This window comes from Polaribacter ponticola, from assembly GCF_026191475.2.
Taxonomy (GTDB): Bacteria; Bacteroidota; Bacteroidia; order Flavobacteriales; family Flavobacteriaceae; genus Polaribacter; species Polaribacter ponticola.
Genome location: NZ_JAOSLC020000002.1, coordinates 346,027 through 515,000 on the forward strand (window position 1 = coordinate 346,027; position 168,974 = coordinate 515,000).

156 protein-coding genes, 3 tRNA genes, 2 rRNA genes and 12 pseudogenes (2 of these 173 only partly in view) are annotated in these 168,974 nt (G+C 29.3%); 111 read left to right on the top strand and 62 right to left on the bottom strand.

Features of this window, described 5'->3' with window-relative positions; translation table 11 throughout:
* Both N5A56_RS01915 and N5A56_RS01920 read right to left on the bottom strand, forming a co-directional pair.
* Nucleotides 1–388, bottom strand: partial view of a YfhO family protein gene (locus N5A56_RS01915; protein ID WP_265726074.1) — the beginning only. 2,051 nt of this gene lie to the left of the window's left edge; the window shows 388 of its 2,439 coding nt (coding positions 1–388); the start codon lies at nucleotides 386–388; its stop codon lies beyond the left edge, outside the window.
* Nucleotides 389–441: 53 nt separating this feature from the next.
* Complete coding sequence (locus tag N5A56_RS01920; RefSeq protein ID WP_265724025.1) at nucleotides 442–699, bottom strand: DUF4834 family protein; 258 nt, start codon at nucleotides 697–699, stop codon at nucleotides 442–444.
* A gap of 173 nt (nucleotides 700–872) precedes the next feature.
* Here N5A56_RS01920 and N5A56_RS01925 point away from each other — a divergent pair, with 173 nt between their 5' ends.
* The 7 genes and pseudogenes from N5A56_RS01925 (at nucleotide 873) to N5A56_RS01955 (ending at nucleotide 6,434) form a co-directional block, all read left to right on the top strand.
* Nucleotides 873–1,118, top strand: a complete 246-nt coding sequence (locus tag N5A56_RS01925) for a hypothetical protein (protein ID WP_274270144.1) — start codon at nucleotides 873–875, stop codon at nucleotides 1,116–1,118.
* Nucleotides 1,119–1,177: 59 nt separating this feature from the next.
* A pseudogene (locus N5A56_RS01930) lies at nucleotides 1,178–1,648 on the top strand (transporter); the annotation flags it as partial.
* Nucleotides 1,649–1,897: 249 nt separating this feature from the next.
* Nucleotides 1,898–3,018, top strand: a pseudogene (locus N5A56_RS01935) (GTP cyclohydrolase).
* Nucleotides 3,019–3,058: 40 nt separating this feature from the next.
* A complete protein-coding gene (locus tag N5A56_RS01940; RefSeq protein ID WP_265724024.1) occupies nucleotides 3,059–3,766 on the top strand; it encodes a 16S rRNA (uracil(1498)-N(3))-methyltransferase in 708 nt (235 codons plus the stop codon).
* 43 nt (nucleotides 3,767–3,809) lie between these two features.
* The gene (locus N5A56_RS01945; protein ID WP_265724023.1) at nucleotides 3,810–4,451 is read left to right on the top strand and encodes a DUF4159 domain-containing protein; all 642 of its coding nucleotides are present in this window, start codon (nucleotides 3,810–3,812) and stop codon (nucleotides 4,449–4,451) included.
* Nucleotides 4,435–5,376, top strand: a complete 942-nt coding sequence (locus tag N5A56_RS01950) for a bile acid:sodium symporter family protein (RefSeq protein WP_265724022.1) — start codon at nucleotides 4,435–4,437, stop codon at nucleotides 5,374–5,376. The genes N5A56_RS01945 and N5A56_RS01950 overlap by 17 nt, the downstream gene beginning before the upstream one ends.
* Nucleotides 5,373–6,434 (top strand): 1-acyl-sn-glycerol-3-phosphate acyltransferase, encoded by a 1,062-nt coding sequence (locus N5A56_RS01955; protein ID WP_265724021.1) that lies wholly within the window; start codon nucleotides 5,373–5,375, stop codon nucleotides 6,432–6,434. The genes N5A56_RS01950 and N5A56_RS01955 overlap by 4 nt, the downstream gene beginning before the upstream one ends.
* On the opposite strand, the gene N5A56_RS01960 is transcribed toward N5A56_RS01955, so the two are convergent.
* The 5 genes from N5A56_RS01960 to N5A56_RS01980 form a co-directional block, all read right to left on the bottom strand.
* Nucleotides 6,406–9,327: a serine hydrolase domain-containing protein gene (locus N5A56_RS01960; protein ID WP_274270145.1), complete on the bottom strand. Its 2,922-nt coding sequence runs from the start codon at nucleotides 9,325–9,327 to the stop codon at nucleotides 6,406–6,408. The two genes, N5A56_RS01955 and N5A56_RS01960, sit on opposite strands and share 29 nt — an antisense overlap.
* Before the next feature lie 183 nt (nucleotides 9,328–9,510).
* Nucleotides 9,511–9,996, bottom strand: a complete 486-nt coding sequence (locus tag N5A56_RS01965) for an ABC transporter ATPase (protein WP_265724020.1) — start codon at nucleotides 9,994–9,996, stop codon at nucleotides 9,511–9,513.
* A 22-nt stretch (nucleotides 9,997–10,018) separates the two neighbouring features.
* Nucleotides 10,019–10,918 carry a peptidase associated/transthyretin-like domain-containing protein gene (locus N5A56_RS01970; RefSeq protein ID WP_265724019.1) on the bottom strand — a complete coding sequence of 300 codons (900 nt, stop codon included), beginning with the start codon at nucleotides 10,916–10,918 and terminating at the stop codon, nucleotides 10,019–10,021.
* Between the two features lie 77 nt (nucleotides 10,919–10,995).
* The gene (locus N5A56_RS01975) at nucleotides 10,996–11,823 is read right to left on the bottom strand and encodes a 3'-5' exonuclease (RefSeq protein ID WP_265724018.1); all 828 of its coding nucleotides are present in this window, start codon (nucleotides 11,821–11,823) and stop codon (nucleotides 10,996–10,998) included.
* Between the two features lie 69 nt (nucleotides 11,824–11,892).
* Entirely contained in the window at nucleotides 11,893–12,747 is an 855-nt protein-coding gene (locus tag N5A56_RS01980) for a PPK2 family polyphosphate kinase (protein ID WP_265724017.1), read from the bottom strand.
* A gap of 127 nt (nucleotides 12,748–12,874) precedes the next feature.
* On the opposite strand from N5A56_RS01980, the gene N5A56_RS01985 reads away from it, so the two are divergent.
* Nucleotides 12,875–13,378, top strand: coding sequence for a flavodoxin family protein (locus N5A56_RS01985; protein WP_265724016.1), 504 nt, complete (start codon nucleotides 12,875–12,877; stop codon nucleotides 13,376–13,378).
* Here N5A56_RS01985 and N5A56_RS01990 read toward each other — a convergent pair whose 3' ends face one another.
* A complete protein-coding gene (locus N5A56_RS01990; RefSeq protein WP_265724015.1) occupies nucleotides 13,379–14,104 on the bottom strand; it encodes a LytR/AlgR family response regulator transcription factor in 726 nt (241 codons plus the stop codon). It lies immediately after the preceding gene.
* 93 nt (nucleotides 14,105–14,197) lie between these two features.
* Entirely contained in the window at nucleotides 14,198–15,142 is a 945-nt protein-coding gene (locus tag N5A56_RS01995) for a sensor histidine kinase (RefSeq protein WP_265724014.1), read from the bottom strand.
* A gap of 370 nt (nucleotides 15,143–15,512) precedes the next feature.
* On the opposite strand from N5A56_RS01995, the gene N5A56_RS02000 reads away from it, so the two are divergent.
* The 16 genes from N5A56_RS02000 (at nucleotide 15,513) to N5A56_RS02075 (ending at nucleotide 25,378) form a co-directional block, all read left to right on the top strand.
* Entirely contained in the window at nucleotides 15,513–16,949 is a 1,437-nt protein-coding gene (locus tag N5A56_RS02000; RefSeq protein ID WP_274270222.1) for a serine hydrolase domain-containing protein, read from the top strand.
* A 35-nt stretch (nucleotides 16,950–16,984) separates the two neighbouring features.
* The gene (locus N5A56_RS02005) at nucleotides 16,985–17,191 is read left to right on the top strand and encodes a hypothetical protein (protein WP_274270146.1); all 207 of its coding nucleotides are present in this window, start codon (nucleotides 16,985–16,987) and stop codon (nucleotides 17,189–17,191) included.
* 210 nt (nucleotides 17,192–17,401) lie between these two features.
* A complete protein-coding gene (locus N5A56_RS02010; RefSeq protein WP_265724012.1) occupies nucleotides 17,402–17,827 on the top strand; it encodes a VOC family protein in 426 nt (141 codons plus the stop codon).
* Nucleotides 17,828–17,976: 149 nt separating this feature from the next.
* Complete coding sequence (locus N5A56_RS02015; RefSeq protein ID WP_265724011.1) at nucleotides 17,977–18,858, top strand: AraC family transcriptional regulator; 882 nt, start codon at nucleotides 17,977–17,979, stop codon at nucleotides 18,856–18,858.
* Nucleotides 18,859–18,960: 102 nt separating this feature from the next.
* Nucleotides 18,961–19,140 carry a hypothetical protein gene (locus N5A56_RS02020; protein WP_274270147.1) on the top strand — a complete coding sequence of 60 codons (180 nt, stop codon included), beginning with the start codon at nucleotides 18,961–18,963 and terminating at the stop codon, nucleotides 19,138–19,140.
* 32 nt (nucleotides 19,141–19,172) lie between these two features.
* Nucleotides 19,173–19,379 carry an ester cyclase gene (locus tag N5A56_RS02025; RefSeq protein WP_274270223.1) on the top strand — a complete coding sequence of 69 codons (207 nt, stop codon included), beginning with the start codon at nucleotides 19,173–19,175 and terminating at the stop codon, nucleotides 19,377–19,379.
* An 11-nt stretch (nucleotides 19,380–19,390) separates the two neighbouring features.
* Complete coding sequence (locus tag N5A56_RS02030; RefSeq protein ID WP_265724009.1) at nucleotides 19,391–19,810, top strand: MoaF-related domain-containing protein; 420 nt, start codon at nucleotides 19,391–19,393, stop codon at nucleotides 19,808–19,810.
* A gap of 21 nt (nucleotides 19,811–19,831) precedes the next feature.
* Nucleotides 19,832–20,443 carry an O-methyltransferase gene (locus tag N5A56_RS02035; RefSeq protein WP_265724008.1) on the top strand — a complete coding sequence of 204 codons (612 nt, stop codon included), beginning with the start codon at nucleotides 19,832–19,834 and terminating at the stop codon, nucleotides 20,441–20,443.
* Between the two features lie 9 nt (nucleotides 20,444–20,452).
* Entirely contained in the window at nucleotides 20,453–20,647 is a 195-nt protein-coding gene (locus tag N5A56_RS02040) for a hypothetical protein (RefSeq protein ID WP_265724007.1), read from the top strand.
* 47 nt (nucleotides 20,648–20,694) lie between these two features.
* Complete coding sequence (locus tag N5A56_RS02045; RefSeq protein ID WP_068449605.1) at nucleotides 20,695–20,946, top strand: type II toxin-antitoxin system ParD family antitoxin; 252 nt, start codon at nucleotides 20,695–20,697, stop codon at nucleotides 20,944–20,946.
* Nucleotides 20,939–21,238, top strand: a complete 300-nt coding sequence (locus N5A56_RS02050) for a type II toxin-antitoxin system RelE/ParE family toxin (protein ID WP_265724006.1) — start codon at nucleotides 20,939–20,941, stop codon at nucleotides 21,236–21,238. Before N5A56_RS02045 ends, N5A56_RS02050 begins: the two co-directional genes overlap by 8 nt.
* 163 nt (nucleotides 21,239–21,401) lie before the next feature.
* The gene (locus N5A56_RS02055; protein WP_265724005.1) at nucleotides 21,402–22,124 is read left to right on the top strand and encodes an LEM-3-like GIY-YIG domain-containing protein; all 723 of its coding nucleotides are present in this window, start codon (nucleotides 21,402–21,404) and stop codon (nucleotides 22,122–22,124) included.
* A gap of 207 nt (nucleotides 22,125–22,331) precedes the next feature.
* Nucleotides 22,332–22,781, top strand: a complete 450-nt coding sequence (locus tag N5A56_RS02060) for a GNAT family N-acetyltransferase (protein WP_265724004.1) — start codon at nucleotides 22,332–22,334, stop codon at nucleotides 22,779–22,781.
* Nucleotides 22,782–22,812: 31 nt separating this feature from the next.
* Nucleotides 22,813–23,847, top strand: coding sequence for an adenylate/guanylate cyclase domain-containing protein (locus tag N5A56_RS02065; protein ID WP_265724003.1), 1,035 nt, complete (start codon nucleotides 22,813–22,815; stop codon nucleotides 23,845–23,847).
* Nucleotides 23,848–24,134: 287 nt separating this feature from the next.
* Nucleotides 24,135–24,296 (top strand): hypothetical protein, encoded by a 162-nt coding sequence (locus N5A56_RS02070; RefSeq protein ID WP_265724002.1) that lies wholly within the window; start codon nucleotides 24,135–24,137, stop codon nucleotides 24,294–24,296.
* A gap of 23 nt (nucleotides 24,297–24,319) precedes the next feature.
* The gene (locus tag N5A56_RS02075) at nucleotides 24,320–25,378 is read left to right on the top strand and encodes a flavin monoamine oxidase family protein (protein ID WP_265724001.1); all 1,059 of its coding nucleotides are present in this window, start codon (nucleotides 24,320–24,322) and stop codon (nucleotides 25,376–25,378) included.
* A 54-nt stretch (nucleotides 25,379–25,432) separates the two neighbouring features.
* On the opposite strand, the gene N5A56_RS02080 is transcribed toward N5A56_RS02075, so the two are convergent.
* The 8 genes and pseudogenes from N5A56_RS02080 to N5A56_RS02115 form a co-directional block, all read right to left on the bottom strand.
* The gene (locus N5A56_RS02080) at nucleotides 25,433–25,690 is read right to left on the bottom strand and encodes a DUF6952 family protein (protein WP_265724000.1); all 258 of its coding nucleotides are present in this window, start codon (nucleotides 25,688–25,690) and stop codon (nucleotides 25,433–25,435) included.
* Between the two features lie 95 nt (nucleotides 25,691–25,785).
* Nucleotides 25,786–26,094: a thioredoxin family protein gene (locus tag N5A56_RS02085; protein WP_265723999.1), complete on the bottom strand. Its 309-nt coding sequence runs from the start codon at nucleotides 26,092–26,094 to the stop codon at nucleotides 25,786–25,788.
* Between the two features lie 68 nt (nucleotides 26,095–26,162).
* The gene (locus tag N5A56_RS02090) at nucleotides 26,163–26,804 is read right to left on the bottom strand and encodes a peroxiredoxin (RefSeq protein ID WP_265723998.1); all 642 of its coding nucleotides are present in this window, start codon (nucleotides 26,802–26,804) and stop codon (nucleotides 26,163–26,165) included.
* A 148-nt stretch (nucleotides 26,805–26,952) separates the two neighbouring features.
* On the bottom strand, nucleotides 26,953–27,294 hold the full coding sequence (locus N5A56_RS02095; protein ID WP_265723997.1) for a VOC family protein: 342 nt from the start codon (nucleotides 27,292–27,294) through the stop codon (nucleotides 26,953–26,955).
* Nucleotides 27,295–27,300: 6 nt separating this feature from the next.
* Nucleotides 27,301–28,462: pseudogene (locus tag N5A56_RS02100) on the bottom strand (sigma-54-dependent transcriptional regulator).
* A 15-nt stretch (nucleotides 28,463–28,477) separates the two neighbouring features.
* Entirely contained in the window at nucleotides 28,478–29,308 is an 831-nt protein-coding gene (locus N5A56_RS02105) for a mechanosensitive ion channel family protein (RefSeq protein ID WP_265723995.1), read from the bottom strand.
* Nucleotides 29,309–29,313: 5 nt separating this feature from the next.
* Complete coding sequence (locus N5A56_RS02110) at nucleotides 29,314–30,639, bottom strand: ABC transporter permease (RefSeq protein WP_265723994.1); 1,326 nt, start codon at nucleotides 30,637–30,639, stop codon at nucleotides 29,314–29,316.
* A 3-nt stretch (nucleotides 30,640–30,642) separates the two neighbouring features.
* Nucleotides 30,643–31,571 (bottom strand): annotated as a pseudogene (locus tag N5A56_RS02115) (ABC transporter ATP-binding protein).
* A gap of 176 nt (nucleotides 31,572–31,747) precedes the next feature.
* Between N5A56_RS02115 and N5A56_RS02120 the strand changes: the two are divergent.
* The 6 genes from N5A56_RS02120 to N5A56_RS02145 all read left to right on the top strand — a co-directional run bounded on the left by N5A56_RS02120 (nucleotide 31,748) and on the right by N5A56_RS02145 (nucleotide 39,314).
* Complete coding sequence (locus tag N5A56_RS02120) at nucleotides 31,748–32,203, top strand: MarR family winged helix-turn-helix transcriptional regulator (RefSeq protein WP_274270148.1); 456 nt, start codon at nucleotides 31,748–31,750, stop codon at nucleotides 32,201–32,203.
* 17 nt (nucleotides 32,204–32,220) lie between these two features.
* Complete coding sequence (locus N5A56_RS02125; RefSeq protein ID WP_265723992.1) at nucleotides 32,221–34,626, top strand: 3-hydroxyacyl-CoA dehydrogenase/enoyl-CoA hydratase family protein; 2,406 nt, start codon at nucleotides 32,221–32,223, stop codon at nucleotides 34,624–34,626.
* Nucleotides 34,627–34,630: 4 nt separating this feature from the next.
* On the top strand, nucleotides 34,631–35,821 hold the full coding sequence (locus N5A56_RS02130) for an acetyl-CoA C-acyltransferase (protein WP_265723991.1): 1,191 nt from the start codon (nucleotides 34,631–34,633) through the stop codon (nucleotides 35,819–35,821).
* Between the two features lie 23 nt (nucleotides 35,822–35,844).
* On the top strand, nucleotides 35,845–37,653 hold the full coding sequence (locus N5A56_RS02135; protein WP_265723990.1) for an acyl-CoA dehydrogenase family protein: 1,809 nt from the start codon (nucleotides 35,845–35,847) through the stop codon (nucleotides 37,651–37,653).
* 484 nt (nucleotides 37,654–38,137) lie between these two features.
* Nucleotides 38,138–38,758: a M28 family peptidase gene (locus tag N5A56_RS02140; RefSeq protein ID WP_265726073.1), complete on the top strand. Its 621-nt coding sequence runs from the start codon at nucleotides 38,138–38,140 to the stop codon at nucleotides 38,756–38,758.
* Between the two features lie 109 nt (nucleotides 38,759–38,867).
* The gene (locus tag N5A56_RS02145; protein ID WP_265723988.1) at nucleotides 38,868–39,314 is read left to right on the top strand and encodes a KTSC domain-containing protein; all 447 of its coding nucleotides are present in this window, start codon (nucleotides 38,868–38,870) and stop codon (nucleotides 39,312–39,314) included.
* A 117-nt stretch (nucleotides 39,315–39,431) separates the two neighbouring features.
* Here N5A56_RS02145 and trxB read toward each other — a convergent pair whose 3' ends face one another.
* Entirely contained in the window at nucleotides 39,432–40,379 is a 948-nt protein-coding gene (gene trxB / locus N5A56_RS02150; protein ID WP_274270149.1) for a thioredoxin-disulfide reductase, read from the bottom strand.
* 195 nt (nucleotides 40,380–40,574) lie between these two features.
* Between trxB and N5A56_RS02155 the strand changes: the two genes are divergently transcribed.
* The 39 genes and pseudogenes from N5A56_RS02155 to N5A56_RS02340 all read left to right on the top strand — a co-directional run bounded on the left by N5A56_RS02155 (nucleotide 40,575) and on the right by N5A56_RS02340 (nucleotide 83,387).
* Nucleotides 40,575–40,649 (top strand) — tRNA-Pro (locus N5A56_RS02155).
* 231 nt (nucleotides 40,650–40,880) lie between these two features.
* On the top strand, nucleotides 40,881–42,137 hold the full coding sequence (locus tag N5A56_RS02160) for a site-specific integrase (RefSeq protein ID WP_265723987.1): 1,257 nt from the start codon (nucleotides 40,881–40,883) through the stop codon (nucleotides 42,135–42,137).
* A 29-nt stretch (nucleotides 42,138–42,166) separates the two neighbouring features.
* A complete protein-coding gene (locus N5A56_RS02165; RefSeq protein WP_265723986.1) occupies nucleotides 42,167–44,011 on the top strand; it encodes a P-loop NTPase fold protein in 1,845 nt (614 codons plus the stop codon).
* Between the two features lie 88 nt (nucleotides 44,012–44,099).
* Entirely contained in the window at nucleotides 44,100–44,411 is a 312-nt protein-coding gene (locus N5A56_RS17305; RefSeq protein ID WP_337994738.1) for a DUF6660 family protein, read from the top strand.
* Between the two features lie 121 nt (nucleotides 44,412–44,532).
* Nucleotides 44,533–48,865 (top strand): annotated as a pseudogene (locus N5A56_RS02170) (CusA/CzcA family heavy metal efflux RND transporter).
* Between the two features lie 51 nt (nucleotides 48,866–48,916).
* Nucleotides 48,917–50,061, top strand: a pseudogene (locus tag N5A56_RS02175) (efflux RND transporter periplasmic adaptor subunit).
* A 3-nt stretch (nucleotides 50,062–50,064) separates the two neighbouring features.
* Nucleotides 50,065–50,478 (top strand): Fur family transcriptional regulator, encoded by a 414-nt coding sequence (locus tag N5A56_RS02180; protein ID WP_265723985.1) that lies wholly within the window; start codon nucleotides 50,065–50,067, stop codon nucleotides 50,476–50,478.
* A gap of 66 nt (nucleotides 50,479–50,544) precedes the next feature.
* Nucleotides 50,545–51,129: a methyltransferase family protein gene (locus N5A56_RS02185; RefSeq protein ID WP_265723984.1), complete on the top strand. Its 585-nt coding sequence runs from the start codon at nucleotides 50,545–50,547 to the stop codon at nucleotides 51,127–51,129.
* Nucleotides 51,130–51,298: 169 nt separating this feature from the next.
* Nucleotides 51,299–53,110 (top strand): heavy metal translocating P-type ATPase, encoded by a 1,812-nt coding sequence (locus N5A56_RS02190; RefSeq protein ID WP_265723983.1) that lies wholly within the window; start codon nucleotides 51,299–51,301, stop codon nucleotides 53,108–53,110.
* A 64-nt stretch (nucleotides 53,111–53,174) separates the two neighbouring features.
* On the top strand, nucleotides 53,175–53,591 hold the full coding sequence (locus tag N5A56_RS02195) for an HYC_CC_PP family protein (RefSeq protein WP_265723982.1): 417 nt from the start codon (nucleotides 53,175–53,177) through the stop codon (nucleotides 53,589–53,591).
* A gap of 109 nt (nucleotides 53,592–53,700) precedes the next feature.
* Nucleotides 53,701–57,408, top strand: coding sequence for an efflux RND transporter permease subunit (locus tag N5A56_RS02200; protein WP_274270151.1), 3,708 nt, complete (start codon nucleotides 53,701–53,703; stop codon nucleotides 57,406–57,408).
* Entirely contained in the window at nucleotides 57,405–58,640 is a 1,236-nt protein-coding gene (locus tag N5A56_RS02205) for a TolC family protein (RefSeq protein WP_265723978.1), read from the top strand. Before N5A56_RS02200 ends, N5A56_RS02205 begins: the two co-directional genes overlap by 4 nt.
* Before the next feature lie 2 nt (nucleotides 58,641–58,642).
* Nucleotides 58,643–59,263 carry a DUF3347 domain-containing protein gene (locus N5A56_RS02210; protein ID WP_265723977.1) on the top strand — a complete coding sequence of 207 codons (621 nt, stop codon included), beginning with the start codon at nucleotides 58,643–58,645 and terminating at the stop codon, nucleotides 59,261–59,263.
* The gene (locus tag N5A56_RS02215) at nucleotides 59,264–59,719 is read left to right on the top strand and encodes a heme-binding domain-containing protein (protein ID WP_265723976.1); all 456 of its coding nucleotides are present in this window, start codon (nucleotides 59,264–59,266) and stop codon (nucleotides 59,717–59,719) included.
* Between the two features lie 74 nt (nucleotides 59,720–59,793).
* A complete protein-coding gene (locus N5A56_RS02220) occupies nucleotides 59,794–60,096 on the top strand; it encodes a hypothetical protein (protein WP_274270152.1) in 303 nt (100 codons plus the stop codon).
* 38 nt (nucleotides 60,097–60,134) lie between these two features.
* Nucleotides 60,135–60,350, top strand: coding sequence for a helix-turn-helix domain-containing protein (locus N5A56_RS02225; RefSeq protein WP_274270224.1), 216 nt, complete (start codon nucleotides 60,135–60,137; stop codon nucleotides 60,348–60,350).
* Nucleotides 60,351–60,419: 69 nt separating this feature from the next.
* A complete protein-coding gene (locus N5A56_RS02230) occupies nucleotides 60,420–62,780 on the top strand; it encodes a multicopper oxidase domain-containing protein (RefSeq protein WP_265723974.1) in 2,361 nt (786 codons plus the stop codon).
* A 44-nt stretch (nucleotides 62,781–62,824) separates the two neighbouring features.
* Nucleotides 62,825–63,373: a DUF3347 domain-containing protein gene (locus N5A56_RS02235; RefSeq protein WP_265723973.1), complete on the top strand. Its 549-nt coding sequence runs from the start codon at nucleotides 62,825–62,827 to the stop codon at nucleotides 63,371–63,373.
* Nucleotides 63,374–63,826 carry a heme-binding domain-containing protein gene (locus N5A56_RS02240; protein ID WP_265723972.1) on the top strand — a complete coding sequence of 151 codons (453 nt, stop codon included), beginning with the start codon at nucleotides 63,374–63,376 and terminating at the stop codon, nucleotides 63,824–63,826.
* Between the two features lie 257 nt (nucleotides 63,827–64,083).
* Nucleotides 64,084–64,641 carry a potassium channel family protein gene (locus N5A56_RS02245; protein ID WP_265723971.1) on the top strand — a complete coding sequence of 186 codons (558 nt, stop codon included), beginning with the start codon at nucleotides 64,084–64,086 and terminating at the stop codon, nucleotides 64,639–64,641.
* A 20-nt stretch (nucleotides 64,642–64,661) separates the two neighbouring features.
* Entirely contained in the window at nucleotides 64,662–65,153 is a 492-nt protein-coding gene (locus tag N5A56_RS02250) for a YybH family protein (protein ID WP_265723970.1), read from the top strand.
* Nucleotides 65,154–65,159: 6 nt separating this feature from the next.
* Nucleotides 65,160–65,993, top strand: a complete 834-nt coding sequence (locus N5A56_RS02255) for a universal stress protein (RefSeq protein ID WP_265723969.1) — start codon at nucleotides 65,160–65,162, stop codon at nucleotides 65,991–65,993.
* Nucleotides 65,994–65,995: 2 nt separating this feature from the next.
* Complete coding sequence (locus N5A56_RS02260) at nucleotides 65,996–67,345, top strand: APC family permease (protein ID WP_274270153.1); 1,350 nt, start codon at nucleotides 65,996–65,998, stop codon at nucleotides 67,343–67,345.
* A 13-nt stretch (nucleotides 67,346–67,358) separates the two neighbouring features.
* Complete coding sequence (locus N5A56_RS02265) at nucleotides 67,359–69,845, top strand: heavy metal translocating P-type ATPase (protein WP_265723968.1); 2,487 nt, start codon at nucleotides 67,359–67,361, stop codon at nucleotides 69,843–69,845.
* Nucleotides 69,839–70,546: a PepSY domain-containing protein gene (locus N5A56_RS02270; protein ID WP_265723967.1), complete on the top strand. Its 708-nt coding sequence runs from the start codon at nucleotides 69,839–69,841 to the stop codon at nucleotides 70,544–70,546. Before N5A56_RS02265 ends, N5A56_RS02270 begins: the two co-directional genes overlap by 7 nt.
* 8 nt (nucleotides 70,547–70,554) lie before the next feature.
* Nucleotides 70,555–72,327: an efflux RND transporter periplasmic adaptor subunit gene (locus N5A56_RS02275; protein ID WP_265723966.1), complete on the top strand. Its 1,773-nt coding sequence runs from the start codon at nucleotides 70,555–70,557 to the stop codon at nucleotides 72,325–72,327.
* Nucleotides 72,328–72,468: 141 nt separating this feature from the next.
* The gene (locus N5A56_RS02280) at nucleotides 72,469–72,759 is read left to right on the top strand and encodes a heavy-metal-associated domain-containing protein (RefSeq protein ID WP_337994739.1); all 291 of its coding nucleotides are present in this window, start codon (nucleotides 72,469–72,471) and stop codon (nucleotides 72,757–72,759) included.
* Between the two features lie 61 nt (nucleotides 72,760–72,820).
* Complete coding sequence (locus N5A56_RS02285; protein WP_265723965.1) at nucleotides 72,821–72,976, top strand: hypothetical protein; 156 nt, start codon at nucleotides 72,821–72,823, stop codon at nucleotides 72,974–72,976.
* Between the two features lie 62 nt (nucleotides 72,977–73,038).
* The gene (locus N5A56_RS02290; protein WP_265726072.1) at nucleotides 73,039–73,665 is read left to right on the top strand and encodes an RteC domain-containing protein; all 627 of its coding nucleotides are present in this window, start codon (nucleotides 73,039–73,041) and stop codon (nucleotides 73,663–73,665) included.
* 307 nt (nucleotides 73,666–73,972) lie between these two features.
* A complete protein-coding gene (locus N5A56_RS02295; RefSeq protein WP_077811306.1) occupies nucleotides 73,973–74,251 on the top strand; it encodes a helix-turn-helix domain-containing protein in 279 nt (92 codons plus the stop codon).
* A 78-nt stretch (nucleotides 74,252–74,329) separates the two neighbouring features.
* A complete protein-coding gene (locus N5A56_RS02300) occupies nucleotides 74,330–75,016 on the top strand; it encodes a hypothetical protein (RefSeq protein ID WP_265723964.1) in 687 nt (228 codons plus the stop codon).
* Complete coding sequence (locus N5A56_RS02305) at nucleotides 75,013–75,675, top strand: P-loop NTPase family protein (RefSeq protein ID WP_265723963.1); 663 nt, start codon at nucleotides 75,013–75,015, stop codon at nucleotides 75,673–75,675. The genes N5A56_RS02300 and N5A56_RS02305 overlap by 4 nt, the downstream gene beginning before the upstream one ends.
* A 123-nt stretch (nucleotides 75,676–75,798) precedes the next feature.
* Entirely contained in the window at nucleotides 75,799–76,017 is a 219-nt protein-coding gene (locus N5A56_RS02310; protein WP_274270154.1) for a helix-turn-helix domain-containing protein, read from the top strand.
* A complete protein-coding gene (locus tag N5A56_RS02315) occupies nucleotides 76,010–78,451 on the top strand; it encodes a sensor histidine kinase (protein WP_274270155.1) in 2,442 nt (813 codons plus the stop codon). The genes N5A56_RS02310 and N5A56_RS02315 overlap by 8 nt, the downstream gene beginning before the upstream one ends.
* Before the next feature lie 3 nt (nucleotides 78,452–78,454).
* On the top strand, nucleotides 78,455–79,117 hold the full coding sequence (locus N5A56_RS02320; protein ID WP_274270156.1) for a hypothetical protein: 663 nt from the start codon (nucleotides 78,455–78,457) through the stop codon (nucleotides 79,115–79,117).
* Complete coding sequence (locus tag N5A56_RS02325; RefSeq protein WP_274270157.1) at nucleotides 79,114–79,737, top strand: HNH endonuclease; 624 nt, start codon at nucleotides 79,114–79,116, stop codon at nucleotides 79,735–79,737. The genes N5A56_RS02320 and N5A56_RS02325 overlap by 4 nt, the downstream gene beginning before the upstream one ends.
* 4 nt (nucleotides 79,738–79,741) lie before the next feature.
* Nucleotides 79,742–81,316 carry an Eco57I restriction-modification methylase domain-containing protein gene (locus N5A56_RS02330; RefSeq protein WP_274270158.1) on the top strand — a complete coding sequence of 525 codons (1,575 nt, stop codon included), beginning with the start codon at nucleotides 79,742–79,744 and terminating at the stop codon, nucleotides 81,314–81,316.
* 1,283 nt (nucleotides 81,317–82,599) lie between these two features.
* A complete protein-coding gene (locus N5A56_RS02335) occupies nucleotides 82,600–83,004 on the top strand; it encodes a DUF6943 family protein (RefSeq protein ID WP_265726778.1) in 405 nt (134 codons plus the stop codon).
* An 11-nt stretch (nucleotides 83,005–83,015) separates the two neighbouring features.
* Entirely contained in the window at nucleotides 83,016–83,387 is a 372-nt protein-coding gene (locus N5A56_RS02340; protein ID WP_265726777.1) for a DUF2493 domain-containing protein, read from the top strand.
* A 33-nt stretch (nucleotides 83,388–83,420) separates the two neighbouring features.
* Here the strand turns inward: N5A56_RS02340 and N5A56_RS02345 are convergent, their stop codons facing one another.
* Genes N5A56_RS02345 through N5A56_RS02360 form a run of 4 tightly spaced genes read right to left on the bottom strand, consistent with a single transcriptional unit; the run spans nucleotide 83,421 to nucleotide 84,989 of the window.
* The gene (locus tag N5A56_RS02345; RefSeq protein ID WP_265726776.1) at nucleotides 83,421–83,609 is read right to left on the bottom strand and encodes a hypothetical protein; all 189 of its coding nucleotides are present in this window, start codon (nucleotides 83,607–83,609) and stop codon (nucleotides 83,421–83,423) included.
* Nucleotides 83,610–83,612: 3 nt separating this feature from the next.
* Complete coding sequence (locus tag N5A56_RS02350) at nucleotides 83,613–83,831, bottom strand: hypothetical protein (RefSeq protein ID WP_265726775.1); 219 nt, start codon at nucleotides 83,829–83,831, stop codon at nucleotides 83,613–83,615.
* Nucleotides 83,809–84,231, bottom strand: a complete 423-nt coding sequence (locus N5A56_RS02355) for a DUF5675 family protein (protein WP_265726774.1) — start codon at nucleotides 84,229–84,231, stop codon at nucleotides 83,809–83,811. The genes N5A56_RS02350 and N5A56_RS02355 overlap by 23 nt, the downstream gene beginning before the upstream one ends.
* Before the next feature lie 2 nt (nucleotides 84,232–84,233).
* Nucleotides 84,234–84,989, bottom strand: a complete 756-nt coding sequence (locus tag N5A56_RS02360; RefSeq protein WP_265726773.1) for a hypothetical protein — start codon at nucleotides 84,987–84,989, stop codon at nucleotides 84,234–84,236.
* A gap of 159 nt (nucleotides 84,990–85,148) precedes the next feature.
* Here N5A56_RS02360 and N5A56_RS02365 point away from each other — a divergent pair, with 159 nt between their 5' ends.
* From N5A56_RS02365 to N5A56_RS02515, 33 genes and pseudogenes are all read left to right on the top strand, one after another.
* Entirely contained in the window at nucleotides 85,149–85,346 is a 198-nt protein-coding gene (locus tag N5A56_RS02365; protein WP_265726788.1) for a hypothetical protein, read from the top strand.
* Nucleotides 85,347–85,830: 484 nt separating this feature from the next.
* Entirely contained in the window at nucleotides 85,831–86,103 is a 273-nt protein-coding gene (locus N5A56_RS02370) for a TIGR03643 family protein (protein ID WP_265726772.1), read from the top strand.
* Between the two features lie 72 nt (nucleotides 86,104–86,175).
* The gene (locus tag N5A56_RS02375; RefSeq protein WP_265726771.1) at nucleotides 86,176–86,403 is read left to right on the top strand and encodes a hypothetical protein; all 228 of its coding nucleotides are present in this window, start codon (nucleotides 86,176–86,178) and stop codon (nucleotides 86,401–86,403) included.
* Between the two features lie 76 nt (nucleotides 86,404–86,479).
* On the top strand, nucleotides 86,480–86,695 hold the full coding sequence (locus N5A56_RS02380) for a hypothetical protein (protein ID WP_265726770.1): 216 nt from the start codon (nucleotides 86,480–86,482) through the stop codon (nucleotides 86,693–86,695).
* Nucleotides 86,696–87,379 carry an SDR family NAD(P)-dependent oxidoreductase gene (locus N5A56_RS02385; RefSeq protein WP_265726769.1) on the top strand — a complete coding sequence of 228 codons (684 nt, stop codon included), beginning with the start codon at nucleotides 86,696–86,698 and terminating at the stop codon, nucleotides 87,377–87,379. It begins immediately after the preceding gene.
* A gap of 15 nt (nucleotides 87,380–87,394) precedes the next feature.
* Nucleotides 87,395–87,868 carry a glutathione peroxidase gene (locus N5A56_RS02390; protein WP_265726768.1) on the top strand — a complete coding sequence of 158 codons (474 nt, stop codon included), beginning with the start codon at nucleotides 87,395–87,397 and terminating at the stop codon, nucleotides 87,866–87,868.
* A 1-nt stretch (nucleotide 87,869) separates the two neighbouring features.
* Nucleotides 87,870–88,052, top strand: coding sequence for a Lacal_2735 family protein (locus tag N5A56_RS02395; protein WP_265726767.1), 183 nt, complete (start codon nucleotides 87,870–87,872; stop codon nucleotides 88,050–88,052).
* Entirely contained in the window at nucleotides 88,039–88,500 is a 462-nt protein-coding gene (locus N5A56_RS02400; RefSeq protein WP_265726766.1) for a TspO/MBR family protein, read from the top strand. Before N5A56_RS02395 ends, N5A56_RS02400 begins: the two co-directional genes overlap by 14 nt.
* 1 nt (nucleotide 88,501) lies before the next feature.
* A pseudogene (locus tag N5A56_RS02405) lies at nucleotides 88,502–88,965 on the top strand (SRPBCC family protein).
* Nucleotides 88,965–89,395 (top strand): annotated as a pseudogene (locus N5A56_RS17655) (deoxyribodipyrimidine photo-lyase); the annotation flags it as partial. The pseudogenes N5A56_RS02405 and N5A56_RS17655, both read left to right, overlap by 1 nt.
* A 363-nt stretch (nucleotides 89,396–89,758) precedes the next feature.
* The gene (locus N5A56_RS17660) at nucleotides 89,759–90,274 is read left to right on the top strand and encodes an FAD-binding domain-containing protein (RefSeq protein ID WP_420793186.1); all 516 of its coding nucleotides are present in this window, start codon (nucleotides 89,759–89,761) and stop codon (nucleotides 90,272–90,274) included.
* A 134-nt stretch (nucleotides 90,275–90,408) separates the two neighbouring features.
* Nucleotides 90,409–90,482: transfer RNA gene (locus N5A56_RS02415), tRNA-Thr, on the top strand.
* Nucleotides 90,483–90,669: 187 nt separating this feature from the next.
* On the top strand, nucleotides 90,670–92,505 hold the full coding sequence (locus N5A56_RS02420) for a WS/DGAT/MGAT family O-acyltransferase (RefSeq protein WP_265726763.1): 1,836 nt from the start codon (nucleotides 90,670–90,672) through the stop codon (nucleotides 92,503–92,505).
* Nucleotides 92,505–93,440 (top strand): alpha/beta hydrolase, encoded by a 936-nt coding sequence (locus N5A56_RS02425; protein WP_265726762.1) that lies wholly within the window; start codon nucleotides 92,505–92,507, stop codon nucleotides 93,438–93,440. The genes N5A56_RS02420 and N5A56_RS02425 overlap by 1 nt, the downstream gene beginning before the upstream one ends.
* Nucleotides 93,441–93,449: 9 nt before the next feature.
* Nucleotides 93,450–94,610 (top strand): alpha/beta fold hydrolase, encoded by a 1,161-nt coding sequence (locus N5A56_RS02430; protein ID WP_265726761.1) that lies wholly within the window; start codon nucleotides 93,450–93,452, stop codon nucleotides 94,608–94,610.
* A gap of 2 nt (nucleotides 94,611–94,612) precedes the next feature.
* On the top strand, nucleotides 94,613–97,858 hold the full coding sequence (locus N5A56_RS02435; protein ID WP_265726760.1) for an HAD-IB family hydrolase: 3,246 nt from the start codon (nucleotides 94,613–94,615) through the stop codon (nucleotides 97,856–97,858).
* 10 nt (nucleotides 97,859–97,868) lie between these two features.
* Nucleotides 97,869–98,870, top strand: a complete 1,002-nt coding sequence (locus N5A56_RS02440; RefSeq protein WP_265726759.1) for an NAD(P)H-dependent glycerol-3-phosphate dehydrogenase — start codon at nucleotides 97,869–97,871, stop codon at nucleotides 98,868–98,870.
* Between the two features lie 10 nt (nucleotides 98,871–98,880).
* Nucleotides 98,881–99,393 carry a hypothetical protein gene (locus tag N5A56_RS02445; protein WP_265726758.1) on the top strand — a complete coding sequence of 171 codons (513 nt, stop codon included), beginning with the start codon at nucleotides 98,881–98,883 and terminating at the stop codon, nucleotides 99,391–99,393.
* A gap of 7 nt (nucleotides 99,394–99,400) precedes the next feature.
* The gene (locus tag N5A56_RS02450; protein ID WP_265726757.1) at nucleotides 99,401–100,204 is read left to right on the top strand and encodes an AfsR/SARP family transcriptional regulator; all 804 of its coding nucleotides are present in this window, start codon (nucleotides 99,401–99,403) and stop codon (nucleotides 100,202–100,204) included.
* An 86-nt stretch (nucleotides 100,205–100,290) separates the two neighbouring features.
* The gene (locus N5A56_RS02455; RefSeq protein WP_265726756.1) at nucleotides 100,291–100,554 is read left to right on the top strand and encodes a hypothetical protein; all 264 of its coding nucleotides are present in this window, start codon (nucleotides 100,291–100,293) and stop codon (nucleotides 100,552–100,554) included.
* Between the two features lie 70 nt (nucleotides 100,555–100,624).
* Nucleotides 100,625–101,491, top strand: a complete 867-nt coding sequence (locus N5A56_RS02460) for a hypothetical protein (RefSeq protein ID WP_265726755.1) — start codon at nucleotides 100,625–100,627, stop codon at nucleotides 101,489–101,491.
* Entirely contained in the window at nucleotides 101,428–101,802 is a 375-nt protein-coding gene (locus N5A56_RS02465) for a hypothetical protein (protein WP_274270159.1), read from the top strand. The genes N5A56_RS02460 and N5A56_RS02465 overlap by 64 nt, the downstream gene beginning before the upstream one ends.
* A 122-nt stretch (nucleotides 101,803–101,924) precedes the next feature.
* Nucleotides 101,925–102,179 carry a hypothetical protein gene (locus N5A56_RS02470; RefSeq protein WP_274270160.1) on the top strand — a complete coding sequence of 85 codons (255 nt, stop codon included), beginning with the start codon at nucleotides 101,925–101,927 and terminating at the stop codon, nucleotides 102,177–102,179.
* Nucleotides 102,180–102,229: 50 nt separating this feature from the next.
* A complete protein-coding gene (locus N5A56_RS02475) occupies nucleotides 102,230–102,457 on the top strand; it encodes a hypothetical protein (protein WP_274270225.1) in 228 nt (75 codons plus the stop codon).
* A gap of 28 nt (nucleotides 102,458–102,485) precedes the next feature.
* Complete coding sequence (locus N5A56_RS02480) at nucleotides 102,486–102,587, top strand: hypothetical protein (protein WP_274270226.1); 102 nt, start codon at nucleotides 102,486–102,488, stop codon at nucleotides 102,585–102,587.
* Between the two features lie 2 nt (nucleotides 102,588–102,589).
* Complete coding sequence (locus tag N5A56_RS02485; protein ID WP_265726752.1) at nucleotides 102,590–103,900, top strand: ABC1 kinase family protein; 1,311 nt, start codon at nucleotides 102,590–102,592, stop codon at nucleotides 103,898–103,900.
* Nucleotides 103,901–103,949: 49 nt separating this feature from the next.
* The gene (gene udk / locus N5A56_RS02490; protein WP_265726751.1) at nucleotides 103,950–104,555 is read left to right on the top strand and encodes a uridine kinase; all 606 of its coding nucleotides are present in this window, start codon (nucleotides 103,950–103,952) and stop codon (nucleotides 104,553–104,555) included.
* Nucleotides 104,556–104,876 carry an FtsB family cell division protein gene (locus N5A56_RS02495; RefSeq protein ID WP_265726750.1) on the top strand — a complete coding sequence of 107 codons (321 nt, stop codon included), beginning with the start codon at nucleotides 104,556–104,558 and terminating at the stop codon, nucleotides 104,874–104,876.
* Nucleotides 104,876–105,331, top strand: coding sequence for a hypothetical protein (locus tag N5A56_RS17310; RefSeq protein WP_337994741.1), 456 nt, complete (start codon nucleotides 104,876–104,878; stop codon nucleotides 105,329–105,331). Before N5A56_RS02495 ends, N5A56_RS17310 begins: the two co-directional genes overlap by 1 nt.
* Nucleotides 105,332–105,351: 20 nt before the next feature.
* Complete coding sequence (locus tag N5A56_RS17315) at nucleotides 105,352–106,230, top strand: methylmalonyl-CoA mutase family protein (protein WP_337994755.1); 879 nt, start codon at nucleotides 105,352–105,354, stop codon at nucleotides 106,228–106,230.
* Nucleotides 106,223–108,286, top strand: a complete 2,064-nt coding sequence (scpA, locus tag N5A56_RS02505) for a methylmalonyl-CoA mutase (protein ID WP_274270161.1) — start codon at nucleotides 106,223–106,225, stop codon at nucleotides 108,284–108,286. The genes N5A56_RS17315 and scpA overlap by 8 nt, the downstream gene beginning before the upstream one ends.
* Nucleotides 108,287–108,512: 226 nt before the next feature.
* Nucleotides 108,513–111,645: pseudogene (locus tag N5A56_RS02510) on the top strand (cytochrome c biogenesis protein).
* Nucleotides 111,646–111,707: 62 nt separating this feature from the next.
* Nucleotides 111,708–112,223, top strand: coding sequence for a DUF2892 domain-containing protein (locus tag N5A56_RS02515; protein ID WP_265726747.1), 516 nt, complete (start codon nucleotides 111,708–111,710; stop codon nucleotides 112,221–112,223).
* 82 nt (nucleotides 112,224–112,305) lie between these two features.
* Here the strand turns inward: N5A56_RS02515 and N5A56_RS02520 are convergent, their stop codons facing one another.
* The 7 genes from N5A56_RS02520 to porU form a co-directional block, all read right to left on the bottom strand.
* Nucleotides 112,306–113,802 (bottom strand): LysM peptidoglycan-binding domain-containing protein, encoded by a 1,497-nt coding sequence (locus N5A56_RS02520; protein ID WP_420793181.1) that lies wholly within the window; start codon nucleotides 113,800–113,802, stop codon nucleotides 112,306–112,308.
* A 110-nt stretch (nucleotides 113,803–113,912) separates the two neighbouring features.
* A complete protein-coding gene (gene guaA / locus N5A56_RS02525) occupies nucleotides 113,913–115,448 on the bottom strand; it encodes a glutamine-hydrolyzing GMP synthase (RefSeq protein WP_265726745.1) in 1,536 nt (511 codons plus the stop codon).
* 119 nt (nucleotides 115,449–115,567) lie between these two features.
* Complete coding sequence (locus N5A56_RS02530; RefSeq protein ID WP_265726744.1) at nucleotides 115,568–116,632, bottom strand: 3-oxoacyl-ACP synthase III family protein; 1,065 nt, start codon at nucleotides 116,630–116,632, stop codon at nucleotides 115,568–115,570.
* 119 nt (nucleotides 116,633–116,751) lie between these two features.
* Nucleotides 116,752–116,937 (bottom strand): globin family protein, encoded by a 186-nt coding sequence (locus tag N5A56_RS02535; protein WP_274270163.1) that lies wholly within the window; start codon nucleotides 116,935–116,937, stop codon nucleotides 116,752–116,754.
* Nucleotides 116,938–117,149: 212 nt separating this feature from the next.
* Entirely contained in the window at nucleotides 117,150–117,632 is a 483-nt protein-coding gene (gene cdd / locus N5A56_RS02540) for a cytidine deaminase (protein WP_265726742.1), read from the bottom strand.
* Between the two features lie 74 nt (nucleotides 117,633–117,706).
* The gene (porV, locus tag N5A56_RS02545) at nucleotides 117,707–118,834 is read right to left on the bottom strand and encodes a type IX secretion system outer membrane channel protein PorV (protein WP_265726741.1); all 1,128 of its coding nucleotides are present in this window, start codon (nucleotides 118,832–118,834) and stop codon (nucleotides 117,707–117,709) included.
* A gap of 38 nt (nucleotides 118,835–118,872) precedes the next feature.
* Nucleotides 118,873–122,193, bottom strand: a complete 3,321-nt coding sequence (gene porU / locus N5A56_RS02550; RefSeq protein WP_265726740.1) for a type IX secretion system sortase PorU — start codon at nucleotides 122,191–122,193, stop codon at nucleotides 118,873–118,875.
* 275 nt (nucleotides 122,194–122,468) lie between these two features.
* On the opposite strand from porU, the gene gldJ reads away from it, so the two are divergent.
* A complete protein-coding gene (gene gldJ / locus N5A56_RS02555) occupies nucleotides 122,469–124,145 on the top strand; it encodes a gliding motility lipoprotein GldJ (protein ID WP_265726739.1) in 1,677 nt (558 codons plus the stop codon).
* A 72-nt stretch (nucleotides 124,146–124,217) separates the two neighbouring features.
* A pseudogene (locus N5A56_RS02560) lies at nucleotides 124,218–125,476 on the top strand (UDP-N-acetylmuramoyl-tripeptide--D-alanyl-D-alanine ligase).
* Here N5A56_RS02560 and N5A56_RS02565 read toward each other — a convergent pair.
* A complete protein-coding gene (locus N5A56_RS02565) occupies nucleotides 125,469–126,320 on the bottom strand; it encodes an N-acetylglucosamine kinase (RefSeq protein ID WP_265726737.1) in 852 nt (283 codons plus the stop codon). The pseudogene N5A56_RS02560 and the gene N5A56_RS02565 sit on opposite strands and share 8 nt — an antisense overlap.
* A gap of 198 nt (nucleotides 126,321–126,518) precedes the next feature.
* Here N5A56_RS02565 and N5A56_RS02570 point away from each other — a divergent pair, with 198 nt between their 5' ends.
* A complete protein-coding gene (locus tag N5A56_RS02570; protein ID WP_337994756.1) occupies nucleotides 126,519–127,172 on the top strand; it encodes a tyrosine-protein phosphatase in 654 nt (217 codons plus the stop codon).
* Nucleotides 127,173–127,228: 56 nt separating this feature from the next.
* Here the strand turns inward: N5A56_RS02570 and N5A56_RS02575 are convergent, their stop codons facing one another.
* The 29 genes and pseudogenes from N5A56_RS02575 to N5A56_RS17665 form a co-directional block, all read right to left on the bottom strand.
* Nucleotides 127,229–129,622: a GumC family protein gene (locus N5A56_RS02575; RefSeq protein ID WP_265726736.1), complete on the bottom strand. Its 2,394-nt coding sequence runs from the start codon at nucleotides 129,620–129,622 to the stop codon at nucleotides 127,229–127,231.
* 2 nt (nucleotides 129,623–129,624) lie between these two features.
* Nucleotides 129,625–130,395: a polysaccharide biosynthesis/export family protein gene (locus N5A56_RS02580; protein ID WP_274270164.1), complete on the bottom strand. Its 771-nt coding sequence runs from the start codon at nucleotides 130,393–130,395 to the stop codon at nucleotides 129,625–129,627.
* Between the two features lie 603 nt (nucleotides 130,396–130,998).
* Nucleotides 130,999–131,817, bottom strand: coding sequence for a nucleotidyltransferase family protein (locus N5A56_RS02585; RefSeq protein ID WP_265726733.1), 819 nt, complete (start codon nucleotides 131,815–131,817; stop codon nucleotides 130,999–131,001).
* Between the two features lie 33 nt (nucleotides 131,818–131,850).
* A complete protein-coding gene (locus tag N5A56_RS02590) occupies nucleotides 131,851–133,767 on the bottom strand; it encodes a polysaccharide biosynthesis protein (protein ID WP_265726732.1) in 1,917 nt (638 codons plus the stop codon).
* Between the two features lie 24 nt (nucleotides 133,768–133,791).
* Nucleotides 133,792–134,919, bottom strand: a complete 1,128-nt coding sequence (locus tag N5A56_RS02595) for a DegT/DnrJ/EryC1/StrS family aminotransferase (protein ID WP_265726731.1) — start codon at nucleotides 134,917–134,919, stop codon at nucleotides 133,792–133,794.
* Nucleotides 134,920–135,927, bottom strand: coding sequence for a sugar transferase (locus N5A56_RS02600; protein ID WP_265726730.1), 1,008 nt, complete (start codon nucleotides 135,925–135,927; stop codon nucleotides 134,920–134,922). It abuts the gene before it with no gap.
* Between the two features lies 1 nt (nucleotide 135,928).
* Complete coding sequence (locus tag N5A56_RS02605) at nucleotides 135,929–136,765, bottom strand: LicD family protein (RefSeq protein ID WP_265726729.1); 837 nt, start codon at nucleotides 136,763–136,765, stop codon at nucleotides 135,929–135,931.
* Entirely contained in the window at nucleotides 136,731–137,582 is an 852-nt protein-coding gene (locus N5A56_RS02610) for a polysaccharide deacetylase family protein (RefSeq protein ID WP_265726728.1), read from the bottom strand. Before N5A56_RS02610 ends, N5A56_RS02605 begins: the two co-directional genes overlap by 35 nt.
* Entirely contained in the window at nucleotides 137,583–138,020 is a 438-nt protein-coding gene (locus N5A56_RS02615; protein WP_265726727.1) for an FAD synthase family protein, read from the bottom strand.
* A gap of 15 nt (nucleotides 138,021–138,035) precedes the next feature.
* Nucleotides 138,036–138,863 carry a glycosyltransferase gene (locus N5A56_RS02620; protein ID WP_265726726.1) on the bottom strand — a complete coding sequence of 276 codons (828 nt, stop codon included), beginning with the start codon at nucleotides 138,861–138,863 and terminating at the stop codon, nucleotides 138,036–138,038.
* A 33-nt stretch (nucleotides 138,864–138,896) separates the two neighbouring features.
* On the bottom strand, nucleotides 138,897–139,712 hold the full coding sequence (locus N5A56_RS02625; protein WP_274270165.1) for a hypothetical protein: 816 nt from the start codon (nucleotides 139,710–139,712) through the stop codon (nucleotides 138,897–138,899).
* Nucleotides 139,705–140,835, bottom strand: coding sequence for a hypothetical protein (locus N5A56_RS02630; protein WP_265726724.1), 1,131 nt, complete (start codon nucleotides 140,833–140,835; stop codon nucleotides 139,705–139,707). Before N5A56_RS02630 ends, N5A56_RS02625 begins: the two co-directional genes overlap by 8 nt.
* 4 nt (nucleotides 140,836–140,839) lie before the next feature.
* Nucleotides 140,840–141,538 carry a hypothetical protein gene (locus N5A56_RS02635; protein WP_265726723.1) on the bottom strand — a complete coding sequence of 233 codons (699 nt, stop codon included), beginning with the start codon at nucleotides 141,536–141,538 and terminating at the stop codon, nucleotides 140,840–140,842.
* A 26-nt stretch (nucleotides 141,539–141,564) separates the two neighbouring features.
* The gene (locus tag N5A56_RS02640; RefSeq protein WP_265726722.1) at nucleotides 141,565–142,326 is read right to left on the bottom strand and encodes a hypothetical protein; all 762 of its coding nucleotides are present in this window, start codon (nucleotides 142,324–142,326) and stop codon (nucleotides 141,565–141,567) included.
* A gap of 144 nt (nucleotides 142,327–142,470) precedes the next feature.
* On the bottom strand, nucleotides 142,471–143,598 hold the full coding sequence (gmd, locus tag N5A56_RS02645) for a GDP-mannose 4,6-dehydratase (RefSeq protein WP_265726721.1): 1,128 nt from the start codon (nucleotides 143,596–143,598) through the stop codon (nucleotides 142,471–142,473).
* Nucleotides 143,599–143,619: 21 nt separating this feature from the next.
* On the bottom strand, nucleotides 143,620–144,570 hold the full coding sequence (locus tag N5A56_RS02650) for a GDP-L-fucose synthase family protein (protein WP_265726720.1): 951 nt from the start codon (nucleotides 144,568–144,570) through the stop codon (nucleotides 143,620–143,622).
* Nucleotides 144,571–144,575: 5 nt separating this feature from the next.
* Nucleotides 144,576–145,898, bottom strand: coding sequence for a UDP-glucose dehydrogenase family protein (locus N5A56_RS02655; protein ID WP_265726719.1), 1,323 nt, complete (start codon nucleotides 145,896–145,898; stop codon nucleotides 144,576–144,578).
* Nucleotides 145,899–146,330: an adenylyltransferase/cytidyltransferase family protein gene (locus tag N5A56_RS02660; RefSeq protein ID WP_265726718.1), complete on the bottom strand. Its 432-nt coding sequence runs from the start codon at nucleotides 146,328–146,330 to the stop codon at nucleotides 145,899–145,901. It lies immediately after the preceding gene.
* A 3-nt stretch (nucleotides 146,331–146,333) separates the two neighbouring features.
* Entirely contained in the window at nucleotides 146,334–146,771 is a 438-nt protein-coding gene (locus tag N5A56_RS02665) for an adenylyltransferase/cytidyltransferase family protein (RefSeq protein ID WP_274270228.1), read from the bottom strand.
* Between the two features lie 14 nt (nucleotides 146,772–146,785).
* Nucleotides 146,786–147,718 (bottom strand): Gfo/Idh/MocA family oxidoreductase, encoded by a 933-nt coding sequence (locus N5A56_RS02670; RefSeq protein WP_265726717.1) that lies wholly within the window; start codon nucleotides 147,716–147,718, stop codon nucleotides 146,786–146,788.
* The gene (locus N5A56_RS02675; protein ID WP_265726716.1) at nucleotides 147,718–148,995 is read right to left on the bottom strand and encodes a nucleotide sugar dehydrogenase; all 1,278 of its coding nucleotides are present in this window, start codon (nucleotides 148,993–148,995) and stop codon (nucleotides 147,718–147,720) included. Before N5A56_RS02675 ends, N5A56_RS02670 begins: the two co-directional genes overlap by 1 nt.
* Nucleotides 148,996–149,091: 96 nt before the next feature.
* Nucleotides 149,092–149,169, bottom strand: a tRNA-Val gene (locus N5A56_RS02680).
* A gap of 58 nt (nucleotides 149,170–149,227) precedes the next feature.
* A pseudogene (locus N5A56_RS02685) lies at nucleotides 149,228–150,435 on the bottom strand (bifunctional folylpolyglutamate synthase/dihydrofolate synthase).
* An 11-nt stretch (nucleotides 150,436–150,446) separates the two neighbouring features.
* Nucleotides 150,447–151,283 carry an energy transducer TonB family protein gene (locus tag N5A56_RS02690; RefSeq protein WP_265726715.1) on the bottom strand — a complete coding sequence of 279 codons (837 nt, stop codon included), beginning with the start codon at nucleotides 151,281–151,283 and terminating at the stop codon, nucleotides 150,447–150,449.
* Nucleotides 151,284–151,676, bottom strand: coding sequence for an ExbD/TolR family protein (locus tag N5A56_RS02695; RefSeq protein WP_265726714.1), 393 nt, complete (start codon nucleotides 151,674–151,676; stop codon nucleotides 151,284–151,286).
* Between the two features lie 78 nt (nucleotides 151,677–151,754).
* Nucleotides 151,755–152,444, bottom strand: coding sequence for a MotA/TolQ/ExbB proton channel family protein (locus N5A56_RS02700; RefSeq protein ID WP_265726713.1), 690 nt, complete (start codon nucleotides 152,442–152,444; stop codon nucleotides 151,755–151,757).
* Nucleotides 152,445–152,584: 140 nt separating this feature from the next.
* The gene (gene nhaD, locus N5A56_RS02705; RefSeq protein ID WP_265726712.1) at nucleotides 152,585–153,988 is read right to left on the bottom strand and encodes a sodium:proton antiporter NhaD; all 1,404 of its coding nucleotides are present in this window, start codon (nucleotides 153,986–153,988) and stop codon (nucleotides 152,585–152,587) included.
* A gap of 11 nt (nucleotides 153,989–153,999) precedes the next feature.
* Complete coding sequence (locus N5A56_RS02710) at nucleotides 154,000–155,232, bottom strand: Glu/Leu/Phe/Val dehydrogenase dimerization domain-containing protein (RefSeq protein WP_265726711.1); 1,233 nt, start codon at nucleotides 155,230–155,232, stop codon at nucleotides 154,000–154,002.
* 162 nt (nucleotides 155,233–155,394) lie between these two features.
* Nucleotides 155,395–156,461, bottom strand: a pseudogene (locus tag N5A56_RS17665) (anhydro-N-acetylmuramic acid kinase).
* 89 nt (nucleotides 156,462–156,550) lie between these two features.
* Between N5A56_RS17665 and N5A56_RS02720 the strand changes: the two are divergent.
* Complete coding sequence (locus N5A56_RS02720) at nucleotides 156,551–157,693, top strand: acyl-CoA dehydrogenase (RefSeq protein WP_265726710.1); 1,143 nt, start codon at nucleotides 156,551–156,553, stop codon at nucleotides 157,691–157,693.
* Between the two features lie 222 nt (nucleotides 157,694–157,915).
* On the opposite strand, the gene N5A56_RS02725 is transcribed toward N5A56_RS02720, so the two are convergent.
* On the bottom strand, nucleotides 157,916–158,698 hold the full coding sequence (locus N5A56_RS02725) for a tRNA pseudouridine synthase A (protein WP_265726709.1): 783 nt from the start codon (nucleotides 158,696–158,698) through the stop codon (nucleotides 157,916–157,918).
* Nucleotides 158,699–158,970: 272 nt separating this feature from the next.
* Between N5A56_RS02725 and N5A56_RS02730 the strand changes: the two genes are divergently transcribed.
* The 5 genes from N5A56_RS02730 to N5A56_RS02750 all read left to right on the top strand — a co-directional run bounded on the left by N5A56_RS02730 (nucleotide 158,971) and on the right by N5A56_RS02750 (nucleotide 167,769).
* Complete coding sequence (locus N5A56_RS02730) at nucleotides 158,971–159,966, top strand: outer membrane beta-barrel protein (RefSeq protein WP_265726708.1); 996 nt, start codon at nucleotides 158,971–158,973, stop codon at nucleotides 159,964–159,966.
* A gap of 25 nt (nucleotides 159,967–159,991) precedes the next feature.
* The gene (locus N5A56_RS02735) at nucleotides 159,992–160,342 is read left to right on the top strand and encodes a P-II family nitrogen regulator (protein ID WP_265726707.1); all 351 of its coding nucleotides are present in this window, start codon (nucleotides 159,992–159,994) and stop codon (nucleotides 160,340–160,342) included.
* 5 nt (nucleotides 160,343–160,347) lie between these two features.
* Nucleotides 160,348–161,574: an ammonium transporter gene (locus tag N5A56_RS02740; RefSeq protein ID WP_265726706.1), complete on the top strand. Its 1,227-nt coding sequence runs from the start codon at nucleotides 160,348–160,350 to the stop codon at nucleotides 161,572–161,574.
* A gap of 215 nt (nucleotides 161,575–161,789) precedes the next feature.
* Entirely contained in the window at nucleotides 161,790–166,301 is a 4,512-nt protein-coding gene (gene gltB, locus N5A56_RS02745) for a glutamate synthase large subunit (protein WP_265726705.1), read from the top strand.
* A 4-nt stretch (nucleotides 166,302–166,305) separates the two neighbouring features.
* Nucleotides 166,306–167,769 (top strand): glutamate synthase subunit beta, encoded by a 1,464-nt coding sequence (locus tag N5A56_RS02750; protein ID WP_265726704.1) that lies wholly within the window; start codon nucleotides 166,306–166,308, stop codon nucleotides 167,767–167,769.
* A gap of 485 nt (nucleotides 167,770–168,254) precedes the next feature.
* Here the strand turns inward: N5A56_RS02750 and rrf are convergent.
* Nucleotides 168,255–168,364 (bottom strand): 5S ribosomal RNA (gene rrf / locus N5A56_RS02755).
* A gap of 177 nt (nucleotides 168,365–168,541) precedes the next feature.
* Nucleotides 168,542–168,974: ribosomal RNA gene (locus N5A56_RS02760) — 23S ribosomal RNA — on the bottom strand (it continues 2,445 nt past the right edge of the window).

The window sequence follows — 168,974 nt, forward strand, 5'->3', positions numbered from 1 at the left end:
AGAGTGCGCCTAATACGGCTAATCTCCATTTAACTTTTAAAGCCATCATTAAAACAAAAAAACTTAAAAAATATAAAAAAGTATAATCTGCTGGCCTTGGTAAAAAACGTAAAGTTCGGTCTAATACACGTACTAAATCATTAGGGTAATATGCGCTTATTTGGTACGCTGGCATTCCGCTAAAAGATGCACCTGTCCAATAAGGCTCTGTATTTTTATCAGCTCTAAAATCGTTAATTTCTTTTACCATTCCTCGAAACTGAGTAATATCCGATTGAGAAATTTTTTGCCCTTTTAAAACTGGATAAAAATAAGTTAATGAAGCAATAACAAAGATTACAATTGCTATAAGATAGGGCAGTATTTTTTTTAGTTTCAAAAGTTTAATTTAAAAATGAGTTTAGAAATAAATAGTTTATTAATTAAAATAGATTTTTAAATTTAATCAATTTCTTCAAAATCTACATACTCTCCAACAGAATTTTTACTTTGTTGGTTATTTTGTGGTGCTTTATCTATAATTGTTTCTCCTTTTTTTATGGTACTTTTTTGTTGCTGATTACCAAATTGTTGCTCAGCTTTTCTTTGCATTGTTTCTGCTGCTTTTTTTACTAAAAAAGGCGCAAATAAACGTGCTAAAAATTTAAATGCATAAAAAAAGAATAGTATGTAAAGAATCGTTTTTAATAAACCAATCATAAATTATATTTAAAAAATAAATCAAAAATAACAATTTGACAACAATTCTAACGTTAACAAACTACAAAAGTTTTACAAAGCTAAAAAAGGATACATTACTTTTAAAAACAGCATATTTGTGCTATGTTTGTTTCACATAAACTAACTTGTAATTAAACTTATTTTTTAAGAAAATGAAAAACCGTAATCTGAAAATTTTCTTATTATTATTTCTATTTGGTTTCTCTGCTCTCTATTCTCAATATACGGAAGTAATAAATTCTAACAAACCAGGTTTTTCTGAAAGCCCATATAGTGTTGGCACAGGAGTTTATCAACTTGAAAATAATTTATTCTTTAGAAACACATCTATTGAGCCAACATTTTCTACACCTCAATCTTTAGGTTTCGACATGCTCTTTAGAACAAGTTTTTTTTAGAAAATTTAGAAATTAATGCACAAGTAACTTATCAAAGAGATAAAGTAGCTTTTAAAAATATCTTTACCTCTCATTATTTTTCATCTGGGTTTAGCAAGTTTACAGTTGGTGCAAAATACTTAGTATTTCAGCAAAAATATGAAGACAAAACTAAAGAAGTTAGAAGTTGGAAAAGAAGAAATGCATTTGATCTGAAAAGATTGATACCATCAATAGCAGTTTATGCTGGTGTAAATACAGATTTCGTAAACGACATATACAAAACGGGGAGTATTTCTCCTAAAGCAGGAATTTTATTACAAAATAACTTAAGTGTAGATTTTAATATAATAACTAATTTCTATTATGATAAAATTGGTACAGACTTCGCTGAGTTTTCATATATAGTTACAGGTACTTATAACTTTAATAACAGATGGTCTACTTTTTTTGAAAATCAGACTATATTTCTAAAAAAACAAAATAACATAAACTTAGGAACTGGCTTAGCTTTTTTACTGAATAAAAACTTACAAATTAATACTTCTGCTCGGTTTTTATTAGAAGGTAAAACTAATGGATTTTATGGAGGCATAGGAGTTTCTTACAGAGTTGATAAGCACTCTGATTCGTTTAAAGAAATAGATGAAAATGGCAATGATGCTATGAATACTCCAATATCTCGTTACAATAAAAAACAAAACGGTTTTTTTAAAAGAGTTTTTAGTATTTTTACGAAAAAGAAAAAAAGAGAACTAATAATAACAGAAGGAGAAGAAATAATTAACCCCCTAGAAATTATGATTATTTTAAAAGAAGCTAAAACCAGAAGAGAAATAAAACGATTTGTTTTATTTCCTTTTTCATTATATAGAAAAAATAAATATTGGGTTCCTCCTATTATAAAGGATGAAATTGCCAATTTTAACCCCAAAAAAATCCTGTTTTTAAAAATGCTGATGCACGCTTTTTTTTAGCTTTTAGAGACAAAAAAATTGTAGGGCGTGTTATTGCAATTATCAACTGGTCTGAAGTAAATGATCAAAAGATAAAAAAAATGCGTTTTGGTTGGTTTGATGTTATAGATGATGTTGAAGTTTCTAGAGCTTTGCTAGATAAAGTTAATGAAATCGGGCGCGAAAACAACTTAGAATACATTGAAGGTCCTGTAGGTTTTAATAATTTAGATAAAACTGGTGTATTAGTAGATGGTTTCGATCATTTAGGCACTATGATTACTTGGTACAACCACCCATATTATAAAGATCATTTAGAACAATTGGGGTTTATTAAAGAAAAAGAATATTTAGAAAATAAATTTAAATTTAGCAATGTAGATGCAGTTTACTACAACAGAATAAGTAATGTTATAAAGAGGCGTTATAAATTAAAAAGTTTAGACTTTAAAAAAACAAAAGAAATTTTACCTTATGTTGAAGAGATGTTTGAAGTTTTTAGCGCTTCTTATTCTAAACTATCTACTTTTGTACCCATTTCAGAATCGCAAATAAGTTATTTTAAGAAAAAATATATTTCTTTTATTAATCCAGAATATATAAAATTTGTGATGGATGAAAACAATAAACTTATTGCTTTTGCTATTGTAATGCCTTCATTTTCTACTGCACTACAAAAAGCAAAAGGAAGATTATTTCCTTTAGGAATACTACGTTTATTAAAAGCTAGAAAACACGCAAAAGATGTTACTTTTTATCTAATTGGTGTGCACCCAGAATACCAAAACAAAGGAGTAACAGCAATTATTTTTGACCAATACACTAAAACTTTTTCTAAAAAGGGAATTATTAACTGTATTAGAACTCCTGAGTTAGAAGAAAATGAATCTATTAAAAAGATTTGGGAAGATTTTAATCCAGTTACACACAAAAGAAGAAGAACCTATAAAAAGAATATTCAATAACATCTTTTTAGGTCTTTTTTAAAACTTATTTAAGTTTAATATGCAATTATTCTATAACTCAGATATTACTTCCGATACCTCTCAAATTATTTTTGACAAAATTGAAAGTAGACACATAGTTCGTGTTTTAAGAAAAAAAGAAGAATCAATTTTACATATTACAAACGGAAAGGGTTTTTTATTTGATGCTAAAATTATAATTGCAAGTGATAAAAAATGTATTGCTCAAATTATAAATATCCAGGAAAAACCTAAACCTTGGAATTATTATTTACATCTTGCAATTGCGCCTACAAAAAACAATGATAGGTTTGAATGGTTTCTAGAAAAAGCTACAGAAATTGGAATAGATGAAATTACACCTATTTTTTGCAGCAATTCCGAGAGGAGAAATGTGAAACTAGAACGGTTTGAAAAAATTATTCAATCTGCAATGAAACAATCATTAAAATTTACTCTTCCTAAATTAAATTCGCCAATAAAATTCAATGATTTTATCAATCAATCTTTTGATGGAAAAGTTTGTATTGCACATTGTGAAGAACAAGAAAAAAACTTTCTAAAAGACATTATAAACCCATCAGAAAAAACAACAATCCTTATTGGTCCTGAAGGCGATTTTTCTTCTCAAGAAATAATGAAAGCATTAGAAAAGAAAATTACGCCAATTTCTTTAGGAGAAAGTAGGTTAAGAACAGAAACTGCTGCTTTAGTTGCTGTACAAAATGTTTCGTTTATCAATCAGTAAAATCATTTTTAGTATCTTGCTTTAAATTCTCTTTAAATAATTTATGAAGCAATTTTTAGCGTTATTATTTTTATCTTATTTTATTCCCTCGAATGCTCAAGAAGTTGCAATTTTAAAATATAATGGTGGTGGAGATTGGTATGCTAATCCTACGGCAATACCTAATCTTATTAAATTTTCTAATCAGAATATAAAAACAAATATTTCTACTATTCCACAAGCTATATCTGTTAGTAGTGAAGATATTTTTAATTTCCCGCTGTTGTTTATGACAGGACATGGAAATATTTATTTCTCTAACGAAGAAGCTTCAAACCTAAAAAGCTATTTAATTTCTGGAGGTTTTTTACACATTTCAGATAATTATGGTTTAGATAAATTTATAAGAAGAGAACTAAAAAAAGTTTTTCCAAAATTAGAGTTTATAGAAGTACCAAATAATCATCCTATCTATAATCAAACATTTAAATTTCCAAACGGAATTCCTAAAATTCATGAGCATGATAAAAAACCAGCACAAGGATTTGGTTTGTTTTACGAAGGACGATTAGTAGTTTACTATGACTATGAAACTGATTTAAGTGATGGTTGGGAAGATGAAATTATACATAACAATCCTAAAAGTGTTCGTGAAAAAGCATTAAAAATGGGAGCTAATATTATTGAGTATGCTTTTACAAACTAGTTCGAATATTAATATAGATGATATTAAAATAAACTTTGACTCTAGTGGTTTATGGGTTTTAAACATAGCTATTGCTATTATTATGTTCGGCGTAGCTCTTGGAATAACTATAGATGATTTTAAACGACTTTTTAGAAACCCAAAAATTGTTTTTGTTGGTGTTTTATCTCAATTTATTTTATTACCTGCTGCTACATTTGCTGCAATACTAATAATTGAACCTCATCCTAGTTTTGCTCTTGGAATGATGATGATTGCAGCTTGTCCTGGAGGAAATGTATCTAATTTTTTTAGTAAAATGGCCGGAGGAAATGCCGCACTTTCTGTTAGTTTAACAGCTTTTGCTACTTTAATTTGTATTTTTATGACTCCTTTTAATTTACAATTTTGGGGAAGTATGTATGAGCCTACAAATGAAATTTTAAAAACGGTTGAACTAAATTGGGTTGATTTATTAAAACTAGTTTCTTTAATTTTAGGAATTCCATTAATTTCTGGCATGCTTATAAAACACTACCATTCTGAAATGGCAGAAAAAATTGAAAAAGTGTTAAAGCCATTATCAATGTTAGTTTTTGTTGCACTAATATTTATTGCCTTTTCTCAAAATTTAGACATTTTTGTAAATCATATTCACCATGTTTTACTTTTGGTAATTTTTCATAATATTTTTGCTTTCTTTCTCGGTTTTTTCACAGCAAAAAGTTTTGGTTTAAACAAGCAAGATTGTAAAACAATCTCTATGGAAACAGGTATTCAAAATGGAGGTTTAGGCTTACTTTTAATCTTTGGTTTTTTTGATGGCCTAGGCGGTATGGCTTTATTAGCCGCTTTTTGGGGAATATGGGATGTCTTTTCTGGAATAGCATTAGCAACTTATTGGGGAAGAAAAAAACAAATCAAACTAATTAAATTTTCTAAATGAGAGTATCACAAATTTGGTTTTTAAGTGTTCGTTTTTTTATTAAAATTGGTTTATTTTTTTATACTAAAAAAACAAGAGTTAATGGTTTAGAAAACATACCTAAAAAAGGAGCCGTATTATTTGCTATAAATCATCCAAATGGTTTATTAGATCCTCTAGTTGTAACTACTCATAACCCAAGAATTAACTTCTTTCTAGTAAGAGCGGCAGCATTTAAAAAATCATTCATAAAAAAAATATTAGAGTCTTTAAATTTAATGCCCATCTATAGAATTAGAGACGGAATTCAACAACTCTCTAATAATGAAGAGATTTTTAATAAATGCTATAAAATTTTAGAACGTAAAGATACTTTAGTAATTTTTCCAGAAGGCACTCATAATAGAAAGAGAACTGCAAGACCATTAAGTAAGGGGTTTACCAGAATAATTTCTGGTGCTTTAGAAAAATTTCCTGACTTAGATATTGCCGTAATTCCTGTAGGCATTACCTATCAAAATGCATCTGTATTCCCAAGTAAAGTCTGTATAAATTACGGAAAACCAATAGATTCAAAAAATATTTTTGATAATAACCCGAAAGCAAAATCAATTAATATTCTAAAAAAAGAAGTCTCCGATCAATTAAAAACATTAAGTGTTCATATAGAAGATGATGAAAATTACAACGCTACTCTTTCTAAATTAAATAAAGCTCAAGTAGATTTTACTGAGGTTGATTTAGTTAACAAAATGATACAAGAAAACTCTTTCCCTAAAGAAAAGGAAAAAGCTAAAAACTTCCTTAAACCTTTGTACTACCTAGCAATGATAAATACTTTTTTCGCATATTTATTTTGGAAGAAAATTTATAAAAAAATTGATGAAATAGAATTTGTAGATACATTTAGGTTTGCACTAAACTTATTTATTTATCCATTTTTTTACCTATTACAAACAGTTATCGTTTCCTTTTTATTTGGAAGAGGAATAGGACTTATTTATTTAGTTTCATCTCTATTAATTGTGCTTTTATACACCAAACTTTCACCTACTCCAACAGAATCGCATCTTGAATAGTTTGCTGAATTTTCGTTCGCATATTTGATCTAATTAAGCCTCTATTCTTCATATTAGGATACACTCTATTTGATAGAAAAACATAAACTATTTCACTCTTTGGATCTGCCCAGGTATAGGTACCTGTAAATCCTGAATGCCCAAAACTTTCATCAGAAACACAACCACAAGTAGCCTTAACTCTTGGGTTTAATTGTGGTTTATCAAAACCCAACCCTCTTCTTACTTTTTCATCAGAATAATAACGGTGATTAAATTTGTTAATCGTTTCTTCTTTTAAATAACGTCTACCTCCATAAAACCCTTTCTGCAAATACATTTGCATAATTTTAGCAACATCATTTGCATTGGCAAATAAACCTGCATGACCAGCAACTCCACCCAACATTGCTGCGCCCATATCATGTACATTTCCATGTATTAATTGATTTCTAAAATAATTATCTTTTTCTGTTGGCACAATAGAAGATTTATGAAACTTATTTAAAGGCAAATATGTCATTCTATCTGCTCCTAGAGATTTGTAAAATTTTTGATCTACTAATTTATCTAAAGGTTTTTCATACTTGTTTTCTAAAGCTTCTTTAAACAAATAATAACCTAAATCGCTATATTTATAACCTTCTCGCTCTCTTTGGTCTGCTTCTTTTATATATTTATAAATACTATCCTTATAAGTTTTTCTAATATAGAGGTTCTCTGCAACTTTAATATTAAATTTATTAGATTGTTTCTTTCTATAAAAAATTGGTAAATTTTTATGTGTAACACTATCTTGAGTACCAACATAAAAAGGAATCCAAGCTTTTAACTTTCCATAATGAGAAAGAATTTCTTTAACAGATACAGAAGCTTTATTAGAATTAGAAAAACTTGGCAAAATATCTTTTAAACTTGCCGATAAAGGAATCTTCTCTTCTTCTTCTGCTTTCATTATTAATGGTAATGAAGCTAATATTTTTGTTAGTGATGCTAAATCATAAATATCAGAATTCTTTACAGTTCTTAAATTTTTGGCTGTATGATAGCCATAACTTTTATTGAATACAACTTTCCCTTTTCTAGCTACTAAAACTTGAAAACCAGGAGCCATTTTCTCCTTTAAAATAGTATCTGCATATTGATCTATTTCTGCTAATTTTTTTGAAGATAACAAAACGTCTTCTGGAATAGTATACTCAAATCTACTTAAACTATAGGTCTTTAAACCAGAACCTTCTTTAAAATCATCTCCAATAGAAACTGGTAATTTACCATTAGCTTCAAAAACACCAAAAATTAATTGAGCAGATAATTCTTGTGCAATTTTACTATTTTGATAAGAAACTATTAAGCCTTCAATATTTTTAAAAGTTTTTAATTGCAATAAACTATAAGGGCTAGCAAAAACATCTAAAATTACATTTTTTTCTCTAGCTATTTCTTGCAACCACACCAATTCTTTTTGAGAAAACTTATAACTCTTCCAAGGGTGTAAATTAGATTTATGGAAACCAATAATTACTTGATTGTATGGTTTTAATTTTTTAATTAAACCATCTAAATTATTATCTCTAACAACATCAACTTTAGTATAGTTCTTTAACATATTAACAAAATAATTTCCTGTATCATCACCCAATTTTACATAAGCAATTTTCTTGTTTTCTAAATTAACTAAAGGAATATTTTGCTTCGTATCTTTTAAAACAGTTATAGCGTTTTTTAATAAAGTTCTATGCAGCAATTCATCTTCAATAGAATTTAAATCTTCATGTAAATTTTCTAATTCTATAGGTTTATATTGATGTAAACCCATCCAATATTTTGCTTTTAAAATTTTACGAACAGAAAAATCTAATTCCTCTTCAGAAAATGTTTTTAATTCCAATGCTTTTTTAAATAAATTAACACTTGCGGGTACATCTTGCGGTATTAATAACATATCATTACCGGCTTGAATTGCTGCTAAATCTATTTCAGCAGAAGTAGCATAATTCGTTGCTCCCTTCATATTTAAACCATCCGTAATTATTAAACCTTTAAAACCAAGTTCATTTTTTAATAAATCGGTAACTACTTTTTTAGATAAAGACGTTGGTAGAACCGAATTTGACTCTAGACTAGGTATATTTAAATGAGCAGTCATAACACTCCCAATTCCTGCATCAAAAACTTTTTTATAAGGGTATAATTCAATCGAATCTAACCTTGCTTTATCAAAATTTAAGAGCGGCAATGTATAATGAGAGTCTGCAGCTGTATCTCCATGACCAGGAAAATGTTTTGCATTTGCCATTACGCCATACTTTTGCATACCTTGTGTAAATGCAATTGCTTTTTGAGTTACATTTTCTTTACTTTCTCCAAAAGAACGATTTCCAATTATAGGGTTTTTAGGATTAATATTAATATCTACAACAGGAGCAAAATTTACATGAATACCTAATCGTTTACAATGTTTTCCTAAATGCTCTCCAAATTGTTTTACTAAAGAATCGTTTCTAATAGCACCTAAAGTCATGTTCCAAGGAAAACGATACGTATTTTTTAAACGCATATCTAAACCCCATTCACCATCAAAACCAATCATTAAAGGTAACTTAGAAAGCGCTTGATATTTATTATTTAAAACAGCTTGTTTTTGCGGTGTTCCTTGCATAAAAATTAAATTACCTACATGATACTTTTCTATCATTTCAGTAATAAACTTTTCGTGTTTTTCGTCTAAATTAGAATATGCTTGCACCATAAATAACTGACCTATTTTTTCATCAATAGTCATACTACCCATAATACTATCTACCCAAATTTCTTGCGCTTCGTAATCTTTTGTTCTTAGCGGATCTATCGTTTGCGATTGCATTTTAACAACAAAAGCGAACAAAAATAATAGCAATATTTTTTTCTTCATATTCTTTTCAATGTATTTTTTTGGGCGTTTAAACAGGCTTTCTACTATATCTTTTAGTCGCTGTTCTCGACACAAATTTGTTCATACTTCTCAAATTTACTCGAACTGACAACTAAAAGGATGTCGTTTCAATCCTTAACGCAACATACTTGTAAAATTAGTTCATCAATCTAAAATTGATCGTTATACCAAAAATCGTTTGTGCCAACTTTCTTTTGCAGGAACTTCCCAATTATTTTCAAAATCTTCTTTAGTATTTACCATATTATTAAATACAATGGTTTCTGCATGTATCTTTTTCTCTTTGGCAAATTTCTGAAAATCTGGCAATTTTACTAAATTAATAGTATCGTTATCTTTAAAAGTAACGTTCATTTTATTCATTAAATCTAGGCTTAATTCTTTTTCTAGTTCTTGTACAAAACGCACAGAACTATCTATAGAACAACCAGAAACACTGTTAAAACTCTCGTCTACAGCTAACACTAAAAACTGATTGTATTTAATAGTAAAAGAGCCTTTTAAATTATCGCCATGTCGTGTCCAAGAATTTATAAACTCTTCTGCTTTTTTAGAAATAAACTCAATGTCTGTATTGTTAAATTCTTTGTCTGATTGATAAATCCAAACTCGAGAATTTTTTGGTAAATTTTTATATTCTGTAAACATATTCTTTTTAATGTTTCGTTATTTAATTTGTAAGTTTTAAAGATATAGCAGGTTCTATTTGATTCCCTTTATACATTTTTGTAGGAAAATAAAATTTCCTCCATTTTCCTTTTGAAAAATGGAATGTTGTATCTTTTGTATAAACAGAACCAAAACTTGGTGCCACAGCTTTTGCAATATGCTTCTTTTTACTACCCTGAATTGTATACTTATATTCATAAAAATTATAAGGAATATGAATTCTTTCTAACCCTACAAAAAAACCATCCTTTGGAAATTCAATATCAAATTTAGAAACATCAATTATTACTTTTCCATTAATTTTTTTTGATGTGGCAATAATCTCTTGACTTATAATATCTTCTGAAGGAAAACCTGTTGAATTATTAATCTTAAATAACCTTACTCTAAATTTAGACTTTTCTCTCGCAAATATTGATCCAAAGTAAACTGTAATTTCTTTTAAATAACTAATATTTTCATATTCCTTTTTATAAGGAAAATACTTTGTAACAATCCATGGGGAACTTTGACGACCTCCAAAAGTTCCTTTTATATCTTTTCTTTTATATTTATCAATAATTAATTCTCTATCAATTTTTCTAGAGAGTACAATTTCATCTAACTGAAACCTTTTAGGTTTTAAATACAAAACTTTGTTATAAATATCTTTTGCTAAAAAAATTGTATCCTTATAATTTAAGCAAGATACATGCACTTTTTCTTGCAATAATTTTTCATCAATTTCTAAATTAAAAGTACCATTTTCTAAAGAAGAAATACCTAAACTTGTCTTTAAAAAACTAATGTTTGCATACACAACTGGCTCTTTTGTCTCAAAATCTAATAACGTACCGTTAAAATTTATTTTCTGACCAAATAATTGCGAACTAATTAATAAGAAGAAAAGCAGCTTTTTCATATAACAATTCGATGTTTTTTAAAATTTCTCGATATAAAATTCTTAAAAAAGAATTCCACTCGAAATGACAATGTGTTTTATCTTAAATTAAACTTTTGCTGTAAAGCTTGTAATTTTTCTGCATCAGACATTTTTACTTTTGGCGCTGTCATTCTTTCTTTAATACCTTTTAGCACCTTTTTTGTGTATAAAGGAAAATCCGCATTCTGAATCCAATTATTATAGCCTGGGTTTTCTTTAAAAACCTCTTCTACAGTTCTGCCTTTGTATTTACCGAAAGAGAAAATTTCTTGATCTTTATCATTCATTAAAATAAAACCAGCAAAATCTGCTCTTTTTCCGTGTGTAGAGTATTCACTTAATGCATCTACATTATTACCAATATCTTCATACTTGTCTAATTGTGCTAACAAAATTTCATAGGTTGCATTGGTATCTGCTTCTGCACCATGTGCGCCTTCTAATTCTTTACCACAATAAAACTGATATCCTGCACTTAATGTTCTTTGTTCTTTTTTATGAAAAATAACTTGCACATCTATGGCTTTCCTATCATTCATATCAAAATCTATACCAGCACGCATTAATTCTTCTGCCAATAAAGGAATATCGAAACGGTTAGAATTAAAACCAGCTAAATCGCAACCTGCAATCATTTCGCTTACTTTAGAAGCTAACTCTTTAAAAGTTGGTTCTGCAGCTACTTTTTCGTTTGTAATACTATGTATTTCAGACGAATCTTTAGGTATCTCCATTTCCGGATTTACCAGCCAAGTTTTACTTTCTTTATTTCCGTTAGGAAAAACTTTTAAAATAGATAATTCTACAATTCTGTCTGCAGCAATATTTATTCCTGTTGTTTCTAAATCGAAAAATACAATTGGTTTTGTTAAGTTTAAGTTCATTTTTTATAAGTTAAAAAGTTTAAAATTTAAATCCTGATAATCAGAATTTTACTAAATTAAAAACTGATGCTATTCGTTATCTAATTGTGCTTTAAAATCGTCTAATTGCGCTACTAATTTTGGCGACAATGTAGGTTCTTTAAAATTATATTTTTTTAATTCTTCTAATAAAATTTCTGCTAAAATTAATCTTGCAGTAGGTTTATCATCTGCAGGTACAACAAACCAAGGTGCCTTTTCCTTAGAAGTTCTATTTAATAAGTCTTCGTAACAAAACATGTATTTATCCCACAGTTTTCGCTCTTTTAAATCTCCATCAGAAAACTTCCAATTTTTTTCAGGAATATTTAACCTTCTTAATAATCTATTTTTTTGTTCATCTTTAGATAAATTTAAAAAGAATTTTAAAACAATGGTTCCGTTTTTAACCAAATGATTTTCGAAATCATTAATTCTTTCCATTCTATCATGATAAAATGCATCGTCTAAATCTTCTAAACTTTTTACTGAAGGTATGTTTTCGCCAAAAACATAACCAGGATGCACTCTTGTTACCAAAACGTTCTCATAATGTGTTCTATTAAAAACACCCACTTTTCCTTTTGCTGGTAAAGCAATATAATGCCTCCACATAAAATCGTGTTTTAACTCTAATTCTGTTGGCACTTTAAAACTATGTACTTCTACACCTGTTGCATTAAAATCTTTAAAAACTTCTCTTATTAAGCTGTCTTTACCAGAAGTATCCATTCCTTGTAAGCATATAAGTGCTGCATATTTACCTTCTGCATACATGGCATTTTGCAACTCACTTAACTTTCTTCTTACTTTTTTAAGTCCTTTTTTAGCATCTTCTACAACTTCTTTTGTAGAAAAATCTACTAAACTTATAGTGCTTTTAACTTTATATTTTTCTAAATTCATTTGCAACACAATTAATGTTTAAAGATAAAAAAAATAGTGGGTTTCTCATTGATTTTCTCTTGGCATTTATCAATTAAAATGATAATTTTTTCTTAAAATTTTCATCTTAATTTTTGATCTTTAAAGCATGAAAAAAGCAGTTATCATTCAAGGAAGCTCAAAGAGCCGAGGAAATACACATAAAGTAATTAGTTGTTTAAATAAAGACAATGTATTTGATGTTATCGATTTAAAAACAAAGAACATTGGTGCTTTTGAATATGATTTTTCTAATGCAGATGATGATTTCTTACCATTAATGGAAGAAATAATAACTAAATATGATACTATCATTTTTGCAACACCAGTTTATTGGTATGCAATGAGTGGTACTTTAAAACACTTTTTTGATAGAATGTCTGATCTTTTACACTATAAGAAAGATTTAGGCAGACAATTACGTGGTAAAAAAATGGCAATGATAAGTAACTCTGGAGAAAACGACTTAAAAACCGGATTTACAATGCCATTTATAGAAAGCGCAAAGTATTTAGGCATGCAATATTTGGGCGATACACATATTTGGTTTTCTGGTGATGAAATAGCTGAAGAGGCTAAAGTTAATATTACAAAATTTAGAACCTTATTTTAATTAATTACTTTTACTAATTCCATTTATAAAAGTAAAGAAATTCTCTCTATAATTGCTACTTATAGGTATTTCTACACCATCTATAAGTACGCAATGTTTTTTTATGGTTTCTATGTGTTTTAACGCTACAATATAAGAACGATGAATTCTAATAAACAATTTGTTAGGTAGTAATTCTATTACTTCAGATAATTTATAACGCGCCAAAATAGAACGCTTAAAAGTATAAAACGTTACATAATTACCATCACTTTCTACATACTTAATATCTAATATAGAAACTTGATGAAATTCTGAGCCACTTTTTATAAAAACAGTCTGCTCTGTTATTTCTTGCCCCGTTTCTATACTTTTATTAATTACGTCTTTATTTTTACTTAGTATCTCTTTTGCTTTTATAACTGCTGTAAGTAGCCTATCAAATGCAATAGGTTTTAAAAGATAATCTACAGCTTTTAATTCATAACTTTCCAAAGCATATTCAGAATATGCAGTTGTAAAAATAATTAATGGTGGTTTTGCTAAAAACTTAGGAAAACTAATACCAGAAAGTTTTGGCATATTAATATCTAAAAAAAGAAGATCTACAGTATTATTTTGTAGATATTCTATGGCTTCTAAAGGATCTCTAAAAGTTGCATTTAATTCCATAAAAGGAATTTTATTTAGATGAAATTTAAGAACATCTATAGCATCTGGCTCATCGTCTATTATTATATAATTCATAAAATTATTAATCTAATTGCAAGGTAAGTAAAGATATAAAATTTCCTTTTTCTACTCTTGTTTCCAACAAATGCGTATCAGGATATAAAATAATCAACCTTTTTTTAAGTTATCTAAACCAAAACCAGAAGAATTCTCTTTTAATCCAATTGCCGTTTTTTGTAGAGTATTGGTTACTTTATATATTAAACCATTTTTAGTAACTTCTATAAAAATATCTATTATCGATTTCGTTTTTATATCCACACCATGTTTAATAGCGTTTTCTACAAAAGGTATTAACAACATTGGACTAATTTTTACATTTTCTACATTTCCTTTAATTGTAAAATTAATAAAAACATCATCCTCATCTGCAATACGTAATTGATACACTTGAATAAATTTTTTAAGGTGATGAATTTCTTTTTCTAACGCTACAGTATTTTCATTTGTTTCATAAACCATATAGCGCATTAATTCTGCTAACTTAGAAATTCCATCGGCTAAATCTGGCACATCATTTTTTAATGCTTTTGCATAAAAACTATTTAGCACGTTAAACAAGAAATGAGGATTTATTTGAGACTTTAAAAAAGCCATTTCTGTAGTTAACTTCTCTTCGTATAAAAGTCTTTTCAATTTTTCGTTTTGAATCCAATACTTAATTAGAGCATAAGACAAACCTAATAAGAGTATAAAAAAACTACTGATAGTATTATAATTTAAATAACTTAAATAAGATTCATCCTCTGTTGAGAAAAAACCAACTAACCAGTAATAATCTATTAAACTCTCAAATAAATTAATAAAAACAAAAAAACAGGTTAACGTAATAATTAAAGTTACAATTTTTTTTAATCTTAAATATTTAGGTACAATAACAAGGGCTGTAGAATAAAATAAAACCTGACTCATTAACATACCAAACAAAACAGCAAGCCAAAACGGACCATCTCCTTTTCTAAAATCTGAGATGGTATTAATATAATTTAATATTAAGAAATAAGCAATTACCCAAACCAAAACATGAATAATCGCTTCTAAATATTTTTTCATTCTAACTATTTTACACTCAAAAATAGGGTTTTAATTACTTTTAAAACAAACAAGGGGATTAAATGTACTTATTAAGTGACGAAACTAAATATTCTTGTGAAGTTTAACCTATTTCACATCTAACTAGTTATTAATCACATAAAAAAGCTAAACAATCACATTCTTTTTTTGATACAAATATTCTGTTTTACTATTGCTTAATATTCATTATAAACGAAACAAAAATGAAAAAAATAATAGCAATTACAATGGGTTTATTCTTAGGATGCAGCTCATTTAGTCAAAAAAACCTGAAGGTAAATTAAAAGATAACATCAACGAAGTATTTGAAAGTTACGCACATTATAATCGATTTTTAGGAAATGTATTAATTAGTAAAAATGATAAAATTATTTATAAAAAAAGTTTTGGTTTTGCAGATGCATCAACTTTAAGAAAGAATACTAAGAATACTATTTTTAGCGTTGCTTCTGTAACAAAACCATTAACCGCTGTTGGGATTATGAAACTAATAGAGGATGACAAACTCTCTTTAAACACACCAATTAGTACTTTTTTTCCCAATTTTATTCCAGATTATTCTCCTAAAATAACCATTCGTCATTTATTAAATCATAGTTCTGGTATGCAAGCCAATATAGGCAGAATAGATAATGAAGGAAACGGATTAATGCCAGGAGAAAATTTAGTTACATTAAACAATCTTTTTGAAAAATTTAAAGACTCTAAACTTAAACACGAACCTGGCAAAGGTTTTGAATACAATAATTTTGGATATACACTTTTAGCTTATATTATAGAAGATATTTCTAAAATGTCTTACGCAGCATATATGGAACAAGCTGTTTTTAAGCCTGCAAGCATGAAAAACACAAGTGTTAACAATTATAAAGTAGTAAGAAAAAAAGCTTTTCCTCATATAGGTTTAGGCATGCATTCTTTTACTAAAATTAGAAGTAAAATTCATTCTTCTTGGTTAAAAGGAGCAGGTAATATTAATTCTACTTCTCTAGATTTACAACGTTTTATGAGAGCTTTAGAAAACGGAATTTTACTTAAACCATCGTCTGTAGAAAAACTATTTAACTACACGCAATCGAGAGGTGTAAATGATTCTGAATATGGTTTAGGTTGGAGAATTCAAAATAAAGACGGGGAAAAATGGATTAACCATACAGGCTTATTACCAGGTGTAACTTCAATTATAGGCATGTTACCAGAAAAAAATATAAAGATTGTTATTTTAACAAACGCAACAACAACAGATTTAATTACAGAAAGTAACTTTCAAGGAAAAAATCAGTTTATAGACGGAGAAATAATTGACAAACTTATTACAATCATACAAGGCAATAAAGTTGAATTGCTTCCTAAATCAATTAAAACAAAAAAAATAGTAGATTATAGTAATAAATTTAAATTAGACAATAAGCATTCGTTAGTTTTAAAAAAACAAGGAGATTTGTATACATTAGAAGCAACAGGTAAAGAACCATGGTCTGTTTTTACTTACAAGTTTTCTAAAGATGCTAATGAAAATAATAAAACTAGTGAAACAGCATTGTTTTTTGCCAATGCTATGAGTTCTCAAAATTTTGATGGACTTACAACGTATGGAGATAAAAAAATGAAAGAATTTTTAGGCTCTAAAGAAGGTATAAATCAATTAAAAGGAATGTGGGCTTATTTCTTAAAAATGCTGGAAATTTTAAATCTTTCAACATTTATAAAATTAATGAAATATCAGGTAATAAAACGGCACATATTAGGTTTCATTTTGAAAAAGAAGACGTTGGTTTTGTTTTAGGTATTAATACTGAAAATAAAATTCAAGGTATGTTTATGGATGATAAAATACGAACAAGTACAATTAAAAAAGTTAAATTAACACAGACAAACAAAAATTCTTTTTTTATTAATGGTCATAGAAATAACGGAATGCAAGATTTAAAAATAAAAGTATCTGATAAAGAATTAATTTTAACAGATGATAAAACGGATTACAAAGCTTCAATTATAAATTTTTATATAAAAAACAAAACCTTATAAGAGCAAACTAAATAACTTATAATTAAACCCTCTATTTGTTTATAAGGTTATTAAATTGTTCTAAAGCTTAAAAAAACAATACTTAGTGATAATCTCTAGATTGTTGATGTTGTTAAAAACTACACAAATTACATGTAAAAGAGAAATTATAATTATCTTCATCGTTACAATAACTTCAATAATCTAAGGTTTTAACCAAAATTTAAAAAGATGAAAATAGCACCATTTTTAACCTTTGTTGGCAATCAATGCGGTAAAGCGGAAGAAGCAATACGTTTATACACTTCAATTTTTCCTAATTCAGAAATTAAAAGCATCACAAAATACCAAGAAGGTGAAGCTGGTGACACACCAGATCTTATAAAATATGGTGTTTTTACTCTAAATAATATAGAATACAAAGTTTCCGAAAGTAATTACCAACATGCTTGGTCTTTTACACCAGCAGTATCTTTGTTTGTAGATTGTACCACAGAAAATGAAATAGATATTTTATTTAAAGAACTTTCGTCTAACGGTGGCAAAATAATGATACCTCTTGATAATTACGAATCTGAAAATTACGGATTTGGAAAAAAATTTGGTTGGTGCGAAGATCGATTTGGTATTTCTTGGCAGTTAAACCTTTTAGAATAATTTTAAAGTATAAAGTAAATTATCCTGTTTGATAAAAGAAGTTAAATAAATTATCTTTACGCAATAACAGTAACATAAAAAGTAAGCCATCCTGCTTTATTTAAGTGATATGCACAATAAAAGTTACTATATAATACGTTGTAGGTAATATGAAAAAAAACATTCCAAATATTAATTTTAAGCCTGCAGATGATGAAAATTTTGGTTTTGAAATTGTACCTATAGAGAAAATTGCGAATAGAAAACAAACGGACGATCATAATTCGCAAAAACCACATCAACTTAAGTTTTACAATCTACTTTTTTTTACCAAAGGTGAAGGTCGCCATTTTATAGATTTTAAATGGTATTCAGTAAAAGAGAATACGTTAGTTTATCTTTCTAAGGAACAAATAAATGCTTTTGATTTTTCGACCAACCTACAAGGCTACTGTATGGTATTTACAGAAGTATTTTTTGTGAGCTGTTTTTCTAATTTTACAGACAATTTTGTATTTCGTCTTTTCAATCCAGAATTATTTTCCCCTATTTTGCAAATTCCTAAAGAATCTGATTTTTTAAATTATTTTAACCTATTACAAAAAGAGTTCAATAAGAAACAAGCATTTAATCAAAAAGATATTACTAAAGCCTTACTCACTATTCTTATATCGAAAGCGGAAAACATTAAACAAAACCAAAGTAAAAAACACTTTGATTCTTCTAAATTGAGTTTATTTCAAAATTTCAATTCATTACTAGAAAACCATTACACACAAAGCAGAAACGCCAGTTTTTATGCTGATAAATTAGCCATAACCTACAAACATTTAAATACTATTTGTAAAGAATTAATGAACAAAACGGCTAAAAATGTTATTGATGATTTCATAGTGCTACAAGCAAAAAGAAAATTAATTAATACCTCAATAAAAAGCACTAAACTAGCGTACGATTTAGGTTTTGAAGATCCAACCAACTTCACTAAATATTTCAAAAAGCAAACAGGATTAACCCCAAAATCATTCGTTAAGTCACTTAAAAACGAGTAAAGGTTCAACTTTAACCATTTTTACACCATTTTTCATCTTTTTTATAATAGTCTTAATTCACATCTTTGTACTATAAATTTTAAACAATTAAAAAATAGAAAGATGACAAACTTAAAATCAATCGTATTACCGTTTTATCAAGGAGCATTAACTGTAAACACAGAAACTAATCCTGCTGATGTACTTAACTCAATTTTAGGAGACAACTTTATTTCAGAAGGAACAGTAGACAACAAAAATAAAGAACAACTTATTGGACAATTAGGCTTTTTTGGCACATAATTCCAGATTTAAAATGGGAACCTATAGCTATTATTGAAACTGAAAATCAAGTAATAGTAAGAAGTAAAGTATCTGGAACACCAAACTCACCTGAAGGAAAGTTCTTTGGATTACCAACAGATGGCACAAAATCATTTGAAACAATGTCTATCGATATTCATACTATCGAAAATGAGAAAATCGTAAAAGTAAACCACATTGAAGATTGGGCAACTGCATTAAAACAACTACAACAATAATTTAAAATATCATGAAAAAATCAATATACATAGTAACCCTTTTACTAACAAGCTTAACAACATTTGCTCAGACAAATACTAACCTGGACAAAGAAGAGCATCTTTTAAATGGCACAAGTTTTACCTTTCAATACCAAAATGCAGGAGCAGTTGACATTTCATTTGCAAATGATTCATTAACCTACAAGTGGTTAAATGGTAGAAACGCAGACAAGCCGGCTCAAACGTATTCGTACAAATCAACAAAAATAGATGCAGGCATTTATTTAGTTAATTGGCATGAACCAGATACTGAAAATTTTGTGACACAAGTTTATAATTTTAATAGTAACACAGTTAAAGTATCTGTTATTTCTAAATATGGTGGTGAAAAACCTTTTTTAGGCTTTCAATCTGGTGTAATAGAACATGTTGTGAGGAAGATAGAATAATCTCGATTAAAAAAACAGAATATGCATACGCAACAAATAACGAATACAATTGCTGATCTTTATACAGATGCAAAATATGATAAACTTAAAATGATTAAAGGTGTTGCTAAATCTGCATTCAGACCATTGCAACCTAAGGATTTTGAAGAAGCTTATCTACCTATTTCAAACAAACAAGGCATAGAATTAGTACAACTGATTAAACAAAACAATTTTAAAAACATAGTTGAATTTGGAACTTCCTTTGGCATTTCTACGCTGTTTTTAGCACAAGGAATTTTGGAAACGAATGGACATGTAATTACTACAGAATTATTGGAGTCTAAAGCCCAAATTGCAAAAGAAAATTTCAAAAAAGCAGGTGTAGAAAACTTAATTGATGTAAGAATTGGTGATGCGCTTGAAACATTAAAAAATCATTCTGAACCCATAGATTTATTTCTATTAGATGGGTGGATGAATTTATATCAACCTTTATTTGAGATGCTTGAACCAAACTTTCACAAGAACTCCATAATATATGTAGACAATGCAAATATGGTAGACAGTAAAAAAATTTTAGCTTCAATTTCTAAAGAAAAGTATCAAATTGAATTAACGTTTAACAGTAAAGTAGCCATCATAAAACTTTAAAAATAGAAAATGAGCACTGTAGCAAATTGCCCAACATGTGGCGGGATATCAAAGACAAAAGAAACCAATGATGAAACAATTTATGAAGCCATTCAAAATAACGAACTATTGAAAAAAGTAGGTCAAATGAAAAAAGCAATGCAAAAATTCAAAGAAAAAGCAGAAGCATTGGAAATAGAATTAAACAAATTAAAAGACAAATAGTAGCAACCATACCAATTTTTGGTATATTTTATATAAATAGTATCAAAATGAACAAAAACACATCAATATCACTCGGAAATTATTTTGACCAATTCGTGCAAAGTAGTATTAGTGAAGGAAGATTTAAAAACGTCAGCGAAGTTATTCGTGCAGGATTAAGACTTTTAGAAGAAGAGGAAAGTAAAGTAATTGCATTGAAAAAAGCAATTCAAGAAGGAATAGATAGCGGAATAGCACACGATTTTGACCCAAAAAAACATCTTGAATCTCTAAAAGCGAAAAAGCACTCTAATGGCTGAATATAAACTGACGAACAAAGCTGTTGCAGATTTATCAAAAATTTGGGAATATGCATTTGAGGTTTGGTCGGAAAAACAAGCCGATAAATATTACGATGGACTAATCTCAAGTTATGAGGAAATTGCTGAAAGTTCAAATTTAGGAAAGAATTATGAAGGTATTTCAAAGCAACTTTTAGGAATAAAATCAAATCGACATATAATATTCTACAGAACTTTAAACAAAAAATATGTTAAGATTACGAGAATACTACACGAAAGAATGGATTTGAAAAAAAGAATAGCTGAATAAAAACTGCGTAGAACAACGCGTATAATTCTTTGCTAGTTCTAGCCTATTTACGAAAGTCCTCGCGGACTTTCTATCTGTGATTCATTTGCTAACTTTAGTGCTTAAACACGCAACGAAATCATACACAAAACCGTTACCTTTAATTACCAAAAAAACCGGCTGAATGTTTGACCAACTAACGATTGAGAAGTTAGATTACTATGTTTACGCATTGATAAACCCGTATGACAAAAAACCTTTTTACATTGGAAAAGGAATTGGAAATAGAGTTTTTAATCACCAAAATTGCGCGATTAAAGACAAAGATTCTAATTTAAAACTTGATACAATCAGAGAAATTATAGATAGCGGATTTGAAGTTGAGCATATAATTATCAGACACGGACTAACAGAAAAAGAAGCGTTTGAAATTGAAGCCTCAATAATTGATTTTGGGAATAAATTCGGATTTGAATTTTCTAATTTAGTTTTAGGACATCACTCAAGCGGAAAAGGACTTATGACATCTGACGAAATTGTTAGAATTCATAACGCAAAACCTTTGACTGAACTAACTGACCCAGTAATTATAATAAACATTAACAAAAAATATATGAGAGGAAACTCAAGTAACGAAATTTACGAATCAACAAAACAGGCTTGGGTTGTAGGAGAACAAAAAAGGAAAACGACAAAATATGCACTTTCTGAATATTGTGGAATTGTAATCGAAGTATTTGAAATTCAAGAATGGTACGAAATTGAAACGCCAAATAATAAGCGGAAAAATCGTTGGGGATTTAACGGAGAAATTGCAAAACCAGAAATTAGAGAAAAGTATATTAATAAATCTTTGGCTCACACAAAGAAAAAAGGAGCAGCAAATCCTATAAAATACAGACTATAAAACGAGAAATAACTAAAGGCAACAAAGAAATGAGTTAAAAAATAAATAAATTCTTGGTTAAATTTATGCAATACTATTCTAGCCTTAAAATTCTAAAATTTAGTTTTTTAAGGTTTTTTATTTTGTATTTAATCCTATTTAGTAAATTTACTGCGTTAAACAACGCAACTTTTCTTATACAAATCGTTAATTAAAGAAAAAACTGAATTGGAAATTAGAGAAACACATAGAGATGATTATACCATTTCTACGAACAAAGATAAATTAGATGTTATAAGCATTCACAAATTTCTTGCAAATGAAACTGATTGGGCTAAAGGAATTCCAATAAATACTGTGAAAACATCTATTGAAAATTCTTTGAATTTTGGGCTTTATTATAAAAACAAACAAATTGGATTTGCTCGAGTAATTTCTGACTTTTCAACCATTGCATATTTAGGAGATGTTTATCTTTTAAAAGAATATAGAGGAAAAGGATTAAGTAAGTGGTTAATTAATGAAATAATGGAACACCCAAATCTACAAGGATTAAGAAGGTGGATTTTATTGACAGATACTGCTGAATGGCTTTATAAGAAATTTGGTTTTAGTAAATTAAATAACCCTGATTTTTATATGGAAAAGCATAATCGAAATATTTATATCGATAATTAAAAAACTTAAAAATAAATTATCAATACTAAAAATGAAGTTCAGAAACAAACGAAGATTACAAATCTTAAAACAATATATTGTTGGCTGGACAATTGCATTTATATTCTTAAGTATTATTCGAGGAGAAGGCACAAAAGAGATTGGTTCTGTAAATATGGAATTATGGAAAGCTGTTTTAGTTTCTTTTATAATGGGGCCTTTCTTTGGCAGTATCTCGGGCTTTGTACAGATACTAACGGAAGAAAACGGTTATAAACAGGTAGCATTTCAAAAACTGTTGATGTTTCGAATTCTATTTGCAGTGCTCTTCGTTTCCTTAATTGTACTATTAGCATATTTTATTTTTAGTGAAGATATAAGTTTTGTTCATTTTGCATTTGAACCTGGTAGTTTTGCAATCTATTTATATATCGTTTCTGTAGATATATTTATGTTTAATCTAAGGCAAGTAAACCTCTTTTTTGGAAGTAGTAATTTTTGGAAACTTTTTCGTGGTAAATTCTATACACCTAGAGAAGAAAAGCGAATTTTTATGTTTTTAGACCTTCAATCTTCAACAACTCATGCAGAAAACTTAGGTCATGTAGAATACAGTAAAATGATTCAAGACTGTTTTATAGATTTAGGTGCTGCTTTAGAAAGCGAAGCGGAAATTTATCAATATGTTGGCGATGGAGTAATATTAACATGGAAACTACAAGACGGAATTAGAGAGCAAAATTGCCTTAATGCTTATTATAATTTTAAACATCAATTAACAAAACGTAAAGAGTATTACAAACAAAATTATAATTGTATCCCAAATTTTAAAGCTGGTATGAATTCTGGCGTTGTTACTGTAGCAGAAGTTGGTAAATACAAAAAAGAAATTGCCTATCATGGAGATACTATAAACACAGCTGCTAGAATTCAAGATCAATGCAATAAACTTAGTCAAGATTTTTTAATATCAGAGAGTTTAAAAAATGTTTTATATACTTCAAGTTTTATTTTTTCTGAACATGGCAGTATAGAACTTAAAGGAAAAGAAAAACAAACAAATCTTTTTGGAGTTCATCAAACATAAAGCAGATAATAAAATGTATGGTACTTACCAAATTAAAAATCCAAACACAACTGTATTTTGTATATGCGCATAATTAAATAAAAAAAACGTGCTTTGAACAAAATACCGAAAAAGGTGAAACATTCTTATTTGAAGTAACAGCAGAAATGTATGATTTTATGGAAGATCAGTTTTGAATATCCGACAGTAATTAATACAAATCCTAATTTAAGTAAAATAAACAGTTATTAAATTAAATATAAAACCTATTTAAACAGAGCAAAAGACTAATAAAATACTCAATTAAAATGCCTAAAAAAGGAAAAGCAAAAAACACTGTAAATAAAGCTAAACATACTCGGTTAATGAATCAGAAAATTAACAAAGTAAAGTTAGAAAAACAATTAACTAAAGAACGTTTAAAAGCTATTATAAAAAAAGCAAACGAAGAAAAAGAGAATGAAAAGTAAAATATAAATTTTATCACTTTTAAATGAAGAAAAATATACTAATTATTGGAGCAGGAATTTCTGGCTTATATTTAGGTTATCAGTTAAAAAATAAAGGCTTTTCAATTAAAATATTAGAAGCTAACAATAGAATTGGCGGAAGAATTTACACCAAAGAAAATCATAAAACAAAAGTTGAACTAGGTGCAACTTGGCTCTGGAGATATAATGAAGAATTATTAAAAGCTTGCAAAGAACTTAAGATCTCACTTTTTGAGCAGAACATGAATGGAGATGCATTGTACGAAGCTACAAATACAGATTTACCTCAACGTTTTAAAGTACCAAAAAACCAAGAAATTAGCTACAGAATTGTTGGCGGAACAACAACTATTTTAGATAAAATGTTAGAAAATTTATCTTCTGATGAGCTACAACTTAATCAAAAAGTTGTTAAAATTGATGATTCTAAAGAAGCAATAAAAGTAATAACAGAACAATCAGAGTTTACAGCAGATATTGTTATTTCCACAATTCCGCCTCAGCTATTGATAAATTCAGTTAAATTTTCGTCTAAATTAGACACAAATCTTATTCAGGTTGCTAATAATACACACACTTGGATGAAAGATTCTATAAAATTTGCTCTTGTTTACAAAACGCCTTTTTGGAAAGACAAAAACTTATCTGGTGTTGCTTTTAGCAATATAGGTCCAATTGCAGAAATGTACGAGCATTCTAATTTTGAGAATAATCATTTTGCTTTAATGGGGTTTTTAAATGGTCGTTTAATAAACGAATCTAAAAAACAAAGAGAAGCAAAAATAAAAGAACAACTTTTTAAGTTTTTTGGAGAAGAAGGAAAAAACTATCTCTCTTATGAAGAAAAAATATGGAATGAAGATGAGCTTCTTAATTTTAAAAACGAGAAATTAATACCTCCACATTATAATAATGGACACGAAATTTATCAACAAGAATACTTAAAAGATAAGTTTATAATTGCAGGTTCAGAAACATCAAAAAAATATGGAGGCTATATGGAAGGTGCAATTTATAGAGGAAACCAAATTGTAGCACAATTAACACATAAATTTCTGTAAACAAAAAAATCCCAAGTTCTCGCTTGGGATTTTATAATCTCATTTAAGATTAAATTATTGATCAATAGAACCTAAAACACGTTTCATAAAAGTATTTAAAGCCTCTTTCTTAGGCGCACCGTCCTTTATCATTTTATCAACCTCTAAAGCACCATACATATTAGAAATTAACTCTCCAATAACATCTAACTCTTCATCTTTTAAAGATGAAACTTCTGTTAACGCTTCTAAGGTTTCAATCGTTTCTAAAACGTAATCTTGGTCGTTTTCTTCAATAAAAGAAGTTAAATGTTTTATTACTGGTAGTTTCATTTTTTTCTATTTAAAAATTAAAAGATTAAAGTATTTAAACAAAATTTTAGTCTTGTTATTTTAATCATTAAATCTCTCAATCCTTTAATTCAATTTTATATAACTTCGTTTACTAAATCTTTTAAAACATCAAATTTGTTGGTTTGTGTTTGATTCACAATTTTACCATCAACAAAAGTAGCAAAAGTGGGTAAATTGCTTACATCTGCAAACTTTCTACTTTCTGGAAACTTTTCTGCATCAGCAATCACAAAAACAACATCTTCATTTTCAGAAGCCATTTTTTTAAACTTTGGTTTCATAATTCTACAGTTTCCACACCAAGTTGCCGAATATTGAACCACAACTTTTTGATTTCCTGAAACTATTTCTCCTAGATTATCTTGACTTAATTCTTGTAACATAATAATTATGAATTTTAAATTATGAATTACGAATTGAGAACTCGTAATTCATAATTAATAATTAATTTTTAGTGAGAAGCTAAATAAGCTGCAGTTCCTTTTGCATTAGGTTGCATAGCATCTTTACCTTCTTCCCAGTTTGCAGGACAAACCTCACCTTTTTCTTGTACATGTGTTAAAGCATCTACTAAACGTAAGTACTCACCAACATTTCTACCTAAAGGCATATTATTAATACTTTCGTGTTGTACAACACCATCTTCATCTATAATATAAGTAGCTCTATACGTTACATTATCTCCTTCTACTTGTACAGTTTGTGTAGCTTCATCAAAAACTTCATTCGTAATATCTAAAATACCTAAAATTGAAGATAAGTTTCTATTACTATCTGCTAATAAAGGGTAAGTTACACCTTCTATACCACCATTATCTTTAGATTGGCTTAACCATGCAAAATGTACTTCTGGCGTATCACAAGACGCACCAATTACAACAGTATTTCTTTTTTCGAATTCTCCTAATGCTGCTTGAAAAGCGTGTAACTCTGTAGGACAAACAAATGTAAAGTCTTTAGGATACCAGAATAATACTACTTTTTTCTTATTGTTTACAGCTTCTTCTAATACGTTTACTTTAAATGTATCGCCCATTTCGTTCATTGCGTCTACATTTAAATCTGGAAATTTTTTACCAACTAATGTTGCCATTTTATATAAATTTTATAATTATTAATATTCAATTTTTAATACTACAAATATAGAAACGGATTACTCTAAAAAAGAAAAAAGTTGATGGGAAGTTTTTATATTTCTATCAACTTTATTTATAGTTTTATTGTTTAAGAATAAATATTTCTTATTTATTAGACCAAACTGCTAATTCGTTACCTGTTGGATCTAAAAATTGAAAACGTTTGCCTCCTGGGAATTCAAAAATTTCTTTTGATATTTTCCCTCCAAACGATATGATTTTTTCTTGAATAGCTTTTAAATTATCTGAATACAAAACAACTAATGCTCCATTAATTATTGGTAAAGAAGTAAGCTCAAAACCACCCTCTAAACCGCTTTCTGAAAAAGCTATATAAGTTGCCCCATAATCTGTAAATTTCCAAGAAAATGCATTTTCATAAAACAATTTTGTCTCATTAATATTATGAGTATAAAATTCTATATAATTAATGCTATTATTCTTCATTTTATCTTATTTACTTGCAAACAGCTTAATATCGTTTGCAGATACTTCTTTTTCTCCAAGTATAATTAAACGCTCTACAACATTTCTTAATTCTCTAATATTACCTGTCCAATCATATTCTTGCAATAGTTTAATTGCTTCAATAGAAAATGTTTTTTTAGGAGTTCCTTGTTGTTCAGAAATTTTTGAAGTAAAATAATCTACCAATAAAGGCACATCTTCTCTTCTTTCATTTAAAGAAGGAACTTTAATTAATATAACAGCTAATCTGTGATATAAATCTTCTCTAAAACGACCATCTGCAATTTCCTTTTTTAAGTTTTTGTTAGTTGCAGCAACAATTCTAACATTTACTTTTATATCTTTATCAGAACCTACACGTTGAATTTTATTTTCTTGTAAAGCACGTAATACTTTTGCTTGTGCAGACAAACTCATATCACCAATTTCATCTAAAAAAATGGTTCCTCCATTTGCTGCTTCAAACTTACCTGCTCTGTCTTTATTTGCTCCTGTAAAAGAACCTTTTACATGACCAAACAACTCACTTTCTATTAATTCTGATGGTATTGCCGCACAATTAACTTCTATCATTGGTGCTTTAGAACGGTCTGATTTTTCATGCAACCAATGTGCAACTAACTCTTTACCTGTTCCATTTGGCCCCGTAATTAGAACTCTTGCATCTGTAGCTGCAACTTTTTCTATAATATTTTTAATGTGAGTGATTGCATCGCTATCACCAATCATTTCATAGTTTTTACTAACCTTTTTCTTTAATCTTTTATTTTCTACAATTAATACTTTCTTATCTAAAGCATTTCTAACTGTATTTAAAAGACGATTTAAATCTGGTGGTTTAGAAATATAATCAAAAGCACCTAGTCGCATTGTATTAACAGCTGTATCTAAATCTCCATGGCCAGAAATCATAATAATTGGTATTTCTGGTTTTATTTTTTTGCTTTTTCTAACACCTCAACACCATCCATCTTTGGCATTTTAATATCACATAAAACTAAATCGTAATCATTGTTTTTAATCATTTCAATTCCTAACAATCCATCTTCTGCTTCTTCAACATTATAAGCATCATTCTCTTCAGAGATAATTTTTTTAAAACTCTTCTAATTGCTGCTTCATCTTCTATGACTAATATTCTACTCATCTTTTTTCTTTTTATCTATCTTTTATCACCAAAAATATGAACATCTCTTTGCGGAAAAGGTATTGACACATTATGCTCTCTAAATTTAGCATCTATTTCAAATCTTAAATCGCTTTTAATTGTTAAATGCTCATAACTATTATTAATTACAAATAACAATCTAAATTGAAGAGCACTATTCCCAAAATCTGTAAACAAAACTCTTGGTAAATTTGTTTTTAAAATTTTTGGATGCGATTTTGCTACCTCTATTAAAATACTTTTAACCAAATTTACATCAGATCCATAGGCAACACCAACATTTATACCTTCTGTAGTTTGTACACCATTTTGAGTCCAGTTAAACAAACTTTGTGTTAAAAATTTATGATTGGGTATAATTAAAACTTTATCATCTATAGTTACCGCTCTCGTTGTTCTTAACTTTATTTCAAGAACCTTGCCAACTTTATCATCAACCTCAACAATGTCGTTAACAGTAAGTGTTTTATCTAGTAAAATAAAAATACCCGATATTATATCTTGAAAAAGAGTTTGCAATCCTAAACCAATACCAACCAACAACGCTGCAGAACCGGCAAGTAAAACACTAACTTCTACTCCAGAAGACTCTAACCCAATTATAATTACTATAATGTAGACAAAGTATTTTAAAAAAGAAAATATTGCAGTAAATTTACCTTGATCTTCATTATTCAATCTCTTATTTACTATTTTTCTTACCAGTTTTAATAAGAAATTTGTAATAATTAAAATAACAAATAAAAAAATAACAGTTTGTACATCTAAATGAATTTTATCATTCAATTCAAATGAATAATTTAAAAAATCTCTGAAAGTATTCATCTTTTTTACCCTTTATACTTTAACCATTTATATAGATCTTTATACGTTGGTTTCTTACCATACATTAAAATACCAACACGATAAATCTTTGCTGCAAACCAAACCATAAATATAAAAGTAAGTAATAATAATGTCATAGAAATAGCCAATTCATACCAAGAAACTCCAAAAGGAACTCTCATTAACATTACGATAGGACTAGTAAAAGGAATGTGTGAAAACAACACAGCCATAGAACCATGAGGCTCATTTATAACTGTAGCAAAACCAACATAAACACCTAAAATTAAAGGTAACATAATTGGTAACATAAATTGTTGAGTATCCGTCTCATTATCTACAGCAGCACCAACGGCAGCAAATAAAGAACTATACAACATATACCCGCCTAAAAAGTAAAAGATAAATAGTAAGAACATTTTTAAAATTGGTAGCCTTAAAATTTCTTGAATAAGTAATTGCATTTTATCGCCACCAGCAGCTTGTTTTGCAACTTCCAATTGTTCTGCTGGTAATTTTGATGTTTGCATTTCTACCATATCTACACCAAAAACAGAGGATGCAACTGTAGAAATAATTAATAATAAAATTCCCCAAATAAAGAATTGTAGTAAACCTGCAGAAGCATTACCAATAATTTTACCTAACATTAACTGAAAGGGTTTTACAGAAGAAATAATTACTTCTATAATTCTACTTGTTTTTTCTTCAATTACACTTCTCATAACCGAAGTTCCATAAATCATAACAAACATCATTAACATATAACCAGCAATGGCTCCTAACCCAATTTTTAGGCCATTTATTAATTTAGATGATTCTTCACCAGAAAAATTAAACATTTTAATATCAGACTGAATCCGAGATGCGTTTATTTTATCGATATCAATACCAAAATTATTTAACTTTTCGTTTCTTAGTTTTCGTTCAATTTTAGATTCTAAAGAACTCATAACAGACATTCCTGGAGAATCTTTAGAATAAAACTCAATAGAATTTGCAAGAATTTCTAAACTATCTTGTTTAGGTATAATTAAAGCACCATAATAATTACCTTCTTCTACCTTCTTTTTTGTTAACTCAATACCTAAAGCTGTATAATCTTTATAATGTATAGTCTCTGTATCTTTAAAATCGTCTTTTGTAAATAATTTAGATTCGTCTACATAAACGATTTCTTTTACTTTTTCGTCGTTCTTTTTCATTAAAAAGAAAACCAAAGCTCCCATACCAACCATTAATAACGGACTTAAAAAAGTCATCATAATAAACGATTTATTACGCACTTTAGCAATAAACTCTCTATGTATAATTAGTTTTAACTTGCTCATATTCTAATTGTTTTTATTTACTGCTTGAATAAATATATCGTTTGCACTTGGTATTAACTCTACAAAATGTTGTACTTCTCCTCTACTTGTTAAAAAAGATAATAACTCATTTGCAGAATTAGAAGTTCCTAATTTCACATTTAATGTTAACTCATTTCCTAACAAATTAAAATCTGCTGGAAAAACTTCAAAACTTTCTTTTAACCTTGCTTCAACTTCTTTAGGATTATCAGTATTTAATCCTACCTGAAAAGTATTTGTTCTAAACTCACGTTTAATATCAGACAACTTTCCATCTAAAATTTTATTTGATTTATTGATTAAAGCAATCTCGTCACACATTTCTTCTACAGACTCCATTCTATGCGTAGAAAAAATAATGGTTGCACCTTTATCTCTTAATTTTAAAATCTCTTGAGCAATTAATTGTGCATTAATAGGATCGAATCCAGAAAAAGGTTCATCAAAAATTAACAATTTAGGTTCATGCATTACCGTAACAATAAATTGTACTTTTTGCGCCATTCCTTTAGAAAGTTCTTCTATTTTTTTCCCCACCAAGCAGAAATATCAAACTTATCAAACCAATATTTTAATTTCTTTTTAGCTTCAGACTTACTTAACCCTTTTAATTGCGCTAAATACAAAGCTTGTTCACCAACTTTCATCGACTTATACAAACCTCTTTCTTCTGGTAAATATCCTATATCTGCTGTATGCTTTGGAGACAAAGGCTCACCGTCTAATAATATAGAACCAGCATCTGGCATTGTAATTTGATTTATTATTCTAATTAAAGAAGTTTTACCTGCTCCATTTGGCCCTAGCAAGCCATAAACACTTCCTTTAGGGATATGAATGGTAACATCATTTAATGCTCTAAAATCTCCATAGTTTTTTACAACATTATTAATTTCTAATAAATTACTCATTGATGGTATCGTTTTTTTTATAAAAGTATACTACTTACAAATTTAGTTATTTTATAGCTATATGTAGTTAAAAGTTGTAATTGGTTATAATTTAAGAAATGTTAAATTTACTATGCGTGCATAACTTTTTTACAATTTACTATGCATGCATAATAAATTTTTATATCTTTGAGGCAATGGATAAAGATAAATCGATAGATCATCAATTAAGAGCTACATGGCAAGCCGTTGCAAAAATGTACAATGAGCAAGCTGCAAAGCATGATAGCACTATGGCAACAGCTTTTGTTTTATTAAATATTGATGTAGATAATGGCACTCCTTCGACTTCTTTAGGACCATTAATGGGAATGGAACCAACTAGTCTTTCTAGAATTTTAAAAACTATGGAAGATAAAGGGGCTATTTCTAGAGAAAAAAACCCAGATGATGGAAGAAGTGTAATTATTAAACTAACTAATTATGGTATAGAAATGCGTAAAATTTCTAAAGGCCATGTTTTTCAGTTTAACAATAAAATAATAGACTCAGTTACAGATCAAGATTTAGAATCTTTTTTTAAAGTAACCTCAACTATAAATAAATTAATTGCTGACAAAAAGATTTACGAAAATAATCAAGAAGCAGTATAAAATAAATCAATATCAAAATGACTAGAAGAATAAAAAAAGTAGCGATTGTAGGTTCCGGAATAATGGGGTCTGGTATTGCTTGTCACTTTGCAAACATTGGCGTAGAAGTTCTTTTATTGGACATCGTACCAAGAGAATTAAACGACAAAGAAAAAGCAAAAGGATTAACATTAGAAGACAAAGTTGTTCGTAACCGCTTAGTAAACGATGCATTAACGGCTTCATTAAAATCGAAACCTTCTCCTATTTATAGTAAGAAGTTTGCTGAAAGAATTACTACTGGTAATCTAGAAGATGATATTGCTAAAGTTGCTGATGTAGATTGGATTATGGAAGTTGTTGTAGAGCGATTAGACATTAAGAAAATCGTTTTTGAAAAGCTAGAGAAATACAGAACTCCAGGAACTTTAATTACTTCTAATACTTCTGGTATTCCTATCAAATTTATGAATGAAGGAAGAAGTGAAGACTTCCAAAAGCATTTTGCAGTAACTCACTTTTTTAATCCACCAAGATATTTAAAACTTTTTGAAGTTGTTCCAGGACCAAACTGTGATCCTGCTGTAACTGATTTCTTAATGGAATATGGTGATAAGTTTTTAGGTAAAACTTCAGTTTTAGCGAAAGATACACCTGCTTTTATTGGAAACAGAATTGGTATCTTCGGAATTATGAGTTTATTCCACGTTGTAAAAGACATGGGCTTAACTATTGAAGAAGTAGATAAATTAACAGGACCAGTTATTGGTCGTCCAAAATCGGCAACTTTCAGAACAATTGATGTTGTAGGTTTAGATACATTGGTGCATACGGCAAATGGAGTAAAAGACAATTGCCCTAATGACGAAATGAGAGATCAGTTTGTAATTCCTGATTTTGTAAACCACATGATGGAAAACAAAATGTTAGGAAGTAAAACCAAACAAGGTTTTTACAAAATGACAAAAGATGCTAATGGTAAAAGAAACATCTTATCATTAGATTTAAATACATTAGAATATAGAGAAAAGAAATCTGCAAAATTCGCAACGTTAGAATTAACGAAAACGATTGATAATGTTACTGACAGATTTAAAGTATTAGTTGCTGGTAAAGATAAAGCTGGTGAGTTTTACAGAAAGTCTTTCGGAGCAATGTTTGCTTATGTTCAAAATAGAATTCCAGAAATTTCTGACGAATTATATAGAATTGATGACGGTTTAAGAGCTGGATTTGGTTGGGAACATGGACCTTTTCAAATTTGGGACGCAGTTGGTATAGCCAAAGGTGTTGAGATTATGAAAGCTGAAGGACATGCAGTTGCTTCTTGGGTTACTGAAATGTTAGAAAAAGGAGAAACTTCTTTTTATTCAGTAAAAGACGGAGCAACATATTATTATGATATTCCTGCAAAAGCACAAGTTAAAAAACCAGGTCAAGATTCATTTATCATCTTAGACAACATCAGAAAATCAAACGAAGTTTGGAAAAACTCTGGTGCAGTAATTGAAGATTTAGGAGACGGAATTTTAAATTTAGAATTCCAATCTAAAATGAACACTATTGGTGGCGATGTTTTAGCAGCAGTTAATAAAGCTATTGATTTAGCTGAAACAAATTATCAAGGTTTAATTGTAGGTAATCAAGCAGCAAACTTCTCAGTTGGAGCCAATATCGGAATGATATTTATGATGGCTGCAGAACAAGAATACACGGAGTTAAATCAGGCAATAAAATACTTCCAAGATACAATGATGCGTATGCGTTATTCAGCAATTCCAACAATTTCTGCTCCTCACGGAATGGCTTTAGGTGGTGGTTGTGAAATTTCATTACACGCAGATAAAGTAGTTGCAGCAGCAGAAACTTATATGGGATTAGTAGAATTTGGAGTAGGTGTTATTCCAGGTGGTGGTGGTTCTAAAGAAATGGCATTACGTGCTTCTGACACTTTCCGTAAAGGAGATGTTCAGTTAAACGTATTACAAGAAAATTTCTTAACAATTGGTACTGCAAAAGTAGCAACTTCTGCTTATGAAGCATTCGATTTAGGTTTACTTCAAAAAGGAAAAGATGTTGTTGTTGTAAATAAAGATAGACAAATTGCAGTTGCTAAGAAACATGCAATCTTAATGGCAGAAGCAGGTTATACACAACCAGCTACTCGAAATGATGTATTGGTTCTTGGTAAGCAAGCTTTAGGTGCTTTTATGGTAGCTACAGATTCTATGCAAGCAAGTAGATTTATTTCAGAACACGATCAAAAAATAGCAAACAAATTAGCCTACGTAATGGCTGGTGGAGATTTATCAGAACCAACAAAGGTTTCTGAACAGTATTTATTAGACTTAGAACGCGAAGCTTTCTTGAGTTTATGTACAGAGCGCAAAACATTAGAGCGTATTCAACACATGTTAAAAACTGGTAAACCATTAAGAAACTAAGAAGATGAAAACAGCATATATAGTACAAGGATATAGAACCGCCGTAGCAAAGTCTAAAAGAGGTGCGTTCAGATTTAAAAGAGCTGATGAATTAGCTGCTGATACTATTCAGCATTTAATGAAAAATTTACCAGAATTCGATAAAAAACGTATTGACGACGTAATCGTTGGTAATGCAATGCCAGAAGGTTCGCAAGGATTAAATATGGCACGTTTAATCTCTTTAATGGGATTAGAAATTGAAGATGTTCCTGGTGTAACCGTAAATCGTTTTTGTTCTTCAGGATTAGAAACTATTGGTATGGCAGTTGCAAAAATTCAGTCAGGAATGGCAGAATGTATTATTGCAGGTGGAGCAGAAAGTATGAGTTCTGTACCAATGACAGGTTTTAAACCAGAATTAAACTACGATACAGTTGCTGCAGGTCACGCAGATTATTACTGGGGAATGGGAAATACTGCGGAAGCAGTTGCAGATAAATTTAATGTCTCTCGTAAAGATCAAGATGAATTTGCTTTAAACTCTCATTTAAAAGCTTTAAAAGCTCAAGCTGAAGATCGTTTTCAAGATCAAATTGTTCCAATTGAAGTTGAAGAAACTTTTGTGAATGCAGAAGGAAAAAAAGTAACAAGAAAGTATACTGTAAACAAAGATGAAGGACCAAGAAAAGGGTCTAACATTGCAGGTTTAGAGCGTTTACGTCCAGTATTTGCTACTGGCGGAAGTGTTACTGCTGGTAACTCATCTCAAACAAGTGATGGAGCTGCATTTGTAATGGTCATGAGTGAAGATATGGTGAAAGAATTAAACATTAAGCCTATTGCAAGAATGGTAAGTTATGCTGCTGCTGGTGTTCCTCCAAGAATTATGGGAATTGGACCTGTTGCTGCTATTCCAAAGGCATTAAAACAAGCCGGATTAAAACAAGAAGATATTAGCTTAATTGAATTGAATGAAGCATTTGCTTCTCAATCTTTAGCTGTAATTCGCGAATTAGGTTTAGACGCAGATATCATTAACGTAAATGGTGGTGCAATTGCATTAGGACATCCATTAGGTTGTACTGGTGCAAAATTATCGGTGCAGTTATTTGATGAAATGCGCAAGCGTAACATGCAAGGTAAATACGGAATGGTAACAATGTGTGTTGGTACTGGACAAGGTGCTGCAGGAATTTTTGAATTTTTAAATTAAAACCCCCAAATAAATAATAGATAATGGAATCAACAAAAAAAGATATCTTAAGAGGAGGACAATTCCTTGTAAAAGAAACAAATTGTGAAGATGTATTTACTCCTGAAGATTTTTCTGAAGAGCAAGTAATGATGAAAGAAGCCGTTAAAGAATTTAACGAGCGTGAAATTATAGCTCACAAAGCTCGCTTTGAAGCAAAAGATTTTGATCTTACAGAAGAAGTAATGAAAAAAGCTGGAGAATTAGGTTTCTTAGGTGTTGCTGTTCCTGAAGAGTTTGGAGGGTTAGGAATGGGATTTGTTTCAACAATGATAACTTGTGAGTATATCTCTAGTGGGAACGGATCTTTAAGCACAGCTTTTGGAGCACATACAGGTATTGGAACTATGCCAATTACTTTATACGGTACAGAAGAACAAAAGAAAAAATATGTTCCCAAATTAGCATCCGGAGAATGGATGGGATCATACTGTTTAACAGAACCAGGAGCTGGTTCTGATGCCAACTCTGGTAAAACAACAGCTACTTTATCTGAAGACGGTAAATCTTATAAATTAAACGGACAAAAAATGTGGATTACAAATGCAGGTTTCTGTAACGTAATGATCGTTTTTGCTCGTATTGAAGATGATAAAAATATAACAGGTTTTATTGTTGAATATGACCCTGCTAATCCAAACGGAATTACATTAGGTGAAGAAGAACATAAATTAGGTATTAGAGCAAGTTCTACACGTCAAGTATTTTATAATGATACTGTAGTGCCTGCAGAAAACATGTTATCTGTTCGTGGTGGTGGATTTAAAATTGCCGTAAATGCTTTAAATGTTGGACGTATCAAATTAGCTGCAGCTTGTTTAGATTCTCAAAGAAGAGTTTTAGAAACGGCATTACAATATGCAACTGAACGTAAGCAGTTTAAAACTCCTATTGCAGAGTTTGGAGCTATTAAAGCAAAATTAGCAGAAATGGCAACAAACTGTTATGCTGGAGAGTCTGCAAGTTATAGAGCTGCTAAAAACATAGAAGATAGAATTGCAATGCGTTTAGCTGATGGTAACACACATCAAGAAGCTGAATTAAAAGGTGTTGAAGAATATGCTATTGAATGTTCTATCTTAAAAGTTACTGTATCTGAAGATGTACAAAATTGTGCAGATGAAGGAATTCAGATTTTTGGAGGAATGGGATTCTCTGAAGAAACACCAATGGAAGCTGCTTGGAGAGATGCAAGAATTGCTCGTATTTACGAAGGAACTAATGAAATTAACAGAATGTTGTCTGTTGGTATGTTAGTTAAAAAAGCAATGAAAGGTCATGTAGATTTATTAGGACCAGCAACTGCAGTTGGAAATGAATTATTAGGTATTCCTTCTTTTGACACTCCAGATTACTCAGAATTATTTGCAGAAGAAAAAGAAATGATTGGTAAACTAAAAAAGGTCTTTTTAATGGTTGCAGGTTCTGCAATTCAGAAATTTGGACCAGATTTAGATCAACATCAACAATTGTTAATGGCTGCTGCAAATATCTTAAATGAAGTTTATATGGCAGAATCTACAATATTACGTACTGAGAAAAACGCAAAACGTTTTGGTGAAGATGCTCAGGCTGGTCAAATTGCAATGGCAAGATTATACTTATATAATGCAGTAGATATTATTACTAAAAACGGAAAAGAAGGTATCGTTTCTTTTGCTGAAGGTGATGAACAACGTATGCTATTAATGGGGTTAAAGCGTTTTACAAAATACGCAAATCATCCAAATGTAGTTGCATTGCGTAATTCTATCGCAGAAAAATTAACAGTAGAAAATAAATACTGCTTTTAGTTTTATTAAAAAATTATTATTTGAGACTATTAAAGTTTTAAATTTTAGTTGTTTGTTTAAAAAGGCCATTTCAAATATGGCCTTTTTTTTATATATTTGCATTTCAATTCCCTAATTTTCTAGACAAAAACATCAACTATGAAGACTAAATTACTTTCTGTTGTTTCTTTCTTGATTATAGCTGGAAGCTGCAGTAAACCAAAAAAATTGAATTTAATAACCAAGAGTTATTAAATAACATTAAAATACTATCTAACGATTCTCTACAGGGAAGAGCTTTTTCTACTCCTGGAAATCACAAAGCACAAAAATTTATTATTGATAAATTTAGTCAAGTTGAACTTCAAACTTTTCAGAAAAATCAATACTTACAAGAATTTTCCTACACATTTAAAGGAAAAAAAGACATGAAGTTTTTCCTGTAAGAAAGCCTAATGAAAATTTCTCTAATGTAAAGGATACAACAGCTATTGGAGGTAATATTATTGGCCAACTAAAAGGGCAAACAAATAAAACTTTTGTTATTACAGCTCATTTTGATCATTTAGGTATTAAAAATGAAAGAATCTACAACGGAGCAGATGACAATGCATCTGGTGTAGCAGCTTTATTTACTATTGCAGAATATTTTAAGTCTAAACCGACCAAACATAATTTGGTTTTTGCGGCTTTAGATGCAAAAGAAATTGGGTCTTTAGGAGCTGAATATTTTTTAAAAAATTACACTAACAAAGAAAGTATTTCACTTAATATTAATTTAGATATGATCGCTCATAGTGATTATGATCCTGAATTATTTGCTTGTGGATTATTTCTTTATCCTGATTTAAGAGATCCATTAGAAGATTCTAAATCAGAAAAAATTCAATTATTATTTGGGCATGATGACCCAGATAACAAAGAACAATCTGATTGGACTTTTTCTTCTGATCACAAAGTTTTCCACAGAGAAAAAATTCCTTTTATTTATTACGGTGTTCCAGATCATAAAGATTACCATAGATCTACTGACACTTACGCTACTATAAATACTGAATTCTATATTGAAGCTGTTAAAACAATAATACGTTCAATTGAAAATCTTGATGAATATTTAAGTGAATAATTATTTAACTTTTAAATTCATTTTTAAAAAAGGCTGTTTAAAAACCAAAAAATAAAACAGTTAATCCCTTTTTTATCAATACTTTTGCACGCAATTTGAAAACATTGAAATGAAGCGAATTAAACAATACAAGAAATTATTTAATATAGAAGGTGCAATTGATCTTAAAGAATTAAAATCTTCTTATAGAAAATTAGTTAAAGAATGGCATCCAGATAAATTTTTGGAAGAAGCTAAAAAAGAAGAAGCAGAAATTGTAAGTACTCAAATTATTGATGGTTACCATTTTCTAGTAAGTATTGCTCCAGAAACTAAAGAAGCTAATTTAAACGCTTACAAAACTACAATATCAGAATTTCAGGTTGCAGATTGGCACCATAAAAGTATGTTATTAGAAGTTACTTTTACAGACGGTAACAAATACGAATACTTTGGTGTTAGTAAAATACTTTTCGGAAAATTTGTAAATGCAAAATCAATGAATAACTTTGGTAAAAGAAATATCTTTAATTCATTTACTTATAGAAAATCAATGAAAGCTTCTGTTGTAGTTTAATAAATTATTGTTCTTAAATGATAAAAAACACATTATTTTAAACTAATAATGATGCAAAATAAAAAAAGAGATTACATATTTGTAATCTCTTTTTTTATTGGTCTTTTTTACAAAATCTTACTCTAAAGCTCCTAGATAACGTTCTGCATCTAAAGCGGCCATACAACCTGTTCCTGCGGCAGTAACCGCTTGCCTATATTCTTTATCTTGAATATCTCCAGCTGCAAAAACTCCTGGTAAATTTGTTTTTGTTGATTTTCCTTGGGTAATTAAATAACCAACATCATCCATATCTAAAACACCTTTAAATAAATCTGAGTTAGGTTTATGACCAATTGCAATAAAAACACCCGTTACAGGTATATTTGTTGTTTCTTTTGTTTGATTATTAATTGCCCTAACACCTTCTACAACATTAGATCCAATAACCTCATCTATTTCTGTATTGTATAATACTTCAATATTAGCCGTTTTATTAACTCTATGCTGCATTGCTTTTGAAGCTCTCATAAAATCTTTACGAACTAAAATTGTAACTTTATTACAAATATTAGATAAATAAGTTGCTTCTTCAGCAGCAGTATCTCCTGCTCCAACAACAACAACATCTTGTCCTTTGTAGAAAAATCCATCGCAAGTTGCACATGCAGAAACACCTCCACCAATTAAACGCTGCTCACTCTCAATACCTAAATATTTTGCAGTTGCTCCTGTACAAATAATAATAGTTTCTGCTTCTATATGTTTCGTTTCATCAACTATAACCTTATGAATACCACCAACTTTATCACTTAAATCTACTTTTGTTACCAAACCAAAACGAACTTCGGTTCCAAAACGTTCTGCTTGTTTTTGCAAATCATTCATCATTGCTGTACCATCTGTCCCATTTGCATACCCTGGAAAATTATCAACTTCTGTAGTAGTTGTTAATTGACCACCCATTTGCATACCTGTATACATTATTGGTTTCATATCTGCTCTAGCTGCATAAATAGCTGCCGTATAACCTGCAGGACCTGAACCAATAATTAAGCATTTTAATTTTTCTATTGTATCTGACATATTATTTTCTGTATCAATTTAAGATGTGTAAAAATATAGTTTTTTGATACTTTTTAAAACGAATGTTTATAAGTTTTAATAATGAGAACATAAGTAGATATAATTAATCGGAAGTAATTTTTAAAATTTATTTTAATTCGTTGGTATATTACAAAAAGAGTGTATATTTGCTGTCCTTAAATGAGCAATCATTTTCGGGGTGTAGCGTAGCCCGGTCATCGCGCCTCGTTTGGGACGAGGAGGTCGCAGGTTCGAATCCTGCCACCCCGACTAAAATGAATACCAATAGAAACTAAAACCTTGTAAATCGTATGATTTACAAGGTTTTGTGGTTTTTGGGTTAACATAAGAATTGAATTAATATAGTTTAGTTTGGTTCACAATTCGGTTCACAGTTTCAAAACACAAAAAGTGTGAACCAATTGAAACCTTAATAAACTGTTTTTGAAATAGTTGATTTGACTTTCGTCTAGAAGAATGTTTAATTAAAAGACGACAACTATGCAATCACAAATTAATTTTACCTTATCTTTTTGGGTAAACGCAACACGTATTAAAAACAACCAAGTATCTGTATATGGCAGAATAACTGTAAATGGTAAAAGAGCTAATATTAGCTTACAACGAAAAGTTATTCTATCTGAATGGGATTCTCGAAGAGGAAGAGCAAAAGGTAATAAACAGGAATCACGTTTACTCAATAGATATTTAGACCAGGTTAAAAATAGAGTTTATACAGCCTATGATGAACTTATAAAAGAAAAAGCATTTATCTGCTCTCAATCTATTAAAGCTCGTTTTTTAGGTGAAGACAATGAAGAATATTCTTTACTTACTTTAATCGATTATCACAACACTCAAATGAGTGAATCTTTAACTTTTGGCACTTTAAAAAACTACTTCACAACTCAAAAGTATATCAAACTATTTTTAACTAAGAAAAGAAAAATTCAAGACATATATTTATCTCAATTAACATATCGTTTTGTTGTTGACTTTGAAAAATTCTTGCGTTCATATGTTCCTTCAGACCATCAAAAACAGATGGAAAACAACACGGTAATGAAACATATTCAAAGACTCCGTAAAATGGTAACTTTAGCTTATAAAATGGAATGGATAGACAAAGACCCCTTTATAAAGTTTAAGCCCACTTATATTAAAAATGAACGCGAATTTTTAAGAGAAGATGAGTTACAAAAAATCATTGAAAGAGAATTTGATATAGAAAGATTAATCCTGGTCAAAGACTTATTTATTTTTAGTTGCTATACAGGATTATCTTACATCGATGTTATGCAGCTGAACGAAGATAATATAGGTTTAGGAATTGATGGTGGTAAATGGATTATCACAAATAGACAGAAGACGCACAATAAAGTTAAAATACCTCTATTACCAATAGCTGAAATTTTGATTAAGAAATATAAAGGTCACATTAAAACAAAAAAAACTAAAACATTATTCCCTAACATTTCAAATCAAAAATTAAATTCATACTTAAAAGAAATTGCAGATTTAAGTGGCATAAAAAAGAATCTTACTTTCCATATCGCTAGACATACTTTTGCTACTACCATAACTTTAAGTAATGGTGTGCCCATAGAAACTGTTTCAAAATTATTAGGTCATACAAAAATTGCTACAACTCAGATTTATGCTAAAGTTATTGAAAGAAAAGTTAGTGATGATATAGCTTCATTAATACTAAAACTAAGTAATAAAAATGAATCAAAACAAAAAGAACTTTACTCTTAGAAATATTTCAGTAAATTGTATCAAAAAATATGAAAACAGCTCACATAGAAAAAATCATTGAAAAATACCTAAAAAAAGAGAAAACCCAAAGTGCTATATTGGTTAACGGAGTTTGGGGAAGTGGTAAAACTTTTTATTTAAAATCTCAACTAAAAGAGATTATCGAAAAAAATAGTCTCAAAATTATGTATATATCACTAAATGGTATAAGTTCAATTGAAAATTTAGAGCATAAACTATTCCTTCATTTTATTCCCAAGTTGGGTAAAAACCAAAATGATTTAGTTAAAAGTATTACTAATATTTCTACGAATATTGCAAATGCAACAACTAAACTTTTGTTTAGAACAGAAGCTACAGATTTATTGAAAGGATCTACTGTAAAATCTTTTAATTTTAAAAAATACTGTATTTGTTTAGATGATTTAGAAAGGTGTAAAATCCCTATAGATGAGTTAATTGGTTATTTGTCTGAATTTACTGAACATAAGCACACTAAATGTATAATTCTCGCTGATGAAGAAAAAATAAAGAAACAAAAATCTAATAAACAGTTAGCTCATAAATACGATGAAATCAAAGAGAAAGTAATTAGTAGGGTCCTTAATTATGACCCAGAATTATTGGATATCTTCCCTAAACTAATTGAAAAATACAAATCAAAAAGGATTTTTTATAAGTTTTTAAATAAAAGTCAAACCTTTATAGTCTCGATATTTAAAGAACAAAAATCAAAAAACCTTAGAAATATAATTTTCTATTTAGATATTCTGGAAGCAATATATCCAAGCATAAAGAATGCTGACCATAAATATATCGAAGAAGTTTTATTTTCAACAGCTATATTCAGTTTAGAATTCAAAAACGGAAATTTAACATCAAAAGACAGCAATGATTTTAAGGAGTTTGGTAATATAAATAAAGATTGGTATTCAAGAATAGTATCTAATTTTTTAAATAATAAAAGTGATAAACCAAGGAAAAAATCAAATCCCGAATTATTTTATGATAGATATTTAACAAACAGAATTGACCAATACTTCTTTTACCCTAGTATCTATAAATTTGTCCTGTCTGGTTATCTCGATAATAAAAAACTAAAAAAAGAATTAGAATGCAGAGTGCCAGAAAAGGTTTCTGAAGAAATTACAAGTTTTAGAAAATTATTAAATTATAAGTTTAGAGAACTTGATGACAACGAATTTGAAAATTTATCAAAATATGTTCTTGAAAAAGCAGAAGAAGGCTTTTATTGGATGTACGATTACAAGCAAATTGCAAACTTCTATTATCATTTTTTAGAAAAAGGTTTAATAAGTATATCAAAAAAAGATTTAGAAAAAACGTTATTGGATGGCTTAAAAATTTCTGCTAAAAGAACCGAATTTCATTTAGCAACCTTTGAAACTCTAAAACATTTTAACACTCCAGATCCTGACACAAAAAAAATACTTGATAAAATCTTTGAATTTCATTATAAAATACAATCAGAAAATAACACTAAAACTTCAATGAAACTTTCTAAATTAATATCTAATAATGATATTGTTGATTTAGCTGTATTATTTAGTGAACAAAAATTTAATAAAGAATTCCTTCCGCTTGTTAATGTAACTAGCTTTATAAAAGCGGTTAAAAGTTCCAAAAACAAAATGATTTTTACTATTTGTGAGATATTTAAAGATAGATATGATTATAGTAATGTCATTGATTTTATGGCAGGTGATTTAGAATTTTTAAATAATATTACCAAAAAAATAGAAAACTACAAGTCAAACTTAAATCCTGATGAAAGAGTGAGAATTTTTAATTTAAATGAGTTTATTGATGCTCTAAAAGAGATAATTGAAAAACTATCATTGGAAGTTAAATAATTTTTTTGAGACATATAATTCTTATTAAAATCAAAAGGTCATTTTATTTGCACAACCATTGCACTAATTAATTTATATCTTTGCTGAAATGAAATATTTAGCCTTCATATTATCAATTTATATTTTAGCCCTTAATTTAGCACCTTGCGAAGATTATACTGTGCTTGATAATGAGGTTCAAACAGAAGTTTCACAGGTGACCGACAGTAATCATCAACATCAAGGTTCAGACTTATGTTCTCCTTTTTGTATTTGTCAGTGTTGCCATATTAGTGCGTTAGATTTCAAATTTGTAGATGTAAGTATTAATACATCCTACATCTCCACACAAGATTTTTTCTACCAAAATGGTACAGAAAAAGACTTTACTACTTCGATTTTACAGCCTCCAAGGGCATAATTCAGTTTTTTTTAAGGATAGCTATATCCTATTTTGAGCCTAAAAGGTTCTTTTCATTTCGTCTAATTCTAACATTGTTTTGAGTTAAGTCGAGAAGTCTAACTGAATTAACACATTTTCTATGATTAATAAAATCATTGATTTTTCAATCAATAACAAATTTATTATTGGTTTGCTTACGCTTACCATTATTGGAGCAGGTATTTGGAGTATGACCCAAGTACCAATAGATGCAGTTCCAGATATTACAAATAACCAAGTACAAGTTATTACACAAGCACCAAATTTAGGTACAGAGGATATTGAGCAAATTATAACTTATCCAATAGAGATAGCAATGAGTAATCTACCCAATGTTCAGGAAATTCGTTCAATTTCTCGTTTTGGTTTATCTGTGGTTACTATAGTTTTTGATGATGATATGGGAACATATTTACCTCGTCAATTAGTTGCTGAAAAATTGAACGATATTAAAGAACAAATTCCTTCTGGTTTTGGAGAACCTTCAATGGGACCAATTTCATCAGGTTTAGGAGAAATATATCAATATACATTAAAAGTAAAACCTGAATATAAAGATAAATATTCGATTACTGATTTACGTACGATGCAAGATTGGATTGTACAACGTCAAATGGCAATGGTTGAAGGTGTTGTAGAGGTAAATGCAATTGGTGGTAAAATTAAGCAGTATGAGGTTGCTGTTGACCCAAACGAATTGCGGGCAATTGGTTTAACGATTACCGATGTTTTTGAAGCACTTGAAAATAATAACCAAAATACTGGTGGTGCATATATTGAAAAAAATCATCAAGCTAATTTTATTCGTGGTGAAGGTTTGGTGCGTAGTTTGGATGATATTAAAAAAATAACAGTAAAAAACACCAATAATATTCCCATAACAATTGGTGATATTGCCAAAGTGCAATTCGGTTCAGCTATTCGTTATGGAGCATTAACACAAGATGGTGAAGGTGAAGTTGTGGGCGGTTTAGTAATGATGCTTAAAGGAGCAAATTCAAATGATGTTATTGAGAATGTAAAAGAAAGAATGGCTCAAATAGAAAAGTCATTACCAAAAGGCATTATTATAGAATCATTATTAGATCGTAGCAAATTAATAGCAGAAACAACATCTACAGTTGCAACTAATCTAATTGAAGGTGCATTGATCGTTATTTTTGTACTTATTTTCTTATTAGGTAACTGGCGAGGTGGTTTAATAGTAGCTTCCACTATTCCATTATCATTATTATTTGCTTTTATATTGATGAATGCATTTGACGTTTGGGCTAATCTAATGAGTTTAGGTGCAATTGATTTCGGTATTATTGTAGATGGCGCTGTAATTATTGTTGAAAGTACTGTTTTTCTCATTGCATCAAAAGTATTAAAGAAAAGGAAATTAACATCTAAAGAACGTGATGGTGTTGCAGCAGATGCTTCAAAAAAAATGATGAATGCAGCCTTTTTTGGTCAGCTAATTATTCTAATCGTATTTCTGCCAATATTAGCATTAGAGGGCATTGAAGGGAAAATGTTTAAACCTATGGCTTTGACTTTCATTTTTGCAATGATTGGTGCAATGGTGCTGTGTTTGACTTATGTACCAATGATGTCAGCATTAATTTTAAGAACTCCAAAATCAGAAAAAAAATCTTATGGAGATAAATTTGTGCATTGGGTAGAACGTAAATACCAACCTTTATTAGAAAAAGCAATAAAAAAAGGAAAACTAATAATTGGTGTTTCTGTTATTTTATTTGGTATTACAGTTTTTATGTTTACAAAAATGGGGGGCGAGTTTATTCCACAGCTTGATGAAGGCGATATTGCTTTTCACGCTATTTTAAAACCTGGTAGTTCATTAACTGAAACTATTGAAACAACAACAAGGATTGAACAAATTGTTAAAGCAAAGTTTCCTGAAGTTGAGAAAATTGTAAGTCGAATTGGTGTTGCAGAAATACCTACAGATCCTATGCCTATGGATATTGCAGATGTTTTTGTGATTTTAAAACCAAAAAGTGAATGGACTTCAGTTAATTCTAAAGACGAACTCATTGAGCAAATGAAAGAAGCTGTTGAAATAATTCCTGGTGTTAATTTTGAATTTACCCAACCAATTGAAATGCGTTTTAATGAATTATTAGAAGGTGTTAGAGAAGATATAGCTATAAAGATTTATGGTGAAGATATAAATATATTATCTCAAAAAGCAGAAGAAATATCTAAAATTATTGCAGGTACAGAAGGTATTGGAGATATGAAAGCCGAAGCTACAACTGGCTTACCACAAATTACAATAACGTATAATAGAAATAAATTAGCTCAATATGGCCTTCAAATAAATAAAATGAACCAGTTAGTTAAGTCTGCTTTTGCTGGTGGTAAAGCAGGGATAATTTTTGAAGGAGAAAAACGATTTGATTTAGTTGTAAGATTAAATTCTCAAAACCGAAAGAATATTTCAGATGTTCAAAATTTATATATCAATTTGCCGTCTGGAAATCAAATTCCACTTCGTGAAATTGCAGACATAAGCTACAAAGCTGGTCCAATGCAAATAAGTAGAGATAATACGAATAGAAGAACTTATGTTGGTATCAACGTTAGAGGAAGAGATGTAAAATCCTTGGTAATGGAAATAAAATCAAAGTTAGGTGCGCAATTAGAATTACCAACAGGATATTTTATTCGATATGGTGGTGCTTTTGAAAATTTAGAACGTGCCAGTAATCGTTTACTTACAGTTGTACCAATTGCGTTATTACTAATTTTTGTACTCATCTATTTTGCTCTAAAATCGTTACCACAAACCTTAATGATTTATATAGCAATTCCAATGGCGACCATTGGTGGTGTAATAGCATTATGGTTAAGAGATATGCCTTTTAGTATTTCTGCAGGTGTGGGCTTTATCGTTTTATTTGGTGTTGCAGTTTTAAACGGATTAGTAATGATTAGCGGTTTAAATGAACTAAAAGAAGAAGGTGCAACTAATTTAAAAGATAGAATTATAGAAGGTACAAAACGAAGAATTAGACCTATTATGTTAACTGCTTTTACAGATGTTTTAGGCTTTTTACCTATGGCAATTTCAGCTTCAGCTGGTGCAGAAGTACAACGTCCTTTAGCAACAGTTGTTATTGGAGGTTTACTAACTTCTACATTATTAACATTGTTCGTTTTACCAATATTATATCATTGGGTAGAAAATAAATCATTCAACTTGAGAGCAAATAAAAAAATAATTACAGTTACAGCTATGGTCGCTTTTGTGTTTTTCTTACCAATAACAGGTAACGCACAAGAAGTTTATGTTACGTTGCCCGTTATTTCAATGAATGAAGCAGTCAATTTATCAAAAGAAAATTATCCATTATTAAAACAAAAGCAATTAGAAATCAACAAACAAAAGCAGTTAAAAAGTACAGTTTATGATTTTGGTACAACTCAAATTTTCACAGGTGGAGAAGAGATTAATAATGGTAATGGTATTTACACTACTTTAGGAATTGGTCAAAGTAACATTAATGTTTTTGGTATTTCTGCAAAAAAGCGATTGCAAGAGCAACACATTCAATTAGCTCAAAAAGCGTTTCAACTTTCAGAATTAGATTTAGAGTTAGAAGTAAAAAAGGCGTGGGCAAATGTTTTTCAGAGTAAAAGGAAATACAATTTATACAAAGAATTAGATTCCATTTATACCAACTTTGAAAAAGCTGTAGCTTTAAATTACAAAGTAGAAGCAATTTCAAGGTTAGAATATTCAGCAGCCAAAAATCAAGCCTTACAAATTCAAAATAAATTTATCCAGTCAAAAAGTGAATATGATATTGCATTGCAACAATTAAATCTATGGCTGGTTTCTGATACATTCTATACAGTTACTAATGATTTTGAAATCACTAATAAAATTAATGTTGCATCTTTTAATCCAGAGAAACATCCATTATTTGAAATAGCAAAATTAAAGGTAACAGAAGCAGAAGCAAAATATAAGACTGCTAAAGCAGATAATTTACCAAAGTTAAATCTTCAGGGTGGTTTTCAAAACTTAAATGGTAATTCAGGTTTTTACACCTATCAAGCAGGTATTTCAATTCCTTTTTATCCGGAACAAGTAGAGCAAAAGTTAAAACTGCAAAAATAGAAACTGAAATTGCAGAAACTAATATTCTATTCAAAAAACAAGAAGTACAATCAAAGTTTATACAATCTAAAGAGAATTATCAAAAATGGAAAACGTCTTGGTTTTTTATAAAAATAAAGTTTTACCACTTGTAAAAGAACAAAAAGTAGGCGCTTTATTTGCTTACAAAGAAGGTGAAATAGACTATACAGCTTTTACACAATTAATAAAAGAGGCTATTCAATCTGAATTAGAAGCTCAAGAGGCATTAATAAATTATTTAGAAAGTACATTTCAACTACAATATTTTAATCAATAAGAAAATGAAAAAAAATCATATAATATTCTAACAATTGTTTTACTTGGCATTATGTTAACAGCTTGTGTTAATAGTGATAAGAAAATAGCAAATAGCACAAATTCAAATAATAAAGAATTAGAGAGTAATCATAAAGAGTCCAAAGAAGTTATACTTACACAAAAACAGTTTGAAGCTTTACAGATGAAAATAGACACCATTGCATTACGTAATATGAGTGGTTATGTTGAAGCAAATGGCACATTAGAAGTGCCACCTCAAATGGAAGCAACAATTACCCCTGTAATTGGTGCGAACGTAGTATCCATAAATGTAATTGAAGGCGATAAAGTTAAAAAAGGGCAAGTAGTCGCATATTTATCTCATCCAAATATTATAAAAATGCAAACTGATTATTTGAATGCTTTTAGCAACAGTAATTTTTTAAAGAAAAACTACGAACGTCAAAAAAATTATATGATGCAGGCGTTGGTTCTGGTGCAAATTTTCAAAAGGCTGAAGCAGAATATGATGCTTCTAAAGCGATGGTAAACGGATTGGAAGCTCAATTGAAATTATTAAACGTAAATACGTCATCAGTTCGTAATGGAACAATTACTCAAAACATATCATTAAGAAGCCCAATAGAAGGTTTTGTGCAAAAAGTTGAAGTTAAAACTGGGCAGTATGTAGAGCCACAAACAGAGCTTTTTGAAATCGTAAATACACATCACGTTCACGCAGATTTAATGGTATTTGAAAAAGATGTTTACAAGGTTAAAAAAGGGCAAAAAGTGATATTCAATTTACAGTCTAATTCAGATGAAGAACTATCAGCAGAAATTTATTCGGTAAGTAAAACGTTTGAAGATAATCCGAAAGCACTTCACGTTCACGCGGAAATTGAAAACAAAAAAGGAAATTTAATTCCAGGAATGTATATAAAAGGGAAAATTCAAGTTGATAATACTATAACAAAAGCATTACCAGAAAGTGCTATTATAAAAGATGGAGATAGATTTTTTGTTTTTTCTGTAAAAAAAGAAAATAACGATTGGAGTTTTACCCCTATTGAAGTGCTTTTAGGTGTAAAGGATGATAGTTGGATTGAAGTTAAATTTATTAATGAGATAGAAAAAAACTCTAAAATCGCTTATAATAATGCCTATTATTTAATTGCTGAAATGAATAAAGGGGAGACAGAACACGAACATTAAATTATGAAAACAATAGAACAACTTTTAGAATCTAAAAAAATTAGAGTTACAGCGATGCGTTTACTTATTTATAAATTTCTTGCAAAAAAAGAAGTGGCTGTAACATTAAGCGATATAGAAAATGCTTTTGAAAAAGCAGATAGAACCACATTGTACAGGACAGTAAAAACATTTGAAGAAAAAGCAATAGTGCATCAAATAGATGATGGCACAGGAATTACAAAATATGCATTATGTGAAAAAGGATGTAACTGTGAAATTGAAACAGATTTGCATTTACATTTTCACTGTAATAACTGTAATGAAACAATTTGCTTAACAGACCATAAAATACCACAAATAAAAGTACCTGATGGTTTTGTCTCCGAGAATGTAAATCTAGTTGTAAAAGGAATTTGCGATAAATGTAGCGTATAATAAATGCACTTCCATTGCATTGGTTTTTATAGCAATTTTGTATCAATAAAATTAATCTAAAAATCAATGATTTTATTCATTTTCTTTATAGTTTATTTTCTCTTTGTATTTGTCATAAGATCAGTCTTATTAAAAATAAAGACAGGTGTAAATCCATTAACATTTAATAAAACAGATGATGCACACGGTTATAATGGTAAAGTATTCACTGTAATTTCTTTTTTAGAACTCGTTATTGTTGGTATTTACGCCTTTAAAATTGAATGGTCTAAATTTTTACTTCCCTTATGGTATTTAGAAAATGAAATATTATTCAAAATTGGATGGGGATTTTTAATTATTTCTTTAATCCTAGTTTGGTTTGCTCAATCTCAAATGGCTAATTCTTGGAGAATTGGAATTGATAAAAAGAATAAAACAAAACTTGTAACTAAAGGATTATTTTCAATATCAAGAAATCCAATTTTTCTTGGAATTATGTTAGCAAATATTGGATTGTTTTTAATTATTCCAAATGCATTTACATTATTAATAATCTCACTATCTACAATAAGCATCAATACACAAATAAGATTAGAGGAAGATTTTTTAAAACTAGAGTTTGGTAATGATTATTTAAAATATTCAAAAAAAGTGAGAAGATGGATTTGATCATTTTGCTTTTAGAAAAATTACACTAAAAAATGAAAAAAAGAAAGTTAATTTAAGTGATTTAAAACCTGGTTCAGAAAAGCAACACAATCACAAAGATCATCATAATCACGAACACTCAAATAGTAGTTCATTAAAAACCTACATACCTGCAATAGCAAGTTTTATAATGCTAATTATTGGTATTGCATTAGATTATTTTCATGTTGATTTTTTTAAAGATTGGATTCGTATTGTTTGGTATGGTGTTGCTTATATTCCAGTTGGTTTTCCTGTAGTAAAAGAAGGTTGGAAAAGTATTACAAAAGGCGATGTTTTTACAGAGTTTTTTCTAATGTCTATTGCAACCATAGGTGCATTTGTAATTGGAGAATATCCTGAAGGAGTTGCAGTAATGTTATTCTATGCAGTTGGAGAATTGTTTCAAAGTGCAGCAGTTAATAGAGCAAAAAGTAATATTAAAGCGCTACTTGATGTTCGTCCAAACGAAGCTTTAGTATATCGAAATAATGATTATAAATCGGTAAATCCTGAAACTGTAGAAATTGGAGAAAAAGTGAAAGTTCGTGTTGGTGAGAAAATTCCTTTAGATGGAATTTTATTATCCAAAAAAGGTTCTTTTAATACTGCTGCATTAACTGGTGAAAGCAAACCTGATACGATTATAAAAGGAGAAAAGGTATTTGCAGGGAGCATTAATATGGATGGTGTTATCGAAATTGAAACTACTAAAGAATTTAAAGATAGTTCTATTGCCCGAATTCTGGATATGGTTCAAAATGCAACAGCTCGTAAGTCAAAAACCGAATTGTTTATTAGAAAATTTGCGAGAGTATATACACCAATTGTTGTGTTTTTAGCAATAGCTGTTACATTTCTACCTTATTTTTTTGTAGATGATTATGTGTTTAGGGATTGGCTATATCGTGCATTAATATTTTTAGTAATATCCTGTCCTTGTGCTTTGGTAATTTCTATTCCTTTAGGATATTTTGGTGGTTTAGGTGCAGCTTCAAAAAATGGTATTTTATTTAAAGGTGCTTCTTTTTTAGACGCAATGACCAAGATAAATATTTTGGTAATGGATAAAACTGGAACCGTAACAAAAGGAGTTTTTATAATTAAAGAAATTAAAGCCATTAACTGGGAGGAAAAGGAATTTATGAAATACCTAATGGCTATGGAGGAACAATCTACACATCCTATAGCAAAAGCTATTTTAGAGTATAAAGCAGATGGTAAAGATTTTCAAGCTTCAGAAGTATCCGAAATTGCAGGTAAAGGTTTAAAAGGAAAGGTAAATGGTAAACCTGTTTTAGTTGGTAATAAAGCCTTAATGACAGCAAATAATATCGAAGTTTCAAAAGAAATTGACACTATTGTAGAATCTATAGTATTGGTTTCAATCGATAGCCAATTTGCTGGTTATGTAGTGATAGCGGACGAATTAAAAGAAGATGTAAAAAAAACAATTACAGCGTTACATAAAGTAGGCATTAAAAAAATAATGATGCTTTCTGGAGACAAAGATTCTATTACTCAAAAAGTGGCATCAGTATTAAATATTCAAGAAGCCAAAGGCGGTTTATTACCCGAAGATAAATTAAATGAAGTAGAAAAGTTAAAACAAAATTCAGAAAATAAGATTGCTTTTATTGGTGATGGTATTAATGATGCTCCAGTTTTAGCTGCAAGTGATGTTGGTATTGCAATGGGTGGTTTAGGAAGTGATGTTGCAATTGAAACAGCAGATGTAATCATTCAAACAGATCAACCTTCAAAGATGGTAAAAGCTATTCAAATTGGTCGTTCTACAAGAAAAATCGTTTGGCAGAATATCATTTTAGCATTTGGTGTAAAAGTAATTGTGCTAATTTTAGGAGCGGGTGGTTTAGCTACAATGTGGGAAGCTGTTTTTGCAGATGTTGGTGTTGCTTTATTGGCAATATTGAATGCGGTTAGATTACAAAGAATTTATTAAAAACAATATTTTTTAACATTTATTTTAATCTTTTTTATTTCATTATTGTACCTTTGTATTCAGAATGAAAGAGTTTTCTCATAAAATATTCGCTATTTTAATGTCGTTTGTAGTATTATTTTCTACAACTTCATTTGCTATCACAGAACATTATTGTGGTGATACTCTTATGGATACTGCTATTTTTTCAAAAGCAAGCTCCTGTGGTATGGAGACAGAAAACACTTCATCTTCATCTGATTGCTCTTCTTTAGATATCGATTGTTGTACTGATCAACAAATTTTAAAAAATGCTCAAGATGAATTGCAAACTTCAGCTGATAAAATATCTTTTGAGCAAAAGGTTTTTATTGCCTCATTCATTTATACTTATATAAACCTATTCGAAGGTTTAGATAAAAATGTATCTTCTTTTGAAGAATACGCCCCTCCAATCGTCACAAATCAAATCTACAAGATTGACGAGAGTTATTTAATCTAATTTTTAAACAATAGACCGTATTGTCCTATAATTAAACAGTTATAAGGATAATTTGTTGTATTCGGTGTTTTTTTAACGCCTTTGTCTAATTGTTTAATTATCAAGATAAATGATAAATAATAGTATCAAATTTTTAATAGAAAATAAACTTGTAGCAGTTCTTTTACTAGTCCTTTTTATTGGCTGGGGAACTGTAAATGCACCATTTAATTGGGACACAGGATTTTTACCAAGTAGTCCTGTTGCTGTTGATGCAATCCCTGATATTGGTGAAAATCAACAAATTGTATTCACAAAGTGGGATGGTCGTTCCCCACAAGATATAGAAGACCAAATTACCTACCCATTAGCTACTTCATTATTGGGTATTCCAGGTGTTAAAACCATACGTAGTTCTTCTATGTTTGGCTTTTCAAGCATATATATCATTTTTGAAGAAGATGTAGAGTTTTACTGGAGTCGTAGTAGAATCCTAGAAAAATTAAATTCATTACCTAGTGGATTATTGCCTAACGATGTAAATCCAGCATTGGGTCCAGATGCAACAGGATTAGGTCAAATATTTTGGTACACTTTAGAAGGTCGAGATGAAAAAGGTAATGTAACTGGTGGCTGGGATTTGCACGAACTAAGAAGTATTCAAGATTACTATGTTAAATATGCCTTGTCTTCAGCAAGTGGTGTTTCTGAGGTAGCTTCAATTGGTGGTTATGTTCAAGAATATCAAGTGGACGTGAATCCAGAATTAATGCGCCAATATAATATTGAATTACACCACATTGTAAAAGCTGTAAAACAAAGTAATAAAGATATAGGTGCTCAAACCATTGAGATCAATCAAACAGAATATCTAGTACGTGGTTTAGGGTATGTAAAATCAATTGCAGATATTGAAGATGCTGTTGTAACTTCCGAAAACTATACATCAATAAGAATTAAAGACATTGGAAAAGTATCATTAGGTCCTGCTACACGTAGAGGATTATTAGATAAAGAAGGTGCTGAAGTTGTAGGTGCAGTAGTAGTTGCTAGATATGGTGCAAATCCTATGGAAGTTATCAATAACGTTAAAGAAAAAATTAGCGAGTTAAGTTCAGGGTTACCTACAAAAGTTTTAGCAGATGGTAGAACTTCACAAGTCACAATTGTTCCTTTTTACGATAGAACAGAATTAATTCAAGAAACTTTAGGCACTTTAAATGAGGCTTTAACATTAGAGATTTTAATAACAATCTTAGTTATTATGATTATGGTTTTTAATCTACGAGCTTCAATTTTAATATCAGGTCTGCTTCCTGTTGCTGTTTTATTGGTGTTTATTGCAATGAAAATTTTCAATGTTGATGCAAATATTGTAGCACTTTCTGGTATTGCTATTGCCATTGGAACAATGGTTGATGTTGGCGTCATACTTTCAGAGAACATTATTCGTCACCTAGATGAAGATGATGGAAAACTACCAATAAACACAGTGGTTTATAATGCAACCGCAGAAGTTTCTGGTGCAATTATTACAGCAGTAATGACAACGATTATCAGTTTCATTCCTGTATTTACAATGATTGGAGCTGAAGGAAAACTTTTCCGACCATTAGCATTTACAAAAACATTTGCTTTAACAGCTTCTATAATTGTTGCCTTATTTTTAATCCCGCCTTTTGCAGCGTTTTTATTCAGAAAGAAAATTGTTAAAAAGAGTTTCGGATATATTATTAACACGGTTTTAATTTTATCGGGTATAATAGGTGTTATTTACAGTTATTGGCTAGGAATCATCTTAATAGGTTTTGGAATTACTGGAGTCTTAAAACTTCAAGAAAAAATAAATGAAAAGAAAGCAAACCTTGTTAATATTATTATTTCTGTTTCAGCAATTGTAATGCTGTTAGCAGAATATTGGAGACCATTAGGAGTTGATAAAAGTATCTTTTGGAATCTTATTTTTGTAAGTATTATTTGTTTTGGTTTATTAGGTGTTTTCTCATTATTCATAAAGTTTTATACACGAATTTTAAAATGGTGTTTAGATCATAAATTACTTTTCTTATCAATTCCTACAGCTATTGTAATTGCAGGTGTTTTCATTATGAAAAATACGGGTAAAGAATTTATGCCATCATTAAATGAAGGTTCATTTCTTTTAATGCCAACTTCAATGCCTCATTCTGGTGTTGAAGAGAACAAAAGAGTATTGCAACAATTAGATATGGCTGTTGCAACTCTTCCAGAAATAAAAACGGTTGTTGGTAAATCAGGTAGAACAGAATCTGCTTTAGACCCTGCTCCTTTATCAATGTATGAAAACGTTATTCAATACAAGTCAGAATACGCATCGAATGAAAATGGAAAGAGACAGAGATATAAAGTAAATGATGAAGGTTTGTTTGCTTTAAAAAATGGTCAATTCATCGCAAATCCTAACAATTCTGAGAATACCATTTTCAGTAGCATTAAAAAAACGCAACTGATTGAAGATGATGATGGTGAATTTTACAGAAACTGGCGTCCAGAAATTGAAACACCTGACGATATTTGGAAAGAAATCGTAAGAGTAACAAAACTCCCTGGTGTTACCTCAGCGCCAAAACTTCAACCAATTGAGACACGTTTGGTAATGTTACAAACTGGTATGCGTGCACCAATGGGAATAAAAGTAAAGGGACAAGATTTAAAACAAATTGAAGCTTTTGGTATTCAATTGGAAGATATTTTAAAACAAGCTGAAGGTGTGAAACAAGAAGCTGTCTTTGCAGATAGAATTGTGGGTAAACCTTATTTGCTGATAGATATCGATAGAGAAAAAATTGCGAGGTATGGTATTTCAATTCAAGATGTTCAAGATGTTTTAAAAGTAGCTGTTGGTGGTATGGTCTTAACGCAAACTGTTGAAGGTAGAGAACGTTATGGCATTCGTGTTAGGTATCCAAGAGAACTACGTAATAATCCAAACGACTTAAAGCAGATTTATATACCAGTTGCTAAAGGAAGTTCTGTTCCTCTAAGTGAATTAGCAAGTATTCGATACGAACAAGGACCACAAGTAATTAAAAGTGAAGACACGTTTTTAGTAGGCTATGTGTTATTTGATAAATTAGATGGCTTTGCTGAAGTAAACGTGGTTGAAAATGCACAATCTCTTATTAAAGAAAAGATTGATAATGGAGAATTAATTGTGCCAAAAGGTATTAACTACAAATTTACTGGAACATATGAGAATCAGTTAAGAGCGGAAAAAACTTTGTCTGTCGTAGTTCCTTTAGCATTGGCAATTATCTTTTTAATTTTATACTTCCAATTTCGCTCAGTAGGTACATCCTTAATGGTATTTACAGGAATTGCTGTTGCATTTGCAGGTGGTTTTATTATGATTTGGCTCTATGGTCAAAATTGGTTCTTAAACTTTAACTTCTTCGGAGAAAACCTTAGAGATTTATTCCAGATGCATCCTATTAATCTAAGTGTAGCTGTTTGGGTTGGTTTTATAGCATTATTTGGTATTGCAACAGATGATGGTGTGGTTATGGCTACCTATCTAACACAAATATTTGATAGAGATACACCTCAAAACAAAAAAGAAATTAGAGCATCTATTGTAGAAGCTGGTGAAAAAAGAATTAGACCCTGTTTGATGACTACAGCAACAACAATTTTAGCATTATTACCGGTTTTAACCTCAACAGGTCGTGGTAGTGATATTATGATTCCTATGGCCATACCTAGTTTTGGAGGAATGTTAATTGCTCTAATTACCTTATTTGTTGTTCCTGTATTATACAGCTGGAAAGCTGAATTTCAACTTAAAAAAACAACAAAATGAAACAGATAAAATCACACATTATAACAGTTTGTATTCTTTGTTCCTTATTCTTTGTTGTAGAAGGTAATGCACAACACCTAGAAAGTCTAATTAATGTTGCATTGACTAATAATCCAGAGATCACAAAATTTGAATTAAGATATAAGATTGCATCCGAGAAAATAAATGAAGTCAACACAATTCCAAATACTGAATTTGGCGTAGGGTATTTTATAAGTACACCAGAAACTAGAACTGGAGCACAGCGCTTTAAAGTATCTGCAAAACAAATGATGCCTTGGTTTAATACCATTTCAGCTCGTGAGAACTATGTAAAGTCATTGGCAAAAGCAAAATATGAAGACATAGTAATTGCTAAACGTAAGTTAATATCAGCAGTATCTCAATCGTATTATAATTTGTATGCGAACAATGCAAAACAAAAGGTATTAATTGACAATATTGAACTCTTAAAAACCTACGAAACAATGGCATTAACATCTGTTGAAGTAGGTAAAGCATCAGTGGTTGATGTGTTAAGATTACAAATGCGTCAAAATGAACTGCAACAATTATTAGAAGTTTTATTGCAACAATTTATAGCAGAACAAACCGCTTTTAATAAACTTTTAAATCGTGAAAGAGATATCAAAGTTAATGTGATTAAAGAATTACGAATTCCTTTAAAATCTTTTGAAGATAACACTGGCAATTTAGAATTACATCCTGAATTACTAAAATTTGATAAGTTGTATTATTCAGTTGAACAATCTGAATTGTTAAACCAAAAAGAGAGCAGCCCTATGATTGGTTTTGGATTAGATTACATTAACGTAGAGAAGCGTCCTAATTTAGATTTTAGCGACAATGGTAAAGATATCGTAATGCCAATGGTTTCAATATCAATTCCCATTTTCAATAATAAATACAAATCAAAAACGGTACAAAACAGACTACAGCAACAAGAAATTACAGCTCAAAAACAAGAACGTCTAAACAAATTAACAACACGTTTAGATAAGGCTTTTAATGATAGAATTTCTTCACGAATAAGTTATCAAACTCAATCAAAAAATTTAATCCAAGCCAAAAATGCACAAGACATTTTAACAAAGAGCTACGAAACTGGTACAATTAACTTCAATGATGTTTTAGACATACAAGAGTTGCAGTTAAAGTTTCAACTAAATCAAGTAGAGTCAATTAGAAGGTATTACATACAATCAACAATTATTAATTATTTAAAACAGTAAAAATGAAAAATTTAAAACGAAATACAGGAATTATAGCAGCAATATTAATTCTATCATTTTCAATTTCTTGCAAACAAAGTAAAAAAGAAACCAATAGTGAAGCTCATTCAATGATGCAACATAATAATAAAGATGGGCATCATAATGAATCTACAAAAAAAGTAGGAAAAGAATTTGAAGCAAATAATCAAAAAAGCAGTAAAACTACAGATATTATTGAAGCTTATTTAGAAATAAAAAATGGTTTAGCTACAGATAATGAAAAAAATGCTGCAAAAGGAGGTAATTCATTAGTGCAAGCTTTTTCAAATTTTGATATGTCCAAATTATCTAGTGAAGCACACAAAAGTTATATGGAAATTAAGGAAAGTGCAAAAGAACACGGAGAACATATTATAAAAAGTGACATAAAACATCAAAGAGAACATTTTCTTGCATTAAGTACAGATATAATTGACTTGGTTACCTTATTAGGTACAGAAAAAACACTTTATCAAGACTTTTGTCCTATGGCAAATAACAATAAAGGGGGGCATTGGTTAAGTGAAACAAAAGCTATCAAAAATCCATATTATGGAGCAAAAATGCTAAAATGTGGTAGCGTAAAAAAGCAAATAAATTAAATGAAAACTGTTAAGGTCATAGCATTGATTTTTTTGATTGCTTTTGTAGGAATACAATTTATTCCCACAACACTTAATCAAAGTAAAAATGTACTGAAATCTGATTTTTTGTTAGTAAACAATGCCCCCAAAATCATTAGAAAAGCATTAGAAAACTCTTGCTATGACTGCCACAGTAACAACACCATTTATCCCTGGTATAGTAAAATTCAACCTGCAGCTTGGTTCTTAGAAAATCATATAAAAGAAGGTAAAAAAGAATTAAATTTTAGTGATTGGACAACGTATTCAGATAGAAGAAAGAAAAGCAAATTGAAATCTATTATTAGTCAAATAAAAGATGATCAAATGCCATTGACTTCTTATACCTTAATTCATAATAATGCAATTTTATCTTCAAAAGAAAAAATGGTGCTTTATAAATATATGAATATGTTAAATGATAGTTTAAGATAAGCCCTAGTATGGGAAGGAAATATAATTTGGTTGGTTAATACTTCTTCCTTATTAGGCATTAATAAATAATAATTATGAAAAATATTCTTTACATAAAAAATATGGTTTGTAATCGCTGTATAAAGGTGGTAAAAGAAGAGCTAATTAGAAATAATATAGATTTTAAGCAAGTAGGTTTTGGTTTTATAGAATTTAATGAAAAGTTTTCGAATATTAATTTACTTAAAAGCGTTCTTGAAAAAGAAGGTTTTGAATTTGTAGAAGATTATGTGATATCAATAGTTAGCCAAATAAAAGTAATAATAATTGAAGATATTCATCATAAAAAAACAAACCATTACATCAAAATTTTTCAGATTTTCTTTCTAAAAATTTAAACATTGGCTATTCTCAATTAAGCAAAATTTTTTCTGAAATAGAATTTAAAACTATAGAACAGTTTATAATTGAACAAAAGATAGAAAAAGTAAAAGAGCTTTTAATTTATAACGAATTATCAATTAGTCAAATATCTTATGATTTAAACTATAGTAGTCCACAGCACTTATCAAGGCAATTTAAACAGGTTATAGGGCTAACACCTACACAATTTAAAAATATAGGTACTCGTAGAAAATTAGATACGATTTAGCCATAATTATGCACAATAAAGATTATAAAGAATTAGAAATTTACATAATCTTATAAAATCAATAATAAAATGAATACTAAAATAATTTCGATATTTTTTATTGCTTTAACTACCATAGTTTTTGCACAAGAGAAACAAGTAACAGAAGGAAATATAAACAGCCTTCCAGTAAGAGAACACACCATAACTTTACGTGAATCAACTGTAAATAAAGCAGGTAAAGACGTTATGGGAATGACTGTTAACGGCACAATTCCTGGACCAACTTTAGAATTTACAGAAGGTGAATATGCTGTTATTTATGTTAAAAATGAAATGAGTGTAGAAACCTCTGTCCATTGGCACGGGCTTTTATTGCCAAATTTTTATGATGGTGTTCCTTATTTAAATACACCTCCAATAGAACCCGGACATACACAGAAATACGAATTTCCAATAAAACAATCTGGTACTTATTGGTATCATTCTCACACGATGTTGCAAGAACAAAGTGGTGTTTATGGCTCCATAGTTATTCAACCTAAAGAAAAAGTGTTAGAATATGATAAGGAATTGGTGTTAATGCTATCTGATTGGACAAACGAAAAACCAATGAGTGTTCTTAAAAATTTAAAGAGAGGTAACGAATGGTATGGTGTTAAAAAAGGAACATCTACTCCCTTGAATAAAGTAATTGCTCGTGGTGCATTCGGCGCACAGCTTAATTTTTGGAGACAACGTATGCAGGGAGCAGATATAGCAGATTTATATTACCCAGCATTTTTAATTAATGGTGAAGAAAGCATTGAGTATCCAGAGTTTAAGCCTGGTGAAAAAGTACGATTACGCATTATAGATGGAGGTGCATCTACTTCTTTTTGGATGACTTTTGGAGGTGAGGACCCACTACTAGTTTCGGCAGATGGTCTTGATGTAGTACCCGTAAAAAAGAACAAAACATTTATAGCCATAGCAGAAGCTTATGATTTTATAGTAACTATTCCAGAAGAAGGAAAAATAGAATTCAAAATTACAGCACAAGATGGTTCTGGGACTGCTTCAGCATTTTTGGGCTCTGGAAAAGTTTTAAAAGCACAAGAAATTCCGAAACCAGACAAAATTGGAATGATGATGAAAATGGCTAAAATGGATATGAAAATGGGTGCACACGCATTAAAATATCGCCCAAATAAAGACGAACGTTTTAAAATGAAGGATGAATACGGTATGCAGGTGGATAAAATGAAAGGAATGAAGATGAATGATGATATGAAGAAAGACAAAAAAATGTCAGGAATGAATATGCCTAAAGATTCTATACCAATGAATCACTCTAAAATGATAGATATGAAGATGAATCATTCCAAAATGTCGGGAATGGATATGAAGAAAGAGAATACTATGCCAGCAATGAAAATGGAAGGAATGGATCTATTTGCTGAATATAATTACGATTATTTGAAGTCGCCAGAGAAAACCAACTACGATAAAAATGTTCCTGTAAAAGAAATATTATTAAACCTTACAGGTAATATGAGTCGTTACATCTGGAGTATGAATGGTGTTCCGTTATCTGAAGCAGATAATATCAAAATAAATAATAAAGAGGTAACAAGAATTACGTTCAATAACCTAACAATGATGCACCATCCAATGCATTTACACGGTCACTTTTTTAGAGTATTGAACGAAAATGGAGACTATTCACCATTAAAGCATACAGTAAATGTGCCACCAATGCAAAAAGTAACTTTAGAGTTTTATGGAAATAATGGCGATGAAGCTGGTGACTGGTTTTTCCATTGTCACATTTTATATCATATGATGGGTGGTATGGCGCGAGTAGTATCTTATGACACCCCAAGAGACCAACGAATGGATGAATTTCCAGCTTCAAAAATTATCGCAGAAACAGATAAATGGTATTCTTGGGGATTGGCAGATATTGCTTCAAATAACACAGCAATTAATGTAACAACTTCTAATTTAAGAAATCAATTTAATGCATCTTTCGAATACGGATGGAACAAAAATTTGGAAGGAGAATTTACTTATGAACGCTATTTACACGATTACTTAAGAGTATTTGGTGGGGTAAATATAGAAAATGAAACACGTGGTAGTTTAGACAAATTAAACACTACAGCAGTTATTGGTCTTCGTTATTTAACACCTTACTTATTCAATTTAGATGTTCGTGTTGATAATAAATTAAGACCAAGAATTGGATTAGGGCGCAGTTTAATGGTTTTTCCTAAACTGTCAGTATTCGGTTATTATGAATATCAAATAGATTTAGGTTTTGTTGACACTTTGCCAATAAATAAAGATTTCACTTCAGAAACAGTTTGGAGCGCAGGAGCAGAATATATGCTATCAAGAAATTTCTCTTTAATGGCGAGTTACGACAATCGTTTTGGCGGTGGTGGTGGATTATCAGTAAGATTTTAAGAATTAATAGTTGTAAATCAAATATAAATTTAAAAACAAATAAAATGAAAAATTTAAAAATTAGTGTAATAGCAATATTATTGTTAGCGGTTTCTTTTACCAATGCACAGAAAAAAGAAAAAATGAACCACGGAGATATGAAAATGGATCATAGTAAAATGAAAATGCAAGACTCAAAAGCTGAAGCAATTTTAACCGCTTATTTCAATTTAAAAGATGCTTTAGTAGCAGATGATGAATCAAAAGCAAAAGAATTGGGTGCTTCATTAGAAAAAAGTTTAAACAGTCTTGATGTTTCTAAATATACGGATGCTCAAAAATTAGAATTAAAAGATATTATTGTTGATGCCAAAGAACACGCAGAGCATATATCCAAAAGCCCAATAGCACATCAAAGAGAGCACTTTAAAGTTTTAAGTAAAGACATTATAGATATGGTTGCTATAACAGGTGCTTCTAATAAATTATATGAGCAATATTGCCCAATGTATGAAAAAGGAAGTGCTTGGTTAAGTATGAATAAAGAAGTACGTAACCCTTATTATGGTAGTAAAATGCTGAAGTGCGGAAAAGTACAAAGAGAAATTAACTAAATGAAAACTCTTAAAATCATATTGTTGATTTTATTGGTCGCTTTTGTGGGAGTACAATTTATTCCCACAGAACGTAACCAAACTAATATTGTACCAGTAACCGATTTTATGTTGGTAAATAATGTGCCAAATAATATAAAAAATAAGTTGCAAGTATCTTGTTATGATTGCCATAGTAACAACACTAAATACCCTTGGTATAATAAAATACAACCAGTTGCTTGGTTTTTAGAAGAACATATTAAAGATGGCAAAAAAGAATTAAATTTTAGTGAATGGGAATCATTATCAAATCGAAGAAAAGCCAGCAAATTACGATCAATTATTAAACAAATAGAAAGCGGTGAAATGCCATTAAATTCTTACACGTTAATTCATAAAGATGCAAAGTTCTCAAAGAAGGAAACGAATGAAATAATAAATTTTATTACACAATTAAAAGATAGTTTATAAATAAAAAAATGGTAAAAGATACTTGAAATTGAGAGGAAGTCTTATTTTTTTGGTTGATTGAATACAGTCTAACTCTCATTTTTAAGTATTATTTTAATAAGAGATTAAAATGAAAGAATGTTGTAAAGACGGTTTTCAAGTCACAGAAAAAAAGTATAATTTAAAAAAATGGTTCAATTATATAATATATACGATACTAATTTTAATAGTTGGAGGTGCATTGGTACTTCAATTATTTAATTAATAAATAAGCTAAAATGACTAAAGAAAGCAATGTAGAAAATTCTAAAAGCACAGACTTTTATAAACAGTTATTTAAAAAAGTAGCACTTACTACGATTATGGTTATTGCTTTATCTTTAAGTTATACCTTATGGATTGTTGTAGATTCTGATAGTATATTTCTACTTTTTTTAATTGTTAGTTTGGCATTTTTAAAAACCATTTTTATCGTAAAGTTAACCTTTACACAATTAAGGAAAATAATAGGAGTAAGTCATCAGTTGACCCACGTTCTTGCTTTATTTGGAATCTTAATTATTTTAATTGTGTTATCATTTTCAGCAGATTATCAGGCATTATATATATTAAATTCAGAAAATTTTAAATTTGAAACGATTCCCAATAACTCGTTTTTCTTACAATTTTTCGAGTTTTTGTATTTCAGTTTTATAACTTTTTCTTCTGTTGGTTATGGTGATATTGTACCCATTTCTATAGCAGGAAAACTAATTGTTATTTTAGAAGTTTTTTTAAGCTTTTTCGTTTTAGTTTTTGGTATTGCAAACATTAATAGAGTCCACGTAAACAAATAATCCTTTTTAAAACTTAAATTATGAAAATACTTAAATTTATTACACTATTAACTGTTTTCCTTTTAACAGTTAACCTCACGAATGCGCAGCACACATCTTACGCTAAAGACAATAAAGAAGTAAAAGCTGTAATGAAAGCTTATAAAGATGCAATACAAAATTTAACAACAGAAGGCACTTTTGAACTCTTTACACCAGATGCTATCATATTTGAGCAAGGTAAATTAGAAGGTACATACAAAGAATACATATCTCATCATTTAGGACCTGAATTAGAACATTTTAAGAGTTTTATTTTTTCTGATTACGAGATTCAGACAACTTTAAATTCGTCCTATGCTTATACAACTGAAAATTATATCTACACAATAGTTCTAAAAGGTAATAAAACCAAAGGCACAAAAGAAAGAACCGTAAAAAGTAAGGGAGTAGCTACATCAATATTGCAAAAAATTGATGGAAAATGGAAGATAATTCATTCTCATACCTCATTTAAAAAACTAAAAATCTAATTGATTATGAAAAACATTTTAGTTCCAACAGACTTTTCAGACAATTGCCAAAAGGCAGCCCATTTAGCAATAAAAATGGCTGTTCTTTACAAAGCTGAAATCCATTTTTTACATCAATTGCATACACCTGTAGATTGGGTAAAACTTAATAAAACAGACGAACATAATTATCCCGAAATACTTAAAAAAATTGGGGAAGCTAAAAATAAACTAAGAGATTTAGATAAAGAAGCGGTAGATAAAGGATTAACCTCGAGAACTTTTTTAGAATTCATCTCAGATAACAATGCTATTGCTACACATACGCACGATTTTCAACACGATTTTATAATAACTGGTAGCAGAGGAACAGAAAAAGGTTTCCTGAATGAGATTTTAGGCAGTAATGTCCAAAACATTATTCGTAAAGCACACGTACCAATTTTGGTTGTGAAAGATGATCAAGTTACATTCCCTTTTAAAAGTATTGTCTTTGTTTCAGATTTTAATCTAGATGAAGTTATTGCTTTTGAAAAAATCTTGAACCTATCAAAAAAATTCAATGCAAAAATTCACTTACTTCACATCAATACAAATTCAATTTCTAATGATATAAATAATGGATTACAGTCTATAAAAAAATTTATTAAACAATTTCCAAAAGTTGAAAATTTTGAAATGCATATATATAATTCGCCAACAGTATCGGGTGGTATTGAAAATTTTGAAGAATCAAATGATGTAGATTTAATTGCAATGAATAGTCATACAAGGAAAGGACTTTTCAGTGTTTTTTCTAAAAGCATTGCAGAAGGTGTGACAAACTATTCAAAAAAACCGATAATCATAACACATCTTTAAAAATGTTAAAAGAAAACACTCAAAAACTATCTTTATTAGGCTCTGTCTCCTTGGGTACAGGGGTAATGATTGGTGCAGGAATATTCGTGCTAATGGGTCAAATTGCAGAATTAGTAGGCGATTTGTTTCCAATCGCATTCATTGCTGGTGCGGTTGTAGTTGGTTTTAGTTCATATTCTTACGTTAAATTTTCAAACGCATATCCTTCTTCTGGTGGTGTAGCAAAATTTTTAACAAAAGCATTTGGTCCTGGAACAGCTGCAGGTTCTTTCTCTCTATTAATGTACATATCAATGGTAGTTGCCGAAAGTTTAGTTGCTGGTACTTTTGGTGCTTATACTTTACGCTTATTTCCGCCAGAATATTCTGGATATGCATCCATATTAGGTGTAATTCTTATTGGAGTAGCGTATATAATAAATATTTCTGGTAATAAAATTATTGAAGTTACAGCCACTTTTACAGCAATAATTAAAGTAGCAGGCATTGCATTGTTAGCAATTTCTGGGTTGATTATTTCAGGTTTTCCTACAATAACAGGGAATTATGTAGCAACCAATAGTCAACTTTTACCTGAAGGATTTGGGTTTGTAGCTGCATTGGCACTATCAATTCTTGCTTTTAAAGGATTTACAACAATTACCAATCAGGGAGGTGATATTAAAAACCCCCACAAAAATGTTGGTCGTTCCATTATTATTTCAATTGCAGTTTGTACAATTATCTATGTTGTCTTGGCTTTATCTGTAGCAGGTGCATTAAGTATTGATGAAATTATTATAGCAAAAGATTATGCATTGGCAGCAGCTGCAAAACCAATATTTGGTGAATGGGGTTCAATTTTAACAATTCTACTGGCTATTGTAGCAACAGTTTCTGGTGTTATTGCCAGCATATATTCTGCGTCAAGAATGTTAGGAATGTTGGGTAGTATGAAACAAGTACCCGATATCAACAAAATGAAGAAACTTAAAAATCCCTCGTTAATTTTCACGGTTACTTTGGCAATACTTTTAACAATTCTATTCGACTTAACTCGAATTGCTTCCATTGGTGCAATTTTCTATTTAATTATGGACATTGCTATTCATTGGGGTCTTTTCAGGCACCTTAAAAAAGAAGTGAAATTTAATCCAGTTATTCCAATAATAGCATTAGTAATGGATATCGTTATTTTATCAGCATTCATTTATTTAAAATATGTAAACGACCCTTTTGTGCTAATAGTTGCTGCAATAGGTATTCTACTCATTTTTCTCTTTCAGTTTCTTTTTATGAAATCTCATACAGATAAAGATGGAAATATGAAAATGGGAATGGAAATGAATGAAGACAAAATGATGAAAATGTAAAACTTTAAAAATTATGAAACACACATATAATATACAAGGAATGACTTGCAATGGTTGTAAAACCAATGTAGAAAATGCTTTAAGTAATCTAAAGGAGGTTACAAAAGTTGAAGCATTTTTAAAAGAAAAAACGGTTGTTATAGAAATGTCTTCACATATTACTTTAGAAACACTGCAAGAAACTTTGTTAAATGCTGGCTTACATTACACAATTGAAATGCCTGGTCATAAAAAACATAAAGAAGCAAAAGTTAAAGCAGAAGGCAATGGAGTTTTTTATTGTCCAATGCATTGTGAAAATGACAAAACCTATACTTCTCAAATAGGTTGCCCTGTCTGTGGAATGGATTTAGTAGAACAACCTAAACTACAAATAACAACAGAATATACGTGTCCTATGCATCCTGAAATTATAAAGGATAAACCTGGTAGTTGTCCTATTTGTGGAATGGATTTAGTTCCAATAGAACCTTCAGAAAACGAAGAAGATAAAACGTATCAAAAATTGCTTACAAAAATGAAAATTTCTGTCCTATTTACAGTCCCTATTTTCATAATTGCAATGGCAGATTTAATCCCAAGTAACCCATTAACAAAAATGTTTTCTCAATTTACTTGGAATTGGATTCAGTTAATTTTATCACTTCCAGTTGTATTTTATACCTGTTGGATGTTTTTCGAAAGGGCCTATAAAAGTATAAAAACTTGGAATCTAAATATGTTTACACTAATTGGTATTGGTACAGGAGTAGCTTGGTTATTTAGTTTAGTCGCTATGTTTTTTCCTGATGTTTTTCCAGAACAATTTAAAACGGAAAGTGGTACAGTATTCGTCTATTTTGAAGCGACAACAGTAATTCTTACACTAGTTTTATTAGGGCAATTATTAGAAGCGAAAGCACATAGTCAAACAAGTGGTGCTATTAAAGAACTATTAAAATTAGCACCAACAGAAGCGACTTTAGTTACAGAATCAGGTGACAAAATTATTTCAATTAATAGTATTAAAAAAGGAGATTTACTTCGAGTAAAACCAGGTGATAAAATTCCTGTAGATGGTAAAATAACTGAAGGTCATAGTAGTATAGATGAATCTATGATAACTGGAGAGCCTATTCCCGTAGATAAAAAAAGAGACGACACTGTAAGTTCGGGTACTATAAATGGTACAAAATCTTTTGTAATGATTGCAGAAAAAGTCGGTTCAGAAACCTTACTATCTCAAATTATTCATATGGTAAACAATGCTAGTCGCTCAAGAGCTCCTATTCAAAAATTAGCAGACAAAATATCAAAATATTTTGTGCCCATTGTTATACTAGTTGCCACTATTACATTTTTTATCTGGCGTTATTATGGTCCAGAACCAGCAATGGTTTTTGCATTTGTAAATTCTATTGCAGTATTAATCATTGCTTGCCCTTGTGCTTTAGGTTTAGCAACACCAATGTCTGTAATGGTAGGTGTTGGAAAAGGGGCTCAAAATGGTGTTTTAATTAAAAATGCTGAAGCTTTAGAAAATTTAAATAAAGTAGATGTACTAATTACAGATAAAACAGGAACCATTACAGAAGGGAAACCATCTGTAGAAAAAGTAGTAAATACCTCTGGTGATTTTGATGAAAAAATAGTACAAAGTATTGCTTCTCTAAATCAATACAGTGAGCATCCTTTAGCTGAAGCTATTGTAAACTTTGCCAAAAAGAAAAACATAAAATTGCTTGAAGCAAATGATTTTGAAGCTGTAATGGGCAAAGGTGTTATAGGTACAATTAGAAATAAAAAAATTTCATTAGGAAATAAAAAATTAATGGAGTTGGTAAAAGCAAAAATATCTAATGAATTTGATGCCAAAGTTATAGCAGAACAAGAACAAGGCAAAACAGTTTCTTATATATCTGTAGACAATATAGTTGTAGGTTATGTAACCATAACAGATGCAATTAAAGGCACTAGTAAACAAGCAATAAGCGAATTACAAAAACAAGGTATAGATGTAATTATGTTAACTGGTGATAATAAGCGAACTGCAAAATATGTTGCAACCCAATTAAACTTGGCTAGTTTTCAGGCAGAATGTTTACCCGAAGATAAATTAAACGTTATTAAAGAATTACAATCTCAAGGAAAAATAGTAGCAATGGCTGGTGATGGTATAAATGATGCTCCTGCATTAGCACAATCAAATATTGGAATTGCTATGGGAACAGGTACAGATGTTGCTATAGAAAGTAGTGAAGTAACCTTAGTAAAAGGAGATTTATTAGGAATTGTCAAAGCAATAAATCTTGGTAAAGCTGTAATGAAAAACATCAAACAGAATCTGTTTTTTGCATTTATTTATAATGTTTTGGGGGTGCCAGTTGCAGCAGGTTTACTATACCCATTTTTTGGGATTCTACTATCTCCAATGATTGCTGCTGCTGCAATGAGCTTTAGTTCGGTTTCTGTAATCGTAAATTCATTAAGACTTAGAAATATAAAATTAAAACAATGGTAAAAAGAAAAACAGCAATTAAAATTAGAAAAACACATCGCTATTTAGGATTGTTTTTAGGTTTACAATTCCTGTTTTGGACAATTAGTGGTTTATATTTTAGTTGGACAAACATCGATGAAATACACGGAGACCAATTTAAAAACTTGGTGTATCAACCCAAAACATTTAGCAATTTAATAAGCCCTTCAAAACTTGATTCATTAGAAGGAGTAAATACTATTGCTATAAGAGATATTGACAATATCCCTTTCTATTGGGTAAACAATAAACAATTGTATAATGCTATTGATGGTAGTCAAAAAAATAGTATTACAAAGGATGAAGCACTATATATCGCCAAAAACCATATGAAAAGTGGTTTAGAGGTAACGTCTATTAAGCAAATAACTGAGACAGGAAAACATCACGAGTATCGAGAAAAACTGCTACCTGCTTATGTGATAACCTATAAGACAGATGAAGCTCTAAAAGCCTATGTATCTGTAAAAGACGGAAAATTTCAAACTGTTAGACATCGTTCTTGGCGTTGGTTCGATTTTCTATGGATGACACATACAATGGATTATCAAAGTAGAGATAATTTTAATACAATGGTTTTAAGAGCATTTTCACTTTTAGGTTTAATCACAGTTTTAAGTGGGTTTTTATTATGGTACATCTCATCACCTTCTTTAAGAAAAATATTAAAAAACAATAAATAAATAATTAAATGAAAAAATACGCAATTTATATCGGAATATTAACCATTGGACTACTACTAGGTTGGGTCATATTTGGTAATTCAACAAACAAGGAAGCTGAACACAACCACAATGAAACTGTAAAATCAGACCAAAAATGGACGTGCTCAATGCATCCTCAAATTATGAAATCAGAACCAGGAGATTGCCCCATTTGTGGTATGGATTTAATTCCTGCAGAAACAAGTGCTGATGGTTTATTAGCAGATCAATTTAAGTTATCAGAAAATGCAATAGCCTTAGCAAACATTCAAACTTCAATTGTAGGCAATAGCAATCAGAAGGACAATTTTATAAAATTATCAGGTAAAATTGCAGAAAATGAAAAATCTAATGCTGTTCAAGTAAGTTATTTTTCAGGAAGAATTGAGAAGTTAAACGTAAGCTTTACTGGAGAAAAAATTAATAAAGGGCAACTTTTAGCAACTATATATTCACCAGAATTATATGCAGCTCAACAAGAATTAATTACAGCTGCTAACTTAAAAGAAACACAACCTAAACTTTATGATGCCGTAAAAAACAAATTAAAAATTTGGAAACTAAATGAAAAACAAATTAGCCAAATTGAAACTTCTGGAAAAGTAATAGAAAATTTCCCAGTATATGCAACAGTTTCTGGTACTGTTTCAGAAAAACTGGTAGAACAAGGTGATTACATAAAACAAGGGCAACCCCTTTTAAAAATAGCGAAACTAAATACAGTTTGGGGTAATTTTGATGTATATGAAAATCAGATTAAAAACTTTAAAAAAGGACAACAAGTTTTAGTCTCAACAAACGCTTATGCCAATGAAGAATTTAATGGTAAAGTAGATTTTATAGACCCTGTTCTAAACACCAAAACAAGAACAGTCGTATTAAGAGTAGTTTTAAACAATAAAAATAACAAGTTCAAACCAGGAATGTTTGTCGAAGCCAAAATTAAAAATAATACAGCTAACAATAACAATGCTATAAGTATTCCTGCTAGTGCTGTCCTATGGACAGGTAAACGATCTGTTGTATACATAAAACCAGACACATCAAAACCTGTTTTCGAAATGAAAGAAATAGTTTTAGGCAAAAAATCAGGCGATAATTATGAAGTTTTGGAAGGTCTACAAAATGGAGATGAAATTGTAAGCAATGGTGTATTTACAATTGATGCTGCAGCACAATTACAAGGTAAAAAATCAATGATGAATAAAATCGGTGGAAAAGTAATGACTGGTCACGAAGGTCATTTAGGTATGGATAACAATTCATCTAAAAAAGAAACAGTCCACTTAAATATGAACGAGCGTTTGAAAGTATCAGCTAAATTTCAGAAACACTTAAAAGTTATTTACAACGAGTATATCAATTTAAAAAATGCATTGATAAAAGAAGATTCTAAAAGCTCTTCAACAAGCGCATTAACTTTAGTAAACAATTTGAACAAAGTTGATATGAAATTGTTGTCAGATAAAAAGGCTCATAACCATTGGATGAAATTAGAAAGAGAAATAAAATCTTCAGCGTCCTCAATTTCTGAAACGTCTGCAATAAAAGTACAAAGAGACCATTTCAAGTATTTGTCAACACATCTTATGAATGCTGTTCAACTATTTGGTATTAATGAAAAAGTCTATGTTGAATTTTGTCCAATGGCTGATAATAACAAGGGGGCGTTTTGGTTGAGCAAAGAAGAAAAAGTAATCAATCCATATTTTGGTGAAGCAATGCTAACCTGTGGAGAAGTAAAACAAGTAATAGAATAATAAATCAAGTAATAACAATTAAATTTTAAAAAATGAAGAAAGTAATTTTATGTGTAGCTGTAATAACGGCATTAGGTATAACCAGTTGTAAAAACGATACCAAAAAAGAAAAAAACAACAACTACTGAAGTTTCAAAAGAAATGGCAATGACAGACCTGTCTTTTGGTGTAAGAGGTAATTGTGGTATGTGTAAAAGAACAATAGAAAAAGCTGTTAATAATATTGAAGGTATAGCAAATGTAATTTGGGATAAAAACAAAAAGAAAATAGATGTGTCTTTTAACAAAGCCAAAACCAATGAAATGGCAATACATAAAGCTATTGCTGCTTCAGGTTATGATACAGATAAGGTTTTAGGAAATGAAGAAGCTTATAAAGGTTTACCTGGTTGCTGTAAATATGATCATTCTATGGAAATGAGTATTAAATAAAGTGATAACTAAAACCATATCAATCTAGGAATTGATATGGTTTTATACAGATTGAAAAAAATTGAAAAAGATTGAAAAAATTGTTAAAGAATTAGACTATAATTTAGATTTTTTAGAAAAAGAAACAGAAGGGATATTAGAAAAAGCGGAAGAAAGTATTAGAGTAACAAAAAGAGCATTAGAACAAATAAGAATACTTTTTTTGAGAAAAAAATAATTCCAAAAAACGAGGAAATACTTTTTTTCAAAAATATAAAACCTTATGTTTTTAGTAAATTAATATATTATGTCAAATTATTTAGTATTGAAAGTAAAAGACCTCGAAGTAGTAATAAATCTCAAGTAAAATACTTCAATAATCATATAGATAGACTTCAAAACTATTTTAATGATAATTTAGAATTTTATCATTATTTCAGAAGAGGTGCTACTTTTTTAGATGAAGAATATTTTATCAGAGGTAAAGCAGATATAAGGCTATTTCCAGATTCATTATCGTTTTTTGCTGACGATAAATTTTCTTCCAGTCACGATACAACAGTGGCTACTATTATGGCATATGATATGTTAATTATCTATCTAAAAAGAGAAATAGATAAACTTGAAAACAATAATAGTATGGAAACAAATTATGGAGCTTTTACAAATCAATCAAAACTATTCTGGACTGGAAATAAAACCGATTTAATCGAGCTAATTTATGCATTGCATAGTTCTGGTTCCGTAAATAGCGGAACAGCAGACATTAAAGAAATGGCTTCTGCCTGTGAGCAAATGTTTAATATAGATCTTGGTGATTATTACAGAACATTTTTAGAAATTCGTTCGCGCAAAATTAATCAAACCAAATACATAGATAAACTTAAAGACTCTTTAGAAAACAAGATGTTAGATTCAGATGAATAAACACCAAGTTGGGTGTTTTTAAGTGCAAATTGTTTTCATATAATTTGCACTTTTTTGTTGTCAAAAAAAATAAAGTGAATAACAATTAATACCAATACAATTTATTAAAAATGAGTACATAAAATCACCCAAGTTGGGTTTTACTTGTGTATAAACTTCAATAAATCATATCATATTTGCCAAACGAAAGTCAAATCGTAGGTTCACACATATGTATACTAACAGAAAACTCGTGAACTAAATTAACCCAAAGAAGCTGTTTGAATGTGGGGGCATTCAACAGCTTCTTTACAAAAATTGTTAGAAAATGGCAGCAACTATTATTACTACAGAAGATTTACAAGAATTCAAACACGAATTATTAGAAAACATCAAAGCAATGATTAACCATCAATCAGGTTTTGCACCTAAAAAATGGTTAAAATCTCCAGAGGTCAGAGATTTATTAAGCATTTCTCCAGGAACATTACAAAACTTAAGAATAAATGGCACACTCCCCTACTCTAAAGTCGGAGGAGTAATCTATTACGATTATGAAGAAATTCAAAAAGTATTAGAAGAAAACCGAATCCATAACAAGTTTTAATTGTCACTTCGAGTGGTTTTAATGTCATATTGCGCATAGCGGAATGCGACAGTAAAATTGTATCGAGAAGTTTAAGCTATGCAAAACGTAAATTACATAAAACACCTAAAAGGTGTATTTCTTCAATTCTCAAAAGACAATCGTTTAAATCCAACACACATAAGTCTGTATGTAGCACTTTTTCAAATTTGGAACAATAATAGATTCTTAGAAGAATTCTATATCAATCGAGAAGAAGTAATGAGCTTTTCAAAAATAGGTTCTAAATCAACATATCACAAATGTATTAGAGAATTGAATCATTGGAAATATCTTATTTACTATCCATCACACAATCCGTTTAAAGGTAAGAAAATTAAGATGTTCAATTTTGAGACAAGTTCTGGACAAGCTCTGGTAAACAGCAGTAGTAATATCGAGACAAGCAGTGGACAAGCACTGGTATCTATTAATAAACATATACAAACTAATAGAAACAATAAAAACATTAATAAACTTGACCAGCCCAAAAATGAAAAAATAGTAATTGATTTTTTTAAAAAAGAAAAATGGTCAATAATTGAAGCACAAAAATTCTTCAACCATTACCAAGGTATTGGTTGGAAAGTAGGCGGAAAAACAAAAATTGTCAATTGGCAAGCAACAGCTAAAAATTGGATGATAAAATCCGAAGAAATCAAAACAAAAGAAAACCAAAAAACAGTTAGCCAAAATATGGACAACCTAAAGACCAGTAAAAATAAAAATTACAACGAACCTTTATGATTAAAATACAACCACATATCATTCAAGAAGGAAGTATGCAATTTCAATTGGGCGAACAAAAGGGAAATCAAATAATATACGATTTTCCAAAAATGCTAATCTATTTAGAAGCAAAAGGCAAACTACTATTTGGTAAAAACTTTAAAATTTATTCAGAAGATGAAGCAATTCTCTATAAACTATGTATTTATTTTATTCGTGATATTGAAACTTGCAAAAAATTACAAATAGATCCCAACAAAGGAATTTTGTTATCAGGTCCAGTAGGTTGTGGCAAAACTAGTTTAATGAAACTATTGCCTTATATAATACCTCATCAAAATAAACATATAGTAGTTCCTGCAAGAAATATTACGTTTAGTTTTAATAAAAGTGGTTTCAAAATTATTGAAGATTATGGAAATAATGGTTTCTATTGTTTTGATGATTTAGGAGTAGAAACTACAGGTCGTCATTTTGGTAAAGATTGTAATGTAATGGGAGAAATCCTTTTATCACGTTACGATTTATTCCTAAAAAACAATACTAAAACACACGCTACAACAAATCTAAATGCACAAGAATTGGAGGAAAGATATGGAAATAGAGTAAGGAGTAGAATGCGTCAATTATTTAATTTGATTGCATTTGATAAAGAAAGTTCTGATAAAAGGATTTAAATGACAATATAAAGCATCAATTTCAATAAATTGATTTTCTCTACAATCTATTCGAAGTAAATATCCCGAAAATCTAGATATTCATCCTAATATTATATATTTGTTTCATATATTTCAATACAAATGACGGAAATAGGTAAGTTTTTAAATAAGAAATCAGTAAACAAAGCTGAAATCGCTAGACGAACTGGAATTAGTACCTCTAGACTGAGTGAGTTAAGTCTTAATGAATCTACTCGATTTACAGTTCAAGAATTATATCTAATTGCGTTAGCAATTGACACGAAACCAGCAATTGTGTTAGAAGAAGTTTGTAAAAATTTAAAACTGAATAATGGCTAAAATACCTTTTAAAGTTTCTGCTAGGGCAGGTAAACTATTAGGTAGAGAAAATTTCTCTAATCCTGAAGGTGCCATAATTGAGTTGGTTAAAAACTCTTATGATGCTGATGCAAATAATTGTTTTGTGTTTTTTGATGTTCCTTTTGAAACAAAAAAAAATAAAAATGGAAAGGAATATCAAGTTCCAATAAAAGAGAAGAGTGTTTTATACATAATTGACAATGGAGAAGGAATGACTCAAAAGGTCATAAATGAACATTGGATGCAAATTGGGACAGGGAACAAAGAAAAAGATTTTATCTCAGAAGACAAACGAACCAAAACTGGAGCAAAAGGGATTGGACGATTTGCATTAGATAGACTAGGGTTTGAGACAGAAATGTGGACATTGCCTAAAAAAACACAAAAAAACCAAGGTGCATATTGGAAAATGGATTGGAATCAATTTGATGATTCTGATAAAGTTATTTCTCAAATTGAAGCAGATATAGAACCTATTAGTCTAAATCTATCCGAGAAGATAAAATCAATTATTAAAGGTAATACAAGATTAGAAGAGCAGATTAAAAACGTTTCTTTTAATAAAGGAACAATCCTTAAAATAAATAACTTAAAAGACAGTTGGGATGAAGATAGTATAAATGATGTTTTTAAAAATTTAGAAGCTTTAATACCACCAAAAGAATTAAAAATTCCTTTTGAAGTATATTTTCATCACTTTCAAAACCCTGATGAATTTGGAGAAGTAAACACTGCTTTCTTCAATGATTATGATTATAAATTAGCTGCAAATTATAATGCTGGCAAATTAAAAGTAGATTTTGAAATTACCAGAAATGAGTTTGACATAAAACTGATTAAAGAAAAATATGCTTTTATATTTAAAAATAAAAAAGAGCCATACGATTTAAAGACTTTGGAAAATAAAACGTTCAAAGACTCTAAACCAATTGGCGAGATTTTGAAATGGGAATTTAGTGACTCTGAAAAAAAGCAATTAGTAAATATTGGTTCTTTTGATTTAACATTTTATTACTTAAAACAAAGTAATTCATCAAAGTCCGATTACCCTTATCCACTTAATACAATTTCTTCATCAGAAAGAAAATCGGTTTTATCGAAATTTGGAGGTGTTAAAATTTATCGTGACTCATTTAGAGTAAGACCTTATGGAGACCCTACGAATGATTGGCTGAAATTAGGTGCTAGAAGAGCAACTAGTCCTGCAGGTGTTGGACAAAGAATTGGAGACTGGAGAGTTGGTTCAGAATCTACCGCAGGAATAATTACTATTTCCCGTAAAACAAATCCATTACTTATCGATAAATCTGATAGAGGCTCGCTACAAGAAAATGACTCTTTTGATTTATTTAAAAAAATAATTATTGGAGTAATTCATCAATTTGAATTTGATAGAACAAAAATATTCAATCCTTTTTACAAGCATTTTAAACAGGAGAAAGAAGCAGAAAAAGAAGCAGAAATTCAAAGAAGAGCTGAAAAATTAGCTTCCGAAATAATTGAAAAACGAAAAGAAGTTGATGAAAAAGTTTATGGCAAGAAAAAAGGTACTGTAGATTTATTTCAAAAAGAACAAGAGAAAGAGGAAAAGAAAACCTATGAACAGGCTTTTAAAGATACTTTTAAAGCAATAGATGAAGAAAAAGCACAGAGAGAAAATAAAGAAATAGTACAAGTTCGTGCGCTTGCTAGTTTAGGACTTATTGTTTCTTCTTTTGCACACGAATTAAAACAAATACGAAATAATTCTTCTGAAATTATTTCCTTAGAAGTAATATACAAACACCTTATTTCCGAAGAATTAAAAAAAGGGATTGAGTATAAAGATGGTATTGATATTATTAATTTACTCAAGGAGAACAATGAAAAAATTAAGCATTGGGTAAATTATTCGCTTACTTCAATTCAGAAGGACAAAAGAAATAGAGGGGCTTTAAATTTTTCATCTTATTTCAAATCGTTAGAAAGAAATTGGAAGAAAGTTTTCAAATCAAAAGACATAAAATTAGAGTTAGTAGATAATCTAAAGGAGGAAAAATACAGCTTTAGAGCTTTTGAAATGGATATTAGCACAATTTTTTCAAATCTCATAAATAATTCTATTGATTCATTTGAAAGCCTTAAAAAAGTTCAGAATAGAGAAATAAAAATAGAATCTTCTATTAAAAAAGAAACACTAGAATTTATATATTCAGACAATGGTGCTGGTATTCCAAAAGTATTCACAACAAAAGAAGATATTTTCCTTGCATTCACGACTTCAAAAAAGAATAGAAAAGGAGATGAAATTGGAACAGGTTTAGGAATGTATTTGGTTAAAAGTGTAATTGATGACAATAATGGGGACATTGATATTTTAGAAACGGACAAAGGCTTTAAAGTTAAAATCGTTTTCCCAATAAGAAAAAAGTAAGTTATGAAAGAAAAATATACAATAGGTTATATAGATGAAGACCCAAACGAAGTAAATACTTATGCTCGTAGACTAAGACCTTTTGGTTTTAATGTTGTTGGTTTTAATTTCGAAAAAGGAATGTCTTTCAATGAATTAATGACACAAGTTTATGATGCAAATGAAGTTGATTTATTAATGATTGATTTTAATTTAAAAGGCTCAAACATTGTGGCTTTTGATGGTGACAAAATTGAAAGTGATTTTTATGACAAAAAACCAAGATTTCCGCATATCATATTTACAAGTGACACAGAATATGCAGAAGGATTTGTTGAGGATTTAAAAATAATTTTTGATAAGGAAGATGTTTTTGAAGATGAAGAAACAATCCAAAAGTTTGTCACAATGCTTGAAAAAAGTATTCTCCAGTATCGAAATCACATAAAGAAAAAGAAGACTTTAATTGCAGAGTTATTAACCAAAGGAGAAAATGAAGGTTTGGATTCCTCAGAGCAAGATTCTTTAATTTCTTTACAAAGAGAATTAGGCGACCTAGACAAAACTAAAAAGAAAGAAATTCCTGAAAAATTAATTTCATTCGAAAAATTAGATGATTTATCTAAAACACGAAAAGAAGCAGAAGCATTCTTGCAATCATTAATTGAAAAAAGCAAGAAGAAATGAAAGTAAGGGATAAACTACCAATAAGACGTCCAGAACCAACAAAATCTCCTAATGAAGGTAATTGGACTGCACACAAACCTGATTTACGCGAGGACTTTCATTCTCATTGCGGTTACTGTGGCTCTTATGACGGTTATAGACATACTTGGTATGAAGTAGACCATTTTATTCCTAAATCATTATTAGAAGGTAAAATTTCTGATGTGGAATATTTGAACTTAGTTTATTCGTGTAAATTTTGTAACAATAAAAAACTTGCAAAATGGCCTACAGAAGATATTACTATACCAAATGTCAATGATAAAGGTTTTGTAGACCCTTGTGATAAAGAATATGAATCTCACTTATACCGAACAAATGATGGTGGTATTATGTGGAGTACAGATTTAGGCAAGTGGATGTGGGAAAAAGCATTTAAGTTTGACGAAAGAAATTATGCTCTTAAACTGTTATGGGAACTGAACCAAAGAAGAAAATTGATTGATGTTTTTATTATTGCACTAAACAAAAGAGAAGAAGGTTCTAATGAATATAATGAGATTAAAACAGAAGCTGAAAAATTAAGTTTTGAATATTATAAATATGACAAAGCACTTATAGAACATTATAATAGTATTTAACGGAATGACTAACCAAAAACAAACAGGTTCATATTACACGCCACAATACTTGGCGAGTTTTATTTCAAAAAGAGTTTTATCTCATTTTGAAAACAGAACCCGTATGTCTATTTTAGAGCCAAGTGTTGGTGATGGTGCTTTTATTTCTGAATTAGCTCAAGAAGAAAACATAAACATCAATTTAACAGCATTAGATATTAATAAAGCTGAGTTAAATACAGCCTCTGAAAAATGGAATAAAAAAACAGCATCATTTTTAGAAACAGATTTCTTGGTATATTCAACGGCTAAACAATATTCAGCTGTTATTGGGAATCCTCCTTATGTCAAGAAAAATATACTTACATCAAAACAAATAGAACTAAGTAAAGAAATACATTCAAACGAAGATCTAACAGAGGCTTCCGTTAAAAATATTTGGACTACATTTTTAGTGAAATCTAATACGTTGTTGTCTAAAAATGGAGTTTTAGCATTTGTTTTACCCTCAGAATTATTGCAAGTTAAATTTGCAGAAGAAATTCGTGAATATTTGAAAAATGAATTTCAAAGAATTGAAATATTTACTTTCAATGATTTAATGTTTGAATGTAAAGGTCAAGATACAATTGTCTTGTTCGCATATAAAAAAGCAGAAGTAAAAGGTGAATTTTTTACTAATATTTCATCAAAAGAATCATTAGAACAAAATGATTTTACATTAAAAAACAACAGTTTACTAGTTGAATCAAATGTAAAATGGACACATCATTTTTTAACTTCTGATGAGTTGACTTTTATAGATAAGCTCAAAAACAAGCTCAAAACTGTAAATGATTATTCTGAATCTAAACCCGGAATTGTAACTGGAGCAAACAAATATTTTATAATTGATAAGGAAACTGAAAATGAATTTAATTTATCAAAGTACACCAAACCAATTATTCAAAAAGGTCTTTTTGTAAATGGAAGTGTTGTTTTTAGTGATGAAGATATTAAAAAACTTGAAAAAAATAATCACCCAACGAAACTATTGCAGTTAAATGATAACGACAAGATTTCAAAAAAGTTAAGGGAATATTTAGACATTGGAGAATTAGAAGATTTACCTGAAAGGCATAAATGTGGTATTAGAAAAAATTGGTATGTCATTCCAAACATTTCTAAAAAACCAGATGCTTTTTTCTTTAAAAGAAGTCACTTATATCCAAAACTTTTAAAAAACAATTCTGATGCTCTTGTGACTGATTCTGCTTATAAAGTTGGAATGAGAAATGGTTACGACTTAAACAGCTTTATTTATTCATTTTACAATACCTTAACTCTACTTCTTTCAGAATTAGATGGTCGATATTATGGTGGTGGTGTTTTGGAGCTTATACCAAGTGAGTTCAAAAAATTGTCAATTCCGTATAATGTAGTTAGCAATAAACAATTTGATAATTTCACGACTAATTTTGAGAACAAATCAAATATTGAGCAAATACTTAGTCAGAATGATTTGAATATCCTTAACCCCACTCTAGGTATAAACAATGAGGATTTATTAAAGTTAACTGAGATAAGAAATAAGCTGAAGAGAAAAAGATTAAGGAAGTAAAACAAACACATCCTGGTTTTCATTCATCAAAATCAGTTGTATTTCACTTTATTCCGCACTCCAATGCAAGTTTAGCGTTTTCTTATCTATAAGAGGTTGCATTTTACAGCTTGTTTCATTCGCATACTAATTGCACAACTCTAAAAAGCAACACGCTTTTATTATTTCATAAAACACAAAACTCCCAGAGCTAAGTTACATAATGCGCAGTTATATACACATTCATTCACTTTCTGGTCTATAACGCCATTATGTAAAATAGCCGCTCTTCCAACGCACACATCAGCTATTAATAATGAAATTTAGTTATTTTAACAACATTTCGTCATTGTTGCATTGTTTTTATAAGTGCTTATTTGTTATTTTAAATTAACATTAGTAAAATCATTAAAAATTCAGTTTATATTAGAAATTATAAAGCACATATAAAATCAAAAAAAGCCAATAAGAGTAAAACTCTTTATTAGTGTAGAACATACGTTGTAACCGTTTTCACTAAAAGTAAATGCTATGTATAAAACAAATAAAAAGTTTTATTAGTAAATCAATCCTTTAAAATTTAAAATAGTAAGCATTCACTTTTAATAAAACCTCAATAAAATTAGAAAGCACAAATAAAAAGTCTTTACACTTATTCTCGCTTCTGCTCACGCACTAGGTACTACGTCTTTAATTATTAAAAAAAGAAACCCACATCGTGGAGAGGTGGGTAAAAATTGCTATGAAAAAGAATGTGAGATTAAACTCACAATAGTAAAGATACTAAATTTTTAAAAATACTTTTAGTTAATTATTCCTTATCTCTTTCAACTGCACAAAACCATCGCTAAGTCCAAGTATTCCTTATCTCAAGTCTTTGTTTGTTTCATTTCGTTAAGTAATCACAAAAAAATTCCAGATAAAATCTATCATTTTAGATATAATAAAAAATAAAGGATAAAAAGAAAAACAAAAAAAAGACAGCAAAACAAATGGTTCCCTTAATGTTTTAGTGGTTTCAACATCTGTTTCATTCAAGAAAAATGTAATTGCATAAAATTTTGTCTTTTTAAAGCCTCCGCTTTTAGCCTATAAAGGTCAAGCCCTTCGGGTTTTAAAAAAATCTCCACCAACTGGCAACTTAATACTTTAAATTCAACATTCAGTAGTTGGTAGTATTTTTTTCAAAAACCTTGATAGTCTACCCTCTCCATTTAGAAACAGCTTTCTTTTTGTTGTTTTCCTTTCCAAAATTTTATGGGCAAAAAAATAGCAAAAGAATCTGAACCTAAAAATGGATACTTATGCAAATTTTTGAAATCAAAACCCACAAAATTGGAAGAACTTACTCAAACCCACATTTTTTTATTTTGAATAAAGGATTAAATTCTGGAAAGCCATTAGAAAAACCTTGTCCAAACTGTTTTGTAATTTCCACAAATTCTACAGCAAATAGAGAGTCTTTGTATTACCTGTGTTTATCTTTAAAAGTTGGTCAATTCTTTCGGTATTATTTAAAAGGCTCTGTCATTCCATTTATTGGTATTTCGGATGTGAAAAAAGTAATAAATACTGCACTGCAGAACTATGAAGAACAACAATGGCAATTGAAAGTTGAAAAACTCAAAAAAATAACTGTTTTCGAAGAAAACTTACAACAACAATTATCAACTATTTCAAAACTAAAAATAGCCTTACTAAGATCTTAACAAATTAAACTATGAAAATAATTATAGCTGGGAGCAGAAACTTCACCAACTATCAAAAATTAAAACAAGAATGTGATAAATTCCTCCAGGATTATAAAAATATAGAGATTGTATCTGGAGCTCATTACAAAGGTGCAGACAAATTAGGAGAGAAATACGCCTCCGAAAAAAAAATCAAAATCATACAATTTCCGGCTGATTGGATAAAATATGGAAAAGCTGCTGGACCAAAAAGAAATAAACAAATGGCAAAATACGCAGACGCATTAATTGCTTTTTGGGATGGAGAAAGTAAAGGAACAAAAAATATGATTCAACTTGCAAAATACAACGAATTAGAAACCAGAATAATTCTCTTTAAAAACGAAATTCGGACTATTTAGTCAGTGAAAACAAAAGAATACCCAGTATAAAAACTAGGTATTCTTTTTTCGCTTTTTGAAAAACAACCACTTTAATAATGTAGAAACAGAAAAACTAACAATTGCTCCAATAACAGCCATAATAACAGTAAAAAGTATATCATCTAAACTAATAGTAAAAACTGTAGAAAGTAGTGTTCCCCCAACAACACCTGACTTTATTTGAATATCGTTCTGAAACATATTTTATTCATCCTTTTTTTCATCAGAAACAACAGCTTGACTAACTGCTGTAGCTACAGTTCCTGCAACAGTCATATATGTTGCCACTGTAATTAAGGTTGCAGGGATACTTACAGGAGCTGCAATAATTGCACCTCCTGCAGTAGCCAATGCAATACCTATATTTCTTAAAACTCTAAAAAATTTAGGAGTAGGTTTTTTATAACGTTCTATAATTTTCATAATTCTGTGATTTAATAGTTAATAAAATTTTTTCTTTTCGATCTTTAGCTTGATATACTAAAGACAATAATTTCTGCATTGCATCTTTGGAGTACAAGCCTTTTCCAATGCCACTTAAATAGGTTACAGGAGCAATACAGCCTTGTAAATCTCTTTTAGCATCATTAGCAGGATGAAATAATATAAAGCTTCTACCTTTCACGTTTTTCAAAATTAAATGATGCTGAAATCGTTTTGAAAATCTTGGTATAATTTCATAGACTCCTTCAGGAATACAAGAAATATTTCTTTTGTTATTACACCAGGGTAACTCTATTGCGTGACAGATAAATGTATCAGCAGAAAAGAGAGCACCATTAGTGCCCTCTTTAAAATAAGCTCTTTGTAGCACTAATTCCATAATTATGGAGTATCAATAGTAACTACAGATAAAGCATTGTAAGCACCGTTTTTAAGCGCATACATTTGTCCATTTACCTCTTGATAAAACTCTACACCCAATACTTGAACTACTGGTAATGTAGAATTTGCAGTAATCGTAACAGATAAAGCAATAGCAGCAGTATTTGCAGCAGAATAAGGTAAAATTGCAGTTTCGTCATTCTCAAAAGTTGAGGTTTCATTTACAAAATCTAATTCAGATGCACCCATAACAATTTTAAAATGTGTTGTTCCTGCAGGCGCAGCAATTCTAATAGTTGGTGAAAAAGCGGCTAAATCTAAAGTTGCATCACCAGTAACTCTATCAAAAGTTTTGGTATAAGCAGCAAATAATGTAGCTCCCAATTTACCATTCAAGTTAAATTCAAAGCCTTCCAATAGGCTTAAATTTCCATCCTGTAAAGTTCTTGAACCTCTTTCATTAGTAGTATCTGTTTTTGTGATTGCTACTAAAGATTTCGTCAAACGAGAGACAACTCTTTTGTCTTTTGCGTTTTGTAAAAGCACACGAATTGCATTTCGTAATACTTTTCCACCTTTCCCAGCTCTTCCAAATTCAGAACCATTTTCACGAGTTCTTTGAAAGGCAGGGTCATTTTGAATTCTGTTTTTATCAACACCTCCTTTTTCACGAGCAAGGTGTCCATCAGAAGTTTTGTAAAAAGAAATACCTCCAATAGTTCCTTTTAATTTAATAATTCCAGTTTGTTTTGCCATAATTTTACATTTTTTATGATTAATCTTTCAAATCACGTAACTTTATGACTTACATAAGAAAAAGACAAACCGCTTAAAACCATTCTTACCGATTAAACCTAAATACTCCAAAAATGATACTACTGGTTTTAAGTATGGTTAAAGCATAGATAAAGTATGATGATTACAAAAAGAGCTTGTATATACCCAAAAGATATTCAGCGCATCACAGGACGTAGTGAACGTTATTGTCGTAAGCTTATTAACAAGATAAAAGAGTATTTAGATAAAGAACCTCATCAATTTTTAACGGTAAAAGATTTTGCTAATTATAGTGGTATTGAGGAAGAAACTATTAATAAATATTTAATAGATTAATCATAATATTTGACGCTATTTATCTGGTTTTAATAAAGTTAAAATCGTAAATTTGTTTTAGACGTTCAAACAAAACATACTATTTCAATTTAACTATTAGGTCTACAATTCGGTTCACACTGTTTTAGCACTTTTCCTAAAGTATTGATTTTACTGCATAGTGGCGGTTTAGTTATCATCCTGCCACCCCGACAAAAACTTCAGATTTATTTCTGAAGTTTTTTTTGCGCAAAATTAAAATTGCTTAATAATATCTATTTAAAAATAAATTAGCATAAATAAGAACAAAATGCTCATTATTAACTTAATCTCTTTTGGATAATTATCAATTCATGCGTTATTTTTGTTTAACTTATTTTAAATATAATTAAACGTAAATATAATTTTAGTATATTTGTAACTGATAATGAATTTGATACATGAAATTAAATCATAAAAGAAGATGATTATTCTTTTATGAAACTATCAATTAAATCTATAATAAATGCAATTTAATGGTATAGAAGTTGACAGAATAATAGAGATGGCCTGGGAAGATAGAACCACATTTGAAGCTATAAAATTTCAATTTGGTTTAAAAGAACAAGAAGTAATAAACCTTATGCGGAAAGAAATAAAGCTTAAAAGCTTTAGAATGTGGAGAAAAAGAGTACAAGGTAGAAAAACGAAACATGAAAAACTTAGATCTTTTGAAAAAGGTAGGTTTAAATGTACCAGACAAAAATTAATAACAAGCAACTCTATTTCGAAAAGATAAAAATAATTGATTTACGACACAAAATAGAGTATTTATAAAAAAGTAAATCAAAAAAAACAATAAAACAAAAATATGGAATTAATAAAAAAAGCATTAGAATTCGAAACAAGAAAAATGCGATTTCCAACAACTAGCGACCGTGTATTAGCGGCTAGAGAAGCAAAATCTTTGATTTTAAGCTTAAATGAAATTTACAAAGAGAATAAAGACTCTGAAATTATGGATTTAATGAAACGCTTAACAACTATAAAACAGAGAATTGAAAGACGTTTAAAAGGAAAACCACTTACTGCATCTTAATAAACTCATATTTTACTTGCTTTTCTAACTTTTATAATTATATTCACAAATTAGAAAAAATAAGTAAAAGTAAAGCATGGATTTAACAGAGAGAGCAGTAGAATTTGAGACAAGAAAATTCTCGTTTAAGACTACAAGTGATAGAATTTTAGCATCTAGAGAGGTAAAAGCACTTATTCTAGAATTAAATGAAGTATATAAAATAGATAAAGATCCAGCATTAATGGATTTAATGAAACGTTTAACTGTTGTAAAACAAAAAATTGAAAAGCGTTTGAAAGGAAGAAAATAGGTGAGAAAAATTTTAGTAATTGGGGGAAGTAAAGGAATTGGACAAGCAATTGTAAATACTTTAATTGATAATCATATAATTATTAATATCAGCAGATCGTTACCACTGCAACCTCATACTAATTTAACTCATTATTCTTGCGATATTCTTTTTGATGACTTACCAGAAATTAACACAATAGACACATTAATCTATTGCCCTGGGAGCATTAACTTAAAACCTATTTCTAGGCTAAAATTAGAAGACTTTAGAACTGATTTTGAAATAAATGTTGTTTCTGCTGTTAAAGCAATTCAGCATTTTTTGCCTGCCTTAAAAAAAGGAATAAATCCATCTATTTTATTATTTAGTACAGTAGCAGCAAAACTAGGTATGCCTTTTCATGCTAGTATTGCTGCAGCCAAATCTGCCGTAGAAGGTTTAACAAAATCTCTTGGTGCAGAATTATCACCTTTAATTAGAGTAAATGCCATTGCGCCCACAGTTACAGAAACAGACTTAGCTGCAAAGTTGTTAAGAAACGAAAGAATGATAGACAATATTAAAGAACGTCATCCTCTTAAAAAATTCTTACAACCTAAAGAAGTTGCAGACATGGCTACATTTTTAATTTCTGATAAAGCAAAATCCATTTCTGGTCAAATATTTGAACTCGATTGCGGAATAGTAAGCTTTAAATTATAATACAAATTCTTTAATATGACCAATTTTTACGATATAAAGATTGATAGTTTACAAGGTAAACCTATCAACTTTTCAACCTATAAAAACAAGTATATATTATTTGTAAACGTAGCCTCAAAATGCGGCTTTACACCTCAATACAAAGACCTACAAATATTAAGTGATACTTACAAAGAAAACTTAGTAGTTATTGGTATTCCTTGTAATCAATTTGGAAAACAGGAACCAGGTAATTCTGATGAAATTGAAGAGTTTTGCCAAGTAAATTATGGTGTATCTTTTTTAATCACAGAAAAAATTGATGTAAAAGGAGACAACCAACACCCATTATATACTTGGTTAACATCTAAAAAATTGAATGGCAAAAAAAGCTCTTCTGTAAAATGGAATTTTCAAAAATATATTATTGACAAAGAGGGAAAACTAATTGATTATTATTTCTCGATTACAAAACCGTTAAGCTCAAAAATTACAAAACACTTAAAATAAAATGTTTAACTTATTTAAAAGAAAGTCTGAAGTTGAAAAACTACAAGAAGCTTATAAAAAAATAATGGAAGATGCTTTCAAACTTCAATCTATAAACAGAAGTGAAAGCGACAAAAAGTATTTAGAAGCTGAAAACATTCTTAAAAAGATAGAAAAACTCAAAATAAAAAATGAAACAATTTAAGTTAACAATTTTATTTTTAGTCATTAATTTTGGAGGATTAGCAATTGGAAGTTGGTTAATGAATAATGGCCCTTTAACAACCTGGTATCAAGATTTAAATAAAGCACCTTGGTCTCCTCCGGGTTGGGCTTTTGGTGTTGCTTGGACAACAATAATGATTTGCTTCTCTTTATACTTAGCAAAGATATTTACAAAAAGTAACTCTCTTAAGTTGCAACTATTTTTTTTACTTCAATTTATATTAAATGTAAGTTGGAACTATATTTTCTTTAATCAACATTTAATATTATTTGGGTTTATTATCCTAATAATACTAACCTCACTCCTATTTTATTATTTCTTTAAATTAAGCTCTAAAGTTTCGAATTCTAAGCTATTATTACTGCCGTATATAATTTGGCTTTGTATTGCAACCTCTTTAAACCTTTATATTTTAATCCATAATTAAAATGAAAATTTACACCTTCCATAGAACTCAGAAACTACCAATTACTATAGAAAAAGCTTGGAGTTTTTTATCAAACCCAAAAAACTTAAAAACGATAACACCAGACTATATGAGTTTTGATATTCTTTCTGGAGCAGAAAAACCAATGTTTGCAGGTCAAATTATTCAATATATTGTTACTCCAATTCTTGGCATAAAAACAAAGTGGGTAACTGAAATTACCCACATAAAAGAACTCGAATATTTTGTAGACGAACAACGTTTTGGACCCTATGCTTTATGGCACCACAAACACTTTATTAAAGAAATTGATGGTGGTGTAGAAATGGAAGATATAATAGATTACAAAGTTCCCATGGGAATTTTAGGGCAATTGGTTCAACCTTTTTTAGTAAAACCTAAATTGGAAGAAATTTTCGCTTACAGACAAAAAAATTAATAGAACTTTATGGGGAATATAAATAATGAAACAGTATATAAATATTTTTTGGTTTAGAAGAGATTTACGTTTAGATGACAACTGTGGTTTATATCATGCTTTAAATTCTGGTAAAAAAATACTTCCTATTTTTATTTTTGATGAAGACATTTTAAGCAAATTACAAAAAAACGATGCTCGCGTTTCTTTTATTTATCAAGAAATAAAAAAATAGAAAAGCACCTTTTAAAGATACAAAGTGGAATTACAATCTATAACAAAAAACCAATTGAAGTTTTCAAAGAAATCTCTGAAAAATATTTAATTGATACCGTTTTTACAAATCACGATTACGAACCCTATGCTATTAAAAGAGATTCAGAAATTAAAGATTTTTTAGCAACTAAAAATATTGACTTTAAAACTTATAAAGATCAAGTAATTTTTGAGAGAAACGAGATTGTTAAAAAAGATGGAACTGCCTATAAAGTATTTACACCTTATTCAAAAAAATGGATTGAGGCTTTTAACGCAAAAGAGATTCAATCTTATCCATCAGAAGAAAAATTAGAACAATTCATTAAAAATGTAACTCATCAATCTTTATCTTTAAACGAAATTGGTTTTACAAAATCTACTCTAAAAGTAGAAAATTATACTGCTTCTAAGGTATTAATTGACAACTATGAAGAAACTAGAAATTTCCCAGCAAAGAACAGTACATCTAAATTAGGAACACATTTACGATTTGGTACAGTAAGTATTAGAAAAATTACTAACAAAGCATCCAAAAGTAATAACATAACTTTCTTAAAAGAATTAATATGGAGGGAGTTTTTTATGCAAATCTTGTGGCATTTTCCGCATACTGTAAAAAACAGCTTTAAACCCAAGTATGATAGAATATTATGGAGAAATAACGAAGAAGAATTCAATGCTTGGTGCAATGGATTAACTGGTTATCCGCTTGTAGATGCAGGCATGAGGGAATTAAACCAAACAGGTTTTATGCACAATAGAATTAGAATGTTAGTTGGTAGTTTTCTTTGTAAACATTTATTAATAGATTGGAGATGGGGAGAAGCTTATTTTTCAGAAAAACTACATGATTATGAGCAATCTAGCAATATAGGGAATTGGCAATGGGTAGCAGGAACTGGTGTTGATGCAGCTCCTTATTTTAGAATTTTTAATCCAACAACTCAAATTCAAAAATTTGATAAAGAATTAAAGTATATAAACAAATGGGTTCCAGACTTTCAAGAATTAACGTACCCAACTCCAATTGTTGATCATAAACTTGCAAGAGAACGCTGCCTAGAAACTTATAAAAAAGCGTTAAATCAGCTCTTTTAAGACATTTTTTAATAAAAAATTGCTCAAAATTTAATAAAACATATTTTGTTGTTTTTATAAATTAAAAATAAAATTAAATTTCTCTTGTTCAGTTTATTTTTTTGTCTTTAATTTGCCAACTCTTAAATCAAAAAGCCGATGTAGCTCAGCTGGCTAGAGCAGCTGATTTGTAATCAGCAGGTCGTGGGTTCGAGTCCCTCCATTGGCTCAAGTTAAAAAGTCTCAAAAATAATTTTTGAGACTTTTTTTATTCAAAAAAACAACTTAATTCTATTGTTTTCATATTAGAAAATGTAACTAAAATTATTTATATTGCAGAGTTGCGAAAATTTTATGGTAAAATTTAATTTATCCATAATTTTCACTCAATTCTAATTAACTAATTATAGATATACATGGCTAAAAAGATAATAAAAGATCTTTTACAAGATGCTTTAGATAGTTCTATTCAACAAGTATCTGGGCAGGATGCTACTTTTTTATATGCAGAATCTCCAACAAGTCCAATGCATATTGCAACATTAACTATTGTTGAAGGATCAATTGAGTTTAATGACTTCAAAGATATTGTTGCTTCTAAAATTCATTTAATTCCTAAGTTTAGAAAAAAACTTGTGAATGTACCTATGAATTTAGATTATCCATATTGGGCAGATGATCCTAATTTTGATATTGACTTACACATTAATAGATTAAAATTACCAGACCCTTCCAATTGGAAAACTCTTAGAGATATGACATCGTCTATTTTCAGTGGCCCTTTAGACTTAAGAAGACCTTTATGGTCAATTAGTTTTATTGAAGGTTTGGATGAAGTTTCTCAAGTACCAAAAGGGTCTGTTGCAATTGTTTCTAAAATTCACCATGTAATGATTGATGGAAGTTCTGGAGTTGGAATAATGGGAATTTTATTTGACAAAAATGAAGAGGATAAAAGCAAAAAAACAACTGCACCTAAACCATATGATCCAGATCCATTACCTGATGAAATGAGTTTACTTTTAAAAAGTTCTTATAGCTTTTTTAAAGACCCATTAAAAATACCTAAACTGGTAGGAGAAACAGCTTATTCATTAGCAAAAGGAAAATTAAACAGTAAAATCAATAGCAAAAAAGTAATTCATAAAAACTCTTTTTCTACCCCAAAAACTATATTTAACGAATCTGTTTCACCAAAAAGAACTTGGGGAACTGCAATTTTAGAGTTCGATAGGATTAACACACTTCGTAAAATAATGGAAGTAAGTGTAAACGATTTAATTTTAGCGATATGTGCTGGAGGAATTAGAAGGTATTTAGAGGAAAAAGAAAAACTACCTGTGCAACCTTTAGTTGCTAATGTACCCATTTCTATTAGAGTTAAAGGAGAAAAACAAAAAATGAACAATCAGATTTCTAATATGCTAGTAAAAATTGCTACACATATTAAAAATCCTATTGAGCGATTAGAATATATACAAGAACAAACCAACCAAGGAAAATCTAGACATAAAGCTGTTGGAGCAAAAGCACTTTCTAAAATGGCAGACGCTGTACCTTTTGGTCTGGCAAATTTAGCTGCTGGTTTATACAGCAAGTATAATATAAAAGAATTTCATAGACCTCCCTTTAACGTTACTATTACAAATGTTCCTGGGCCACAAAACCCTTTATATTTAAAAGGACATAAAATTGTAGGTATTTTTGGTTTAACACCAGTATTAGATGGTTTTGGTTTAATTATAGCTGCCTTTAGCTATAATGGATCTGTTTCAATTACTACTACTTCAGATGCTAAAACAATGCCAGATGCAGACAAGTTTTCTAGATATATTAGAGAATCTGCAAATGAGTTAGAAGCAATTATATTAAATAAAGGAAAACAAAAGTCTGCTGAAAAAGCTAAAAAAACTAAAAGCATACCATTTTTTAATGCACTTAGAAAATTCGTTAATGAAAATGAAACTATTAAAAATCAATTTCTTGGTTTATATGATTTTCAATTAAATTTAGATGAGGAAACAACAAATTACCAATTAGCAATTGAAAAAGAAATTGTAAGTGTAAAAAAGAAAAAAACAACAAAACCACTTGTAAAAATCGAAATTGACGATATGAACTTATTAAATCTTTATAAAAAGAATTTACTATTAGAAGAAATTATTATTCAAGAACGAATTAAACTTACTGGAACTAAAAAGAATATTGAAAAATTATTAAAATTACTTTCTAATTTTTTAGATAATAATTAATGAATTTTACGACTGACACATATAATACTATTGACGGAAAAACTATTTTTTATTACAAATGGCCATCTAATAAAAACACAACATTAAAAGGAATAGTACAAATTTCACATGGAGTTGGTGAGCATGCAGGCAGGTATAAACCCATTGCTAGAATTTTACAAGATGAAGGTTATGAGGTTTATGCAAACGATCATCGAATTCATGGAAAATCTGCCAAAAGTGATGCTTTTTTAGGTTTTTATGATGGAAATAATTATTTTTCTGATGCTATAAATGATATGCGTCAGCTATCAGAAATCATAAAAAAAGAGCATCCAAATAAAAAAATAATACTATTAGGGCATAGCATGGGTTCTCTTTTAAGTAGAGAATATGTAACCAAATATGGCGATGATTTAGAGGCTTTAATTTTATCTGGTACTGCAGGTTTTATGAAAGGTTTAGGTTCTGTTGGACTTTTTAGTGCAAAATTTTTGAGTAAAATAAATGGTAAGCATCGAAGTAATGAATTACTTAAAAATTTATTTTTTACACAGTTTAATAAAAAATTTAAACCCAATAGAACCAAAGTAGATTGGATTAGTAGCGATAAAAATCAAGTTGATTTATTTGAAGCTGATCCATTAAGAGTTGAAGATTTTTCTTTAAGTGTGTTTTTAGATATTTTAAAAGGAAGTAAAAAAATAAATAAATCTCAAACTTTTTTAAATACACCAAAAGAGTTACCAATTTTAATTTTCTCTGGCGATAAAGATCCAGTAGGAGAAATGGGTAAAGGAGTAAAGAAAGTTGCAAAAAGATACAAAAAATCTGGTATTAAAGATCTTACCTTTAAATTATATAAAGGAGGAAGACATGAAATGCTAAACGAAGTTAATAAAAAGGAAGTTGAACAAGACGTTATTAATTGGCTTAACGAAAGAGTAAAAGCCTAAATTAAAAAAATGGAAAACAACAAAACATTATATACATCATTTACAAAACTTGCTCTAAAAGTAGCTATGTCTAAAGGCATGACTTTAAAAAAAGCAAAAGAAACTGTTATTCAAAAGTTTGAGCTTCATCCTTTTGAAAAAATGATTATTAGCCTTATCGATGAAAGAAAACTAATCGAGAAAGATGTAAACACACTTTTAGATGAATGCATATCTGTTTGTGAAGATTTTGGTCCAGACAGAGATTATGTAACTTTAATTATTGTTCTTAAAAGAATCAGCGAAATTAATGCTACTAAAACCGGCACTAATGAAGTTGCAAAATTAACTTTAAAAACATTTACAGTAAAAGTTGATGAGATAAATAGAAAAATTGAATCTCCTCCTCTCTTTAATGTTTTATTAGAAACTAGATCTGCAATAGAATGGTTTACCATGTTTGGTATCTATCCATTTATACCTAAACATAAAGTAACTAAAAACAAACCAGTATTATTAATGCCTCCTTATCTAGGGAATGATTTGTCTACAACTTTTGTTAGAAATTATTTAAAATCTGTTGGCTTCGAAACTTATAAATGGGATTTGGGAGTAAATATGATAAACTCAAAATCATTACCTAAACTTATTGAAAAACTAGATGAAATTTACGAAAAACATCAAGAAAAAGTAAGTTTAGTTGGCTGGAGTGGCGGTGGTATTTTTGCTAAAATAATAGCAAATAGACATCCTGATAAGGTAGAACAATTAATTACAATTGGATCTCCTGTTTGGGGTGTAGAAAACATGAAAACACCTGTAATCAGATCTTTAGAGTTTTTAAGAGGAAAAAAACTAAGAGAAAGAAATGCGAAATTTATAAAAGAACTAGAAGAAATACCTAAGGTACCAATAACTTGTATTTACACTAAAACTGATGGTCTTTTACCATGGAAACATTGTATGGAAGCAGAAACACTTAGAAAAGACATCAAAAATATTGAAGTTTTTGGAAGTCATTGTGGTATGGGTGCTAATGCTTCTGTTTTATTAACAGTTGCAAATACTTTAAACACAAACATAACAGGTAAAAAACCTAAAGGAATTACCTCTAAAATTGAAAGCTTATTCTTTCCTAAATTTTGGGAGAAAAAAGGAGCTGAAAAATTCACAAACCTCTTTTTTAATTGATTATGGAACATAATTTACATAACATTATCAATAATACTAAATTTCAAGAAAAACTCCAATTAATTGCTAAAGAGCAAAAAATGGACATTTCTAAAGTGCAAAAAACTGGTGCAAGTTGTATTGCCGAATTGTATTCTCAACAACATCCGGTTGCAAATATGTTATCTGTAAAAGGATTTCAATTTATGATGTCTAAAGCTTATAATAATAAGATAGATATAGACCCAAAAGAAATAAAAAAACTAATGAAATTAATGCGACAAAATTCTGTTGCATTTATTTTAACACATAAAACTTATTTAGACACGGTTGTTTTAGTAACCACTTTAGCTCGTTACGGAATGCCTATTCCATATACTTTTGGAGGGATAAATTTAGCAGTACCAGGTTTTAAACAGTTAGGTAAAAACTCTGGCTTAATATTTATTAGAAGAAGTTTTAAAGACGACCTAATTTATAAAGCAGCTCTAAGACACTATATTTCTTGTATGATCGAAAATGGCGATCACTTAACTTGGAATATTGAAGGCACACGTTCTAGAACTGGTAAGATTGTTTATCCGCAAATGGGGATTTTAAAATACATTATGGAAGGTGAGCAAGAGAGCACTAAAGACATAAAGTATGTTCCTGTTTCCATTGTTTATGACCTAATTCCTGATGTTAAAGAGATGACAGAAGAAGGAAAAGGAAAAGCAAAAAAATCTGAAGATATTGGTGCGTTTGTAAATTACTTTAAAAAATTAGGAAATCAATACGGTAAAGCTGCCATCCGTTTTGGAGAACCTGTAGATGTTGGCGCACATCAGAATGCAATAATTCCAGATATTGAAGAAGATAGTTATTCCGATAAAAATACTTTACCACGATTTGCTTTTGAATTGATTCATAAAGCGAACATGATTACACCTGTAACTACAGTTTCTTTAGTTTGTAATGTTTTATTAAACAATTTTGCGTTAACTAAAAAAGAGATTGAATTTAATGTAATTAAATTAATGAATTACATAGATCAGCGTAAAAAAGATGTACTAATTGGACGTGGAAAAAGTATTGGAGCATCTGTACAGAAATCTTTAAACCTTCTACAGAGTTCTGGAATAATTCAAAAAAACAAAGCGGGCTATAAAACACAATACAGTTTAGCTTCATCAGAGTTTCTTTCTGCTACGTATTATGCAAATATGGCTTCTGCACACCTATACCATAGAGCATTTATAGAAATGGCATTGGTTAAAATAAAAGATGAAAAATCAAACGATAGAATTTTATCTTTTTGGAGAGAAATAATGCGTTTAAGAAATCTTTTTAAATTCGAATTCTTTTATACGAATAAACCAAAGTTTAGTAGTGAAATAGAAGCTGAATTAAACTTATTTGATAAAAATTGGAGAACAATTATTAGCGATCCTAATGGAGATATAGAAAGCTTACTCACTAGACAAGAAATGTTTGTTTCTAAGGGATTATTATTAATATACTTGGAAGCTAATAAAGTTGTTTGTCACACTTTACATACTTGGGATTTAGAAGATGAATTTTCTGATGGAGATTTTATAGAAATGTGTCTTTTTAAAGGAAAAGAATTGCATTGGCAAAGTAGAATTAGTAGGTTAGATAGTGTTTCTAAACCATTTTTAGTTAGTGCACTTAGGTTAGCAAAAAACCATAAATTTACTCCTGTTGATAAAAAAATAAATTTCAAAGAATTAGATATTTGGATGGAATTGTTAGACAATCTTACAGAGCGCTTATTGTTTCTACAAAAAATAGAAATTATCAACACTAAAAAATACCTAAATAAAAAATCTGAAGACGAAGAAATTGTTCCTGGAGCAGATTTAGAAAGTATACCAGAAAGAATAATTGAAGATGAAGAAGGGAGTCATATTGCAGCATTTTTTGATTTAGACAGAACTTTAATTAATGACTTTTCTGCTAAACAGTTTTTAAAATCTAGACTCTTAAGCGGAAAATCTACTGCTAAAGAATTACTATCTCAATTTGCAACCGTTTTAGTCTATGCATCTGGTAATAGGGATTTTGAAACCCTTACAAAAATTTCTGCCCTTGGTGTAAAAGGAATAAAAGAAAAACAATTTATAGATTTAGGTGAAGAAGTTTATAAAGACCATTTAGCCAATACCATATATCCAGAATCTAGAACCTTAATTGCTTCTCATTTAGAAAAAGGACATAAAGTAGTTATTATTTCTGCCGCAACTAGGTATCAAATTACACCAATAGCAAATGAGCTTGGAGTTAAAGATATTTTTTGCACAGAAATGGAAGTTAAGAAAGGAAAGTTTACGGGCTCTATTTCAGAAATGTGTTGGGCGGAAGGAAAAGCAAGAGCAGGAAGAACTTTTGCTAAGACAAATAACATCGATCTTTCTAAAAGTTTTTTCTATACAGATAGTATTGATGATTATCCACTTTTAGAAATAGTGGGAAAACCAATAGCCACTAATCCTGATAGTAAATTATCGCAATTAGCCTTCGAAAATAGTTGGAAAATACTTCGTTTTAGAGAAAACACAAAAAAACCTTTAGTTAATGGACTTAGAACTGGTTTAGCTGCAGCGAGCTTATACCCTTCAGCTTTAAAAGGTATTTTTAAAGGAGCTTTAACAATGTCTCATAAAGAAGGAATTAATACAACCATTTCTAGTATAGGAGATTTAGGTACAAAACTAGCTGGATTAGATATTATTGTTAAAAACAAACACAATTTAGAAGACCATAGACCTGCAGTGTTTTGTTTTAATCATCAATCTTCAGCAGATTTTTTTATTGTTTTAAAATTATTAAGAAAAGACGTTACCGGAATAGCAAAAAAAGAGCTGGAGATGACTCCATTTGGTCCTTTATTTAAAGCAATGGGTGCTATTTTTATTGATAGATCTAATAAGAAAAAAGCTTTAGAATCGATGAAAAATGCATCAGAAATTTTAAAAAATGGAACATCTGTTGCTATCGCACCAGAAGGTACAAGAAGCGGAAGTAAAACTTTAGGGAAATTTAAAAAAGGAGCTTTTCACTTAGCGATGAAAGGCGGAGTACCAATTGTACCAATTGTAATTAAAAACGCTTATATGGCAATGCCTAAAGGAAGTAAAATGTTTAATCCTACTCATATTGAAGTAGTTGTGTTAGACCCTGTAGATACATCTGAATGGAAACCAAAAAACATAGATACTTATATAGATGAAGTAAGAACTTTATTTTTAAAAGAACTAGATAACTAAAAATTAATTTATGAAATTAAAAGTTGGATTATTAGGAGGCGGATCTTGGGGAACAACAGTTGCATCATTAACTGCAAAGAATAGCCCAACAATAATTTGGGCAAGAAACCCAAAAACAGTTCAAGAAATTAATGAATATCATACTAACAAGAAATACTTACCTAACGCCAAATTAACATCATCATTAAAAGCTTCTAACTCAATAAAAGAAACTGTAGAAAATGCAGATGTAATTGTTATGGGAGTTCCTTCTCAAAGTTTAAGAAAAGTTTTAGAAGAAGCAAAACCTCATATAAGACCCTGGGTGCCAATCATAAACCTTGCTAAAGGTTTAGAAATTAGCACAAAAATGAGAATGACTGAGGTTATAAAAGAGATTATGCCTGGGCATCCTACTGGAGTTTTAACAGGTCCAAACTTAGCAAAAGAAATTCACTTTGGTAAAGCAGCTGCAGCAGTTATTGCAATGGTAGATAACACAATTGCAAAAAGATTACAATCCGTTTTCTCTTCAGGTTTATTTCGTGTTTATACAAACAATGATGTTATAGGATGTGAACTTGGCGGAGCTTTAAAAAATATTTATGCAATAGCTACAGGAATGGGTGATGGTGCAAATGCAGGAGATAACACACGATCTGCCCTAATTACTCGAGGATTAGCTGAACTTACAAGGCTAGGAATTGCAATGGGTGGCAAAAAAAGCACTTTTTCTGGTTTAGCTGGTATGGGAGATTTAGTTGCAACTTGCTCTAGTAGTAAAAGTAGAAATCATCATGTTGGCTTTCAAATAGGACAAGGAAAAAGTTTAGAGCAAATTATAGATGAAATGAACGAAGTAGCTGAAGGTGTAAAAACTACAAAAGTAGTAATGGAGCTAGCAAAAGAATATAAAATAGACATGCCAATTACTGAAGAAATCTATAAAGTTTTATATAAAGGAAACTCTGTTAACGATGCTTTTAAAGGTTTAATACAATACGAAGTTGGATCAGAAAAAGAACCAGGATAAAATTAAAGTAATGACAAAAAAACAAGAACAAACTGCCTCTTTTATGGTTCGTTTTAACCAACAAATCTTTAAAGAAAATGGAGAGTCTAAGGTACAATGGAGAGGTAAAATTTCTCATGTACAAGATGGTGATGAACAGCGTTTTTCTGATTTTAATGACGCACTTACTTTTATGCAACAAAAATTAGGCGTTTTAACAGAAGAAGCTACTAAACATCAATCTACAGAAGAACAAGAAAGTATTATTCATAAAAGTCTTTCTATGTGGAAAACAATTAAAAACGTTGGCCCTAAAGTACTTAGAGAAACTTTAAAAGACCCCAAAAAACAGTTTTCACATTTACAGGACGAAATACAAGATAAAATAAGTACTATAGGCGAAGAAATATCTGAAAAAGTTCAAATTGATCAATGGAGAAATGCTTCTAGATCTGATTTTAATTCTATTCAAAACCAAATAGAAAATTTATCTTCAGAAATAAAAAAATTAGCTGTAAAAATTGAAACTATAAAAAAGAAATAGCAGCTTAATGTTAGAATTTCATCAACAACTACAAAAGTTAAAAACCTTTCAAGAAAATGCCAAAATCCGCATAGAAACATTAGGTAATTTTTGTGTTTGGAGAAATGAACATAAAATAGATACTAAAGAATGGGGTAGAGATAAAACTATACAACTATTACAATATTTAATTTCTAATCGTCAAAGAAATGCACTTCATAAAGAAAAAATTATGGATGGCCTTTGGGAAGATTGGAATGATAGGGATTTTAAAGTAGCTTTACACGGTATTAATAAAAATCTTGAACCAAACAGACCATCTAGAACAGAGGCAATATACATACTTAGACAAGGTGTTAGTTACCAAATAGATTTAGATAAAGTCTGGATAGATGTAGAAGCTTTAGAAAAATATATAATTATAGGAAATGAAACCTTTTCTATAGATAAATCTATTTCGAAAGAAGCATACAAAAAAGCTTTAAAATTATATAAAGGATCTTATTTACCTAACAGAATTTACGAAGATTGGACCTCTGAAGAAAGAGAAAAGATACAGCTTTTAATTTTGAGTGCTTATATAACCTTAGCAGAAATTTTAATAAACGAAAACCCATTAGAAAGTATAAGATTAGCGCAACAAGCACTTGCTATTGATGCTACATGGGAAGATGCTTATAGAATACAAATGCAAGCATATATTGTTAAAGGAAATAGACCACAAGCTATAAAAACCTACATGAAATGCGAAGTAATTCTTGAAGAAGAATATGGTATAACTCCCTTACCAGAAACTAAAGAGTTATTAAAAAAGATAGAAGAAATTAACTAACTATCAATCAGTTAAAAAATTTGCAACTCATTTGCAACTCCTTATTTTTAAGTTTGCATCAAAATTAGTAATCAAAACTAAAAAAGATGAAAACAATTACAGCAACAAATATTAAAGAAAATACATTAAAGATAAATCAGTTTGCTTTAAAATCTACAGAAAAAGTAGTTTTAAAAACAATTGATACTGTAGAAGATTTACAAGGTTATACAGCAAAAAAATTAAAGACAACTTTTGATTTTACTGCTAAACAACAAGACAATTTCTTTAACAATTTAGAGAAAAGAAAAGGTAAGATCTGGAAAAACGTAAACAAAACACTAGATTTTTTAGCAAAAACTAGTTTGTAACTCATTTGCAACTTACCCATCGTATGTTTGCAATATCAAAATTAAATAAACAATTTAAACATAATATATTATGGCAACTAAAAAATCTAAAAAAGACAACAAATTAGGAAAAGCAAAAGCTATCGTTAAAAAAATAAATAACGATTTAATTGATGCTTCTTTCAGTGCAATTGAAACTACAGTTAAAACTGGTGAGAAATGGCAAAAATTAACTTCTAAATTAATTAAAAAAGCAGAACCATTAACTAAACAACAAATAAATATGGTTGTTGAAACTGCAGAATCTATTAAAGGACAGTTAGAAACTAGTACAGAACGTTTAAAAGTATTAGTAGGTTATGACCCTAAAATGATTGAAACTGCTAAGAAAATGGTAACTGAACATCCAATAGTTGAAAAAGCTGAAGAGATGAAAGAAAAAATAGAAAAAGAAGTTTCTAATAACAAGTTAGTTAAAAAAGCAGAAAAAATGTCTGCTAAACTTAAAAAGAATATTTCTGAAACTATTGAAGATGTAAAAGAAAAAATTGAAGATTATACAGAAGATATAATTGAAGATGTAAAAGAAAAGGTGGAAGAAGTTACTGGTACAAAATCTAAAAAAGCACCAGCTAAAAAGACTACAGCTAAAAAAACGGTTGCTAAAAAGACTACAGCTAAAAAAGTAGAAACAATTACTGAGAAAATTATTGTTGCGAAAACAGATGTTACTAACGATTTAAAAGTTATTAAAGGTATTGGACCAGTTTTAGAGAAAAGCTTAAATGAATTAAACATTACTGCTTACTCTCAAATTGCAAAAATGACTATAAAAGACATGACAAAATTATTAAATGATGCAGGAATAAATGCAAAGATTTATGATTTATCTGGATGGAAAGCAGAAGCAAAAGCAGCTTTAAAAACAGAAGTAGAAGTAGCTGTAAACAAATTTTAATCAACATTAAAATAAAAAATTATGAGCACAAAAAAAGTAATAAAATAAACCTTATTAATAGCGTAAGTAAAGTTATAGAAACAGTAAAAACTTCTGCAAAAAAAGCAAATGATTTAGCTTTAAACACAACAGAAGATGTTGTAAACGAAACAATTACTATTGCTAGTCAATGGCAAAAAGTAACAGATAAAGCTCTAAAGGGTGGAGTTAAATTATTAGACAATCAACAAAACCTAGTTTTTGATGCTTTAGAAACTTACAAAAGTCATTTTGTAAATGGTAAGAAAAAAATGAGCAAAATATTTGCTTAAAAAATACACCCTACTTTCTAAAAAAAGCCAAGTTAAATTTTAACTTGGCTTTTTCATTTTTAAATGCCTTGTTTTTCTTTTAACAATAAAACGTTTCGTATTTTTGTAATAGAATCTTTTACATGGCAAAAACGAAAAATTTCTCTAAAATAGACATCATAACATTGTATATGGATTTGGTAATCGAAAACCAAGTAAAACCAATAGATGTTAAAGATTTTTGTATTAATGTAAATTTAAAAGAATCCAATTTCTACGAACATTTTAAATCTTTAAAAAAAGTTGAAAAAACAATTTTTAAAGAATTATTTAAGAACTCCTTAGAAGTTTTAAATGAAAGTGAAGAGTTTCTTTCTTTTGATAAAAAAACAAACTAATTAGCTTATACTTTACCTTTTTCGAGAATTTAACGTTAAATAGAGAATACATTTTAATAGTTTTAGAAGGTTGTATTAATCAGTTAAAATCTATTCGCACTTTTTCTAGTTTAAAGAAAAGTTTTATTGCTTTTGTTGATGAATTAGAATTATACGAAAGTATTCTTCCTATTGAAGGTTTGGAGAAAATACAAAAGAAATTTGTGAACGAATCTGCTTGGATTCAACTTTTCTTAACCATTAAATTTTGGTTAGAAAGACACTTCAGAATCTTTTGAAAAAACTGATATTTTAATTGAAAAATCTATAAATACTAGTTTTGAGTTAATAGAAAATAAGTTTTTAAAAAATGCTTTCGATTTAGGGAAGTTTGTTTATAAAGAAAAGTTTCAAAAAAGCACAGAATAAGTATGAAAAAAGCAAGTAAAATTCCAATTACAAAAATTCAACGTGCTTCGAAATTAGTAAAGACCGGTGCAAAAGTTGGTGTAAACTATTTAAAATATTATGGTGATAAAATTACCAAAACTGAAGAAGATGCTAGAGAAAAGCTGAACCAATCTAATGCTGAAGACATTTATGATAGTTTAAAAGATTTAAAAGGAAGTCCACTAAAAGTTGCTCAAATGCTAAGTATGGAAAAGAGCATTTTACCAAGAGCATATGTAGAAAAATTCTCTTTAGCTCAATTTTCTGTCCCACCACTTTCTGAAGCTTTAGTTTTAAAAACTTTTAAAAAAAGTTTTGGAAAATTTCCATCAGAAATTTATGAAAAATTTGATGTAAAAGCATACAATGCAGCTAGTATAGGTCAGGTTCATAAAGCTGAAAAAGATGGTAAACAATTAGCCGTAAAAATTCAATATCCAGGAGTTTCAGATAGCATTAAATCTGATTTAGCTTTATTAAAACCTTTTGTTATTAGAATGTTTAACATGAAAGGTAAAACTTCTGATGAATATTTTTTTGAAGTACAGAATAAGCTTTTAGAAGAGACAGATTATTTTTTAGAAGTTAAACAAAGTCAAGAAATAGCAGATGCTTGTTCTAATATTTCCAATTTAACTTTTCCAAGATACTATCCAAAATTATCATCAAAACAAATAATTACAATGGATTGGATGAATGGAATACACCTATCTGAGTTTGTAAACATAAATAGTAATCAAGAAAGAGCTAATACTTTAGGCCAAGCTTTATGGGATTTTTACATGTATCAAATACATAACTTAAAAAAAGTACATGCAGATCCACATCCTGGAAATTTTTTAGTTTCTAAAGAAGGAAAGTTAATTGCTTTAGATTTTGGTTGTATGAAAACAATTCCTTTAGAATTTTATAATCCTTATTTTGTTTTAGCAAAAAAAGAAACACTTTCTAACAAAGCTCTATTTGAAGAAAAAATGTTTGAGTTACAAATTTTGTTAAAAGAAGATAGTAAAGAAGAATCAGAATTCTTTAGCGCTATGTTTCATGAAATGCTTTCTATATTTACGCAACCTTTTCATGTAGAAAAGTTCGATTTTTCTGATGAAGAATTTTTTGGTAAAATTACAGAATTTGGTGAGCGTTATTCTAAAAACACAGAATTACGTTCTTATAATGCTAGTAGAGGTTCTAAGCATTTTATATACATGAACAGAACCTTTTTTGGATTGTATAATTTAATGTTCGATTTAAAAGCTAAAGACATTAAAATAAACAATTACATCACTTTATAAAATCTTTATTATTTTAGTAAAATAATTACAAATAAAATAAACAAAATATATGTTAATTATAGGTATTGCTGGTGGAACTGGAAGCGGAAAAACTACGGTTGTAAATCAGATAGTAAAACATTTACCTTCTGATGAAGTGTGTGTAATTTCGCAAGATTCATATTACAAAGCTACAGACAATTTGTCTTATGAAGAAAGAACGAAAATAAATTTCGATCACCCAAGAGCCATCGACTTTGATTTAATTGTTGAACATTTATCTGCATTAAAAGAAGGAATTTTTATTGAACAACCTGTTTATTCTTTTGTAACGCATAATAGAACAAAAGATACTGTAAAAACTCATCCAAGAAAAGTAGTTATTGTTGAGGGAATTTTAATTTTTAACAGTGAAAGATTGCGTAACTTATTTGATATTAAAATCTTTGTGCATGCAGATACAGATGAACGACTTATAAGAAGGGTAAGAAGAGATATTACAGAAAGAGGAAGAGATATTGATGAAGTTTTAAATAGATATCAAAACACATTAAAACCAATGCATCAGCAGTTTATAGAACCTACCAAAAACTTTGCAGATTTAATTATACCAAACGATAAGTTTAACACTGTTGCCATAGATATTGTAAGAACTGTAATTAACGAACGTTTATAAATGAGTTTTTTTAACACCTTAAAGAAGAATCCTGTTTTTAAAATTCTTACAAATATTTTTGTAATTATTTTAATTCCGTTTTTAATTTGGATGTTCTTTTTTGATGAAAACTCTTATCTTGTTCACAATAAGTTTAATAAAGAAATAGAAGATTTAGAAAACACAATTTCTTTCTATGAAGAAAAAATTTCTAACGATAAAGAAACTATAAAAAAACTTGAAGATTCTTTAGAACTAGAGCGCTTTGCTAGAGAAAAATATTTAATGAAAAAGAAAAACGAAGACATTTATATTATTGAATTTGACACCATAAAAAAATAATGAATACTTTTTTATTTGATGAATTTAAACCTTTATCTACCTCTGTTTGGAAACAAAAAATTCAGGTAGATTTAAAAGGTGCAGATTATAATGAAACATTACTTTGGAAAACAGAAGAAGACATTGTTGTAAAACCTTTTTACACAAAAGAAGATAGAACTAATTCACTTTTAAAACTTCCTAAAGAAGGATTTAATATCTGTCAATCAATTTTTATAGATGATGAAAAAATAGCCAACTCTTTAGCCATAGATTCTTTAAATAGAGGGGCAAACTCTATTCTGTTTAATGCTGATAAAAAATTTGATTATAAAAAAGTTCTAGATAAAATCGATTTAAAATTAATTACAATTTATTTTAATTTTACTTTTTTAGATGATGTTTTCCAAATAGAATTATCAAGATTCTGTAACACTAAATTTACTTTTTCCAAACCGATATTATTGGTCATTTAGCAGAAAACGGTAATTGGTTTATCAGTCTAAAAGAAGATTATAGAAAATTAGAAAATATTGTTTCAGAAACTAATAATAGTATTTCCATTTCTGGTGATTTATATCAAAATGCTGGCGCAACTATTACGCAACAATTAGCATTTACACTTGCGCATGCAAATGAGTATTTAAACCATTTTGGAAAAGAAGTAGCCTCAAAAATCAATTTTAAATTTGCTGCAAGCGGAAATTACTTTTTTGAAATAGCAAAATTAAGAGCCTTTAGAGTTTTATGGGAAACGCTATTAGATGAATATGATGTAAATAATATAGAAACGAATATTTTTACTCAACCAAGTTTACGTAACAAAACATTATATGATTATAATGTAAATATGTTAAGAACTACTTCTGAGTGCATGAGTGCTATTTTGGGCGGTTCGAATACTGTTTCAAACATTTCTTATGACACTATGTATCATAAATCCAACGAATTTGGAGAACGTATTTCCAGAAATCAATTATTAATACTACAACAAGAAAGTTATCTTAAAGAATCGCAAAATTATGCAGATGGTTCGTATTATATAGAATCTATTACCAATCAACTAGCTGAAAAGGCCTTAACTATTTTTAAACAAATTGAAGATGCTGGTGGTTTTTTACATCAATTAAAATCTGGTGTAATTCAAAAAAAGATAGCTGAAAATGTTTTAAAAGAAGAAGAAAGTTTTAAAAACAAAAACATTGTTTTATTAGGTACAAATATGCAACCTAATAATGAAGATAAAATGAAACATGATTTAGAATTATTTCCTTTTGTAAAACAAAGAAATATAAAAACTATAATTATACCAATTAACAGAAAACGTCTTTCTGAATCTTTAGAAAAAGAAAGACTAGCCCAAGAAGATGTCTAGAAAATCATTTGAAAATATTAAGTTAAAGAACTCTAAGTTAAAATCTAAACAAAACTTCAAACACGAAGATTTTATTGCTGGTATTGCACCAAATTTAAGAGGTCCATACTCAACAATGTACGTAAGAAGACCTTGGACTATAAGACAATATGCAGGTTTTTCTACTGCGGAAGAAAGTAATGCATTTTATAGAAGAAATTTAGCTGCCGGTCAAAAAGGATTATCTGTTGCATTTGATTTAGCAACACATAGAGGCTATGATTCCGATCACGAACGAGTACAAGGAGATGTAGGAAAAGCTGGAGTTGCCATAGATTCTGTAGAAGACATGAAGGTTTTGTTTGATAAAATTCCTTTAGATAAAATGTCTGTTTCTATGACAATGAATGGGGCTGTTTTACCTATTCTTGCTTTTTATATTGTAGTTGCAGAAGAACAAGGTGTAGCACCAGAATTACTTTCGGGAACAATTCAAAATGATATTTTAAAGGAGTTTATGGTACGTAACACTTACATCTACCCTCCTTCTCCATCAATGAAAATTATTGCTGATATTTTTAAATATACTAGTAATAATATGCCAAAATTTAACTCGATTTCTATTTCTGGTTATCATATGCAAGAAGCAGGTGCAACTGCAGAAATAGAGTTGGCGTATACTTTAGCAGACGGATTAGAATACATAAAAAAAGGTATTGAAGCAGGAATGGATATAGATACTTTTGCTCCAAGGTTATCTTTCTTTTGGGCAATAGGAATGGATCATTTTACAGAAATTGCAAAAATGCGAGCAGCAAGAATGTTATGGGCAAAAATTGTAAAACAATTTAATCCTAAAAACCCTAAATCGCTAGCTTTAAGAACACATTGTCAAACAAGTGGTTGGTCTCTAACCGAACAAGACCCTTTTAATAATGTTGCCAGAACAACTATAGAAGCTATGGCGGCTGCATTTGGAGGTACACAAAGTTTACATACTAACGCATTAGATGAAGCTATTGCCTTACCAACCGATTTTTCCGCTAGAATTGCAAGAAATACACAAATCTATCTACAACAAGAAACTCATATTACAAAAACCGTAGATCCTTGGGCAGGAAGTTATTATGTAGAAAAATTAACTGAAGATATTGCCAACAAAGCTTGGGAATTAATGCAAGAAGTTGATGAATTGGGCGGAATGACAAAAGCTATTGAAAAAGGAATTCCGAAAATGCGTATTGAAGAAGCTGCTGCAACAAAACAAGCAAAAATTGATAGCGGTAGAGATGTAATTGTTGGAGTAAATAAATATCAACTTAAAGAAGAAGATGCTCTTCATATTCTAGAAGTTGATAACGAAGCTGTTCGTAAATCGCAAATTGAAAGATTAAATTTATTAAAAGCCACTAGAAATACTGAGGAAGTTAATAAATGTTTAGTAAATTTAACAAATGCGGCTAAATCTGGAAAAGAGAATTTATTAGATTTAGCTGTTAAAGCCGCTAAAAAAAGAGCTACTTTAGGTGAAATTTCAGACGCTTTAGAAACCGTTTTTGAAAGACATAAAGCTGTTACAAAAACCATATCTGGTGTGTATAGTAAAGAAATAAAAGACGATAAACTATTTAAAGAAGCTTCTGAATTAGCAGATAAATTTGCCAATTTAGAAGGAAGACGCCCAAGAATTATGATAGCCAAATTAGGGCAAGATGGTCATGATCGTGGCGCAAAAGTTGTTGCTACTGGTTATGCCGATTTGGGATTTGATGTAGATATTGGTCCTCTGTTTCAAACACCTATTGAAGCTACAAAACAAGCCGTAGAAAATGATGTTCATATTTTAGGAATCTCTTCTTTAGTTGCAGGTCATAAAACTTTAGTTCCTCAAGTAATTGCAGAACTAAAAAAACACGGACGAGAAGATATTATGGTAATTGTTGGCGGTGTAATACCGGCACAAGATTATCAATTTTTATTTGATGCTGGTGCTGTTGGTGTTTTTGGTCCAGGAACAAAAATTGCACAAGCTGCAATAGATTTAATTACTATTTTAATTGATAGTGTTGTTGAGTAAATTAGTATGTTTATAAACTTAATTTCTATTAGTTTTCGATAAAGTTTAGATCGAAATATATTAAGACTTACATTTTTGTAATTTAATGAAATTAATACCTATTAATTTTTCTTATTTTTTTCAACTTATTTTTAACACTTCTACCCTTTAAAAAACAGTAAAATCCAAACCATTATTTCTGTATTTATCCGTAAATTTGCAACACTTTTAAAGCAATAATTTCAGGATGAAAAACATATTTAATTTCCTCTACTCTACACGTTTAATGGCTGTCTTATTTATCCTTTTTGCAACGGCAATGGGAGTAGCCACTTTTATAGAAAATGATTTTGGGACTCAAACATCTAAAGCACTAGTATACAACACTTGGTGGTTTGAAACTATTATGGTGTTTTTTGTAATCAATTTTTTTGGTAATATTTTTAGATATCGATTACATAAAAAAGAAAAATGGCCAGTTTTAATGTTTCATTTAGCCTTTTTATTTATTATTATTGGTGCTGGTGTTACAAGATATGTTGGTTATGAAGGATTAATGTTAATTAATGAAGGAGAAACTACAAATCAATTTTTATCGGAAACAACTTATGTTAATGTTATCGTTGATAATAGTAAAGAACAAAAGAAAATACATCAACCTATTCTACTGTCTGCTTGGGGCAATAACACATGGTCTTTTACTGATAATTTTAGAGAAAAAGAATACAATGTAGATTTAGTAGAATACATACCTTGGGCAGAAAAAAATTAGTTGAAGACGAAAACGGTGTTGAACATTTATTCTTAGTTGAATCTTCTAGCGGTAGTAGGCACGAACATTATATTAAAGCTGGTACTGTACAAAACATTCACAATATTTTAGTAGGTTATGAAACTAAAGACAAAACTGCTTCCATTAATATTTATAAAAGAAATGATTCTCTAAAAATAGTATCAAAATCTGATGGGAATTTTCAAGTAATGGCAACTCAAGAAAAAGGAAATCTACAAAAAGATAGTATTCAGAATTTTAAACTACGTTCTTTATACAATGTAGCAGGTTTACCTTTTGTAGTGCCACAATACCCTAGTAAAGGAGCTATGAAAACTATTAGTGGAGATAAGGATGATAAAAAATTAGATGTTATCGTTTTAGATGTTACTAGTAACAATGAAACAAAAAGAGTAGAACTTTCGGGAGGAATTTACAATAATGATAATTTTAAAGAATTTAAAGTTGATAATTTAAACTTTAGAATGTGGTATGGTGCTAAAATATTAGAAACTCCATTTAGTGTTAAGCTTAACGATTTTCAATTAGAAAAATATCCGGGATCAGAAAGTGCTGCTTCATACGCTAGTGAAGTAACGGTTATAGATGGTAAAGAAAAATTTGATTTTAGAATTTTTATGAACAATATATTAGATCATAACGGATTTAAACTATTTCAATCTAGTTATGATTTATCAGGCGAAAAAGAACAAACTCGATTGTCTGTAAATCATGATTTTTGGGGAACTTTTATAACCTATTTAGGGTATTCATTATTATATACTGGTTTAATTTGTATTCTATTTGCCAAAAATACTCGTTTTGATTATTTAAAAAATTCATTAAAGAAAATTAGAAAAAAGAAGCTAACCATGTCTGTTTTGTTATCAATTTTCTTATCATCATTTACTTATAGTCAGCATGCAAATGCTCATGATGTTAATAGAGTCTCTGATCAAAAAATAGACTCTATTTTAAAAACTAATTTAGTTTCTTTAGAGCATGCAGAAGACTTTAATAAATTGGTAATACAAGATGCTGGCGGGCGTATGAAACCTGCTCACACTTTTGCTTCTGAGTTGGTTAGAAAAGTAAGTCAGACAGAGACATTACATGGCATGCAACCAAGCCAGGTTTTATTATCTATAATTGAAAACTCTAGGCTTTGGTATGAAGTACCTGCAATTTATTTAGAAGAGAAAAATTTAAAAATAAGAGAACAATTAGGATTATCAAAAACAGCAAAATATGCACGCTTATCAGATTTCTTTTCAAATAGAGGAGAATATAAGATTAGAGAATTAGTGGCTGAAGCTCAAAAGAAAAATGTAAAAAGTTACTTTGAAAAAGATTTAATTAAAATTGATAGACGTTTAGGTTTATTATACAATGCTATTGGTGGCGGAATTTTAAAAATATACCCAATACCAAATGACGAAAATAATAAATGGGTTTCTCAACCAGAAACCTCAACTACTAAAGGTTTTATAGCTTCGGATACCGTTTTTGTGCAAAAATCTTTACCGTTATATGTTCAGTTATTACAAACAGCTAAAAAAACGGGTGATTATTCTAAGGCAAATCAAATTTTAGATGGCATTAAAAAATACCAAAAAAATATGGTGCAGAAGTTTATCCTTCTGATAAAAAAATTGATTTAGAAATTGCATATAACAAATACAATGTATTTAGTAAATTAGTTAAATATTACGGATTAGCAAGTTTACTTTTAATTGGTTTTGTCATTGCTCAAATATTTAGTTCTAAAAAATGGATTAATTATGTTGTTAAAACATTAATTGTAGTTACTATATGCCTGTTTATCTTACACACTTTAGGATTAATAAGCAGATGGTATATAAGCGGAAATGCTCCTTGGAGTAATGCTTATGAATCTATTATTTATGTTGGTTGGGCAACGATGTTATTTGGCTTTTTCTTAGGTAGAAAATCTGCTTTAACAATAGCTGCTACTACTTTTGTTACTTCAATAATTTTATTTACTGCTAGTTTAAATTGGCTAGATCCAGAAATTGCAAACTTACAACCTGTTTTAAACTCTTGGTGGCTATTAGTTCACGTTTCTATTATTGTTGCTAGTTATGGACCTTTAACTTTGGGTATGATCTTAGGAATTTTCTCTCTTTTCTTAATTCTTTTTACCAATGAACAGAATAAAAAGAAAATGGAAATTAATATTAAAGAGATTACTATTATAAATGAAATGGCTGTTACTGTTGGTTTAATAATGTTAACTATAGGAAACTTTTTAGGAGGTATGTGGGCTAATGAAAGCTGGGGGCGCTATTGGGGTTGGGACCCTAAAGAAACTTGGGCATTAATTTCTATTATGATTTATGCTTTTGTTCTTCATATGCGATTAATACCGGGTTTAAGAGGGAGATATACATTTAATTTATGGACAGTAATTTCTTATTTCTCAATAATGATGACTTATTTTGGAGTCAACTTTTATTTATCCGGGTTGCATTCTTATGCAAGTGGAGATCAAGTTATAACACCAAATTCAGTTTTTTATTCAATAGGATTTATAGCTATTTTAGGGACCATTTCTTGGTTTAAGTATAAAAAATATTACAAGAAGTAAATCATTTAATTTTTAAGATAAAAATGTATTTTTGCTCTTCAATAAATAACAAATAAAACACAATGTTTAATAAAAATATAAAATTAGTATTAGCAGGTTTAATTACTGTTTGGTCTATTTATCAATTCGTACAAGGAAATATAATGAATGGTCTTTCTATCTTATTATTAGCTGGAATCTTCATTTTACTTTATTTTAAAAATGAATTTATCTTATTAGCTTTTTTACAATTACGTAAACAAAATTTTCCGGGAGCTCAAAAATATTTAAGCTACATTAAAAACCCTGAAAGTGCATTAATTACAAAACAACAAGGTTATTATAATTACTTACACGGTATTATGTTAAGCCAAACTAATATAACACAAGCTGAAAAGTTTTTACGTAAAGCAGTTAAATTAGGCTTGTCTATGGATCATGATTTAGCCATGGCTAAATTACAATTAGCAGGAATAGCTATGACAAAAAGACGTAAACGTGAAGCTACTAACTTAATGGCAGAAGCTAAGAAGTTAGATAAACAAGGTATGCTTAAAGAGCAAATGCAAATGATGAAACAACAGATGAAAAAAATCTAATTTTTATTCATTTATATTCATAAAAAAACCTGCTAAAAAGCAGGTTTTTTTATGAATATAAACTAGTTTCTTTATTAAAAATTTACTTTAATTTGGATAAAGATAAATCTTTATTATACTGAACAATAAACAAACCTTGGTTTTCTCTATTGTTATTTCTGTAATCGAACTTAGTTTCAACTCTAATTGAAGCTCCCTGTTTAAAAGTTGTGTTTAAATCATTACCTGATGCTAATCTTACTAAAATATCATAAGTGATATCAAAACCCTTCGTAGCATAAAAAGAAGGCAAAGCATTGTTCTTTTTTAAATATTGCTTAGTAAAAGTTCTTGAACTTAGAGATTCTTCATCAACAAATTCATCGCTTACATAAGTAAATCCAATTTTAGCTAATTTTCTATTATCAATTTTGCTATACACTTTACCTTTATCATAAGTAAAAACTTTAACTGTAGTTTCTTCTGGTAAACTTATTAAACTATTGATAGCATTTCCTACAATAATGTTATTATCAGTAGCAATCACAACCCAGTTTTTAGTATTAGGTTTTATAATATCTAAAAATTTAGACTTAGCTATATAACCATCTTTTGGAGTTAAAATATTTACAGTATTTGCCATTGTACCAAACTCTAATGAAGATTTAAGCATATTACTAGTTCTTAATGATTGAGATTTACCATCACTTACAATTATAATATTTCCTTCATCGAAATTTGCTTTTAAATACCTTTCTAATTCTTCTCTAAAAACACTTTTTTCTGGTGATGTTTTTATAATATTAGAAGAATGAAAATTTGATTGATTATTAGAATAAACAGGAAAAACTACAGGAATATTCACATTAGCCGCAACCTTTTGAATCTCTTCTGAATACAAAGGGCCAATAACAACATTATTACTATTTAAACCTTTCTCCGAAATAATGCTATTTAAATTATTACCTCTTCTACTTCCTGTATCAAATACATTTAACTCTACGTCTAAACCTCTTCTTCTTAAAGAGTCTATCGCTATTTCTGCTCCCAAATAAAAATCTGTGGCAATGTTAACAAGCGTAGCATTTTTAGTGAAAATAGTTTTCGTAGTAAGTGTATCTATGTTATACTTACTAGTTCTAAAAGGCAATAACAATGCAACTTTTAAAGAATTTCCGTTTAAAATATAATCGTCATAAAAGACTTCATCTGCAACAACTTCAACTTGTTTTTCTCTTATCTTTAAAATTTGTCCAACTTTTAATCCTTTAGACAACTCCGGATTTAACAATAATAATTCTCCTCTTGTTAAGTTAAATTTCTTTTTAAAACTATAAAAAGTATCACCTTTTTTTACTTCGTAGACTTCAAATTTTTCTTTTAATTCTTCTAGAAGCTTTGTTTTTTCATCTACAATAGTATTATTAGAAATTGTATCGCTTTCAATTTCTGAGCTCTTTTTTAATTTATTCTTAAAATTATTTAACTTTCTTTCAGGAACAACTAAAAATGAATTTTTCTTTGGTTCTGACGTAACATCAGGATTTAAACGGAGTAAATCTTGAGTTTTCATGTCCAATTTTTGGGCAATTTTACTCATCGTTTCCCCTTTTTTAACCTTGTACTGTATATATCTTCTTTGTTGTCCACAAGAAACTGTGAATGTTAAAATACACAGGAAAATAAAAAATTTTAAATGCTTCATATGTTCTACTCCCATTCTATAGTTGCAGGCGGCTTAGAGCTTATATCATAAACAACTCTATTTACACCTTTTACCTGATTTATAATTTTATTAGATGTTTTCTGCAAAAATTTATAAGGTAAATCTACCCAATCTGCAGTCATACCATCTGTACTTTCAACAGCTCTTAAAGCTACTACTTTCTCATAGGTTCTTTCATCTCCCATTACACCAACAGAATTTACTGGTAATAACATTGCTCCAGCTTGCCAAACTTTGTCATACAATCCGTCTTCTCTTAAACCGTTAATAAAAATGGCATCAACTTCTTGTAAAATACGTACTTTATCTGCTGTTATGTCTCCTAAAATTCTAATTCCTAATCCAGGACCAGGAAAAGGATGTCTTCCAAGTAATTCTTTATCAATTCCCATAGAAGCTCCAACTCTTCTTACTTCGTCTTTAAAAATCATCCTTAAAGGTTCAACAATTTTTAATTTCATATAATCTGGCAATCCACCAACATTATGATGACTTTTTATAGTTGCAGAAGGTCCTCCATTTACAGAAACAGACTCAATAACATCTGGATATATAGTACCTTGAGCTAACCATTTAACATCTTGAATTTTATGGGCTTCATCATCAAATACATCAATAAATGTACCTCCAATTGCCTTTCTTTTTCCTTCAGGATCTACGATTCCTTCTAATTTATTTAAAAAACGTTCAGATGCATCTACACCTTTAACGTTTAATCCCATTCCTTCGTATTGCTTTAATACACTTTCGAACTCATTTTTACGTAATAATCCGTTATTAACAAAAATACAGTATAGATTTTTACCAATTGCTTTATGTAATAAAACGGCTGCTACTGTAGAATCTACTCCTCCAGAAAGGCCTAAAACTACCTTGTCATTTCCAACTTTTTCTTTAATAGCTTCAACTGTACTATCTACAAAAGAATCTGGTGTCCAAGTTTGTGCTACTTGAGCAATATTTACTAAAAAATTTTCTAATAATTGTTTTCCATCTGTAGAATGATATACCTCTGGATGAAATTGAATAGCATATGTTTCTTCTCCTTCAATTTTATAGGCAGCATTTTCTACATCTTTGGTACTTGCTAAAAGAACTCCGTTTGTAGGCAGCTCTTTTATGGTGTCTGAATGACTCATCCAAACTTGACTACCTTCAGAAATATTTTCAAAGAAAATTTCATCACTCTTTATAAAAGACAAATTTGCTCTACCATATTCTCTTGTATTTGATGGCGCTACTTTACCTCCAGAAAAATGAGCTAAATATTGTGCTCCATAACAAACAGATAATAAAGGTTTTTTACCTCTAATTTCTGATAAATCTGGATGTAAAACATTTTCTCCTCTAACAGAATTTGGGCTTCCAGAAAGGATAACCGCTTTAAAACTTTCTAATTCTTTAGGAGGATTGTTATACGGATGAATTTCACAGTATATGTTTAATTCTCTTACTCTTCTCGCAATTAATTGAGTGTATTGCGATCCAAAATCTAAAATAAGTACGTGGTGTTGTTGCATGCGCAAAAATACTATTTCAGATTAAATTTTAAATAATGAATTTAATATTTTTTAAGATAAATTAGAATTAGTTGGTTAATTAGAGAATTCGTAATTAAACTACTATAAAATTATTAATTTTAAAATTGATAAACAATAGCATTTATATTCATACCTGCCCCAACAGAAGCTAAAAGAACTACATCTCCTTTATTAACTTTCTGATTTTCAATTTTACCTTTTAAAACCAAATCTAGTAAAGTAGGCACAGTGGCTACAGAACTGTTTCCTAACTTATGTATACTCATGGGCATTACACCTTCTGGAACTTTCTTCTTAAATAACCTATAAAATCTTTTTACAATTGCTTCATCCATTTTTTCATTTGCTTGATGGATAAATATTTTCTTTACATCATCTATACCAAATTCGCTTTTATCTAGAGCAGATTTCATTGCTACAGGAACATTTGTTATTGCAAATTCGTAGATTTTACGCCCATACATTTTAATATAACGTATATCTTGATCTTCTTCTAAATTAAAAGAAGAACCATAATGTAAAAAATAAGCTTCTTCTTTTGCAAAGGTTTGACTAGCATGACTTAAAATACCCGAATTTTGATCAATCGTTTCTTCTACAATACAAGCTCCAGCTCCATCACTATAAATCATAGAATCTCTATCGTGTTTGTCTACAACTCTAGAAAGAGTTTCTGCACCAATTACTAATATTTTTTTTGCAATTCCTGCTTTAATAAAAGCTTGTGCTTGAATAACACCTTCAATCCAACCAGGACAACCAAATAAAATATCATAAGCAACACAATTTGGGTTTGCAATTTCTAATCGGTATTTTACACGAGTTGCTAAACTTGGCAAAGTATCTCCTTGAATAGTTCCAGATTTAACATCTCCAAAATTATGTGCAAGAATTATGTAGTCTAATTCTTCTGGATTGATATTTGCATCTTCAATTGCTTTTTGTGATGCAAAAAAAGCTAAGTCAGAAGTAGTATATGCTGCTTTTGCATAACGTCTCTCCTCAATACCAGTAATTGCTTTAAATTTTTCGACTATTACATTATTTTCAGAAGCGAATGCAGTACCATCTGCATTAAGAAAATTATCATTTAAAAAATCTATATTTTCTTTTCTTAAACTTGGAATATAAGTTCCGGTTCCTGTAATTTTTGAAGATATCATATAATAAAAATTTACCCGAGCAATTTATTAAAAGTTTGCTTTATAAAATTACTATGCATGCATAGTAATGGTAAACCCAAATTAAAAATTTGATAATTATTTATAAAATAAAAATCATGTTAGCTTTTATAAATATTCATCTTAAGCTGCATTACCGTTGCAATAGAGTTCGCTCTATTTTTCATTTTAAGTGCATTAATACCTTCAAAATCTTTATCGATTACTTCAAAAAAATACGACATCCAAATGGTAAAATGTTCTTTCTTAAAATTAACAAAAGCGTTTTTATTAAGGTGTTTTTGCATTACATTATTATGATAAGTAATTGTATCAAAAATAATATCGTTCCAAAAATCGGTAATAACATCTAAATGATGTTCTAATTGATTTTCTGCTACTATGTCTTCAAAAAAGGAATCATTTTTTCATCAATTAATAACAGATCATAAAACTTGGTAATAATTAATTTAATGTCTGCTTTTGTAGAAATATCTGCTATCATCTGTATTATTTACTGCTATAAGTAAGAGCTATCAAATGAGAATGGTAATAAAGAAAGTAATGATTCTGTTTTTACAATCTCACCTACTTCTCCCATAAATAAAACAGGAAATGGTTGTTTTTGTTTTATTTCGTATTCAGATAAAGATTGCCTACAAGCTCCGCAAGGTCCAACAGGTTTATCTACTTTAGTAATAGATGAACTAGCGGAAATTGCTAACTTTAAAACCTTAACATTAGGAAACTCTGAACCAGCTCTCCAAACAGCAACTCTTTCTGCACACATACCAGAAGGATACGCTGCATTTTCTTGATTATTACCTAAAACAATTTCGTTATTTTCTAATAATAAAGCAGCACCAACATTAAATTTAGAATAAGGTGCATAGGCTTTTTTTCTAGCTTCAACGGCTTTATCCATTAACATTTTATCTTCTAAAGAAAGCTCTGACACATCACTATAAAGAGTTGCAGATGCTGATATTTCAATTTTTTTCATAAATAATAGCGTCAAAAAAAGCAGCCTTATTTGACTGCTTTTAATATTGTAAACTTACTAAAAAATTATCACTTTTAATAATTGTCGTAAACTTCTCCTAAATCAAAAGATAAAGAAAAACGTAAAGAGTTTTCTAATGGATTATTAACATCTGATGAATTTATTAAATAAGATAAATCTATATTTAAAGCATTGGTTTTAAAACCGCCACCTAAAGTAAAATATTGTCTATTCCCCTTATCTTCACTTTCATGAAAATAACCAGCCCTTAACGCAAAAGCATTGTTGTATAAATATTCTGCACCTAAAGCATATGTAAATTCTTTTAACTCTTCGCTAAATCCTCCTGGAGCATCTCCAAAAGAACTAAACATTCCTTGAATCCAACCTTGATCTTCATCAGATTGATCTGGTTGCGGAGTAGGAACTAACAGTTTAGTAAATTCTACCGTCGTAGAAATAATATTATAATCATCTAAAATAAAATCAAATCCTCCACCTAGTTTTAAGTTTGTAGGAATAAAATCTTCTTCTCCAGGAACATAAGAAACTTTAGGACCTATGTTAGCAATATTAAATCCTATTCTATAGCGACCATTAAAATTACCATAATTTTCTTCGAAAGATTGATAATAACCAGAAACATCTACAGCAAAAGAATTAATTGGTTGTAGCGCATTACCTTGAGTTCCATTAAAAGCAAGGTTAGAGCGGATGTATTTTAAAGAAACTCCCATTGAAAACGTTTCGCTTAGTTTTAAGGCATAAGAACCAGTTGCCACAAATTCATTTGGGTTAATTGTTCCGTTTGGTTCTCCTTGATCATTTGTTAAATCTATTTGACCTAGAGAAAAATATTTAAAATCTGCTCCCCAAGCCGAAGTTTCACTAAATCTATTAATGTAAGAACCACTTCCTATAAAAATATCATCGGTTAAATTACGTAACCATGGAGAATATGTAAGACCCGTTTTTATTTGTCGATCACTAAAAACAATTTTCGAAGGATTATGAAATAATGAAAAAGCATCTGCAGTTGTTGCAACCCCCATATCTCCCATTCCTCCTGCTCTAGCATCTGGCACAATTAATAAAAAAGGAGTTGCCGTTGTAATACCTCCTGTTTGTTGAGTATTTGTTTGAGCATTTATCTTTAAGCTTACTAAAGCACAAAGTGCAATACAAAATCCTAATTTTTTCATTTTCTATTTTTCTTGTTAGTTTCGCAAATATCTAATTTTTATTGAAGTATTACTAATTTTTCGTACTTCTCAGAAACAAGGTTACTTGCTGTTGATTTTACTCTTAGTTTATATACATAAACACCTTTTCCTATTTTGTTTCCAAAGTCATCTAAACCGTTCCAAGTTATACTTCTTGATAAGTTACCGGTTGTTTGAATATTTCTATTAATTGTTTTTACCAATTTACCAGAAACGGTGAAAATTTGAACTTGGACCTCTAAAGGTTCATTTGGTTTATTATGATTAAACCAAAACTCTGTGTAATTTACAAAAGGATTAGGATAATTTAAAACATTTTCTAAATTTAATAAGGCATCACTTACAACCACGAAGTTTAACGTAGTTTCTGAGGAATTATTGTAAGTATCCCAAGCTTTTATTTTTAAAGTATGCGATCCTACTTCCAAATCTCTTAATGTATAGGTAACTTTTCCTTTAGAAAAATCATTTAATTCCGTTTGATAAAAATCATTTAAAATAATTGGATTAGAGGTATCTCCATCTAAAATTCCTACAATATCATGGTCTACAGCTGTAATAGATGTATTTATACCACTAACATCAGACAAAACTGCAATTAAGTTTGGTGATGCATTCGTATTTCCTCCATCAATAAAAGATTCATCATTCATAAATAATTTTATTTCTGGCCCAACCGTATCTTCTGGTGCATTGGCGTTAATACCACCAACAACAACATCAAAATTATAACCCGCTTTATCAACCTCTCCGTTCTCAACATAAAAGCTTAACTTCCCTTTTCCGTATGCAATTTTAATATCTTTTGGTACAATAAAGTCGAAACTAAAAACACCATTTTCTATGGTAGATTTCCCTCTAAACAACTTACTATCTTGTGTATCAAAAGGCATTTTTACACCAAACCCATCATTATCTAAAGTTGTTTTGTTTATTAGTTTATCAAAAACAGTTGTTGAAAGCGTTCCGTTAAAATCTGTTAGAATTACATTTGAATTATCTGTTATAACACCTTCAAATTTAACTTTAGATAGAGCTTTTAAAGTATCAATAGATTGGGTAACATCAATATTATTCATTTTTGTTATTCTTACATTTGGCTTTGGAATTGCTAATTTCATTGCAGGATCTCCAAAAGAATAAATAAAGAATTTTTGTGTATTAGAAAATTGATTTTTTGCAGCCATTAACGTTTCTGAAATTGTTAAATTCTCATTATTAAATGCTAATAAAATCCTTATTAACTCTTCATTAAAACGCTGTCCAACAGATATAAAAACTTCTCTTGTTGTGGTTATCATGTTTGCAGCACCACCGGTTTTACTTTTTAAGGTAAGTTCTCCTGCTGTTATTCTATTTGGGTTATCAAATCTCGAAAAATCGCAAGTTACGGTTATTAATAAAGGTAATGTATTTGGGTTATTGAAACCCTGAATTTGTGGTACATCTAAAATTCTTTCAGATGCAAACCCATCTTCTCCACCATGTCCAAAATAATCAAAAACCAAAGTTCCTTTTTCTATAGCATTGGTTATTGCTTTATTTACTTCTGGATATCTTTCTCCTCCAGAAGAATTTTCTTGTACATAAGCATCTGCATAAATTTTATTTACATTAAAAATTGGCTTGTTCAGTTTAATTTCATCTGCAATAGATTCTACTCCTTGTTCAATAACTTCTTCACCTACTTCATCAATATCATCTGCTAATAAAGTTATTGTATTTCTCCAATCTCCTATTGCATTTTTACTATAATAAGTTAATATTTTATCTACAACATTTTTTGCTTCTGTAATAGTAGAAACTGGAATTCTACTAGAAGCTACATCTATTGTATGAGTATTAGACATAGTACCTTCGTTATCATCTAACATCACAAAAAAATCATCAGTTACCCAAGAATTCGCCAAATTAAAGCTAATTGTAGATAATTTTACGGGAACAATATTATCATTACCAGGAATTCTATCTTTATAATCATAAGAAGCATCACCAAAAAAACAAACATATTTTAATTTTGAATTTGCTGATGAATTAGAATTATATACATGTTTTATAAAATCTCGAATACCAGTAATATCTTTAGAACCTGAAGAAAACTCATTGTAAATTTGATCTAATAAAACAACTTTTGATGTTAAACCAGAGTTGTTTTGATGATAATCTGCTAGTCTTTGAGCTTGATCTGATAGAGCAGAACTAGTAATTACCATATAATTTATGTCTTTTATGGCATGTAAATTCTGATTAGCAATTTTAGAGTTTGCAACAGTTTCTGGTCTATAGAAATCAGTATTATCAAGAATTACATATTCTTTTAATGCCCCTGCATTGTCTTTAAAAGTAAAGCTTCCTGTAGAATCTTCATTAGGAATTATTTGTGGATTAAGATGATTTGTAACATCCCAAACCTGAAAGGCAGAACTACCATTTTCTATTTGGTAAGCTATTACTCCTGAAGTATTAGCTTGTTCGAAGCTTCTAAACGAAAATTGAAAATTGCTAAATTTTAATTGTTTTTTACCTACAACCTCAATATAATCTAAAAAAGCACTTGCTGATGGATTTCCATTATTATCATATGTTATAGAAACCTCAATTTCATCTAAAGTGTTAGCTATATTTGCATTTCTTTCTACTGCATATGCTTTAGTTAAAGAACTAGGATTTACTGCAGCATAATTTATGGTTAAAGCATCAGTACCATTTACTTTTACATCCATAGTTGAAGAAACAACGGAATTAGAAACACCTCTTACTCTAACATTTACATCTTCATTAAGTAAAGAGTTTTTAAATGGAATTTTAAACGTTTGCGTATTATAAATATTAAAATCTTCTTCAAAAAACCATTGTGTACCAACTGCTAATATGCTTTTTAAATCTTTTTCTAAAAACACAAAATCATTGAATGAATTAATAATGGTTGTTGCATTATTCGTTAAAGTATTTTTAGAACCAATTCTTTTCCCATCTGTGTCATTAACAGATATAAAGTAATAGGCTTTGTCAGAATAAATGTTCTGTCTATGTTTTATTGAATTTGTAGCTGCATTTACATCCCAATCATGTGCCCCTTTTGCATAAAATAAAATAAAATCTTCATTGTCGAAAGAACCATCATTTTCACCCTCTACATAAATCGCATTTTCTTGTAAGTCATCATATCTAAAATCGCTATTTAAAACCGGTAAAAGTTGACCTCCATTACCATAAATATGTATTTTCTTTGGATCAAGCCCGTTAGTAGAAACACCTATTTGTTGTAATAAATTTCTATCAATTTTAAATACACCTGTTGTATCTACGGAAAATTTATACCAATCTCCATTAGACAAGACTGAATTATTAACTTGTGCTAAGCCAATTTGAAATATAAAGCCAATAAAAAAAGTAAAAGCTGTTTTCTCATAATTAAGTATTCAAATAACGCAAATATTATTTAGATATTTTACTGTAAACAAAGATAAATTATACTAAAACAATAAAGCTTACGTTTTATAAAATATGCCCAAAAAATTGATGCGTTAAAATTAATAAATTACTTGCTTAAAAATATAATTATTGTAAATTGCATCACTATAAAAAAAACCTATCAATTATATATTAGGAAATGAAAAACATTTTTAAATTAACTTTTGTATTCATAACAACCTTATTACTTTTTAATTGTAAAAGTAATAATACCAATAAGTCTAGACTTACAGGCTTACCTTTTAATGATGCTCGATATGGAAATTTTGCCAAAGGTAAACCTGATGCTGGACAAAAACCACCGTTAGGTATGGTTGCTGTTGAAGGAGGCTCATTTACAATGGGACAAGTTCAAGATGATGTTATGTTTGATTGGAATACAACTCCAAAAAAATTACATGTTCGTTCTTTTTATATGGATGAAGCAGAAGTTACTAACTCAGAATATTTTCTTTATGTGCAATACATGAAAAACGTTTTTTCTCCTGCTGAAGAAAAATATAGACATATTTACAACTCTATTTTACCAGATACTTTAGTTTGGAGAAAAAGTTTAGGTAATACAGATATTTTATCTGAAAATTACTTTCGCCATCCTGCTTATGCAGATTACCCAGTAGTAGGTGTAAGTTGGTTACAAGCTAATGAATATTGTAAATGGAGAACAAACGCTGTAAATTTAAAAACATTAATAGACAAAGGTCATATTACTAACATATTTGAGAATGATACAATAAGTAACTTTTTTGATACCGATGTTTTTTTAGCGGATGACACAAAGTTATTTAATGGAGATACAACAGTATATAAAAGAGGTGTTGGAAGAACTTTAAGGAAAAGAGGTGAAGCAAGACCTAGTAGAGATACTTTTCAAGGTAGAAAAATTTCTCAAGCAGATGGTATTTTAACTCAACGTTTTAGGTTACCAACTGAAGCTGAATGGGAGTTTGCTGCTAAAGCGAATATAGAAAACAGAGAATACAACAATGTAAGAGGTAGAAAAAAGTATGCTTGGAATGGGAAGTATTCTAGATCTAAAAACAAACGAAACAAAGGAGATCAATTAGCGAATTTTAAACAAGGGAAAGGAGCTTATAGTGGTTTACCAGGTTGGAGTTCTGATGGATCTGATATACCTAATAAAATAAAATCTTATCCTCCTAACGGGTTTGGGTTATATGATATGTCTGGTAACGTGGCAGAATGGGTAGCTGATGTTTATAGACCATTAATTGATAATGAAGCAAATGATTTTAATTATTTTAGAGGAAACCTTTTTACCAAAAAAATGATTGATAAAGATGGTAATGTTGTAATTGCTGCTAATGATGCTGGAGCAAAAGTTGAATATGACACTTTACCAAATGGAAAAATTATACCTAAACAATTACCTGGTACTATTAAATACATTCCAATTACAAAAGATGACACAACTTTAAGAAGAAACTTTACAGAATCTGACAATGCAAATATTAATGATGGAGATTTAAATTCTTCTCGTTTTTATGAAGATGATGAAGAGCAATTTGCATCTAGACCAAGTATGTATAATTCTCCTAAAACACCAACTAGACAGTCAGAAAATGGAATAGACGTTTTAGTAAATGATAATAAAAAAAGATCTACTTTAATTAGTGATAAATCTAGAGTTTATAAAGGTGGAGCTTGGTCTGATAGAGAATACTGGTTAGATCCTGCTCAAAGAAGATATTTACCAGAATATATGGCTACAAACTTTATCGGCTTTAGATGTGTATCTGACAAAGTTGGCCCAATGGCTAACAAGAAAAGAAGAGCTAGAAATCCTAGTAGGTAACTTTAAAAAAATACTACTCATAAAAGCCTCATTATTTTTTAGAATAATGAGGCTTTTATTTATATTTAAAACATGAAAATAGCTAACCTTTACAAACTATATAAAAACCATTTTTTAGTTGATACTGATACTAGAAATATAAGAGAAAATACAATTTTCTTTGCTTTAAAAGGCGACAATTTTAACGGTAATAAATTTGCTGAACAATCTTTAAAATTAGGGGCTAATTATGCTATAGTAGATGAAGAGATATACAAAACAAAAGAAAATATAATACTTGTAGATAATGTTTTAAAAACACTACAAAAATTAGCTAATTATCATCGAAAAGAACTAAACATACCTATTATAGGATTAACTGGAAGTAACGGCAAAACAACTACTAAAGAACTTATAAATGTTGTTCTAAGTAAAAGCTATAAGACAAAAGCTACTTTAGGTAATTTAAACAATCATATTGGTGTACCCTTAACTTTACTTTCCTTCACCGATAAGACTGAAATCGGAATCGTAGAAATGGGCGCTAATCATCAAAAAGAAATTGAATTTTTATGCACTATTTCTGAACCTGACTATGGTTATATTACCAATTTTGGAAAAGCTCATTTAGAAGGTTTTGGAGGTATAGATGGGGTTATTAAAGGAAAAAGTGAATTATATACTTATCTAAAAGTTAATAATAAAACTGCGTTCGTTAATATTGATGATGAGATTCAAGTAGAAAAAACAAAAAATATCAATACGATAAACTTTAATAAATTAAACTTACATTATTTAGATGCAATTCCTTTTGTAAAATTATCTTATAAAGATTCTATTATTCAAAGTAATCTAATCGGAAAATACAATTATACTAATTTAGCTGCTGCAATTACTATTGGCGAATATTTTAAAGTAACAGCAATAAATATAAAAGATGCTTTAGAAAATTATACTCCACAAAATAATAGATCTCAAATTATTGAAACTGAAAACAATAAAATAATTTTAGATGCTTACAATGCTAATCCGTCTAGTATGAAAGTAGCACTCGAAAATTTTAATACTATGAAATCAGTATCAAAAGTTATCATATTAGGTGACATGTTTGAACTCGGTAAAGACAGTTTCATAGAACACCAAACAATTGCTGATTTAGTAAGTTCTTTAAAGTTTTACAAAATAATATTAGTTGGCGAGAGTTTTAAAGATGTAAAATCAAATGAACTTCAATTTAAAACGTATCTAGAACTAGAAGATTATATCAAAAAAATCCTCTAGAAAACCAATTAATATTAATAAAAGGTTCTAGAGGAATGCGTTTAGAAAGAATTTTAGATCATATTAATTAATATTATTCTTGTGATATTCTAGTAAACTATCAATTGGTCTTTGAATTACATTAGTAATTTTTAAATTATTCTTTTTAGCCACTTTTTCTAATATATCTCGAAAGTAATATGCTATAGATCCTATAAAATAAAGAGGAGTTTGAGTGTCTTTTTCAAAAGGTAAAACTCGATATTTAAAAAACTCTTGAAATCCTCTCTTTATAATTCTTTTAATATATTTTTCCTCCTTAAATTCAAACATGAATTTTGCAAAAGTTGCTAAATACATATTCGGATTCACTTTTCTATATAAGTTTTCTTTTATATAATCTGCATCTAAATTAAACTCATTTTCAAATTTTTCTGCAATAGACTTTGGCATTTTATTATAGTAATATTCCCTTAATAGCAATTTACCAAAATAATTACCACTAGCTTCATCCATAATAATATATCCCAAAGATGGTGACTTCATAAACAAATTTTCACCATCAAAATAACAACTATTAGATCCTGTACCTAAAATACACACAACAGCAGGCTCTTTACCAGAAGCGGCATAAACAGCAGCTAACATATCTTCAGAGATAAAAATTTTAGCGTTTACAAAAATCTTCTGAAGAACATCTTTTAAAATTTTGATAGGCTTTGGCGTGCCGCAACCTGCTCCATAAAAATGAATTTCAGTAACTTCATCTTTGATGTTGATAAGTTGAAACATGTGAATAATTCTGTTATGTAACTCTTCTTCAGCAACAACAGCAGGATTTAAACCTAAAGTTCTCTCCCTAAAAATTTCTTTTTTGTTATTATCAATAGCAATCCAATCTGCTTTAGTAGAACCTCCATCTGCAATTAAAATCATAATTATCCTATTTTAATCAAATATATTGTAAGTTAAATTCTTACACAATAGTTTAAAAAACTTCAATCGTTTTCGTTTTAAAATTTAAGGTAATTATACCTTTGAAAATTGTAAATTTGTTTAAAATTATAAAAAGATGTTTTTTTTCAAGAAAAAAGAAATTCCATTAAATCATTTTTTTCAAATGGATTTGTAGACATCCATTCTCATTTACTTCCGGGTATAGATGATGGCGCCAAAGATTTAAATAACTCTATAGAATTAATTCAAAAAATGTCTTCCTATGGAATTAAAAACTTTATAACTACTCCACATGTTTTGGGCGATGTATATCCAAATTCTTCTGAGACTATAAAAAATAAATTAAAAGAAGTAAGAGATGAATTGAATAATAGAAATATAAAAGATGTTACTATTAATGCAGCCGCAGAATACATGATGGATGAGCAATTCTCTGATTTATTAGAAAAAGGAGACATTCTTACCCTAAAAGATAATTACATACTTGTTGAAATGTCTTATTTTAGTCCTCCTATAAATTTGTTTGAAATATTATTTCAAATTCAATTAAAAGGATATAAACCTATTTTAGCACATCCTGAACGTTACAATTCATATCACAATAACTTCGAGATCTATTATAAACTAAAAAAAGCAGGTTGCTTATTTCAGTTAAATTTATTGTCTTTAACAGAACAATACGGGAAATTTGTAACAAAAACAGCGGAAAAATTAATCAAAGAAAACTTATATGATTTTGTTGGAACTGATACACATCATAAAAATCATTTAAATCTTCTGCAAAAAGTAAGTACAAAAAAGAATAAAAAAATATTGACCATTTATTATTAAATAATAAAAAGTTCTTAAAATAAAAAAGGAAGCAAATTTTGCTTCCTTTTTTATTTCTAACTAAATATTTTCTTATACCAAGGTTTTTTCACCTCTTCAATATAACCATTTCCGTATCCGTAGCCGTATCCGTATCCGTATCCGTATCCTCTTGTCATATCAGTATCATTTAGTACAATAGCCATATTAGGTAACTTTTTCTCATTATATAATGTTTGAGCTACATTTAACATACGCTTATCTAAATAATTAGCTCTAGAAACGTATAAAAACATATCTGCATATTTTGAAACTAATAATGTATCTGTTACTAAATTAACTGGTGCAGTATCAACAATAATAAAATCATAATCATTTTGCACTTCATCAAATAAATCTTTAATTCTAGAATTTAATAACAATTCTGCTGGATTAGGTGGTATAACACCAGATGCAATAATATCTAAACCTTTAATTTCAGGAATAGAAAATTTAAGATCAATTAATTTTAAATCCTTATTGGTAATAAAATTAGTAACTCCCTTACGCTCTGGAATTCCAAGATATTCAGTAACTTTAGGTGCTCTTAAATCCATTCCTAATAATAAAACTTTTTTATTAGACAAAGATAAAGCTGCGGCTAAATTAATCGATATAAAAGATTTACCCTCTCCACTTGTAGTGGATGTAATAAATATTTTTTTACCTAAACCATCATTCTTATTAGGTAACATAAAATCCAAATTGGTTCTTATCAAACGAAAAGCTTCAGCAGTACTTGTTCTTGAATCATTCCCAATTACAATTTTTTCATCTGTTGCAGAATGAGGGACATCTCCAATAAAAGGAACAGATGTTAAGTCTTCAATATCTTTTCTAGAATGAATTTTCGTGTCTAAAAGATTTTTTAAATACACAAATATAAAAGGCACTAGCAAACCTAATAATAAAGCTGCTAAATAAATAATTCTCTTCTTAGGCGAAACAGCAATATCAATACCATAAGCATAATCAATAATTTTAGCATTCGGTACAGTAACAGCTAAAGAAATTGCTGTTTCTTCTTTTTTCTTCAATAAGTAAGAATAAAGTTCTGAATAAATTTCTTTTTGCCTTTCTATATCAATCATTCCTCTTTCAATTAAAGGTATATTAGATATTTTAGAAGTAACTTTTCTTTCCTCAATATTCAATTGTTTTAATTGAATTTCTAAAGATTTTTTTAAGTTTTCTAAACTAGATAATAAATTCTTGTTTAAAGTCGAAATTTGGGACTGAATTTCAATTAATTGTGGGTTTCGTATACCCGCATTGACTAATAATTTATTCTTCTTTAAAACTAATTCATTATAACTTATAATAGAAGTAGTAATACTCGCATCAGTAAAACCTAAGTTAGTCGGTAAAACATCATTCGTTTCAGATTCTTTCTTTAACTTTTTTTGAATCCAATTCGCTAAGCTTAATTGACTCTCAATTTCAACAATTTTTTGATTATTTTTTGAAACCGCTTCTAAAACTAATTGTCCTTCAGTTGACAAACCTGTGATACCAAACTTAGTTTTATAATTTTTAACATTGTCTTGAACAGTTGCTAAATCAGATCCAACACTCTTCAAACGATCTTCAATAAAGTCTTTTGTTTTTTCGGATACAATACTTTTGTCTTTAATCGCATCAATATTGTATTGCTTCACCAACTCATTTAAAACGTCCTCAGCTTTTACCTTTACAGCATTTTGTAATCCAATTGTTAAAACACTAGAATTTTTATTAACTGGACTTATAGAAATACTTTTTCTATAACTATCTATCGTTTTATTTCTACCTCTAATACTAATAATTACTTCTTTCTGACTTAAATCCCGAACTAGATTATTGGAATGAATTACTTTAAAATGCCCTATTTTGCTATTAATAATCTCATTAAACCTAGAAGTCATTATGATTCTGCCATCTATGTTTTTTAACTCAATTTTTTCTTGATCTAAAATTGAAATTACGAAAGCAGTATCTTTTTCACTGTATAAAGATGCTTTATTAATAAATTTTAAAATTAAAGGACTACGCTTATAAACCTCTGTTTTCTTAACCCTCCCTTCATTAAAGTATGAAGTTGTTAATTCCAAAGAATCTACAACATTTCCAATGATTTTTCGAGATTTTAGAATTTCAATCTCATTATCTGTATTATTTGCAGAACTACCACCTATGATCCCCAAATCCGAAAAAGAAGCTAATTCTGCCGAAATTCCTGATTTCTGATTATCTTTAATCATGATTGAGGTTGATGCACTATATTTAGGTGTAGCATATCTTAAATATAAAAAAGCAAAGGTTAATGATAATAAAACCCCAACTACAAACCATTTCCAATGAATTAAATACTTCTCTAATTCTTCCCTAATATTAATCGTATCATTATTTTCTAATACTTCATTAGAAACCGATTTTTCTTTTTGTTCTTGCATTTTTATCTTGTTAGTAGAGAAACAATAGTTATTATTAATCCTGTAATTGAAATAAATAAACTAGTACTTGAATTTGAGGAAGCAGATTGAATTCTAGCATAATTTTGTTCCACATAGACTACATCGTTTTGTTGTAAATAATAAACTGGAGAAGTCAGAACATCTTTTGATCGTAAATCTACTCTGTATTCCACTTTTTTATTATTTTCTTCTCTGATAATTAAAATATTATTTCTCTGTCCAGAAATATTAATATCACCTGCCAAAGCTAAAGCATCTAATATCGTAATTCTTTCATTTGGTATACTATAACTTCCTGGTCTTTGGACATCTCCCATCACAGATATTTTATAATTTGCAATTCTTATGTTTATATTGGGCTCTTTAATATAATCTGGTGATAATTTATTTTTTAAAAAATCAATTACTTCATTACGAGAAAGACCCCCTATTTTCAATTTCCCTAATACAGGAAATTCTATTTCTCCATTTGTATCTACCAAATATGTTTGTTGTTGTGCTACTCCTATTGCAGAATTAGAACTTGTTGAATACGTAACTGCAGACAAATTAAAAGGTCTAACAGCTTCAATGTCTTGAGAAGTAATTGTTATTTGTAATAAATCATCTGGTTTAATAATTGTTCTATAACTATTTGAAACTTTTGACTGATCTATTTCATCATTTTGAAAATATACAATTTCTTTTTTGGAGACACAACTAGAAAAAACTATAATAAATAATAAATAATACTTACAAAAAAACTTTAACATATATCTATTTTTTTTTGCAAAAATAAGATAAAAAAGGGAATTACTAGGTAATTTATTAAGCTTTTTAAATTTCAATTAAATACTTTTGAAAGTTAAAACAACTTTAGAACATAGTAGTTTTTATAAAAATCTAAATCATTTATTTCAAAATAAATAAATAAGCGGTTAATGACGATATAGAAAAACAAAAAAAGGTATAAAAAGAAGTTAATTCTTTTGGAGTTTGTGGCCGAAAATAAAAATTGCAATTAAACACAAGATAATGGGTGAAAACACATTTTACTATATATAAATATTTGATCAAAATTTTCTAAAAAAAATATTATTTTTATTTTACCCCTAATTGTTTTAGCTTTTCTTTATACCAACTTTTACCTAAAACTCTTTTAAACAACCAATTTCTATACTCTTTATATATAATAGATTTATAGATAATGTTAATTCTAGTTTTTATATAAAGAACTATTGTAACTATACTATGATTTCTTCTTGTTTTGTTAATATTGATAAACTGGATATTAAAAGAATTAAGGTAAGATATCGTTTTTTTTGTTTCATTGTAGTCCAAACTACTAACCTTATTAAAAATCTCAAAACATGTTGCTAAAAAAAATTTAACGGTTGATTTAGTTTCTTTAATGAATTAATAGCATCCTTAGCATTTGTTTTTTTCGAAAGCAAAAAAACGTCATATGCATTTCTTAAAGCAATTGTTTTGTAATAATACCTTCTATCGTTAATTTGTGATGCGATTATAGATAAATTTAGCTTGTTAGAATAACTTAAAACAGAAACCCCATTAATGATTTGCAAACTTTTCTTTACAAAATTATAATTAAATTCGTTAGAGTATTTTTCTATTAAAAGACCTTTGTGAATTTCTACTGCAGCTATGTAATTATCTTTTTTGAGCCTTACATAATGTCTCTGTTCTGGGAAATCAAAATCATATTTACCTACATCAAAATAGCCATTAGCTCGTAATAATTTAATAGCTTTGGGGTAGTCTTCTTGTGAAAAAAGAAAATCAATATCACCTACCATTCTTTCTGCTACATCATTATAAAGACCTGCCAATAAATTTCCTGTTCCTTTTAAAAAAATTGGGGTGACTTTGTTAACTAATAATAAATTGTTTAATTCTTTTGCTTGACATATTATTTGCAAGTTCCGTTTACGGTTCAAAGTTGTTATATGTTTCATATAACTAACCAAATCTTCTGGCAAATAATGTAAAAAGTCTTCACGTTTTAAATTACAATACAATGCAGGAAAGACATAATGACCTGTACTTATTTTCACTAAGTTATCCCAGTCAATAGAATTAGATTTCAGCAGTTTTTCAACCTTTAATCTATTTTTATTATCAAAAGAAATGGTTAAACAGGCAGCTATAAAATAAAGTTCTTCTTTATAACTCATTGTTAATAATTTTAAACCTATTAAATAATATAATTATAAACGTTTAAAAAAATGTTTGTTAACTTTATCTAATTTTTCAAATTGAGAGTTTTTAGATATATATTCTGGAACGATTTCTTTTATCATACTTACAATTTCTGTATTTGTTAATCTATTCTTTTTAGAAGACAATTCTTCTATCAATATCAAAACTAAATTTACATTAACTTTTTGAATCTTTGCAATCATTATTTTTTCATGATAGGTCTTTAGCGTATTTTCTCCATTCGCTAATAATTCTTCATATAGTTTTTCTCCAGGTCTTAACCCTGTTATTTTTATATCAATATCTTCTGGATATTTTAACCCAGACAATGAGATCATTCTTTTTGCCATATCAAAAATCTTCACAGATTTCCCCATGTCAAAAATATAAATCTCTCCACCATCACCCATAGCTCCTGCTTCTAGCACCAATCTACATGCTTCTGGAATCGTCATAAAGTATCGGGTAATATGTTCATCGGTTACTGTTAATGGTCCTCCGTTTTCAATTTGCTTTTTAAACAATGGAATAACTGAACCATTAGATCCTAATACATTTCCAAAACGAGTAGTTGTAAATTTCGTCTTTTTTTGTTGCTTACTTAAACAACTAATATACATTTCTGCTACTCTTTTAGTAGCCCCCATAACATTCGTTGGGTTTACTGCTTTATCCGTAGAAACCATTACAAAACGTTCTACTTTATACTTTACGGATAGGTCTGCAATCGTTTTAGTACCCAAAACATTAATTTTAACAGCTTCATATGGACTGTCTTCCATTAAAGGAACATGTTTATAGGCTGCAGCATGAAAAACTTTTTGGGGATTGTATTGCTCGAAAATCTCTCGCATTCTTTTTTTATCTCTTACATCCGCTACTAATGCAGAAAAACTTTTGATCCCTTTTTGATGTAATTCTTGTTGCAAATCGTATAAAGCAGATTCTGCTTGATCAATTAAAACCAAATGCTTTATACTAAAGCCAGCCAGTTGTCTAGAAATTTCACTCCCAATAGAACCTGCAGCTCCAGTAACTAAAATCACTTTATTATTTACGTCCCTCTTTACAATAGGGTTGTCAATTAATATTTGTTGTCTATCTAATAAATCATCAATATTGACTTGTTTAATTTGATTAGCTTCAAGAGTACCATCAATCCATTTGATTAATGGAGGAACAATTTTTACTTTTAAATTTAAATTTAATAAGTAATCTGTTATTTCTAATAAACGAGACGGTTTTATTTTTTTTGTAGAGATAATTACTTCTTCAATTTCATACTTATCAATAAAATCTTTATTAATCTTTGAAAGATCATAAATTTTAATACGGTCTATTTTTTTATTAATTTTATTTTTATCATCATCTATAAACCCAATAATATCGTAGCTATTTTCGGTCTCCCTATTTAAGGCTCCGTAAGTTATAATTCCTGAATCTCCTGCTCCATATATTAACGCGTTTGTAATTGATTTTAACTCAGTAGATAGAACTTCATAAAAAGCTTTAAAAATATACCTACTTAAAATCAAAATAAATACTGATATTAAATAATGAATTAAAATAATTGTTTTTGGAATTGTAAAAAAATCAAATAATGAAAATATTTGATTTACAATAACAATAAAAATTACAGATAAACTAAAAATAGAAATTCCTAAAAAAACATTAAATGCATCTTTAGTTCCCGTGTGTCTAATAATTCCTTTATAAGAACCTACCAATAAAAAACTAGTTAAAGCTAAAGAAATAACTAATGGTAATTGATAATAAAAATTCTCTGTATTAAAATCAAAACTTATATCAAACCTAACAATATAAGCTAGTATAAAAGAAAAACACACCAAAAAAACATCAATACATAAAACTAACCAACGTGAAGCATATTTATTTAATGTTTTTAGAAAAAATCTTCTTATCATCTATAATTTATAATTTAAGCGAATTTACAAAAATTTCTTTATAGAAGTTGCGATTCGTTCAAAATCATTTTCTGTCAGATTAGATCCTGAAGGTAAACAGATTCCATTATTAAATAAATCTTCAGAAACAGATTCTCCATAATAATCACAATCTTTAAAGACAGGCTGTAAATGCATTGGTTTCCACAAAGGTCTTGACTCAATATTATCAGAATCTAATTGTAACCTAATATCTTCTGTAGTAAAACCTGTTTTTTCTTTATCAATTAGAATGCAACTTAACCAATGATTAGAATAATAAGAAGAGGATGGTTCTTCAAAAACTTTTATACCTGAACAATTTTTAAATAAATTTTTATAAAATCGATTATTACCCCTTCTAAATTGAATATGTTTATCTAAAACTTCCATTTGTCCACGACCTATTCCTGCTAAAACATTACTCATTCTATAATTATAACCTATTTCAGAATGTTGGTAATGAGGTGCATTATCTCTTGCTTGAGTAGCTAAAAATATTGTTTTGTTTTTATCTACATCGTTCTTACAAACCAATGCTCCTCCTCCAGAAGTAGTTATTATCTTGTTACCATTAAAGGATAATATTCCATAATCGCCAAATGTTCCACATTTTTTCCCTTTATATGTAGAACCTAAAGCTTCTGCTGCATCCTCTATTAAAGTAATTTGAAATTTATTTGCAATGGTTGAAATTTCATCCATTTTTGCAGGCATTCCATATAAATGTACTACAATTATAGCCTTAGGTTTATTACCTTTTAATATTCTATCTTTAATAGATTCCTCTAATGCTATTGGACACATATTCCACGTATCTTCTTCACTGTCAATAAAAACAGGGTTTGCTCCTAAGTATTTGATTGGATTTGCAGATGCTGAGAAAGTCATACTCTGACAAATAACTTCATCATGTAATTTAACACCTGCCAATATTAATGCAATGTGTAAAGCAGATGTACCAGATGCTAAACATGCAACTTTTGATTCGTCTTTTAAATAACTTTCTAGATCTTGTTCAAATCCATTTACATTTGGTCCTAATGGAGCAATCCAATTTGTTTCAAAAGCTTTTTGAACGAATTCTTGTTCTGCTCCTCCCATATGAGGAGATGATAGCCAAATTTTATTCATTTATAAATTGAATTTTTTATTTAATAAACTCTTTATTTTTAATAGGGTCTTATTTTCTATTAAATTTTTATTTTCTAAAATAGGTAAAAGCGGCCAACCATAATCAATAAATTCATTGGACTCAAAAACCATAACTGTTGAAAATCTAGGGATAATATGAAAATGAACATTCTTATCAATCATCATTAAACCTAGATAATTAATTTTGTCATAAGTGAATTCTTCTTTTAATTTCTTTTCAACTTCAATAACTATATCTTTTAATTCAATAAACCCTTCTTTACTTACTTCAGATAAACTCTCAACATCTTTATTATAAATTAAAACTAATGCACCTAAAGTAACTTGTTCACTTCTTAACAATAAAGTCCAAAATTTATATTCTTTGATTAACAAATTTGGATACCCAAATTTTAAGATAGTATCGTTCATTCTAAAAAAAGTTTTAAAAATAATTTTTAAATCTCCAAGAAAAGTTTTATTGTAATAATATTCTCTATTCATCTTTATTTTATCAGGGTAAATAACATTGTTATTATAACTAACTGGGTTCTCTTGTTTAGACAAAATTTCTTCTTCATTAGAATATTTAATAGATGCTAAACATGTTATTCCTGGTCTAAGTTTTAAAATAACTCTATCGTTTCCTTTCAATTCATCTGCATAACCAGGTACATCTGGCCTTGGCCCCACGATACTCATATCTCCTTTAAATACATTCCACAAAGCAGGAAGTTCATCAATTTTATATTTTCTTAAAACAGCCCCAAAAGGAGTTATTCTTTTCTCCCCTTTTATAGAAATAGATACTCCTGAATGAATACTAATCATAGTTCTAAACTTAATCATTTTAAACAGCGCTCCATTCAAGCCAACTCTTTTTTGAATAAATAAAGGTGAACCATCTGGCATTTTAATTAAAATAATTAAATAAACAATTAATAAAAAAGGCATCAAGACAATAAGGCCAACTAAGGACATTAATCTATCAAAAATAAATTTAAACATTTTATATCTTATTATTTTTAATAAAATCTTTATAATCAACATTCAGGTCAACAATTGCTGCGTGTTGTGGATATAAACTCTTTGTTTTTTCATCCGGCATTTCCATGAACTTTTCTCCATACCGCAAAATTAAATACTTTTCTACTTTTTCTGGTACAGGTAAAACTAATGTTTCGAATTTAACATTTTTAGGTTTCCCTAAATAATGAATAGGAAAAGAAGTGTTAGGAAACTTTGCTCTACCAAAAAAATGTCCTACATAATCCATCTTTTTTTCATTAAACCTTCTGATATAAGATGTTAGTTTTTTCTCAATTCTACTAGTAATAATTACACTAAAGAATTTCATACCGATTTTTTTAATTTTGTTATCAGTAATATACCCTTTTTTACTTACCGTTTTTGCTGTAATAATTCTTGCTGCTAAAAATTGAAGTTTTCTTAAAAATAAATTTTTAGAAGTTTTATTTAAACACATAATATCTATATAAAATCCTTGATGCATATCTCTATACTTAGTATCTTCTTCAATAAATGTTGTACCATTTAATCTAAGCTTAGAGAAAAACATAGGCCATTCTTTTGTGTTTTCTTCTTGTAGATAATAATCAGCGTTTAAATTATTTTTTGCAACTAAAAGAAATTTTTGATAATTATCAAAAGTCATAAAGACATCTAAATCATCATCCCAAGGAATAAAACCTTTATGTCTAATAGCTCCAAGTGCTGTCCCTCCCATTAAATAATAAGTAATACTATTTTCTTTACAAAAAGCGTCAAAGTATTCTATTATTTCTAAAAGTTTATTTTGGATATCTTTTATTTCTACTTTGATCATATTTTTTTGCTAAATAATAGAATTTACCAATAATTTTATTTAAAAATCGATTCTTTGTCAAAAATCTAACAATTGCCCTTAAACTGAAGAAAAATAACTTCTTAAATTTTGCTTTAATTTCAGAGTTCCCCCACCTGTGTGGATGTGTACTAAGGATTATCCTATCTTTTTCTTTTAATAAATGAATAATAGCTTTAAGGTCTTTAATTTCTTCATCTTTCTTAGTTGTATCTCTATCATTGTTAGATATATCAGCTATTAATTTATATCCATAACCTGCATCTGAAATATATCGTACTTCTTCTCCAAAATCCTTAACATCAACTACAATATCTGTAATAAAACTATATTTATCATTAATTTTAGGGTTTCTAAAAAAATCTTTATTTGAACTCCATCCTTTTCTTTCCATTATCGGATTTCCATGTGGACAGACTGTCTCAACGATAAAATCATTCTCCTTAAATAGGTTTAAAGTTTCATTAAATTCCCTATCAGCTTCTTCCCAATCTCCATTATTACTATCTAGAACATCATAGTGATATGTTAACTCATGCCCTAATTTTTGAATTTCAGATAATTTAGGTAGATTTTCTTTTGTTAATAAATACGACTGTACATAATAAGTAGTATTAATACCATACTTATTCTCTATTTTAGCTAATTCTAATGCTTTAGCTACATTAGTTTCTACATCATGTTTTATTATAATAAAGTTATTACTTTTATTATTAATGACATCTCTCGCTGTAAAAGTTTTTAAATTATTTTTTTTAACTTCTGAACAAAAATAATCCCAATTTTGATATGTAAACATTTATTTTTTATCTGAATAAATTTTATTTAAAACTCCTTTTAATAAGGTTGAAGATATTTCTTTAGTATATGAGAAGTATACAACTGTTGATCCTCTTTTTTCTAAATCATATTGAAGCTTAACCCATAATGGATCACCTTTCCAATCGTCACCTACAAACATTACATCGAATTGAAACTCTTCATATGCTTTCATTTTTTCACGACTTTGTTGAGGAACAACTTTATCTACATATTTAATAGCTTCAACAATTGACGCTCTTTCAGAAAATGGTACGACAGGTTGCTTATTCTTATAATTTAAAACTAGTTCATCTGTACTTACAGAAACTATTAAATAATCACATTGTTCTTTAGCCTTTTTTAAAAGGTTTAAGTGACCTACATGAAATAAATCAAAAACACCTGAAGTATATCCTATTTTATATTTTTTACTCATATTTTATTAATTTAATTAGTTACGAAGAATTTTTAAAAACAATATCCTTCTTACTTTATTAGGTAAAACAACCTGTACTACAAATCTAATTAGGACATTTATATAAAATTGCCAAAAAGAGATTATTCCATTAATTTTCATTAATTTTTGTATGCCATACTCACTTTTAAAATATAACCACCCACCTCTTCTCTCAAACATTTTAATATTAACTCTAACCTTTACTAAAGTTTGTTTTAAATTATGAAAAATGTTATTTTTTAAATACATTCTTATCCAAAGGTAATAATCTTCATTACAGAACCAGTCTAAATACCCACCCGATTCTAAAACTTTATCCTTACGAAACATAACTGTCATCTGATTTAATGGACAACGATATTTTAAATATTCTTTTATTTCTACATCAGTTTCTGGAACGACTCTTTTTGACACAATATTATTAACATCTCCTTCAAACTCTTCTATTTGCCCACCTATGACATTCACATTTAGATTATTCAATAAAAATTTATATTGAATTTCAAATCTATTATTTACAGAGATATCATCACTATCCATTAAAGCAACAATATTATTAGTACAATTCTCTAATCCTATTCTTCTTGCATTTCCATGACCAAGGTTAACATCTAATTCTATTACTCTTAATATTTCATTTTCATAAACTAAAAGATCTATTATTTCTTTAGTCTCAATAGGTATTGGTCCATCTACAACTAAAATAATTTCATTTGGAGTTAATGTTTGGTTAAGAATACTTAACATCGCTTCTTTAAAATGTTCTGGTGAATCATTTTTGTAAACAGAAATTGAAACAGAAAAATTATTTTTATTACTCATACTACCTCTTCAATATTATTAACTTTACTTTTCTTAAAATAAAAAAAGTCTATGTGGTATAATTTGTCTAAAAACTTTAAATATATATAATTTCATTGTATATATCAAAGTTTCTTTATTTGACATAAATTCCCTATTATTCATATCATAATTTACTTGTGTGATGTTCTCGGATTTTCTTAACGCTTTTTCATGAACTTTCCCCTTAATAATTACGTTTTCATATTCTAAAACATTTGAGAAAACACATTTATATCCATTATCATTATCAATAAATTTATTTATTTGTTGTTCAAACTGCCAAGGTGATAAATTTGTAAGTTCTTTGTTATTTAAAATATTTTTAAAAAAGGTTGTGTTCCAACAAGAAAATACCAGATTTCCTCTATAGCTATCTAATTTACTAATTTCATATAAGGGGTCTTTTTTAATTAAATTAAACAACTTCCCCCAAATATTTACATGACTACTGTTATATATTTTTAAGTATTTATAATTATTCGAAACCATTTCATTTATAGCCTGCTCAAATTTAATTTCAGAAAATTTCGTTATAATTAAATCGTCAAAAGAAAATAACATTTGATTATAATTATTTAATTCATTTTTACTAACAATCTCTATTAAAGCATCACTCCAAGAAATATCTTTTTTATACAATAAAAGATTAAAGTGATTCTCATTAAGCAAGGCTTTATCTTTTCTTGAAACATCAGAATCTGAAGTAATATAAAAATCTATATTCTTAATATTATCAGTGAGTTTTTCCTTGTAACTCTTAATTAATAATTCCCAAATATCGGTATAACTAGAGTGAGAAAGTATTATAAAACAGATTTTATTACTCATTTGAAATGTTTTTTTTATATAAAATAAAATATGTTGCACAGTATATTGGTATCAAACTAAAAACTTTATTCATAAAATGAATATCTTCAATTAAAAAACCTAGCATACTAATAAAAACTGCTAAATAAAGTGAACTCCGAAAAACATTTCGGGAATAACAAACTCTTGAAAAACAATAAAACATACATAAAGAATATGGTACTATTAAAACTAAACTTAAATAACCTAAAGTATTATACACAATAATACCGAAGGTTAACGCTACACCTGAATAAGTACTTAACTTAGGCAAACCTAAATAAATCTTATCTCTTTTATTGTATCCCATAAAAGACTTTTTGAAATCTGACATAGAATAATTATAATATAAGGAAAGAGGCATAAAAGCACCTTTATAAATATTTAAATCCATTGAAAAATCATTACTTTCTAATAAGCTTCTATAATTTGTTCTTGCTAAAAGCATAATAACTTTATCACTAAATTTTTTATCAGAAACCTCTTTGTCTAAATAAATTTTATAAGTAAATAAAAAAGAAATAATTATCATTAAAGCAAATAAAACTTTTTTGTTACTAAATAAATAAAACATTCTTATAAAACCGACAAATATTATACTAAATATATAAACCCTTTGTCCTACAATAAAAGTAGCTAATATTACCAAGAGAATAGATATATATATTGCCAAATTTAATTTTTTTTGTTTTATTATCACTAAAGTTAAGATAGCAGGCATTACATTTAAGATTAAATAAGTGTAAATTCCCGTACCTTTATAAAAACCATTTCTATATTTCATAGAAAAAATGAGTTGCTGTTCTAAAGACTTTGCCTCTCCAAGAACAAAGAAAAGAAATAATGAGAAAGAAAAAGAAACTATTAATAGTAAGTGTATGGGTTTAATAATATCTCCTTGTGACATTATTATTTTATCAATTTGTAAAAACCTAGTTCTTAATATAACGAATAATATACATAAAAAAAATAAAAGAGAAAATAAATAAGCCTCTAAATCTCCATCATTTAATACTCCTTCTAATAAAAATAATTCTGAAGCAGGTAATATTAATACTATTAATGCAATAAAAAAGAAAAGTTTTGAAAAAAGAGTGAATTTCATAATATTAACTAATTATTAAAATTATAATTCCTAAAGCCAAAAAACTAATTAAGCCAATAAAAACTCTTACTAAAATTAAATCATTATATACTCTTGTTATTAAGTTATTATACTTACCTAATTGAGCTAATTTGGGGTCTACAATAGTTGTAATTATTATTGTGTTTATACCATTAAACACAGACGATAGCCCTAAAATCAACCCTCTACTTTCATTATATTTATCTAGTAATATAATTATAAGAGACCAAGAAATGTAATATGGTACATATGCAACAAAAACTATTAAGTATAATTTTTTAAACCTTTTAAATTGATTGCCTGGTATTACACTAACACTATATGAATCTTTTGCTTTTTTAAAATAATTTCCGCTTTCACTAATTCTTAATAAAAGTACACCATACAACCCCTCTAGTTTATATCTAAATAAATAAACCAAAAACAAAAAAAATGGTATAAATAAATACATAAACAATATACTTTTATAATCATTTGTTAGATTATCTTTATCAGAAAGGTAACCAAGCATTGGCATAAACATAAAAATTAAAGCTCTTGAAACTAATGATAATGATGACTGAAAGATAAAACCTGAAGCCGGGTTTTTAATAACATAACCCGACTTTCTTGATATTGACGTAGAACTTTCTACAGCAAAAAGCAATCCTAAAATTACAAATAAAATTATTACACTAAACATTAACTATGTTTTTAAAAATTGTTATACTACCCAAAATTAATTTGTAGAAAATAATAAATTTTTGCTCTAATTTTTCTTAAAAAATCAACTTTATGCCCTAATTCATAAGAAACAATTGGGTATTTCTCTAAAGCACTTTCTTTTGATACATTCAATAAATCTAACCTTCTATATACTTTTAATTTTTCTATTTTATTCTCTCCTTTTTTATTTAATATATAGTTTGCATATAATTGATACTCACTAAACCAAGTGTTTTCACTTTTAATTAACATGTCTACAACAGTTTTTATCCAATTTTCTCTTATTGGAGATATGCTTTGTACTAAATATTCTAAATCTTTTTTAGAAAAACACATTTGATTAGTAATAAAACTTTTCTCTGAGATGTTATTAAATAAGTTAATATTGTTTATGAATAAATTATAATTTTTTTCAATTTTTTTCTTTGTAAAAAACAACTTGTCTTCTAAAACGAGCTCTTCTCTTAAATACGAATCACCATCAATAATATGAACATAATCGTAATCTAAAAAGAAAACTAGTTCGTATTTTAAAAACTGTTGATAATACCAATTAGGTCTAGATGTATTTTCTATATATGTATGTAGTTCTCTATTTAAAATTTCAGAATCTTGAAATATTTTTAATTTAGAAAATCGTTTTTCTAATTCATTATTCTTTTCTGGTGTTATCAAATAAAAAGATTTCACTTTTGATAAACTATTATAGTAATCTAAAACTTCGTCGCTAACTTCTTTAGCAATAATCGCAATAGCCTTTTTCATTCAATTCTCACATTTAATTACAATAAACATATATTTATTTTACACTTCACTATATTACTCCAATCTCTTACGACTATAAAATATCATTAACACAAAAAAAGTAGGATAATCACCTTCTTTTTAATATTATTTTTCATATAATAATTACTCTGCTTGCTTCAAAATCTCATGACCTGCTTTTAGCAAAACTACATCTTTTTTCATTAAAGAAACATCACCTTTCATCATATCTTTTACCAAAGAAGCTAAGTCATGCTCTGGTACCCAACCTAATTTATTTTTCGCTTTAGAAGGGTCTCCAATTAATAAATCTACTTCAGTTGGACGGAAATAAGAAGGATCTACAGATAAAACCTCTTTACCAATTTCTATTTGAAAATCTTTATGATCACAAGAGACAACATAAGCTTTCTCATCTACACCTTCATCTTTAAACTCAACTTTAATCCCTACTTCTTCAAAAGCCAAACTAACAAAATCTCTAACTGTGGTAGTAACACCTGTAGCAATTACCCAATCTTCTGGTTTATCAGCTTGTAAAATCATCCACATCATACGAACATAATCTTTTGCATGTCCCCAATCACGTTTTGCTTCTAAGTTTCCTAAAAAAACTTTTTCTTGTAAACCTAATGCAATTTTAGCTACTGCACGTGTAATTTTTCTAGTTACAAAAGTTTCTCCTCTTCTTGGTGATTCATGATTGAATAAAATACCATTACAAGCAAACATATCATAAGCTTCACGATAGTTTTTTGTTATCCAAAAACCGTATATTTTTGCTACTCCATATGGAGAACGAGGATAAAATGGAGAAGATTCATCATAGAAACCTTTTTCGTTTTTATTCTCAGGCATACCACCATATAATTCTGAAGTAGAAGCTTGATAAATTCTAGTTTTCTTTTCTAATCCTAAAATCCTTACTGCTTCTAAAATTCTTAAAGTACCCAATCCATCAACATTTCCTACATATTCTGGAGTATCAAAAGAAACCGCAACATGAGACATTGCTCCTAAATTATAAATTTCATCTGGTTGGCATTCTTGAATAATACGAGTTAAATTCATCGCATCAGTTAAATCTCCATAATGTAATTTTAATCGTTGATCTGGATCGTGTGGATCTTGATATAAATGGTCTATCCTATTGGTATTAAACAGTGATGACCTCCTCTTAATACCATGTACTTCATATCCTTTTTCTAATAATAACTCAGCTAAATAAGACCCATCTTGTCCTGTAATACCTGTAATTAATGCTACTTTCATAGTTATATTTTTTTGGAAGTTTTATAATTTAACTTCTTTAAAGTTTTCTATATTTTCTAAAAACCAAGTATAGGTTTTTTCAATTCCTTGTATTAATTTAACTTTATGCTTCCAACCTAGGTTGTGCATTTTAGAAATATCCATTAATTTTCTTGGTGTTCCATCTGGTTTAGAACTATCCCAAACTAATTCTCCTTTATGTCCAACAACTTGTTGAATTGTTTCTGCCAATTCTTTAATTGTAAGATCTTCTCCCGTTCCTATATTGTATAAATATTCTGGTAATTCGTTTTCTAAAGCATACACAACTGCTTCTGCCATATCATCTACGAATAAAAACTCACGCATTGGCGTTCCACTTCCCCATAATTGAACATCTGAATTATTATTATTTTTAGCTTCATGAAACTTACGAATCATAGCAGGTAATACATGGGAAGACTTTAAATCAAAATTATCATGTGTTCCGTACAAATTTGTTGGCATTAAACTTACATAATCTTTTTGAAATTGTTTTCTAATTGCTTGACACGCTTTTACACCTGTTATTTTTGCAATAGCATACCACTCATTTGTTGGCTCTAGTGAATCCGTTAATAAATACTCTTCTTTTAAAGGTTGTGGAGCTAACTTCGGGTAAATACAAGAACTACCTAGAAAAATAAATTTTTCGATGTCAGCTTTTAACGCGCTATCAATTAAATTATTTTGAATTTGCATGTTTTCCATCAAAAATTGATATGGGAAATCATTATTAGCTAAAATACCTCCAACTTTTGCTGCTGCATCTATAACTACTTCTGGTTTTTCTGTTTGATAAAAATTAAGAACTGCTTCTTGATTTTTTAAATCTAACTCTTTACTCGTTTTACCTATTAGATTAGTATACCCTTTTTTTGCTAAAGTTCTCCATACCGCAGAACCCACCATACCTTTATGACCTGCAATATAAATTTTAGTATCTTTTTTCATCTTTTTTATTTCCCTATTTGAAAATACTCAAATCCTTTTTCTTCTAAACTGAAAGCATTGTACTGATTTCTTCCATCAAAAATAATAGGGTTCTTTAGTTGTTGTTTAATTTCTTCAAAATCCGGAGATCTAAATTCCTTCCATTCTGTTAATAAAATTAATGCATCAGCATCTTGTAAAACTTCATACTTAGATGTACAGTATGTTATATTCTTAGCGTCTTTTAAATAAAACTCTTTTGACTCCTCAATTGCTTTTGGATCATAAGCTTTTACTTTTGCACCTCTTTTCTCTAATTCTTTTACAATATAAATAGCTGGAGCTTCTCTCATGTCATCTGTACCAGGCTTAAAAGCCAATCCCCATAAACCAAAAGTCATGCCTGATAAATCTTCACCAAAACGTTTTACAATCTTATTTGCAATCACTAATTTTTGAGCATCATTTACATTCTCTACAGACTCAATTAAGTTTGCTTTATATCCATTTTCTTCTGCAATTTTCTTTAAAGCCTTCACATCTTTAGGAAAACAAGAACCTCCATAACCTGCACCTGGGTATATAAAACTATACCCAATTCTTTTATCAGAACCAATACCAATTCGGACCATATTTGCATCTGCTCCTACTCTTTCACAAATATTAGCAATCTCATTCATAAATGAAATTTTTGTAGCCAACATGGTATTTGCTGCATACTTTGTCATTTCTGCAGAACGAATATCCATTGTTATAAAACGATCATGTGTTCTAAAGAAAGGTGAATATAATTGCTTCATCTTATCAAAAGCATAATCAGAATCTGCTCCTATCACAACTCTATCTGGCTTCATAAAGTCATCTATAGCCGCTCCTTCTTTTAAAAACTCAGGGTTAGAAACTACACTAAATTCTAAGTCAGATTCTCTTTTATCTAATTCAGATTGAATAGTTGCTTTTACTTTATCTGCTGTACCAATTGGCACTGTTGATTTATCTACAATGATTAATTTCCTATTCATTGTTTCTCCGATAGACTTTGCAACCGCTAAAACATATTGTAAATCTGCAGAACCATCATCACCCATTGGCGTACCAACAGCTATAAAAACAATTTCTACATCACTAATAGCAGCTCCAAGATCGGTTGTAAAAAACAGATTTTTATTTCTTACATTTTTTAAAACCATTTGCTCTAAACCTGGTTCAAAAATAGGAATGACACCTTCTTCTAATTTATTTATTTTATTTTGATCTATATCTACACAAGTCACTTTGTTCCCCATTTCTGCGAAACAAGTACCAGAGACTAAACCAACATAACCAGATCCAATTACAGCAATATTCATTTATTTATCTTTTACTTTTAAATTTTCTTTTTCTTGAACCTCTCTTCTTAGACCACTGCTAGAAAAACGGTGTTCTCTTTTATTAAAATATAATTCAATTCCTTTTTCTTCTGAATATTTCCTCCCCGTAAACTGTTTACTAGCGTACTCTTCACCAATAATTCTAACATCTACTTTAAAAGACCTTAATACATCTTCTAAATCTTGTTCAGTTGCATAAGGAACTATCTCATCTACAAATTTACATCCCTTTAACTGGATATAACGTTCAACAACAGACTGAACTGGTCTATTTTTCTCTGGTCTATCTATAGTAGGATCAGTTTGCAAACCGCAAATCAAATAATCACATTGGCGTTTCGCGTCTTCCAACATCGTTATATGACCAGCATGTAATAAATCAAAGGCACTAAACGTAATTCCAATTTTCATAAGCTATTTTTTATTTAACAACCAAGAAGAAGATTGAATCTTATCTCCAAGACCATCTATTAATTGAATGTTTAGTTCTTTACAAATTGGTGCTTCGGGAATTGAATTATTATCTTGATCTCCACCATTTGCAAAGCCTAATTCATACTCATCTCCGTAAGCTTCAAAAATAGTTCTAATAGATTCACATACTGTTCTATCTTCATCCACAGACACTATAGCTTTATCTACTGCCTTAATGTTCTGAACAATAAATAATCTTTCTGCTTCTTTTTGGAATTCTTTAGAACCTTTTAAATTTCTTTGAAAATCACTATTTACAATAACAAATAACTCATCCGCTAAAGCTTTGGCATTATTAAAATATTCCAAATGCCCTTTGTGAATAGGGTTAAAGTACCCAGATACAATAATTGCCTTTTTTTCATTTTTTTTGCAAATATAAGTTTAATTATCTAACTACAAAAAGGATGTTTTCCCCCTTTTTGAATAATTTCGTTATTCCTAATTTGATGCACAATATCTACCGATTTTTTTGCATCTTTTAAACCAAAACCTTCTCCTTTTAAAATACCTTGATAACTTACTGTATGTAAGTCTGTAAAACCAGCACTAAACTCTATTTCTTCGTTATCAATTAAAATTGAACGATATGTTCTTTGTCCAATTTCTTTTATATTTTGGGGTAATGAATTCTCATCAATAGATAAAAACCAACGTACTCGAGCTTTTTCAAACTCTAAATAACCAGCTGATTTATCTTTATCTCTTAAATGTACAACATTTTCTTGAACATCTCCAAAAATCCATGAAAGCATATCATAAAAATGAATTCCGATATTTGTTGCAATACCTCCAGATTTAGAAGCATCACCTTTCCAAGAAACATCGTACCAATTACCTCTAGAAGTAATGTAGGTTAAGTCTATATCGTATTTCCCTTTTTTATTTTCTCTTTCAACTTTTTGTTTTAAAGCAATAATACTTGGATGCAACCTTAGTTGTAAAATAGTATTTATTTTCTGTCCCGATTCTTTCTCAATTTCCGACAAAGCATCAACATTCCACGGATTCAACACTAAAGGTTTTTCACAAATAGCATCTGATCCACTTCTTAAAGCCATTCTAATATGAGCATCATGTAAATAATTTGGCGTACAAATACTTACATAATCTAAATGCGTACCATTCCTTTTTATTTTTTCAATATGTCTATCAAAGCGCTCGAATTCAACAAAAAAATCTGCTTTAGGAAAATAACTATCCATAACACCAACGCTATCAAATTTATCTAACGCAGCAATCAAATTATTACTAGTTTCTTTTATCGCTCTTAAATGTCTAGGAGCAATATACCCTGCAGCTCCAATTAATGCAAAATTCTTCATTATAAACTTTTATCTTTTATTTCTAGAAAATTCTTAATATCATAAACCACAGACTTTTCTTTTTTAAGCCTTAAAACATCTATTTTTCTAAAATCTTTATGAGCAACTGCTAAAACGATTGCATCATATTTTTTATCGTAAACACCTTTAATCAGATTAATATCATACTCTTGTTTTACCTCTTCCTTTTTAGCCCAAGAATCATAAACATCTACGTTAACTCCATAACTTCCTAAACCAAGATACAAATCAATCACTTTTGTATTTCTAATATCTGGACAGTTCTCTTTAAAAGTTATCCCTAAAATTAAAACATTAGCTCCTTTAACTTTTACTTCCCTATTAATCATTAACTTTACAACTTCTGATGCTATATGATTCCCCATACTATCATTTAACCTTCTTCCCGAAAGTATGATCTCTGGATAATAACCAAATTGTTGTGCTTTTTGCGCTAGATAAAAAGGATCTACACCAATGCAATGCCCACCAACTAAACCAGGTTTAAAAGGAAGGAAATTCCACTTTGTAGCAGCAGCTTCTAAAACCTCATTGGTATTAATATCCATTAAACTAAATATCTTAGCCAATTCATTTACAAATGCAATATTAATGTCTCTTTGACAGTTTTCTATAATTTTCGACGCTTCAGCTACTTTAATAGAAGAAGCTAAATGTGTACCTGATTTTATTACTGATTTATATAAATCATCAACCTTTTGAGCTGTCTCTTTAGTAGAACCTGAAGTTACCTTTAATATATTCTCAACGGTTCTAATTTTATCTCCTGGACTAATCCTTTCTGGCGAATAACCAACAAAAAAATCTTTATTAAAAACTAAAGTAGACTCTTTCTCTAAAACAGGTATACAATCTTCTTCAGTTGCGCCTGGATAAACAGTAGATTCAAAAATAACAATATCTTCCTTTTTTAAATAAGTAGCAATTGTTTTACTTGCCTTAAGTAAAGGTTTTAAAACTGGTTGATTATTTTTATCGACCGAAGTAGGAACTGTTACAATATAATAATTACAGTTTTTTAAATATTCTGAATTAGATGTTACAAAAAGCCCATTGTTATGGCTATAATTATTTAATAAAACACCTTCTAACAAATCACTAGAAACTTCTTGCGTAAAATCTACACCTAACCTTAAATTTTCAACCCTTTTTTCATTAACATCAAACCCTATAACATTGTACTTCTCAGCAAAAAGTCTTGCCAATGGTAACCCTACATAACCTAGTCCGATAATCCCTATTTTTATTGCAGTCATTAAATTGAAAAAATTAAGTAAACAAAGTTACAAAAAAAGGATCCTCAGAAAATCCTTAAACTAAAAAATCCTTCACAAATTGTGAAGGATTTTACTTGGTGGGCAATGAGGGATTCGAACCCCCGACCCCCTCGGTGTAAACGAGGTGCTCTGAACCAACTGAGCTAATTGCCCTAAGCGGTTGCAAATATACAACACATTTTTACTCTACCAAAAGAAAAATTAGTTTTTTTTAAATAATTTCAGCTACTACAAAAGTACTTCCGCCTACATAAATTGTATCCTCCTGATTTGCATTTAGTAAAGCCGATTCAAGTGCTTTTTTTACGGATGAATATTTTTTCCTTTTAATTGAAATTTTATTGATTTTTCGAGCAAAACATCTTCAGATAGTCCTCTTGGTATATTTGGTTTACAAAAATAATAGATCGCATCTTTTGGAAATAGTGTCAATACAACTTCTAAATTCTTATCAGCGACAACACCTAAAACAATATGCAACTTTTTATAGCTTTCTTTTTTTAACTGATTTAAAACAATTTTCAAACCTTCTGCATTATGAGCAGTATCGCTAATCACTTTTGGATTCTCTTGTAAAACTTGCCATCTACCTTTTAAATTAGTATTCTTAACCACACTCATTAACCCTTCTAAGATATTCTTTTCGGAAACATTAAACTTCTCCAACCGCTTAACTGCTGCAACTGCAGTTTTTGCATTTGAAATTTGATAATCACCAATAAGATCTGTTTTACATCCTTTCTCTTCATCTGAAGCAAAACAAATGACAGAAGAACACTCTTCAGCTTTACTTCTAAAAATATTTTCTATCTCTGGCTGCTTCTCTCCAATAACAACTGGAACGTTCTGCTTTATAATTCCTGCTTTTTCTAACGCAATCTCAGGCAACGTTTCACCTAAAAACTGCGTATGATCTAATCCAATATTTGTAATAACAGAAATTTCAGGAGTGATTATATTCGTAGAATCTAACCTTCCACCTAAACCAACTTCAATAATAGCAATATCTACTTTCTCCTTTTCAAAATAATCAAATGCTAAACCAACTGTCATTTCAAAAAAAGACAATTTTTGCTTTTCTAGAAAAACTTTATGCTTTTTAATAAATGATGTAACTTTATTTTTTGGTATTTCATCACCGTTTATCCTAATTCTTTCTGTAAAACTTTTTAAATGAGGTGAAGTATACAAGCCAACCTTATAACCTGCTTCTTGCAAAATTGAAGCCAACATATGCGAAGTAGAGCCTTTACCATTAGTTCCTCCAACATGAATTGACTTAAACCGCTTCTCTGGGAAATTTAACTCTTTTGAAAAGGTTATAATATTTGTTAAATCTTTTTTTAAAGCCACTTTACCTTGTCTTTGATACATAGGTAATTGAGTAAACATCCAATCTAAAGTCTCTTGATAATTCATTTCTAAATTTATTACTCTGTCAAAGTAAACTTATAAATAATAGTTCCTGTTTGTTTTGTTGGCGCTTTCTCATCAGCATTCCAAGTAGTTTTTAATGCAGCTTGTTTAGCAGGTTTTAATAGACATGATGCCGTGTTAGTAGAACCTTTTACTCCAGCAATTGCATTAATCACTTTTCCTTTCTTATCAACTACAATTCTTACAACCACAATCCCTTCTTCTTGACAATCTGGCTGTTTTATTGGTTTTGAGAGCGCTTTCCTCCCAGATAAATTATAATTACCCCCAGATCCACTTCCAGTATTCCCATAATATTTATTTGAATCTGGATCACCTTTTGTATTTCCTTTAACACCTTCTTGCTTATCATTTCCTTCTCCTTTAGGTGTTCCATCAGTTGAATTTCCATTCAACAAACTATTTAAAGCATCAGTCGCCTCTTTTGATGGCTTAGGTGTAGGTTTATCTTTTAATACTTTCTTTTCAACAACTTCTTTTACAGGTGTTTCCTTTTCCTTTTCCTTTTCCTTTTCCTTTTCTACCACAGGAACATCTTTAACAGTGTCATCTGTAACAATTTCTTCTTTTAAAACTTCTTTTATAACCTCCTTAAACTCTTCAACAATCTTTTGCTTCTCAATAACTTTAGGAGTTGAAATCTTTTTTGTTTTTGTCACAGGTTCACCGCTTCCAATATTAGAATCCCCAAAATTAATTGCTAACCCGTATTCTTCAGGAGGATCTAAATATTTCATCCCATAATTAAAAATAACAAACAACAATAACAACAATATAATTGCTGTTATTAATGCTGATTTTCTTTTATGTTTTGTATCTAAAACTGACATTTATCTACCTTTTACAGCTAAAATCATTTTTAATTTATTTTTATTTGCAATATCAATCACTTTCATTACATTTTTATAAGGCACATCTTTATCACCTCTAATAACAATTGTTTTCTTTTTATCAACACCAACACTTTTTAATATTTCACTCTCCAACCTAGAAGAACTTATTTTCTTTTTATCAATATAAAACACAGATTTATTTGTAATTGAAATAGCAACTGACTTACTATTTTCTGTTTTACCTCCTGCTTTGGGCAATAAAACATCAATAGCACTTACAGTAACTAAGGTTGATGTAAGCATAAAAAATATCAGCAATAAAAACACAATATCTGTCATTGAAGACATATTAAATGTTGGATCTACTTTATTTCGTCCTCGTAAATTCATATTTTATTAAAATATTTAAAAATTAAATAATTATAAGACTTTGTTTTAATATTTCAATCTTTTAATTACTGAATAGATTTACACTGGCTCGTTTAACAAGTCTAAAAACTCTACTGATTTAGCCTCCATTTGATACACAACCTTGTCAGTTCTTACTACTAAATGATTGTAAGTTATATAAGAAATTATACCAACAATTAAACCTGCAACTGTTGTTGTCATTGCTGTATACAAACCATCAGAAAGCATCTTGATATCGATTTGACCTCCTGCGTTTGCTATTTCATGAATTGCAATTATCATTCCAATAACAGTACCTAAAAAACCAATCATAGGTGCAGCACCTGCTATTGTAGCTAATACACTCACATTTTTCTCTAACTGATAGACCTCTAACTTTCCGGCAGTTTCTATTGCCTTGTTAATATCATCTAATGGCTTCCCTATTCTCGAAATTCCTTTACCAATTAATCTTGCTGTAGGTGTATTTGTACTTTTACATAATAAATTTGCTGATTCAAGTTTTCCATTAGAAACATAATCTTTAATTTGATTCATAAAATTTTGATCAATTTTAGATGCAGATTTTATAGCAAAAAATCGTTCAAAATAAATATATAAAGCCACAGATAATAAAACGAATAAAAGTGCAATAATAATTCGCCCTCCTATTCCTCCATCCATAATTAATTTATAAATCGATAATGTTTTTTCGTCACTAATTACTTCCTCTAGTAATTCTTTATTTTCTTGATAAAATGATATCATTTAACAATATTTTAAATTCTATTTTATTAACGACTTTTCTTTTTTTAAATTGTTTCAGTAAAAAAGAAAAAATACTATATCAAAAAAAATGCCATTCTGTAATTCTACAAAATGACATTCTAATTATTAATTTAATTTGCTTACACAAACATTCTTATTACTACAAAAGCAGCAGAACCAACTAAAAAACCAATTAAAGCTAGCCAAGATATTTTTTTAATATACCAGAAGAAATCTATTTTTTCCATTCCCATAGCAACTACACCTGCAGCAGAACCAATTATTAACATACTACCTCCAGTACCTGCAGAAAATGCGATAAAGTGCCATAAAGGATTATCTAAGCTTTCTGAAAACATACCCAAACTAGCCGCAACTAATGGTACATTATCAATAACCGCAGAACCAATTCCTAATAAAATTACCACCAAATCAGAAACTACTGTTCCATCTAATTCGGTTCCAATTAAAGGAATTCCTTGTTTTAAACTATCTGCAAAGTTAAATAAGATCCCTAAAGACTCTAAAGCTGCAACCGCCATTAATATTCCTAAAAAGAATAAAATACTTGGCATTTCTATTTTAGATAAAGAATGATGAACTGGACTATGGTGAGCGCCAGCAGTATGTTCTTCTGCTTGATCTCCTTCTACAGTAGATATTGAAAATTTAGAATTACTGTAAATTTCTGCAAATGTAGCTACCACTGCTAAAGACAACATCATACCAACATATGGCGGTAAGTGCGTAACAGTCTTAAATACAGGCACAAATAAAATAGCCCCTAATCCTAAATACAACATTCGAGCACTATGTATACTCTTTGGTTTCTCAACTTCATTTTCTTCAAAATCTATTTCTCCTTTAAAAGCTTCTAAAAAAGTTGCAATAAAAGTTGGAACTACCATACATAAAAGAGAAGGAATAAATAAATAAGTAAATAACATACCAGTACTTACTTTATCACCTATCCAAAGCATTGTGGTAGTTACATCTCCAATAGGAGAAAAAGCACCACCAGCATTAGCTGCAATAATTGTTAAACCTGCAAACCAAATTCTATCTTCTCTCTTTTTAACTATCTTCTGCAAAATAGAAATTAACACTATTGTTGCTGTTAAATTATCAATAATAGCAGATAAAACGAATGCTAAAATTGCAAACATCCACAGTAGCTTCTTCTTACTTTTAAAATTAACATACCCTTTTATTGTAGAGAAACCGTCAAAATAATCTATTATTTCAACAATTGTCATTGCACCTAATAAAAAAACTAATATTTCTGCCGTTTTACCTAAATGATGTAACAGCGTTTCTTCAACCATATGCAATTTATCATCATGTGTAAAAGAAGCAAAACCTTCTACTAAACCATGATTTGCAGAATCGAACCAGTTAGAAAAATTATCAACCCCTAACGCAACTAACGCCCAACAGACTGCCATCATTATTAAGGCAGGAATTAATTTATCCAATTTTAAATTATGTTCTAGAGTAATAGCTAAATACCCCATTACAAATACAATAATGATTACTGATTCCATAAATATTTATTTTAAATTAGTTGTTTTAACGCAATTTCGAATGCTGTTGAACATATTTTTGTTTTTGAAGCACTCTTTTTAAATGTTCTTTGTAATGCTTTCTTTATAATATTAGATGTATCATCAAATATAGCCTTATCCTGCATTGGCAAATCTACTTTTGCCTCCATTAAATAAGCAAATACTCTAGCAATACCGCAATTAGAAATAAAATCTGGTAATAAACTTAAATGATTATCTGTATACTCCATAATTGGACCAAAGAAAATTTCTTTATCCGCGAAAGGAACATTTGCTCCCGGCGAAATAACCTCTAACCCAGAATCTATCATTTGTTGAACTTGATTTTGAGAAACCAATCTTGAAGCTGCAGCTGGAACAAAAATTTCTGCAGGTAAACTCCAAATTTTATCATTAATCTCATCAAATGAAATCATTTTACTAGAAACCAGCTTATTTCCATCTTTTTCTAAGAATAAATCTGTCATTTCTTTCATAGAAAAACCTTCTTCATTTATAACTCCACCATCTCTATCAATTATCCCTACAACTTTAGCTCCTAATTGAGTTAAATAATAAGCAGCAGCAGAACCTACATTTCCAAATCCCTGAACAATTGCTCTTTTCCCAGCAATTTCACCTCCGTAAATAGTATAATAGTGCTTTACAGCTTCAGCAACCCCATATCCAGTTAACATATCTGCAACTGTGTATTTTTTTGACAAATCAGGAGAGAACTGCTTATCTTCTATCACTTTAATTACACCCATTCTCAACTGGCCAATTCTGTTTATTTTATCAGCTTCGGTAGGTTTAAAATGTCCATTAAAAATACCTTCTTGCGGGTGCCAAACTCCACAGCTTTCTGTAATAGGAATTACATCCTTATCTGCATCTACATTTAAATCTCCACCAGTACCATAATAATGTTTTAACAAAGGAGTTACAGCCTTATACCAACGCTCTAAAACACCTCTTTTTCTCGGGTCATTTGGATCAAAATTAATACCTGATTTCGCTCCACCAATTGCTGGTCCAGAAACAGTAAATTTAACTTCCATTGTTTTTGCCAAAGACAAAACTTCATTTTTATTTAAACCTTTACGCATTCTTGTTCCACCACCGGCAGCACCACCACGCAAAGAATTTATAACTGTCCAACCTTCTGCATCAGTTTCTTGGTCCTTCCAATGAAAAACGATTTCTGGCTGTTTGTTTTCGTATATTTTAAGTAATTCTTTCATTTTTTATTTTTTATGATATTCAACTTTTATTTAATATTATTTTTCAAGCAATTGCATATTCTTCCTAGAAAAGTTAAAGCTGATTCATATTATAAAATGATTTAAATTAGTATAATTTAACTCTAACAAACTTACTGTAAAAAAATGATTGTTCAAATATTTTTATTTCCTATTCGGATAAAATATTTCTCCCGAAGAATGATCTCTAATTGCGCCTGTAACAGAACTTAAACAATTAACCTGATTATCAATACGTAACAAGCCTAAAAAAGCAAAAACTAGAGCTTCTTTAAAGTTAATTATTTTATCTAAAGGTATAATTAAAGTAGCTTTTTTATTTTGATTTATTTTTGAGATTAAGTAGTCATTAAACGCTCCTCCTCCTGTTACTAAAACTTTTGCTCCTTTTGGCAACTCTTTAGCTATTGCCCAGGCAATATGATCTGTATATGTTCGCAACATATCTTTTGACTTTCGTTTTGATGATTCTAATCGTGGAAAAATTTCTTTTTGCACCCATTCTATACCTAGAGATTTAGGTGGTTTTTGCATATAAAAATCTAGCATTCGCATCTCTGCTTCTAACTGCATTAAAAAAGTTCCTGATTTTGCAATATTACCTTTATCATCATAATCCAAACCTAATTCATATGCATATTTATTTAAAACTACATTAACAGCACAAATATCATAAGCAACTCTCTTCCCTTTTTTTGAAAAGAGATATTAGCAAACCCTCCAAGGTTTAAACAATAATCGTATTCCGAAAACAATAATTCATCACCAATTGGAACCAATGGAGCTCCTTGACCTCCTAGTTTAACGTCTTGAGTTCTAAAATCGCAAACTACCTTTTGCCTAGTATTATCTGCTATAATTTGCCCATTTCCCACTTGCAAAGTAACCCCTTTATCAGGTTGATGCAAAATAGTATGCCCATGAGAAGCTATAAAGTCAATTTTCACTATTTGAAACTCACTAATAAACTCATTTATAATTTCACCTAGCAAAATCCCATAATCTGTATCTAATTTTAACAAATCTTCTTTAGCACAATAAACCCCATTCTGCAATCTATCTTTCCAATCATTAGTATAAGAATAGGTTTTAACATAAATGATATCAAAATTTTTAAAATTATTTTCATCAAACTTAACGTAGATTAAATCAATTCCATCCAAAGACGTACCAGACATTAATCCTATTGAAAACACCTCTTTTTTATTCATATATGTAAAATTAACGAAAGTCTATTGAAAATAAGTTACGAAATCGATATCTTTGAGGCCATAAAGTACGAATTTAACAAAAAATATACATGGATTTTAGTTTATCAGAAGAACATATCATGATTCGCGATGCGGCACGTGATTTTGCACAAACCGAGTTACTACCTGGAGTTATCGAAAGAGACAACGCACAAACCTTCCCTAACGAATTAGTTAGAAAAATGGGAGATTTAGGTTTTATGGGAATAATGGTAGACCCAAAATACGGCGGAAGCGGTATGGATGCAATTTCTTACGTATTAATTATGGAAGAATTGTCTAAAATAGACGCATCTGCATCTGTTATGGTTTCTGTAAACAATTCATTGGTTTGTTACGGTTTAGAATCTTACGGTTCTGAAGCACAAAAACAAAAATACTTAACAAAATTAGCAACTGGAGAACAAATTGGAGCCTTTTGTTTATCAGAGCCTGAAGCTGGTTCAGATGCAACTTCTCAATCTACAACTGCAGAAGATAAAGGTGATTATTACTTATTAAACGGAACAAAGAACTGGATAACTAACGGTGGTCGCGCTGGTGTTTATTTAGTAATTGCACAAACGGATAGAGAAAAAGGACATAGAGGAATCAACGCTTTTATCGTTGAACAAGGCATGGAAGGTTTTCACGTTGGTCCTAAAGAAGATAAATTAGGAATTCGCGGAAGTGATACACATACTTTACAGTTTAACGACGTAAAAGTACCTAAAGAAAATAGAATTGGAGAAGACGGATTTGGATTCAAATTTGCTATGAAAACACTTTCTGGTGGTAGAATTGGTATTGCTGCACAAGCCTTAGGAATTGCTGCTGGAGCCTATGAATTGGCTTTAAAATATTCAAAAGAACGTAAAGCATTTGGTACAGAAATCTGTAATCATCAAGCAATTGCCTTTAAATTAGCAGATATGCACACAGAAATTGAAGCTGCAAGAATGTTGGTTATGAGAGCTGCTTGGGACAAAGATCAAGGTAATAATTACGATATGTCTTCTGCAATGGCAAAATTATACGCGTCAAAAGTTGCCATGGAACACACGGTTGAAGCAGTTCAAATTCATGGTGGAAATGGATTTGTAAAAGAATATCATGTTGAACGTTTAATGCGTGATGCAAAAATTACTCAGATTTACGAAGGAACATCAGAAATTCAGAAAATTGTAATTTCAAGAGGTGTTATTAAAGGATAATTTTACACTTTACATAAAGTATCTTAAAATCCATCTTTTTAAAAGGTGGATTTTTTTTGAGGGACGCAACCTTTCTGGTCATACTTTTCTCACCCGCTTTTTTATAAAAACAAAAAGAGCTCAAACAAACGCTTCAATCCATTACAAATGTGTTTTCGCAAACAAAAGTAAAATCTCTTTACTCTCACAAAACAAAAAAAATTGTTTAATAAGATAAGATTACTATAAATCTAATTCAATATTAAAGAGCTGCAAACCAGAAGATGGGGCAATATTTCTCATAAACCCCCTATCATTATCCTCTTTTAAAGAAGCTTCGATAAATTGTAAATCTAAATTCCCTTTTCCAACTTCAAACAAAGTTGCCATCATTAAACGAATTTGATAACGTAAAAACCCTTTTCCTCTTACCTTTAATACATATGAAGTTTCTGGAAAAAAATTAGCTTTTAAAATATCATTTGTCACAATTTCACAAGACTCTATAATTCTTTTAAAAACAGTATACTCACTAGGTTTTGTACAGTATTTATGAAAATAATGCTCACCTGTAAACAAGTTTGCTGCTTTCATCATCAAATCAATATTTAAGTTTTCACCAACATTTACAAGAAAAGGAGCTGCAAAAGGATGATTTTTTTCTCCAAAAGAAAAGTAATAATGATACTCTTTTACCTTATCTACATTAATTACATTAAAACCTCTATCTACTTGTTGTATTGATAACGCTTTAAAGTCAGCAGAAAAATTAGAATTTAAAGACTTTATAAATAAGACTTTATCAATTACGGATTCCGTAAATAACTGTACATAATAACAATTGGCAGAAACTTTAGCATCAGTTCTACCAACACCTATTGTTTTATAATTAACTCCCTCAAAAACAAACGATAGAGACTTATCAACCATATCATGCAACGTTTTTGCATTGGTTTGTTTTTGCCAACCAGAGAATCGAAACCCTAAAAACTGAATCTTTATTATGTAAGAAAATGAGTATTTCACACCTCAAAGATACAATAATTACGTTTTTTTTTACAAAAAGGTCATTTTTATGAATATGTTAAAATTACATATCATTTTTTCGCAAACACCATATTTAAACCCTTTCAAAAACTAAAAAATAATTTTATCTCACTTATACCCCCTTTTTTTTGAGGGTATAAACTTAAAATAATTGTTTTTAAAAACACAACCCCTTGTGTAAATAAATTAAAACAATACATTTGACCCGTTCAAAATAATACAAAATCAATAAAAACTAAAAGGACACTATTATGAAAAAAATTATTTTTACTTTATTATTAGCAACTAGCTTAATAACAAACGGACAAGAAAGTGAAGACAAAGGAACATTTACTTTAAGCGGAACTGTAGATGTATATCATACAAGTAATCTAAAAAATAATTCTCCTGGATCAGTTGGTGTATTATACGGCGGAAGCGGAACTCCAAATGGTTTTGGTTTAGGAATGGTAAATACTATCTTTTCTTACAAAAAAGGTAAAGCTGGTGTTGTAGCAGATTTAGCTTACGGACCAAGAGCCGTTGCTGCAAATGCTTATGAAGGAGCTATTAACCAACTATATGCTTACTACAAAGCATCAGACAAAGTAACTTTAACTTTAGGACAGTTTAACACATTCTATGGGTATGAAGTTATTTCACCTGCTGGAAACTTCAACTATTCAGTTTCTTATTTATTTAATGCAGGTCCATTTTCACACACTGGTGTTAAATTAGATTATGCATCTTCAGAAGATTTATCTTTTATGCTTGCTGTTACAAATCCTCATGGTATTACTGCAGGAGCAAATACAGGAAATGATTATCAATTAGGTTTTCAAACAGGGTATAAAGGACAATACTTTAATTTAGCTTACGGAGCTGACGGATTTGGATTTACAGATGTATTATATTTAGATTACACAGGTGGTTTTGACTTATCTGAAACTTTCTTCTTAGATATAAATGCTGCTTACGCTAATTCTAGTGATGCAGATTCTGGATACCAAGGATTTGCTTTATATCTACAAAATACTTTCTCAAACAAGTTTTCTTTAGGATTTAGACCAGAATTTTTTACAACTACTTCTGGTGCTGGCGACGCTAATGTTTCAGCTTTTACTTTAACAGGTAATTTATCATTAACAGAGAGCTTAAAAATAATACCAGAAATAAGATTAGATTCTTCTAGCGACTTAATTATACCTGGTTTCACTACAGATAAAAGCATGACAGGAGCCACTTTAGCAGCAGTATATTCTTTTTAAAATAACTAATTAAACAATTTAGATCATGAAAAAAATAGAAGCAATAATTAGAAAATCCAAATTTAACGCAGTAAAAGAAGCGTTACACGATGTAGATGTGAATTTCTTTTCTTACTGGGACGTTACTGGGTTAGGAAACGAAAAAGAAGGACATGTATACAGAGGTGTTAGTTACAGTACAAGCGATATACAACGTAGATACTTATCAATAGTTGTAAATGATAATTTCGAACAAATAACTATTGACGCTTTAATAAAATCTGCTGCAACTGGAGAAGTTGGAGATGGTAAAATATTCGTTTCAGATATTACGGAAGCATATCGAATTCGTACAGGTGAAAAGGGTGGTGAAACTTTAAAGAAAATATCAAAATAAAAAAAATGGAATTATTAACAACAAACAATGTATGGATGATGATCTGTACAGCCCTAGTATTCTTTATGCACACAGGTTTTGCATTTTTAGAAATAGGATTAACTAGACAAAAAAATACAATTAATATTTTATTTAAAAACATCTTTATTATTACTGTAGGTTTATTACTGTATTATATTGGAGGTTTCAACTTAATGTATCCTGGTTTTGCAGAGGGTTCAGCTGGTGTTTTAGATTTTGCTGGTTTTGGAATTACAGCTCCAGAAAATGGAATGACTGCTGAATATGCAGATGGAGGTTATACTTGGTGGACAGATTTCTTATTTCAAGGAATGTTTGCTGCTACTGCTGCAACAATAGTTTCTGGTGCAGTTGCAGAAAGAATGAAAATTGGACCTTTTATGATTTTTACAATCATATATGTAGGTTTAGTTTACCCGATAGCTGGATCTTGGAAATGGGGTGGAGGATTTTTAGATCAAATAGGATTCTATGATTTCGCAGGTTCTACATTAGTACATTCTATAGGTGGATGGGCAGCTTTAGTTGCTGTTTGGTTATTAGGCTCTCGAATTGGAAAATTCAAGAACTGTAAACCGCAAGCAATTCCTGGTCACAACATACCACTTGCTACTGCAGGAGTTTTAATTCTTTGGTTAGGTTGGTTTGGTTTTAATGGTGGTTCTGTTTTATCTGCAGATCCAGAATTAACTTCTTTAACATTAGTAACAACTTGTTTAGCTGCTGCTGCTGCTGGTGTTACAGCTGCTTTAGTTTCTTTTTTAAAGTATAAAAACTTAGATTTAACAATGTTTTTAAACGGTATTTTAGGCGGTTTAGTTGGTATAACTGCTGGTGCAGATGTAATGACACCTGAAAGTGCAATTGTAATTGGAGCCATTGCAGGTGCATTAATTGTTTTCGCAGTTGCATTTGTAGATGCAATAAAATTAGATGACCCTGTTGGAGCAATTGCCGTACACTTAATTTGTGGTATTTGGGGAACTTTAGCTGTAGGGATATTTTCTACAAATCCAGAACACACATTCTTAATACAATTAACAGGTGTTGCTTGTTATGCTGCGTTTTGCTTAGTTACTTCTTTCTTAATTATCTTTACTTTAAAGAAAACTGTAGGTATAAGAGTTAGCGAAAAAGAAGAGTTAGAAGGTTTAGACGCCCATGAACATGGTATGAATGCTTACTCAGACTTTCGTTTGAACGATCATTAAAAAAATATTACTATATTTTATTAGAGTCTGTAAATTTAAATATTTTCAGACTCTTTTAGATTTTATGAATTTGACAATTAAATAAGCTATAATTATCATAAATAAATTTTTATTATACTTTTATTCTTTTCATCATAAAAATCTCACTAAAACAACAGTTCAACCAAAGTTTTCTCAATAAAATCCATAGATTTGTACATATAATTTAATAAAACATGGAGAAACAAGGATTATACTTACCAGAATTTGAGCACGAAAATTGCGGTGCTGGTTTTATCTGTAATTTAAATGGAGAAAAGACAAATCAAATTATACATGATGCACTAGAAATTTTAGTAAAATTAGAACATAGAGGTGGTGTTAGTGCCGATGGAAAAACAGGAGATGGAGCTGGTTTATTAATAGATATACCTCACGATTATTTTACTCGTGTTTGTAATTTTTCTATTCCCAAACAAAGAGAGTATGCTGTAGGAATGGTATTTCTTCCGAAAGTTTCTAATCAATATAATTTTTGTAAAACTACTTTTGAGAAAGAAGTAAAAGAACAAGGTCTTTCAATTTTAGGTTGGAGAGAAGTACCTGTTGATTCTTCTCAATTAGGTGAAATTGCTTTAGCCTCTGAGCCAAATATAGAGCAATTTTTTATTGGTAAAACAGAAGAAATAGATGAAGCAACTTTTAAAGCAAAATTATATGCAGCAAGAAAAATTACTGAACATATAATTAGCAACTCAAAAATATCTGAAAGTAGTTATTTTTATGTTCCAAGTTTATCTATAACAACAATTATCTATAAAGGGATAATAATGCCTGAAGATATTGGCCCCTATTATAAAGACTTACAAGAAATAGATTTAGTTACACGTTTAGCGTTAGTTCATCAACGTTTTTCTACGAATACTATGCCTACTTGGGAATTAGCTCAACCATTTCGACACATGTGTCAGAATGGAGAAATAAATACATTACGAGGTAACGTAAGTAGAATGCGTGTTCGTGAAGAGATTATGAAAAGTGATGTTTTTGGACCGCAAATAGACAAACTATTTCCTATAATTTTACCTGGTAAATCTGATTCTGCATCTATGGATATGGTTGTTGAGTTACTTACTCATACAGATAGATCATTACCAGAAATAATGATGATGATGATTCCTGAAGCTTGGGAGAAACATACTACCATGCCTAAAGAGCGTAAAGCTTTTTATGAATACAATGGTTGTATTATGGAGCCTTGGGATGGACCAGCATCTGTGCCTTTTACTGATGGTGATTATATTGGTGCATTGTTAGACCGAAATGGATTAAGACCTTCTAGATATACAGTTACTAAAAGCGGTAGTTTAATTATGTCATCGGAAATTGGTGTTGTAGATGTAGCTCCAGAAGACGTTAAAGAACATGGTAGATTAGAACCAGGAAAAATGTTCTTGGTAGACATGAACGAAGGAAGAATCATCGAAGATGAAGAAATAAAAAGTAAAATTGTTTCAGAAAGACCTTATCAAGAATGGTTAGAAAAAACTCGTTTGCATTTAAAAGATGTTCCTTATACTGGAGATACTTGTCCTATTGAAACTATTGATATTAAAACACGTCAGCGTTTGTTTAATTACACTTTTGAAGATATTCAAGAAGTAATTACTCCAATGGCTCAAGTAGGTAAAGAAGCTTTAGGTTCTATGGGAATAGATACGCCTTTAGCAGTGTTATCCGACAGACCACAATTAATTTCTAACTATTTTAAGCAGTTATTTGCTCAAGTTACAAACCCTCCTTTAGACGGTATTAGAGAAAACATCGTAACTGATATTAGTTTAAATCTAGGAAAAGATAGGAATATATTTAGTATTACTGAAAGACAGTGTAGAAAACTAAGAATTCAAAACCCTGTAATTTCTAATGCAGATTTAGAAAAAATCAGATCTATAGATGTAGAAAGTTTCAAAGCTACAACTATACAAATATTATATCAGAAAACAAAAGGGTTAAATGGTCTAGAAGATGCTTTAGATAACATAATTATTCAAATTGAAAAAGCATTAGAAAATAAGAGTAATTTAATTATTCTTTCAGACAGAGGTGTTAATCAAGAATTGGCGCCAATACCTGCTTTATTAGCCTGTTCCTTTGTAAATCATCAATTAAATCGGTTAAGAAAGCGTTCTTATTTTGATATTATTATTGAATCTGCAGAACCACGTGAACCACATCATTTTGCTACTTTATTTGGGTATGGAGCCAGTGCTATTAACCCATATATGGTAAATGAAATTATTCGAACGCAAGTAAAAGAAGGTTTCATTACAAATATGGATGAGCAAGAAGCAGTTGATAATTTTAATACTGCTATTGGAAAAGGAATCTTAAAAGTGATGAACAAAATAGGAATCTCTACTTTACATTCTTACAGAGGTTCTCAAATTTTTGAAATTGTTGGATTTAATTCACAATTTGTAGAAAAGTATTTCCCATATACAGCTTCAAGAATTGAAGGTATTGGTTTATATGAAATCGAAAAAGAAATTGATCAACGTTATAAGCAAGCATATCCAGATAATCAAATTGATAAAAACTTAGGTTTAAATATTGGTGGAGATTATAGATGGAGAAGAAATGGAGAACGTCATTTATTTAACCCCACTACTGTTTCAAAACTCCAACAAGCTGTTAGATTAAGCGATCAAAAAAGCTATGATGTTTATGCGAAAGCTATTAACGAACAGTCAGAAAGTTTAATGACAATTCGTGGTTTATTTGAATTTGATAATTTAGACCCAATTCCTTTAGATGAAGTAGAACCATGGACAGATATTGTTAAACGTTTTAAAACAGGTGCAATGTCTTATGGATCAATTTCTAGAGAAGCACATGAAAACTTAGCGATTGCAATGAACAGAATTGGTGGTAAATCTAATTCTGGAGAAGGTGGTGAAGACAGAAAGCGTTTTCAAAAAGATATAAATGGAGATAGTAGAAACTCAGCTATTAAGCAAGTAGCATCTGGTCGTTTTGGTGTCACCTCTCATTATCTATCAAATGCCAAAGAAATACAAATAAAAATGGCACAAGGTGCTAAACCTGGAGAAGGTGGACAATTACCTGCTCATAAAGTATTACCTTGGATAGCAAATGCAAGAAACTCTACTCCTTTTGTAGGTTTAATTTCCCCTCCTCCTCATCATGATATATATTCAATTGAAGATTTAGCACAATTAATTTTCGATTTAAAAAATGCAAATCGAGAAGCTAGAATTAATGTTAAATTAGTTTCTGAAGTTGGTGTAGGTACTATTGCTGCAGGTGTAGCAAAAGCAAAAGCAGATGTAGTTTTAATTTCTGGTTATGATGGTGGTACAGGAGCATCACCACTTACATCATTAAAACATGCTGGTTTACCTTGGGAACTTGGTTTAGCAGAAGCACAACAAACATTAGTTCTTAATGATTTAAGAAGTAGAATTGTAGTAGAGTGTGATGGTCAATTAAAAACTGGTAGAGATGTAGCTATTGCTGCATTATTAGGTGCTGAAGAATTTGGATTTGCAACTGCTCCTTTAGTAGCATCTGGTTGTATTATGATGCGTAAATGTCATTTAAATACATGCCCTGTTGGTATTGCAACTCAAGATAAAGAATTAAGAAAAAACTTTAAAGGAACACCAGAACACGTAATTAATTTCTTCTATTACATTGCAGAGGAATTAAGAGCTATTATGGCACAACTTGGTTTCAGAACATTAGATGAAATGGTTGGTCAAACTCATAAAATTAATGCTAATAACGCTATTAATCATTATAAAGCTAAAGGATTAGATTTAACGAGTATATTACACAGACCTACTTCATATAGAAGTATGACTGTTAAGAATACAGAAAGTCAAGATCATAATTTAGAAAGCGTATTAGACTTTACTATATTAAAAGACTCACATAGAGCTTTATATAGGAAAGAAAAAATGAACTTAGTATATCCAATTAAAAATACAGATAGAACAGTTGGTGCAATTGTAAGTAATGAAATTTCAAAAATTTATGGTCATTTAGGTTTACCTGAAGATACATTAAATATCAACTTTACAGGTTCAGCTGGTCAAAGTTTTGGAGCATTTGGAGCTCACGGAATAACATTTACTTTAAATGGTAATACAAATGATTATTTAGGAAAAGGTTTGTCTGGAGCTAAATTAATCATCAAAAAACCAGCAAAAGCAGATTTTTTAGCAGAAAACAATATCATCGTAGGTAACGTTTGTATGTTTGGAGCAGTAGCAGGTCAAGCATATATTAACGGTATAGCAGGAGAACGTTTTGCTGTACGTAATTCTGGTGCAACTGCTGTTGTAGAAGGTGTTGGAGACCATTGTTGTGAGTACATGACAGGTGGTAAAGTAGTTATCTTAGGAAAAACAGGTAGAAATTTTGCTGCTGGTATGAGTGGTGGTATTGCATATGTATACGATCCAGAAAACAAATTTGTTAACGGACTTTGTAATACAGAAACAATCGAATTTGAACCTATCACAGAAGAAGTTGCTGAAGATTTAAAAGCTACTATAGAAAAACACGTTTTATATACTGATAGTAAAAGAGGTGTAGACTTGTTAGAAGATTGGGATACAAGTTTAAAAAACTTTGTAAAAGTAATGCCAACAGAATACAAGAAAGCATTAATACGTTTAGAAACAGAAGAACCAATGTTCGAAGAATTAACAAAAGCATAATGTCATGGGAAAAGTAACAGGATTTAAAGAATTTGAAAGACAGGATGAAAAATATACTTCTGTAAAAGATCGTGTAAAGGATTATAAAGAATTTACGGTACCTCTTTCTGAAAAAGAAATAACAAAACAAGGATCACGTTGTATGGATTGTGGTATTCCTTTTTGTCATAGTGGTTGTCCATTAGGGAATCTTATACCAGATTTCAATCATATGGTACATCAAGGAGAGTGGCAGAAAGCTTCATGGATATTACATTCTACAAATAATTTTCCAGAATTTACAGGTAGATTATGCCCTGCTCCATGTGAACAAGCATGTGTTTTAGGTATTATTGAAGATCCAGTATCTATAGAAAATATAGAAAAAAATATTGTAGAACGTGCTTTTAAAGAAGGATGGATAAAATCGCAACCTCCAAAAAATAGAACAGGCAAAACAGTTGCAGTTGTTGGTTCAGGACCCGCAGGTTTAGCCACAGCACAACAATTAAATAGAGCAGGTCATACAGTTACAGTTTTTGAAAGAGATGATGAAGTAGGTGGATTGTTACGATACGGAATTCCTAATTTTAAATTAGAAAAAGGTATTATAGACAGAAGAGTATCTATTTTAGAAGCAGAAGGAATCATATTTAAAACAAACGTTAATGTTGGTATAAATTATGATGTAAAAGATTTAAAAGCTTTTGATAGTATTGTTTTATGTGGTGGTGCTACAGAAAAACGAAGTTTACCTACTCCCGGTATTGATGCTGATGGTGTAGTTCAAGCAATGGAATTCTTAACACAACAAACAAAAGTCGTGTTTGATAAAGAGGTCAAAGAACAAGTTTTAGCTACTGATAAAAACGTAATAGTAATTGGTGGTGGAGATACAGGATCAGATTGTATTGGTACTTCAAACAGACACGGAGCAAAATCTGTTGTTAACTTTGAAATTATGCCTAAGCCTCCTGGGCACCGTTCACCTACAACTCCTTGGCCTTTTTGGCCTTTAAAATTAAAAACTTCTTCATCTCATAAAGAAGGTGTTGAACGTAATTGGTTAATTAATACGAAGGAATTTGTAAAAGATGAAAACGGAAAATTAATTGCCTTAAAGACAGTTAATGTAGAATGGAAAATGGTTCCAGGTGAAAGACCAAAGTTAATAGAAATAGCAGGTACAGAAAAGACTTGGCCTTGTGAATTAGCTTTGTTAGCTCTTGGTTTTACAGGACCTGAAGACACTTTAGCAAATAAACTTGGTATAGATAGAGATATACGATCAAACTATAAAGCAGAGTATGGAAAATACCAAACAAATGTAAAAAATATTTTTACTGCTGGGGATATGCGTCGTGGGCAATCATTAATTGTTTGGGCTATTTCAGAAGGTAGAGAGGCTGCAAGACAAGTAGACTTATTCTTAATGGGTAAATCAGAGTTACCTTCTAAGGATATTGCTGGAGATTTAGTTGCTATGTAAATGAATCACAATTTTAAATTTTCAAGAACTCATCAGTTAAACTGATGAGTTTTTTTATTAAAAAAATATATAAATTATGTGTAATAACATTTTAAATTTGAAATGATAAAAAATATTTACGTAAATACATTTAACATTCTAACTAATTAAATTTAAAAATTGATATACATTTTCACCTCCAACTTGAGATTTTACACTCAAAGAAAATAAAAAAATAAAAAATAATTAAACTTCATTTATTAATTAATAAAAATACTATAAAATCATTAACGAAAATATAACAGAATATTACATCAACAAAGTAATAATAAATGTTTTTATTAAAGATATCACAAATTAAAGTTTAAATTAATATTAGATATCAAGATAATTTGTTAATTCTCTTTAAAGCATTAGATGCTAAAGAAATTATAGTTTTAGATTATAAAAAAAGCCTCAATTCATAAGAATTGAGGCTTTATAGTCTTGATTGTATCAAGATTAAAGAAAGGCGGCGACCTACTCTCCCACATAAATGCAGTACCATCGGCGCTATTGGGCTTAACTTCTCTGTTCGAGATGGGAAGAGGTGAGCCCCAATGCTATAACCACCCTAAGATTTTAGTGGTTAGTATTTAGTTTTTAGTGATTAGTACAAAGCCTAACTACTATTTCCTAGTGACTAACTACTCTTTAGCTTTTTGCTAAAGTATAAGTTAACATATGGTAAAATAATATCTAAATCATCTAATAAAAAGAGTGTGTCTCTCACCGTTTTGCAACGGTGAGAAGCGTACATAAGTCTATGGGTTATTAGTAATACTCGGCTATGACATTACTGCCTTTACACCTGTATCCTATCAACGTCGTAATCTCCAACGACCCTTTAAAGAAATCTCATCTTGTGGTGGGTTTCGCGCTTATATGCTTTCAGCGCTTATCCCTTCCCGACGTAGCTACTCTGCCATGCTCCTGGCGGAACAACAGATACACTAGAGGTCAGTCCAACTCGGTCCTCTCGTACTAGAGTCAGATCCACGCAAATTTCTAACGCCCACAGCAGATAGAGACCGAACTGTCTCACGACGTTCTGAACCCAGCTCGCGTGCCACTTTAATGGGCGAACAGCCCAACCCTTGGGACCTTCTCCAGCCCCAGGATGTGACGAGCCGACATCGAGGTGCCAAACCCCCCGTCGATATGAGCTCTTGGGGGAGATCAGCCTG

What these genes read in the sequence shown, in the direction of transcription:
- N5A56_RS02655 (WP_265726719.1), bottom strand. Translation starts at nt 145,898, where the DNA reads ATGAATATTGCTGTAATTGGATCTGGTTATGTTGGTTTAGTCTCTGGT.
- N5A56_RS02185 (WP_265723984.1), top strand. Translation starts at nt 50,545, where the DNA reads ATGATTTTATTCATTTTCTTTATAGTTTATTTTCTCTTTGTATTTGTC.
- nhaD (WP_265726712.1), bottom strand. Translation starts at nt 153,988, where the DNA reads ATGGAATCAGTAATCATTATTGTATTTGTAATGGGGTATTTAGCTATT.
- N5A56_RS02440 (WP_265726759.1), top strand. Translation starts at nt 97,869, where the DNA reads ATGAAATTAAAAGTTGGATTATTAGGAGGCGGATCTTGGGGAACAACA.
- N5A56_RS02255 (WP_265723969.1), top strand. Translation starts at nt 65,160, where the DNA reads ATGAAAAACATTTTAGTTCCAACAGACTTTTCAGACAATTGCCAAAAG.
- N5A56_RS02020 (WP_274270147.1), top strand. Translation starts at nt 18,961, where the DNA reads ATGACAAACTTAAAATCAATCGTATTACCGTTTTATCAAGGAGCATTA.
- N5A56_RS02070 (WP_265724002.1), top strand. Translation starts at nt 24,135, where the DNA reads ATGCCTAAAAAAGGAAAAGCAAAAAACACTGTAAATAAAGCTAAACAT.
- N5A56_RS17660 (WP_420793186.1), top strand. Translation starts at nt 89,759, where the DNA reads ATGCAAATCTTGTGGCATTTTCCGCATACTGTAAAAAACAGCTTTAAA.
- N5A56_RS02010 (WP_265724012.1), top strand. Translation starts at nt 17,402, where the DNA reads ATGAAAATAGCACCATTTTTAACCTTTGTTGGCAATCAATGCGGTAAA.
- N5A56_RS02740 (WP_265726706.1), top strand. Translation starts at nt 160,348, where the DNA reads ATGGAATTATTAACAACAAACAATGTATGGATGATGATCTGTACAGCC.
- N5A56_RS01985 (WP_265724016.1), top strand. Translation starts at nt 12,875, where the DNA reads ATGAAAAAAGCAGTTATCATTCAAGGAAGCTCAAAGAGCCGAGGAAAT.
- N5A56_RS02470 (WP_274270160.1), top strand. Translation starts at nt 101,925, where the DNA reads ATGGCAAAAACGAAAAATTTCTCTAAAATAGACATCATAACATTGTAT.
- N5A56_RS02180 (WP_265723985.1), top strand. Translation starts at nt 50,065, where the DNA reads ATGAAAACAATAGAACAACTTTTAGAATCTAAAAAAATTAGAGTTACA.
- N5A56_RS01925 (WP_274270144.1), top strand. Translation starts at nt 873, where the DNA reads ATGAAAAACCGTAATCTGAAAATTTTCTTATTATTATTTCTATTTGGT.
- N5A56_RS02360 (WP_265726773.1), bottom strand. Translation starts at nt 84,989, where the DNA reads ATGGCAAAACAAACTGGAATTATTAAATTAAAAGGAACTATTGGAGGT.
- porV (WP_265726741.1), bottom strand. Translation starts at nt 118,834, where the DNA reads ATGAAAAAATTAGGATTTTGTATTGCACTTTGTGCTTTAGTAAGCTTA.
- N5A56_RS02495 (WP_265726750.1), top strand. Translation starts at nt 104,556, where the DNA reads ATGAGTTTTTTTAACACCTTAAAGAAGAATCCTGTTTTTAAAATTCTT.
- N5A56_RS02670 (WP_265726717.1), bottom strand. Translation starts at nt 147,718, where the DNA reads ATGAAGAATTTTGCATTAATTGGAGCTGCAGGGTATATTGCTCCTAGA.
- N5A56_RS02145 (WP_265723988.1), top strand. Translation starts at nt 38,868, where the DNA reads ATGAAGCGAATTAAACAATACAAGAAATTATTTAATATAGAAGGTGCA.
- N5A56_RS02005 (WP_274270146.1), top strand. Translation starts at nt 16,985, where the DNA reads ATGGATGATAAAATACGAACAAGTACAATTAAAAAAGTTAAATTAACA.
- udk (WP_265726751.1), top strand. Translation starts at nt 103,950, where the DNA reads ATGTTAATTATAGGTATTGCTGGTGGAACTGGAAGCGGAAAAACTACG.
- N5A56_RS02015 (WP_265724011.1), top strand. Translation starts at nt 17,977, where the DNA reads ATGAAAAAAAACATTCCAAATATTAATTTTAAGCCTGCAGATGATGAA.
- N5A56_RS02200 (WP_274270151.1), top strand. Translation starts at nt 53,701, where the DNA reads ATGATAAATAATAGTATCAAATTTTTAATAGAAAATAAACTTGTAGCA.
- N5A56_RS17310 (WP_337994741.1), top strand. Translation starts at nt 104,876, where the DNA reads ATGAATACTTTTTTATTTGATGAATTTAAACCTTTATCTACCTCTGTT.
- N5A56_RS02190 (WP_265723983.1), top strand. Translation starts at nt 51,299, where the DNA reads ATGCTAATTATTGGTATTGCATTAGATTATTTTCATGTTGATTTTTTT.
- N5A56_RS01960 (WP_274270145.1), bottom strand. Translation starts at nt 9,327, where the DNA reads ATGAAGAAAAAAATATTGCTATTATTTTTGTTCGCTTTTGTTGTTAAA.
- N5A56_RS02720 (WP_265726710.1), top strand. Translation starts at nt 156,551, where the DNA reads ATGGATTTTAGTTTATCAGAAGAACATATCATGATTCGCGATGCGGCA.
- N5A56_RS01945 (WP_265724023.1), top strand. Translation starts at nt 3,810, where the DNA reads ATGAAGCAATTTTTAGCGTTATTATTTTTATCTTATTTTATTCCCTCG.
- N5A56_RS02590 (WP_265726732.1), bottom strand. Translation starts at nt 133,767, where the DNA reads ATGATAAGAAGATTTTTTCTAAAAACATTAAATAAATATGCTTCACGT.
- N5A56_RS02090 (WP_265723998.1), bottom strand. Translation starts at nt 26,804, where the DNA reads ATGGCAACATTAGTTGGTAAAAAATTTCCAGATTTAAATGTAGACGCA.
- N5A56_RS01955 (WP_265724021.1), top strand. Translation starts at nt 5,373, where the DNA reads ATGAGAGTATCACAAATTTGGTTTTTAAGTGTTCGTTTTTTTATTAAA.
- guaA (WP_265726745.1), bottom strand. Translation starts at nt 115,448, where the DNA reads ATGCAACAACACCACGTACTTATTTTAGATTTTGGATCGCAATACACT.
- N5A56_RS02210 (WP_265723977.1), top strand. Translation starts at nt 58,643, where the DNA reads ATGAAAAATTTAAAACGAAATACAGGAATTATAGCAGCAATATTAATT.
- N5A56_RS02615 (WP_265726727.1), bottom strand. Translation starts at nt 138,020, where the DNA reads ATGAGTAAAAAATATAAAATAGGATATACTTCAGGTGTTTTTGATTTA.
- N5A56_RS02450 (WP_265726757.1), top strand. Translation starts at nt 99,401, where the DNA reads ATGTTAGAATTTCATCAACAACTACAAAAGTTAAAAACCTTTCAAGAA.
- N5A56_RS02640 (WP_265726722.1), bottom strand. Translation starts at nt 142,326, where the DNA reads ATGAAAAAGGCTATTGCGATTATTGCTAAAGAAGTTAGCGACGAAGTT.
- N5A56_RS02050 (WP_265724006.1), top strand. Translation starts at nt 20,939, where the DNA reads ATGGCTGAATATAAACTGACGAACAAAGCTGTTGCAGATTTATCAAAA.
- N5A56_RS02370 (WP_265726772.1), top strand. Translation starts at nt 85,831, where the DNA reads ATGCAATTTAATGGTATAGAAGTTGACAGAATAATAGAGATGGCCTGG.
- N5A56_RS02245 (WP_265723971.1), top strand. Translation starts at nt 64,084, where the DNA reads ATGACTAAAGAAAGCAATGTAGAAAATTCTAAAAGCACAGACTTTTAT.
- N5A56_RS02735 (WP_265726707.1), top strand. Translation starts at nt 159,992, where the DNA reads ATGAAAAAAATAGAAGCAATAATTAGAAAATCCAAATTTAACGCAGTA.
- N5A56_RS02195 (WP_265723982.1), top strand. Translation starts at nt 53,175, where the DNA reads ATGAAAGAGTTTTCTCATAAAATATTCGCTATTTTAATGTCGTTTGTA.
- N5A56_RS02280 (WP_337994739.1), top strand. Translation starts at nt 72,469, where the DNA reads ATGGCAATGACAGACCTGTCTTTTGGTGTAAGAGGTAATTGTGGTATG.
- N5A56_RS02610 (WP_265726728.1), bottom strand. Translation starts at nt 137,582, where the DNA reads ATGTTTACATATCAAAATTGGGATTATTTTTGTTCAGAAGTTAAAAAA.
- N5A56_RS02375 (WP_265726771.1), top strand. Translation starts at nt 86,176, where the DNA reads ATGGAATTAATAAAAAAAGCATTAGAATTCGAAACAAGAAAAATGCGA.
- N5A56_RS02305 (WP_265723963.1), top strand. Translation starts at nt 75,013, where the DNA reads ATGATTAAAATACAACCACATATCATTCAAGAAGGAAGTATGCAATTT.
- N5A56_RS02605 (WP_265726729.1), bottom strand. Translation starts at nt 136,765, where the DNA reads ATGATCAAAGTAGAAATAAAAGATATCCAAAATAAACTTTTAGAAATA.
- cdd (WP_265726742.1), bottom strand. Translation starts at nt 117,632, where the DNA reads ATGAAAAAAATTGAAATATCAGCATCTGCAACTCTTTATAGTGATGTG.
- N5A56_RS01965 (WP_265724020.1), bottom strand. Translation starts at nt 9,996, where the DNA reads ATGTTTACAGAATATAAAAATTTACCAAAAAATTCTCGAGTTTGGATT.
- N5A56_RS02080 (WP_265724000.1), bottom strand. Translation starts at nt 25,690, where the DNA reads ATGAAACTACCAGTAATAAAACATTTAACTTCTTTTATTGAAGAAAAC.
- N5A56_RS02350 (WP_265726775.1), bottom strand. Translation starts at nt 83,831, where the DNA reads ATGAAAATTATAGAACGTTATAAAAAACCTACTCCTAAATTTTTTAGA.
- N5A56_RS02355 (WP_265726774.1), bottom strand. Translation starts at nt 84,231, where the DNA reads ATGGAATTAGTGCTACAAAGAGCTTATTTTAAAGAGGGCACTAATGGT.
- N5A56_RS02205 (WP_265723978.1), top strand. Translation starts at nt 57,405, where the DNA reads ATGAAACAGATAAAATCACACATTATAACAGTTTGTATTCTTTGTTCC.
- N5A56_RS01990 (WP_265724015.1), bottom strand. Translation starts at nt 14,104, where the DNA reads ATGAATTATATAATAATAGACGATGAGCCAGATGCTATAGATGTTCTT.
- N5A56_RS02325 (WP_274270157.1), top strand. Translation starts at nt 79,114, where the DNA reads ATGAAAGTAAGGGATAAACTACCAATAAGACGTCCAGAACCAACAAAA.
- N5A56_RS02335 (WP_265726778.1), top strand. Translation starts at nt 82,600, where the DNA reads ATGCAAATTTTTGAAATCAAAACCCACAAAATTGGAAGAACTTACTCA.
- N5A56_RS02045 (WP_068449605.1), top strand. Translation starts at nt 20,695, where the DNA reads ATGAACAAAAACACATCAATATCACTCGGAAATTATTTTGACCAATTC.
- N5A56_RS02585 (WP_265726733.1), bottom strand. Translation starts at nt 131,817, where the DNA reads ATGAGTTATAAAGAAGAACTTTATTTTATAGCTGCCTGTTTAACCATT.
- N5A56_RS02240 (WP_265723972.1), top strand. Translation starts at nt 63,374, where the DNA reads ATGAAAACTCTTAAAATCATATTGTTGATTTTATTGGTCGCTTTTGTG.
- N5A56_RS02230 (WP_265723974.1), top strand. Translation starts at nt 60,420, where the DNA reads ATGAATACTAAAATAATTTCGATATTTTTTATTGCTTTAACTACCATA.
- N5A56_RS02595 (WP_265726731.1), bottom strand. Translation starts at nt 134,919, where the DNA reads ATGAATAAAATTTGGCTATCATCTCCTCATATGGGAGGAGCAGAACAA.
- N5A56_RS02215 (WP_265723976.1), top strand. Translation starts at nt 59,264, where the DNA reads ATGAAAACTGTTAAGGTCATAGCATTGATTTTTTTGATTGCTTTTGTA.
- N5A56_RS02620 (WP_265726726.1), bottom strand. Translation starts at nt 138,863, where the DNA reads ATGAGTAATAAAAATAATTTTTCTGTTTCAATTTCTGTTTACAAAAAT.
- N5A56_RS02460 (WP_265726755.1), top strand. Translation starts at nt 100,625, where the DNA reads ATGGCAACTAAAAAATCTAAAAAAGACAACAAATTAGGAAAAGCAAAA.
- N5A56_RS02105 (WP_265723995.1), bottom strand. Translation starts at nt 29,308, where the DNA reads ATGAATACTTTCAGAGATTTTTTAAATTATTCATTTGAATTGAATGAT.
- N5A56_RS02295 (WP_077811306.1), top strand. Translation starts at nt 73,973, where the DNA reads ATGGCAGCAACTATTATTACTACAGAAGATTTACAAGAATTCAAACAC.
- N5A56_RS02395 (WP_265726767.1), top strand. Translation starts at nt 87,870, where the DNA reads ATGTTTAACTTATTTAAAAGAAAGTCTGAAGTTGAAAAACTACAAGAA.
- N5A56_RS02040 (WP_265724007.1), top strand. Translation starts at nt 20,453, where the DNA reads ATGAGCACTGTAGCAAATTGCCCAACATGTGGCGGGATATCAAAGACA.
- N5A56_RS02695 (WP_265726714.1), bottom strand. Translation starts at nt 151,676, where the DNA reads ATGAATTTACGAGGACGAAATAAAGTAGATCCAACATTTAATATGTCT.
- N5A56_RS02110 (WP_265723994.1), bottom strand. Translation starts at nt 30,639, where the DNA reads ATGAGCAAGTTAAAACTAATTATACATAGAGAGTTTATTGCTAAAGTG.
- scpA (WP_274270161.1), top strand. Translation starts at nt 106,223, where the DNA reads ATGTCTAGAAAATCATTTGAAAATATTAAGTTAAAGAACTCTAAGTTA.
- N5A56_RS02330 (WP_274270158.1), top strand. Translation starts at nt 79,742, where the DNA reads ATGACTAACCAAAAACAAACAGGTTCATATTACACGCCACAATACTTG.
- N5A56_RS02260 (WP_274270153.1), top strand. Translation starts at nt 65,996, where the DNA reads ATGTTAAAAGAAAACACTCAAAAACTATCTTTATTAGGCTCTGTCTCC.
- N5A56_RS02390 (WP_265726768.1), top strand. Translation starts at nt 87,395, where the DNA reads ATGACCAATTTTTACGATATAAAGATTGATAGTTTACAAGGTAAACCT.
- N5A56_RS02635 (WP_265726723.1), bottom strand. Translation starts at nt 141,538, where the DNA reads ATGTTTAGTGTAATAATTTTATTTGTAATTTTAGGATTGCTTTTTGCT.
- N5A56_RS02425 (WP_265726762.1), top strand. Translation starts at nt 92,505, where the DNA reads ATGAATTTTACGACTGACACATATAATACTATTGACGGAAAAACTATT.
- N5A56_RS02345 (WP_265726776.1), bottom strand. Translation starts at nt 83,609, where the DNA reads ATGTTTCAGAACGATATTCAAATAAAGTCAGGTGTTGTTGGGGGAACA.
- N5A56_RS02165 (WP_265723986.1), top strand. Translation starts at nt 42,167, where the DNA reads ATGAAAACAGCTCACATAGAAAAAATCATTGAAAAATACCTAAAAAAA.
- N5A56_RS02575 (WP_265726736.1), bottom strand. Translation starts at nt 129,622, where the DNA reads ATGCAAGAACAAAAAGAAAAATCGGTTTCTAATGAAGTATTAGAAAAT.
- gltB (WP_265726705.1), top strand. Translation starts at nt 161,790, where the DNA reads ATGGAGAAACAAGGATTATACTTACCAGAATTTGAGCACGAAAATTGC.
- N5A56_RS02465 (WP_274270159.1), top strand. Translation starts at nt 101,428, where the DNA reads ATGGAAAGCAGAAGCAAAAGCAGCTTTAAAAACAGAAGTAGAAGTAGC.
- N5A56_RS02365 (WP_265726788.1), top strand. Translation starts at nt 85,149, where the DNA reads ATGATTACAAAAAGAGCTTGTATATACCCAAAAGATATTCAGCGCATC.
- N5A56_RS02250 (WP_265723970.1), top strand. Translation starts at nt 64,662, where the DNA reads ATGAAAATACTTAAATTTATTACACTATTAACTGTTTTCCTTTTAACA.
- N5A56_RS02455 (WP_265726756.1), top strand. Translation starts at nt 100,291, where the DNA reads ATGAAAACAATTACAGCAACAAATATTAAAGAAAATACATTAAAGATA.
- N5A56_RS02600 (WP_265726730.1), bottom strand. Translation starts at nt 135,927, where the DNA reads ATGTTTAAATTTATTTTTGATAGATTAATGTCCTTAGTTGGCCTTATT.
- gldJ (WP_265726739.1), top strand. Translation starts at nt 122,469, where the DNA reads ATGAAAAACATTTTTAAATTAACTTTTGTATTCATAACAACCTTATTA.
- N5A56_RS02320 (WP_274270156.1), top strand. Translation starts at nt 78,455, where the DNA reads ATGAAAGAAAAATATACAATAGGTTATATAGATGAAGACCCAAACGAA.
- N5A56_RS01980 (WP_265724017.1), bottom strand. Translation starts at nt 12,747, where the DNA reads ATGAATTTAGAAAAATATAAAGTTAAAAGCACTATAAGTTTAGTAGAT.
- N5A56_RS02535 (WP_274270163.1), bottom strand. Translation starts at nt 116,937, where the DNA reads ATGCAAAAACACCTTAATAAAAACGCTTTTGTTAATTTTAAGAAAGAA.
- N5A56_RS02515 (WP_265726747.1), top strand. Translation starts at nt 111,708, where the DNA reads ATGTTTAATAAAAATATAAAATTAGTATTAGCAGGTTTAATTACTGTT.
- N5A56_RS02565 (WP_265726737.1), bottom strand. Translation starts at nt 126,320, where the DNA reads ATGATTTTAATTGCAGATGGAGGTTCTACTAAAGCAGATTGGATTGCT.
- N5A56_RS02265 (WP_265723968.1), top strand. Translation starts at nt 67,359, where the DNA reads ATGAAACACACATATAATATACAAGGAATGACTTGCAATGGTTGTAAA.
- N5A56_RS02580 (WP_274270164.1), bottom strand. Translation starts at nt 130,395, where the DNA reads ATGTTAAAGTTTTTTTGTAAGTATTATTTATTATTTATTATAGTTTTT.
- N5A56_RS02400 (WP_265726766.1), top strand. Translation starts at nt 88,039, where the DNA reads ATGAAACAATTTAAGTTAACAATTTTATTTTTAGTCATTAATTTTGGA.
- N5A56_RS02130 (WP_265723991.1), top strand. Translation starts at nt 34,631, where the DNA reads ATGAAAACAGCATATATAGTACAAGGATATAGAACCGCCGTAGCAAAG.
- N5A56_RS02135 (WP_265723990.1), top strand. Translation starts at nt 35,845, where the DNA reads ATGGAATCAACAAAAAAAGATATCTTAAGAGGAGGACAATTCCTTGTA.
- N5A56_RS02445 (WP_265726758.1), top strand. Translation starts at nt 98,881, where the DNA reads ATGACAAAAAAACAAGAACAAACTGCCTCTTTTATGGTTCGTTTTAAC.
- N5A56_RS01975 (WP_265724018.1), bottom strand. Translation starts at nt 11,823, where the DNA reads ATGAACTTAAACTTAACAAAACCAATTGTATTTTTCGATTTAGAAACA.
- N5A56_RS02650 (WP_265726720.1), bottom strand. Translation starts at nt 144,570, where the DNA reads ATGAAAAAAGATACTAAAATTTATATTGCAGGTCATAAAGGTATGGTG.
- N5A56_RS01995 (WP_265724014.1), bottom strand. Translation starts at nt 15,142, where the DNA reads ATGAAAAAATATTTAGAAGCGATTATTCATGTTTTGGTTTGGGTAATT.
- N5A56_RS02035 (WP_265724008.1), top strand. Translation starts at nt 19,832, where the DNA reads ATGCATACGCAACAAATAACGAATACAATTGCTGATCTTTATACAGAT.
- N5A56_RS02120 (WP_274270148.1), top strand. Translation starts at nt 31,748, where the DNA reads ATGGATAAAGATAAATCGATAGATCATCAATTAAGAGCTACATGGCAA.
- trxB (WP_274270149.1), bottom strand. Translation starts at nt 40,379, where the DNA reads ATGTCAGATACAATAGAAAAATTAAAATGCTTAATTATTGGTTCAGGT.
- N5A56_RS02710 (WP_265726711.1), bottom strand. Translation starts at nt 155,232, where the DNA reads ATGAAAGAATTACTTAAAATATACGAAAACAAACAGCCAGAAATCGTT.
- N5A56_RS01920 (WP_265724025.1), bottom strand. Translation starts at nt 699, where the DNA reads ATGATTGGTTTATTAAAAACGATTCTTTACATACTATTCTTTTTTTAT.
- N5A56_RS02430 (WP_265726761.1), top strand. Translation starts at nt 93,450, where the DNA reads ATGGAAAACAACAAAACATTATATACATCATTTACAAAACTTGCTCTA.
- N5A56_RS02420 (WP_265726763.1), top strand. Translation starts at nt 90,670, where the DNA reads ATGGCTAAAAAGATAATAAAAGATCTTTTACAAGATGCTTTAGATAGT.
- N5A56_RS02485 (WP_265726752.1), top strand. Translation starts at nt 102,590, where the DNA reads ATGAAAAAAGCAAGTAAAATTCCAATTACAAAAATTCAACGTGCTTCG.
- N5A56_RS02055 (WP_265724005.1), top strand. Translation starts at nt 21,402, where the DNA reads ATGTTTGACCAACTAACGATTGAGAAGTTAGATTACTATGTTTACGCA.
- N5A56_RS17305 (WP_337994738.1), top strand. Translation starts at nt 44,100, where the DNA reads ATGAAATATTTAGCCTTCATATTATCAATTTATATTTTAGCCCTTAAT.
- N5A56_RS02730 (WP_265726708.1), top strand. Translation starts at nt 158,971, where the DNA reads ATGAAAAAAATTATTTTTACTTTATTATTAGCAACTAGCTTAATAACA.
- N5A56_RS02520 (WP_420793181.1), bottom strand. Translation starts at nt 113,802, where the DNA reads ATGAGTAAAATTGCCCAAAAATTGGACATGAAAACTCAAGATTTACTC.
- N5A56_RS02095 (WP_265723997.1), bottom strand. Translation starts at nt 27,294, where the DNA reads ATGAAGAATAATAGCATTAATTATATAGAATTTTATACTCATAATATT.
- N5A56_RS02125 (WP_265723992.1), top strand. Translation starts at nt 32,221, where the DNA reads ATGACTAGAAGAATAAAAAAAGTAGCGATTGTAGGTTCCGGAATAATG.
- N5A56_RS02750 (WP_265726704.1), top strand. Translation starts at nt 166,306, where the DNA reads ATGGGAAAAGTAACAGGATTTAAAGAATTTGAAAGACAGGATGAAAAA.
- N5A56_RS02530 (WP_265726744.1), bottom strand. Translation starts at nt 116,632, where the DNA reads ATGATATCTTCAAAAATTACAGGAACCGGAACTTATATTCCAAGTTTA.
- N5A56_RS02310 (WP_274270154.1), top strand. Translation starts at nt 75,799, where the DNA reads ATGACGGAAATAGGTAAGTTTTTAAATAAGAAATCAGTAAACAAAGCT.
- N5A56_RS02700 (WP_265726713.1), bottom strand. Translation starts at nt 152,444, where the DNA reads ATGATATCATTTTATCAAGAAAATAAAGAATTACTAGAGGAAGTAATT.
- N5A56_RS02160 (WP_265723987.1), top strand. Translation starts at nt 40,881, where the DNA reads ATGCAATCACAAATTAATTTTACCTTATCTTTTTGGGTAAACGCAACA.
- N5A56_RS02030 (WP_265724009.1), top strand. Translation starts at nt 19,391, where the DNA reads ATGAAAAAATCAATATACATAGTAACCCTTTTACTAACAAGCTTAACA.
- N5A56_RS01940 (WP_265724024.1), top strand. Translation starts at nt 3,059, where the DNA reads ATGCAATTATTCTATAACTCAGATATTACTTCCGATACCTCTCAAATT.
- N5A56_RS02270 (WP_265723967.1), top strand. Translation starts at nt 69,839, where the DNA reads ATGGTAAAAAGAAAAACAGCAATTAAAATTAGAAAAACACATCGCTAT.
- N5A56_RS02220 (WP_274270152.1), top strand. Translation starts at nt 59,794, where the DNA reads ATGAAAAATATTCTTTACATAAAAAATATGGTTTGTAATCGCTGTATA.
- gmd (WP_265726721.1), bottom strand. Translation starts at nt 143,598, where the DNA reads ATGAAAGTAGCATTAATTACAGGTATTACAGGACAAGATGGGTCTTAT.
- N5A56_RS02085 (WP_265723999.1), bottom strand. Translation starts at nt 26,094, where the DNA reads ATGTTACAAGAATTAAGTCAAGATAATCTAGGAGAAATAGTTTCAGGA.
- N5A56_RS02235 (WP_265723973.1), top strand. Translation starts at nt 62,825, where the DNA reads ATGAAAAATTTAAAAATTAGTGTAATAGCAATATTATTGTTAGCGGTT.
- N5A56_RS02675 (WP_265726716.1), bottom strand. Translation starts at nt 148,995, where the DNA reads ATGACTGCAATAAAAATAGGGATTATCGGACTAGGTTATGTAGGGTTA.
- N5A56_RS02315 (WP_274270155.1), top strand. Translation starts at nt 76,010, where the DNA reads ATGGCTAAAATACCTTTTAAAGTTTCTGCTAGGGCAGGTAAACTATTA.
- N5A56_RS01970 (WP_265724019.1), bottom strand. Translation starts at nt 10,918, where the DNA reads ATGAAAAAGCTGCTTTTCTTCTTATTAATTAGTTCGCAATTATTTGGT.
- N5A56_RS02075 (WP_265724001.1), top strand. Translation starts at nt 24,320, where the DNA reads ATGAAGAAAAATATACTAATTATTGGAGCAGGAATTTCTGGCTTATAT.
- N5A56_RS02625 (WP_274270165.1), bottom strand. Translation starts at nt 139,712, where the DNA reads ATGAGTAATAAAATCTGTTTTATAATACTTTCTCACTCTAGTTATACC.
- N5A56_RS02275 (WP_265723966.1), top strand. Translation starts at nt 70,555, where the DNA reads ATGAAAAAATACGCAATTTATATCGGAATATTAACCATTGGACTACTA.
- N5A56_RS02300 (WP_265723964.1), top strand. Translation starts at nt 74,330, where the DNA reads ATGCAAAACGTAAATTACATAAAACACCTAAAAGGTGTATTTCTTCAA.
- N5A56_RS02660 (WP_265726718.1), bottom strand. Translation starts at nt 146,330, where the DNA reads ATGAAAATTGGAATTACGTTTAGTGCCTTTGATTTATTACATGCTGGT.
- N5A56_RS01950 (WP_265724022.1), top strand. Translation starts at nt 4,435, where the DNA reads ATGCTTTTACAAACTAGTTCGAATATTAATATAGATGATATTAAAATA.
- N5A56_RS02065 (WP_265724003.1), top strand. Translation starts at nt 22,813, where the DNA reads ATGAAGTTCAGAAACAAACGAAGATTACAAATCTTAAAACAATATATT.
- N5A56_RS02435 (WP_265726760.1), top strand. Translation starts at nt 94,613, where the DNA reads ATGGAACATAATTTACATAACATTATCAATAATACTAAATTTCAAGAA.
- N5A56_RS02690 (WP_265726715.1), bottom strand. Translation starts at nt 151,283, where the DNA reads ATGTCAGTTTTAGATACAAAACATAAAAGAAAATCAGCATTAATAACA.
- N5A56_RS02630 (WP_265726724.1), bottom strand. Translation starts at nt 140,835, where the DNA reads ATGAAATTCACTCTTTTTTCAAAACTTTTCTTTTTTATTGCATTAATA.
- N5A56_RS02340 (WP_265726777.1), top strand. Translation starts at nt 83,016, where the DNA reads ATGAAAATAATTATAGCTGGGAGCAGAAACTTCACCAACTATCAAAAA.
- N5A56_RS02380 (WP_265726770.1), top strand. Translation starts at nt 86,480, where the DNA reads ATGGATTTAACAGAGAGAGCAGTAGAATTTGAGACAAGAAAATTCTCG.